At 65.3% G+C, this 227,897-nt stretch carries 213 protein-coding genes, 1 tRNA gene and 1 pseudogene (2 of these 215 cut by a window edge); 97 read left to right on the plus strand and 118 right to left on the minus strand.

Annotated features, from left to right (window positions below; all coding sequences use genetic code 11):
- Nucleotides 1–324 carry the 5' portion of a glycosyltransferase family 2 protein gene (locus tag RKE25_RS19300; RefSeq protein WP_311839705.1) on the minus strand. It extends 711 nt beyond the left edge of the window, so only the first 324 of its 1,035 coding nucleotides appear in the window; it begins with the start codon at nt 322–324; its stop codon lies off the left edge, out of view.
- Nucleotides 325–536: 212 nt separating this feature from the next.
- Between RKE25_RS19300 and RKE25_RS19305 the strand changes: the two genes are divergently transcribed.
- Nucleotides 537–1,283 carry an electron transfer flavoprotein subunit beta/FixA family protein gene (locus RKE25_RS19305; RefSeq protein ID WP_311839706.1) on the plus strand — a complete coding sequence of 249 codons (747 nt, stop codon included), beginning with the start codon at nt 537–539 and terminating at the stop codon, nt 1,281–1,283.
- Between the two features lie 25 nt (nt 1,284–1,308).
- Nucleotides 1,309–2,250, plus strand: a complete 942-nt coding sequence (locus tag RKE25_RS19310; RefSeq protein WP_311839707.1) for an FAD-binding protein — start codon at nt 1,309–1,311, stop codon at nt 2,248–2,250.
- A 58-nt stretch (nt 2,251–2,308) separates the two neighbouring features.
- On the opposite strand, the gene RKE25_RS19315 is transcribed toward RKE25_RS19310, so the two are convergent.
- The 7 genes from RKE25_RS19315 to RKE25_RS19345 are packed head-to-tail and all read right to left on the minus strand — an operon-like array spanning nt 2,309 to nt 9,379.
- Entirely contained in the window at nt 2,309–3,475 is a 1,167-nt protein-coding gene (locus tag RKE25_RS19315) for a nucleotide sugar dehydrogenase (RefSeq protein WP_311839708.1), read from the minus strand.
- A 27-nt stretch (nt 3,476–3,502) separates the two neighbouring features.
- Nucleotides 3,503–4,843: a hypothetical protein gene (locus RKE25_RS19320; RefSeq protein WP_311839709.1), complete on the minus strand. Its 1,341-nt coding sequence runs from the start codon at nt 4,841–4,843 to the stop codon at nt 3,503–3,505.
- The gene (locus RKE25_RS19325) at nt 4,843–6,501 is read right to left on the minus strand and encodes a DUF6311 domain-containing protein (protein ID WP_311839710.1); all 1,659 of its coding nucleotides are present in this window, start codon (nt 6,499–6,501) and stop codon (nt 4,843–4,845) included. The genes RKE25_RS19320 and RKE25_RS19325 overlap by 1 nt, the downstream gene beginning before the upstream one ends.
- Entirely contained in the window at nt 6,501–7,100 is a 600-nt protein-coding gene (locus RKE25_RS19330) for a hypothetical protein (protein WP_311839711.1), read from the minus strand. Before RKE25_RS19330 ends, RKE25_RS19325 begins: the two co-directional genes overlap by 1 nt.
- Nucleotides 7,097–7,495, minus strand: a complete 399-nt coding sequence (locus tag RKE25_RS19335) for a GtrA family protein (protein ID WP_311839712.1) — start codon at nt 7,493–7,495, stop codon at nt 7,097–7,099. Before RKE25_RS19335 ends, RKE25_RS19330 begins: the two co-directional genes overlap by 4 nt.
- Complete coding sequence (locus tag RKE25_RS19340) at nt 7,479–8,423, minus strand: glycosyltransferase (RefSeq protein ID WP_311839713.1); 945 nt, start codon at nt 8,421–8,423, stop codon at nt 7,479–7,481. Before RKE25_RS19340 ends, RKE25_RS19335 begins: the two co-directional genes overlap by 17 nt.
- 5 nt (nt 8,424–8,428) lie before the next feature.
- Entirely contained in the window at nt 8,429–9,379 is a 951-nt protein-coding gene (locus RKE25_RS19345; protein WP_311839714.1) for a UDP-glucuronic acid decarboxylase family protein, read from the minus strand.
- Nucleotides 9,380–9,746: 367 nt separating this feature from the next.
- Between RKE25_RS19345 and RKE25_RS19350 the strand changes: the two genes are divergently transcribed.
- Both RKE25_RS19350 and RKE25_RS19355 read left to right on the plus strand, forming a co-directional pair.
- The gene (locus RKE25_RS19350; RefSeq protein WP_311839715.1) at nt 9,747–10,631 is read left to right on the plus strand and encodes a class I SAM-dependent methyltransferase; all 885 of its coding nucleotides are present in this window, start codon (nt 9,747–9,749) and stop codon (nt 10,629–10,631) included.
- Nucleotides 10,632–10,685: 54 nt separating this feature from the next.
- On the plus strand, nt 10,686–12,098 hold the full coding sequence (locus tag RKE25_RS19355; RefSeq protein WP_311839716.1) for a mannose-1-phosphate guanylyltransferase/mannose-6-phosphate isomerase: 1,413 nt from the start codon (nt 10,686–10,688) through the stop codon (nt 12,096–12,098).
- A gap of 47 nt (nt 12,099–12,145) precedes the next feature.
- Here RKE25_RS19355 and RKE25_RS19360 read toward each other — a convergent pair whose 3' ends face one another.
- The 8 genes from RKE25_RS19360 to RKE25_RS19395 all read right to left on the minus strand — a co-directional run bounded on the left by RKE25_RS19360 (nt 12,146) and on the right by RKE25_RS19395 (nt 23,627).
- Nucleotides 12,146–13,498: a phosphomannomutase gene (locus tag RKE25_RS19360; protein ID WP_311839717.1), complete on the minus strand. Its 1,353-nt coding sequence runs from the start codon at nt 13,496–13,498 to the stop codon at nt 12,146–12,148.
- Nucleotides 13,499–13,514: 16 nt separating this feature from the next.
- On the minus strand, nt 13,515–14,432 hold the full coding sequence (locus tag RKE25_RS19365; protein WP_311839718.1) for a GDP-mannose 4,6-dehydratase: 918 nt from the start codon (nt 14,430–14,432) through the stop codon (nt 13,515–13,517).
- Nucleotides 14,416–15,450 (minus strand): GDP-mannose 4,6-dehydratase, encoded by a 1,035-nt coding sequence (gene gmd / locus RKE25_RS19370; protein WP_311842441.1) that lies wholly within the window; start codon nt 15,448–15,450, stop codon nt 14,416–14,418. Before gmd ends, RKE25_RS19365 begins: the two co-directional genes overlap by 17 nt.
- A 90-nt stretch (nt 15,451–15,540) precedes the next feature.
- Nucleotides 15,541–18,906 (minus strand): glycosyltransferase family 1 protein, encoded by a 3,366-nt coding sequence (locus RKE25_RS19375; protein WP_311839719.1) that lies wholly within the window; start codon nt 18,904–18,906, stop codon nt 15,541–15,543.
- A 10-nt stretch (nt 18,907–18,916) separates the two neighbouring features.
- Nucleotides 18,917–20,395 (minus strand): FkbM family methyltransferase, encoded by a 1,479-nt coding sequence (locus tag RKE25_RS19380; protein WP_311839720.1) that lies wholly within the window; start codon nt 20,393–20,395, stop codon nt 18,917–18,919.
- On the minus strand, nt 20,392–21,621 hold the full coding sequence (locus RKE25_RS19385) for an ABC transporter ATP-binding protein (RefSeq protein ID WP_311839721.1): 1,230 nt from the start codon (nt 21,619–21,621) through the stop codon (nt 20,392–20,394). The genes RKE25_RS19380 and RKE25_RS19385 overlap by 4 nt, the downstream gene beginning before the upstream one ends.
- Nucleotides 21,618–22,412, minus strand: a complete 795-nt coding sequence (locus tag RKE25_RS19390; RefSeq protein ID WP_311839722.1) for an ABC transporter permease — start codon at nt 22,410–22,412, stop codon at nt 21,618–21,620. The genes RKE25_RS19385 and RKE25_RS19390 overlap by 4 nt, the downstream gene beginning before the upstream one ends.
- 45 nt (nt 22,413–22,457) lie before the next feature.
- On the minus strand, nt 22,458–23,627 hold the full coding sequence (locus RKE25_RS19395) for a PLP-dependent aspartate aminotransferase family protein (protein ID WP_311839723.1): 1,170 nt from the start codon (nt 23,625–23,627) through the stop codon (nt 22,458–22,460).
- A 217-nt stretch (nt 23,628–23,844) separates the two neighbouring features.
- Between RKE25_RS19395 and rfbB the strand changes: the two genes are divergently transcribed.
- From rfbB to rfbD, 4 genes are read left to right on the plus strand one after another with little or no spacing between them, the layout of a single operon-like run.
- The gene (gene rfbB / locus RKE25_RS19400; protein ID WP_311839724.1) at nt 23,845–24,894 is read left to right on the plus strand and encodes a dTDP-glucose 4,6-dehydratase; all 1,050 of its coding nucleotides are present in this window, start codon (nt 23,845–23,847) and stop codon (nt 24,892–24,894) included.
- Nucleotides 24,891–25,778, plus strand: coding sequence for a glucose-1-phosphate thymidylyltransferase RfbA (gene rfbA / locus RKE25_RS19405; RefSeq protein ID WP_311839725.1), 888 nt, complete (start codon nt 24,891–24,893; stop codon nt 25,776–25,778). The genes rfbB and rfbA overlap by 4 nt, the downstream gene beginning before the upstream one ends.
- Nucleotides 25,775–26,332: a dTDP-4-dehydrorhamnose 3,5-epimerase gene (gene rfbC / locus RKE25_RS19410; RefSeq protein ID WP_311839726.1), complete on the plus strand. Its 558-nt coding sequence runs from the start codon at nt 25,775–25,777 to the stop codon at nt 26,330–26,332. The genes rfbA and rfbC overlap by 4 nt, the downstream gene beginning before the upstream one ends.
- Nucleotides 26,329–27,231 (plus strand): dTDP-4-dehydrorhamnose reductase, encoded by a 903-nt coding sequence (gene rfbD, locus RKE25_RS19415; protein ID WP_311839727.1) that lies wholly within the window; start codon nt 26,329–26,331, stop codon nt 27,229–27,231. The genes rfbC and rfbD overlap by 4 nt, the downstream gene beginning before the upstream one ends.
- A gap of 305 nt (nt 27,232–27,536) precedes the next feature.
- Here the strand turns inward: rfbD and glmS are convergent, their stop codons facing one another.
- From glmS to RKE25_RS19440, 5 genes are all read right to left on the minus strand, one after another.
- A complete protein-coding gene (glmS, locus tag RKE25_RS19420) occupies nt 27,537–29,366 on the minus strand; it encodes a glutamine--fructose-6-phosphate transaminase (isomerizing) (protein WP_311839728.1) in 1,830 nt (609 codons plus the stop codon).
- 193 nt (nt 29,367–29,559) lie between these two features.
- Nucleotides 29,560–30,930 (minus strand): pyridoxal-phosphate dependent enzyme, encoded by a 1,371-nt coding sequence (locus RKE25_RS19425; RefSeq protein ID WP_311839729.1) that lies wholly within the window; start codon nt 30,928–30,930, stop codon nt 29,560–29,562.
- Nucleotides 30,931–31,101: 171 nt separating this feature from the next.
- Nucleotides 31,102–31,332 carry a YdcH family protein gene (locus RKE25_RS19430; RefSeq protein ID WP_311839730.1) on the minus strand — a complete coding sequence of 77 codons (231 nt, stop codon included), beginning with the start codon at nt 31,330–31,332 and terminating at the stop codon, nt 31,102–31,104.
- A 339-nt stretch (nt 31,333–31,671) separates the two neighbouring features.
- On the minus strand, nt 31,672–32,304 hold the full coding sequence (locus RKE25_RS19435) for a hypothetical protein (protein ID WP_311839731.1): 633 nt from the start codon (nt 32,302–32,304) through the stop codon (nt 31,672–31,674).
- Nucleotides 32,301–32,885 carry a DUF4398 domain-containing protein gene (locus tag RKE25_RS19440; RefSeq protein ID WP_311839732.1) on the minus strand — a complete coding sequence of 195 codons (585 nt, stop codon included), beginning with the start codon at nt 32,883–32,885 and terminating at the stop codon, nt 32,301–32,303. Before RKE25_RS19440 ends, RKE25_RS19435 begins: the two co-directional genes overlap by 4 nt.
- Nucleotides 32,886–32,972: 87 nt before the next feature.
- On the opposite strand from RKE25_RS19440, the gene RKE25_RS19445 reads away from it, so the two are divergent.
- Nucleotides 32,973–34,088 carry a PilT/PilU family type 4a pilus ATPase gene (locus RKE25_RS19445; RefSeq protein WP_311839733.1) on the plus strand — a complete coding sequence of 372 codons (1,116 nt, stop codon included), beginning with the start codon at nt 32,973–32,975 and terminating at the stop codon, nt 34,086–34,088.
- A gap of 247 nt (nt 34,089–34,335) precedes the next feature.
- On the opposite strand, the gene maiA is transcribed toward RKE25_RS19445, so the two are convergent.
- On the minus strand, nt 34,336–35,001 hold the full coding sequence (maiA, locus tag RKE25_RS19450) for a maleylacetoacetate isomerase (protein ID WP_311839734.1): 666 nt from the start codon (nt 34,999–35,001) through the stop codon (nt 34,336–34,338).
- Between the two features lie 139 nt (nt 35,002–35,140).
- Here maiA and RKE25_RS19455 point away from each other — a divergent pair, with 139 nt between their 5' ends.
- Genes RKE25_RS19455 through RKE25_RS19465 form a run of 3 tightly spaced genes read left to right on the plus strand, consistent with a single transcriptional unit; the run spans nt 35,141 to nt 37,891 of the window.
- On the plus strand, nt 35,141–36,319 hold the full coding sequence (locus tag RKE25_RS19455; RefSeq protein WP_311839735.1) for a phosphoglycerate kinase: 1,179 nt from the start codon (nt 35,141–35,143) through the stop codon (nt 36,317–36,319).
- 11 nt (nt 36,320–36,330) lie between these two features.
- On the plus strand, nt 36,331–36,963 hold the full coding sequence (locus RKE25_RS19460; RefSeq protein WP_311842442.1) for an HAD hydrolase-like protein: 633 nt from the start codon (nt 36,331–36,333) through the stop codon (nt 36,961–36,963).
- Nucleotides 36,964–37,015: 52 nt separating this feature from the next.
- Complete coding sequence (locus RKE25_RS19465; protein ID WP_311839736.1) at nt 37,016–37,891, plus strand: LysR family transcriptional regulator; 876 nt, start codon at nt 37,016–37,018, stop codon at nt 37,889–37,891.
- Nucleotides 37,892–37,933: 42 nt separating this feature from the next.
- Here the strand turns inward: RKE25_RS19465 and RKE25_RS19470 are convergent, their stop codons facing one another.
- Both RKE25_RS19470 and tkt read right to left on the minus strand, forming a co-directional pair.
- Nucleotides 37,934–38,953 carry an alpha/beta hydrolase gene (locus RKE25_RS19470; RefSeq protein ID WP_311839737.1) on the minus strand — a complete coding sequence of 340 codons (1,020 nt, stop codon included), beginning with the start codon at nt 38,951–38,953 and terminating at the stop codon, nt 37,934–37,936.
- A 209-nt stretch (nt 38,954–39,162) separates the two neighbouring features.
- Nucleotides 39,163–41,172, minus strand: coding sequence for a transketolase (tkt, locus tag RKE25_RS19475; RefSeq protein ID WP_311839738.1), 2,010 nt, complete (start codon nt 41,170–41,172; stop codon nt 39,163–39,165).
- A gap of 241 nt (nt 41,173–41,413) precedes the next feature.
- Here tkt and RKE25_RS19480 point away from each other — a divergent pair, with 241 nt between their 5' ends.
- Together RKE25_RS19480 and RKE25_RS19485 are read left to right on the plus strand one after the other, a co-directional pair.
- On the plus strand, nt 41,414–42,148 hold the full coding sequence (locus RKE25_RS19480; protein ID WP_311839739.1) for a porin family protein: 735 nt from the start codon (nt 41,414–41,416) through the stop codon (nt 42,146–42,148).
- 247 nt (nt 42,149–42,395) lie between these two features.
- Nucleotides 42,396–42,986 (plus strand): porin family protein, encoded by a 591-nt coding sequence (locus RKE25_RS19485; RefSeq protein WP_311839740.1) that lies wholly within the window; start codon nt 42,396–42,398, stop codon nt 42,984–42,986.
- A gap of 136 nt (nt 42,987–43,122) precedes the next feature.
- Here RKE25_RS19485 and RKE25_RS19490 read toward each other — a convergent pair whose 3' ends face one another.
- The 3 genes from RKE25_RS19490 to pyk form a co-directional block, all read right to left on the minus strand.
- A complete protein-coding gene (locus RKE25_RS19490; protein WP_311839741.1) occupies nt 43,123–44,127 on the minus strand; it encodes a class I fructose-bisphosphate aldolase in 1,005 nt (334 codons plus the stop codon).
- 168 nt (nt 44,128–44,295) lie between these two features.
- Complete coding sequence (locus RKE25_RS19495) at nt 44,296–44,751, minus strand: energy transducer TonB (RefSeq protein WP_311839742.1); 456 nt, start codon at nt 44,749–44,751, stop codon at nt 44,296–44,298.
- Between the two features lie 84 nt (nt 44,752–44,835).
- Complete coding sequence (pyk, locus tag RKE25_RS19500; protein WP_311842443.1) at nt 44,836–46,311, minus strand: pyruvate kinase; 1,476 nt, start codon at nt 46,309–46,311, stop codon at nt 44,836–44,838.
- Nucleotides 46,312–46,477: 166 nt separating this feature from the next.
- On the opposite strand from pyk, the gene RKE25_RS19505 reads away from it, so the two are divergent.
- On the plus strand, nt 46,478–46,648 hold the full coding sequence (locus RKE25_RS19505) for a hypothetical protein (protein WP_311839743.1): 171 nt from the start codon (nt 46,478–46,480) through the stop codon (nt 46,646–46,648).
- On the opposite strand, the gene RKE25_RS19510 is transcribed toward RKE25_RS19505, so the two are convergent.
- Both RKE25_RS19510 and RKE25_RS19515 read right to left on the minus strand, forming a co-directional pair.
- A complete protein-coding gene (locus tag RKE25_RS19510) occupies nt 46,641–47,450 on the minus strand; it encodes a S1/P1 nuclease (RefSeq protein WP_311839744.1) in 810 nt (269 codons plus the stop codon). The genes RKE25_RS19505 and RKE25_RS19510 overlap by 8 nt on opposite strands.
- An 81-nt stretch (nt 47,451–47,531) precedes the next feature.
- Nucleotides 47,532–48,002 carry an OsmC family protein gene (locus RKE25_RS19515; RefSeq protein WP_311839745.1) on the minus strand — a complete coding sequence of 157 codons (471 nt, stop codon included), beginning with the start codon at nt 48,000–48,002 and terminating at the stop codon, nt 47,532–47,534.
- Between the two features lie 169 nt (nt 48,003–48,171).
- On the opposite strand from RKE25_RS19515, the gene gap reads away from it, so the two are divergent.
- Entirely contained in the window at nt 48,172–49,185 is a 1,014-nt protein-coding gene (gap, locus tag RKE25_RS19520; protein ID WP_311839746.1) for a type I glyceraldehyde-3-phosphate dehydrogenase, read from the plus strand.
- Between the two features lie 104 nt (nt 49,186–49,289).
- Entirely contained in the window at nt 49,290–49,697 is a 408-nt protein-coding gene (locus tag RKE25_RS19525; protein WP_311839747.1) for a group III truncated hemoglobin, read from the plus strand.
- Between the two features lie 125 nt (nt 49,698–49,822).
- On the opposite strand, the gene tpx is transcribed toward RKE25_RS19525, so the two are convergent.
- The 6 genes from tpx to RKE25_RS19555 form a co-directional block, all read right to left on the minus strand.
- Nucleotides 49,823–50,323, minus strand: coding sequence for a thiol peroxidase (tpx, locus tag RKE25_RS19530; protein ID WP_311839748.1), 501 nt, complete (start codon nt 50,321–50,323; stop codon nt 49,823–49,825).
- 59 nt (nt 50,324–50,382) lie between these two features.
- A complete protein-coding gene (locus RKE25_RS19535; protein ID WP_311839749.1) occupies nt 50,383–52,551 on the minus strand; it encodes a YjbH domain-containing protein in 2,169 nt (722 codons plus the stop codon).
- Nucleotides 52,548–53,324 carry a capsule biosynthesis GfcC family protein gene (locus RKE25_RS19540; RefSeq protein ID WP_311839750.1) on the minus strand — a complete coding sequence of 259 codons (777 nt, stop codon included), beginning with the start codon at nt 53,322–53,324 and terminating at the stop codon, nt 52,548–52,550. The genes RKE25_RS19535 and RKE25_RS19540 overlap by 4 nt, the downstream gene beginning before the upstream one ends.
- Complete coding sequence (locus tag RKE25_RS19545) at nt 53,321–53,998, minus strand: YjbF family lipoprotein (RefSeq protein WP_311839751.1); 678 nt, start codon at nt 53,996–53,998, stop codon at nt 53,321–53,323. The genes RKE25_RS19540 and RKE25_RS19545 overlap by 4 nt, the downstream gene beginning before the upstream one ends.
- A gap of 11 nt (nt 53,999–54,009) precedes the next feature.
- Nucleotides 54,010–55,110: a polysaccharide biosynthesis/export family protein gene (locus RKE25_RS19550; protein ID WP_311839752.1), complete on the minus strand. Its 1,101-nt coding sequence runs from the start codon at nt 55,108–55,110 to the stop codon at nt 54,010–54,012.
- 152 nt (nt 55,111–55,262) lie between these two features.
- Nucleotides 55,263–55,577 carry a hypothetical protein gene (locus tag RKE25_RS19555; protein ID WP_311839753.1) on the minus strand — a complete coding sequence of 105 codons (315 nt, stop codon included), beginning with the start codon at nt 55,575–55,577 and terminating at the stop codon, nt 55,263–55,265.
- 400 nt (nt 55,578–55,977) lie between these two features.
- Here RKE25_RS19555 and RKE25_RS19560 point away from each other — a divergent pair, with 400 nt between their 5' ends.
- Both RKE25_RS19560 and RKE25_RS19565 read left to right on the plus strand, forming a co-directional pair.
- The gene (locus RKE25_RS19560; protein WP_311839754.1) at nt 55,978–56,973 is read left to right on the plus strand and encodes an undecaprenyl/decaprenyl-phosphate alpha-N-acetylglucosaminyl 1-phosphate transferase; all 996 of its coding nucleotides are present in this window, start codon (nt 55,978–55,980) and stop codon (nt 56,971–56,973) included.
- A gap of 30 nt (nt 56,974–57,003) precedes the next feature.
- Nucleotides 57,004–57,735 carry a YdcF family protein gene (locus RKE25_RS19565; RefSeq protein ID WP_311839755.1) on the plus strand — a complete coding sequence of 244 codons (732 nt, stop codon included), beginning with the start codon at nt 57,004–57,006 and terminating at the stop codon, nt 57,733–57,735.
- A 16-nt stretch (nt 57,736–57,751) separates the two neighbouring features.
- Here the strand turns inward: RKE25_RS19565 and RKE25_RS19570 are convergent, their stop codons facing one another.
- The 20 genes from RKE25_RS19570 to hppD form a co-directional block, all read right to left on the minus strand.
- Nucleotides 57,752–59,194, minus strand: coding sequence for a right-handed parallel beta-helix repeat-containing protein (locus RKE25_RS19570; RefSeq protein ID WP_311839756.1), 1,443 nt, complete (start codon nt 59,192–59,194; stop codon nt 57,752–57,754).
- Nucleotides 59,195–59,884: 690 nt separating this feature from the next.
- Entirely contained in the window at nt 59,885–61,039 is a 1,155-nt protein-coding gene (locus RKE25_RS19575; protein ID WP_311839757.1) for a glycosyltransferase family 4 protein, read from the minus strand.
- A gap of 84 nt (nt 61,040–61,123) precedes the next feature.
- Nucleotides 61,124–63,091, minus strand: coding sequence for an asparagine synthase (glutamine-hydrolyzing) (gene asnB, locus RKE25_RS19580; protein WP_311839758.1), 1,968 nt, complete (start codon nt 63,089–63,091; stop codon nt 61,124–61,126).
- Nucleotides 63,091–64,176 carry a glycosyltransferase family 4 protein gene (locus RKE25_RS19585; protein WP_311839759.1) on the minus strand — a complete coding sequence of 362 codons (1,086 nt, stop codon included), beginning with the start codon at nt 64,174–64,176 and terminating at the stop codon, nt 63,091–63,093. Before RKE25_RS19585 ends, asnB begins: the two co-directional genes overlap by 1 nt.
- Nucleotides 64,173–65,486: a hypothetical protein gene (locus RKE25_RS19590; RefSeq protein WP_311839760.1), complete on the minus strand. Its 1,314-nt coding sequence runs from the start codon at nt 65,484–65,486 to the stop codon at nt 64,173–64,175. The genes RKE25_RS19585 and RKE25_RS19590 overlap by 4 nt, the downstream gene beginning before the upstream one ends.
- Nucleotides 65,483–66,745, minus strand: coding sequence for a glycosyltransferase (locus tag RKE25_RS19595; RefSeq protein ID WP_311839761.1), 1,263 nt, complete (start codon nt 66,743–66,745; stop codon nt 65,483–65,485). Before RKE25_RS19595 ends, RKE25_RS19590 begins: the two co-directional genes overlap by 4 nt.
- Complete coding sequence (locus tag RKE25_RS19600) at nt 66,742–68,211, minus strand: lipopolysaccharide biosynthesis protein (RefSeq protein WP_311839762.1); 1,470 nt, start codon at nt 68,209–68,211, stop codon at nt 66,742–66,744. Before RKE25_RS19600 ends, RKE25_RS19595 begins: the two co-directional genes overlap by 4 nt.
- On the minus strand, nt 68,208–69,446 hold the full coding sequence (locus RKE25_RS19605) for a glycosyltransferase (protein ID WP_311839763.1): 1,239 nt from the start codon (nt 69,444–69,446) through the stop codon (nt 68,208–68,210). The genes RKE25_RS19600 and RKE25_RS19605 overlap by 4 nt, the downstream gene beginning before the upstream one ends.
- 3 nt (nt 69,447–69,449) lie before the next feature.
- Nucleotides 69,450–69,941, minus strand: a complete 492-nt coding sequence (locus RKE25_RS19610) for an acyltransferase (RefSeq protein WP_311839764.1) — start codon at nt 69,939–69,941, stop codon at nt 69,450–69,452.
- Nucleotides 69,942–69,948: 7 nt separating this feature from the next.
- Complete coding sequence (locus RKE25_RS19615; RefSeq protein WP_311839765.1) at nt 69,949–71,040, minus strand: DegT/DnrJ/EryC1/StrS family aminotransferase; 1,092 nt, start codon at nt 71,038–71,040, stop codon at nt 69,949–69,951.
- Entirely contained in the window at nt 71,037–71,624 is a 588-nt protein-coding gene (locus RKE25_RS19620; RefSeq protein WP_311839766.1) for an acyltransferase, read from the minus strand. Before RKE25_RS19620 ends, RKE25_RS19615 begins: the two co-directional genes overlap by 4 nt.
- A gap of 7 nt (nt 71,625–71,631) precedes the next feature.
- Nucleotides 71,632–72,585 (minus strand): Gfo/Idh/MocA family oxidoreductase, encoded by a 954-nt coding sequence (locus RKE25_RS19625; protein ID WP_311839767.1) that lies wholly within the window; start codon nt 72,583–72,585, stop codon nt 71,632–71,634.
- Entirely contained in the window at nt 72,582–73,625 is a 1,044-nt protein-coding gene (locus tag RKE25_RS19630) for an NAD-dependent epimerase (RefSeq protein ID WP_311839768.1), read from the minus strand. Before RKE25_RS19630 ends, RKE25_RS19625 begins: the two co-directional genes overlap by 4 nt.
- Nucleotides 73,625–74,902, minus strand: coding sequence for a Vi polysaccharide biosynthesis UDP-N-acetylglucosamine C-6 dehydrogenase TviB (gene tviB / locus RKE25_RS19635; protein ID WP_311842444.1), 1,278 nt, complete (start codon nt 74,900–74,902; stop codon nt 73,625–73,627). Before tviB ends, RKE25_RS19630 begins: the two co-directional genes overlap by 1 nt.
- A 310-nt stretch (nt 74,903–75,212) precedes the next feature.
- On the minus strand, nt 75,213–77,414 hold the full coding sequence (locus tag RKE25_RS19640) for a polysaccharide biosynthesis tyrosine autokinase (protein WP_311839769.1): 2,202 nt from the start codon (nt 77,412–77,414) through the stop codon (nt 75,213–75,215).
- On the minus strand, nt 77,411–77,875 hold the full coding sequence (locus RKE25_RS19645; RefSeq protein ID WP_311839770.1) for a low molecular weight protein-tyrosine-phosphatase: 465 nt from the start codon (nt 77,873–77,875) through the stop codon (nt 77,411–77,413). Before RKE25_RS19645 ends, RKE25_RS19640 begins: the two co-directional genes overlap by 4 nt.
- 281 nt (nt 77,876–78,156) lie before the next feature.
- Nucleotides 78,157–79,143: a fumarylacetoacetate hydrolase family protein gene (locus RKE25_RS19650; RefSeq protein WP_311839771.1), complete on the minus strand. Its 987-nt coding sequence runs from the start codon at nt 79,141–79,143 to the stop codon at nt 78,157–78,159.
- Between the two features lie 22 nt (nt 79,144–79,165).
- On the minus strand, nt 79,166–79,765 hold the full coding sequence (locus tag RKE25_RS19655) for a lectin (protein WP_311839772.1): 600 nt from the start codon (nt 79,763–79,765) through the stop codon (nt 79,166–79,168).
- A 4-nt stretch (nt 79,766–79,769) separates the two neighbouring features.
- Nucleotides 79,770–81,062, minus strand: coding sequence for a homogentisate 1,2-dioxygenase (gene hmgA / locus RKE25_RS19660; protein ID WP_311839773.1), 1,293 nt, complete (start codon nt 81,060–81,062; stop codon nt 79,770–79,772).
- Nucleotides 81,063–81,169: 107 nt separating this feature from the next.
- Nucleotides 81,170–82,264 carry a 4-hydroxyphenylpyruvate dioxygenase gene (gene hppD / locus RKE25_RS19665; protein ID WP_311839774.1) on the minus strand — a complete coding sequence of 365 codons (1,095 nt, stop codon included), beginning with the start codon at nt 82,262–82,264 and terminating at the stop codon, nt 81,170–81,172.
- A 137-nt stretch (nt 82,265–82,401) separates the two neighbouring features.
- Between hppD and RKE25_RS19670 the strand changes: the two genes are divergently transcribed.
- Complete coding sequence (locus tag RKE25_RS19670) at nt 82,402–82,911, plus strand: MarR family winged helix-turn-helix transcriptional regulator (protein ID WP_311839775.1); 510 nt, start codon at nt 82,402–82,404, stop codon at nt 82,909–82,911.
- A gap of 51 nt (nt 82,912–82,962) precedes the next feature.
- On the opposite strand, the gene RKE25_RS19675 is transcribed toward RKE25_RS19670, so the two are convergent.
- Nucleotides 82,963–84,486 carry an oligopeptide:H+ symporter gene (locus RKE25_RS19675; protein WP_311839776.1) on the minus strand — a complete coding sequence of 508 codons (1,524 nt, stop codon included), beginning with the start codon at nt 84,484–84,486 and terminating at the stop codon, nt 82,963–82,965.
- 223 nt (nt 84,487–84,709) lie between these two features.
- Nucleotides 84,710–85,558 (minus strand): tryptophan 2,3-dioxygenase family protein, encoded by an 849-nt coding sequence (locus RKE25_RS19680; protein WP_311839777.1) that lies wholly within the window; start codon nt 85,556–85,558, stop codon nt 84,710–84,712.
- A 218-nt stretch (nt 85,559–85,776) separates the two neighbouring features.
- Between RKE25_RS19680 and pdhA the strand changes: the two genes are divergently transcribed.
- The 3 genes from pdhA to RKE25_RS19695 all read left to right on the plus strand — a co-directional run bounded on the left by pdhA (nt 85,777) and on the right by RKE25_RS19695 (nt 89,393).
- A complete protein-coding gene (gene pdhA / locus RKE25_RS19685) occupies nt 85,777–86,862 on the plus strand; it encodes a pyruvate dehydrogenase (acetyl-transferring) E1 component subunit alpha (RefSeq protein ID WP_311839778.1) in 1,086 nt (361 codons plus the stop codon).
- 3 nt (nt 86,863–86,865) lie between these two features.
- Nucleotides 86,866–87,846 carry an alpha-ketoacid dehydrogenase subunit beta gene (locus RKE25_RS19690; protein WP_311839779.1) on the plus strand — a complete coding sequence of 327 codons (981 nt, stop codon included), beginning with the start codon at nt 86,866–86,868 and terminating at the stop codon, nt 87,844–87,846.
- A 152-nt stretch (nt 87,847–87,998) separates the two neighbouring features.
- A complete protein-coding gene (locus RKE25_RS19695) occupies nt 87,999–89,393 on the plus strand; it encodes a dihydrolipoamide acetyltransferase family protein (RefSeq protein ID WP_311839780.1) in 1,395 nt (464 codons plus the stop codon).
- A 66-nt stretch (nt 89,394–89,459) separates the two neighbouring features.
- On the opposite strand, the gene RKE25_RS19700 is transcribed toward RKE25_RS19695, so the two are convergent.
- The gene (locus RKE25_RS19700) at nt 89,460–90,167 is read right to left on the minus strand and encodes an MHYT domain-containing protein (protein WP_311839781.1); all 708 of its coding nucleotides are present in this window, start codon (nt 90,165–90,167) and stop codon (nt 89,460–89,462) included.
- 34 nt (nt 90,168–90,201) lie between these two features.
- Nucleotides 90,202–91,683: a methyl-accepting chemotaxis protein gene (locus tag RKE25_RS19705; RefSeq protein WP_311839782.1), complete on the minus strand. Its 1,482-nt coding sequence runs from the start codon at nt 91,681–91,683 to the stop codon at nt 90,202–90,204.
- Nucleotides 91,684–91,816: 133 nt separating this feature from the next.
- Here RKE25_RS19705 and RKE25_RS19710 point away from each other — a divergent pair, with 133 nt between their 5' ends.
- Nucleotides 91,817–92,200, plus strand: coding sequence for a VOC family protein (locus RKE25_RS19710; RefSeq protein ID WP_311839783.1), 384 nt, complete (start codon nt 91,817–91,819; stop codon nt 92,198–92,200).
- 344 nt (nt 92,201–92,544) lie between these two features.
- Here the strand turns inward: RKE25_RS19710 and RKE25_RS19715 are convergent, their stop codons facing one another.
- From RKE25_RS19715 to RKE25_RS19745, 7 genes are all read right to left on the minus strand, one after another.
- A complete protein-coding gene (locus RKE25_RS19715; protein WP_311838249.1) occupies nt 92,545–93,609 on the minus strand; it encodes an IS30 family transposase in 1,065 nt (354 codons plus the stop codon).
- A 285-nt stretch (nt 93,610–93,894) separates the two neighbouring features.
- Complete coding sequence (locus tag RKE25_RS19720; RefSeq protein WP_311839784.1) at nt 93,895–94,224, minus strand: hypothetical protein; 330 nt, start codon at nt 94,222–94,224, stop codon at nt 93,895–93,897.
- Between the two features lie 52 nt (nt 94,225–94,276).
- Complete coding sequence (locus RKE25_RS19725; protein WP_311839785.1) at nt 94,277–95,647, minus strand: tryptophan--tRNA ligase; 1,371 nt, start codon at nt 95,645–95,647, stop codon at nt 94,277–94,279.
- Nucleotides 95,648–95,685: 38 nt separating this feature from the next.
- On the minus strand, nt 95,686–96,600 hold the full coding sequence (rocF, locus tag RKE25_RS19730) for an arginase (protein WP_311839786.1): 915 nt from the start codon (nt 96,598–96,600) through the stop codon (nt 95,686–95,688).
- A gap of 21 nt (nt 96,601–96,621) precedes the next feature.
- A complete protein-coding gene (locus RKE25_RS19735; protein WP_311839787.1) occupies nt 96,622–97,134 on the minus strand; it encodes a rhodanese-like domain-containing protein in 513 nt (170 codons plus the stop codon).
- 51 nt (nt 97,135–97,185) lie between these two features.
- Nucleotides 97,186–98,151 (minus strand): patatin-like phospholipase family protein, encoded by a 966-nt coding sequence (locus RKE25_RS19740; protein ID WP_311839788.1) that lies wholly within the window; start codon nt 98,149–98,151, stop codon nt 97,186–97,188.
- A gap of 73 nt (nt 98,152–98,224) precedes the next feature.
- The gene (locus tag RKE25_RS19745; RefSeq protein ID WP_311839789.1) at nt 98,225–100,393 is read right to left on the minus strand and encodes a diguanylate cyclase; all 2,169 of its coding nucleotides are present in this window, start codon (nt 100,391–100,393) and stop codon (nt 98,225–98,227) included.
- A gap of 381 nt (nt 100,394–100,774) precedes the next feature.
- On the opposite strand from RKE25_RS19745, the gene RKE25_RS19750 reads away from it, so the two are divergent.
- The 4 genes from RKE25_RS19750 to RKE25_RS19765 all read left to right on the plus strand — a co-directional run bounded on the left by RKE25_RS19750 (nt 100,775) and on the right by RKE25_RS19765 (nt 105,178).
- Complete coding sequence (locus RKE25_RS19750; RefSeq protein WP_311839790.1) at nt 100,775–102,211, plus strand: integrase family protein; 1,437 nt, start codon at nt 100,775–100,777, stop codon at nt 102,209–102,211.
- A gap of 320 nt (nt 102,212–102,531) precedes the next feature.
- Entirely contained in the window at nt 102,532–102,765 is a 234-nt protein-coding gene (locus RKE25_RS19755; RefSeq protein ID WP_311839791.1) for an AlpA family phage regulatory protein, read from the plus strand.
- Complete coding sequence (locus RKE25_RS19760; RefSeq protein ID WP_311839792.1) at nt 102,762–103,268, plus strand: hypothetical protein; 507 nt, start codon at nt 102,762–102,764, stop codon at nt 103,266–103,268. Before RKE25_RS19755 ends, RKE25_RS19760 begins: the two co-directional genes overlap by 4 nt.
- Nucleotides 103,268–105,178, plus strand: a complete 1,911-nt coding sequence (locus RKE25_RS19765) for an AAA family ATPase (RefSeq protein WP_311839793.1) — start codon at nt 103,268–103,270, stop codon at nt 105,176–105,178. The genes RKE25_RS19760 and RKE25_RS19765 overlap by 1 nt, the downstream gene beginning before the upstream one ends.
- A 9-nt stretch (nt 105,179–105,187) precedes the next feature.
- On the opposite strand, the gene RKE25_RS19770 is transcribed toward RKE25_RS19765, so the two are convergent.
- The 3 genes from RKE25_RS19770 to RKE25_RS19780 form a co-directional block, all read right to left on the minus strand.
- The gene (locus RKE25_RS19770) at nt 105,188–105,880 is read right to left on the minus strand and encodes a hypothetical protein (protein WP_311839794.1); all 693 of its coding nucleotides are present in this window, start codon (nt 105,878–105,880) and stop codon (nt 105,188–105,190) included.
- A 150-nt stretch (nt 105,881–106,030) separates the two neighbouring features.
- Nucleotides 106,031–106,207: a helix-turn-helix domain-containing protein gene (locus tag RKE25_RS19775; RefSeq protein WP_311839795.1), complete on the minus strand. Its 177-nt coding sequence runs from the start codon at nt 106,205–106,207 to the stop codon at nt 106,031–106,033.
- A 15-nt stretch (nt 106,208–106,222) separates the two neighbouring features.
- A complete protein-coding gene (locus RKE25_RS19780) occupies nt 106,223–106,540 on the minus strand; it encodes a hypothetical protein (protein WP_311839796.1) in 318 nt (105 codons plus the stop codon).
- Nucleotides 106,541–107,043: 503 nt separating this feature from the next.
- Here RKE25_RS19780 and RKE25_RS19785 point away from each other — a divergent pair.
- The 8 genes from RKE25_RS19785 to RKE25_RS19820 all read left to right on the plus strand — a co-directional run bounded on the left by RKE25_RS19785 (nt 107,044) and on the right by RKE25_RS19820 (nt 114,780).
- The gene (locus RKE25_RS19785) at nt 107,044–107,658 is read left to right on the plus strand and encodes a hypothetical protein (RefSeq protein ID WP_311839797.1); all 615 of its coding nucleotides are present in this window, start codon (nt 107,044–107,046) and stop codon (nt 107,656–107,658) included.
- Nucleotides 107,651–108,199, plus strand: coding sequence for a hypothetical protein (locus tag RKE25_RS19790; protein WP_311839798.1), 549 nt, complete (start codon nt 107,651–107,653; stop codon nt 108,197–108,199). The genes RKE25_RS19785 and RKE25_RS19790 overlap by 8 nt, the downstream gene beginning before the upstream one ends.
- A complete protein-coding gene (locus RKE25_RS19795) occupies nt 108,199–108,729 on the plus strand; it encodes a terminase small subunit (protein WP_311839799.1) in 531 nt (176 codons plus the stop codon). Before RKE25_RS19790 ends, RKE25_RS19795 begins: the two co-directional genes overlap by 1 nt.
- Before the next feature lie 142 nt (nt 108,730–108,871).
- Nucleotides 108,872–110,914 (plus strand): glycosyl hydrolase family 28-related protein, encoded by a 2,043-nt coding sequence (locus tag RKE25_RS19800; protein WP_311839800.1) that lies wholly within the window; start codon nt 108,872–108,874, stop codon nt 110,912–110,914.
- 620 nt (nt 110,915–111,534) lie between these two features.
- Entirely contained in the window at nt 111,535–112,326 is a 792-nt protein-coding gene (locus RKE25_RS19805; protein ID WP_311839801.1) for an FkbM family methyltransferase, read from the plus strand.
- 187 nt (nt 112,327–112,513) lie between these two features.
- Entirely contained in the window at nt 112,514–112,813 is a 300-nt protein-coding gene (locus tag RKE25_RS19810) for a hypothetical protein (protein ID WP_311839802.1), read from the plus strand.
- Between the two features lie 536 nt (nt 112,814–113,349).
- A complete protein-coding gene (locus tag RKE25_RS19815; RefSeq protein ID WP_311839803.1) occupies nt 113,350–113,901 on the plus strand; it encodes a Panacea domain-containing protein in 552 nt (183 codons plus the stop codon).
- Between the two features lie 447 nt (nt 113,902–114,348).
- Nucleotides 114,349–114,780, plus strand: a complete 432-nt coding sequence (locus RKE25_RS19820; RefSeq protein WP_311839804.1) for a hypothetical protein — start codon at nt 114,349–114,351, stop codon at nt 114,778–114,780.
- Nucleotides 114,781–114,836: 56 nt separating this feature from the next.
- On the opposite strand, the gene RKE25_RS19825 is transcribed toward RKE25_RS19820, so the two are convergent.
- From RKE25_RS19825 to RKE25_RS19840, 4 genes are all read right to left on the minus strand, one after another.
- A tRNA-Thr gene (locus RKE25_RS19825) sits at nt 114,837–114,912 on the minus strand.
- 57 nt (nt 114,913–114,969) lie between these two features.
- A complete protein-coding gene (locus tag RKE25_RS19830) occupies nt 114,970–115,710 on the minus strand; it encodes an SPOR domain-containing protein (protein WP_311839805.1) in 741 nt (246 codons plus the stop codon).
- A gap of 39 nt (nt 115,711–115,749) precedes the next feature.
- On the minus strand, nt 115,750–116,508 hold the full coding sequence (locus RKE25_RS19835; protein WP_311839806.1) for a type III pantothenate kinase: 759 nt from the start codon (nt 116,506–116,508) through the stop codon (nt 115,750–115,752).
- The gene (locus tag RKE25_RS19840; protein ID WP_311839807.1) at nt 116,505–117,476 is read right to left on the minus strand and encodes a biotin--[acetyl-CoA-carboxylase] ligase; all 972 of its coding nucleotides are present in this window, start codon (nt 117,474–117,476) and stop codon (nt 116,505–116,507) included. Before RKE25_RS19840 ends, RKE25_RS19835 begins: the two co-directional genes overlap by 4 nt.
- A 240-nt stretch (nt 117,477–117,716) precedes the next feature.
- Between RKE25_RS19840 and RKE25_RS19845 the strand changes: the two genes are divergently transcribed.
- Nucleotides 117,717–118,037 (plus strand): hypothetical protein, encoded by a 321-nt coding sequence (locus RKE25_RS19845; RefSeq protein ID WP_311839808.1) that lies wholly within the window; start codon nt 117,717–117,719, stop codon nt 118,035–118,037.
- Nucleotides 118,038–118,044: 7 nt separating this feature from the next.
- Nucleotides 118,045–118,812: a zinc-dependent peptidase gene (locus RKE25_RS19850; protein ID WP_311839809.1), complete on the plus strand. Its 768-nt coding sequence runs from the start codon at nt 118,045–118,047 to the stop codon at nt 118,810–118,812.
- 49 nt (nt 118,813–118,861) lie between these two features.
- On the opposite strand, the gene RKE25_RS19855 is transcribed toward RKE25_RS19850, so the two are convergent.
- The 4 genes from RKE25_RS19855 to dusA form a co-directional block, all read right to left on the minus strand.
- Complete coding sequence (locus tag RKE25_RS19855; RefSeq protein ID WP_311839810.1) at nt 118,862–120,280, minus strand: ATP-binding protein; 1,419 nt, start codon at nt 120,278–120,280, stop codon at nt 118,862–118,864.
- Entirely contained in the window at nt 120,246–120,938 is a 693-nt protein-coding gene (locus RKE25_RS19860) for a response regulator transcription factor (RefSeq protein ID WP_311839811.1), read from the minus strand. Before RKE25_RS19860 ends, RKE25_RS19855 begins: the two co-directional genes overlap by 35 nt.
- Nucleotides 120,938–121,171 (minus strand): hypothetical protein, encoded by a 234-nt coding sequence (locus RKE25_RS19865; protein ID WP_311839812.1) that lies wholly within the window; start codon nt 121,169–121,171, stop codon nt 120,938–120,940. The genes RKE25_RS19860 and RKE25_RS19865 overlap by 1 nt, the downstream gene beginning before the upstream one ends.
- A gap of 168 nt (nt 121,172–121,339) precedes the next feature.
- Nucleotides 121,340–122,278 (minus strand): tRNA dihydrouridine(20/20a) synthase DusA, encoded by a 939-nt coding sequence (dusA, locus tag RKE25_RS19870; RefSeq protein ID WP_311842445.1) that lies wholly within the window; start codon nt 122,276–122,278, stop codon nt 121,340–121,342.
- Nucleotides 122,279–122,563: 285 nt separating this feature from the next.
- Between dusA and RKE25_RS19875 the strand changes: the two genes are divergently transcribed.
- Together RKE25_RS19875 and RKE25_RS19880 are read left to right on the plus strand one after the other, a co-directional pair.
- The gene (locus RKE25_RS19875; RefSeq protein ID WP_311839813.1) at nt 122,564–123,190 is read left to right on the plus strand and encodes a hypothetical protein; all 627 of its coding nucleotides are present in this window, start codon (nt 122,564–122,566) and stop codon (nt 123,188–123,190) included.
- Between the two features lie 174 nt (nt 123,191–123,364).
- On the plus strand, nt 123,365–124,477 hold the full coding sequence (locus RKE25_RS19880; RefSeq protein ID WP_311839814.1) for a hypothetical protein: 1,113 nt from the start codon (nt 123,365–123,367) through the stop codon (nt 124,475–124,477).
- 156 nt (nt 124,478–124,633) lie between these two features.
- Here the strand turns inward: RKE25_RS19880 and RKE25_RS19885 are convergent, their stop codons facing one another.
- Nucleotides 124,634–125,143 carry a hypothetical protein gene (locus RKE25_RS19885; RefSeq protein ID WP_311839815.1) on the minus strand — a complete coding sequence of 170 codons (510 nt, stop codon included), beginning with the start codon at nt 125,141–125,143 and terminating at the stop codon, nt 124,634–124,636.
- A gap of 167 nt (nt 125,144–125,310) precedes the next feature.
- Here RKE25_RS19885 and RKE25_RS19890 point away from each other — a divergent pair, with 167 nt between their 5' ends.
- Nucleotides 125,311–126,141 (plus strand): AraC family transcriptional regulator, encoded by an 831-nt coding sequence (locus tag RKE25_RS19890; protein WP_311839816.1) that lies wholly within the window; start codon nt 125,311–125,313, stop codon nt 126,139–126,141.
- A 73-nt stretch (nt 126,142–126,214) separates the two neighbouring features.
- Nucleotides 126,215–126,610 (plus strand): RidA family protein, encoded by a 396-nt coding sequence (locus tag RKE25_RS19895; RefSeq protein WP_311839817.1) that lies wholly within the window; start codon nt 126,215–126,217, stop codon nt 126,608–126,610.
- Nucleotides 126,611–126,675: 65 nt separating this feature from the next.
- On the opposite strand, the gene RKE25_RS19900 is transcribed toward RKE25_RS19895, so the two are convergent.
- The 4 genes from RKE25_RS19900 to RKE25_RS19915 all read right to left on the minus strand — a co-directional run bounded on the left by RKE25_RS19900 (nt 126,676) and on the right by RKE25_RS19915 (nt 128,640).
- The gene (locus RKE25_RS19900; protein ID WP_311839818.1) at nt 126,676–127,218 is read right to left on the minus strand and encodes a YrhB domain-containing protein; all 543 of its coding nucleotides are present in this window, start codon (nt 127,216–127,218) and stop codon (nt 126,676–126,678) included.
- 61 nt (nt 127,219–127,279) lie between these two features.
- A complete protein-coding gene (locus RKE25_RS19905; protein ID WP_311839819.1) occupies nt 127,280–127,516 on the minus strand; it encodes a hypothetical protein in 237 nt (78 codons plus the stop codon).
- Between the two features lie 219 nt (nt 127,517–127,735).
- A complete protein-coding gene (locus RKE25_RS19910) occupies nt 127,736–128,092 on the minus strand; it encodes a DUF1428 domain-containing protein (RefSeq protein ID WP_311839820.1) in 357 nt (118 codons plus the stop codon).
- A 152-nt stretch (nt 128,093–128,244) separates the two neighbouring features.
- Nucleotides 128,245–128,640: a hypothetical protein gene (locus RKE25_RS19915; RefSeq protein WP_311839821.1), complete on the minus strand. Its 396-nt coding sequence runs from the start codon at nt 128,638–128,640 to the stop codon at nt 128,245–128,247.
- A 363-nt stretch (nt 128,641–129,003) separates the two neighbouring features.
- Here RKE25_RS19915 and RKE25_RS19920 point away from each other — a divergent pair, with 363 nt between their 5' ends.
- Nucleotides 129,004–129,891 carry an alpha/beta hydrolase gene (locus RKE25_RS19920; protein WP_311839822.1) on the plus strand — a complete coding sequence of 296 codons (888 nt, stop codon included), beginning with the start codon at nt 129,004–129,006 and terminating at the stop codon, nt 129,889–129,891.
- A gap of 109 nt (nt 129,892–130,000) precedes the next feature.
- On the opposite strand, the gene RKE25_RS19925 is transcribed toward RKE25_RS19920, so the two are convergent.
- The 4 genes from RKE25_RS19925 to RKE25_RS19940 form a co-directional block, all read right to left on the minus strand.
- Nucleotides 130,001–130,414 carry a hypothetical protein gene (locus tag RKE25_RS19925; protein ID WP_311839823.1) on the minus strand — a complete coding sequence of 138 codons (414 nt, stop codon included), beginning with the start codon at nt 130,412–130,414 and terminating at the stop codon, nt 130,001–130,003.
- A gap of 270 nt (nt 130,415–130,684) precedes the next feature.
- The gene (locus RKE25_RS19930) at nt 130,685–131,161 is read right to left on the minus strand and encodes a DUF6869 domain-containing protein (RefSeq protein ID WP_311839824.1); all 477 of its coding nucleotides are present in this window, start codon (nt 131,159–131,161) and stop codon (nt 130,685–130,687) included.
- Nucleotides 131,162–131,707: 546 nt separating this feature from the next.
- Nucleotides 131,708–132,073, minus strand: coding sequence for a hypothetical protein (locus RKE25_RS19935; protein ID WP_311839825.1), 366 nt, complete (start codon nt 132,071–132,073; stop codon nt 131,708–131,710).
- A 170-nt stretch (nt 132,074–132,243) separates the two neighbouring features.
- Nucleotides 132,244–132,792: a dihydrofolate reductase family protein gene (locus tag RKE25_RS19940; protein WP_311839826.1), complete on the minus strand. Its 549-nt coding sequence runs from the start codon at nt 132,790–132,792 to the stop codon at nt 132,244–132,246.
- 360 nt (nt 132,793–133,152) lie between these two features.
- On the opposite strand from RKE25_RS19940, the gene RKE25_RS19945 reads away from it, so the two are divergent.
- Nucleotides 133,153–133,710 carry a lysozyme inhibitor LprI family protein gene (locus tag RKE25_RS19945; protein WP_311839827.1) on the plus strand — a complete coding sequence of 186 codons (558 nt, stop codon included), beginning with the start codon at nt 133,153–133,155 and terminating at the stop codon, nt 133,708–133,710.
- Nucleotides 133,711–133,938: 228 nt separating this feature from the next.
- Here RKE25_RS19945 and RKE25_RS19950 read toward each other — a convergent pair whose 3' ends face one another.
- The 6 genes from RKE25_RS19950 to RKE25_RS19975 all read right to left on the minus strand — a co-directional run bounded on the left by RKE25_RS19950 (nt 133,939) and on the right by RKE25_RS19975 (nt 139,069).
- On the minus strand, nt 133,939–134,163 hold the full coding sequence (locus tag RKE25_RS19950) for a hypothetical protein (RefSeq protein ID WP_311839828.1): 225 nt from the start codon (nt 134,161–134,163) through the stop codon (nt 133,939–133,941).
- A gap of 142 nt (nt 134,164–134,305) precedes the next feature.
- Nucleotides 134,306–135,829, minus strand: a complete 1,524-nt coding sequence (locus RKE25_RS19955) for a P-loop NTPase fold protein (protein WP_311839829.1) — start codon at nt 135,827–135,829, stop codon at nt 134,306–134,308.
- A 100-nt stretch (nt 135,830–135,929) separates the two neighbouring features.
- Nucleotides 135,930–136,175, minus strand: a complete 246-nt coding sequence (locus RKE25_RS19960; protein ID WP_311839830.1) for a hypothetical protein — start codon at nt 136,173–136,175, stop codon at nt 135,930–135,932.
- Between the two features lie 81 nt (nt 136,176–136,256).
- The gene (locus RKE25_RS19965) at nt 136,257–136,598 is read right to left on the minus strand and encodes a hypothetical protein (RefSeq protein WP_311839831.1); all 342 of its coding nucleotides are present in this window, start codon (nt 136,596–136,598) and stop codon (nt 136,257–136,259) included.
- Nucleotides 136,599–137,812: 1,214 nt separating this feature from the next.
- The gene (locus RKE25_RS19970) at nt 137,813–138,184 is read right to left on the minus strand and encodes a hypothetical protein (RefSeq protein WP_311839832.1); all 372 of its coding nucleotides are present in this window, start codon (nt 138,182–138,184) and stop codon (nt 137,813–137,815) included.
- Between the two features lie 582 nt (nt 138,185–138,766).
- Nucleotides 138,767–139,069: a hypothetical protein gene (locus RKE25_RS19975; protein WP_311839833.1), complete on the minus strand. Its 303-nt coding sequence runs from the start codon at nt 139,067–139,069 to the stop codon at nt 138,767–138,769.
- A gap of 751 nt (nt 139,070–139,820) precedes the next feature.
- Here RKE25_RS19975 and RKE25_RS19980 point away from each other — a divergent pair.
- Entirely contained in the window at nt 139,821–141,149 is a 1,329-nt protein-coding gene (locus RKE25_RS19980) for a hypothetical protein (RefSeq protein ID WP_311839834.1), read from the plus strand.
- 42 nt (nt 141,150–141,191) lie between these two features.
- Here RKE25_RS19980 and RKE25_RS19985 read toward each other — a convergent pair whose 3' ends face one another.
- From RKE25_RS19985 to RKE25_RS19995, 3 genes and pseudogenes are all read right to left on the minus strand, one after another.
- Nucleotides 141,192–141,407, minus strand: a complete 216-nt coding sequence (locus tag RKE25_RS19985; RefSeq protein WP_311839835.1) for a DUF3820 family protein — start codon at nt 141,405–141,407, stop codon at nt 141,192–141,194.
- Nucleotides 141,408–141,470: 63 nt separating this feature from the next.
- Nucleotides 141,471–141,764, minus strand: coding sequence for a LysR substrate-binding domain-containing protein (locus tag RKE25_RS19990; protein WP_311842446.1), 294 nt, complete (start codon nt 141,762–141,764; stop codon nt 141,471–141,473).
- A 115-nt stretch (nt 141,765–141,879) separates the two neighbouring features.
- Nucleotides 141,880–142,506: pseudogene (locus RKE25_RS19995) on the minus strand (LysR family transcriptional regulator); the annotation flags it as partial.
- Between RKE25_RS19995 and RKE25_RS20000 the strand changes: the two are divergent.
- Entirely contained in the window at nt 142,505–142,912 is a 408-nt protein-coding gene (locus RKE25_RS20000; protein WP_311839836.1) for a RidA family protein, read from the plus strand. The pseudogene RKE25_RS19995 and the gene RKE25_RS20000 sit on opposite strands and share 2 nt — an antisense overlap.
- 18 nt (nt 142,913–142,930) lie before the next feature.
- Here the strand turns inward: RKE25_RS20000 and RKE25_RS20005 are convergent, their stop codons facing one another.
- Nucleotides 142,931–144,313 (minus strand): serine hydrolase domain-containing protein, encoded by a 1,383-nt coding sequence (locus tag RKE25_RS20005; RefSeq protein ID WP_311839837.1) that lies wholly within the window; start codon nt 144,311–144,313, stop codon nt 142,931–142,933.
- Nucleotides 144,314–144,477: 164 nt separating this feature from the next.
- Here RKE25_RS20005 and umuD point away from each other — a divergent pair, with 164 nt between their 5' ends.
- The 25 genes from umuD (at nt 144,478) to RKE25_RS20130 (ending at nt 178,325) form a co-directional block, all read left to right on the plus strand.
- Nucleotides 144,478–145,047 carry a translesion error-prone DNA polymerase V autoproteolytic subunit gene (gene umuD / locus RKE25_RS20010; RefSeq protein WP_311839838.1) on the plus strand — a complete coding sequence of 190 codons (570 nt, stop codon included), beginning with the start codon at nt 144,478–144,480 and terminating at the stop codon, nt 145,045–145,047.
- Between the two features lie 274 nt (nt 145,048–145,321).
- Nucleotides 145,322–145,954, plus strand: a complete 633-nt coding sequence (gene imuA, locus RKE25_RS20015; RefSeq protein WP_311839839.1) for a translesion DNA synthesis-associated protein ImuA — start codon at nt 145,322–145,324, stop codon at nt 145,952–145,954.
- A 4-nt stretch (nt 145,955–145,958) separates the two neighbouring features.
- Nucleotides 145,959–147,368, plus strand: coding sequence for a DNA polymerase Y family protein (locus RKE25_RS20020; protein WP_311839840.1), 1,410 nt, complete (start codon nt 145,959–145,961; stop codon nt 147,366–147,368).
- Nucleotides 147,365–150,460 carry an error-prone DNA polymerase gene (locus tag RKE25_RS20025; RefSeq protein ID WP_311839841.1) on the plus strand — a complete coding sequence of 1,032 codons (3,096 nt, stop codon included), beginning with the start codon at nt 147,365–147,367 and terminating at the stop codon, nt 150,458–150,460. Before RKE25_RS20020 ends, RKE25_RS20025 begins: the two co-directional genes overlap by 4 nt.
- Before the next feature lie 398 nt (nt 150,461–150,858).
- Nucleotides 150,859–151,845, plus strand: coding sequence for a sigma-54 dependent transcriptional regulator (locus RKE25_RS20030; protein ID WP_311839842.1), 987 nt, complete (start codon nt 150,859–150,861; stop codon nt 151,843–151,845).
- Between the two features lie 802 nt (nt 151,846–152,647).
- A complete protein-coding gene (locus RKE25_RS20035) occupies nt 152,648–152,917 on the plus strand; it encodes a hypothetical protein (protein WP_311839843.1) in 270 nt (89 codons plus the stop codon).
- A gap of 29 nt (nt 152,918–152,946) precedes the next feature.
- Nucleotides 152,947–154,557 (plus strand): phage tail sheath C-terminal domain-containing protein, encoded by a 1,611-nt coding sequence (locus tag RKE25_RS20040; RefSeq protein WP_311839844.1) that lies wholly within the window; start codon nt 152,947–152,949, stop codon nt 154,555–154,557.
- An 11-nt stretch (nt 154,558–154,568) separates the two neighbouring features.
- On the plus strand, nt 154,569–155,096 hold the full coding sequence (locus RKE25_RS20045) for a phage tail protein (RefSeq protein WP_311839845.1): 528 nt from the start codon (nt 154,569–154,571) through the stop codon (nt 155,094–155,096).
- Between the two features lie 5 nt (nt 155,097–155,101).
- Entirely contained in the window at nt 155,102–155,839 is a 738-nt protein-coding gene (locus RKE25_RS20050; protein ID WP_311839846.1) for a hypothetical protein, read from the plus strand.
- Nucleotides 155,836–156,579 carry a hypothetical protein gene (locus RKE25_RS20055; protein WP_311839847.1) on the plus strand — a complete coding sequence of 248 codons (744 nt, stop codon included), beginning with the start codon at nt 155,836–155,838 and terminating at the stop codon, nt 156,577–156,579. The genes RKE25_RS20050 and RKE25_RS20055 overlap by 4 nt, the downstream gene beginning before the upstream one ends.
- Complete coding sequence (locus RKE25_RS20060; protein WP_311839848.1) at nt 156,576–157,817, plus strand: Pvc16 family protein; 1,242 nt, start codon at nt 156,576–156,578, stop codon at nt 157,815–157,817. The genes RKE25_RS20055 and RKE25_RS20060 overlap by 4 nt, the downstream gene beginning before the upstream one ends.
- Nucleotides 157,814–159,883 (plus strand): ATP-binding protein, encoded by a 2,070-nt coding sequence (locus RKE25_RS20065; protein ID WP_311839849.1) that lies wholly within the window; start codon nt 157,814–157,816, stop codon nt 159,881–159,883. The genes RKE25_RS20060 and RKE25_RS20065 overlap by 4 nt, the downstream gene beginning before the upstream one ends.
- Nucleotides 159,880–160,185: a hypothetical protein gene (locus RKE25_RS20070; RefSeq protein ID WP_311839850.1), complete on the plus strand. Its 306-nt coding sequence runs from the start codon at nt 159,880–159,882 to the stop codon at nt 160,183–160,185. The genes RKE25_RS20065 and RKE25_RS20070 overlap by 4 nt, the downstream gene beginning before the upstream one ends.
- Complete coding sequence (locus RKE25_RS20075; protein ID WP_311839851.1) at nt 160,182–162,476, plus strand: DUF4157 domain-containing protein; 2,295 nt, start codon at nt 160,182–160,184, stop codon at nt 162,474–162,476. Before RKE25_RS20070 ends, RKE25_RS20075 begins: the two co-directional genes overlap by 4 nt.
- A gap of 52 nt (nt 162,477–162,528) precedes the next feature.
- Complete coding sequence (locus tag RKE25_RS20080; protein WP_311839852.1) at nt 162,529–165,240, plus strand: DUF4157 domain-containing protein; 2,712 nt, start codon at nt 162,529–162,531, stop codon at nt 165,238–165,240.
- The gene (locus RKE25_RS20085) at nt 165,237–165,893 is read left to right on the plus strand and encodes a hypothetical protein (protein WP_311839853.1); all 657 of its coding nucleotides are present in this window, start codon (nt 165,237–165,239) and stop codon (nt 165,891–165,893) included. Before RKE25_RS20080 ends, RKE25_RS20085 begins: the two co-directional genes overlap by 4 nt.
- On the plus strand, nt 165,890–166,246 hold the full coding sequence (locus RKE25_RS20090) for a LysM domain-containing protein (protein WP_311839854.1): 357 nt from the start codon (nt 165,890–165,892) through the stop codon (nt 166,244–166,246). The genes RKE25_RS20085 and RKE25_RS20090 overlap by 4 nt, the downstream gene beginning before the upstream one ends.
- A gap of 1 nt (nt 166,247) precedes the next feature.
- Nucleotides 166,248–167,375, plus strand: a complete 1,128-nt coding sequence (locus RKE25_RS20095) for a hypothetical protein (protein WP_311839855.1) — start codon at nt 166,248–166,250, stop codon at nt 167,373–167,375.
- On the plus strand, nt 167,372–167,887 hold the full coding sequence (locus RKE25_RS20100; RefSeq protein WP_311839856.1) for a phage baseplate assembly protein V: 516 nt from the start codon (nt 167,372–167,374) through the stop codon (nt 167,885–167,887). The genes RKE25_RS20095 and RKE25_RS20100 overlap by 4 nt, the downstream gene beginning before the upstream one ends.
- Before the next feature lie 11 nt (nt 167,888–167,898).
- Nucleotides 167,899–168,222, plus strand: a complete 324-nt coding sequence (locus tag RKE25_RS20105) for a hypothetical protein (protein ID WP_311839857.1) — start codon at nt 167,899–167,901, stop codon at nt 168,220–168,222.
- 8 nt (nt 168,223–168,230) lie between these two features.
- Nucleotides 168,231–168,590 (plus strand): GPW/gp25 family protein, encoded by a 360-nt coding sequence (locus RKE25_RS20110; RefSeq protein WP_311839858.1) that lies wholly within the window; start codon nt 168,231–168,233, stop codon nt 168,588–168,590.
- Nucleotides 168,587–171,304, plus strand: coding sequence for a putative baseplate assembly protein (locus tag RKE25_RS20115; protein ID WP_311839859.1), 2,718 nt, complete (start codon nt 168,587–168,589; stop codon nt 171,302–171,304). The genes RKE25_RS20110 and RKE25_RS20115 overlap by 4 nt, the downstream gene beginning before the upstream one ends.
- Complete coding sequence (locus tag RKE25_RS20120; protein WP_311839860.1) at nt 171,301–174,411, plus strand: putative baseplate assembly protein; 3,111 nt, start codon at nt 171,301–171,303, stop codon at nt 174,409–174,411. The genes RKE25_RS20115 and RKE25_RS20120 overlap by 4 nt, the downstream gene beginning before the upstream one ends.
- Nucleotides 174,408–176,687, plus strand: coding sequence for a hypothetical protein (locus RKE25_RS20125; protein WP_311839861.1), 2,280 nt, complete (start codon nt 174,408–174,410; stop codon nt 176,685–176,687). The genes RKE25_RS20120 and RKE25_RS20125 overlap by 4 nt, the downstream gene beginning before the upstream one ends.
- 9 nt (nt 176,688–176,696) lie before the next feature.
- The gene (locus RKE25_RS20130) at nt 176,697–178,325 is read left to right on the plus strand and encodes a DUF6519 domain-containing protein (protein WP_311839862.1); all 1,629 of its coding nucleotides are present in this window, start codon (nt 176,697–176,699) and stop codon (nt 178,323–178,325) included.
- Nucleotides 178,326–178,346: 21 nt separating this feature from the next.
- On the opposite strand, the gene RKE25_RS20135 is transcribed toward RKE25_RS20130, so the two are convergent.
- The 3 genes from RKE25_RS20135 to RKE25_RS20145 all read right to left on the minus strand — a co-directional run bounded on the left by RKE25_RS20135 (nt 178,347) and on the right by RKE25_RS20145 (nt 183,469).
- Nucleotides 178,347–182,249 carry a transporter substrate-binding domain-containing protein gene (locus RKE25_RS20135; RefSeq protein ID WP_311839863.1) on the minus strand — a complete coding sequence of 1,301 codons (3,903 nt, stop codon included), beginning with the start codon at nt 182,247–182,249 and terminating at the stop codon, nt 178,347–178,349.
- A gap of 152 nt (nt 182,250–182,401) precedes the next feature.
- Nucleotides 182,402–182,662 carry a hypothetical protein gene (locus tag RKE25_RS20140; RefSeq protein ID WP_311839864.1) on the minus strand — a complete coding sequence of 87 codons (261 nt, stop codon included), beginning with the start codon at nt 182,660–182,662 and terminating at the stop codon, nt 182,402–182,404.
- A gap of 144 nt (nt 182,663–182,806) precedes the next feature.
- Entirely contained in the window at nt 182,807–183,469 is a 663-nt protein-coding gene (locus RKE25_RS20145) for a response regulator transcription factor (RefSeq protein WP_311839865.1), read from the minus strand.
- 611 nt (nt 183,470–184,080) lie between these two features.
- Here RKE25_RS20145 and RKE25_RS20150 point away from each other — a divergent pair.
- Nucleotides 184,081–184,857, plus strand: coding sequence for a ferredoxin--NADP reductase (locus RKE25_RS20150; protein WP_311839866.1), 777 nt, complete (start codon nt 184,081–184,083; stop codon nt 184,855–184,857).
- 34 nt (nt 184,858–184,891) lie between these two features.
- On the opposite strand, the gene RKE25_RS20155 is transcribed toward RKE25_RS20150, so the two are convergent.
- Nucleotides 184,892–185,542: an RIO1 family regulatory kinase/ATPase gene (locus RKE25_RS20155; RefSeq protein ID WP_311839867.1), complete on the minus strand. Its 651-nt coding sequence runs from the start codon at nt 185,540–185,542 to the stop codon at nt 184,892–184,894.
- Nucleotides 185,543–185,638: 96 nt separating this feature from the next.
- Here RKE25_RS20155 and RKE25_RS20160 point away from each other — a divergent pair, with 96 nt between their 5' ends.
- Both RKE25_RS20160 and RKE25_RS20165 read left to right on the plus strand, forming a co-directional pair.
- Entirely contained in the window at nt 185,639–186,121 is a 483-nt protein-coding gene (locus RKE25_RS20160) for a DUF456 domain-containing protein (protein WP_311839868.1), read from the plus strand.
- Between the two features lie 103 nt (nt 186,122–186,224).
- Nucleotides 186,225–188,000, plus strand: a complete 1,776-nt coding sequence (locus tag RKE25_RS20165) for a DUF885 domain-containing protein (RefSeq protein WP_311839869.1) — start codon at nt 186,225–186,227, stop codon at nt 187,998–188,000.
- A 27-nt stretch (nt 188,001–188,027) separates the two neighbouring features.
- Here RKE25_RS20165 and RKE25_RS20170 read toward each other — a convergent pair whose 3' ends face one another.
- The 3 genes from RKE25_RS20170 to RKE25_RS20180 all read right to left on the minus strand — a co-directional run bounded on the left by RKE25_RS20170 (nt 188,028) and on the right by RKE25_RS20180 (nt 189,587).
- The gene (locus tag RKE25_RS20170) at nt 188,028–188,384 is read right to left on the minus strand and encodes a TfoX/Sxy family protein (protein WP_311839870.1); all 357 of its coding nucleotides are present in this window, start codon (nt 188,382–188,384) and stop codon (nt 188,028–188,030) included.
- Entirely contained in the window at nt 188,381–189,055 is a 675-nt protein-coding gene (locus tag RKE25_RS20175; RefSeq protein ID WP_311839871.1) for a hemolysin III family protein, read from the minus strand. Before RKE25_RS20175 ends, RKE25_RS20170 begins: the two co-directional genes overlap by 4 nt.
- Before the next feature lie 97 nt (nt 189,056–189,152).
- Complete coding sequence (locus RKE25_RS20180) at nt 189,153–189,587, minus strand: hypothetical protein (protein WP_311839872.1); 435 nt, start codon at nt 189,585–189,587, stop codon at nt 189,153–189,155.
- 274 nt (nt 189,588–189,861) lie between these two features.
- On the opposite strand from RKE25_RS20180, the gene RKE25_RS20185 reads away from it, so the two are divergent.
- Nucleotides 189,862–190,692: a universal stress protein gene (locus RKE25_RS20185; RefSeq protein ID WP_311839873.1), complete on the plus strand. Its 831-nt coding sequence runs from the start codon at nt 189,862–189,864 to the stop codon at nt 190,690–190,692.
- A gap of 199 nt (nt 190,693–190,891) precedes the next feature.
- The gene (locus RKE25_RS20190) at nt 190,892–191,584 is read left to right on the plus strand and encodes an energy transducer TonB (protein ID WP_311839874.1); all 693 of its coding nucleotides are present in this window, start codon (nt 190,892–190,894) and stop codon (nt 191,582–191,584) included.
- A gap of 115 nt (nt 191,585–191,699) precedes the next feature.
- Here RKE25_RS20190 and RKE25_RS20195 read toward each other — a convergent pair whose 3' ends face one another.
- Nucleotides 191,700–191,987: a hypothetical protein gene (locus tag RKE25_RS20195; RefSeq protein WP_311839875.1), complete on the minus strand. Its 288-nt coding sequence runs from the start codon at nt 191,985–191,987 to the stop codon at nt 191,700–191,702.
- 179 nt (nt 191,988–192,166) lie between these two features.
- Between RKE25_RS20195 and RKE25_RS20200 the strand changes: the two genes are divergently transcribed.
- Both RKE25_RS20200 and RKE25_RS20205 read left to right on the plus strand, forming a co-directional pair.
- The gene (locus tag RKE25_RS20200; RefSeq protein ID WP_311839876.1) at nt 192,167–192,733 is read left to right on the plus strand and encodes a cysteine dioxygenase family protein; all 567 of its coding nucleotides are present in this window, start codon (nt 192,167–192,169) and stop codon (nt 192,731–192,733) included.
- Nucleotides 192,734–192,779: 46 nt separating this feature from the next.
- Complete coding sequence (locus tag RKE25_RS20205; protein WP_311839877.1) at nt 192,780–194,189, plus strand: FAD/NAD(P)-binding protein; 1,410 nt, start codon at nt 192,780–192,782, stop codon at nt 194,187–194,189.
- 46 nt (nt 194,190–194,235) lie between these two features.
- Here RKE25_RS20205 and RKE25_RS20210 read toward each other — a convergent pair whose 3' ends face one another.
- Genes RKE25_RS20210 through RKE25_RS20220 form a run of 3 tightly spaced genes read right to left on the minus strand, consistent with a single transcriptional unit; the run spans nt 194,236 to nt 197,477 of the window.
- Entirely contained in the window at nt 194,236–195,252 is a 1,017-nt protein-coding gene (locus RKE25_RS20210) for a zinc-binding alcohol dehydrogenase family protein (RefSeq protein WP_311839878.1), read from the minus strand.
- A 43-nt stretch (nt 195,253–195,295) separates the two neighbouring features.
- The gene (locus RKE25_RS20215; protein WP_311839879.1) at nt 195,296–196,354 is read right to left on the minus strand and encodes an SDR family oxidoreductase; all 1,059 of its coding nucleotides are present in this window, start codon (nt 196,352–196,354) and stop codon (nt 195,296–195,298) included.
- A 16-nt stretch (nt 196,355–196,370) separates the two neighbouring features.
- Nucleotides 196,371–197,477 carry an MFS transporter gene (locus RKE25_RS20220; protein ID WP_311842447.1) on the minus strand — a complete coding sequence of 369 codons (1,107 nt, stop codon included), beginning with the start codon at nt 197,475–197,477 and terminating at the stop codon, nt 196,371–196,373.
- A gap of 225 nt (nt 197,478–197,702) precedes the next feature.
- On the opposite strand from RKE25_RS20220, the gene RKE25_RS20225 reads away from it, so the two are divergent.
- From RKE25_RS20225 to RKE25_RS20245, 5 genes are all read left to right on the plus strand, one after another.
- Nucleotides 197,703–198,632 carry a LysR family transcriptional regulator gene (locus tag RKE25_RS20225; RefSeq protein ID WP_311839880.1) on the plus strand — a complete coding sequence of 310 codons (930 nt, stop codon included), beginning with the start codon at nt 197,703–197,705 and terminating at the stop codon, nt 198,630–198,632.
- A gap of 301 nt (nt 198,633–198,933) precedes the next feature.
- A complete protein-coding gene (locus RKE25_RS20230; protein ID WP_311839881.1) occupies nt 198,934–199,866 on the plus strand; it encodes a DUF6662 family protein in 933 nt (310 codons plus the stop codon).
- 10 nt (nt 199,867–199,876) lie between these two features.
- A complete protein-coding gene (locus tag RKE25_RS20235; RefSeq protein WP_311839882.1) occupies nt 199,877–200,401 on the plus strand; it encodes an FMN-binding protein in 525 nt (174 codons plus the stop codon).
- Complete coding sequence (locus RKE25_RS20240; RefSeq protein ID WP_311839883.1) at nt 200,394–201,257, plus strand: FAD:protein FMN transferase; 864 nt, start codon at nt 200,394–200,396, stop codon at nt 201,255–201,257. The genes RKE25_RS20235 and RKE25_RS20240 overlap by 8 nt, the downstream gene beginning before the upstream one ends.
- Entirely contained in the window at nt 201,254–201,733 is a 480-nt protein-coding gene (locus RKE25_RS20245) for a hypothetical protein (RefSeq protein ID WP_311839884.1), read from the plus strand. Before RKE25_RS20240 ends, RKE25_RS20245 begins: the two co-directional genes overlap by 4 nt.
- A 4-nt stretch (nt 201,734–201,737) precedes the next feature.
- Here RKE25_RS20245 and RKE25_RS20250 read toward each other — a convergent pair whose 3' ends face one another.
- A complete protein-coding gene (locus RKE25_RS20250; protein WP_311839885.1) occupies nt 201,738–202,121 on the minus strand; it encodes a hypothetical protein in 384 nt (127 codons plus the stop codon).
- A 184-nt stretch (nt 202,122–202,305) separates the two neighbouring features.
- Between RKE25_RS20250 and pncA the strand changes: the two genes are divergently transcribed.
- Nucleotides 202,306–202,956, plus strand: a complete 651-nt coding sequence (gene pncA / locus RKE25_RS20255) for a bifunctional nicotinamidase/pyrazinamidase (protein WP_311839886.1) — start codon at nt 202,306–202,308, stop codon at nt 202,954–202,956.
- A 59-nt stretch (nt 202,957–203,015) separates the two neighbouring features.
- Here pncA and RKE25_RS20260 read toward each other — a convergent pair whose 3' ends face one another.
- Both RKE25_RS20260 and RKE25_RS20265 read right to left on the minus strand, forming a co-directional pair.
- Complete coding sequence (locus tag RKE25_RS20260) at nt 203,016–203,204, minus strand: CPXCG motif-containing cysteine-rich protein (RefSeq protein ID WP_311839887.1); 189 nt, start codon at nt 203,202–203,204, stop codon at nt 203,016–203,018.
- A 45-nt stretch (nt 203,205–203,249) separates the two neighbouring features.
- Nucleotides 203,250–203,723, minus strand: a complete 474-nt coding sequence (locus tag RKE25_RS20265) for a PIN domain-containing protein (protein ID WP_311839888.1) — start codon at nt 203,721–203,723, stop codon at nt 203,250–203,252.
- 181 nt (nt 203,724–203,904) lie between these two features.
- On the opposite strand from RKE25_RS20265, the gene RKE25_RS20270 reads away from it, so the two are divergent.
- The gene (locus tag RKE25_RS20270; protein ID WP_311839889.1) at nt 203,905–204,855 is read left to right on the plus strand and encodes a sulfotransferase; all 951 of its coding nucleotides are present in this window, start codon (nt 203,905–203,907) and stop codon (nt 204,853–204,855) included.
- On the opposite strand, the gene RKE25_RS20275 is transcribed toward RKE25_RS20270, so the two are convergent.
- Nucleotides 204,852–205,541, minus strand: a complete 690-nt coding sequence (locus RKE25_RS20275; protein ID WP_311839890.1) for an alpha/beta hydrolase — start codon at nt 205,539–205,541, stop codon at nt 204,852–204,854. The two genes, RKE25_RS20270 and RKE25_RS20275, sit on opposite strands and share 4 nt — an antisense overlap.
- 217 nt (nt 205,542–205,758) lie before the next feature.
- On the opposite strand from RKE25_RS20275, the gene RKE25_RS20280 reads away from it, so the two are divergent.
- Entirely contained in the window at nt 205,759–206,610 is an 852-nt protein-coding gene (locus RKE25_RS20280; protein WP_311839891.1) for an META and DUF4377 domain-containing protein, read from the plus strand.
- Between the two features lie 66 nt (nt 206,611–206,676).
- Here RKE25_RS20280 and RKE25_RS20285 read toward each other — a convergent pair whose 3' ends face one another.
- The gene (locus tag RKE25_RS20285) at nt 206,677–207,057 is read right to left on the minus strand and encodes a YciI family protein (protein ID WP_311839892.1); all 381 of its coding nucleotides are present in this window, start codon (nt 207,055–207,057) and stop codon (nt 206,677–206,679) included.
- 403 nt (nt 207,058–207,460) lie between these two features.
- Between RKE25_RS20285 and RKE25_RS20290 the strand changes: the two genes are divergently transcribed.
- Both RKE25_RS20290 and RKE25_RS20295 read left to right on the plus strand, forming a co-directional pair.
- On the plus strand, nt 207,461–208,768 hold the full coding sequence (locus RKE25_RS20290) for a carbohydrate-binding protein (RefSeq protein ID WP_311839893.1): 1,308 nt from the start codon (nt 207,461–207,463) through the stop codon (nt 208,766–208,768).
- A gap of 110 nt (nt 208,769–208,878) precedes the next feature.
- Nucleotides 208,879–209,586, plus strand: coding sequence for an aspartyl/asparaginyl beta-hydroxylase domain-containing protein (locus RKE25_RS20295; protein ID WP_311839894.1), 708 nt, complete (start codon nt 208,879–208,881; stop codon nt 209,584–209,586).
- Nucleotides 209,587–209,597: 11 nt separating this feature from the next.
- Here the strand turns inward: RKE25_RS20295 and RKE25_RS20300 are convergent, their stop codons facing one another.
- Both RKE25_RS20300 and RKE25_RS20305 read right to left on the minus strand, forming a co-directional pair.
- Nucleotides 209,598–210,584, minus strand: coding sequence for an Hpt domain-containing protein (locus RKE25_RS20300; protein ID WP_311839895.1), 987 nt, complete (start codon nt 210,582–210,584; stop codon nt 209,598–209,600).
- Nucleotides 210,585–210,664: 80 nt separating this feature from the next.
- Nucleotides 210,665–211,339 carry a response regulator transcription factor gene (locus RKE25_RS20305; protein ID WP_311839896.1) on the minus strand — a complete coding sequence of 225 codons (675 nt, stop codon included), beginning with the start codon at nt 211,337–211,339 and terminating at the stop codon, nt 210,665–210,667.
- 772 nt (nt 211,340–212,111) lie between these two features.
- Between RKE25_RS20305 and pgaA the strand changes: the two genes are divergently transcribed.
- The 4 genes from pgaA to pgaD are packed head-to-tail and all read left to right on the plus strand — an operon-like array spanning nt 212,112 to nt 217,837.
- Nucleotides 212,112–214,214 carry a poly-beta-1,6 N-acetyl-D-glucosamine export porin PgaA gene (pgaA, locus tag RKE25_RS20310; RefSeq protein ID WP_311839897.1) on the plus strand — a complete coding sequence of 701 codons (2,103 nt, stop codon included), beginning with the start codon at nt 212,112–212,114 and terminating at the stop codon, nt 214,212–214,214.
- 1 nt (nt 214,215) lies between these two features.
- A complete protein-coding gene (gene pgaB, locus RKE25_RS20315) occupies nt 214,216–216,114 on the plus strand; it encodes a poly-beta-1,6-N-acetyl-D-glucosamine N-deacetylase PgaB (protein WP_311839898.1) in 1,899 nt (632 codons plus the stop codon).
- On the plus strand, nt 216,114–217,367 hold the full coding sequence (gene pgaC / locus RKE25_RS20320; RefSeq protein WP_311839899.1) for a poly-beta-1,6-N-acetyl-D-glucosamine synthase: 1,254 nt from the start codon (nt 216,114–216,116) through the stop codon (nt 217,365–217,367). Before pgaB ends, pgaC begins: the two co-directional genes overlap by 1 nt.
- Nucleotides 217,364–217,837 carry a poly-beta-1,6-N-acetyl-D-glucosamine biosynthesis protein PgaD gene (pgaD, locus tag RKE25_RS20325; RefSeq protein WP_311839900.1) on the plus strand — a complete coding sequence of 158 codons (474 nt, stop codon included), beginning with the start codon at nt 217,364–217,366 and terminating at the stop codon, nt 217,835–217,837. Before pgaC ends, pgaD begins: the two co-directional genes overlap by 4 nt.
- Before the next feature lie 2 nt (nt 217,838–217,839).
- Here the strand turns inward: pgaD and RKE25_RS20330 are convergent, their stop codons facing one another.
- Entirely contained in the window at nt 217,840–218,313 is a 474-nt protein-coding gene (locus tag RKE25_RS20330; protein WP_311839901.1) for a cupin domain-containing protein, read from the minus strand.
- A 104-nt stretch (nt 218,314–218,417) separates the two neighbouring features.
- A complete protein-coding gene (locus RKE25_RS20335; protein WP_311842448.1) occupies nt 218,418–219,506 on the minus strand; it encodes an MBL fold metallo-hydrolase in 1,089 nt (362 codons plus the stop codon).
- A 126-nt stretch (nt 219,507–219,632) separates the two neighbouring features.
- Here RKE25_RS20335 and RKE25_RS20340 point away from each other — a divergent pair, with 126 nt between their 5' ends.
- Together RKE25_RS20340 and RKE25_RS20345 are read left to right on the plus strand one after the other, a co-directional pair.
- Nucleotides 219,633–220,256 (plus strand): TetR/AcrR family transcriptional regulator, encoded by a 624-nt coding sequence (locus RKE25_RS20340; protein WP_311842449.1) that lies wholly within the window; start codon nt 219,633–219,635, stop codon nt 220,254–220,256.
- A gap of 165 nt (nt 220,257–220,421) precedes the next feature.
- Nucleotides 220,422–221,975, plus strand: a complete 1,554-nt coding sequence (locus RKE25_RS20345; protein WP_311839902.1) for a methyl-accepting chemotaxis protein — start codon at nt 220,422–220,424, stop codon at nt 221,973–221,975.
- A 65-nt stretch (nt 221,976–222,040) separates the two neighbouring features.
- Here the strand turns inward: RKE25_RS20345 and RKE25_RS20350 are convergent, their stop codons facing one another.
- Nucleotides 222,041–223,534, minus strand: a complete 1,494-nt coding sequence (locus tag RKE25_RS20350; RefSeq protein ID WP_311839903.1) for a serine hydrolase — start codon at nt 223,532–223,534, stop codon at nt 222,041–222,043.
- 172 nt (nt 223,535–223,706) lie between these two features.
- On the opposite strand from RKE25_RS20350, the gene RKE25_RS20355 reads away from it, so the two are divergent.
- The gene (locus tag RKE25_RS20355) at nt 223,707–223,886 is read left to right on the plus strand and encodes a hypothetical protein (protein WP_311839904.1); all 180 of its coding nucleotides are present in this window, start codon (nt 223,707–223,709) and stop codon (nt 223,884–223,886) included.
- Between the two features lie 49 nt (nt 223,887–223,935).
- On the opposite strand, the gene RKE25_RS20360 is transcribed toward RKE25_RS20355, so the two are convergent.
- A complete protein-coding gene (locus tag RKE25_RS20360; protein ID WP_311839905.1) occupies nt 223,936–224,262 on the minus strand; it encodes a hypothetical protein in 327 nt (108 codons plus the stop codon).
- Between the two features lie 144 nt (nt 224,263–224,406).
- Between RKE25_RS20360 and RKE25_RS20365 the strand changes: the two genes are divergently transcribed.
- Both RKE25_RS20365 and RKE25_RS20370 read left to right on the plus strand, forming a co-directional pair.
- Nucleotides 224,407–224,769 (plus strand): DUF4440 domain-containing protein, encoded by a 363-nt coding sequence (locus RKE25_RS20365; protein WP_311839906.1) that lies wholly within the window; start codon nt 224,407–224,409, stop codon nt 224,767–224,769.
- Nucleotides 224,770–225,353: 584 nt separating this feature from the next.
- Nucleotides 225,354–227,897: the 5' portion of a TonB-dependent receptor gene (locus tag RKE25_RS20370; protein WP_311839907.1), read on the plus strand. The gene runs 78 nt beyond the window's last position; only the first 2,544 of its 2,622 coding nucleotides appear in the window; its start codon is at nt 225,354–225,356; its stop codon lies beyond the right edge, outside the window.

Consider the following 227,897-nt stretch of genomic DNA (forward strand, 5'->3'; position numbering starts at 1 on the left):
CAGGATAGGCTGGATCAACACCGGGATATCCGCGGCAACGTATTGATTGTCTGCGTCGGTGTTGACGATGACATCGGCTCCCAGGCGAAGGCAGGCGTCGATGCCCGTCATAAAAGCCCTCGCCAACCCCCGGTTCTTCTGATGCCGTATGACGTGGTCAACACCACAGACCCGTGCCACCTCCGCAGTGGCATCGGCGCTGCCATCATCGATAACCAACCATTCCACGCGGTCGAAACCGGCTACCTCGCGGGGAAGGTCGGCCAGGGCGACGGCAAGGGTGCTCGCCTCGTTATAGCAAGGTATCTGAATAATGAGCTTCACGGGCACCCCCAGAACACCGCGGCACTCCCCGAGCGCGGCCCCGAGTTTCATGACTGAACGGCGACAATCGTAACCTGTAAGGTTTGCGCAAGCAAAGCGCCGGGCCGGCGCCATGCCCCACAGGTCCCATCCACCCCACGCTATACTGGTCAATCAACTCCCTATCCTTATTTTTGGGCTCACGGCCCGAACGTCTGCCAAAAGGTCCGTAAATGAAGATTCTTGTGGGCTATAAGCGCGTCGTGGACTACAACGTTCGCATTCAGGTCAAGCCCGATGGCACCGGCGTGGTGACCGATGGAGTCAAGCTCTCAGCCAACCCCTTCGATGACATTGCCCTGGAAGAGGCCCTGCGCCTGCGCGAGAAAGGCCTTGCCAAAGAAGTTGTCATAGTCGGTATCGGCCCCGCTGACTTGACCGCCCATCTGCGCAACGGCTTGGCCATGGGCGCCAATCGCGCCATCCACGTCCAAACGAGCGATGCCGTCGCACCGTTGACCGCCGCACGCGTATTTCTGAAGCTCGCCGAGAAGGAGCAGCCTGGACTGGTGATCCTGGGCAAGCAGGCCATCGACGATGATGCCAACCAGACCGGCCAGATGCTGGCTGCTCTATGGGACCGTCCCCAGGCCACCTTCGCCAGCAAGGTGGAGATCGCCGACGGCAAGGTCACGGTGACGCGCGAAGTGGACGCCGGCCTGGAGATCATCGAAGCTGAGCTGCCGGCGGTGATCACCACCGACCTTCGCCTCAATGAACCGCGCTTCATCAAGCTGCCGGACATTATGAAGGCCAAATCGAAGCCGATCGAAGTGGTCGAGTTCAGCTCCCTAGGCGTCCCGGCCGCCGACCACATCAAGACCACCCATTTCGCCGCCCCCGCCAAGCGCAACAAGGGCGTAATGGTGAAAGACGCCGCCGAACTTGTCTCGGCCCTCAAGCAGAAGGGCCTGCTGTAAGGCAGCCGCACAGGAGAGTCTGAAGATGAGCAAGATCCTCGTTATCGCCGAGCATCTGGACGGCAAGCTAAACGCCTCCACTGCCCGTGCCGTCAGCGCCGCCGCCGCGGTGACCGGCGCGAGCATTGATGTCATTGTGCTTTCCGATGCACCCGATGCCGTAGCCCGCGAAGCAGCCAAGATCGGTGGCGTCAACCGCGTTCTCACCGTCACCCGTGCGGAAAACGCCCACGCGCTGGCTGCCGTCTATGCGCCGCAGATCGCGCAAGCCGCAGCGGACTACAGCCACGTATTCGCCCCCTCCACCACCTTCGGCAAGGACATCGCTCCATGCGTTGCTGCACTGCTCGGCGTCTCACAAGTCAGCGACGTGATGACGGTGGAAGGACCACACAGCTTCAAGCGACCGATCTATGCCGGCAACGCGATCGTCACGGTGGAAGTGGACGCGGCCTCGAAGGTCGTCGCCACCATTCGCACCGCCTCCTGGCCAGCGGCTCCGGCCAACGGCAACGCCGGCATCGAAGCGCTGAGCATCGATGCGGCACTGCCGAGCCACACACGCTTCATTGGCCTACAGCAAGGCAAGAGTGACCGCCCGGACTTGCAGAGCGCTTCCAAGGTCGTCTCCGGCGGCCGCGGCGTGGGCTCGAAGGAGAACTTCGAAATTATCTACAAGCTGGCCGACAAGATCGGCGCGGCGGTCGGCGCCTCGCGTGCGGCGGTCGACGCCGGCTACGTGCCAAATGAAATGCAAGTCGGCCAGACCGGCAAAATCATCGCACCAGAACTCTATGTAGCCGTCGGCATTTCCGGCGCGATCCAGCACCTGACCGGCATCAAGGACGCAGGTACCATCGTCGCTATCAATAAGGACGCCGAAGCACCGATCTTCGACATCGCAGATCTTGGCTTGGTGGGGGATCTGTTCAAGATTCTGCCGGAATTGGAAGCGGCGATCGGCTAAATTTGCCCACGCTCTCGACATGGCGGAATGCAGCCATGTCGAGGCAAGCCGGCGACTCTCAGTTGTCGCCGAACAGATCGCGCGTATAGACCTTTTCCATTACGTCCGCCAGCGCGTCGGACATGCGGTTACTGATGATGACGTCAGCCTGGGCCTTGAACTGCGCCAGATCGTTGACCACTTTAGAATGGAAGAACTCTTCTTCGGCCAAGCATGGCTCGTATACGATCACTTCTACGCCCTTCGCCTTAATACGCTTCATGACGCCCTGGATGCTTGAGGAGCGGAAATTGTCCGAGTCACTTTTCATGATGAGGCGGTAGATGCCAACCACCCGCGGCTTGCGGCTGAGTACGTCCTGGGCGATGAAATCCTTGCGGGTAGTGTTGGAATCCACGATCGCCCGGATCAGATTCTGCGGAACGCTCTGGTAGTTCGCCAGCAACTGCTTGGTGTCCTTCGGCAGGCAGTAGCCGCCATAGCCGAACGAGGGATTGTTGTAGCCCACGCCGATGCGCGGATCCAGGCATATCCCCTCGATGATGTGGCGGCTGTCCAGTCCATGCGAGAGCGCATAGGTGTCTAACTCGTTGAAATAAGAAACGCGCATGGCCAGGTAAGTGTTGGCGAACAGCTTGATCGCCTCCGCTTCGGTCGGGTCGGTGAACAGGACCGGCACATCCTGCTTGATCGCGCCTTCCCGCAGCAACTGAGCGAACTGCCGGGCCTGAGGCGTGCTATCGCCAACTACGATGCGCGACGGATGTAGATTGTCGTAGAGCGCCCGCCCTTCACGCAGGAACTCCGGTGAGAACACGATGTTCGATACACCGAACTGCTTGCGCACCTTTTGGGTGTAGCCCACCGGAATGGTCGATTTGATGACCATGGTCGCCGCTGGATTGATCTCCAGTACCTGGCGGATCACCGCTTCAATGGAAGCAGTATTGAAGTAATTCGTTTCCGGATCGTAGTCGGTCGGCGTAGCGATGATGACGTAATCAGCACCCTCATAAGCCTCTCGCGGATCCAATGTCGCGCGGAACGACAGACCATCACCGGCTAGCGCCTGCTGGATGTCCTTGTCGTGAATTGGCGATTCGCCGCGATTGAGCATGGCCACTTTGGCGGGCACGATGTCCAGCGCCACCACCTCGTGGTGGCGCGCAAGGAGCAAGCCGTTGGAAAGTCCAACGTAGCCTGTGCCGGCAATTGCGATCTTCATGAATGATGCCTCGATTCAAGCGGATGTCTAGATGCGGGGAATGTGGAGCATTCGCTCACGCGCGCACTGGTAATAACGATCGGTTTTCCAGAAGGCCAGGCCAACGGCCACCGCCTCGGTGCTCATGGCCCGCTGCATTCGCTGGCAGGAGGGCCCCTGCCACAATGACGCTGACAAGGCCTGGCCGGTTGGCGCTATATACGACACGGCGATGTAGTAAGCCGAGCAGGCCACCACCGGCACGCAGACCCACCTGGCAAATGCGGTCGCGCCGCGGCGTGCGACCGTCTCGCCGGCCGTACGCTGGCAGATCAACATGGCCACCAGCAGCGAAAGCATAGGCTGTAACATCAGCCTGTCGCCCCAAGAGTCCCAGCCGAACGGTGCCCACCAGCGAGCGAAGGCGAGGCAGGAGAGCGCCGCTGCCGAGCCCGCCACCACTAGTGCCGGCGCCCTCGGCATAACGCCGGAAAGCCGCCAGCACAGCAACGCCACGAATAGCGGGAAGCTCCAGAATATCAGGACGCCGCCATTGGGCGACAGTAATGAGCCAAGCAGGAATTCGGCACTGATGGTGAGTGACGGCGTGGTCTCTCGGGATTCCTGTATGTAGGCTAGTGGCAACGGCACTCCATACTTCAATTGGCTGTAGAGCGCGGAAATAGCCATGGCTACTAGTACCGGAATAGCGGCATGGAAGGTCAATCGAATCAGGCCGGAGCGGCCTGAAGCATTCCCCCAAAGCTCACGCAACCGTCTGCGATAGATCGTCGCCAACATCAATATGCCCACGCAGACGAAGACAGCTATGGTGTCCTTGTATAGTGGGAACAGCAGACCCGAGATCCACAGGATCGCCAACCAGACTAGACTGCCGTCCAACGCGGGATCGGACCAAAAGCGAGCGAGAGTGCCAATGTATATGCCGCAGAACACGGCCGCCTGAACTTCCAGCGCTCCGGAATAAAGATAGAACATTGGTAATGGGCTCAGCGCCAACGCGGCTAGATAGCCCGCTCCACCCCGCAACAAGATGGCCTTTCCGGCGCCAGCGAGAACGCATAGAAGAGGCAGCAGCAGCACCCCAGTAGTGAGTAAGGCCAAACGAAGCCCCCGCATCGCCTCGGGAGCCAGCAACGCGGAATTGAGCAGATAGGCAACAGGAAACTTGCTCACGCCCTCACAGCGCCCATTCGCCACGCTGTGAAAACAACCGATCAACGTGGACCAGTCGTTCTGCCAAGCCGCCAGATCCACCCCGTTGAAGACCGCGCGTGAGCATGCCGACCACAGAGCGATCGCTGACGCGACCAGCGCGAACGACCAGCAGGCGATGTGCCACCGGCCACGGTCGGTCGAGGCGGACATCACCGCCCCCCCTCCGGCAAGCAGGACCAAGCGGCATCCATCCCTGCCAAACGCTGGCACTGCATCGCCGCGAATCGATCGCGATACTGCGTGAAAAGCTCCTCAGATAGCAGGTATGCCGCCCGCGAATCGACCTGCTTCAGTCGTGCGTCGTAATTGCAATGGAAACGCTGCTGAGAGTCGGGCGTGCGAGCGGCATAGAAGTTGTTGGTCGGTATGTGATGCCCAAGTGCGAAATAGCCGATGGACTCATAATTGCGTACGCCGCCCGGCGTCTTGACTGTATCGCATTGCCAGGCCGGAAAAACCAGGATCGCGCTGTAGTTTCCGTCGGGCACTCCACTCAAGCGCTGGGTACTGTACGAGGCGATGTTAGTACGCACATCTGCAGCGAGTGGACGCAGGTCGACGAACTGCGCCAGTACCGTCATGGCCAAGACAAATACCGTTCGCCGGCTCCCGAAATGCGTGACGCATGCCGCTACTGCAACCAGCAGTAACCAGAAGCCGGCCATCCAGAACAGCCGGCCGCTGCCACGGAAGCGAGAAAGCAGGAAGATCGCCGCGCGCGGCACTGGGATATCCACAGCGTAGCTGCCGACCGTTAGATGGGTCGACATCGCCAGGATGGCACAACACGTCGAGATCAGCAGCGCGGCCAAAAACGGGAAACGCGAAGTCGATCGCCGACGCGATAACCCGCTTGCCAGCGCAACCGTACCCAGTGCCAACAAACCGGCCCCGACGTAATCGAACCCCTCGAATGTCTGTCCTCCGGTGGCATCGGCGACGTCCAGAGGTAGCAATCCACCGCGCCCATTGGAATCCAAGGGTCCAAGCAGATTCATCGAGTACACGCCATAGCCGCCAGTATCAGCAGTCGATCCTGCGATGAAGCCGAATATCATTAATCCTGCCGCGGCCACGGCGACCAGCACACTCAACCTGATCAGCACCTCGCGGTACCGGCGTTGCCTGAGCAGCAGAGCAACCAGCACACCGTCGCTGATCAATATCATCAGCACGAAATATGGGTTGATGCCGGTCGCGACTAACAGAACGGCACCATTCGCCAAGCACCATTTCTGCCACGGCCAGTCCAGCGTACTCAGCACTACCCAAATGGCAAATACCAGCACCCATTGTGAAGAAAGTGCCGTATGTCCCTGAAATCGGACAAACGTGTAAGGCACTGAAGCAAATAGCAACCCGGCCAGGACCGCGCAGCCACGGGAGGCCCAGGACTGTCCGCCGCCAGCCAGAACCATCGCCCTGCTGGTGGCGAGGTAGCCGAACACGCCCTGCAGCAGCAGGCATAGGCCGAAGTAGTAGCCGAAGTATTGGTGCCCCTCGCCGACCCAGCCGGCGAACGGCCGGGCCAGTAGCAGCAGCAGCGGCATAGGGTCAAACAGAGCAATGCTCATCGGCTTTGGATAGCTCAGCCGATTGGTGGTAAGCCAATGTGCATCCGGATCCGACAGGTACTGTCCCCAGGCTATCCGCACCTGCGCCAGATCACCCCACAACCATCCACCTGCAGACGTGTCGAACGGAATCGGGCCCAGCACGTAGCGAGCCCATAGCGCGGATAACATGGCAACCAGCAGCCCGCCCAGCACGAAGGGCAACCATCTGCACATGGTGGAATGCCGATTCACTACTCGCATCGGTAATCCACGTTCTGCGTACTGTGCCGAAACGGATCCGTGAGGTCATCCGTGTACTGGCCCATGAGCAAGCGATGGCGCGGCAGGAAATGAGTACGATAGAAGCGCCCCATGCTCGCCACGAATTCGCCCTTGGGAGTCAAATGGACACAGCCGTCATGGATCTCGATCGTGCCGGACTGCAGCTGCTCGGTGAGCCGAATATCGACCAAATGATGCTCCACCATATATTCGTTCACGAATACGTCCTTCATGCGCCCCTGCCGGATTCCGCCACCGCGCTGCTGAAGTTTTTCCAGGATGTAGAACGACAGCGAGCGGTCGATGATCGTCGGCACGCTTACGGCGAAGGCATACCCCGTAGCCACCCACAGCGCGAACAGCAATAGTCGCTCCAGCCCGCTCATTGCAGACAGAAAGCCGCGCAGGCTTAGTACCGCGCCGACTAGCACGACGGCCACAAAAACATCTAGGACCGATGCATAGAGGACTACATTGACGCGGAAATAGCGCATGTGAATGTAGTAGACCAGCAGCATAACCGGCGCGAAGATCGCGCTTGCGATCAGTGCCCTTCGATAATTACTCATCGAAACACCATGAACTTGTTCGCGACGAAGCTGCAGCTCACTTGCATTCCAGTCGCCAGCAGGAAACCGACGGAATAATTCAAACCATAACGGTCGGTCCAGATATATAAAATGAGCCCATGCAAGGCCGCAATGCAGGCATAGGTGAGCAAGAACAGCGCTCCCTGCCGCATCAAGCCTCCCTGCGCGGCCTTGAAGACGAAGTAGCGGCTACCGATGAACGACACCGTGATGCCGAAGATGGCGGCAAGAGCATTGGCCGCTCCCGCCGACGGCACCTTCATCACCTCGATATTGAACCGTAGTACGCTGTAGTGAACCAACGTCGCCACCATTCCGTTGATCGCATAGCGAACGATCTGCCCACCAAATGACAAACTATCGCTCCGAGGCATTGATGATCGCTTCGACGAAGTCACGATAGCTGCCGGCGACCAGCACCCCACCGCCGCGGATCATGCCCGATAGCAATAGCACGATCAGCGTCAGCGCGGCTGTCTGCAGGAACACCAGTAGTAGAATCCCCGAGGCGAGCGAGAACCAGCCCGGCGTAGCGAACCCAACCGCCTTTAATATCGTCGCAATAAGTGCACCTACCACCGACAGGCCTGCCACCAGCGTGCAGGCGACGCCTACCCGGACCAGTACGTCCTCTGCAAACACCATAAGCGCGCGGAAGCCGTGGAGCGCCAAGCCGACGAAATTCATCTTGCTGCGTCCCGCGTAACGCGGACCACGATCCAGCGCGCAGCTCCCGACCCTCAGCTTCGAGCTCAGCACACAAGCGGCCACGTGCGTCCATAGCTCCTGCATCGCAGCCAGTCGGCGCACGGCTGGCATCTTCGCCGCCATGAAATTGCCGAAGCTAATGCGGCGCCCGCTCAACAGCGAGAAGAGCAGCTTGTAGACAACGTAAAAGGCCCTGAACTTTAAGGTCTCCACCCGGCTGCGACGAGTAGCGACTACGATGTCGATGTCGCTGGAATCCAGGCCCTTGATCAGCTCGCTGATGCTTTCGGGAGTGTCTTCGCCATCGGAGTCCATCACGATGACGCGGACGTCTTCCCCAAAATGCTCAGCCACATAACATAGACCGATGGCGATAGCCCGTTGATGGCCGACGTTGCGACGCAACTTGACCACCACACCTTCCAGACCGGCTGCCGAAATCGAACGGGCGTCCAAAGGCTGACGCACGGAACCATCGTCCACGGCAACGATGTACGTACCGAGGCCCTGGCTTTTGGCCAACTCCTGAAACAGCCGGCTGGACGCTTCCAGATCCTCGTACACCGGCATGACTACGACCATCGATGCTGTCACGTCGATCACTCCTTCAGACGCCGGCGAAAGTAGGCGATGGTTTCCTTCAAACCATCCTCCAAGCAGACTTTGGGCTCCCAATCGAAAGTAGCCTTGGCCAGGCTGATGTCCGGCTGGCGCTGCTTGGGATCATCTGACGGCAGTGGCTGGTAGACGATGCGCGAGGTGCCTCCCACCAGCTTCAGGACCGTCTCCGCCAGCTGCAACATGGTGAACTCGCCGGGATTGCCAATATTGACGGGGCCGGTGAAATCGGCCGGGCTGTCCATCAACCGCAGCATGCCCTCGATCAGATCATCCACGTAGCAAAAGCTGCGCGTCTGAGTGCCGTCGCCATAAATGGTGATCGGCTCGCCGTTCAATGCCTGGACGATGAAGTTGCTCACAACGCGGCCATCGTTCGGATGCATGCGCGGCCCATAGGTATTGAAAATCCGCATAACCTTGATTTCCAACTGGTGCTGGCGCCAGTAATCGAAGAACAAGGTCTCGGCACAGCGCTTGCCTTCGTCGTAGCAGCTGCGGACGCCCACCGGATTGACGCGCCCCCAATAACCCTCGACCTGCGGATGGATTTCAGGATCTCCATAGACTTCGCTAGTGCTGGCCTGGAGAATCCTGGCGCGCACGCGCTTGGCCAGGCCCAACATGTTGATAGCACCGTGCACGCTGGTCTTCGTGGTCTGCACCGGATCGTGCTGGTAATGGACCGGTGACGCAGGACAGGCGAGATTGAAGATGCGATCCACCTCCACATATAGCGGGAAGGTGACATCGTGCCGCATCAGCTCGAAGCGGGGATTACTCAACAACCCGGCGACGTTGTCCTTGCTGCCCGTGTAGAAGTTATCCACGCACAACACGTCGTGCCCTGCACTAATCAAACGGTCACAAAGGTGCGAGCCAAGGAAGCCTGCGCCGCCAGTCACCAGCACACGCTTAGATTTGTAGGACATGATTGGCCTCAAAATGAGCAAAAGATTTACAAGCGGCGATAAGGGCACCTGGCCCTTGCGCGGCTTCTGTAGAATTTCATTTTAACATCTGATCAGCACTTTCTTGGTGCCCCCTGCGTTGAGGCGTCGCCGGTACCGCAGGAGCCGGGCCCTTAAGCACTCCGGCCCGCCCCCCCTGGAACAGCGACCTCCTCAGGCCACCCGTGTCACCTTACCTGACGCCCGACCATCAACATACGAATATGTGCCGAGAATGCTGGCAACGCGAGTCGTCAATCGGTATACATGCGGGATATTGCCTAAGGGACTCGCACGTCGGCAAGGCGCAGCCAAAGGCAGATCTTCAGCCCTGGAGGGCAATAGACCCATGCACGACGAATTGCTCGAGCATTTCCCCCTTCTAATACTTCCCGCCTCATTTCCCGCCAAATACGATCAGGACTCCCTGAAGTCCTACCTCGCTGGTTTCGCGCTCGATGGCGCGCCAGCAGCCGAACTCGCCAACTACCTCAATGAGGACTTCCTGCGCTTTGTCCACACTTTGGCACTCGTTCCTGAGGGCCGCAAGCGGCTACTCGAAATTGGCGCAAATCCCTACTTCACGACACTGCTGCTTAAGAAATTCCGCCAACACGAGATCCATTGCACCAACTACTTCGGCATTCAAGGTGGTGGTGGCCGTCAAACCATGAACAACGCCGATAGTGGTGAATATTTTACGTTCGACTTTCTCAACAATAATGTCGACCTGGAAGACCTACCCTTCGAAGGGCACTTCGATATTATTTTGTTCTGCGAAGTAATCGAGCATCTCGTAGGCGATCCATTGGGTGCGCTTCTACGGATCAAGAAAAAACTGACGCCCGGCGGGTTGCTCATTCTCTCGACCCCGAATGTAAACCGACTCGAAAATATCGCAAAAATGATGGCCGGCCAGAACATCTATGACCCGATCTCTGGCTATGGAGTCTACGGGCGACACAACCGGGAATATAATAAGCATGAACTCTTTCTTATGCTCGACCATGCTGGTTTCGACCTGGAAGTTATATTTTCGTCCGACGTCCATGAAAACCATTCGAACATCTACTTCCCAATTACCACCATTGCGAAAAGTATATTTTCCATTCCAAATCGTTGCTACGATCTTGGACAGTATATTTTCCTGCGCGCCCGCAATACTCGCCCGGCCAAACTTGGAAAACCCGGCTGGCTCTATCGCAGCTTTCCTGAATCAGAATTCAGCAACTGAGCTTCGCGCGAACACGTATAATTGCGAAGTTTAAGTCTGATTGGAGCGAAATACATGATCCTTCCGGTCATCCTCAGCGGTGGCAGCGGGACACGGCTGTGGCCACTGTCCCGCAAGAATCGGCCCAAGCAGTTTCTAGCCCTGGTCGGTGAGCAGACGCTGTTCCAGCGGACTGTCGATCGTACGCGCAAGCTCGGCCAGGCTGGCGCGCCCATCGTGGTCTGCAGCGAGGAGCATCGCTTCACCGTTGCCGAGCAATTGCAAGAGCTGGGCGTCACCGACGCATCGATTCTGCTGGAGCCGGCGGCGCGCAATACCGCTCCGGCCATCGCCCTGGCTGCCATGCAGGCGCTCAAAGCAGACCCGGACGCCGTACTGCTAGTGCTCCCCGCCGATCATTTGATCGGCGAGGAAGGGGGCTTCATCGAGGCGGTCGAGCACGCTCAGCCGCTGGCCGTCGAGGGTTGGCTGGTTACCTTTGGCATTCGCCCCGAGGCGCCCGAGACCGGCTTTGGCTATATCAAGCGGGCGGAGGCGGTCGGCGAGTTCGGCTTCAAGGTCGCACAGTTCGTCGAGAAGCCCAATGCCGAGCTCGCGGCCAAGTACGTCGCCAGCGGCGATTTCGACTGGAACTCAGGCATGTTCCTGTTCAAGGCCGCCCGTTTCCTGGACGAACTGAAGGCGCATTCGCCGGCTATCTACCAGGCCATCGGCGAAGTCTTCGCGACCGCCAAGCCGGACCTGGACTTCGTGCGCTTCGACCAGGAAACCATGCGCAATGTGCCGGAGGACTCCATCGACTATGCCGTGATGGAGAAGACCTCGCGCGCCGCTGTCGTACCGGTGGCCTGCCGCTGGAGCGATATCGGCTCCTGGTCGGCCCTGTGGGAGGCATCAGAGAAGGACGACGACGGCAACGCTACCCAGGGCGACGTATTCACCTTCGACACGCGCAATACCCTAGTGCGCTCGCACGACCGCCACATGGTGGCGACGGTCGGCCTTGACGATATCGTCATCGTATCCACCCCGGATGCCACCCTGGTCGCCGCGCGCGACAAAGTGCAGCACGTCAAGCAGGTGGTGGACACGCTCAATCGCACCGGCCGCACCGAGCATCTGTCGCACCGCCAAGTGCACCGTCCTTGGGGCAGCTATGACTCCATCGATATGGGCGACCGCTTCCAGGTGAAGCGCATCGTGGTCAAGCCCAATTCGGTGCTGAGCCTGCAGATGCATCACCATCGCGCCGAACACTGGATCGTAGTATCCGGCACAGCCGAGGTGACCTGCGGCGACAAGGTGTTCTTGCTGACCGAAAACCAAAGTACTTATATCCCGCTCGGCGTCACGCACCGCCTGCGCAACGTCGGCAAGGTGCCGCTGGAGCTGATCGAAGTGCAATCTGGCAGCTATCTGGGGGAGGACGATATCGTCCGCTTCGACGACGTCTACGGCCGCGCCTGAAGTCGGCGCGGCAGTAAAGAAAGAGGCGGGCCTAGGCCCGCTTTTTTTCATGCCATCGTGCCGCCGATCAGCTGCCGCAGTTCCGCGGTGCGTGCCTCCATCAGCGCGACGTCCCCGCGTGACTCGACATTCAGGCGCAGCAAGGGCTCGGTGTTGGACGAGCGCAGGTTGAAGCGCCAGCTGCCGAACGACATGCTTACGCCATCGACTTGCTCGACCAACTCGGCGTCCTTGACGTAGTGCGCCATGATGCGCTCGACCGTCGCCTTCGCGTCGCCGACGCGGAAGTTCATCTCTCCGCTGCATGGATACGCCGCCATGCACTCGGCCAGCATTGCGTCCAGCGCAACGCCGGTCTTGCAGATGCGCTCAGCTACCAACAGCCAGGGAATCATGCCCGAATCGCAATAGGCGAAATCGCGGAAGTAGTGGTGCGCACTCATCTCGCCGCCGTACACGGCATCTTCGGCGCGCATGCGCTCTTTGATGAAGGCATGACCAGTCTTGCTCTGCACTGCCACGCCACCTGCTTTTGAGACCATGTCGATGGTGTTCCAGGTCAGCCGCGGGTCGTGGATGATGCGCGCGCTGGGATGCTTCTCCAGCAGCTGCGCCGCCAGCGGGCCGACAATGTAGTAGCCCTCGATAAAGGCACCGTACTTATCGAACAGGAAGCAGCGATCGAAGTCCCCGTCCCAGGCGATACCCAGGTCGGCGCCCGATGCCTTCACCGCATCCGAGGTGGTTGCGCGGTTTTCCGGCAGCAGCGGATTGGGGATACCGTTAGGGAAACGGCCATCGGGCTCATGGTTGACCCGCACGAAGCTGAAAGGCAGATGCGCTTCCAGTAGATCGATGATCGCGCCCGCACCACCATTGCCGGCGTTCACCACTATCTTCAGTGGCCGCAGTTTGGCCACGTCGACATAGCTCAGCAGATGCGCGATATAGGCTGACTTGTCATGGTCCTGGCGCAGGGTACCCAGCGTGACCGCAGCCTCGCCGAACTCATTATCTTCCACCATGCGTTCGATATCACGCAGGCCTGTGTCGCCGCTGATCGGCTTGCTGTCCTCGCGGACTAGCTTCATGCCGTTGTAGTCGATCGGATTATGACTGGCGGTCACCATAATGCCGCCGGCGACCCGGCGGTGCGCGGTCTGGAAATACACTTCTTCGGTGCCGCACAGGCCGATGTCGATGACGTTACGCCCTTCATCCATCAGGCCGCGCGCCAGCTCCTTGGTCAGCACGGGGCTGTCCAGGCGGATGTCGTAACCCACCACGACGTCGCCCGCACTGACGGTGCGCGCGAACGCACGGCCGATGCGGTAGGCCACATCGACATTGAGTTCATCGGGCACGCGGCCGCGAATGTCGTAAGCCTTGAAACATTTCATGCCGGTTTCCTGCCCTTCAGTGCTGCGCGGAAGGATGGGAGTACATCCATTCCAATGTCTGCCGAAGGTCGATGATATTGAGCGGGCCGATCAGTTCGCGCAGACGAGTGTTGTCACCGGTAAGCCGGGCGACCTCGTTGGCGCGGACGAAGGCCGGATTGACGCGCACCTCGATGGCATAGCCGGCGATCTCCTGCATCATGCCGATCACTTCTAGCAGTGACACCGATGTGCCCGAGCACAGGTTCACCGTCTGGCCAGCAGCATCCACGCTCAGTAGACGCACATACGCGTCGGCGACGAAGCGGACATCCTGAAAATCACGCGCCACGTCGATATTGCCGAGCTCGATGGCCCGCTCGCCGCGCCGGAAATGCGACACGATCTTCGGCAATAGGAAGTTCTCAGCCTGACCAACGCCGGTGTAGTTGAACGGACGCGCCAACACGATCGGCAGACGGTCCATCCACAGCTTGGCCATGTACTCCATGGCCAGCTTGCTCACCGCATAGTCGTTGGCCGGCGATGGCGGCACCGTTTCATCCAGCAGGTCCACGTCGCTATTGCCATACACATTCGCGCTGCTGGCAAGCAACACCTTGCGCGGCGCCTGCGGCAGCGCCGCCAAGGCCTCGAGCAGGTTGCGCGTGCCGACCACATTGGTGCGGTACATCTCCTCGGCATCGCCGTGCGCGACGAACGCGATGGCTGCCAGATGGATCACTGCTTCCGGACGCACCTCAGCCACCACCGCGCCGACCCGCTTGCGATCAAGCAGATCGATGCCGTGCTGGTCGAGCTGCGCCGGAGCCTCCGACAAGCCGAATACTTGGCAGCCGGCCGCGCGCAATGCCTCGACGACGTACTGGCCAGTGAAACCGCGGTGGCCGGTAACCAGTACGCGACTGGGGCGGGACTCAGAAGGAAGCGTCACGTGCATTCCGGCGCAGATCAGCTTCGACCATCATGGCGCACAGCTGTTCGAGCGAGGTCTGGGGCTTCCAGCCCAGCTTGGCTTCGGCCTTGCTCGCATCGCCGATCAGTAGATCCACTTCCGCCGGGCGATAGAACTTGGGATTGATGCGAACCAGCGTCTTGCCGCTCTTCTCGCACACACCGATCTCGTCCTGCTCGCTGCCTTGCCAGTCGATCTGGATCCCGGCCGCCTTGAAGGCGAGCGTGACGAAGTCGCGCACGGTCTCGGTGCGGTTGGTGGCCAGCACGTAGGTGTCCGGCTCCTCGGCCTGCAGCATGCGCCACATGCCTTCGACGTATTCCTTGGCGAAACCCCAGTCGCGCTTGGCATCCAAGTTGCCCAGTTCCAGGGTATCGAGCTTGCCGAGCTTGATCTTGGCCACGGCGTCGGTGATCTTGCGCGTCACGAACTCGCGGCCGCGAAGCGGCGACTCGTGATTAAACAGGATGCCGCTAGTGCCGAAAATGCCGTAGGACTCGCGATAGTTTACGGTAATCCAATGCGCATACAACTTCGCCACGCCGTATGGGCTGCGCGGATAGAAGGGGGTGTCTTCCTTCTGCGGCACCGCCTGAACTTTGCCGAACATCTCCGATGTGGAGGCCTGATAGAAGCGGATCTTCGGATTCACGATTCGAATCGCTTCGAGCAGATGCAGAGCCCCGACGCCGCTGATCTGGGCCGTGGTGGCGGGCTGATCGAACGACACGCCGACGAAGCTCTGCGCGGCCAGGTTATATACCTCCGTGGCGCCGGTCTGTTGCAGCAATCGAATGGCAGAGCCGCCATCGGTCAGATCGAATTCAACGAGTTCGAGATTGGGGTGGTTCTGAATGCCCAGTTCTTCGATACGCCAGAAATTGACCGAGCTGGTGCGCCGATAAGTGCCATAGACGCGATATCCCTTCTCTAGCAGGAGTTCCGCGAGGTAGGCGCCATCTTGGCCCGAGATACCGGTGATCAGTGCTGTATTCATCAGAGTGGCTTCATGATAATTAGTTGATTTTCTTGCCAATCGGCCATTGTCCATGACTGATTGTCTCGACTCAAGCGTGGCAGCTGACAGCTAATGCACTGCTGCGACGGCCATGGTGCTGAATGAGAGGCTGGCATCCGCGTCGACCATGATGCGAATCCGCAGATCGCGGACGTCCTCCTTGACACGCACCTGCACCTCAGCGATTACCCCTTCGCCGGGCGCGAGTGAAGCCGAAGCCAGACGCCAGGCGCCGTCATGGGCCTCCACGTCCACCCAGGCCATACCCTCGGCACCAAGTCGCGCTCCCTCGACCCGTACCACATAGTCGCCAGCGGTTATCTTAAACGGCGGCGTCGCAAACAACACGCCTGGCGCATTGAGCGAAACTCGCTGCCCTCGCACGAGCTGACCGGTCGTGGTCTGCGCGCGGTAATCCGACGCGGCGAAATAACGGTCGCTGCCTGGCTCCCAGCTGGTATACCAATTGCCGCCCACAGCCACCTCTTCGAGCTGTTTGGCGCTCTGCTTCCAGGTCAGCCACGGCAAGCCCTTCGATACGGGTGCCTGCCCTTGCCGGTCCAGCTCGAGCCAGCGTTCGATCGCATCGGCCATCGGCTCCGGCTGCATACCCGAGAAATAGAAGGCATGCTCACCCGCGACTTCCTGGAATACCGGCAGATCCCTAGCGATGATCGGGCGTCCGTACTGCGCCGCCTCGATCAACGGCAGGCCGAAACCTTCGCCCTCAGACGGCGCCAGCAGAGCCGAGGCCTGCTGGTACATCGCGATCAGCTGGCTATCGTTGGCGCGCTCCAGCCAGAATAGGCGCTTGCCCGCCTCCGGATGCTGGCGCAGCCGGCTGATCAAGGTCTCGACGCGCCAGCCAGGCTTGCCGATCAGCACCAAGTTGACTTGGTGCCCGCGTTCCCACAGCCGTTCGAATGCCGACAACGTCTGCGCATGCCCCTTGCGAGGCTCAATCGTGCCGACGATCAGGAAGCTCGGTCGGCTGCCCAGATCGACCGGCAGATCGCCGCTGTCATCCTGAATGTCGGCGCGCTGCACGATGTCCGCGCCCAAATGGAACCAGCCGATCTTCAGCGCGCGTCCGCGCGCCGGCATCGACTGTGGCAGCCAGCGCTTGAACTCATCGGCCACCGTGCGGGAAATGCAGATGATGCCGTCGGCCAGTTCCGCGATGGCTTCGTACCAGAGCCGGAACGTGGGCAAGCCGTTCTCGTCGAAACAATCGGGTCGGAGCAGCGGCAGCAAGTCGTATACGACGAAATGGATCGCCACGCCACTACTGCGCATACGGATGTAGGTGTGACGCAGATACGGCACCAGATGCGCCGCCAGATCCAGCCCGACGAAGACATCGCTCTGGCGGAACTCGACCGGAAGATCCTCTGGCAAGGTCAGCCCGGCGTGGAAGCGGGCGGCACAGTAGCTGCGTGCGTAGCGGAACACGCCGTCAGGCTTGATATAGATGGGCTCGACTCGGTATCCGGACGGCGGGCTTGCGAGCAGCTCGGCAACGATATGCCGCACAACACGTTGGATGCCGGTCTTGGCGTCTTCGATCACCAGATGGGAAATGTCGACGTATAGCGTGCGCAACGTATCGCTTGCCGGCGCGTTGGCCGCAATCGCCATGGATAGCCGCCCGATCTCTTCGTGATTCCAGCGCGCGACACCCGGCGAGGTCACCGCTCTAGCGATCACCGCCGGCGTGCTGTAGCCAGTGGCGGATGCTTCGCGGGCCAAAGCCCAGGCCGGATCAAGGCAAGCCAGCGCACGTGCGGGAATGCTCTCGAAACTCTCCGCGCCGGAGCCGCTGGCTAGACCGAGTACGTGATAGCCGCCCCACCGATATAGCATCGCAACGAACACACTCAGATCTACCTTCGCCCAGGCAGCGAACAGCCTGGGCAGGGTCTTCTGGCCGAGCAGCAGCGTGACCGGGAATCCGCGCAGCGTGTCCAGCACGGCGCGCATGCCCTCGCTGTCGGTAACATGCACTAGGATCTCGTCGAATGCGGACGGCTCCAGCTCGCCCAGACCACGCTGGCGCCATGAAGACGGCACGGCCGCGTCACCCACAAGGCCGAAAACGTCCAGGCGCTCCGGCACGAAGCCGAGCGCGCTTGCCACATCGCCCGCCTGCACCGGGTCCAGCGTCACCAGCGCGACAAGACGCGGCACGGCTTCCAAAGCCGCCAGCTCGACCGGAACGCGCGCGGCAAGCGCTTCCTCCAGCGCAAGCCATGCGCGCCTGGCCGACTCTTCCCAGGTAAAGCCCTTCGCGTGTCGCAGCGCATGTTCGCGCATGCGCTGGCGGAACGGCTCATCGATTAGAGCCTGCTGCAGCTTGGTCGTGATGTCGCGCGCATCGTGCGGATTGAACAGCGCCTCCTCGACGCCGATCACCTCGGGCAGGCTGGTGGCCGCTGCGCCAATGACCACCGCGCCGCACGACATTGCTTCCAGCGCGGGCAGGCCGAAGCCCTCGTGGATCGAGGGGAAGACATAAGTGGCGCAGGAGTTGTACAGCCGCACCAGATCCTCATCGGACACGAAGCCGGTGAACACCAGCTCGTCAACCGCCAGCCCGGCGCGCTCGCGCACGGCATTGAGCTCGTTGCGCTCCTTGATGTCGATATTGCCCACCATCACCAGCTGGTGGGTTTCGCGCAGGCTGGCCGGCAGCGCGGCATAGGCGACGATCAGGGTTTCCAAATTCTTGCGCGGGTCGAAGCCGCCCGCATACATCACGAACGGCTTGTGGATGCCGTACTTGCGCCCCACCGAGGCGGCGCTCTCCACCTTGTCCAGCTGACGGAAGTTCGCGCCGACCGCGGCGGAAATATTCACCACCTTGTCGGGCGCCAGATCCAGCATCTGAATGGCTTCCGTGCGCGTCGACTCGGAAATGCCCAGCAGCAGATCGCAGCGGCGCAGGTGATCGACCTTGCGCATGTACCAGGCGGACTGCCCGTCGCGGGTCAGATACACCTCCGGCATGGCCAGCGGAATCAGATCGAACAGGATCGCCACCTGCAGGGCGGCCGAGTGCGCGGGCACCGAGGTCACCACCGAATCGACGAAGCCGTCGACCATGCTCGCCGTCAGCACGACATCGGCGCCGAGCGATGCCAGGAACGCCTCGCGCAGCCATTCGGCGACGAGCGAGCGCTCACTGTTTTCCGGATACATCGACGCGGTCGGGGCCAAGCTTTCCCAAGCGATCACCCGGTCTTCCGGCAGTATGCCGGCAAACAGATCGCGCACGGTGCCCACCGATTCGGGCATGGCACCATTCACCGCGATCCAGACTTCATGCTCGCCACGGGACCGCGCCAGCGCCAAGGCCAGCGAGGAGCAATAACGGCCAACGCCACGGATGCTCCCATCCGGCGATTGGCAAGCCTGCAGATCGATCACTACTTTCATGCGGAACAGCTCATCCCAGTTGTTTCCGTCGCGCGATCACGCGCTTCAGCATCGCGTTCACCGCCGCGGCCTGCTCCGACAGTTCCAGCGGCGCCACCAATGGGTTGACCGGTTGCGGAAACAGGAAGGTGCGGATACGCCGGCCCAGCATGGACTCCGGCCCCACGATCGTCCTGGCGCAGCGCCGGAACAGCGGTACGCGCAAGGCCGAGCGAACCAGCGGGCGCGCCGCGCGGGCGCCGCGCGCCACCAGCGGACGGCCCGTCCGCCATACCCAGCGCACGCCCTTCGCGGCAGTGAGTTTCACCGAGCGCACCGGTGCGGTCAGGCGCCACGAGGTGCTGTGCAGCGTCTCGTGCAGGCGTTGCTCCAGGGCCGCATGGGAGGAGCGCAAGGTCTCGATCTGCCGAAGCAAATCATGCTGGCGGTGCAGCAGGCTTTCGAGCTCGTCGCTGTTGCGCCGCTTGAAGCTGCTCAAGCGGCGCGCCACGTCCATGCGCATATCGTCGATTTCGCGCAGCAACCGGTCCCGCTCGGCACGATGCCCCGCCGCTTCGTCCACCAGCTTCGCCAGTTCCTGCGTATGCGCCGCCTGTGCGGACTGCAGCGCCTCGTGCAGGCTTTGATTGTCTTGTTCCATCGCCGCCAACCTGGAAACGCCATCGGCCTGCCACTGCTTGTAATGCTCATCCAGCACGGTCAAATGATTGGCAAGGCCAGCCACGGCATGCTGCGCCTCTGCCGCCTCGACTACGGCCTTGCGCAGGCGCACATGCGCCTCGTTGAGACCTTCATGCGCATCCTGCTCGCTCTTGCGCACGAAATCGTCGAAGACATTGGGCGGCAGGTCGAAGGCGCCAAGCAGCTCCGCGTGCTCTTGCGCCACGTAGTAGCGATTGAGCCCGTCGCGATAGGCCAGCCGGTAGGCGCGATCCGTCAGCAGGTGCTCCCATTCCTCGTGCACGCTGACTTGGCTGTTGGGCAAGGTGGCCTCGACCACCACGACCCAGGGCCGCACCCGCTCGAACGAACAGGAGGCCAGCACGCTGCGCTCGGCGCCTTCGCAATCGACCTTGAGGAAATGCACCTCGCCTGGCGCATGCTCGGCGAGCACCTCGTCGAGCGTGCGCGCAGGCACGCGATGGGCGATGACCTGATGGCCTTCGGCCCGGTGCCGCTCGGCGAACTCGCGGTCCCCCGTGGACAGACCGGTATCGGCGACCTCGAAGAGTTCGAGGAAACCGGCCTGCTCGGAGACCGCGATATTCAGATTCGTGTCGTGCGGGCGATCCTGCTCCAGCAGTTCGAACCAGTGGCGCACCGGCTCGACATTGATGCCGCGCCAGCCAAGCAGCGAGAATGCCTTGGTGACCGAGTCCTTGACCGGATGCTGGGCACCGACGTCCACATAGAAGCCATGGCGCACGTTCTTGAGCGCGCGATACAGCATGACGTCTTCGAAATTCTGCGCGTAGCTGATGAAGGTCATGGCTTCGGATCAACGGCAATCTGCGGGGGAAGCCAGGCACTGCCCACGAAATGCGGATGGGAGTGATTGGCCACGGTGAAGATCAGCGCCAGGTCGCGCCACTCGTAGTTGTCGACCAGGTGCGTATCGGTGCTGACCAGCGCGGTCGAGATCGAATAGCTGCCTGGCCCCAGATTCACGGCGAAGCGCGCGGCATAGCTGATCCGCTGTCCCTTGCGCGCGCCTTCCAGTACCTGCTTGGTGTGGTGCGTATTGGTGCCGAACATCGGCTGGCCCAGCCGGTCCTTGATCATGTAGCCGAGCACCAGGCGCGGAATATCGGCGTTGAGGCGCACCTCGACCCGCAGCTCCACCTCCTGCCCGACATCGAGAAACTCGACCCGGTCGCCGTTGGCGGCATGCAGCTGGATCGACTCCACCACGGCTTCGAGCGTGCCGCTGACCGTCTGCATCTGCCCGCTTTCGAGCCGCTCGACCTTCATAGTGCTATTTTCGCGCTCGGCGATCAGCGCGTTATAGGCATCCATGACTTCGACCGGATCGCCATCCTTCAGTACCTTGCCGGCCTGCAGCAGGATCGCGCGGTCGCACATCGACTGGATGGCTGAGCTGTCGTGCGAGACGATCATCAGGCTGGTGCCCAGCTCGCGGTATTCCTTGATGCGCTTGAAGCATTTGTGCTGGAAGTAGGCATCGCCCACCGACAGCGCCTCGTCGACGATCAGGATGTCCGGCCGGAACGCGGTGGCCACGCTGAAAGCCACGCGCATCTGCATACCGCTGGAATAGGTGCGCACGTGCTCGTCGAAGTAATCGCCGATTTCCGCGAACGCCTCGATCTCGGGCATGGCCCGGTCGATCTGCTCCCTGGTGAAGCCCATCAGGCCAGCGGCGTGATAGACGTTCTGGCGGCCGGTCAGGTCCGGACTGAAGCCCATGCCCAGTTCGAGAATCGCCGCCACCCGTCCGTTCACCGACACGCTGCCCTCGGTCGGCATCAGCGTGCGCGTGATCAGCTTGAGCAAGGTGCTCTTGCCCGCGCCGTTCTGGCCGACGATGCCGATCGCCTCGCCGCGCAGGACCGCGAAGGAAATGCCCTTGACCACCCAATGCTCGCCGCGCGGGGTGACTTTCGCGCCGAACCAGGAGGCGAAGCGCTTCAATTCGCTGCCGTAGTCGCGGAAGGCCTTGCCCAGCCCTTCTACCTTCAGTACGTGGTCACTCATAGCACGTCGACCATCTCGGGGGCCGCCTTGCGGAACAGCACGAACGCCAGGCCGAGCAGGACCAGCGAACCGAGCGCGGTCCAGCCCAGCGCCACCAGATCCGGCGGGCGCCCGAACAGCATGACGTCCTGGAAACCGCCGACGATGTAGTACAGCGGGTTCAGCGCAATGATCTGGCCGAAACCGTGCGGCAGGATGCTGGGCATGTAGACGATCGGTGTCACCCAGAACCACAGTTGCAGCACCACCGCCATCACTTGGCCGACATCGCGCACAAACACGTTCAGCACGCCGAGCAGCAGCCCCAGGCCCAGCGAGAACGCCACGTTCACCGCCAGCAGCATCGGCAGCCACAGCAGCGCCAGTGTCGGCGGATGGCCGATGATGCCGAAAATCGCCACGGTGGCCACGAACAGCAAGAAGTTGCCGACCAGCGCGGTGCCCACGGCGACGAACGGCAAACATGCCTTGGGGAAGAAAATCTTCTTCATTAGGTTGCCGTTCTCAACGAACAGGTTGAGCGAGCGCTGCACGATTTCTACAAACAGCGACCAAGCCAGCATGCCGGACATCAGATAAATAGGGTAGGCGTACTGATTGGTGACGCCTGGCAGCTTCGCGCCCATCACGCGGGACAGCACCAGCGAATAGATTGCCACCTGGGCTAGCGGCTGCAGGATCATCCACATCGCGCCCAGGCGACTGCGCGCGAAGCGCGCTTTCAGGTCGTTCTTGATTGAGGAGAGGATGAAGTGGCGGTAGCGCCAGACCGAGCGAAGCAGTTCGCTCATATCATCCGCTCCTGGATGCTGTATTGGCGCACGGTATCGCTCCAGTCAGCGAGCGAGTGCATGCGCCAGTTCCGCCTTCAGATCCTCGACGTTTTCGACGCCGACGGACAGACGGATCAAGCCATCGGAAATACCGAGCCGCTTGCGCGTGGCCAGCGGGATGGAGGCGTGGGTCATGATACCGGGATGCTCGATTAGGCTTTCGACGCCGCCAAGGGATTCAGCCAGAGCAAAGATCTCGCAACGCTCCAGCATCCTGCGCGCCGCACGCACGCCGCCCTTCACTTCCGCCGAAATGATACCGCCGAACCCGTCCATCTGGCGGCGCGCCAGCGCATGCTGCGGGTGGGACTTCAGGCCGGGATAGATCACCTTGTCGATGGCCGGATGCTGTTCCAGCCACTTGGCGATATCCAACGCGGATTCGCAATGCGCTTTCATGCGCAGATGCAGGGTCTTAAGGCCGCGCATGGCTAGGAACGAATCGAACGGACCGGCCACCGCGCCCACCGAGTTCTGTAGGAAGGCCATGCGCTGGGCCATTTCGTCATTAGCGGCGACCACGAGGCCGCCGACCATGTCCGAGTGGCCGTTGAGGTACTTCGTTGCCGAATGCAACACCAAATCCGCACCGAATTCGATCGGACGCTGTAGCATCGGAGAGCAAAAGGTATTGTCGACGACGAGGATCAGGCCATGCTTCTTGGCGAAGCTGGCCAGCTTCGCCAGGTCAACCAGCTTGAGCATTGGATTGGTCGGCGTCTCTGCCCAGATCATCCGCGTGTTCGGCTTCAATGCAGCTTTGAGCGCGGCGGTGTCGTTGAGATCAACAAAGCTAAAATCCAGGCCCGCCGATTGGCGGCGCACTCGCTCGAACAGGCGATAGGTGCCGCCGTACAGATCGTCCATCGCGACGATGTGGCTGCCCGTCTCCAGCATGTCCAGCACCGTAGCCGCGCCAGCCAGACCGGAACCGAACGCGAAACCGGCGATACCGCCTTCGAGATCCGCGACACAACGCTCATATGCCATGCGCGTAGGATTCTGCGTGCGCGAGTACTCATAACCCTTATGCACGCCGGGACTGGCTTGCACATATGTCGACGTCGCGTAAATGGGCATCATAATCGCGCCGGTCGAAGGATCGGGCGCCTGGCCGGCGTGAATGGCTCGGGTACCAAGACCCATCCTGCTGGATTTCTTATTTGATTTCATATGGTTATATAAAAATCTGCGAGTCGACGGGCAGTCAGGGCAAAACCTGGGCAATCGTCCATAATAGCCTAGCTTTCCTCCTTTCCGCCTTGATTCGTCAAGCCTGAAGCAAGACCCAACGCCCTCCCCCTGTGTAACGCGCAATCCAAATTGGATTGTCCATAATGCTGAGTTCCATCTACAAGCCGACTGCCGGCGCCACCTCACCAGAGCGTACATGGCAACCATTCTTGTTACCGGCGGAGCCGGGTTCATTGGCGGCAACTTCGTCCTGCAAGCCGTCCATGCTGGCCACAAGGTCATCAATCTCGATAAGCTGACCTATGCAGGCAATCTCGCCACACTGTCCTCAGTGGCTAATCATCCAGGGCATCGCCTGGTCGAAGGCGACATTGGTGACCGCATATTGGTCGCCAGGCTACTGAAGGAGCATCAGCCGCAGGCGATCATCAACTTCGCTGCTGAATCCCATGTGGATCGTTCGATCGACGGTCCCGCCGCCTTCATCGAAACCAATGTTGTCGGCACGCTGGGCCTGCTCGAATGCGCACGCGACTATTGGCGTGCTATGGGCGACACACCGCACGCCGCATCATTCCGGTTTCTTCACGTTTCTACTGACGAGGTATACGGCTCGCTCGGCGCCGAAGGACGCTTTCACGAAACGACGCCGTATGCGCCGAATTCGCCGTACTCCGCCTCGAAGGCGGCCTCGGACCATCTGGTGCGAGCTTTCCATCACACCTACGGATTGCCCACGCTTACCACGAACTGCTCGAATAACTACGGGCCATATCAGTTCCCTGAAAAGTTGATCCCGCTGGTGATCCAGAAAGCGCTGAAGGGCGAGCTGCTACCGGTATACGGCGATGGCCTAAACGTGCGCGACTGGTTGTTCGTGGAAGACCACTGCGAAGCGATCGCAAGGGTACTCGCGGGCGGTCGTCCTGGCGAAACCTACAATGTCGGCGGCGACTCGGAACGCACCAATATCGATGTCGTGCGCACGATCTGCGAACTACTTGATGCACGCGTGCCGAAGGCAAAAGGAACCTACGCGGATCAGATCACATTCGTTCGCGACCGCCCCGGGCATGATCGTCGGTATGCCATCGACGCATCCAAGCTTCGCGGCGAACTTGGATGGCAACCCAGACACGATTTCGTCACAGGCATGCGCCGCACCGTCGACTGGTACCTCGCCAACGAGGCATGGGTCGCCGGTATCCTCAACGGCAGTTATCGACTGGAGCGCCTCGGCCAATGACCCAAAGGAAAGGCATCATCCTTGCCGGTGGTTCAGGCACACGCCTTTATCCAATCACCCGTTCGGTGAGCAAGCAGCTCCTTCCGGTCTACGACAAGCCGATGATCTATTACCCCCTGACCACGCTGATGCTGGCCGGGATTAGGGACATTCTGATCATCAACACGCCGCACGAGCAGAGCATGTTTCAGCGCCTGCTCGGTGATGGCTCGCAATGGGGTCTGCGGCTGGAGTACGTGGCACAGCCTTCGCCTGATGGTCTCGCCCAGGCCTTCATTCTTGGACGCAATTTCCTCGATGGCGCGCCGAGCTGCCTGATCCTCGGCGATAACATCTTTCACGGCGAAGGTCTCACCGGACGCATGCTGCGCGCCAATGCGCGCAGGGAAGGCGCCACGGTATTCGGTTACTGGGTGCGTGATCCGGAACGCTATGGCGTAGCGGAGGTCGATGCCAGCGGCAAGGTCGTCGACATCGAGGAAAAACCCGCCAGGCCACGCTCCCACTACGCCATCACCGGCCTGTATTTCTACGACGGCACCGCTAGCGAGCGCGCTGCCGCACTGCGCCCTTCCGCCCGCGGTGAACTGGAAATCACCGATCTCAATCGGACCTATCTGCGTGATGGCGCGTTGCATCTCGAACAACTCGGACGCGGTTATGCCTGGCTCGATACCGGCACGCATGAGTCCATGGTCGAAGCCGGCAACTACATTCAGACGATCGAGAACCGCCAAGGCCTGAAAGTGGCCTGCCCAGAGGAGATCGCATTAATGCAGGGCTGGATCGATGTGTCGCGCCTGCGCGAACTTGCCCAGCCGCTGGCCAAGACACAGTACGGCCAGTACCTTCTCCGACTCGCCGAACAGCATAGCAGCCGATGAGACATATCGACACACCACTGCCCGGAGTGGCCATCCTCGAACCAATAGTCCATGGCGACGACAGGGGTTTCTTCTTCGAGAGCTACAACCGCCAGACCTTCGTACAGCTCGGCATCGACGTTAATTTCGTGCAGAGCAACGTCTCGCGTTCCAAACGCGGCGTGCTGCGCGGCCTGCATTACCAGTGGCCGCGCCCGCAAGGCAAACTGGTAAGCGTACTGGAAGGCGAGGTCTATGACGTGGCGGTCGATATCCGCCCGGATTCGCCCACCTTCCGCCAGCACACCGGCGCCATGCTTACCTCAGCCAACAAGCGGATGATGTGGATTCCGCCGGGTTATGCGCACGGCTTCTGCGTGCTCTCCGAGCATGCGCTGTTCGCCTACCAGTGTACTGAGCTGTACGATCGCGCGGCGGATGCTTCGATCCGTTGGAACGATCCAGCCCTCATGATCGATTGGCCAGTGGCCTCGCCCGAGCTATCGAATAAGGATCTCGCAGCACCGCTCCTCGACGAAGTACCCCTCGAACGTCTGCCGGGCTATGCGCCGTGAAGGTATTGCTGCTCGGGGGCAACGGGCAGTTGGGAACCCATCTTCGATACACCCTGTCTCCGCTGCAGGGCGAGGTGGTGGTAGCTACGCGTACTGGCGATCAAGACACGCTGGCCTGCGATATCAATGACAGCAGCGCACTGCGTGCGCTATTGCGTGCGCAGCGACCTCATCTGGTGATCAATGCCGCCGCGTATACCTCCGTCGACAAAGCCGAAACGGAAGCCGAGCACGCATTCGCTATCAATGGCGAAGTACCGGGCATCATCGGCGGCACAGTCGCTGCCTGGAATGGCGCGGTCGTGCATTACTCCACTGATTACGTCTTTGACGGCCATGCGCGCACTCCTTACGCGGAGTTCGATGTCACCGCGCCGCTTGGTGTCTATGGCGCCAGCAAGCTCGCTGGTGAGCAGGCGCTGGCATCCAGCGGCGCAGACTATCTGATAATACGCACCGCATGGGTATACAGCCTGCACGGCAGAAACTTCCTCACTACCATGCTGCGTCTGGCTAGCGAACGATCTCTACTGCGTGTCGTCGACGACCAACAAGGTACACCGACCAGCGCGCGCTTTCTTGCACATGCTACGGCCCACATCGCGAATGTGTGGATGGCAAAGTCCAACCGGCGCAAGCTGAGTGGCGTCTATCACCTGACCAACGATGGCAATACTACTTGGTGTCGTTTTACCCGCGCAATCATGGAAGAAGCCATCGCGCTCGGACGACTTGAGCGCACTCCTGCGATTGAAGCCATTAGCACATCAGACTATCCGACGCCGGCCCAGCGTCCGCTTTATTCTGTGCTGTCATGCGCTCGGATTAAGCAGGCATTTTGCCTTGACATCCCGTCGTGGCAAGACGAATTGCACACGGTGCTTGCTGAAACAAGTTAGCCTCACCTCCGAACATCCCGGCATTTCCGCATCACTGGAAGCAAATGTGGCGACGCACTCACTCCGTGGGCACACCATCACATCCAGTTATGAAGTCTCGGCCAGATAGTTACCGCATTCGCATCCATTCACTCGCCAAGGGCTTGGCCCGTACCATGGGTGGAAGAGTTGAAGTCAGCCGCAACATGAGCCTGCAGACATTCGAACTGCGGAGAAGTGTCATGACCAACACCGATGAGCTGTAGCACTTATCCGCGCTATTTAGCGGGTGTCGCCATGGGGCATGTGTCTAGGCCGACGACGCGTTATTCCACCGTAACCGACTTTGCCAGATTGCGCGGCTGATCCACATCCGTGCCACGCAGCACCGCCACGTGGTAAGCCAGCAGCTGCAAGGGAACAGTAAACACCGCCGGCGCGATAAAGTCCCCACCGCCATCGATACGCAGTATCGCACCACGCGACGCATTGCCATCCATGCTCGCCGCCCCATCTGCAAACACCAGCAGCTCACCACCGCGCGCGCGCACTTCCTGCAAGTTCGACTTGAGCTTGTCCAACAGCGGGCCGTTAGGCGCCACCGCGATCACCGGCATGTCCTCGTCCACCAGCGCCAGCGGTCCGTGCTTCAGCTCACCGGCGGCATAGGCTTCGGCGTGGATGTAGGAGATCTCCTTCAGCTTCAAAGCTCCTTCCATTGCCACCGGATACTGTGCGCCTCGGCCAAGGAAAAGAGCATGCTGGCGATTGATGAGGTGCTCGGCCAGATCGATGATCTGCGGCTCCAACTCAAGCGCCTTCTCGATCTTCCCGGGCAGGGCTTGCAGCTGCGCCACCAGATCGGCATAACGCGCATCGTCCAGACCGCGATGGCGCGCAAGCTGGAGCGTCAGCAAGCCAAGTGCCGCCAACTGGGTTGTAAACGCCTTGGTCGACGCCACGCCGATCTCCGGGCCCGCGCGCGTCATCAGCTTGAGATCCGCCTCGCGCACGACCGACGACTCGGGCACGTTGCAGATCGCCAGCGTGCCCAGGTAACCGCGGCGGCGCGATTCGCGCATCGCCGCCAGCGTATCGGCGGTTTCGCCCGACTGGGAGATCGCCACGAACATCGTGCCGTCCGGCACCACGGCCTCGCGGTAGCGGTATTCGCTGGCGACTTCCACGTTCACGGGCAAGCGCGCGTATTCCTCGATCCAGTACTTGGCCACCAGGCCGGCGTGGTAACTGGTGCCGCAGGCGATGATGTGCAGACCCTTGGCCTTGGCCAGCAGTTCGTCGCCACCGACGCCGAAAATGTTGGGCAGCACGCCGTGCGGGCCGATGCGGGCCTCGAGCGTATCGGCCACGGCGCGAGGCTGCTCGAAGATTTCCTTCTGCATGTAATGGCGGTATTCGCCGCGCTCGACCGCGTCAGTCGACAATTCGCTCTCATGGACCGAACGTTCGACGATCTTTCCGTCCTGCCCGAAGATGCGCACCCGCCCGCGGGTGATCTCCACGACGTCGTGTTCTTCGAGATAGATGATCTTGTTGGTGACCTGGATCAGGGCCTGGGCGTCCGAACCAAGGAAGTTCTCGCCGATGCCCACGCCCACCAGCAACGGCGCGCCACGGCGTGCACCGATGACGCGGCCGGGCTCCTTGTCGCTGATCACGGCGATGGCGTACGCGCCCTCGAGCTCATGCACCACCGACGACACGGCATCCAACAGCGATTTGCCGGATGCCATGCGCTCGCTGATGAGGGCGGCCATCACTTCGGTGTCCGTCTCCGACGTGAAGACGTGGCCGCGAGAGGCCAGTTCTTCACGCAGCGTCGCGTAGTTCTCGATGATGCCGTTATGCACGATGGCCACGTGGCCGGCTACGTGCGGGTGGGCATTCACCTGATTCGGCACGCCATGCGTGGCCCAGCGCGTATGGGCGATGCCGGTACCGCCGGGGAACGGATCGGCAAGGTAGAGCGATTCCATTTCGCGGACCTTGCCCTTCTCGCGCACGCGCCGAATGGCACCTTCCTGCAGCACGGCCAGGCCGGCCGAATCGTAACCGCGATATTCCAACGCCTTCAGGCCGGCGATCAGCAAGGGGGCGACGTCGCGCTGGGCGGTGGCGGCAACGATTCCACACATGAGCAGAGTCCTCTTGGGATGGATGGGACCGGAAGCGGACTTCCGCAGGCCGGGACTTTGTCGGCCACCCATTTCAGCAAACTTTCGTGACGCAACGGACACCGTGCGCACGGTTTCGTGCGCTCGGTCGTCCGGCTGTTCATCCACCAGCCGGATTAGTCGTGCCGAGCATCCGCCAACCTTTCGTTGGCGCCTAGTGCACCTTACGGCGTAGATAGTTCAGCAGGTCGATGCGCGTGATCAGACCCATGAACTGTTCACCGTCCATCACGATCGCGACGTGGCCGCGCTCGAACACCGGCAGCAGCGAGGTGATCGGCTGGTGCACGTCGAGGATCTGTAGATTGCTGATCATGGCCGTGGAAACCGGGTCGCGGAAACGGCGCTCGTCGGCGTGCACGTGCATCAGGACATCCGACTCGTCGAGGATGCCGACCAGCTTGCTGCCGTCCATCACCGGCAGCTGCGAGACGTCGTAGAGCTTCATGCGCGTGTAGGCGGTCATCAGCAGCTCGCCCGGGCCGACCACGACCGTATCGCGTTGCGCGAACGGACGCAGCAGCAAGTCACGCAAATCGCCATGCTGCTCGCGCTCGATGAAGCCGTTGTCGAGCATCCAGTAGTCGTTGTACATCTTCGACAGATACTTGTTGCCCGTATCGCATACCAGCGTCACCACACGCTTGGGCGACGTCTGCTCGCGGCAGTACTTCAGCGCGGCGGCCAGCAGCGTGCCGGTGGACGATCCGCCCAGTACGCCTTCCTTCGCAAGCAGCTCTCGCGCGGCGAGGAAACTTTCCTTGTCGCTGATCGCGTACGCCTTCTTCACCCGGCTGAAATCGCTGATGGTGGGCAGGAAGTCTTCGCCGATGCCTTCCACCATCCAGCTGCCCGACTTGGTCGAAAGCACGCCTTCGTTGATGTACTGCGCCAGGATGGAACCGACGGGGTCCGCGAGGACGATTTCGGTATTCGGCGAATGTTCGGCGAAATAGCTAGACAACCCTGTCATGGTGCCGGACGAGCCGCACCCCACCACGATGGCGTCGACGCGCCCGTCCATCTGCTCGTAGATCTCCGGGCCGGTGGTGGCGACGTGGGCCGCGGGGTTGTCCGGATTGCCGAACTGATTGATGAAATAAGCCCCCGGCGTTTCGCGTGCGATCCGCTCGGCCATGTCCTGGTAGTACTCGGGATGGCCCTTGGCGACGTCGGAGCGGGTCAGCACCACTTCGGCGCCCATCGCCTTGAGGTTGAAGATCTTCTCCCGGCTCATCTTGTCGGGCACCACCAGGATCAGCCGGTAGCCCTTCTGCTGCGCCACCAGGGCCAGCCCGAGGCCGGTGTTGCCGGCCGTACCTTCGACGAGTGTCGCGCCCGGCTTGATCTTTCCGGCGCGCTCGGCGCCTTCGATCATCGAGAGGCCGATGCGGTCCTTGATCGATCCACCCGGGTTGGCGCTCTCCAGCTTGAGGAAGAGTTCACAGGGGCCGGCATCCAGGCGCTGCGCGCGCACCATCGGGGTGCGGCCGATCAGTTCGAGGACACTCTGGTGGACCGTCATGGAAGCTCCTGTAGGCGGGCATGGGAGCGTCCAAGCCGACGCCCCGGGAGGGCGATCATAACCGAGCGGAAACCGCCCTCCGGAACCCCCTACCCCTCACGAAACGGCCCCGGCAGCCGATCCCTCGTCGGGGTGGCTCCGGGGCCGCGGGCGTGTGCGAAACCGAGCTAGCTAGTTGACGACACGAAGCCTGTGCTCATCCCACATTCGCTGCAACCGCTCCTTGGCGTGGAGTTTTTCCTTCTTCATGCCCGTCAGGGTCATGTCATCGATAGGAAGGACGCCGATCTCGGCGTCATGCACTTTGCTGTCGAGCTCCTTGTGGTGCTGGTAGAGCCGACGGAACTCCGCGTCGGCTTTCATCAAGGCTTCGACATCGTCACGCTGCTGGTTTTCGAACATGATCCGACCTCCTCGCGAAAGACCGCGGGCGCGGGATCGGTGCGCCCGCTAACGGTGGGAAAGCACACGCACGCCAAAGACCCGCGCCGGCTCGCCGGTACGCAGGTGATCTTGGGAAGGGTGGCTATGCGCATGATTCAGGTCAGTGACCCATGGTGCCTGAGCGCCCCATGGGTATCCGACCCTACTCTCGCCTGCGGGGCCGCGCAAGCTTCCGCAGAGGAGCGCAAAACGGCGAATAAAGCCGCCTAGGCAACCATGAATCCGTCCAAGAAATGGATAAGAAAAAACCCGGCGGGACAAAGCCGCGCCGGGCTTGATGGACATGTGCCGCCGGGCTTACTTGCCCTTCTTGGGGGGCGGGCTGCTGTCGGAGGAATCGCCCTGAATCTGCGAGCGCATCGCCTTGGCGGCCTGGGTCGCCAGCTCGGCCTGGCGCTTGGCTGCATTCGCCACCTTGGCCTGGGCGGCCGCCAGCTTGCGGGCCTGTTCGGCCTGGGCCTGGGCCTGCTGGGCCTGGGCCTGGGCGGCGGCACCCTCTTCCTGCAGCCTGGCAGCCTCTTCCTGGGCCAGCTGGTACTGCAGCCGCTGCCGTTCCAGCTCGCGACGGGCCGCCTCGGCTTCACGGCGGGTGCCGTCCAGCTGGATCTGGTCGTGCTCGCGGTCCAGCTGGTTGATCTTCAGCTGGGCGTCCTGCAGCTGCGCGGTGGCCTTGGCCAGGTCCACCCGCCGCTCGGCGACGTAGAGCGCATGGGCTCGGTCGCGCGAACGGGCCTGCGCCAGGCGGGCGATGGCATCGCGGGCACGGGCCTGCTCGCTCTGCGCATAACCGCTGAGGGCGGGGTCCCGCGCCAGCTGGTCCAGGCTGCTGTTGAGACGGGCCACGTCCATGTCGTCCTTGGCGGCGTGGGCGGTGCTCATGGCGGCCGCGGCCAGGACGAGCGCCGACAGGGTGGTGCGCACGGATTTCATGGACGGCCTCCCTGGTCGTTGGTCTGGGGCAGGGTCTGGAAGCCTTCGCCCTGGGGAACGGGCTGGAGCACGGACGACGGCGGGGCCGGCATGTCCTGGGTCTGTTCCTGCGTCGGCAGGCCCTGTTGCTGCTCCTGCAGCTGCTGCTGTTGCCGCTGGGCGGCTTCTTCCTGGGCGTTCAGGTCCTGCTCGATCTGCTCGCGCAGGTCGCGGTTGGCCTGGGTCTTGCGCTGGATCTGGGCACGGGCCGCGCCCAGCCGGGCCTTGGCCCGGGCAAGCTCGGCATCGGCCTGGGCTTCCTCGGCCAGCACGGCGGCATCCTCGTACTTGCGGCTGGCCATGGCGGCCTGGGCCTGCTGGAACTTGTTCTGCGCGAAGTCCAGGTCGACCGGCGCGTAATCGGCCGCCCCGGCGTCACGGGCGTACTGCAACTGCATCTGGGCCTGGGTCATGGCGCTGTCCGGCGGGGGCACGCTGGCGCAGCCGCCAAGAGTACCGAGCGCAAGGGCGAGCGCCAGCATGGAAAACACCGTGCGGAGGCCGTTCGGACGGCCTTCCTGCGCGGAAAAGATGTGCACCATCACTCATTCCTCTAAGAGTGTCGCAGCGTATTGTGGGCGGGCATAATCGTTGTTTGCAACGCACAAGCGTCATTTCAGGGGACACGAGTGGATATTGGTTACTTCCTCAAGCTGATGGTGGACAAGGGCGCGTCGGACATGTTCCTGACGACCGGCGCCCCCGTGAACATCAAGGTGGAGGGCAAGCTGTACCCGCTGGGCAACACCGGCCTGCCCGGCGGCATGGTGAAGAAGATCGCCTATTCGCTCATGGACGAGGGCCAGGTGCCTCAGTTCGAACGCGACCTGGAGCTCAACATGGCGCTGGCGGTCAAGGAGGCCGGCCGCTTCCGCATCAACGTGTTCAAGCAGCGCGGCGAAGTGGGCATGGTGATCCGCGCGATCAAGAGCGACATCCCCAGCATCGACCAGTTGCAGCTGCCGGGCATTTTCCGCGAGCTGATCATGGAGCCGCGCGGCCTCATCCTGGTGGTCGGCGCCACCGGCTCGGGCAAGTCCACCACGCTGGCGGCGATGCTCGACCATCGCAACCAGAACTCGTCGGGCCACATCCTCACCATCGAGGATCCCATCGAGTATCTGCATCGCCACAAGAAGTCGATCATCAACCAGCGCGAAGTCGGCCTCGACACGCACAGCTATCACGAGGCGCTGAAGAACGCGATGCGCGAGGCGCCGGACGTGATCATGATCGGCGAGATCCGCGACACGGACACCATGGAAGCGGCCATCGCCTTCTCCGAGACGGGCCATCTCTGTCTCGCCACGCTGCACTCCAACAATGCGGACCAGACGCTGGAGCGCATCCTCAACTTCTTCCCGGAATCGGCGCACAAGAACGTGCTGATGAATCTCGCGCTGAATCTGCGCGCGGTGATCAGCCAGCGCCTGGTGATCGGCAAGGACGGCCGCCGCCTGCCGGCCACCGAGGTGCTGCTCAACACGCCGTTCATCCGCGACATGATCCGCCGCGGCCAGATCCACGAGGTGAAGGAAGCCATGGATCGCAGCCTGCAGGAAGGCATGCAGACCTTCGACCAGTCGCTGTACCGGCTTTTCAAGGAAGGCCGCATTGAGCTGGAGGAGGCGCTGGCCAAGGCCGATTCGCGCGATGGCCTGGCGCTCAAGATTCGCCTTTCCGAAGGCGGCGGCTCGGACAGCGCGGAGCTGGTCGGCAACGACCCCTACGGCCTGGGTTTCTGAGGCCACCCGGGCGACGGGGCGCGTGCCGCCCCGTGCGCCTCGCATCCAACCGATGCTCTGTACCCCGACGTTCCGCCTTCGATGCGAGGCATGTTGTGCACGTCCGTATGCGGTTGAAGCGCCTTGATGCGCCGGCTGGCATGGATCGGCCGCCCGTATACGAACTCACCGCCCTGGCGCGAAGGAGGCGGCACGCCTGCCGACTCGCGCTGCCACCGCCAGAGAGCGCTTCCAGACCTCCGCGGCGTCAGCCTGGCGGAGGCGCATCTGCCTGAGCTTCGGGCGCGGCCTGCCTGAAGGCATCCAGTGCCTGGCAGGCGTCGACGATGCGCCCGATGGTTGGAAAATCGCCCATCGGCAGCTTCCAGCGGACCGCGTTGTAATGCTGCGGCACCAGGCAGGCATCGGCGAGCGTGGGCTCGTCGCCATGGCAGAACCGCCCCGTCGCCACGTTGCCGGCCAGCATGGTTTCCAGCGCGCGGAACCCCTCACTGATCCAATGCCGCGACCATTCGCCGCGCATCGCGTCGTCCGCCTGGAAGGTACTGCCCAGGTATTGCAGCACCCGCAGGTTGCCCAGAGGGTGCACGTCGCAGGCCAGCAGCTGGGTCAGCGCTCGGACGCGTGCGCGGCCGGCCGCATCGGCAGGCAGCAGTGGCGGTAACGGGTGGGTTTCCTCCAGGTACTCCATGATCGCCATGGACTGCGTGAAGACCTGGCCCCGATCGACCAGACAGGGCACCAGCTCCTGCGGATTGAGCGCCTGATAGTCCGGCTGATGCTGCTCGCCGCCATTGCGGACCAGATGTACGGGCCGGCTTTCGTAGGCCAGGCCCTTGAGGTTCAGCGCGATGCGCACGCGATAGGCGGCGCTGGAGCGCCAGTAGCCGTACAACGCCAGTGCCTGGCTCATGGGGAGTCCCGTTGGCTCGTCTCAAGGCGCCTAGGATACCCGCGGCGCGGTTTACATCGCCGTGGAACGGGCGGGACAATACGGAGTTCGCGCTCCGCCGGGGCGCCGCTGCATCCCATTTCCAACCAGGAGTTGCGTCGTGTCCTTTCTCCGCATGAGCGATCTTGATCTGCGCGGCAAGCGCGTGCTGATCCGCGAAGACCTGAACGTGCCGATCGAGGACGGCCGGATCACTTCCACCCAGCGCCTGGATGCTTCGCTGCCGACCATCAAGGCCGCGCGCGATGCCGGCGCCCGCGTCATGGTGATGTCGCACCTGGGACGCCCGAAGGAAGGTCAGTTCGATGCCGAATCGTCGCTGGCGCCGGTGGCCAAGTGGCTGGGCGACAAACTCGGCGCACCGGTGCGCCTGGTCGCCGATTACCTCGGTGGCGTGGACGTGGCCGAGGGCGAGGTGGTGGTGCTGGAGAACTGCCGCATGAACGTCGGCGAGGGCAAGGACGACGAGTCCCTGTCGAAGAAGTATGCGGCGCTGTGCGATATCTTCGTGATGGACGCCTTCGGTACCGCGCATCGCGCGCAGGCTTCCACGCACGGCGTGATCAAGTACGCCCCCGTGGCCGCCGCCGGCCCGCTGCTGTCGGCCGAACTGGACGCGCTGGGCAAGGCGCTGGAGCATCCGGCGCATCCGCTCCTGGCGATCGTCGCCGGCTCCAAGGTGTCCACCAAGCTCACCCTGCTGGAGAACCTGATCGGCAAGGTCGATCAGCTGATCGTCGGGGGCGGCATCGCCAATACGTTCATCGCCGCTGCCGGGTACGGCGTCGGCAATTCGCTGTACGAACCGGATCTGCTCGATGCGGCCAAGAAGGTCATCGCCGACGCCAAGCGCCGGGGCGCCGAGGTGCCGATGCCGGTGGACGTGGTGGTGGCGCCGGAGTTCTCCGCGCATGCCCCGGCCACGGTCAAGCCGGTGGACCAGGTGAAGGACGGCGAGATGATCCTGGATATCGGCCCGCAGACGGCGAAGAACTATGCCGAGCTGATCGCCAAGGCCGGCACCGTAGTATGGAACGGCCCTGTGGGCGTGTTCGAATTCGATGCCTTCGGCAAGGGCACCGAGACCCTGGCGCGCGCGGTGGCCTCCTCCAGTGCGTTCTCCATCGCCGGCGGTGGCGACACGCTGGCCGCGGTCGACAAGTACGGTATCGAGAAGGACGTCTCGTACATTTCGACCGGCGGCGGCGCCTTCCTCGAATTCCTGGAAGGCAAGGAGTTGCCGGCCGTGGCCGCGCTCAAGGCACGCACGGCGAAGTGAGCCGCGCACGCATGCTCTGCCTGTTCGACCTCGACGGCACCCTGATCGATTCGGAACTGGGCATCGTCGCCTGCATCCGGCACGCCTTCGAGCGACTCGGCATGCCGGCGCCGGCCGATCTGCGCCACTGGATCGGCCCGCCGTTGCGGCACAGCTTCGCGCCACTGCTCGATCACGATGCGGTCCGGGTGGAAGCCGCGGTGGAGCATTACCACGAGCGTTTCCACACGCTCGGCTGGCGCGAGCATTCGGTCTATGCGGGCATCGACGCCATGATCGAACGACTGGTGGAACAGGGCCACGAGCTGGCCATCGTGACCAGCAAGCCGCACCGCCATGCCGCACCGATCGTGGAGTCGTTCCCGTTTGCCAAGGCCTTCAGCCGGCTCTACGGACCCGACCCGAGCAGCCCTCAGAGCGAGAAGGCGTCGATGATCGCCGCGGCGCTGGCCGACTTCGGCGCACAGCCGGAGCGCACAGTGATGATCGGTGACCGCCACTTCGACATCGACGGAGCGGTGGCCAACCAGGTGCGCGGCATCGGCGTGCTGTGGGGCTTCGGCAGCCGGGCGGAGCTGGAAAACGCCGGCGCCCACGCGCTGGCCGCCACGCCCGCCGAGCTGACTGCGCTGCTGACGGACTGAGCGCCCCGCCGCGGCAGGCCGTTACAATCGGCCGTCCTGCCGGGGTACGCCGATGGAAGCTCACGAAATCCGCTATGCCCTCGCGGTGTATCGCCATCTCAACTTCACGCGTGCCGCGGCGCAGTGCTTCGTCACCACGCCGGCGCTTTCCCGCGGGCTGCGCAAGCTCGAGGACGAACTCGACGCCCCGTTGTTCACCCGCGACACGCACGGCGTGCGGGTGACGTCGTTCGGTGCGCTGATGCGGCCCCATCTGGAGCAGATCGCCAATGGCATGGCTGCGGCGCGCGTGGCGAGCAAGCAGTTCCTCGACACCGACGAAGCTCCCGTACGCATCGGCGTGATGTGCACCGTCGGCCCCGCGCGCTTCCTCGGCTTTCTGGGGGAATTCCGCCTGGCCCATCCGCGCTGCCAGATGCAGCTGGCCGACCATGGCGTGGACGACCTCACCGAACAGTTGCTCAGCGGTGCGCTGGACCTGGCGGTCATGGCCTTTCCGGAGCGCGCCGACCCGCGGTTCACGGCGCAACTGCTGTATCGCGAGCCGTTCCGTATCGCGGTGCCGGCGGGCCATCCCTTCGCCGAACGCGACAGCATTCCGCTGGCGGAAGCCGCTCAGGAGCCGCATCTGTTGCGCGAAAGCTGCGAATACCAGGGCTACTGGCTCGACCAGGTTCGCCAGCTCGGCATGGAGCTTCCCGTCGCCTTCCGCAGCGAGCGTGAGGACTGGATCCAGACCATGGTCGCCGGCGGCTTCGGCATCTCGTTCGTACCCGAGTTCTCGCCGCTGATGCCCGGCATCCAGCTGCGCCCCTTCAGCGACCGCACGATCGAGCGCGAAGTGAGCCTCGTGCACATCGCGGATCGCCCCCTGAATGCAGCAGCCGCGGAATTCGCCCAGTTCGCCGCGGCATGGACATGGCGGTGACGCCCCGGTCGGAGCGCCACCGTCGCCTGACGCGCTCTTGCCTTACTTCTTCGCCGGATAGAGTGCTGCGCGCAACTTGCCGTTCGCCTGCTCTACGGCGGCCTTGGCCGCCGGTGTGTCACCGAGGGCGTCGAGCATCACGAAATCGTGGATGGTGCCCAGATACCGGGTCGCGGTGACCTCCACGCCGGCATCCATCAGCTTGTGCGCATACGCTTCGCCTTCGTCGCGCAGCACGTCGTTCTCATCGGTGATCACCAGCGCGGGCGGCAGGCCGGCGAGTTGCTCCAGCGAGGCATTGAGCGGGGTCACCAAGGGATTCTTGCGGTCGGCTTCGTTGGGCACGTAAGCATTCCAGAACCACTGCATGGCCGGCAGGGTCAGCCACGGGCCGTTAGCGAACTCGCGATACGAGCCGTTGGCGAAGTTGGCGTCGGTCACCGGATAGAACAGCACCTGATAGACGAACTTCGGGCCGCCACGCTCCTTGGCCATCAAGGTGACTGCCGCCGTCATATTGCCGCCGACGCTGTCGCCTGCGATCGCCATGTTGCCGCCGTCGATGCCGTGCTCCTTGCCGTGCTGCGCCACCCAGCGGGCCGCCGCATAGGCTTGCTCGTCCTGCACGGGGAACTTGGCTTCGGGGGCACGCGAATAGTTGACGAACACCACCGCGGCGCGCGCGCCATGCGCCAGCTGGCGGACCAGGCGATCGTGGGTGTTCTCGCTGCCAAGCACCCAGCCCGCACCGTGGATGTACAGCACCGCCGGCAGCGTGCCGGAGACGCCGCGCGGGCGGATGACGGTCAGCGAAATCTCGCCAGCCTTCGCGTCGCCGAAGCGGATCTCCTGCCTGTCGACCGGCAGCTTGGCGACGTTGCCCGACTGCGCGTCTTCGAGCACCTGACGAGCCTGCGGGACCGGCAGCTTGTAGATGGGCTGGCCGCCCTTGGCAGCGAGCGCATCGACGAAGGCCTGGGTGGCGGGTTCCAGCTGCCCGGCACTGGCTTGCGTGGCGGCGGCCAGGGCGATGGCTGCGAATAGCGACTTGAAGGTATTCATGGCGTTTCCTTGAGGTAGGTAGGCGCCTCGGCGCATCGCGCCGGGCTTGCCACGCACTCTAGGAAGGGCCGCCGCCCCATGGAATTTCCATTTCCGCAACAGCCGTTAGCCGGCGTGCAACAGGTACGCACATGCCCCGCCCTGGCGGTTCGCCAAAGAAAAAGCCGCGGCAAACCGCGGCTTTCTCGAACCAGCAACAGCTATGAGGATCAACGGATCGTGCGCTTCACCGCGTCGACCACGTGGGCCACCGTGAAACCGAAGTGCTCGAACAGCTGGTTCGCCGGCGCCGACGCGCCGAAGGTGGTCATGCCGACCACCTCGCCATCCAGACCGACGTACTTACGCCAGAAATCGGCGGTCGCCGCTTCCACCGCGACGCGGGCACGGCACCAGCCGGGCAGCACGCCTTCGCGGTATTCCAGCGGTTGTTCGTCGAACAGCTCGGTGCAGGGCATCGACACCACGCGCACCGGGATGTCCTGCTGCGCCAGCGTGCGCGCCGCTTCCATGGCCAGCTCCACTTCCGAGCCGGTGGCGATCAAGATCGCCTTGAACTTGGTGTCCTGCGGGTCGGACAACACATAGCCGCCGCGCGCGATCTGCGCCACCTGCTGCTCGCTGCGCTGCTGGTGCTTCAGATTCTGGCGCGAGAACACCAGACACGCGGGGGCGCCCTTACGCTCGATGGCAACCTTCCACGACATCGCCGACTCCACCGCGTCGCACGGTCGCCACACCTGGTTGTTCGGGATGTAGCGCAGGCTGGCCAAGTGTTCCACCGGCTGATGGGTCGGGCCGTCCTCGCCCAGGCCGATCGAGTCGTGGGTGTACACGTGGATCGCATGCGCCGGAATCAGCGCGCTCATGCGCACGGCATTGCGCGCGTAGTCGGAGAACACCAGGAAGGTCGCGTCGTACGGAATGAAGCCGCCATGCAGGGCCAGGCCGTTCGCGATCGCAGTCATGCCGAACTCGCGCACGCCGTAATAGACGTAATTGCCCTTGCCGTCGGCACTGTTGCCGTTACCCGCGTCCAGGCTGCCCTTCCACTTGGTGAGGTTGGAACCGGCCAGGTCGGCGGAGCCACCGATCAGCTCCGGCAGCAGCGGGCCGAAAGCATCCAGCGCCATCTGCGAAGCCTTGCGCGTCGCTACCTCCGGGCCTTCGGCCTGGAGCTTGGCGATGTAGGCGTTCGACTTCTCCGCCCAGTCGGCGGGGAGCTGGCCGGCGAGGCGGCGCTTCAGCTCAGCGGCCAGTTCCGGATGCGCAGCGGCGTAAGCGTCGAAGGCGGCGTTCCAATCCTGTTCGCGCTTGGCGCCCGCCGTCTTGTGATCCCAGCCAGCGTAGATCTCGGCGGGAATCTCGAACGGCGCGTAGTGCCAGCCGAGCTGCTCGCGGGCCGCGGCGATTTCGTCCTTGCCCAGCGGAGCGCCGTGGCTTTCTTCCTTGCCCTGCTTGTGCGGCGCACCGAAGCCGATGATGGTCTTGGCACAGATCAGCGTGGGCTTGTCGGAATGCGCGACGGCCTGCTCGATGGCGCGCTTGATGTCGTCCGCATTGTGACCGTCGACATGGCGAATCACGTTCCAACCGTAGGCTTCGAAGCGCTTGGCGGTGTCGTCGGTGAACCAGCCGTGCACTTCGCCGTCGATGGAAATGCCGTTGTCGTCGTAGACCGCGACCAGCTTGCCCAGGCCCCAGGTGCCGGCGAGCGAGGCCACTTCATGGGAAATGCCTTCCATCAGGCAGCCGTCGCCGAGGAACACGAAGGTGCGGTGGTCGACGATGTCGTGCCCCGGGCGGTTGAAATGCGCCGCCAGCACCTTCTCGGCCAGCGCGAAGCCGACCGCATTGGCCAGGCCCTGGCCCAGCGGGCCGGTGGTGGTTTCCACGCCGGGAGTTTCGCTGGCTTCCGGATGTCCGGCGGTCTTCGAATGCAACTGGCGGAAGCGCTTGAGCTCATCCATCGGCAGGTCGTAGCCGGTCAGGTGCAGCAGCGCGTACTGCAGCATCGAGCCGTGGCCGTTGGACAACACGAACCGGTCGCGATTGAACCACTTGGGGTTCGCCGGGTTGTGGCGCAGGAAGTCGTTCCACAACACCTCGGCAATGTCGGCCATGCCCATGGGCATGCCGGGGTGGCCGGATTTGGCGGCCTCGACGGCGTCCATGGCAAGGGCGCGGACGGCGTTGGCGAGTTCGCGACGGGTGGTCATCAGGGGGTCTCCGGGGACAGGCGGCGGCGAAAAGCGTGCATTGTCGCCGATCCACGTCAGGCTGTCGCCCGCGCCCAACGCCTTAACTCGTCCTTAATTTTTGCGGTCGCAATACGGAAACCCTTCAGGCCTGGATCGCTCTAATCCCGGACATGGCTGGCAAGGCCATGAGCGATCGCACACGCCCTCCCCTCCCCATCGGGCTGGCGGTCGTCCCCACAAGGAGAAGAGGAGTATTCCCATGAAGCAGTACCTACTTGCCCTCACTTTCGCTGGCGCCTCCTTCATCGGCGCCCCCGTCCTGGCTCAGGACGCTTCCACCGCCCAGGCGGGCGGCAATTACCTGCCGAGCCAGCCGGTCGGCAGCGGCAACTGGTTCATCGGTGCCAACGTCGGCCGCACTAACGGCAGCGATACCGGCGGCTTCGGCAGCGGCAACGGCAGCGGTTTCAATTTCCTCAAGGGCGAGAAGGGCCGTCGCACTGGCTACGGCGTGCTCGGCGGCTACCGCTGGAAGGTCGGCCAGGACCTGGGCCTCGGCCTTGAAGCCGGGTACAGCGACCTCGGCAACTATCGCGTGAAGAACGTCTTCAATTCGCAGGACGTCAACCAGCGCAGCACCACCAACGCCCTGCGTGGCTGGATGGTGGGCGTGAATGGCCGTATCAACCTGGTGCCGCAGTGGTACATCGGCGCGCATGGCGGTTACTTCCACGCCAATGACAACAACAACAACTACAACAACAGCCTCGGCCAGGATCTCGGCCTGACCAGCGGCGGCCGTTCGGGTCGCGGCAGCTGGTACGCCGGCGTCGGCACGGGCTGGGATATCAACGAGAACGTCAGCCTGGGCGTGAACTACGACTACTTCCACGCCAACGCCGGCAAGATCAAGAACACGACCACCGGCGAAGTCAGCCAGGGCCTGAAGCGCTCCACCGGCATCGTGTCGCTGAGCGGCGAATACCGCTTCTGATATCTGGAACCACAAGCCGGGTCGAAAAACGGGTGCCGTGCGCACCCGTTTTTCTTGGCTGATCATAAGGTTATGGCAGCAGACCCAACCAGGATGCTTAACTTTGGCTTAATACTGAACTGATCGGTATTGAATCTTCTAGGCCTGCTCCTATCTAAGCCACGTGAAGCCGATACCCCATCGGCCACGCGGTGCCCGGCCCTTCCCCCAACGGCCGCCACCGATCGTCCATAACAGGAGACTCTCCATGAAGAAGACGCTGCTCGCCCTCGCTTTCGCCACCGCCGGCCTGATGGCTGTTCCCGCTTTCGCGCAGAGTGCGCCGTCCGACAACGGCGGCTGGTTCATCAACGGCAATGTGGGCCGCACTTCGATCAACAAGGGCCCGTACGACGACCACGACACCGGCTACGCGCTCAATGGTGGCTACCGCTGGTCGCTGGCCCCGAACTTCGCGCTGGGTGCCGAGGTGGGCTACAACGACCTGGGCAACATCCATCCGAAGAACATCTTCAACAGCGACCCGGTCGTGGATAAGGGCAAGACCCAGCTGCACGGCTGGACCGCCGGCGTCAACGGCCGCTTCAACATCGACCAGAACTGGTACGTAGGCGCTCGCGCCGGCGTGTACAGCTGGAAGGGCCACGGCCTGAGCAACGACGTGAACCCGGTCCGCAAGAGCCTGGACGACACCAGCTGGTATGCCGGTGCAGGCTTTGGCTACAACTTCAGCAACAACGTCAGCGTCGGTCTGAACTACGACTACTTCGACGCGAAGAAGAACAAGGTGGACCTGAGCACGGACATGGTGTCCGTCAGCGCGGAATACCGCTTCTGAGGCAAGGCAAGTCGCCGCCGCTCGCACGGCGGTGGGAAAAACGAGAGGGTGCCGCAAGGCGCCCTCTTCGTTTCCGGCTCCATGAAAAAAGGCGCCTGTGCGGCGCCTTTTTTCTTCTACGGCAGGAGAAGACCGCTCAGCCGTTCCACTGACCCAGCGCGGCGAGGCCATTCTCCTTGGCGCGCTCGGCGACGGTCTTCTGCGCGCCGGCGTAATTGGCCTTCATGTCCTTCGACCACAGTTTCAGCGCGGCCTGCTGCATGGCGCGGCCGTACGAGAACGACAGCGGCCACGGATGCGGGCCCATGCGGTTCATCGCGTTGAGGTGCGCGGTCGACTGCTCGTCAGTCTGGCCGCCGGACAGGAAGACGATGCCCGGAAGGGTCGCCGGCACGGTGGTCTTCAGCACGCGCACGGTCGCCTCGGCCACTTCCTCGACGCTGGCCTGCTCTTCCGCATCCTTGCCCGGGATCACCATGCTGACTTTCAGGATGGTGCCTTCCAGCAGCACGTTCTGTTCGTACAGCGCGTTGAACAGGCTGCGCAGTACGGCTTCGTGCACTTCGTAGCTGACTTCGATGCTGTGGTCGCCGTCCATGATCACTTCCGGCTCGACCATCGGCACCAGGCCTGCCTCCTGGCACAGCGCGGCGTAGCGCGCCAGCGCGTGGCAGTTCGCCTCGATCGCGGTGGAGCTGGGGTTGTCTTCGCTGATGTTGATCACCGCGCGCCACTTGGCGAACTGCGCGCCCAGGCGCGCGTACTCCTGCAGCCGCTCGCGCAGGCCATCCAGGCCCTCGGTGACCACGTCACCCGGGAAGCCGGCCAGCGGCACCGGGCCCTTGTCCACCTTGATGCCCGGGATGATGCCGTTCTTCTTCATCACTTCGGTGAAGGGCACGCCGTCCTTGGTGGACTGGCGGATGGTTTCGTCATAGAGGATCGCGCCGGAGATGTGCTCGTTCAGGCCCGGCGTGGTGAGCAGCAACTCGCGGTAGGCGCGGCGGTTTTCCTCGGAGTTCTCGATGCCGACGGCCTCGAAACGCTTCTTGATGGTGTTGGTCGACTCGTCGATGGCGATGATGCCCTTGCCGGGCGCGACCATCGCCAAGGCGATGCTTTCAAGATCTTCGATGCTCATGACGACTCCGTAGAACGCGGGACGGCCGTTGGCCGCGTTGAAATGGAGACCGTCCCGTCGCCGGGCGGCCAAGTCTAAAAGCGCGATTATAGCCGGATCGGCACGGAGGGTCGTCCCGCCTCCGGCGGAGGCGGGTTCAGGCGTCCCGCGAAAACGGCGGGCGCAGGGTCAGGCCTGGTCGTAGCCGGGCAGCCGGCAGGCGTCGGTGATCTTCTTGGCCTCGGCCTTGTCCTCGGGCAGGTTGAAGCCCACCACGTAGTAGGTCGAGACGGGTTCCTTCTTACTGCCGTTGTTGAGCGACGGGCCGTATTCGAAACGCTTGACCACGCTCGAGGCGGCGGAACCCAAATCGCTCTGCGGCACGACCTTTTTCGCGGTCACGTCCTGCGGCTTGCCGTCGGTGCCGATCTCGTACGTCACTGCCACGCAGCCGGGCTTGGTGAGGTTCTGCCCGCTGTTGGGGACATCCGCCTGCACCGAGCCGTAATTGAGCAGAATCCAGTACGAGGAGAGCCGCTCGGGTTCGACCCGCCGCGCCTGCGACTGGGCGAACGCCGGTGCGGCGCACGCCACCGACAGCGCCGCGACGGCGGCAAGCGGCATCGAACGAAGCTTCGTCTTCATGGACCGACTCCTTGGGACATGGGGGATGTGGAGCGCAGTGTATCCCCGGCACCGGATACCGGCGCATCCGGGCCGGCCGGCGCGTCAGAGATCGCGCAGGCTTTCCACCATGCCCTCGGGCCCCACCGACAACAGCTTCAGCGTATTGGTACCGCCGCCGCGGCCGATATGGTCGCCATGGGTCATCACCACGCGGTCGCCCTCGGCCAGCTTGCCCTGGGAGAACAGCAGCCGCACCGCCTCGCGCGCCGAGGCCGCAGTGGTCTGCGAACTAGCGTGGGTGAACTCCACCGGCTGCACGTCGCGCAGCATCAGCATGCGGCGGCGGGCGTCCGCGAACGGCGACAGCGCATAGATCGGCACCGCGCTGCGATAGCGCGACAGCCACTGCGCGGTCGCGCCCGACTCGGTCAATGCCACCAGGGCGCGCACGCCGAGCTGGCTGGCCAGCAGCATCGCGGCCAGCGCGATGGCCTGGTCGGTACGGTCGAGGCGGTGGCCCGCATTGGCCAGATCTTCCTTCGGCTCGAACTGGCGCTCGGCGCCCAGGCAGATGCGGCGCAGCGCCGCCACTGCCTTGTCCGGATGCGCGCCGGCCGCCGATTCCTCGGACAGCATTACCGCATCGGTGCCGTCGATCACGGCGTTGGCCACGTCCAGCACTTCCGCGCGGGTCGGGATCGGCGAACGCACCATCGACTGCAGCATCTGCGTGGCCGTAATGACGGCGCGATTGCGCTGCACGGATTCGCGGATGATCTTCTTTTGTAGGCCCGGCAGCTCGGCATCGCCGATCTCCACGCCCAGGTCGCCGCGCGCGACCATCACCACATCGGAGGCGTCGATGATCTCGCCCAGCAGGGGGATCGCGTCGGCGCGTTCGATCTTGGCGACCAGGCCCGCTTTGCCGCCAGCTTCTTCCAGCAGGCGGCGCGCCTGCTCCATGTCGGCCGCCGAGCGCACGAACGACACGGCCAGGAAGTCCGCGCCGATTTCGGCAGCCAGCTTGATGTCCGACTTGTCCTTCTCCGACAGCGCCGACACCGACAGGCCGCCGCCCTGGCGATTCAGGCCCTTGCGATCGGACAGGCGTCCGGCCACCAGCACGCGGCAACGCACTTCGGCGCCAGCGACTTCTTCCACCGTCAGCGCGACCAGGCCATCGTCGAGCAGCAGCACGTCGCCGGCGCTCACATCCCGCGGAAGGTCGTAATAGCTCACGCCGACGCGGCTGGCGTCGCCCAGCGGCGCGTCCGGCCGGCAATCCAGCACGAAGCTGTCGCCCAGGCGCAGTTCCACCGGCCCGTTGGCGAATTTTTCGATGCGGATCTTCGGCCCCTGGAGATCAGCCAGCACGCCGACTTCGCGTCCGAGCTTCTCGGCCGCGGCACGGACCGCGTTGGCGCGCGCCCGGTGGTCGTCGGGCTGTCCATGGGACAAGTTGAGGCGGACGACGTCCACGCCCTCGGCAATGATTTTCTCGAGCATGCCCGGCACGTCCGTGGCGGGTCCGAGGGTGGCGACAATCTTTGTGCGGCGCAGCGGGGTTTCGTTATTCATCATTCGAGGCTAGCAGAACCGCTTCGTTCCGCCAGAGGGTCCGCAACGGCATTTTCCAACCGCTTCCACCCTACCCCTGCGCACGGCCTCGCATCGGTCTACCACTGCATGAAGTGGTATGGCTTTTCGAGAACGTCATTGGCCTCGACCGGCATCACTGGTATGCATGTCATACAAGCAGACGGCGATGGCGCAGCGTCGGCAGCGCGCCACCGCGAAGGCTCGTTCGCTGGCTCCGTTCGATGAGGCCACCGAGTGCTTTCCTGCCCTTCAAAACCCAAAGATCGATCCGGCATTTTTGTTCTGCAATGCAACAAAACAGCGTCGCATCACTTAGCCAGCGCCCGGTTGAGCACCTCCGCCAGACGCGTACCGGCGATCCGCAACTGGCTCTCGGCGACAGGCAGTTCGGCGGCCACGTAGGCGTCGTCGATCTTGTGGCCGTCCGGATAGATGTCACGGGTGGCGGCGCACGACTGCTCGGCCCACTGCGCGTAAGGGTTGTCCAGCGGCGGGATCGGCTGGGGCAGCGATACCGGAGCGCGGGACTCCAATTCGGCCGCATACGCGCGCCAATCCTTGCCGTGGGTGCCGAGCAGGCCGGAATCCCACACGCTGTGCAGGTTGGTGCCCTTGCCCTGGAACTGCACCTGGTAGGCGTTGCCGCCCTTGTCGTCGCGATAGCCGGCGTGCAGCGGCTGATGCACGTCGCCCACGAAGTGCACCACGAATTTCAGCGCCTCCAGGCGCAGCGCATCCGGCTGGCTCCGATCAGCCAGCACGGCGACGTAGCGATCGAGTCCGCCGACCACGCATTGGTCGCCCGGGCAATCGCGGGGCGGCACATAAGCGCAATCATCCGAGCGGAAATTGATGTAGTGCAGCTTGGACGTGGCCTTGGCCAGCGCCTCGCGCGAAGCATCGTCCCGCAGTTCGTCGGCCCAGCTGGCGATATCGGCCAGCGACCGCGTGTGTTCGGGAGCGAGCAGACGCTCGACCTCCGCCTCGGCGGCGGGGCTCAGTCGCCGCTGCGCCAGTTCGGCCACGATGGCGTGGCCCTGCCTTCCCCAGGCATGGACGGCGGGCGTGACGGCGAGCGCGGCAAGCAGGCCGGCGAGAAGGCGACGGGAAGCGAGCATGGGGTTTCCAGCGATGAGAGGGAAATGGAAAAAGCGAGCCACGCCGCGTCAACGTCGGCGTGGCGCAACGTGCGAAGTAAATCAGCCGGCCGCCGCCTTGTGCAGCAGGGTGCCGGTGGCGTCGCGCACGCTCACGTCCACGGCGATGCCCTGCCGCACGCTCTGCGTGACCGTGCAGAAGTCTTCGAACTGCGCCAGCGCGCGGTCCAGGTGCGAAAGGTCCGCCTCGGCCTGGCCCAGGTCGAGATCGACCGCGATGCGCGCCACGCGCCAGCGCCCCTGTTCGTTGCGCGCCAGCGTGGCCCGCGCCTTGGCGGCCAGCCGCTCGGGTTCGTTCTTGTACTTGCGCAGCGCGAACAGCAGGCTGGCCGACAGGCAGTTCGCCACGGCCGTCGCCAGCATGCGCGAAGGGTTGGGGCCGACGCCCTTGCCCAGCGGCGGGTTTTCGTCCGTCAGCAGGTCGGGAATGGCAGTCTCGTCGAAGCGAACGCGGAATTCGTAGCCGGACACCTGTTCCAGGCTGATCTCGATGGTCTGCTGCTCGTCGCTCATGGCGTGGCCCCTGCGGTACGGACTGGCGGTGAAGCCGGCGAGCCTACCCCACATGCACGCGGAATGAACCGTGCCGGATGAGATGGCCTCCCATTCCAGCTACCATAAGCGCTCTTTGGCGGCCTCCCGGCCGCCGCCGCCCGTCATCACTTCCGGAGGACGCTGTCTCATGGCCATCAAGGTCGCCATCAACGGTTACGGTCGCATCGGCCGCAATGTTCTGCGCGCGCTGTACGAGTCCGGTCGCACCAACGAGTTCCAGATCGTTGCGATCAATGACCTCGGCGACGCCGAGACCAATGCCCACCTGACCCAGTACGACACCGCCCACGGCAAATTTCCGGGCACCGTGTCGGTGGACGGCGGCGACCTGATCGTCAATGGCGACCGCATCAAGGTCTGCGCCGAGCGCGACCCGTCCAAGCTGCCCTGGGGCGACCTGGGCATCGACGTGGTGCTGGAGTGCACCGGCCTGTTCACCTCCAAGGCCAAGGCCGGCGCGCACATCACGGCGGGCGCGAAGAAGGTGATCATTTCCGCCCCGGGCGAAAAGGACGTGGACGGCACCTTCGTGTTCGGCGTGAACGAGGACAAGCTCACCGCCGCGCACCAGGTCATCTCCAACGCTTCCTGCACCACCAACTGCCTGGCGCCGCTGGCCAAGGTGCTGCACGAGAAGATCGGCATCGTGCACGGCCTGATGACCACCATCCATGCCTACACCAACGACCAGGTGCTGACCGACGTCTATCACAAGGACCTGCGCCGCGCCCGCTCGGCCACCATGAGCCAGATCCCGACCAAGACCGGCGCCGCCGCCGCGGTGGGCCTGGTGCTGCCGGAGCTGAACGGCAAGCTGGACGGCTTCGCCATGCGCGTGCCGACCATCAACGTGTCGGTGGTCGACCTCACCTTCGTCGCCAAGCGCGAGACCAGCCACGAAGAGATCGACGCGATCATCAACGAAGCCGCCAACGGCAAGCTCAAGGGCATCCTCGCGGTGAACACCAAGCCGCTGGTGTCGGTGGACTTCAACCACAACCCGGCTTCCTCCACTTACGACGCCACCCAGACCCGCGTGATGGGCGGTACCCTGGTGAAGGTGCTGAGCTGGTACGACAACGAGTGGGGTTTCTCCAATCGCATGCTCGACATCACCAAGGCACTGATGGCCGCCAAGTAAGCGGCAGCCAGCTGCTGGACCGAAAGAGCCGGGCCTTGCCCGGCTTTTTCTTTGCGTCGACTTGCCGCACGGCCAGACCGGATGCGGCGCCTATCATGGCGGCCATGGAACGCTCCGCCTCTATCGACGAACGCAGCCTGGCCATCCTGGTCGATCGCTTCTACGACAAGGTCCGCGCCGATCCCGCGCTGGGCCCGGTCTTCGACGTCGCCGTGCATGACTGGGACGGGCACAAGCGCACGCTGGTGTCGTTCTGGTCTTCGGTGGCGCTGGGCACGCAGCGCTATCGCGGCTCGCCGATGTCCGCGCACCGCGCACACCCGATCCGCGGCGAGCATTTCGACCGTTGGCTGGTGCTGTGGCGAGAGACCGTGGAGGAGCTGTTCGAGGAAGTGCCCGCCGCTCGCATGATCGAATACGCCGAACGCATCGGCCGCAGCCTGCGCATGGGCTTGGGTTTATCGGCGCGGCCCGGCTCCCATCCGCTGGGCATTCCGGTCGTAGGGCGCTGAGATCTCGCGCGGGAAGAAGCGAACGTTGACGGAGATGTTGCGCCTCGTAGGACCCCTCACCCCAACCCCTCTCCCACGGGAACTACCTTCGGATCACCCGGAGGAGAGAGGGAGCTGGAATGGTTTCAGCCGAGCGCTTTCAGCGCGGCGTCGTAATCCGGCTCGTTGGCGATCTCGCCGACCATTTCGGCATGGACTACCTTGTCGTCCTGGTCCAGCACCACCACCGCACGGGCCGCCAGCCCGGCCAGCGGGCCGGAGGTGATGGCCACGCCGTAGTCACGCAGAAACTCATGGCCGCGCAGCGTCGACAGCGTCACGACGTTGTCGAGACCTTCGGCGCCGCAGAAGCGCGCCTGCGCGAACGGAAGGTCCGCAGAGATGCACAGCACTACGGCGTCCTGCAGCGAAGCGGCCTTCTCGTTGAAGCGCCGCACTGAGGTCGCGCAGGTCGGCGTATCGATGCTGGGGAAGATGTTGAGCACCTTGCGCTTGCCGCCGAAGGACGCCAGCGTCTTGTCGGACAGGTCCTTGCCGACCAGCGAGAAGGCCGGTGCCTTGTCGCCCGGCTTCGGGAAGTGGCCGTCGACCTGGACGGGATTGCCTTTGAGCGTGACCGTGGACATGCGTTTCTCCTTGGATGGAATGAAGGCCGCCAAGTAAACCACGCCGCGGCCTTCGCCGCTCAGTCCAGCGACTTCTCCAGGTTCTTCTCGAACAGGTCGCTGTCGCGATCGCTGGTCATGTCGTAGAGGCTGTAGCGCCGGTTGAGCCGTGCGCCGCCGTCGCGCAGCAGCGGCTGCCACATGAAGTTGGCCCGGGCGCGGCTGGAGCGCGGCAGCAGCAGGTCGAAAGGAATGGAGAAATAGATGCCCTTGTCGAAACTGCCTTCACCCGTCTGCGAGCCGGACTTGTTGGTCAGCGTGGCATAGGCGCCCATGCGCACGCCGTTGGCGAACTCGCGCGACAGGTCCAGCGTGACACCGTAGTCCTTCGCCAGATAACGGCCCACGCTGGCCGCCAGCGTCACGTCATGGAAGCCGGTATTGAGGTACAGCGTGGCGTTGCCCACCACCGTCTTGTAGCCGCGCAGCGCGAAGTCCTGGCGGAATCCACGCTGGCGCACCCAGTTCACGTCCACACCGAACGCCCAGCGCTCGCCGTAGGGGCGATACAGCACCTCGCCGCCGACGCCGGCGTACATCGATTCCAGCATGCCGCCATAAGCCATGCCGAACACGTCCGGCGCCAGCACCTTGGTGCCGGTGAGCTGGAAGTTGGGCATGGTCACGTCGGAAGTGGTCAGGTACTGGCGGATGTTGGTGCGCACGCGCGGCAGCAGGCTGGGCGCGGTATAGGTGAACTTGTCGTAGTTGTTGAGCAGGTTGACGCTCAGCGTGCCGTCCCACCACAGGTTGCGGTTGAAGCGGTAGGTCGCGTTGCCGTTGAGCGAGAACTGGTAGAGCACGAACGCGTTCGGTCCGCCCAGGCTCTGCTGGTAGCCGAGCGATACGCCGCCGTCGAAGCGCTTGGGCGGCTTGGTGAAGAGCACCTCTTCCTGCTGCTGCCCCGGCGGATTCTGCTCGGCGCTGCGGCGCAGTTCCTGCATGTCGATGCGATGGTCCAGCGCGTCGATGAAGCGCGGGCGGTGGATGCTCTGCTCGGCCACCGGCATGCCGTAGCTTTCGTCGCCCACCGTAAACCAGTCGATGCTCTCGTCGACGCGGTTATCCAGGATGCGCGCGGTGCGCCCCAGCGTGCGGCTCGGATAGAAGTAGGTACGCGGCTCGCCGTGCACCACCAGCTCGGAACCGCGGCGCCCGATGCTGCTGACGTCGATGCCCGCATTGGCTTCCAGCGCCTTGCTCAGCGCCTCCCAATCCACCTGCTCCGGCGGCTTGCGCACGAGCGCCGCCGCGCCTTCCGGCGGATCCGGCGTGATGGCCAGGCCGCGTACCGGCTCCGGCGGCGGGTCCGCCGTCTTGCGCGGTTCCGCATGGCGCGAAAGATTGGAATGCAGCGTCAAGGTCGCCATGATCTTGTCGCCGCGCTCGAAGCCAAGCGAGAAGTCGACGTTGTCGTTCACGCGGTACAGGGCCGCGACGTTGATCGGCGAGCGCTGCTTGAAGCGATTGCCCAAGCCTTCGTGCTTGTAGTTGTTGCCGTCCAGCTCTACCTTCAGCCGCAGCTTGTCCAGCGGCGTCTGGTACTCGATGCCGCCGATGAAGGCCGCCGGCCCGCGGAAGTAGCGCAGCGTATTGAACTCGCCGCCCTGCTGGTTAGTGTTGCCGGCGCGGTGGTCGAAGCCGCTCCACGCCCAGCCGAGCGGGCTCTTGATGTCGCCGCGCGCGCCCATGTTGCCCCAGGCCAACCCGGCGGTGAGGTCCACCGGGCCGAAGCGCTTGCTCGCCACCACGTACTCGCTGCCGAACAAGCCGGTACCGCCGATGTCGCGCCCACCCACCGCCACGGCAGGCCGCCAGCGGGTCTCGTCCCACAAGCGCACCTTCAGGTCGATCGACTTGTCCTTGTAGCTCTGGTGCCCACTGAGTCCGACCGGTCCGTACAGGCGGTTGCTCACCGCGCTATAGCGGAACGTGCCCTCGATCCAGGGCAACGGCTGCAACGAAAGGTTGTAATGCGTGTACGGATAGGTGCGCGAGGCCGTGAACGCCAGCTCGCCTTCGTCCGCCATGCGTGCGGTCGGCGTCTGCATCAGGCCGACTTCGCCGAAGTCGTTGCGCGAGTAGCCGGGCGCCTCCTGTGCGTGCAGCGCGCACACGATGCACTGGGTCAGCAGCAAGCCCGCCGGCAGGGCGATGCGACCGTAGGAGCGGGCGCGATGCGGGCTCATGGCGGCACTCCACCCATGGGCTGGGTGGCGATGAAGTCCGCCATCTCGCGATTGAACACGGCATCGGCCGCGCCGGCGGTGCGGCGCTTGTCGAGCGGCACGTAGACGATCGCACCCGGCGCCAGCGCCATCGGCGGACTGGCATTCCATAGAGCGATACCCAGCTCGAACACCTGGCCGTCCGGCTGGATCACGAACAGCGAATCGCGATCGGCGAAGCGCGTGGGACAAGCCTCGACATAACGCCGTGCGTCCTGCAGCGCGACATGAGGCAGCTCGCACGGCGCATTCACCGCGCCCACCACGCGCACGGTCGACGGACGCCGCGGATAGCTCAGCGTATCGCCGTCGTCGACCGGGAGATTGTCCGCGCTGCTGGCGGCCATCGCGCCCGGGTCGAGCGTTCGAGCCACGCGGCGGCCGGTCACCGGCATGGCCTGCAACCAATCGCGCAGCGAAGCGCTCAGTGCGCTGAACGAAGCGTCGCCACCACGGTGCGCCTGGTCCGCGACCGCGCCCAGCTCATAAAGAAGCCCGGCCTGCAATCGCCGCTGCTCCATCACGCGCGAGCGCTGCGTCCAGCTCGCGCCGAGCATGTAGGCGTCCGGCCTCACCTGTGCAGCCGCCGCGACGTCGGCGAGCCGTACGTTACCGCCCAAGGTCTGCATGCCCGGCCGCTCGACGTCTCCGGAAACCGTGACGGAAACCGCCGCCATCACGTGGACCGGCCAGCAGAGGCAGACCAGCCATCCAAGCAGGCAGGCGGATTTCACGTTCGCGTCTCCCGGTACGGACGCAACTGAATCAGTTCCAGCGTCTGTCCCGGCGCCGCGTGCTGGCGGCTCTTCCAGATGAAGCCGTCGGCGGGATCGACCCAATAGCGGTTCACCACATCGAAGCCTGCACCTTCTGCGCTCACGCGCTCGTCGTAGCGCAGCAGCCGATGTGCCTGCCCGAGAATCTCGACGTCCTCCGCGCCCTTCGGTTCGAGGCGCGCTTTCGCGGCGACGCCATAGCGGTAGCCGGGCGACCAGTCCAGCACGCGGCGGTATTCCACCGGTCCTTGCACGTGCTGCAGGCCAGAAATGAACGGATCGCTCGCGTCGAGCGTCGCATGGTCGAGATTGGCGTCGAGCCCGACGGTGCGGACGATCACGCCATGCCGCAGAAACAGCGCCTGGCCGTCGGGGCCATACCAACCCTGCACGTCGCCCTGCGTGGCGGCGAGCAGCAGGATCGCCTGGCCGCCGGGCGCATTGACCTGCATCTGGTAGTAGGGCTCCGCGGCGACGGAGGCCGCGGTGGGGTGTACCTCGGTGCCGCCGCGAATGGCTTGCCGGATAGTGTCCGCGCTACCGAACGAGACGTCGGTGCACGCGGTCACCGCGCAACTCGCAGCCGCCAGGGCCGCGAGGCGGAGCGAAGCTCGCCACGGAAACGTCGTCATGCGCGTAGGCATCAATTGGTCAGGTCGTTCTTAGCCGAAGCCGCGTTGCTGACAATCCCCGACAAGGGGAGCAACTGCGAGAGGAAGCGGTTCCAGCGAGTCACGCCAGCAGGCCCGACGAACACCACGTCGCCGGGGCGCACCGAAAACTGCGACGCCATGGCGAACGCCGCGGGTGACTTGGCGTCCAGCTGATAGATCGTGGCCGGCGACTTCTCCATGTCCTCCACACCACGGATCACGTACACCGCATTGCCCTTCGAGGTCGTCTCGTTGAGGCCACCGACTTTCCCCAGCGCCTGCGACAAGCTCATGTCGCTGGTCTTGAAGGGAATGGCCGCGGGACGCAGTACCTCGCCCACCACGTAGACCTCCTTGCGATCCGCATAGGGAAGGAAGATCTGGTCGCCCGGCTTGAGCCAGACGTCGCCCAACTGGTGATTGCGTGTAAGCGCATCGAGATCGAGGTGGTAGTCGCGCCCGTCGCGCGAGAGCACCATGCCAGAGAGATCGGCCTGGTCTGTGTTGATCTGCGCCGAGCCTATCGCCTGTGCGAGGCTGAGCGGCGTGACGGTAACCGGCAGGGGATCCGTCTTCACGAAGGCACCGCGCATGGTGATGCGCTGCGCGCCGTAGCTGATGACGCTCATGTCGACCTGCGGGTCTTTCACGTAGGCGGCAAGGCGCCGGGAGATCTCCTGGCGCAGATCCTCCACCGTCTTGCCCGCGGCCTTCACCACGCCGACATACGGATAGAACAGCGTGCCGTCGGCGCGCACCACGCGACCGTTCGCGCTCGGCTGTTGTTGCGAGCCGGCCGGCGAAGTCAGTTCGGGATGGTCCCAGACGGTGATGTAGAGCGAATCGCCGATGCCGACGCGGTACGGCTCGGGCTTGTAATCGCGCAATTCGTCCGGAAGGCTGGGCAAGGGATTGGACACCTTGTCCATCGCCAGCAGTTTGGGAGTGATCGGCACCAGCTCGTAGCGAGCGGCATCGATCGAACCTTGTCGCGAAAAATCCATCGCGCTCATGTGCTGTCCCGGCGCCCAGAAACAGCCGTGCAGGGTCAGGGCGGCACATGCCAACAACAACGCCCGTCGCTTGTTCATCCGTCGAGCCCTTCGATTATCGCGAACGCCGCCATGTGGCGACTGGATCCTCGGCCCCCTACCGATGACGTGTGACGTGCCCGGCCCGCGTGTTCATCACGAACGGCGGACCGACGACGCGCTCGTTGTGCGAACGCGTCGTTAAAACCGGATCAATGCGTACCGGTGGTACCTGTCGTGCCCGTGCCGCCGGTGCCGGTACCGCCCGTACCGGTGCCGCCGGTGCCGGCAACGGCCGCTGCCGCAGCAGCGCCAGGACCCGCATGTGCAGCCTTCATGCTGCCGTGGGCAGCTGCCTTGGCACGCGACGGCGAGATCATCTGTGCCGGTGTCGCAGGCTTGGCCTGCTGCTGTTCTATGAGCTGGTTCACAGTCGTGGGCTGTTGCGATGCGTTTGGCGTGTTCTGCGCAAACGCCGCGCCGGCGATCAGCCACGTCGTAGCGATGGAAACGGCGAAAAGTTTCATGTGCATCCTCTTCGGTTCGTCGCGTGAGGGAGGAGGGAGGGACAGTTGGAGCTAGTCGAATGTAGCGTCGATCGAGTGCGCATGACTGAACCAACACCAACCCGACTTAGGAGAATTCCACAAGACGTTCACCGACATCGCTTAGAGTTGCCGTTCTCCGCGAGAGTGTTCAACACACATGTCTCATCTTTGTCGCGGGAGCGTGATGCCGTGCAACGTTTCACGTTGTGCATCACAGGATCAGGTTGTTGTCATCACCGCTTCTCAGAAGCGAGCGACAATGGACGACGCACGCTGGTCATTCGATGCGAACCGTCCCCCAGGATTGCCCCGAGGAAGCCACGAAATGCATGACATAAGAACGATGCTTGCCTGCGCCGCGGCTTTATTCACATCGGCCGTGGCGATTGTCGTTCTACGCCGCCTGGCGGAGCCGCTGGGGCTGCTCGACCGGCCCAACGACCGCAAGCAGCACCTGGGCAGCGTGCCGCTGGTGGGCGGTCTGGCGATGTTCTGCGGCGTCTTCGTCGGCGCATGGTGGTACGGCGACGCCACCCAGTTCAGCCGCATGCTGCTGACCACTGCAGCCGGCCTGACCATCATGGGCTCGCTGGATGACCGCCATGAGCTGAGCGTACGCGCGCGTCTGCTCGTACAGACCGGCGCCGTGCTCCTGATGATTGGCAGTACAGACGTCTATATCCGTTCGCTGGGTACGCTCAACGGCGTTCAGCTTCAGCTGGGGCCGCTCGGCATTCCGCTGACCCTGATCGCGGTGATCGGACTGCTGAACGCGTTCAACATGATGGACGGCATCGATGGCTTGGCCGGCAGCATGGGCATGGTCGGCGTGGGATCGATCTTCGTTTTCCATCACGGTGGCGTCACGCCAGGCGTCACAGTTCTGATCGCTTTGCTTGGCGCATCGATGATCCCGTACCTGGCCGCCAACCTCGGCTTCTTCGGCAAGAAGATCTTCATGGGCGACGCCGGCAGCACGGCACTCGGCTATCTGCTGGGCTGGGCGCTGATCGATCTGAGCCAGAGCCCCAACTCCGACCTGCAACCGACGGACGTGCTCTGGTGCGTGGCCGTGCCGGCGCTCGACACGCTGGCGGTGATGTGCCGACGCATGCGCAACCATCAGTCCCCCTTCAAGCCTGATCGCGGCCACATCCATCACATCCTGCTGCGTATGGGGCTGAGCCCGCGCATGACGCTGGCGGTGCTGGTGACCGCATCCGTGCTGCTGGCTTTCATCGGCCACCTGGTCCACGCCTACGGCCAGCTGGCAAGCCTTGCACTGTTCGGCTTCCTGTTGGTGGCGTACATCGCAGCCACGACGCGCCGCTCGACCATCGCGGCCAGCCAGGCGGTTCAGCAGCGCGGGCAATGAACGGGAGCGCCCGACGGGCGCTCCGAGGCCATGTGGAACTACCTCGTCAACCTCAGCATCAGCCATCCCATCACGCAGGCATGGCTGCTCGCCGGCATCGCCATTCCCTTGCTCCTGCTGCGCCGCTATCGCCTCGGCTTCGCCATCGCGGCGATCGCGCCGCTGTGGCTGTTGCTGTGCGCGACGCCGGCCTTTACGCAGGGGTTGCAGCGCTGGCTCGAAGGTCAGTACGACGCGCGGCCGCCCGCCACGTATCCGGTCGCCGATGCGATCGTCGTGCTCGGCGGCGAAAAGCTGTCGGTGGAGACGCCGGCCGATCCCGACAGCGAAACCGATGCCCGGACACGCGTCGGCTTCGGCTACCTGCTCTTCCAAGCCGGCCGCGCGCCCAAGGTCTTTCTTTCAGGCCAAGGCGACGCCCAGCCCATGGCGGCGATCCTGGAGCGCCAGGGCGTGCCGGCTACGGCGCTGCGCCTGGAGACCGCCAGCCGCACGACTTACGAGAATGCACGGAACACCGCGGCGCTGCTCCGCGGCGAAGGCCGCCGCACGATCTTGCTGGTGACCTCGCCCGCGCACATGCCGCGCGCGGCGGCCAGCTTCGAGAAGCAAGGGCTGCGCGTGATTCCGGCCCCCGCCCTGCCGCCAGCTTCCACACGGATCGACCCATGGCAACCGCGCCGCGCCATGCTCTGGGACGCCTCGCACGCTCTGCACGAGTACATCGGCCTGTGGGTCTACCGCTGGCGCGGCTGGGCCTGACCCAAGCGATGCCGACTCATCCGCCGGGGCGTCCCGCGAATTCCACCGCGGCACCGTTCGCCACGCGCGGTACGCCCTGATCGACCCGGTTGTCGTACTCGAAAGAGCGCGCGTCCAGCCGCACGTCGCCCTTGCTGAGGCGGAACTGCTTGCCCGTGCTGAGGAATGCCATCGGCACGGGCCGCCCGCCCGCGACGGCCCGCGAGCGCCGCACCGTGTTGCCTGAAATCACCACCGAATCGATGTGGCGCGCGCTGTCCGCGGATTCGTCCTCGGAGAAATTGATGCAGGTTCCATAGATATCGCTGAACGTATTGCCGGCGACGACCAGTCCGCTCACGCCCAACACGCCGATCACCCCCATCTGGGGGCGGATGCCGATGAAAGTGTTCCCGGTGATCACGGCGTTGACGGCGTTGCGGCTGCGCGCCCCAGCCATGTCGCCGAGCCGGATCGCATCGCCGCCCGCGCCCATGCCCGGCGGCGAACGCTCGAAGATGCAGCCGATCACACGCGCGCCGCTGAGCCCCTTGATCGCCAGGTCCGTCCGTACCGAGTTGAGGAAGTGGCAACGGCGCACGGTGAGATTGTCTGGCATATCCGCCGACGTCTTGGGACGCGTGGAGCTGTCGATGCCCCAGTAGCAGTTGCGAAACTGGCAATCGAGCACCTGCCAGTCGCGGATATTGTCGCCCTTCTGGTGACCGTTGAAGAACGTGATGCCTGCCGTGTTCACCGTGTCGATGTCGATGAAACTGCAACCTCGGATCGTCACGTTGCGGTACACGCTGAAGTCGTGGTCCGGCTCGAAATCGATACCGCCCACCGAGCGCGACAGCTTGGCGTTGCCGATGTTGCGGAAGATGCAGTTCTCTACCAGCAGCCCATCGCAATCGATGATGGAAAGCCCGTTGCGATTGTCCTTCACCGCCCCGTCGAACACGCAATCGCGCACGGTGACACGCTCGTTGTGCCGTTCGACGTTGCGCAGCGTGCCTGAGCCGACGTACATGCCATCGCCGCGAAAGCCATGGAAGGTCACCCGCTCTACGGTGAGATCGGACGTGGCGTCCACCGCCAGCAGGTAGTAGTACTGCGCGTAACCGAATTCCTCCACCCGCCCGTTGAGCTTCAGATCGTGCAGGTGGATGTCGCGCATGTTGTCGGCCACCCGCGGCGTACCGCCATCCTTGAGGTAGGTGGCCAGCATGAATTCCGAGGCCAGCGAGTCGTCGAACGCGCGCAGCTCACTGGCTGCCCCTTCGCCGTACATCTCCACGCCTGAGCGCAGGTTGATCTGCTTGACTGGGTAGAGGCCGGCAGGCACGTACACGCGGCGCGAACCATCGATGGCCTTCTGGAAGGCGGCAGTGCAATCGAAGTGGCTGCGCCCGGCTTTGATGGCGGCGTGTTCTTCCTTGGGGAGGAAATCCAGTACGTTCGCCTGCGTGTCGGCCATGGCCGTTCCTCGGTGCGCGCGGCGGGTGGCGCGCTTGTGGTGTGCTGGTCCCCTGGTGTGCCCAGTCTAGGGGTATGTGTGCGTGGTGGTTTACTCGCGCATGAACCTATTCCTTGCGGTGGCTCGCTCGTGGATGCGCAGGAACTTTGGGGGTTGTGGTTGCTTTGGTTTGGCGTGCACCGAAGGGGCGAGCGTAGCGGGTCATCCAATGGCGACATCGCTCGGTCGTCGCCTCATCGCCAGTCGTGTCTCGCCCCGTGCGGGGCGAGGGTTTCGCTCTCCTGCCGGAGAGCGAGTTACTTCTTCTTGCTTGCCCAAGAAGAAGTAACCAAGAAGAAGGGCCCCCTGCGCGGCGCCCTCCGCAGCCTACGCTGCTGCGGGTGCGTTGAGGGCTGGCCGGGCTTTTCGATCGGGCATCCCTGCCCTGATCGAAAAGGCGGGGACGTCCTGTCCCCGCCCGCCTGCGGCGGCCTGATCGTCCAGCCCTCACCGCCGCGAAGGGAACCCGGCAGATCAAGAGCGCTACGGAGCGTCGCTTCGCTCGCTCTTGTTGGGTCGTTGGTTGCTTGCCTCGGTACTGCACTTCTCCTTCTCCCCGCCGGGCGACCCGAAGGTAGTCCCCGTGGGAGAGAAGGCGGGATGAGGGGCGGGGGCTCGCGACAGCCTCTCCTTCACCACAAGTAACCCAACCTAAGCAACCTGCTTCACCGGCACCGCTACCGGCCCACATAGTTCGCGATACACGTCGATCGTCCGGCGAATGACGATGCGCTCGTCGAACTCCGCATGCGCCTTCGCCCAGGCGGCTTCGCCAAGCCATTGCGCGAGTGCCGGATCGTCGTCCAGCCGGCGGATCGCCTGGGCCAATGCCTTCGCATCGCGCACCGGTACCAGCAGGCCATCCACGCCGTCCGTCACCACTTCGCGGCATCCGGGTACGTCGGTGGTGATGAGTGGTTGCGCGCAGGCCGCTGCCTCGATCAGCGTCTTGGGCAGGCCCTCGCGGTAGCTCGGTAGCGCGACGACATCCACCGCGCCGAGCAATGCCGCCATGTCCTCGACGTGGCCTAGCCAATTCACCACGCCCTCGTTGACCCAGCCGCGCACGGTCTCTTCCGGCACTGCTGCGGGATTCCCCGGATCCGGCGTGCCCGCCAGCAGGAACTCGATGCGGCGTCCTTCCGCGAGCAATTCGCGCGCGGCGGCGACGTATTCTTCAAGACCCTTGTCCCACAGCAGGCGCGCCGCTACCAGTACGCGCAAGGGGCCACCGGAACGCTCCCCGTTGCGCTTGACGAAGCGCGAGCAATCCACACCCGATCCACGCACCAGCCGGATACGGGCCGGATCCACTAGGCCCGCGCGCTCGAACAGCGCGACGTCGTCGCTGTTCTGCAGGATCAAGCGCGCGCCCTCGCCGTCCAGCGCCAGCCGCAACAATCCGCGCACGACCGGGCGCAACGCCCGGGCCTTCGCATCGGTGCTGGTGAATACGTAGCCCATGCCCGCCACCGCATTGACCCGCGCCGGCACACCGGCCAGGCGCGCGGCGAGCGAACCGTAGACGGCGCACTTGATAGTGAAGCCGTGCACCAGCGCCGGCCGCTCACGCCGCAGCACGCTCACCAGATGGCGCAGCAGCGACAGTTCGCGCAGCGGATTGAGGCTGCGACGCTCCATCGGCAACGCCTCCCAGCGCAGGCCGAGCGCCTGCAGCTTCTCGCCGTAAGGTCCCGGCGGCGAGAGCAGCAGCAGCTCGTGGCCTGCCCTATGCAGTGCCAGTGCCAGCGAGCGCCGGAAGTTGTAGAGATACCAGTCGGTGTTGGCGAACAGGACGATCTTCATGGGAGGTGGCGTCGCAGGGGGAGTGGGGATCGCTCGCGCGACTCCGCCACAGGCGGCGCAAGCGCCGGCCCGCGCGGAGCGCATTCATGCCGTTTCCCCCTGTTCGGCGCCCAGCCAGGCCTGGAACATCAGGACGTTCCACAGCTGGTGCTGCCAGTTGCGCTTGCCGCTCAGATGCTCGGCCCACACGCGCCGGATCGGCGCATGGCGCAGATAACCCTCGCGACGCAGGCGGCTTTCGTCCAGCAGGCTCTCCGCCCAATCGCGCAGCGGGCCCCGCAGCCAGCTGTCCAGCGGCACGCCGAAGCCCTGCTTCGGCCGCTCGATCAGTGATTGCGGCACATGGCGATAGAGCACTTGGCGCAACAGCCATTTGCCCTGGCCGTCGCGGATCTTCAGGTGCAGTGGCATGCGCCACGCCAGCGCCACCACGCGCGGATCGAGCAGCGGCACGCGCGTTTCCAGGCTATTGGCCATCGCCGCTCGATCGACCTTCACCAGGATGTCATCGGCCATATAGGCCTGCGCATCCATGGCCATCATCCAGTGCTCGAAGCTGTCGGTGTGCGGCCAGGCCTGCGGATCGGTCAGCAGGGTCGGCGGCTCCACCGCGCTCTGCACCAAGGCTTCCGGATCGCTCCACTGGCTGGTCAGCCGGTGGAAGAACTGCTGTCCGCTGGTGAGCGTCAGCACGTCCGCGAGCTTCTGTGCCTTGTCGCCGGGCGTGGAGACCTGCAGGCGCTTGGGCAGCAACACGCGCGCGCGCTCGTACCAGCGGTCCCAGGTCGCCGGCGGCACGGAACGGAGAGCGCCGGCGGCGGCGTGGCGCACGAACGACGGCAAGCGTTGCATGCGTTCCCACACCCGCCGCGCGGCGAGGTAACGGTTGTAGCCGCCGAACAGTTCGTCACCCGCGTCACCGCTGAGCGCCACCGTGACGTGGCGCCGCGCCAGCTGGCTGACCAGATACGTCGGGATCTGCGAGCTGTCGGCGAAGGGCTCGCAGTACATCGCCGGCAGCTTCGGGATCACGGCCAGCGCGTCCTCGGGCCGTACGTAGAGTTCGGTGTGCTCGGTGCCCAGGTGTGCGGCGACAGCCTTGGCGTGGGCCGCTTCGTCGTAGCCGTCCTCGCCGAAACCGATGGTGAAAGTCTTCACGGGCCGCCCGCTCTGCTTCTGCATCAGCGCGACGATGGTGCTGCTGTCGACGCCGCCGCTGAGGAACGCACCGAGCGGCACATCGGAGATCATCTGCGCGCCGACGCTCTCGGCCAGCTGAGCCTCGAGCGCATCGATGGCTTCTTTCTCGCTGCCGAAGAACGGCTCGGCCATGCCCGCGGCAACGACGTCGTTGTACTGCCAGTAAGGCTGCGATTCGACATCGCGCGGACCCTCCGCATGAAGCCGCAACACATGCCCGGGCCGCAGCTTGGCGATGCCGCGGTAGATGCTGTAGGGCGCCGGCACGCAGTTGTGTCGCAGCAGCAGCGTCAACGCGTCGCGATCCACCTGGGCCTCGAAGCCGTCGTACGCCTTGAGCGCCTTCAGTTCCGAACCGAACAGCAGCACGCCGTTCTGCCAGCCGTAGTACAGCGGCTTCTCGCCCAGTCGGTCGCGCGCGAGAGCGAGGCTGCGCTCCGCGCGGTCCCACAGCGCGATGGCGAACATGCCGATGCAAGCCTGCAGGCTGCGCTCCAAGCCCCACGCGCCGATGCAAGCCATCATGGTCTCGGTGTCCGAATGGCCGCGCCAGGCCGGTGCCCTGCCCTCGGCGGCCAGGCGGGCGCGCAAGTCGAGATGGTTGTAGATCTCGCCGTTGAAGACGGCAACGTAACGCCCGCAGACCGAGTGCATGGGCTGATGGCCGGCGGGCGACAGGTCGAGGATCGCCAGGCGCCGCTGCGCCAGCGCCATGCCGGCGGCCTCGTCGCTCCACACCCCGCCGTCATCGGGGCCGCGGTGCAGCAGCCGCGCCGTCATCGCCAGCGCCTGGCGCTCAAGGCGCTCGCGCGATGCGCCGCCGGGAATCCAAAGTCCAGCAATGCCGCACATCAGCCGGCCTCCGCGGTGCGCAGCACATCCGCCAGGCGTGGAGCCTGCGACGCGAGACTGTAGTGATCTTCCACCCGGCGGCGGCCGGCCTGGCCCTGCCGGGCGCGCAGCTCCGGGCTGTCGATCAGCTGCCGCAGCGCGCGGCGCCAGTCGTCGTCGTCCGCCGCGAGGAAACCGTTCTCGCCATGGCGCACGATGTCCGCGTTCACGCCCACCGGCGAGGCCACTACCGGGAGGCCGCAGGCCATGTACTGGATGATCTTGTAGCCGCACTTGCCGCGTTCCCACGGACCGTCGCGCAACGGCATGATGCCGATGTCCATGTCGGCGATGAGCGCGGCCTCGGTCGCCTCGGACCATGGCAGCACGTCCACCGCCACGCCTTCGAAGCGTGCTGCCACCTCGGGGCGCGCACCCACCAGCACCAGGCGCGCCGCGCCGCCGGCGCAGGCTTCCAGCAGTACATCGCGGATGTCGAGCGCGTAGTGTTCGGTGGCCGGCGAACCGATCCAGCCGATCACGGGCTGTGCGCGGTTCTCGTGCGACACCGGGGGATAGCGCTGTTCATCGACGACCGTGGGGATGATTTCCACGCGGCCGGCCTTTGCCCGCTCCGCACGCGCGGCCAGGTAGGGGTTGCCGGCGATCACACAGGCCGAGCGCGCCATCACGCGGTCGATCTTCCGCCCGAGCACGCGGCGGATGACCGGGCTTGGCGAGAGGTCGTACTTGTGGAACAGCGCATCGTCGTAGTCCACCACGTACGGACGCGCGTGGCGCGAGAGCATCGCCTCCAGGCCGTACGGCAGATAGGGAAACAGCTCGCCCTCGACCCAGGCCAGGTCGTGCTCGCGGCGGCGCATCAATTCGGCGATGCGTTGGCCGTAGTAGCGCCAGGCGGTGTACTTGGCCGCCTGCGGGCGACCGCCGTAGAGGTCTTCCAGATACGAATCGGGAAACAGCTCCTGCACTTCCACGTCGATGCCACGACGCTCCAGCTCGCCCAGATACTGCAGGCTGCGCAGCCGCGTGCTGGGCCCGAGCCTGGAGTAGCGGGAGAACAGGGTCACCTTCAGACGCTTCATGCGGGTGTTCGCTCCAGCGCGGACGGGTACTCCACGAACAGCGCCACCAGCGGGATGGTGTACATCCATTGGAACGCGAACGCTTCGATGTAGGGATTGGTATTGGAGGCGATGAACGCGGCCATGAAGGCGCTGAACAGGAACTTGTGGTGCGGCGGCAACTTCCGCGCGCCGGCCAGGCGAAGAATGCGCATGATGTAGACCAGGAACGGCAGCGCATAAACCAGCGCGCCGAGCAAGCCCACGCGATAGATGGTCGCCAGCCATACCAGCTCGTAGCGCCAGGGATATTCCGCACTGCTGACGAAGCTCACGCCCTTGCCGTGCCCTGCGCCGATACCGCCGTTGTCGAGGATGCCCTGGTAAAGCGACCCTGCCATGCCCACGCGAGAACTGCCGCCGCCGGAGCTGATCTTGTCGACGAAGTTGTCGTAGATCACCGAGAGACGAATGCTGGTGTAGGTCTCCAACAGGAACGCCACCGCGACGATGCCAACCACCATCGGCAGGCCCACCTTGACCAGGCGCGTCAGCGGCGTGCGCAGGCTGCGCTGGAACCCCAACGTGCGCGGCGCCAGCAGGCGGCCCAGCACCCAGCCCACCGGAATCGACAGGATCAGTGCGGAACGGCCGGAAGTCACCGCACACACGAACAGCGCCGCCAGCACGAACAGACGCAGCAGGCGGCTGCGGATCAGCTCCGGCGAGCTGAAGAACCCGCCTGCCAGGAAGATCAGCGAGCCATACACGTGCATGATGGCGCCGGCATAGCCGCCCTGCAGGTTGATGTTGGCCTCGCCCTTGAAGAAGAACGACACGGCCGCCGCGCCGTAGTGAAAGTACAAATAGAAGTACAGGCCGACGCTGGCACAGGCCAGCACGGCCAGCAGGCTGAACCAGTCCACCAGGCGCTCCGGTCCCGGCGCGCGCATCAGGCCCGCGGCGACGATCATCCACAGCAGCGGCGAAAGGATGTAGATCACCATCATCTGCGCCGCGGCCACCGGTGGCGCATCGCTCAGGTAGCCCACGGCGGTGTAGATCACCGTGACCATCGCCGTGCACACGTAGAGCGCCAGCAGCTTCTTGAAGCCCAGGCCCATGCGGAAACCGGGCAGCGCCAGCAGCGCGGTCAGGCCGAGCATCGCCGCGGTCGGCACCGGTAGCGAATTGGGTACGACCACCGCCAGCAGCAGCAGCCCGATCGCCGACAGCAGGAAGAAATGCCGAAGCGTGATGCGCCGCTCGCTGAACGGTAGCGGGCCGGGCATCGCCGGCAAGGGAGACGGAGTCGAAGCGGACGGGTTCATATGGCCACCATGTCGGCGATCCAGCGATCCAATACGCCCGCCTGCGCCACCTTGCTATAGGCACCGATGTTGCGCCTGTCCACCGGCGGCGCGGCGAGCATCCGCCGCAGGGCTTCAGCGCTTTCGCCACCGCCCTGCGTTACCAGAGTTTGTCCGGCGCCGGTCTCCGCCAGGATCGACGAGGCAGCATTCTCGACGCCGGAGACGCACACCACCGGCACGCCCGAGGCGAGGTACTCGAACACCTTGCCGGTGGCGCAGCACACGCGGTTGCCGGTGAGCAGGAGCAGCCGGTCGCAGCGCTTCATCAGCTGCAGCGCCAATCCTCGCCGTACCGGCTTGACGCAGGCGACGCCGAAGCGGGCGCGTTCCAGCGAATGCCGCTCACGTTCGGTCAACTCGCCGACGAACAGCACGTGACGCTTTGTGCGGCTGTCTTCGATCGCATTCATCAGCGATACGAAGCGTTCGAGGCTCTGCGAAGCCGACGCATCGCTGGCGCCCACGCGTCCGAAGTGGCCGATCAGCTGCACGCCCGGCGGGATCTCCCTGGCCAGGAGTTCTTCCGCTTCGCGCGCGTCCGTTTCCGACGGCGCGGCGAAGTCGTCCGGATCGAAACCGTTCGGCAACAGGCCGACGCGCCGGCCGGGATAGCGCCGCGCGAAATCCTCGACCAGCGCCGGGCTGACCGATGTGACCATGGTGGCCGCGCCGATCACGCGCGACTCGATGAGCCGGCGCGCCGCATCGGCCGCGACGCCGGGCCGGCCCAATGGTTCGAACACCAGGCCATCTCGGAAATCCTGGATGCACGGCAGGCCGTGTCGCGAGGCGAGGCTGGCCGCGGCGATCAGCGCGTCGATCGGCGAGTAGGTGCCGATCGCCACACAGCGTTCGCCCGCGGCCAAGCGATCGCGGCAACGGCGGTCGGCCTCGGCCAGCGCATTGACCAGCCACGGGCCGCCGGCGGCTGCGCCGCTTCCCGCCACGGTGAACGGCAGCGAGCGGACGAACGCCGACGCCATGCTCAACAGGGACGAGGCAAGCGACGATTCGCTCCCCACGCAATGGCCCGGCAACGGAATGACCTCTACGGCGGGCGAGCTCGGCACGATGGTGCCCGCGCCCTGTTCGCGCGCGAACACATGTACCCGGTAGCGGTCCGCATCCAGGTATTTCACGAGGCCCTTGAAGCGTTGCGCCGCGACATTGCCGGTCGCATGGTGGGCCGCGAACAGGAAGAGGTTGACCTTGCTCATTGCACTCCATTCCGGCGCAGCCCCGGCGGCCATCCCGCCATCCGCAGCCGCATGCCTTGCATCGCCTTCGCGCCAGCCTGTGCCGCCAGCGCGATCGAGGAACGGAACCAGACCAGCGCCATGAGACCCAGCCCGCCCCAGATCATAAGAAAGAGCGCCCGATGGCCCTCGCCGAACAGCACGAACGCCACTGACGTCGCGGTAACGGCCGTGGTCGCCACATAGAGCCGCAAGCGGGGCACCGGCCGCCAGACGCGGCAGGAGAACTCGGTGCGCACCACCAGGAACAGCAGGAAGGACACCGCCGTGGAGATGGCCGCGCCGCCGGCGCCGAAGCGCGGCACCAACAGGTAATTGCCGGCGATGTTGAGCGCAGCGGCGAGGAAGGAAGCGAGCATGGAATACATGCTGCGGCGCGCGAGACTGATACCCACCGCCGCGCACTCCGACAGCGCATACAGCAGCGGGGGCGTGAGCCCCGCGGCGACCAGGTATTGCACGCGGTCATAGGTCGAAGGCAGCAACCACGCCAGCACCCAGGACAGCAGGCCCGTGGCGACGAAGATCAGCACCACCGCGGCGAGCAGATGATCGGTGACCGCGTCGATCTTCGCCTGCGCGTCGCCTTCGGCCGCCCAGCGATAGACCGTGGGCGCCCACACGGTGGAGAAGATGCTGGACACGATGCCGGCCGCTGCCGCGATGCTCGCCGCCACCGAGAACACGCCCAGCTCGGTCAGCGTCGACATCTGGCGCAGGAAGACCCGGTCCATTGCCATCAGCGCCCAGGAGGCGACGCCGCCGAAGATCAGGGGGAAACCGAACGCCACCAGCTGGCGCAGACGCGCGCGCTCCAGCCGTGCCGACAGCGCCGGCACCCAGGCGTGGCGCGTGTTCCAGGCATACGCGAACATCACCGCGACGATGGACACCGTATAGGCGGCCAGCAGCATGAGGAACGTGCGGCGCGGCACGGCCAGCGCATACGCCGCCACCAGCACGAGGAACAGCAGCTTCGGCAGTACCTGACTCATCGAGAAGGCGAAACCCTTCTCCTCCATGCGCAGGATCACCGACAGGAAGCGCGACACGAACGTGGCCAGGATGGATGCCGCCGCCACTACGCTCAGCACGCCGTCGTCGGCTGCGAACAACGCCTCCGACAGCAGGCCCGGCTTGGCGACCAGCATCCCGGCGACCATCGCTCCAAGCGCCACCAGTCCGGGCAGGACGGCAGCCTTGAGCAGGGCCGGCTTGTCGGCGCTCTCGTGATATTCGCGCGCATAGCTCTGGTCCAGCCCGAAGGTGAACAGGATCACCGCAAAGTTGGTCGCCACCTGCAGCATGGCGATGCGGCCGATGTCCTCGGCACTGAAGAACCACGCCAGCATCGGCAAGGTGACGAACCCCACCGCGGCCGAGCCCAGCGGCCCCAGCGCAAAACCGAGGAGCTTGCTCCGATTCATGACCCCGCCACCCGTCGAAGCGGCATGGCGCCGCCCTCTTCCACGGGCGCGCGCCCGGCGGCCGCGTCATAGGCATCGCGCAGACGGGCGATCACCGCGGCTTCGCCGAAGCGGGCCAGGCTGGCGCGGCGGATTTCCGCGGCGTCGTAGCCGACGATGTTCCGCCGCAATTCGCGCAGCGCTTCTGCCAGCGCGGCTTCGTCATCCACCGGCACCAGCAACCCGTCGCGCGCGGTGACGATGTCGTCCGGCCCGCCGCAGCGCGTCGCCACTACCGGCCGCCCCATGGCCAGGGCCTCGACGATCGCGACGCCGAACGTCTCGTACCTGCTCGGATGCACCAGCGCTTGCGCTCGCGCCAGTTCCTCCGCTACCTGCTGGCGGGTCAGTGCACCCAGGAAGCTCACCCGGTCGGCGATGCCGAGCTGCACGGCCAGGCGCTCCAGCCGCGCACGCTCGGGCCCGTGCCCCCCGACGCGCAGACGCACGTCGCGATCGTCGGCGAACCCGCGCGCGAAGGCAGCCAGCAGCAGATCGATGCCCTTGTTCTCGTTCAGGCCACCGACCGTAAGGAAGGTGAAGCCGTCCGCGGAGCCTTCCTCCAGCGACCGTTCGCCAAAGGAGGCATCGACGATATTGGGCATGACCTCCCACGCGCCATCGGCCGCGTCGAAATAGCCCTGCAGGAAGCGCGCGAACGCCGCGCTCACCGCGAACCGGCGGCGCGCGTCGCGTGCCGCGTCGCGGGCGATGCGCGCCTGCGCCGGACTGACCCGGCCGCGCGGGTACATCGAGCTGTGCTCGGTCAGCACGTACGGCAGGCCTTCGCGCAGCCATAGCTGCCGCGCCAGCGCACCGCCATAGAGCGCAGCATGGGCGTGCACCACGTCGGGCCGGCCGAACTCCGCCTCGTAGCGCCGGTACAGCTTCAGGCCGTGACGCACCCACCAGCGACTGGCGGCGCTATGCAGGAGCGGGAACGGATTCACGCCATACGAGCGCAGCACCGGCATGCCCTGGTCGAACTCCCGGCTCACGCCGCGCGCACCGATGGGACCGCGCCATTGGCGCAGCGACCGCAGCTGCGGGTAGATCACGCCGACCTTGCAGCCGTGCCAGTGCAGGGCCAGGGCCTGCTCGCGGAAGAAACTGCCATTGATGTCGCCCGGCCTGGCCGGATACCACGACGGTATGACCAGGACGTGCACGTCGCCGCGGGCGGAAGGGGTGCGCATGCCTCAGCGCTCCCTGATGACGCGCGCCGGGATGCCGGCGATGATCTGGTTGCCCGCGAAAGACCTGGTCACCACCGAGTTGGCGCCGACGATGATGCGATCGCCCAACACCACGCCCTCGCGGATGAACACGTTGTCGCCGATCCAGCAGTCGTCCCCGATCACGATGTCCCGTTCGACGTGCCGCAGCGGCCCGTCCGCATTGGTCGTCGGTTTTTCCGGGTCATGCGTGAGCGCCTTGATCGACACGTTGTAGCCGATCGCGCAGCCGCGCCCGATCACCACGCGCGAGTCGGGCCCGCACGACAGATGCGCCTGGTTGAGATAGGTGTGCTCGCCGATACGGAAGTTTTCCTTGGGCCCGATCAGCTTGCTGCCCAGGCCCACGGTGGCGGACCGCGCCACGCCCGGATAGCCGCGCAGCCGGCGCACGTGGCTGCGGCGCTGGGCCCAGTCCACGGAACCGCTGATGCATCGGGCGAGCAGATCGAGCACGACGGGTCTACCTCGCCGGTACGGCGGCCAGGCTGTCCACGATCTGCGCGATCTGCGCGTCGGACAGATAGGGATGCATCGGCAGGCTGAGCACTTCGCGCGCCGCGCGATCGCCGACGGGCAGCTTGGCCTGCGCGTCCTCCACCGCAGGCTGGCGGTTGAGCGGCAGCGGATAGTGCACGGCCGTGGGCACGCCGGCATCGTTCAGCCGCTCGCGCACGGCCTCGCGGTCTTCGACGCGAATGGTGTATTGGGCGTAGACGCTCAGGTTGTGCGCTTCGACGAACGGCGGCTCGATGCCGGCCTCCGCAAGGCGGCGCCCGTAGTCGGCAGCCACCTGCTGGCGCTGGCGGATCTCCTCGTCCAGGATCGCCAGCTTGGGCAGCAGGATCGCCGCCTGCAGCGTGTCGAGCCGGCTGTTCATGCCCACCCGCACGTGGTGGTAGCGGCGGTCCTGCCCATGTCGCGCGATCTGGCGCATGGCCACGGCCAGCGCATCGTCGTCGGTGAACATCGCCCCGCCGTCCCCGTAGCAGCCCAGCGGCTTGCTCGGGAAGAAGCTGGTGCACGCGATGGTGCTGAGGTGGCAGGAGCGCCGCCCCTTGTAGGTGGCGCCGAAGCTTTGCGCGGCGTCCTCGATCACCGGAATGCCAAGGCGCGCGGCGACCGCGTTGATCGCGTCGAAATCCGCGCACTGGCCGTAGATCGACACGGGCACGATGGCTTTCGTGCGCGGCGTGATCGCCGCTTCCAGGCCAGCGGGATCGATCAGATAAGTGTGCGGATCGACGTCCACATAGACCGGCTTCGCATGCAGGATGGCCGCGGTCTCCGCCGTGGCGATGAAGGTGAAGCCGGGCATGATCACTTCGTCGCCCGGCCCCACGCCCAGCGCCATCAGCGCGATCTGCAGCGCGTCGGTGCCGTTCGCGCAGCTGATGCAGTGCTTGGCGCCGACGTAGGCGGCCAGCCGCTGCTCCAGTTCCGCCACCTCGGGGCCCAGGATGAACTGCCCATGCGCGAGCACGCGCTGGATGCCGGCGTCGATCTCGGCCTTGATACGTGCCTGCTGCGCCTTGAGGTCGATAAAGTCGATCATGCCGTGACCTCCTCCCGCGCGACCCTTCCTTCGCGCAGCACGTAGCGCGCGCCGGTATGCGGGCAGATCGCCTCGCCGGAGCCGCTGAGCGGCAGATCCAGCTGTTCGCCGTACTCGCTCATCCAGCCGATCTGGCGGGCCGGCACGCCGACCATCAGGGCATAGGCCGGCACATCCTGCGTGACCACCGCGCCGGCGCCGACGAAGGCGTACTCGCCCACGGTGATGCCGCAGACGATGGTGCAGTTGGCGCCCAGGGTGGCGCCGCGCTTGACCAGGGTGTCGCGGTATTCCTCTTTGCGTTCGATCAGCGAGCGCGGGTTGTAGACGTTGGTGAACACCATGCTCGGACCGCAGAACACGCCCTCTTCGAGGGTGACGTTGTCGTAGACCGACACGTTGTTTTGGACCTTGCAGCGGTCGCCGATGCTGACCCGGTTGCCGACGAAGACGTTCTGCCCGAGCGAGACGCCCTTGCCGATGCGCGCGCCGCCGCAGACGTGAACGAAGTGCCATACGCGCGAGTCGTCGCCGATCTGCGCGCCCTCGTCCACGATCGCGCTGGGATGCTGATAGAAAGCCATGATTGCCTCAACCGGCGCTGCGCGCCAGGAACGGGTGGTATTCGCCGCGCAGGCCGACCGGCGAGGCGTGGCGGATGTCGGAGACGGTGGTGATCGCACAGCGGTTCTCTTCCAGGCCGAAGCCGCGCCCGGCGAGGATCTCCTCGTAGCTGCGCGTGTGCAGGTCGGTGAAGCCGCCGGAGAACTCGATCTCCTCGCCGTCCACGGTAATGGAGCGGTAGGTGCGCTGGCCGGCGAGGCGCTGCGCTGCCGGCACGTCTTCCACGTCCACCGATAGGAACCAGCGCACGCGGGCATGCTCGTATTCGAGATAACCGCCGGCCTTGGTGTCCGACATGTGGTGCACCAGGTTCTGCTGGAGCTCGCCGAAGATGAAATGCAGCATGTCGAAGAAGTGCACGCCGATGTTGGTGGCGATCCCGCCGGACTTCTTGGCATCGCCCTTCCACGACTGCAGGTACCAGTGGCCGCGCGAGGTCACGTAGGCCAGGTCCACCTCGTGCTTGGCGGCGCGGCTGGCCGACCGCACCTTCTCGCGCAGCGAGACGATGGCCGGGTGCAAACGCAACTGCAGGATGGTGTTCACCTTGCGGCCGGTGTCCTGCTCGATCTCGCGCAGGCCATCGATGTTCCATGGGTTGAGCACCAGCGGCTTTTCGCAGATGGCATCGGCGCCCGAGCGCATGGCGAAGCGCATGTGCGAGTCGTGCAGATAGTTGGGCGAGCAGATCGACATGTAGTCCACGCGGTGCGAATGGTTGGCGCGCCGCTGCTTGTCGATATGGCGATCGAAGCGTTCGAACTCGGTGAAGAAATCGGATTCGGGAAAGTAGCTGTCGATCACACCGACCGAATCGTTCGGGTCGTAGGCGGCGACCAGCTTGTTGCCGGTGTCGCGGATGGCCTGCATGTGGCGCGGCGCGATGTAGCCGGCGGCACCGATCAAAGCGAAGTTCTTCATGATGCGACTCCAGCGACGGCCGCGGCGGGCGCCACGGCGTAGAAATTGCGATACCACTCGACGAAGTGGGCCACGCCCTCCTCCACCGACACCTTGGGCCGATACCCCACCGCTGCCGCCAGACTCGACACATCCGCCTCCGTCGCCGGTACGTCGCCGGCCTGCAGCGGCAGCAGCTGCAACGTCGCCTTGCGGCCCAGGCAGCGCTCCAGCACTTCGATGTAGCGCAGCAGCTCTACCGGCCGCTCGTTGCCGATGTTGTAGAGGCGGTACGGCGCCACCCCGCTCGTGGCCGGGTCCGGGTGGTCGCCGCGCCACGCCGGGTCCTTGTCCGGCACCGTATCCAGCGCCCGTACCACCCCTTCGACGATGTCGTCGATGTAGGTGAAGCTGCGCTTGTGCCGGCCTTCGTTGAACACCGGGATCGGCTCCCCGGCCAGGATCGCCTTGGTGAACAGGAACAGCGCCATGTCCGGCCGGCCCCACGGGCCGTACACCGTGAAGAAGCGCAGCCCCGTCGCCGGCAGCCCGTACAGGTGCGCGTAGCTGTGCGCCATCTGCTCGTTGGCCTTCTTGGTCGCCGCGTACAAGGTCAGCGGATGCTCCGCCGAGCGGTGCTCGGAGAACGGCAGGTCCGTGTTGGCCCCGTACACCGAGCTGGTCGAGGCGTACACCAGGTGCTGCACGCCGTGGTGGCGGCAGCCTTCCAGCACGTGCAGGAAGCCGGTGACGTTGCTGCTCACGTACACGTGCGGGTTCTTCGCCGCGTAGCGCACGCCCGCCTGCGCGGCCAGGTGCACCACGCGGTCGGGGCGGTGCTGCTCGAACACCCGCGCCATCGCCTCGCGGTCGGCCAGGTCCGCGTGCACGTGCGTGTAGCCGGCCTGCGCCTGCACCCGCGCCAACCGTGCCTGCTTCAGCGACACGTCGTAGTAGTCGTTGAGGTTGTCCACGCCCACCACCGTGTCGCCGCGCGCCAGCAGCTTCAGCGCCACGTGCGACCCGATGAACCCGGCCGTGCCGGTCACCAGCACCTTCATCACAGCCTCCCGTCCACCGCCTCGCGCGGCAGCACGTACTTCACGTCATAGACCACCGACGCCGGCTTGCCCAGCGCGCGGATGCCCTCCGCGCCCAGCGCCGCGAACTCCCGGTGGCCCACCGCCACGATCACCGCGTCGTAGCTGCCCGCATCCGGCGCGCCGATCGGTTCCAGCCCGTACTCGTGCGCCGCCTCGGCCGCATCCACCCACGGGTCGTGCACGTCCACCTCGGCGTTGTAGCCGCGCAGCGCCTGCACGATGTCGATCACCCGCGTGTTGCGCAGGTCCGGGCAGTTCTCCTTGAACGCCAGGCCCAGCACCAGCACCTTCGCCCGCACCGGGTTGATGCCCTTGCGCACCATCAGCCGCACCACCTCGCCGGCCACGTACGGGCCCATGCCGTCGTTGGTGCGCCGGCCGGCCAGGATCACGTCCGGGTGGTGGCCCACCTCCTGCGCCTTGTGGGTCAGGTAGTACGGGTCCACGCTGATGCAGTGCCCGCCCACCAGGCCGGGCCGGAACGGCAGGAAGTTCCACTTCGTCCCCGCCGCCTGCAGCACTTCCAGCGTGTCGATGCCCAGCTTGTTGAACAGCATCGCCAGGTCGTTCACCAGGGCGATATTGAGATCCCGCTGCGTGTTCTCGATCACCTTCGCCGCCTCGGCCACCTTGATGCTGCTGGCCCGGTGCGTGCCGGCGGTGATGATGCTGGAGTACAGCGCGTCCACGTAGCTGGCCGCTTCCGGCGTCGAGCCGGAGGTCACCTTCAGGATCGTCGTCACCCGGTGCTGCTTGTCGCCCGGGTTGATCCGCTCCGGGCTGTAGCCGGCGAAGAAGTCCTGGTTGAACGTGAGGCCCGAGCCCTTCTCCAGCAGCGGCACGCACACCTCTTCCGTGCAGCCCGGGTATACCGTCGACTCGTACACCACGATGTCGCCGCGCTTGAGCACCTGGGCCAGCATCTCGCTGGCGCGCACCAGCGGCGTCAGGTCCGGCCGCTTGGCCGCGTCGATCGGCGTGGGCACCGTCACGATGTACACGTTGCGGTCGCGCAGATCCTCCAGCCGGTCGCTGTAGCGCAGCCGCGTCGCCGCCGCCAGCTCCTCCGGCTCCACCTCCAGCGTCGCGTCCTTCCCCGCGCGCAGTTCCTCCACCCGCGCACTGCGGATGTCGAAGCCCACGGTGTCGTACTTCTTGCCGAACTCCACGGCCAGCGGGAGGCCGACGTAGCCCAGGCCGATGACGGCAATCTTGGCATTGATCACTTGCTGCATCCGATCTTCCAGATAGTGGGGGTCAGGCATCGCGCCTTGTCAAAGGACCGTGAATGGGGAAGTCCTTCGACCCGTCTGCACGCGACGAGTCGGGTACTGTGGCAATCGCTTCTTTACTGATACCTGAAGCGAACCGAACAGGACATCACGATTCGTTGATACAGCGAAGCGCATCAACGTTTAGACGTCCAAACGTCCAAATGTTCGCCAATCCTCTTGACAGCCATATGAAGCGGAAACGCGATTTCAAGCGAAATTCACGACGCGCATCGCACTTCCCGCCCGCGCACGGCTCCGACGGCGATACCGCTCAGGTGCCGTTCTTGTATTCGTAGTAGCCGTACGAGTAATAGCCGCTGCTCCGGCGCTCCACCGCGTTGAAGATGGCGCCCCTGATCTCGATACCGTTCTGGGCGAACCGCTGGCGGGCGAGAGCGATTTCGCGCGCCTGATTGAGGCCGAAGCGCACCACGAGCAGAGAGGTGCCGGCCATATGGCCGATGATGGCCGCATCCGTGACCGCAAGAATCGGCGGCGTGTCGATCAGGACCAGGTCGTACTTCGGCAGCACCTGCTCGATCACTTCGGCGAAGCGCGGGCTCATCAGCAGTTCCGAAGGATTGGGCGGGATCTTGCCGCGCGCGATGTAGTGCAGGTTCTCCAGCGACAGTAGCGGGCGGATCGCCGCCTGCAGATCGATCTGCCCCGAGATGAGTTCGGACAGGCCGTTGTTCGGCCGGCCACCCATGACCTTGTGCAGGGAGCCCTTGCGCATGTCGCCGTCGATCACCAGCACGCGCTGCCCGGCCTGGGCTATCACTGCCGCGAGGTTGGCCGACACGAAGGTCTTGCCCGCCTCCGGGCTGGAACCGGAGATCATCAACAGGTTGTTCTTCGCCTCCATCCGGGCGAAATGCAGGCTGGTGCGCAGGCTGCGCAACGCCTCGGTGGCCAGGTCGGTGGGCGAGCTGATGGCGAGCAGATGATGCCTGCCGTCGCTGCGGGAATGGCCGGACAGGGCGATCTCGCGCTCGGTCGGGCTGACCGGCACCGAGGCATAGACCGGCAGGCCGAGCTGCTCGATGACCGAGGGTTCTTCCACGCCGCGGTTGAGCATTTGCCGCACGAACACGAGGCCGAAGGCGAGGAAGGCGCCGACGAAGGTGCCGCCGAACACCACCATCGCCTTCTTCGGCTTGACCGGATTGGTGACGTCGACCTGCGCATTGTCGACGATGTGCACGTTGCCGACCTTGCCCGCGCGCGCGATGTCGAGCTGCTGCGCCTGATTGAGCAGGCCGGTGTAGGTCTGGTTGCTCACTTCCACGTCGCGGGTGAGCTTGAGCAATTCCTGCTGCGTATCCGGCAGATCGCCGACCTGCTTGTCCATCTCGCCCTTCTTCTGCTCCAGCTGTCCGAGCTGGTCCATCAGCGCGCGATAGGCCGGATGCTTCGGCGTGAAGCGGCGCTCGATGTCCGCCTGCTGCATGCGCAGCTGCTGGATGTTGGCCTCGACCGCAACGCTCTGGTCCAGCAGGGCCTTGGTCTGCATGGTGATGTCCACCGACCTGGCCTGGATCTGGAATGCATTCAGCGCCGCCTGCGCGCGGTCCAGGTCCTGCCGCACCTTGGGCAGCTGTTCCTGCACGAACTTCAGGCTGTTGGCGGCCTCCGCGGCGTTCCACTCGACGTTCTGCCGCACGTACCACTCGCTCACGCGGTCCAGCAGCGCCACGGCCATCTTCGGGCTGGCGTGCTGGTAGGACAGGCCGATGATGCCGGAGTCCTTGCCCTTCTCCGTGGCCTGGATGGCCTGCTGCAGCTGGTTGATGGTGGTCAGGGCGCGTTCGCGGCGCACATCGAAGCGCGTACCGGGGTTGGCCTTGAGCGAGCCCACCTGGAATGTCACTCCATGGCCGGTGGCGACTTGGCCGACCGCGCCCTGCAGCACTTCGTCGCCTTCAGGATCGAACAGCGTATAGCTGCCGTTCTCGCCGGCGACGAGGGACAAGGTCTTGCCCAGCAGATGATCGGGCACCTCGATGCGCTGCAGGTCGAGCTTGGCGCCGCCCCAGTCATAACGGCTCATGCCCAGCCAGGGGCTGGCGACCTCGCCCGGATTCGCCTGGGTGAAACGCCTGGCGATGCCGGTGCCGATCACTGGGAAGCGGCGCGGAGATACGTTGATATCGAGCTTGAGATCATCGACTGCACGCCCGATCACGGCGCGCGAGGTGATCAGCGCGATCTCCGTGTTCGCCTGCGAGTTCGAGGCGCCCAGGGTCTGACTCAACGCGCTGATGCCGGGCAGTTCCGGCACCTTCTGCTCCACCTGCACCATCGCGTCGGCCTGGTAGATCGGCGTGGCGAGCAGCGCATAAGCGAGGCTGCAGATCAGGAACAGGCCGGTGATCGAGAGGATGGTCCACTTGTTGTCGACAACCGTACCGAGGATCGCACCCAGGTCGAGTTCGTCGTCGTTGCGTTGAGTGACTGGACGGGGATCGGTCATGACGAGGCCGCTTTGGAAAGGGAGGGAGTGAGGTACGCGAGCCAGCGCGCGACTGCCTGGTCGATCAGTCCGTAGACGTGCTCGAAGGCCGGCCGCGACTGCCGGTACGGATCAGGAATCTCCTTTTCCCCCAGCCATTTGCCGAGCAGCAGTACTTTGCCGCTTGCTTCCGGCGCGAGGCGGGCGATGCGCGAGGCATGCGCCTTTTCCATGACCAGCACGAGGTCCGCGTCGTGCAGCATGGCGGTGGACAACTGACGTCCGCGGTGCGCGCTCGCGTCGATGCCATGCTCGAGCAGGAGCGACGCCGCGGTGGCGTCCATGGGATGGTCTTCGAGTGCGCCGAGGCCGGCGCTCGATATGTGGAGCGAGGCGTCGCCCAGGCGATGCCTCAGCAAATACTCGGCGGTGGGACTGCGGCAAATATTGCCCACGCACACCAGCAGGATACGTTGGAACACAGCGCTGCCTGACTCTGCAAAAGAATGTGGAGGCCGCGTGCAGCGAGCCTGAAACCGACATCCCCCTGTTTCGTCAAACCAACTCTGCCGGACGAAAACCAGACCGATGGTAGAGAAAATTCCGACGCGATGGCGAGATTCGCGTCGCGATTGGCCATGCTCGTACAGCCCACGTTAGGGGACGAGCGATAACTCTCGACTTTTCCTAAACATACGCACAGACGAAAAGAGCCTGCGATGCAGGCTCTTGCGTGAAGGTTTTGTGTCGATGGTGTGTCGCGTCAGCGCGAGAGTGGCGCGATGCGCTGTTCGATCGCGCCGAAGATCGACGCGCCACTGGCATCGGTGACGTCGATGCGGATGGTGTCGCCGTACTTGAGGAACGGCGTGCTCGGCTTGCCGTCGCGCAGCGTCTCGACGGTGCGCTGCTCCGCCAGGCACGAGGCGCCTTTGCTGGTGTCCTCGTTGGCGATGGTGCCGGAGCCGACGATGGTGCCGGCGGTGAGCGGACGCGTCTTCGCCGCATGCGCGACGAGCTGCGCGAAGTTGAATTGCATGTCGACGCCGCATTCGGCTTCGCCGAACCACACGCCGTTGATCCATGTCCGCATCGGCAGATGCAGCTTGTCGTCCCGCCACACGTCACCGAGTTCGTCGGGCGTAACGAAGACCGGCGACAGCGCCGAGCGCGGCTTGGACTGCAGGAAGCCGAAGCCCTTCGCCAGCTCGGCGGGGATCAGCCCGCGCAGGGAGACGTCGTTGATCAGCCCGATGAGCTGAATGTGGGCCGCGGCCTGCTCCGAGGTGACGGCCATCGGCACATCGTCCGTGATCACGATCACTTCGGCTTCGAGATCGATGCCGTAATCCTCGCTCGGCACCACCACCGGATCGCGCGGCGCGAGGAAACCGGCGCTGGTGGCCTGATACATCAGCGGATCGACATAGAACGACTCCGGCACCTCGGCGCCGCGCGCCCGGCGCACGCGCTCGACGTGCGGCAGGTAGGCACTGCCATCGACAAACTCGTACGCGCGCGGCAGCGGTGCGGCCAGTGCATCCATGTCCAGCGGGAAAGCGCCTGCGGCCTGGCCGGCGTTGAGCTGGTCATAAAGAGCATTGAGACGCGGCGCGGCATTGGACCAGTCGTCCAGCGCGGCCTGCAGGGTCGGCGCGATGCCGGTGGCCTTCGCGGCCCAGCTCAATTCGCGGTTGACCACCACCAGCGTGCCGTCGCGGCCGCCTTCCTTAAGACTGCCAAGCTTCATTCTGCGCTCCGTGTGCTGCGATTCATTGGCAGCCTTCGACGTAATCGACCTGCGGGGGCACGCCCACGCGCCATTTGCTTACCTTGCCGTCGGTGCCGATCGCGAAGACGGCGGCCGCTCCTTCCTCACCGCGCACGCGGAAGGTGCTCGCAGCGGGATCGTACTTGTCCGGGAATGTCTCGCCCTTGTCGCCATAGAGGCGAACGAGCTCGCTCTTGTCCATGCCCACCTTGCCGCCGCCCGGCGCCGCCTGCTTTGCGGTGGCGACGTCGTAGCGGACGAACTTGCCCTGCTCGAACATGAAGCCGAGGTCCGGCGGCGTCTTCGACCATGTCGGATAGAAATATGCGCAGGTAGAACCCTTCGCCGGCGGCTGCGTCTTCAGTTCGCCGCCCCAGGCCTGCCGGAACGCCGCCTCGTCCATGCCGAAACGCATGTCGCCGAATCCCGCGAACGTCGCCTGCTCCGTCGGGGCCGCGGGCGCCGGCGCAGCGGGAATGGCGGGAGCCGCAGCCGTGGATGCGGCGGGAGCCTGGGCGACCGGAGCGGCGGGCTCGTTGCCGCCGCAGGCCGCCAGTCCGGCGGCCAGGAAAACACTGAGCAGGGGGCGATGCAGCGTCATGGCGTCAGTCCTTGTGGAAGTGTTTCCGTATACCTTGCCAGCACTCGTAGTAACCGCGCTGCAACTGCGGCGCCTCCAGCGCCTGGCGGGTCGGACGGATCACCTTACGCGTTTCGAACATGAAGGCCATGGTGCCGGTCAGGTGATCGGGCTTATCCAATACCGCGTTCGTCGCTTTCTCAAAGCTCGCTGCATCGGGGCCATGCCCGCTCATGCAGTTGTGCAGGCTGGCGCCGCCGGGCACGAAGCCGCCTTCCTTCGCATCGTAGGCGCCTTCGATCAGCCCCATGAACTCGCTGGCCACGTTGCGGTGGAAGTACGGCGGGCGGAAGGTGTGCTCGGCCACCAGCCAGCGCGGCGGGAAGATCACGAAGTCGATGTTGGCCGTGCCCGGCGTATCGCTGGGCGAGGTGAGCACGGTGAAGATCGACGGGTCCGGATGGTCGACGCTGATCGAACCGACGGTGTTGTACTTGGCGAGGTCGTACTTGTACGGCGCATAGTTGCCATGCCAGGCCACCACGTCGAGCGGCGAGTGGCCGATCTTCGCCGTCCACAGAGAGCCCTGGAACTTGGCGATCAGTTCGAAGTCGCCCTCGATCTCCTCATAGGAGGCATGCGGCGTGAGGAAATCCCGCGGCAGCGCCATCGAGTTGGCACCGATCGGGCCCAGGTCCGGCAGGCGCAAAAGCGCGCCGAAGTTTTCGCACACGTAGCCGCGGGCCTCGCCATCGGGCAGTTCCACGCGGAAGCGCACGCCCCGGGGAATCACCGCGATCTCCAGCGGACTCACCTCGAGCACGCCCAGCTCGGTGCACAGGCGCAGGCGCCCCTGCTGGGGGACGATCAGCAGCTCGCCATCGGCGTCGTAGAAGAAGCGGCCCTGCATGGAGCGGTTCGCCGCATATATATGTATGCCGCACCCGCCCTGCTCGGCCGGGCCGCCATTGCCCGCGAGAGTGACCAGCCCCTCGACGAAGTCCGCCGGCGCCGCCGGCATCGGCCAGGGGTCCCAGCGCAGCTGGTTCGGCGTGGCGGGCGCCTCGTCGAAGCGGTTGTGGAAATGCGCATGTGCGCGCGGCTCGAACGGCTGGTGCACTGCCGCCGGCCGGATGCGGTACAGCCAGCTGCGCCGGTTGCTGTGCCGCGGCGCGGTGAAGGCCGTGCCGGAGAGCTGCTCGGCATACAGCCCGTGCGCCACCCGCTGCGGCGAGTTCTGCCCTGAGGGAAGCACGCCGGGGACGGCTTCGCTGGCGAACTCATTGCCGAAGCCGGATTGATAGCCTTGGGTTTCCATCGCGCTTCACTCTTGGCGGTTCCTCCCCCTCCCATCGGGAGAGGGCCAGGATGAGTAGGGGTCGCCCAAGGCGCCGGCGCCTTGGGCCCATGGCACGCCGCTCCGGCTTACAGCACGCCGCGACGCATCTGGTCGCGTTCGATCGACTCGAACAGCGCCTGGAAGTTGCCTTCGCCGAAGCCCTCGTTGCCCTTGCGCTGGATGATCTCGAAAAAGATCGGTCCGATATTGTTCTCGGTGAAGATCTGCAGCAGCTTGCGCTGCTTGGTCTCTGGGTCGGCGTCGATCAGGATCTTGTTCTTCGCCAGGCGCGGGACGTCCTCGCCGTGGTTGGGGATGCGCAGGTCGATCACATCGAAGTAGGTGTCCGGCGTGTCGAGGAACTGCACACCTTTGGCGCGCATCGCCTCCACCGTGTCGTAGATGTTGTCGGTGAAGCAGGCGATGTGCTGGATGCCTTCGCCGTGATAGGCGTCGAGGTACTCGTTGATCTGCGACTTCGGATCGCTCGATTCGTTGAGCGGGATGCGCACGATGCCGTCCGGCGCGGTCATGGCCTTGGATACCAGGCCGGTCTTGGCGCCCTTGATGTCGAAGTAGCGGATCTCGCGGAAGTTGAACAGGCGCTCGTAGTAGTCGGACCACTTCTGCATGTTGCCGAAGTAGAGGTTGTGCGTGAGGTGGTCGATGAAGGTGAGGCCGAAACCCTTGGGGTTGAGGTCGGCGCCGGGAACCGGCACGAAGTCGCCATCGTAGATGCTGCCCTTGTCGCCATAGCGGTCGACCAGATACAGCATGCAATCGCCGATGCCCTTCACCACCGGCGCGTTCACCGCCTTGGTCGCTTCCTTCACGCCCACGGCCTCACCGCCGTTGGCGAGCACCTTGCCGTAGACCTCGGCTGCCGGCTGCTTGAAACGGATGGCGAAGCCGGCGGCGCAGGGACCATGCTGGGCCGCGAAGTCGGCAGCGAAGGAATCCGGGTCCTCGTTGACCAGGAAGTTCACCCCACCCTGGCGGTACACCGTGATCGGGCGGGTCTTGTGCCTGAGCACCGCGGTGAAGCCCATGCGGCCGAACAGGTCGTGCAGCTCGGCGCCGCGACCGGCCGGGGCCGCGAACTCGACGAATTCGAAACCGTCGATACCCATCGGGTTCTCGAAAGTGGTCACCTGCATGCCAAGATTGGGCTGCGCGCTCATGGGGATCTCCTGGGTCAACGCCTGGGGGTGTGAAGCCTGGTGATAAAGCGTGTCCCGCCGTCGCCTAGCCTGCGACCGGCGGCATCATCCCAGCGTTATAGTTACACATGAAACCATTTGCAAGGAGTGGTGCAGCAGTGCCCGCCAACCCCCGACACCCCCCCCGGCCCGACCACGCCCCGCTGGAGCTGGAAAGCTTCCTGCCCTACCGCCTTTCGATCCTGTCCAATACGGTCAGCCAGGCGATCGCCAACGACTACCAGGCACGCTTTGACCTGAGCGTGACCGAATGGCGCGTGATGGCGGTGCTGGCGCGGTTCGAGGGCCTGTCCGCCAGGGAAGTGGCCGAACGCACCGCGATGGACAAGGTGGCGGTGAGCCGCGCCTTGGCCCGGCTGGTGGAGGCCGGCCGGGTGAACCGCGGCACCCACGAGGGCGACAAGCGCCGGTCGGTGCTCAGCCTGAGCGAGACCGGCTGGCAGGTCCACGACGTGGTGGCGCCCATGGCACGCGCTCGCGAACGCGAAGTGCTGGACAAGCTGGACGCCGAGGAACGCGTCTGGCTCGTGCGCATCCTGGACAAGCTGATGGGCCCGCCCGTGCCCCCGCGCAGCACGGCGTCCGAGGAACAGGCCACCGCGGCCTGAAAACGAAAGAGGCGGCTCGCGCCGCCTCTTCGGTTCTACCTGGCCTGGCGCTTATTTCACGCCGTGCATCAGGCGGTTGATTAGCGGAGCCACCAGCAGCAGCAGCACCGCCGCGCCGGCCAGCAGCCAGAAGCTGAAGGTGAAGCCGCTCAGCGCAGAGGCGACCGTCATGCCGGTTTCGCCGCTGACGTGGCTGGCGAAGATGCCGGACAGGTTGTTGCCGATGCCGGTCGACAGGAACCAGCCACCCATGGCCAGGCCCACCAGGCGGCTGGGCGCCAGCTTGGTCACCATCGACAGGCCGATCGGCGACAGGCACAGCTCGCCCACGGTCTGCAGCACGTACACCAGCACCAGCGGCCAGAACGGAATCAGGCCGGCGCTGTCGACCAGGCTCGACAGGGCGTACATCAGCACCACGAAGGCCAGCGCATTGCCCAGCAGGCCGAAACCGAACTTGCGCGGAATCGATGGCTCCAGCTGCCGCTTGTCCAGCCAGCCCCACACCATCGACATCACGGGCGCCAGCAGAACGAGGGCGAGCGGCGCGACGGACTGGAACCAGCCGACCGGGAACTCCCAGCCGCCGAACATCTTGCGGTCCACGATGTTCTCGGCCAGGAAGTTGAACGAGCTGCCGGCCTGTTCGTAGAACATCCAGAACAGCACGTTGAACACGAAGATCACCAGCATCGCGATCACGCGATCGCGCTGCACCTTGCCCTCGCGGATACCGTCGACCATCAGCAGCACGCACAGGCCCACGAACAGGATGCTCAGCAGCCACTGCAGCACCACCGCGCCGGCCTTGGCCATCACCAGGTACACCAGCGGAATCGCCACCAGGCAGCCGATCAGCACGTAGACCACGCGCATGCGATTGGCCTGGTCCGGCAGCGGGCGACCCACGCCCTTGAGCTGGCGCCGGCCGAACCAGAACCACAGCAGGCTCAGCAGCATGCCGATGCCCGAGGCCAGGAACACCAGCTTGTAGTTCTGCTGCATCGGGGTGTCGGTGAAATAGCTGGCCAGCCAGCCGGTGAGCAGCGGCGAGGCCAGCGCGCCGGCATTGATGCCCATGTAGAACAAGGTGAAGCCGCGGTCGCGGCGCGGGTCGCCCACGCCGTAGAGCTGGCCCACCATCGAAGAAATGTTCGGCTTGAACAGGCCATTGCCCACGATCACCGTGGACAGGCCCAGCAGGAAGATCTGCTCGTTCGGCAGCATGATCATGAACAGGCCGGCCGACATCACCACCGCGCCGACTAGGATCGAGCGCTGGTAGCCGATGACCTTGTCCGCCACGTAGCCGCCGAAGACTGCCGCGGCATAGACCAGCGCCAGATAGGCGCCGTAGGTGCGGCTGGCGAAGGCCTGGCCAGTGGGACTGCCGCCGAAGAACTCTGCCACGATGTACAGCGTGAGCGCCCAGCGCATGCCGTAGAAGGCAAAGCGCTCCCAGAACTCCGTCATGAACAGCATCCACAAGGGACGCGGATGGCCCAGCGTCTGCGGGTAATCCGGTACCGCGGGCGCCGAGGGCCCAGGAGTAGCGGTCGTGGTGGTGTCGGTCATGCGTTCCCCTTGTCGTGCTGGGTGGGTGCTGATCGGCACGTCGCGTGCGGATCGCGGCTCAAAACGGTCGACATGTAACCGGGCAATACGGCGCGCGTCAAATGCGGCGCAATATCCTACGAATCGGCGCTGCCGCGGCGGCCGAAGGCCCCGGGCGCGAAAAAAGCGGCATGTCCGCTTATTTGCGCCGCCCAGCCTTCGTTAAACCAGGGCGTTGGGCGGGTCAGGTGCCCAGCACCGTGCGCACATCCAACAATTCCGGAAAGAACTCCAGCTCCAGCGCCTTTTTCAGGAAGGCCACGCCCGACGAGCCGCCGGTGCCGCGCCGATGGCCGATGATCCGCTCGACTGTCTTCATGTGGCGGAAGCGCCACAGCTGGAACTGGCCTTCGACGTCCACCAGCTGCTCGCACAGGTGGTACTCGGTCCAGAATTCGCCGCGGTTCTCATAGATGCGCTTGAACACCGGCAGCAGCCCCTCGTGGCGGTGATGCGGCTGGGTCCAGTCGCGCGCCAGCAGCTCGGGCGGCACGGCGTGCCCGCGGCGGGCCAGATAGGCGAGGAATTCGTCGTACAGACCCGGCGCTTCCAGTACCTCGCGCAGCGCCGCCTGGGCCGCGGGATCGTGAGCGAACACGCTGAGCATCTGCTCGTTCTTGTTGCCCAGCAGGAACTCGATCTGCCGGTACTGCAGCGACTGAAAGCCCGAGGAAGGCCCCAGAATGTCGCGGAATCCCAGGTATTCGGAGGGCGTGAGGGTTTCCAGCACGCCCCACTGCTCGAACAGCTGGCGCTGCACCTGTTTGACCCGGGCGAGAATTTTCAGGCACGGATCGATGTCATCCCTTCTCAGATGATCGATCGCCGCCTTCAACTCGTGAATGATCAGCTTCATCCACAGCTCCGCGACCTGGTGCTGCACGATGAACAGCATTTCGTCGTGGTGCGGCGGCTGGCTCAACGGCTGCTGGGCAGAGAGTAAGACATCCAGCCGCAGGTAGCCCCCGTAGGTGAGGCGGCCGTGCAGGTCGACCTCGATGCCGGCTTCCAGGTCGCGCCGATTGTCGGTCATGGCATTCCGAAGGCGGGAAAAGCAGCCATATTACCTGCCTTTAACGCAAGCCCCCTAACCCTTGCGCATGCTGCACCGTGCCTTGCGGCGCAACATGCCGCCCTGCTTCAATTGCCGTCTTGTCAGGGCCCTACGCGCGTGCTTGACCCCACTGGATGGGTCGCCGCCGGCTCCACTCCCTCATCCGCTTTCGCCTTAACTCACTCCCGGAGCGAGTCGTGTCCATCGCCGCCAAGTTCGAAATCGAATACCTGCAGTATCTCGATGCCGAAGGCAAACAGGTCCGTGACGACCTGCCCGCCTTCGCCAAAGACCTCGACCACATGGTCGAGCTGTACAAGCTGATGATGTCCACCCGCGTGTTCGACGCGAAGTCGGTGGCCCTGCAGCGCACCGGCAAACTGGGCACCTATGCCAGCTGCCTGGGCCACGAGGCCGCGCACGTGGGCATCGGCAGCGCGATGAAACCGGAAGACGTGTTCGCACCCAGCTATCGCGAGTACGGCGCGCAGCTGTACCGCGGCGTGCAGCCGCGCGAGGTGTACATGTACTGGGGCGGCGACGAGCGCGGCAACGACTACCAGAAGGAACCGGCGCGCCACGATTTCGCGTGGTCGGTGCCGATCGCCACGCAGTGCCTGCATGCCGCCGGCTCCGCGCTGGCGTTCAAGATCCGCAACGAGAAGCGCGTGGCCGTGTGCACGATCGGCGACGGCGGTTCGTCCAAGGGCGACTTCTACGGCGCCATCAACATCGCCGGCGCGCAGAACCTGCCGCTGGTGGCGGTGATCGTCAACAACCAGTGGGCGATCTCGGTACCGCGCAAGATCCAGTCCGGCGCGCCGACGCTGGCGCAAAAGGGCATCGCCGCCGGCCTGTTCTCCATCCAGGTGGACGGCAACGACATCATCGCCGTGCGCAAGGCGATGGAGGACGCGCTCGAGCGCGCCCGCAACGGCCAGGGCGGCAGCGTGCTGGAACTGGTCACCTATCGCCTGTCCGACCACACCACCGCCGACGACGCCCGCCGCTACCGCGGCGAGCAGGAAGTGAAGGACGCCTGGGCGAAGGAGCCGATGAAGCGCCTGCGCGCCTGGCTGGTTGGCAAGGGCGTATGGGACGACGCGAAGGAAGAAGCCTGGAAGGCAGAGTGCGACGAGTGGATGGACAACGAGGTGAATGCCTACCTCGAGACCAAGACCCAGCCCGTCACCGCGATGTTCGACTACACGTTCGCGGAAGTCCCCGCGGACCTCGCCAAGCAGCGCGACCTCGCCCTTTCGCTCGACAAGAAGGCCCACTAAGCCATGGCACAGATCACCCTTATCGAAGCCGTCACCCAGGCGCTTGCGTATGAGATGGCCCACGACCCGAGCGTCGTGGTGCTGGGCGAGGACGTCGGCGTCAACGGCGGCGTGTTCCGCGCCACCCAGGGCCTGCAGGAGAAGTTCGGCGAGCTGCGCGTGCTGGACACCCCGCTGGACGAAACCACCATCGCCGGCGTCACCGTCGGCATGGCCGCGCAGGGCATGAAGCCGGTGGCCGAGGCGCAGTTCGAAGGCTTCATCTATCCGATGATGGAGCAGATCGCCTGCCACGCCGCGCGCCTGCGCAACCGTACCCGTGGCCGCATCACCGTGCCGGCCGTGTGGCGCGCTCCGTGGGGCGGCGGCATCCGCGCGCCGGAGCACCACTCGGAAGCCAACGAACATCTGTTCACCAACATCCCGGGCCTGCGCGTGGTGATGCCCTCCTCGCCGGCGCGTGCGTACGGCCTGCTGCTGGCGGCGATCCGCGATCCGGATCCGGTGATGTTCTTCGAACCCAAGCGCATCTACCGCCAGTACAAGGAAGAGGTGCCGGACGACGGCGAGGCGCTGCCGCTGGACGTGTGCTTCGTGCTGCGCGACGGCACCGACGTCACCATCGTCACCTGGGGCGCCCAGGTGAAGGAGGCGCTGGAAGCCGCCGACGCGCTGGCCGCCGAAGGCATCAGCGCGGAAGTGATCGACGTGGCCACGCTGACCCCGCTGGATTTCGACACCATCGCCGAATCGGTGCAGAAGACCGGCCGCTGCGTGATCGTGCACGAGGCCCCCAAGACCGCGGGCTTCGGTGCCGAGATCGCCGCGCGCCTGGCCGAGGAATGCATGTACGACCTGCTGGCGCCCGTCGAGCGCGTTACCGGCTTCGACACGCACATTCCGCTGTTCCGTCTCGAGATGAAGTACCTGCCGAGCACCGAGCGCGTGGTCGAGGCGGCCAAGCGCACGCTGGCGGCGAGCTGACGCTCGCCTGCCGGGGAATATAGGGAATGGAGAATAGGGAATAGAAAAAGCAGGCCGCTGCATGCTTGCGGGCCGCCGCTTTCACTATTCTCGATTCCCCAGTCCCAATTCCCATACACCACACCCTTTCAAGCATTCCGGACCTCACACCCATGGCCGACATCAAGACATTCCACCTGCCCGACCTCGGCGAAGGCCTGCCCGACGCGACCATCGTCGAGTGGCACGTGAAGGAAGGCGACTACATCAAGCTCGACGCACCGCTGTGCTCGATGGAAACCGCCAAGGCGGTGGTCGACGTGCCGTCGCCCTACACCGGCACCGTGAAGAAGCTCTACGGCGCACCCGGCGACATCATCGAGACTGGCGCTGCGCTCGCGGACTTCGAGCCCGATCCGAACGCCAAGCAGCGCGCCGAGGCCGAAGCCACCGGCCACCACCATGGTCCGAAGAAGAGCGTGGGCAGCCCCGCGCCCGACGACAGCAACAAGGTCGTCGCGTCCGACGAAGGCGGCGAAGTGGCCCAGGCCGGCAAGTCGGCCGACCGCGAAGACGAAGGCACCGTGGTTGGCGCGATGATCAGCGGCAACCAGGTGCACGTCGAGCAGGTCAGCAGCGCCGGCGGCGTGAAAGCCGTGCCGGCCGTGCGTGCGCTCGCCAAGAAGCTGAAGGTGGACCTGGCCCGCGTGCGCCCGACCGGCGCCGACGGCGTGGTCACCATGCAGGACGTGAAAAACGCCGCCGCCAACGGTTCCGCCCCGCTCGGCGCCGCAGCGGCGCGCGCAGTGCCGGCCTCCGCCGGCCGCCACCTGGCGCCGGAACTGCCGGAGCCGGGCCCCGCCCCGTCGCGCACGGCCGTGTCGCTGTCGGGCAAGGCCGTTCGTACCGCGCCGCCGAGCGTGCAGGCCAGCGGCCAGCCGGAGCAGCTCAAGGGCGTGCGCCGGAACATGGCGCGCGTGATGGCCGAAGCCCACGCCAACGTGGTACCGACCACGCTCGTGGACGACGCCGACCTGCACGCCTGGATCGGCAAGCAGGACATCACCGCCCGCCTGATCCGCGCCCTCGTTGCCGCCTGCAAAGCGGTGCCGGCGCTCAACGCCTGGTTCGACGGCAAGAACCTGACCCGCACGCTGCACCCGCACGTGGACATCGGCATCGCCGTGGACACCGAGGATGGCCTGTTCGTGCCCGCGCTGCGCAATGCCGACGTGCTCGATGGCGCCGGCGTGCGCGCAGCCATCAAGCGCCTGCGCTCGCAGGTGGAGGATCGCTCCATCCCGGCGTCGGAACTGAGCGGCTACACCATCAGCCTGTCCAACTTCGGCATGTTCGCCGGCCGCTACGCCACGCCGGTGGTGGTGCCTCCGACCGTCGCCATCATCGGCGCCGGCAAGCTGTGCCACGACGTGGTGGCAGTGATGGGCGGCATCGAAGTGCATCGCCGCATGCCGATCAGCCTCACCTTCGACCACCGCGCCGCCACCGGCGGCGAAGCTGCACGCTTCCTCAAGGCGCTGCTCGACGATCTGGCGCAGCCGAACTGATCGGCAATCCAGGTTGCAAAGAAAGGCGCCGCGAGGCGCCTTTCTTTTTGGGCACCTGCGTTGCGCTCAACGCAACAACGCCGACCACTGCGACAAGCTCACCACCGCAGTGGCCGCGATGACCAACCCCAGGATCGTCCAGGCTTCGCTCAGGCCATTGGCCGGCGAACAGAACGCACCGGGCGAGAACATGGCTGCAGCCATGCCGGTGTAATGCATGCCGGTTACCGCCAGGCCCATCACCAGCGCCGCTCCCAGCCTGGCCAGGATGCCCGTCCAGCGCTCGCTGTCGCGCAACCAGGTCATGATCAGCAAGGCGGCCGCGCTCGCGCCGAACGCGATGCCGACGGAGATCCAGAACAGCAACGGCCGATAGGTGAGGCCGTCGCCCATGCGCATGGCATACATGCCGCCGTAGTGCATCAGGCATACGCCCGCTGCCATCAGAGCCGACGCCAACAGCCAGGAGCCGATGCGCACGCCATCGCGGATGACGTAGAAACCGATGCCGCTGACCAGCACGGCGACCAGCCACGAGCCGAGCGTGACCCAGCCGTCGAACGTGATCGGCACCGGCAGCATCAACGCGACCATGCCCATGAAGTGCATACCCCATACGCCCGTGCCGAAGGCCAGCGCCGCCGCGATGATCCACACGCCCTTGTGTTCCACCGCGCGGCGCACGCGCGAGGTCATCTCGATGCCGCAGTAGCCGGTAAGCGAGGCGATCACGAAGGAATAGGCGACCAGCAGCAGGTCGTAGTGCTTGTCCATGCGCGGGGATCCTTGCTTGGTGGAAGTGGAAGGCTCAGGCCTCGGCCCGCGGGGTGCCGTCCGCGAAGCGGAAGTACTCCACTTCGCCGGCCAGCATGCGTGCCTGATCGAGCAGTGCCTGACTGGCTCGTCGCACGCCTTGAACCTGATCGTGATGACGACGGGTGTGGTCGTCCATCCGCGTCACGGTGGTGCTCACCTGGCCGATGTCCGCGGCCTGGTGTTCGCTGGCCGCGGCGATCTCGGCCATCACATCGCTGAGCTTGCGCACGCTTCGCGCGATGCGCTGGAAATCGTCGCTGGACTGTTGCACCAGCCCCGCACCTTCGGCCACGGTGGACTGGCTTTCGCCGATCAGCCGCTTGACCTCGCGCGCAGCGGCGGCGCTGCGTTGGGCCAGCGCCCGCACCTCGCCGGCCACTACCGCGAAACCTCGGCCCTGCTCGCCGGCGCGCGCGGCTTCCACGGCGGCGTTGAGCGCGAGCAGATTGGTCTGGAAAGCGATGCCGTCGATTTCGCCGCTGATGTCGGCGATGCGGTGGCTTGACGCGTCGATCGCGGCGATCGCATGCATCATGCGTTCGATCGATTCGCCGCCGCGCTCGGCCTGTTCGCGCGCGGACGCGGCGAGCCGGTCGGCCTCGCCGGCGCTGTCGGCGGTGCGGCGCACGTGCTGGGCCATCTGCTCCATGCTCGCCGCGGTCTGGCCTAGCGAAGCGACCTGGTCCTGCATGGCCGATGCGAGTACGCCATTGCCTGAGGCCAGCTCACGGGACGCGGCATTGACTGCTTCGGCGCTGCCGCGCACGCGGCGGATGACGTTGGACAAATGCTCGTCCATCTCACGGAAGGCCGTGCGCAACTCGCCGATCTCGTCGCTGTAGAGCGTGGGGATGCGATTGTCGAGGCGGCCGCTCGCCACGGTACGCGCCAGCTCCAGGGCCGCGCGGATGCGCGCCGTCATCGTGCGCACGAATACGCCGTCGCTGATCACTGCCAACAGCAAACCGAACAGCACCACGCCGAGCGCCGCATTGCGTATCTCGCGCCCTTGCGCGAGGACTTGCGCATGGTGCGCGTCGGCCAGCTCGAGGCGTTGAGTCCAGGCGTCGCGCACGGCTTCGCCATAGGTGTGCAGCAAAGGCAGCGCCTGAGCCGCAAGATCGGCCTTCGCGGCACGGTCCCCCTTGGCCTGGACCGCAGTCAGTCGCTCTTCGAGCGCTTCGAGCGGGGCCGCGAGTGGAACGAAGGATGAGGCCGCCGGCGCTTCCTCTGCCCTGCGATCCTGGATCGGCGCGCCTGTAGCGACCGCAAGCCATCGTTCCTCGCTCGACTCCAGCCCGGCCCGCAGGCGGCCTAGCGTCGCCAGCTCCCGCACGTCCTCCCGGTACAGGCGCTCCGCGCCTTGGTTGGCCTGCTCGATGCCGTAGATGCCGACCAACCCTATCGCGATGAGAAACAGCAGCAGCAACCCCAGCCTGGCGCCCATGCGCAGCTTGATGGTGTAGCGAATCATGAGCTCCCCTACTCGTGAGTCGACGAGGAGCTATCGACCACGGCCCTGCAAGCTTGAGGAAAGCTCCACATGGCGTCGCTTAGAGTGTGATAGGCATCACGCGAATGTGCCTTTTCCCAGCGGAGAACACGCCATGCACCACAGCCGCCTCAGCACCCTGGTCATTGACTGCCAATCCGTCGATCTCAAGCAGGCCACCGATTTCTGGAGCAAAGCCCTGGGCAAGCCCGTGGTCACCTACGACTCGGAAGGCGACGGCAAGTACGCCGAACTGGCCACGCTGGCCGACGAGCCGATCATCCTGTTGCAGCGGGTGGAGCATGAAAGCCGCGTGCACCTGGACATCGAGACCGACGACATCGAAGCCGAAGCTTCACGCCTGGAACAACTCGGCGCCAAACGCCTCGAATGCGTGCGCGGACGGTGGTGGGTGATGCTGGCACCGAGCGGACATCGCTTCTGCGTAGTGAAGAAGCAGCGTGAGCAGTTCGGGCCGCATTTGAACAAGTGGGAGTGAAGTGATGGGTGGCGCTTTAGAAGCGTTCCCGCAAGCACCCGCCCCTCATCCCGCCTTCTCCCCGGAGGGGAGAAGGAGAAGTGCGGTACCGCGGCAAGCAAAAGCAAAAACAAGAGCGAGCGAAGCGACGCATCCGTGATGCTCTTGATCTGCCGGGTTCCCTTCGCGGCGGTGAGGGCTGGACGATCAGGCCGCCGAAGGCGGGCGGGGACAGGACGTCCCCGCCTTTTCGATCAGGGCATGGATGCCCTGTCGAAAAGCCCGGCCAGCCCTCAACGCACCCGGAGCAGCATAGGCTGCGGAGGGCGCCGCGCAGGGGGCCCTCTCTTTTTGGTTAGGCGGTGTCAATCTAGAAGTGCATCATCGATGGCCTGAGCGAGGTCATCGTGCCCCATGGCACGCATGAACATCTCCGCCGGACAGTGGTAGCCCAAGGTGGCTCGGGGCCGAAGGTTCATCTCCTGAGCGATGGCATCCAGCGCTCGCTGGCTATGCACGGACAGATCGGTGCCTTTAGGGAGGTACTGCCGCAGCAGGCCGTTGGTGTTTTCGCAGATGCCCCGCTGCCAGGGGCTGCGCGGATCGGCGAAATAAATGCTCAAGCCGGTACGTTCGGACAAGGTCTTGTACAGCGCCATTTCCTTGCCCTGGTCATAGGTCAGTGTCTGGCGAAGCTCCGGCGGCACGCCCTGGAAGGCGCGACTGAAGCCCTCCAGCGCCTCCTGGGCCGAACACCCCTTCATCTTGACCAGCTTCAGGAACAAAGTGCGTCGATCCACCAGCACCCCCACCGACGATCGGTTACGCGCCCCCTTGAGGAAGTCGCCTTCCCAATGGCCTGGTAACAGGCGCTCGTTGGCCTCCGGCGGGCGGTCATGAATACTCGGCAGATCCTGCATGCGGCCGCGCCGGTTCGCCCCTTGGCCACGCGGACGGCGTGCGCACTTGTGTTGGCGCAGCAAGGCCACCAGCTCACGCCGCAGTTCGCCACGCGGCATGGCATAAATCGCGGTGTAGATCGTCTCATGGGACACGTGTTTGGCCGGCTCGTCAGGATGCTGCCGGCGCAGTGTGCGGCTCACTTCTTGCGGTGACCAGCGGCGCGCTAACAGCTGGCGCACCAGGGGCCACAAGACCCCATCACGATGTAGCTTGCGCCGTCGGCGTGCCTTGCGCGCGAGCCGTCGAGCCCGCGCACCGGCACGGCGGGCGTCATAGCCAAGTGTCGGACGACCCATGCGCGGACGCTCCGCCGGTTCGCGGTGCCCATTACGCGCCAATTCCCGGGAAATCGTGCTAGCCGAACGGCCTAGCAGCCGTGCCAGCTGCCGAGCGCTCTCGCCGCGTGCCTTGCCCACCATGATCGCGCCCCGTTCTTCGGCGCTCAGATGGCTGTAATGCTGTCCCATGCATCACCGTGTCGTGGGGGTGGTGCACTTGATGTTAGAGACCGCCTTACTTTTTCTCTGGGCAAGCAGAGAAAAAGTAACTCGCTCTCCGGCAGGAGAGCGAAACCCTCGCCCCGCAAGGGGCGAGACAAGACTGGCGACACACGCGACAACCGAGCCATGTCGCCCCTAGATTCCGGCTACGCCAGAATGACGGCCAAATAAGAGGCCGAGGCGCCCCCCAGCATCCACTGGAGCCAGCGAAGTAACAATGGCAAGCACCCACCAGCGGTAAACACGAAGCGCTCAGCGAGCGCCCCCGCGCCCCCACACCAGCGCCCGCACCCCAAGCGCCACCACCAACACCACCACACACGCCCCATACCCATAAAGCGCCGGCAACACCTGCTGCCAGATCGCCCCGCTGGAAGGCCCGTACTCCCCCACCGAAGGCACCACCGCCGCCTCATAACCCATCACAGCGGCCTGCGCGGCCGCCGCGGCGGCGAGCGCCAAAGCAATGAGGTCAAAGGCGCGGCGCCCCTTCGTACGCGGCAGGCTCTTCGGGTAAGCCCAGTACGCCCACGCCAGAATCAACAGCCACGGCGCCAGTAGCAGAATCGCGAGATAACGCATCGGTCAGGTCACTCCAGGAAACGGTTCCGCGCCTCCGCACGACCCGCCGCGCTCACTCCTGCGAGGAGAGCTGGTCGAGCGCTTCGCGCAGGCGCGCCAAGGCTTCGTCGCGGGCCTGTTCGTCGGCGTACTCGGGCGTGCTGCCGACGAGCTCGCCGTCCAGTTCCAGCTGCAACGCATGCGGCTGCACCTGCAGCACGGCGGACGTCGCGCCAGAACCTTTCAACCGCTTCTGATACGCGCCAGCCGCCTTCGGATCCGCGAACGGCTTGGACAGCAGCAGCTCTTCGCCCTCGGCGGAGAACAGGCGGAAACGGAAGCTACCATCGGCCTCGCGGAAACTGGCGAAGCGCGGCAATTTGCCCGCCCGACCCTCGGCCTTGCCCACCGCCGGCGCGGGTGCCGCGGCCACCATGGTGCCCGAGCGCAAGCCGATCGCATCGCGCAGCACGGCGATCTTCGGCGCGGCGATGGCGCGGGCCTTGCGCGCGCCTTCGCGCAGGATCGCTTCGATGCGCTCCGGCTTCGACATCAGCTCGTCGTAACGCTCGCGCATCGGGGCGACGTCAGCCTCGATCCGTTCGAACAGCACCTGCTTCGCCTCGCCCCAGCCGATACCGTCCAGCAGCGCCTGGCGGAATGCGCTGGCTTCCGCCTCAGTGGCAAAGGCGCGAAAAATGGTGAACAGCGAAGAGCTGTCCGGATCCTTCGGCTCACCCGGCAGGCGCGAGTCGGTGACGATGCGCATGATGCTGTCGCGCAGGTGCTTCTTGCCGCCGGAGAACAGCGGGATGGTGTTGTCGTAGCTCTTGGACATCTTGCGGCCGTCCAGGCCCGGCAAGGTGGCGACCTGCTCCTCGATCACTACTTCCGGCAGCACGAAGTATTCCTTGCCGTAGATGTGATTGAAGCGCTGCCCGATATCGCGCGCCATCTCGATGTGCTGGATCTGGTCGCGGCCCACCGGCACCTTGTGCGCGTCGAAGGCCAGGATGTCGGCTGCCATCAGCACCGGGTACATGTACAGGCCGGCGGTGACGCCCGCATCGGCGTCCTCGCCCGCCTCGGTGTTCTTGTCCACCGCCGCCTTGTAGGCATGCGCGCGATTGAGCAGACCCTTGGCGGTGACGCAGGTGAGGAACCACGTCAGCTCGGGAATCTCCGGGATATCGGACTGGCGATAGAACGTCACCCGGTCCGGATCCAGCCCCGCGGCCAGCCACGTCGCGGCAATCTCCAGGCGCGAACGCTCGATACGCGCCGGATCGTCGCTCTTGATCAGCGCGTGGTAGTCGGCCATGAAATAGAAGGCGTCCACCTCCGGACGGAGGCTGGCAGCCACGGCGGGGCGGATCGCGCCGACGTAGTTGCCCAGGTGCGGCGTGCCGGTGGTGGTGATGCCAGTCAGTACACGGGTTCGCATGTCGTTTCTGCTTGTTGTCGTTATGGCGTGTCGGGGCGTCAGCGGATCAGCGTGGATTTGCCGAACAGCGATTCCACCAGGTCCACCGCGAGCTTGGCGGTCTGGTTGCGCTTGTCGAAGGCCGGATTGAGTTCCACGATGTCCAGCGAGGCGAGACGGCCGGTGTCGGCGATCATCTCCATGCACAGCTGCGCCTCGCGGTAGTTCGGGCCGCCACGCACGGTGGTGCCCACGCCCGGCGCAATGGTCGGATCGAGGAAATCCACGTCGAAGCTGACGTGCAGGTGCGTGTCGGCGTCCACACCTTCCAGCGCCGTCTCCATCACGCGCTTCATACCGGACTCGTCGATCTGGCGCATGTCGAAGATGCTCACCTGGGCCTCGCGTACCAGACGCTTTTCGCCCTCGTCGACCGAGCGGATGCCGATCTGGCGGAACACGTCCGGCGAGGTTGCCGGCTTGCTGCCACCGAGCGTGGTGAGTTCTTCCGGACCCATGCCGCACAGGCAAGCCACTGGCATGCCGTGAATGTTGCCGGAGGGCGTGATCTGCGCGGTATTGAAATCGGCATGCGCGTCCAGCCACAGCACGCGTAGCTGCTTGCCGTTCTCGCGGCAGTGGCGCGCAACGGCGGTAATGGAGCCGATCGCGAGGCAATGATCGCCGCCCAGCATCACCGGCAGGCGACCCGCGCCCAGTTCGGCATACACCGCCTCGTACACGGCGCGATTCCACTCCACCACGGCGGGCAGATGGCGATAGCCGTCGTGCGGCGGCTGCCACGGGTTCATCGGACCCTGCAGATTGCCGCGGTCGGCGACATCCAGCCCGCGTGCGGCCAGCCGCGCCACGAGATTGGCCACGCGCAGGGCCTCCGGCCCCATCGAGGCGCCGCGATGTCCGGCGCCGATATCGGTAGGTACACCGATCAGGGATACAGCCTGATTACCCATGCTTCCTCGGTCGTTGCGATGTCAGGGATGAGAGGCGCCTTCGCGCACCAGCGGCAGCTGCTCGCGACGCCAGGCGTCGACGCTGCCGTCGAGCAGGCGCACGTGGCTGTAGCCTTGCGCCGCCAGCAGTGCCTGGGCGCGCGCAGCGCGGCGCCCGGACGCGCAATACACCACGATCTCCCGTTCGCGCGGCACGCCCAGCGCGGTGTAGCGCTCGGCCAGATGTTCCACGGGAATGTTCAGCGCGCCGGCGATGTGGCCATCGCGGTACTCGTCGGCGCGGCGCACGTCCAGCAGCAGCGGCGCCTGTCCCGCCTGCTGCAGGCGCAGCAGCTCGGGGCGCGTCAGCGGTGCCTCCTGCGCCGGTGCGGCACCGGCCAACGCGAGCAGGAAGCAAACGGCCGCACGACGGAACCACGTCCGTCCGGCGTGGACGGAAAGCTGGGCGGGAATGGGGCGGTGGGATGGCATCTCGTCGGGCAATACGCTGAGAAACGGGAAGAATGTCGCCGGCTCGCCGGCGATATCGCCCAAGTCTACAAGATCGCTCCCTAGCGGTTTGCTGGCGGCACGCCGCCGCCTGACTCAATCCGCCCCAGCGGCGTTCAGTGCGAAGGTGCCGCGTACGCCCAGGTCCCCGCCATGCCGGGCCAGCCACCGGTCGGCCGCCTCCCACCCCAGATCGTGAAGGGCCCGCAGCTGGTTGCTGCGTGTGTCCGCGGCGGAATGCCCCAGCGCGGCCAGTCCCTCTTCCGGCGCCACCACGTGCAGGCGCAGGTCGCGCAGCTTGCGCTCGGCGGCGCTGGGCCACAGATGGTGCGCCGCCCGCCCGCGTGCCGCGGCGAGATCGCGCAGTTCGCGCGCGAAGGCGGCGCCGAAGGAAAACTCCGCCGAGAGCATGAGCGCCTCGCGCGCCGTACGGGGCATCGCCTGGCGCTGGAGCGGTTGCAGCAGGATGCACAGCACCTCGTCGCCGCCCGCGTAGAGCAACGGTTCCAGCGCGGGATTGCCGGCGAAGCCGCCGTCCCAATAGGTCTCGCCGTCGATCTCGGTGGGCGGAAACCACGGCGGAAGGCTTGCCGAGGCCAGCAGGGCGTCATGGCTGAGGCGCGCGCCGGAGAACACCGCCAGCGCGCCGTCCCGCATGCGGGTGGCAGCGACATGCAAGGCCACCGGGCCGTGGCGCAGCGTTTCTTCGTCGAAGAACTCCTCGACCAGCGAGCGCAGAGGATTGATGCCGCCTTGGCTCGGCGGCGCCACCGCCGGCCAGGGCAAGGCATCGGCGAACGGCAGCGAATGCGCTCGCCACCAGTCGGCCACGGCATTGCGTCCAGCCAGCGTGGTCCAGAACGCCTCCAGCGACGCCCGCGCGGCAGGCGCGCCGCCGTGCGCCCAGCCCTGCGCGAGCGCCGCGGCGTTCATGCCGCCGCTGCTGGTGCCGCTGATCGACTCCACGGCAAGGCCCGGCAGCTCGAGCAAACGGTCCAGGGCTCCCCAGGTGAAGGCGCCGTGCGCACCGCCTCCCTGCAGCGCCAGCTTTACCGAGATCATGGCCGGATCCGTTTGTTGCGTCGCATCATCCGATCTTCGGAGGGCCGTCCGGAAGCGTCAAGTGGCTATGCTTCTACAACCCGTCCACTTTGAGCCGGAAACAGGCGCGCCCCGCTTCCTTGGCCTCGTAGAGGGCTTCGTCCGCTTTCTGCAGCAAGGCGTCCAGCGACGCCGGATCGCGGCACAACGCGGCGCCCACGCTCAGCGTCACGTTCAGGCGCGCGGCATCCAGCGCGACCGACGGCGCCATCGACGCGACGACTTTCGCGGCAAGTCCTTCGGCGGCATACGTGGCGTCCACGTCGTCGCACAGGATCACGAACTCGTCGCCGCCCAGGCGCGCCACCAGGTCGGATTTGCGTACGGACGACTTCAATCGTCGCGCCACTTCGCGCAGCACCGCGTCGCCGGCGGCGTGGCCGTGGCCGTCGTTGATCTCCTTGAAATAATCCACGTCGATCAGCATCAGCAGCATGGGCGTGCGCGTGATCGCGGCCCGCTCGAACGCGGCCTGGGCGCATTCGGTGAAATAGCGCCGGTTGGCCAGATTGGTCAGCGGATCGTAATGCGCGAGGAAAGCGAGCTTCTGCTCGGCCAGCTTGATCCGCGTGACGTCGGTGGTCAGCGCATAGAAGCCGATGCTCTCGCCGGTGACGGACAGCGCCGGCATGTACGTGGTCTGCAGATAGAAATACCGGCCGTCGCGCTCCAGTTCGTATTCGAACGTGGTTTCGCGCCCTTGCAGCGCGGTCGCGATGTGCGGCTTGAGCATGCCGTAGAGCAGCGCGCCGCGCACGTCGCGCACGGTGCGGCCGACCATGGCGGCGGGATCCTGCCCGGTGATCTCCCGCGCGTAGCCGTTGACGAAGATGTAGCGCTCGTCCGCGCCGACGTGGGCGATCAGCGCGGGCACCTTGTCGGTGATGCTGCGCAGGCGCGCTTCGCTGTCGGCCAGCGCCTGCTCGGCCACGATGCTTTCGGTAATGTCGCGGCCCGTATAGATCAACTCCATGTCGCCCGGCCGTTCGGGGCTGGGCATCACCCGCACCAGCGCTTCGATCCAGATGTAATAGCCCTTCTTGTGGCGCAGACGGTATCGCGTCAGCGATATCCTGCTCTCCGCCCAGAGTTGCTCCACCGCGGCAGCCACGCGCTCGCGGTCGTCCGGATGGATCAGGTCCTGCCGCGCCTGCACGAATTCGGCCACGTCCCAGCCGAGTAGATCCTTGATGGACGGCGAGACGTAGCGCCGCGTGCCATCGCGCGCGATGCGCATCACCAGGTCGCTGGCGTAGTCGGCCAGTAGGCGATAGCGCAGCTCGCTGTCGCGCACGCGCCGCGCGAGCCGCCGGCGATCGGCCTGGCCAAGCGCGACCGGCACGGCCACCAGGCACACCACGCCCAGGAATACCTGGCCCAGCACCGCGCGCTCCACCGGACCGGCGCCAGGGATCAGTTCCAACGGCCCCCGGCCCAGCCCCATGGCGATGTTGGTGATCAATGTCACCAGCGCCACGCCGATCACCAGGCCGGGAAAACGATGCCGCATCACCACGTACAGCAGCGGCGCGAAGATCACGAACAGCAGGGGATAGCGCGATTGCGCGAAGACCGCGCCGGTGGTCGCGCCGAGCAGGAGCAGATCGCGCAGCAGTGCCAGGCGGTAGCCCGGGTGGCCGAGCATGCGGGAGCGCTGGATCAGCAGCACCAGCGTGAGCGTGGCCACGATCACCATGCCCAGCAGGTGCGCGCGGAACCACCAGTCGTAGGTTTCCCAGAACGAGGTATTGGCCGTGGCGTAGAAAACGAAAGCCGCCAACCCCGCGGAGACCATCACGGCAATCACCGTGGACATCATGGCGACCTGTCCCAGGCGCAGGAACGGCGTATCGTCCTGGACGCTCGGGAAACGCTGGCGCACGCCCCGCGCGACGATCATCACCTCCACGCCGTTGACCAGACCCAGCAGCACGCCGGCGAACCAGGGATCGCCCAGCAATATCTTGCCGGTGAAGTAGCCTGCGAACGCCGCTGCCAGATACGACGGCCAGCGCTCGCTCGGCACGCGCAGCAGCGCACCGACCACCACGCCATTGGCGATCCACATGGTGACGTTGCTGCCGCTGGGGCGCGTGAGCAGGAGCGAATACGCCGTGGACGCGAGCACGGCGGCGAACAGCGCCGAGACCTCGGCCCCGCGCGTCCAGCGCAAGTTCGTTCGTGACGGGTCCGGCAACGGCATCACGGCTCCTCGAAAAAGAGGTTTGCCAACTTCCCTGCGCTGCTTATAGCCAGCGCACGCCAAAAAAAATGTCGACTGCTTTTCGTTGCCGCACCGGCGGCCTGCGCGCCTACCATGCCCCAGATACGCGACATCCCGCCAGAGGGCGGGATGTCGGAGGGCGCACCTGCGCAGGAAAAATGGTGCCGACAGTCTGACTCGAACAGACGACCTACCGCTTACAAGCGCGTTGGTGACGTTTCGTTGCGTCCCATTGAATTTGCATCAACCCTACGTTGAACCTAGTATTTGCAAGGCCTCGCGCCCCAACAATGCGACTTAAGGCAACAGACCGAAATTGAACGAGACGGCCACTTTTGTTGCCTAGGGTTGCCTATATCCATGACCAAAACAGCCACCCGCACAAGCCTCACACAACGCACTATCGATTCAATCAAGCCCACCGAAAAGCAGATCGACTATGCCGATAGCGTGGTCCGCGGACTGGCCTTGCGCGTATCGCCAGGCGGAGCGATGACTTGGGTGCTCATCAAGCGCCTGCCCGATGTTGGCGTGCGCCGCATTCGTTTGGGGCGCTACGTGCGCGGCGGCGAGCATTCCGCAGCTCCCTACCAGCCCGAGGACGGTTTCCCCTCCGGCAACCGGGCGTTGAGCCTGAAGCACGCACGCGAGGAAGCGACGCGTGTGCTGGCTCTCGTCAACGCTGGCCGGAGCCCGGCCAAGGAACGGATCCTGGCGGCCACCAAGCGAGCCAAGGAGGCTAGCCGCGGTACGTTCCGGGACCTCCTGCAGGACTATGTCGCCTGGCGTAAGGAAGGGACCGAGAAACGGGCGCCAGCCAGCGCCCGGCAGACCGATGAGTGGGTCAGGCTTATCGATCGCTTGGACAAGCTATCGCCAGGTATGCTCGACCTGAAAGCCGGCGAGATCGAACCGGCCCACATCGTTGCCCTGCTCCGCCCAGTGTTCCATTCGGGCATCCCCCGCCCGGCCAAGGGCAGAGGCAGCAAGGGGCGGCGGAGCACCGGAGGCGCCCAGGGTGGCGCCGACAAGCTGCAGACGTTCCTGCGCGCCGCTTTTGCCTACGGCCTGTCCTCTGAGCACTCCGTCGCCAGACGGGCAGTCCGCACGTATGGGCTTGTCCACAATCCGGTCGCGCCAATCCCTCGGGAAGCGAAGTCGACCCCAGTCACCCGGGTGCTTTCTGCGGACGAACTGCGGCAGTTCTGGAACACGATTGGGCTAGCGCCCAACGTAGGGGAAGTCATGGCCCGCCTGCTCCGCTTCACGATCGCCAGCGGCGGCCAACGTACCCATCAACTAGCCCGCGAGCCGTGGGCCTCGTACGACCTGGAGAACAAAGTCATTTCTCTTGTCGACAGGAAGGGCCGCGGCGGCCAACCCCGCGTGCATCTGGTCCCAATGACCAGCCGCATGGTGAAGATCCTCAAAGAGCTGCAGCCGTTGACGGGCAAACATGCCTACCCATGGTCTACCAATGAACGTACTCACATCGATATCGCGTCGCCCGCTGGCGCGGTGAGGTACTGGCTCGGGTCAGAACACGCGATGCTCTATGGGAGGCGGATTGCGCCGTTCACCCCGCGCGATCTGCGTCGCACCTGCGCACAAATGATGCAGGCGGCCGGCGTCCCTGACATCTCCGCGGACCGGCTGCAGAGCCATGGCATCACCGGCGTGACCGGACTGCATTACCGAAACGCGGCGGCGCTCTACCTGCCGGAGAAGCTGGCCGCGTTAAAGGCGTTCGACAAGGCGCTCGCAAAAGCGCTCCGCAACTCGGATGCGACCCAATGACCGAGAACCGCCCGGAACCCGCATAGCAGAGCCATCGGCCAATTGATTTTTGTCTTCAATGCACTGTTTTTGTTGATGATTTACCATCGAGAGCGTTGACAATTCGGCATCATAAGCTACGATGTGATCGTCTTCGCTCGCTCTCCGGAAGGCGTTTACAAGGTTCCCCTGCAAAAAGCGTTGGCCAATCGATGGCCACCCGAGCGAAGGGAAACGCAGATAAGGATCCTTGTTCCCGCCCTCTGAATCCCCACTAGGCCGTGGGATTCAGGGGCGTGCATCTCCTCCGGCTATCGGCCACCTCTTAATCCAGGTGTCCCATGACCGATTCCATTTCCCAGATCGAGCAGTCTCACGACCGCGTCGTCCCCTATTCGTCGCTGAAAACCGAGTACGGGGTGCCCTACACCCGCGTGCACCTTCTTCGGCTAGAGAAAGCGGGCAAGTTTCCAAAACGGTTCCGAGTCGGTGGCCGGAAGGTGGCTTGGTTTGCGCGCGAGCTTCGCGCGTGGCTCGAAGAGCGCTCCGCTTCTCGCACGGAGAATGGGGCATGAAGGCCGCCGCTCGCGCGCTCCCTGCCAATGTCCCCATTCGGATCCGGGACCAAGAAACCATTTCCGAAGTGAAAGGGCTGATCAACGACCGCATTGAAGGTCGACTGCCGGAAGATCCCGGCATTGAAATTAGCCTTCTGTCGAACTCGGATTCGGATGCTCCTGAAGACTTGGCGCCCGCACTCCCCGGTGAGCGGATATTTCAAGTCGACCTGTACGTCGATGGTGGACACGTTCGCTTCATCGTAAGCACGCTCGGCCGCCCCGGTAGCGAACTGATCGGCTACACGTCGGATGAGCTGCGGAAGGGAGAAACGCAACTGCGCAAAGTCATCGCGACCGCACGCCGAGAGGGCCGCGTCTCAGCGGACTCGCTCGGCGTGCTGTGGGATTACGAAGCCATGCTAGGCGCCCCCGCGGATTCTCCGGAGCGCTGGCAGCCCATTTCCCCTACGGATGAGATCATCGCGCATGCCATCTTTTGGCCGGAGGGCGGCAAGTGATGTCGACTCCCCAGGAACTGGCGGCCCAGGGCTTCAATGTCTTTCCATTGCGCCCCAACTCCAAACTGCCGGCCATATCGAACTGGCAGACGAGGGCCTCACGCGATGCCGCGCAAATTGAGCGCTGGCTTGCCGCACATCCAGGCGCCAACTGGGGCATTGCGACTGGCCGGTTTGGCGAGGGTGACGCGCTGGTTGTCGTAGACATCGACAATAAGGGCGGCAAGAGCGGCGACGCCGCGCTGCTGGGGCTCGAACTGGAGGGGTGCGAGTTTCCCTCCACTCTAGAAAGCAGCACGCCGTCGGGTGGTCGGCACCTGATCTACCGCGCTCCCGTGCCGGTCAAGCAAGGCGTGGACACGCTAGGCCCGGGGCTCGATATACGCAGTGCTGGCGGCTTCATCGTAGCCCCCGGCAGCATGATCGACGGCAAGTCGTATTCGGCCAACGAAGCCGAAACGCCTACGCCTGCGCCTCAATGGCTGATCGACCGGTGCGGCGCGCCACGTCCGAAGGCCGTCGACCGTACACCCCTGCCCGGCATTGACCCGCAGCGGGCGCGCGCTCGTGCGATCGAGTACCTCGCCCACCAGGCGCCGGAAGCCATCGAAGGCGCAGGTGGGGATGCCACCACTTTCCGTGTGGCAGCGAAACTGAAGGATCTGGGCATTGTCGATCCAGCGGACGCTTGCGCCCTGATGCTTGAGCATTGGCACGATGGGTGCGGCTGGGCGCCGGACGACCTCGCCGTAAAGGTCAATAATGCTTACCTATACGGCACCAACCCTGCTGGATCGGATGCACCAGAGGCCCAGTTTCAGCCTGTCGAGACACCAGCCGCAGAAGCCAAGGCCCGGTACACACTGGAGACCATCGACGCGCTCCTAAGCAAACCGATCCCACCATGGCTCGTGCGCGGCATTCTGCCCAAGACTGGTCTTGGGGTGATCTACGGCCAGCCACGCTCCGGCAAGACCTTCCTCGTGCTCGATATAGCCATGGCAGTGGCCAAGGGAGAGCCGTGGGCCGGGAAACGGGTTACGCAGGGGAACGTGCTCTACATCGGCCTGGAGGGCCAGGTACGCACTCGCATCGATGCTTACAAGCGGCACCACGGCGGTGACTATTCCGGCTTCCGCGCAATCACAGGCGCAGGGCTGAGCGTGCTCGACTCGCGGGACATCAAAGATCTAATAGACGTCCTTCGTACCGAGAGCTTCTCGCCGTCACTTATCGTGATCGACACGCTCAATCGCGCCATGCCAGCCGGCGACGAAAATTCATCCGTCGATATGGGCGCCGCGATCGCTCAAGCCGGCCGGCTATCGCGCGCCTTCGGGTGCCTTGTCCTCTATATACACCACGCGTCCAAGGACCTAACCAAGGGTGCACGCGGTCACTCATCGCTACTCGGCGCCACCGACGCGGAGCTGCTCGTTACCGCGGAAGCTTCGGGCGCCCGTCGACTGAAGATCACAAAGGCAAAGGATGCAGAGGATGGGCTGGAGTTCGGCTTTAACCTCTCCGTGGTGGATCTAGGCCCGGCGCCCGATGCTCCAGATGAGCGAATCACCTCGTGTGTCGTGACTGACCTCGCGTCTTGCGCACCCGCTCGCGGAGGTAAGACGCTCAACTGGACGCCCGATCGCACGCTCGTGCGCAACGCATTTGTTACCGCGCTAGCTTCGGCTAGCGGGGCGGACTTCGACGCGCCAGCCCAGTGCACCACGGCGCAATGGCGGGCCGCTTTCTTCGAGCAGAACCCGCTGGGCGATGATCTTCGCGGTGCCGAGGCAAAGGCTGCGGCAAAGGTGCGGCAAAAGAAGTTCGAGCGGGGGAAAGACTGGCTGGTATCGGAACGTATCGTGCGTCAGTTCGAGGGGAAGGATCTGTACGAAGCTCCATCTTGAAGCGCGGCCCTAGTCCAACAAGCGCCCCTTCTTGGTGGTCATTGCCGCAAAGTCAAAAGTACCGTGCTTGTAGCCGGTAGACGAAGTGCCCAGGTTTACGCCGCCGTACAAGCGGACCTGCCACGCAGATACTTGTGAATCATCGGCGGCCACAAACCCCCTGTATGCCAGCGCCCCACCGGCAAGACTATTACTCACCATGCTTGCCACGTGGCGGAGATGCTCGAACATGACGTCAAAGCGCCGTTGTCCCAGCGCATCGATAGCCAGGCCTTTCGCTTCATGCTCCGGGCCGAGCACCGTACCAAAGTGGTGATACAGAAGGCCGCGGCCAACGTAGGCCGCATATTGGATTAACTGCGATCCTCGAAAAAAGGTGGCGTGGGCATCCTCCGTGGATACGGGCGAGTACACCTCAAAGCCTTTGGCCATTTCACGCATCAATCGCGCGTTTTTCTGGATGCGCCGCCGTGCATCATCGAACAGGCGATTGGCAGCGGCGTGATTGCCGGCAATGGGGAGCACGGCAACCAAATAGGTTTCGAGATCCGATTTCTTGTTATTGCAAGAAAGACAGGCCGGTACTTGCGGCAAATCTCCCCGCAGTTCTTCAGGGAAAAAAGCACGTGCCACGACGTGATCGCCAGTGGACGACGACCCTCCACAGTAAACACATGTTTTGCCCTTGAACTTCTTTCCCATGACCGCGCCCCCTGTTTCCTCAGGGAAAGCATTCCATCGATTGGCGACAAAGGCGACAACTAAGCGACATGTCGCCTCTGTCTCCAAGCCATAGGGAAGGCGACACAGGCGACACCCCCCTTATAAGGGTGTCGCCTTGTCGCCATGGGGTCATCCTCTGGTTTGCACCAACTGGTCTTTCTCCCAAGCCTCCAGCTTGTCGAGTGGATACAGCACTCGCTTGCCGAACTTCTGGTACGGCGGACCCTTGCGCCTATTGCGCCAGCCTTCCAACGTTTTGACCTTCAGCCGCAGGCGGGCGGCGACTTCTTCAGGGGTGAGGTGCATAACCGCCCCCATGGTCTACGCCTCCGCACACGCCGCGATGAAGTCCGCATGCTGCTCCGGCCTTAGCTGTCGGAGGCTGTCGACGCCGAACCGCTCGAGCAAAGCGACAGGGACGCCCACGTTGGATATCCCATGTTTGGCCTGCAGGGCAGACATAGCCCGGCGCACGTCATCGGGCACGGGATGCTCTGGCAGGCGGATCGCCGGATGAGGGCTCTCCGTGGCGCAATCCTTTTTCGAATCTGCCGCGCCCTGTAAGGCAACTGCTCTGAGTGTGTCGAGAATCCGTTCGCCGTCTTCGATGCTGTCGACTTCGATCTGAAGAATAAACATGGCCTTCCCTCCTGTTGGTGGCAGATGCCACAGCGCGCATCCTGCGTCGCCAAAAAAAACCAGTCAAATCAATTATTTATGTTGATAAAACCACATCACCCCAATCGATTAGGGGGCGCAGTGATGCCAAAACCTCATCGCCGCCCCGGCGAAAGCGCGGCGGAGTTGGCTTTCCGGGAGTCGGTGATGTCGAAGGGGGTGTTGTCGCTTTGTCAGCACCGCGGTTTAGCCCAAAGAAAAACATAAACAGCAACTAAACGCAGAGCCTCCTTCGCCCGTTTGCTGCCAGCTACTCCAGCCCACCGCTCGCGCGCACGCGCGAGGAACTGGTCCGGCCGCAGCCGCCTTCAAGCCCCCATCTACTGCTATGTATGCAGTAGGTCTTACCTCTTTCAGTCGGTCGAAATTCAGCAATTACATGAGACAATTCAATCGCTTATCGACTATGACATCGCCCCGCAAGACAACACTAGGCAACATTGGCGCACAACTCAGGACATCGAATGTTCAAACGGAGCCCGTCCGCCGCCGTAGTTACGCAGGTACAGAGCCAGCACGAGGCCGCCAAAGCCCGGCTGGAGGCCGCCCGCACGACGTACGCCGTCACGGTCCAGGAGCTGACCCAGGAAGGCGCAGTCGATCTTCAGGCCATCGCCAAGGCGCGCGCCAAGGTCGATGCCGCAGAGGCCGAGGAACGCGCCGCTCGCGACGCGCTGGGCACCGTGCAGGCCCGCCAATCGGCAGCGGAAGCCGAAGCCGCACGTAAAGCGACTGAAGCCCGCTACGACGAGGCCATCCGCGCCGCAAAGGCCCGCGCCGAGACTTCGCGGACCATCGCTCGCCTCCTTGGCGAATTGGCCGCGGCCTACGAACAGATGAACGCTCAGACCGCGACCATCGCTCGCGCTCTCCCCGACGCCAAAGATGCTGACGGCGCGGTTCTGCGCCAGCCACAAGTCGACGGCCTGCTGAGGCTGGAGATGTACCGCATTGGCTTGCCAGGCTTCATAGGGATGCAGCCGCGGCACGAAGTTGCGCCGATCGACGACCGATTTGCAGAGACTGCCGGCCTGCTCCTGAGCTGGAAGCAGTGGACTTTGGGGGCGATGCATGGATGAGAATGCCGCTGCATCGACTACGGCCGAGGCGCTTGGCGTTCCGAGCGCCCCAGCCAGCACTCCCGAGGCCGAAACCAAGGCCGCCCTGCCCCTGGCCCAAACGGATCCCGTGGCCGACGCCATGGAAGCATCGTTCTGGGACGAAAGCGCTCACCCCGGACGCTACAGCTTCGATCAGCCGCCGCCCGGCGTTCAGCACAGCCCCCAGCAAGAACTGCAGGTTCGCCAGCTGTTCGCAGAAGAAAGGTTGCCGCCCGAGATCGGCCGGCACATCACTACCCTGTGGAATCGCGCCCTGCTGAATCCCCCCTCTCATGAAAGCAATCTGGCCGCGATGCAGCAGGTCACCGCAGATATCTCCCGTCACGATCCAGTGCGCGGTGCCGAAACCATTCGCTTGGCACAAGCGGAGATCCAAGCGATTGCCAAGCGCAATCCCGCGATCCTCGACATGCTCGAACAGAGCGGTCTAGGTAACGATCGTTGGCTTATCGAGCACTTGGCCAATCGAGCGCGTGCCCGCGCTAACCGCGGCAAATAATGGCTCGTCAGCTCAACCCGCAGCAGCGTCGATTCATCGCCGCTTACCAAACGGGCATCACGGCTACGCAAGCAGCCATCGAAGCCGGCTACTCCGCTAAGTCCGCCAAGTACATCGCGCACAAACTGCTGCACGAGAACCCGCTCGTCCGCGAGGAACTCGATCGCATCAGCGGTAAGTGGGCTGACGAAGCGGAATACAACCTTCAGCGCTTTATGCAGGACTTGGCTAGAGCCGAAGCGCACGCAGTGCGCACCAATAACGCCAACGCCTTGGTCAAAGTCATCGAGCTAAGAGGCAAGGCGGCCAATCTGCTGCGCGAAAAGGTGGACATCACCGTCGAGCGCGTCGACGTAAACGGCGCTCTGGCAGAGGCAAAAGCGCGGCTGTTGCGACCTATGTGCGACTCGGCGCCAGCCATAGAAGGCGAGTTTGTTGCGCTGCCTGGCGTTGAGCGTGGTCGCTCAGTTGATAACGAATCAGTTGAACCGCCCTCCAGCATTTACGGCCAGCGGCTTTTCGAGCACTGACGGCAATGGGGCCCCTCCTTTCGCCGCGACCGGGGGCCGGGTGGCGGGGTACCCCCGGGAATTGGCGCGCGAGTTCCACCCGGGGCCAGGGCTAGGCCGGACTTTTAATTTTTTCGCGTGAGGCTCTAAGGGGGGCCGCCGCATGACCGTCAACACCAGCACAGCACAAGCGCAGTACACGGGTAACGGCGTAACCCACATATTCGCCATCCCCTTCTATTTCCTCGTCGATACTGACATCAAGATCAGCAAAAAGGCCGCAGCTACGGGTGTGGTCACCGTACTGGTGTTGAATAGCGATTACACCCTAACGGGTGCTGGCAACGGTGCGGGCGGGAGCGCCACCCTGGTTGCAGCCCCGGCCAGCGGCGATCAAGTCCTGATCGAGCGCAATGTTGCCGCTGTCCAGCAGACGGCGTACCCGTCCAACAGTGTTTTCCCTTCTGCCAGTCACGAAATGGCGTTGGATCGCCTGACCATGCTGGTGCAGCAGTTGCAGGTGGCGGACGGCCGCACCCTGACGCGTGGCGGCTTGGCGACCTCGTACGACATTACCCCTTACGGCTTAACGGGTATTCCCACAGCGGTCAACCCGACAGACGCCGTGAGTCTGAGCCAGGCGCAGACGATAGCGGCCGGCGCAGCCGGCGGTATTGTCCCTAGCCTTATTGTCACCTACCCCGGCCTGGCCGCCGCAGGCGGTGCCGGGTATGTAGGTTTCCAGTTGGCGGATACGGGATCGGTCGCGCGCACCGCGCAGACCAAGATGCGGGATTACGTATCCCTGAAAGATTTCGGTGCGGTGGGCAACGGCACTACCGACGATACGGCAGCTATCCAGGCCGCGGTCAATGCCTGTGTGACTAGCGGAAAAACGTTGCTGGTCCCCGCCGGCAAATACCGAACCACTTCCGTCATCAGTGTAGGCGGCAAGCTGGACATGGTCGGTGAAGGTACTTCTGTCGATCGAGGCACGGGTGTACCCGGTACGGGTTCGTGGTTCTACTTGAATCACAGCGGCCAAGGGTTCTTCCTGGTGACAACCCAACAGGGCGGTATCTTCCAGAAGTTCGGCACCTATCGCAGCCATCCGGCCCCTGGTGTGGGTTGGACGCCTACGGTTTACGACTACGACTTTTTCATGTCGCCGGCCGCGAACGAGTGGACGTTCAAAGACATGATGCTCTTGAACCCCTACAAGGGCATCAAGTGTTCAAATCGTCCCACGATCGATAATGTGAAAATGCACGCCTTCGTGGAAGGCATCTGCATCGATGACTGCCGCGACACCGCGCGTCTGCAGAACGTCCATATGTGGCCGTTCTGGTCTGAGGACACGAACGTCACTGCGTATACGCTCAGCAACCTTAAGGCGTATCGGTTCCTTCGCGTTGATAACCCGACCATGGTTGGCTGCTTCTGCATCTTTGCCAATAAGGGTTTGTCGATCGAGAATGGTGCCACCGGTACAACGTACGCACTGCGCGCAAGCTGCATCAACTTCGATGGTGTTGTGAACGGCCTTGTTGTGGATGCTGCCGCCACCGGCGCGACCATGCAGGTTTCGAACATCATCGTTCAGAACAAGTACGACAGTGTGTCTGTCGGCGCGGGCGTCCAGATTGCAGGCACCAACTGCCAGGCCATCATTACCGGCCTGTCTGGCTACGATTTCCCGCAAGGCATTGTGCGCGTGGATGGCACGAGCAATACGGTCGTCGTCAGCAGCGCCTCGTTCTTCAACTGGGACCGCGCTAGCGCGGGTGTTCCCGCCGTTGTCTGCGGTGCCGGTAATTACTGCAGCGTGATCGATTACAGCGCGAGCAACACATTCAGCACGGTCGCCGCTCGATTCAGCGACAACGTAAAGACCAAGCACAATGACATCATCACAACCTCGGCCGTAGACGTACAGGCCGGCATGCAGCACGCCGGCAACATCGTGTTGATGAGCGCAACTCGGTTCCTATATCTACCCGGCCTGGTTTCCGGCACTGCGCAAAATCTACCCAATGGCACCCGCATAACCGTGGTCAATGCCCAGGGCTCAGGCGGCAACGTTACTGTCGCCCCCGTGTCCGGCGTTACCCTTTACCGTGGCGGCACGTCAACCAATATCGTCCTTTCCGCTGGAAGTGCTGTGACCGTGCTCAAGACAGGTGATAACGCATGGATTGGACTGTGAGGGCAAACCAAGTCCTAAAGGCACATTGCGCAGGCTTCGCCTATGCGAGTCAACAGGAAGCAGTCCGAAAGTCGGCTGAGCATCCAGCACTCTCCAGCCAATGAGATTTCCAGTGCGTACAGCTGTCGCCCTCTGGTCGGATGTCGATCTCAATGGCTCGCCAGCCACGCCACAGCGCAGGCTGGTCGCGGCCATGCTTTGCGTTGCGATCAGTGACATCCAACGGTACGTCAGGCGCCGTCGAAAATCCCCTCTGGCGTCACCCAGGCCATACGAGCTACAGGCGATCGCCTGGGTGGCCGATGATCGAAACACCGCGCCCTTTAGTTTTCGCTGGTGCTGTGATGTGCTGGATATCAATGTGCGCAAGGTCCGTAGCGCGTTCGCATATCAACCGAAGGGCTCTCCTAATCCAGCTACATACGTAGCGCACAGGTATGACGCAACGCCAGGGCCGAGGATAGCCACCGGGTAAATATGGAGCGCCTAAAGGCGCAGCTCGGCGTACTTTCAGAAGCATTTGGACGCTCGACATCCCTTCATAGTGGTAGCTGGTACTCAATGCACTGGCGTCCCATCCGAATGGGATGGCAGGATCGGGGCTTGGCATGGAGACACTCATGGAAGCGAACGTCGAAATTGCTGGAAAGTCTTTCACCCTTCAATCTGATGATGCTTATCTAGAAGCAGTCGGCCCGGTGTTCGAACCGGAGATGGTTGCCCTCTTTCGCTGTTTTGCGCAAGGCACGGTTCTCGACATAGGCGCCAACATCGGGTGCACAGCTTTGGCGCTTTCATCGATGGCCGACGTTGTGCATGCATTCGAGCCGTCACCGAGCACATTCAGGTTACTCAGAACTAACACGTCGGTGGCTCCGAATATTGTGCTTCACAACTATGGACTCGGAGCCGAGAAGGGGGCATTCGAGCTGACGTTTGCACCAAACAATCGATCAGGCGGCTATGTTTCAAATCAGCTGAGGGCGAGCGAGGGTCACACGGTAGAGAGCATCGCTATCGACGAGCTTGATAACGTAGCTGGGCTGCTCAACCTAGACGCAATCGACTTCATAAAAATCGATGTCGAAGGCTTCGAAGGAAGCGTCATAAAAGGGGGTACCAGAACCCTGAAGAAATTTAGGCCCGTCGTTGCGCTTGAGCTTAATCACTGGTGCCTCAACGCCTTTCAGCGCATAACGGTGCCGGACTTTCTAGATTCGCTGCGAGCGACGTTCCCGATTCTCTACGCTGTTCACGACGACACGTACCAGGATCTGCATGACTCTGACGAGAGCTACATCGTCATGCACCGCCATATCGTGATGATGAAATACCCCACGCTTGTGGGAGCATTCCATCCGAATCAAATGGCGCGGTTCCACGAACATTTCCGCCATGAGGCCGTGGCGTAAAGTAGTTGATGATTTCTTGCCAAGCGGACCTCGGTAGCCGTAACTAGCCATACGTCCGGTCTCCAATGCCGAGACTGCTGAGGCATACCCTGGCCCCATGGGGGCAGTCGAAGTTCAGTGGGTGCAACTCGGGATGCGGGGAGGCACTCCGCTATCCCGCTGGCACGCACACCTAGTGAGACCCTTCGTGTCTAGGGAGTTCGCCTGGCTGATCCGCCGTAACGGCGTCTGGCACCTTGAAATCATGCTGGGCGTTTCCCGTATCCGGGAGGTAGCGACCTACCAGCGCGAGGCGACAGCCATGAAGCACTTGGAGCGATGGATCGCTGCGAGGTCTCGCTGGGAGCGAACTGTGCTGGCGCGAGGTGCAGAAGATCCACGGGGCAAGTTTGATCGGTTTGCGCCGAACGCGTTCAAGCACCACTTAGCAGTGCAACTGCGCGAGATGTGGCGGGGAAAGCCGGAACCGTTCGACCACTTCGACTAGAAGTGTGCCCCGGTCATCGGCTGCCGCGCGCGGGGTGTGCGCCGCCAGGACTCGCGGGGCGTTGCAACTATAGGAGGGCGAGGTGGGAGGGCCAATCGGCAGAATCTGATTCTCTAACGACGGCGCCACGGCCGGACAGGTCGCTGCGGAATTATGGGCCACAGACCGTCGCAGGCTGACCGATGATTACCGCTGCGTACCGTTCAGCTTCCACCGGCATCGCTACGGGCGCCGGCTGGTTGCCGACGAAACACGTAATACCTGTCTTGCGCGGATCAGGAGCAGCAGACACCCGCTGTCGCGGCCTATGAGAGCTAGAAGCGGTATACATCAAATCATTGAATTGAAGCGATATTTTTCACCCGAGCACGGTCTCTTAACCTATCAGAAAGGCCGGTGCATAAACCTGTGGATAAATTGTAGACATCTGGGCAAAATGGCGCTCGTCCAGTGCAGTGGACGCACGGAATTTGTGTTGGCTGCAAGTCGTCCAGATACTTGCTATGGCCACCGGGCTAAGCCCGAAGGAAGGCGTTGTGTTCAAGCCAGAGAAAGTCGCTCAGGTAGCGGCTTACCTGCTCAGAAAAGAAGGCCGTCCGGCCCCCTACATGAAGTTGCTCAAACTCATGTATTTGGCGGATCGGGAGAGTGTGCGCCTCTATGGAGATACCTTATCTGGGGATCGACTTGTATCGATGCCCCACGGACCGGTGCTATCGCTCGTTTACGAACTAATGAACGGCGCGCGAGAGGACGACCATTGGTCGCGATGGATAGCAGCGCGCACGGCGTATGACATCAACACCACCGCTCAAAGTAACCACTGGGATTTGGACGAGTTGTCTGGACCGGATCGCGAAATCCTCGACCAGACTTATGCACGCTTCGGCGCGATGTCCCAGTGGGATCTTCGGGACTGGACGCATAAAAATTGTCAGGAGTGGGAAGATCCCAACGGTTCCAGCTTCGATATTAAGCCCGAGAAGCTTTTCTTAGCCCTCGGCGTTGAAGAGAAAGAAGCCAGCGAGCGGGCTGAGAAATATCGCGAGAGGCGGTCCCTCGATCGAGTGCTGAGCCGGTACAGGTAGATCCAATGGCTGCATGGACGCACGTCATTCAAAGGGGCACGATCTATGTCCTCACCGATCAGGGTAAGGAACACCTCCACTTTGTAATGAATGACCCCGCAGACGATATCGTCTATGGAAAGGGCGCGGTTCTACTTGTGCCCCTATGCAGCATCACTGCGTACGCGCGCGTTGACAGAACATGCGTATTGCAACCTGGCTGCGGATTGAACTTTGTAAGACACGACTCTTACGTGTCCTATAGACACGCAGAAGTGTTGCGCGCCGAACCTCTTGAGATAGATGTGAAGTCCGGCTTCATTCGAACCGGGCAGAAAGTGCCTGCGCCCCTCTTCCAATCGATAAGCGGGGGTTTCTATAAATCCCCACACACATCTACTCACCAGAAGCTGATGGGGTTTTGTAAGCGCAACGGCATCTAGATAGATCACAAACTGAGGATAGGCCGTGCTTAACTGGATTGCCCGACAGCTAAGAGGAAATTCTCAGCCTCAAAGTCAGTCATCCGACACACTTCGCTTCCGCGATGCTGACTCAGCGTTCGCCACGGAGTGCAAGTACACCGATAATCGAGTAGCGGAGAGAGTGGCGTTAGTAGCCATCATCCGAACTCTGAAGGTCAAGGAGGGCGAGGAGCCAGTCATCCTCGTCCAAGTGGCTGATGCCGATGGCCCGTTCGCTGCGTTCGCAATTGACCCTGCGGGTAAGCTTCCCGACCTCCGCGAGGGTGATTTGGTCGCTTGGCTTGCATTCTCGTACTCCGATACCTTGTCCCTCGTACTGGGAGATAAGCGCTCGGGCTGGATGGGCGTCCTAACTGCAAAACTCTCCCTTACCTACGACTCCCATCGCGGCTTCATTCCCGAATCCGTTGCCTAGCAGTTGCCTTATCGAACAACAAAAAAGCCCGCGTCTCCGCAGGCTTTTGATTTCCTTGGTGCCGACAGTCTGACTCGAACAGACGACCTACCGCTTACAAGGCGGTTGCTCTACCAACTGAGCTATGCCGGCGAAGGACGCGAAGTCTAGCAGGTCGCCCCCCGCGCCTGCAGGCGCGGGGCCGCGCGATCAGAAGCATCCGGTGCTGTGCGAACCCACGCTGGCGTTGCGCAGGCGGCTGCGCCAGTCGAAGCGCGCGCCGTCGGCCACGGCGAGATCCAGCCAATATTCGGGCACCGTCTCGGTGCGCTCGGTCATCTGCGCGGGGAAGCCGGCGGCTGCCACTTCGTCGCGCCGCTTGCGGGCGTTGGCCGGGTCCTTGAACAGGCCCAGCGAGATGGTGTTCGGCTGGCCACCGGAGCCGACCACGAAGTAGTCGCCGATGTTGGCCGCGCTCAACCGCCGCGCCTGCGCCAGCGCCTGGTCCCGGCTCGGGCTGGCGGGCAGGTAGACCCACCAGCCGCGCGTCTGGGTGGTCTGCTCCTGGCGAGAACGCATGCGCGCAGCCTGCGAGGCCAGCGCGCCGCGCGCGCTATGCATGTCCGCCGGCGTGGCGAAGGGGCCGATCGAGATACAGGTGTAGCTGTTGGGACGCGCAGGCGCAGGGGCGGGAGCCTCGGGCTGGGCCTTGGCCACGCTCGCCGTCGCGACCGGTGCGGCAGTCAACGACGCCACGGCCTGCGGAACCGGCGCGCTGGCCGCCGCGGAGATGCTCGCCGGCGGTGGCGGACGTTCGGACAGCAAATGCAGCGTCGGCACCCCCGGGTCACTCGCGCTACGGCCGTGCGCGTCGTCCTGCCCCAACCATAGCCATGCACCGACAGCGATGTTGAGCGCGATCAGCAGAACGAACAACAGGCGCAGAACCATGCAACGACCTAGACGGAGGGAAAGCGGCAAACTGCCATTCTAGAGAGGGCGGACGGACGGCGGATGCGCACTCGCCCACACGGCCAGACCGTGGAGCACGCCGTCCTCCGCCAGCTCTGCCGGATATTCGAGCAGCGACAGCAACGCCTGGGCATCGCCCCCGCCCAGCCGCAGGGCCGGCGAACCGCCCAGCGCGGGCGCCATGCGCCGCGCGAAGCGCTCGATCAGCGCGGCGGCGGCCTGCCAGCAACCGGACGCCACGGCATCGGCCGTGTTGGCCGCCGCATCCAGCACCACGCCCGGCCGTTCCGGCCGCACGCGCGCGGTGGCGCCGACCAGCGATTGCTGCATCAGCTGCGGCCCCGGCGCGATCAGCCCGCCGAGATGGCGGCCATCCGCAGCCAGTGCATCCAGGGTCAGCGCCGTGCCCACGCCCGCCAGCACGCAGGGCCCATGTCCGCCAGCGTGCGCAGCCACCATGGCGAGGAAACGATCGACCCCGAGACGCTGCGGTTGGTCGTAGGCATTGCGTACGCCGCAGGCTTCCGCTGGCGTGCGCACCCAATAAGTGTCGCGCTTCCAGCCGGCCTGTACTGCCTCGGCCACGATGGCTTCGCGCGCGGCGTCCACCACGGAAGCACCGAGCACGTCGTCCGGCGTGGCGAGTGCGCGCCAGGCGTCGCGCAGACCACCGGCGACGTCGCTATCCCAGCCGAGTGCGCCGCGTTCGCGCCAGCCCGCGTCATCTTGCAGGACCCACTTCAGGCGGGTGTTGCCCAAGTCCAGCAACAGCCTCATGCGCGACGCACCGAGACGTCCGCGCTATCGATCCGGTGCAAGCCGTCGGCGGCCTGCACCAGCAGCGCACCGCGTTCGTCCACACCGGCGCCGAGGCCTTCCAGCGTGCCCTGCGCGCCCTGGACGCGCAGCGGCACCTCCTTGAGCAGATCGCGGGCCGCGTAGTCGTCCACGAAACCGGCGAAGCCTTCGCGTTCGAACTGGGTCAGCCCCTCGGCCAGGGCGGTGATCAGCGCCGCCGCCACCCGGTTGCGGTCGGGCAGCTCGCCCGGCGCGAGGGTGGCCAGGTCGCAGGTTGGCTGGCCGGCTTGGTCGCGCAACGCCTCGGTGAGGCGAAGGTTGAGGCCGATGCCGATCACCGCGGCGCACGGTCCCTGATATTCCCCGCTGAGCTCGACCAGGATGCCGGCCAGCTTGCCGCCGCGGGCGAGCACGTCGTTGGGCCATTTCAGGCCCGCCTCGTCGATGCCCAGCGATTTCAGCGCGCGCAGCAGGACCACCCCGACGGCCAGCGACAGCCCGGAGAGCGCGGCGAAACCGCCGTCGAAGCGCTTGAGGCAGGACAGATAGAGATTGAGACCCGGCGGCGAAAGCCAGGTGCGGCCGCGGCGCCCGCGTCCGGCGCTCTGCGTCTCCGCGATCACCACGCTCAGGTCCGCCGCGCCCGAGCCGCGGCGCTGCAGCTCGCTGGAGGTGGAATCCAGCTCCCAATGCACCTCCAGCTCACCCAGGCGCTTGCGCGAGGCGGCCGGCACGGCGGCGCGGATGCGCTTGGCGTCCAGCATCTGCAAAGGCCATGGCAGGCGGTAGCCGGCGGCGCCGCGCGCCTCGATCGGCACGCCGCGCGAACGCAGCGCCTGGATCTGCTTCCAGATCGCCGCCCGCGTCACGCCGGCCTGTTCGGCCAGGCGTTCGCCGGAAAGCGGTTCTCCCGGCGCCAGCAGGGCGAGCAGGTGCTGCGCCTGCATCAGTGCGGGCCGCCAAGGCGGGAGGGCCGGCGGGCGGCGGGCCTCGTCGGGGATGGGTCGATCGCATGCATCGGGGCATCTTAGAGCCTGCGCCGGAAGCCGAGTAGCCGACATCCGGCCGCCTCGACTAGTACTTGTGGGACTGGCGCGCCCTGCCCGTGCCGGGCTCGGCACTAGTATCCCTTTCACAATTCTGAGACGATCCGGACCTTGGTTTGCGGATCAAGGGGTTGAGCCGCCATGGGTATCAGGCAGTTCCTGTTCGCGTGTGTTCTGGGCGTCGGCGCCATCGGTGCCGCTTCGGCCATGGACGCCGATACCCAGGAATTGGGCTCCATGCAGCGCGCCGGCGTCGACAGCGCCGTCAACCACGAGGTCAGCGGCAACGGGGGCGACGTCCTCGGCGTGCCGCGCGACGGCAACCCGACCAGCAATCCCGCCTCCGGCTCCTCCTCCAGCGAGAACTGCCCGCCCGGTAACGGCGGCGGCTCCTCCGGCTCGCAGCGCAGTCGGCGCATCAGCCTCGGCTGGCAGTCCCTGCTGCCGGGCTCCATCCAGTAAGCCGTTCGTGGCGGGGCCCTGGTGGCGACAGTGGCTGTCGCGCTTCGACCCGCCCACGGTTCCCGACCCGCTTTGGCGCCGTGCGCTGGCCGCCTGTCCGCTGGCCCGCCGCCTCGATGAAGGTCGCCAGCAGCAACTGCGCCGCCTCGCCAGCCACTTCCTCGCGCGCAAGCGCTTCCACCCTCTGGCCGGCGCGGAGCTGGACGACCGGCTGCGCCTGCTGATCGCGATGCAGGCCTGCCTGCCGGCCCTGCAGCAAGGCGCGGGCGGCCTGCGCGGCTGGCGCGAAATCCTGGTCTACCCCGGCGAGTTCAAGGTGCGGCGCAGCCACCACGACGAGCACAGCGGCGTGGTGAGCGAGGCGGACGACGTGCTCATCGGCGAAGCCTGGGAGCGCGGCCCCCTGATCCTGTCCCTGGCCGACGTGCAGCTGGACCTCGAACAGCCATGGGATGGCTACAACGTGGTCGTGCACGAGATGGCGCACAAGTTCGACATGCTCGACGGCGCCCCCGACGGCGTGCCGCCGCTCCCGGACGACATCAGCCGGCGCGACTGGATCGTGGCCTTCCAGCGTGCCTACGACCATCTGTCGGACGCCGTGGCGCGCGACCGCGACACGTTGATCGATCCCTACGCCGCCGAAGGCCCGGACGAATTCTTCGCCGTGGTGAGCGAGATGCACTGGTCGCAGCCGGGCGTGCTCCGCCGCGCCGATCCGGCGGTGGCCGCGCTGCTTGACGCCTACTACGGCCCTTCGCCCGCGCCCCACTGAGCTCGCGCCTTGCTGAAACCCGGCGCACGAAACAGACGGCGATGCCGGATCAGCTGGGCGGCAACCGCACGCTGAAGCGCGCGCCGTTGAATTCGGGCGAGCGATCCACGGTCAACTCGCCGCGATAGGCCTTGATGATGTCCTGGACGATCGACAGGCCGATGCCGTGGCCTTGCACGCGCTCGTCGCCGCGCACGCCGCGCTGGAGCACCTTCTCGATCTTGTCGTCGTCGATGCCCGGGCCGTCGTCTTCCACGCTCATCCACAGGCCCGGACGCTGGCGTCCGGCGACCGGCTCCATCTTCACCACCAGCAGCACGCGGTGACCAGCCCACTTGAAGGCGTTCTCCAGCAGGTTGCCCATCAGTTCCAGCAGGTCGCCCTGCTCGCCGTAGAACGCGGCGCCTTCGTCGATATCGAATTCGCACAGCACGTTCTTCGCCGCGTAGACCTTTTCGAGGCTCTGCACGAGATCTTCCGCATGGCCAGCGATCGGAATCGCGGAGGCGAACATCTGCCGGCCCGTGGTCGCTGCGCGCGCCAGCTGGTAGGCCACCAGCTCATCCATGCGGCGCACCTGGTCCAGCACGTCGTTGCGCAGCGGCGAAAGACTGCCGTCGGTGGATTCCAGGCGCGAGCGGATCACCGCCAGCGGCGTCTTCAGGCTGTGCGCCAGGTCCGCCAGCGTGTTGCGGTAACGCGTGCGCTGCTCGCGCTCGGTGTCGATGAAGGCGTTGATGCGTTCGGTAAGGCCGGTGAGCTCCAGCGGATAGCGGCTGTCCAGGTGCTCCGCCTCGCCGCGTTCCACGCGGCTCATGTCGCTGGCCACCCTGCGCAGCGGCGTCAGGCTCCAGCGCAACAGCAGCAACTGCAGCAGGATCAGCATCACGCCCAGCGTGGCGAGCCAGAAGATCAGGCTGCGCCGGAACACCGCGTTCTGGCCTTCGAGCTGGTCCTCGGCCTGCGCCACCATGAAGGTGACCTTCACCGATTTCTTTTCGGACGTGTCCAGCGCCGCGCCGTAGGCGTAGTAATAGAGGCGCCCCATGCGCGTGTCGATCGGGCCGACGAATTGGCCCTGCCCGGTTTCCAGCGGCTTGAGGAAGTCGAAATCGCGCCCGATCGCCGAAGGCGACTTCAGCACGACGCCGTTCTCGCCCAACGCAATGGCGTACAGGCCGGAGCCCGGCTGGGAGAAACGCGGATCGGGCGGCGTATCGGGAAGCAGCACCTTGCCGGAGCGCCCCACTTCGGTGCCGGCCAGATACGCCACAAAGTAGTTCTGCAGGCGGTCCTGCAATTCCTTCAGCGCGGTTTCGGCGCTGGTGCGGGAAAGCGTGAGGCCGACGACGCCCAGGAAGGCCGCCAGCACGAAGCCGGTGGCCAGGGCCGCGCGCGCCGCCAGTGAGAACGGGCGGCGCGGCGGGTCGGGATCATTCGCCTTCGCTTTCGCTGCGGGGGATGGCAAAGCGGTATCCGCGTCCACGTACCGTCTCGATGGGCTTGAGGGTGCCTTCCGGGTCGAGCTTCCTGCGCAGACGGCCGATGAAGACCTCCAGCACATTGGAGTCGCGGTCGAAATCCTGCTGGTAGATGTGCTCGGTGAGGTCGGCCTTCGAGACCAGCTCACCCGCATGCAGCATCAGGTATTCCAGCACCTTGTACTCATAGCTGGTGAGGTCCACCAGCTTGCCTTCCACCGAGACGGTCTGCGCGGTGGTATCCAGCTTGATCGGGCCACAGGCCAGCACCGGCTTGGACCAGCCGCTGGCGCGGCGCACCAGCGCGTTGATGCGCGCCAGCAGTTCTTCCACGTGGAAGGGCTTGACCAGGTAATCGTCGGCGCCGTGCTTCAGGCCCTCGACCTTGTCCTGCCAGCTGCCGCGCGCCGTGAGGATCAGGATGGGATAACGCTGGCCGACCTCACGCAGCGCCTTGACCAGGTCCATGCCGGACATCTTGGGCAGGCCCAGATCGATGATCGCCAGGTCGAACGGCACTTCGCGGCCGAGGTAGAGACCCTCTTCGCCGTCCTGTGCCGCGTCGACGGCGAAGCCATCGCGCTTCAGGCGTGCGGCGAGGGTTTCGCGCAGCGGCGCCTCGTCCTCTACCAAAAGGATGCGCATCAGTGTTTCTCCTTAATGCCCTCGCCGTCGCCGGCAGGGTTCTTGGTGGAATCCGAGGAAGCCGGGGCCCTGCCCGCTTCCGTGTTCACGGTGACCACGCGCACATGCCCGGAGGGGGTAAGCACCTTGATCCGGTGCTCGAACGCGTTGCGGCCGCGCCGCACAGTGCTGGCCGACAGCACCTTGCCGCCGGTCTCCTGCTGCACCTGGTTCACCGCCTGCTCGAGCGTCATGGACGGCTCCTGCGCCTGCGCGGCCACCGAGGCGGTCGCCAGGAGCAACAAAAGAGCCGATATACGCAGGATTGTCTTCATTTCGCCAACAAAACCCCGGGGAACGGAGGCTATCCTCGTTCAGACTATGGAACCGGGCCTGAATACTGACCCGATCGCCCCCGGCTGTCACGCCGCTACAGCCCGCCCGGGCGCCATGGCCCGTTCCAGCAGATCCCAGCCCGCCCCGGGCAGATGCGCCCCCTCGCTCAGCATCCGGCGGAAGCCCCGTGCGCCCGGCTCGCCCTGGTAGAGCCCGAGCAGGTGGCGGGTGATGTGCTTGAGCCCCGTGCCGCGTGCCAATTCAGCCTCGATGTACGGCCGCATGTGGCGCAGCACATCGTCGCGCTCCGGCAGCGGCTCGCCATAGAGGGCAGCCTCCACGCGGGCCAGGATGTAGGGGTCGTGGTACGCCGCGCGCCCGAGCATCACGCCATCCACCTGGGCCAGATGCGCCTGCACCTGCTCCACGGTGGTAACGCCGCCGTTGATGACGACCACCAGCTGCGGAAACTCCCGCTTGAGGCGATACACGCGCTCGTAATCCAGCGGCGGAATCTCGCGGTTCTCCTTCGGACTCAGCCCCTGCAGCCACGCCTTGCGCGCGTGCACCACCAGGATCTCCACGCCTGCGGCGATCATGGTTTCGGTGAAGTGCTGCAGGTCCGCGTAGTCGTCCTGGTCGTCCACGCCGATGCGGCACTTCACCGTCACCGGCACGTCCACCGCATCGCGCATCGCCTTCACGCAATCGCCCACCAGCGCCGGTTCGCGCATCAGGCAGGCGCCGAACTTGCCCGACTGCACGCGATCGGACGGGCAACCCACGTTGAGGTTGATTTCGTCGTACCCCGCCTCCGCGCCATGCCGCGCCGCCTCCGCCAGCTCGGCCGGATCGCTCCCGCCCAGCTGCAGCGCTACCGGATGTTCCTGCTGGCTGTGCTCCAGCAGGCGCAGCTGCTTCCCACGCACCAGCGCCGCACTGGTCACCATCTCGGTGTACAGGCGGGCATGGGGGGAGAGCAGACGGTGGAAGTACCGGCAGTGACGGTCGGTCCAGTCCATCATGGGGGCGACCGAAAGCCGGAAATCTTCGCGATGAGGTTTGAACATGCCGCGGATTGTACCCGGCCGACCGAAATGGCGTGCCCGACGTGATCGACGGGCGCGTTTGTGCCAGGTCCGTTACGGGCCGAAAGCAATGCTCCTGACCTCGAACTCAGCCGCCAATGCGGGCACGAGCCATGCCCGCAACGGTACCCAGCCAATCATCGATGGATAGACTGATACCGTGTTCAATCCGGCGGCCTGATGGCCGGCCGATTGCCGCGATCGCCTCAAAGGGGGAGGCCAATGACCAAATTCAATGTTCGTTTCAACGTTGCCGATATGGACGGAATGGCCGTTCTCGTTTTTATCAGGCCAGAATCTCCCCAGCGGAACAGCCGTATCCATGCGTGGCGAGTACTGACCGGAGCGGAAGGATCGGCCGACGCCTTCCTCTACGAAAACGATATCCAGGTGAATGTGACGCCCACGGATAGCGAACCGAGCACGCCACGCATCCCCAATACCGTCGCCATCGCACCCGGCCAACTGTATCGAACAGCTTTAATCGATGGGCGCCGTTTGGTCTTGCACCTGAGCTCGCCGGCTGAAGCCCAGGAGAGGCTGTCCCCTAAACAATGTGGCGTCATAAACACGGTAACGCCGTTCATGGAGTTCGATTGCCACTGGTTAGTTGCGGGCCGGCCGGTAGTCACCATGCCGCGTGTAGACACGAATATGGCTGTCAGCTTCGAGCATCTGAACCACTTGTATTTCACGATGGCTAAGCCACCCACGGCCGGCCAGACCTACTCGATCAGGGACTTCTCCGATATGACCCGTTACACCGTGCCGGTCGGCGCACAAACCATCGATATCGATCTCACACGTGAAAACGGACTGTGGGCATTCGACTTTTCGAGCAACCGCTGACACGGCTGATCCAATCCATCATCAGGGCGACCGAAAGCCGGAAGTCGATGGGCGGCGGCCTGCATCAACGATGATCCAGCCGCCTGGCGAGGCCGGCGTTTCGCGCTGCCTGCAGCCCTCTCGCAAGCCTGCCTCCCCTAACGGACTCGATGTCTCCCTTTCCCTCTCGTCTTCGTGACTTCCGGCGCCTTATCGGCATGCTCCGTTTCTGAAAAGATCTTGCGAATGACACCTTCCATCGCATTACGCCTCCCGCTGTTCGAAGCGCAAACCCTGACCGATGACGACCGCGGTTATCTGAAAGGCCTTCATCCGCTCGCCGACGGCACGGCGGTCGTCCACCTCACGACGTATGCCAATGACGAGTTCGAGACGTCCCTCATCCATGCGGGAAGCGGCTTTCGACGCCCCCTGGCAGTCCCCGATGCGATGCGAGCGCGCATGGCCCAATGCCGCGAGGACGATACGACCAAGCACGCCAGCTTCGGCGCGCCGCATTCATTCCGGATAGGCGAGCGCGTGGGGCTGCTGGTCGCCGACCGTTGGCTATGGATCTTCGACCCCTATGGCGACGCGCCGCCTACGGAAATCGCCCTCGCACCGCTTCCGCTGGCAGCCTGCATCACCGGCAAACGCGCTTACATCCCGGAGCGGGCAGGGGTGACCGGCAACGACCGGGTACCCGTCATCTTCCGCCATCCCGACGCGAGCCCCGACTATCCGGCCTACCTGGCCACGCTCCACGTCGACGTGGAAGCCGGTACGGCCCGATGGGACGAGCGCGCGCTCTCCGACGGACCGACCATCGTGCCCTACCGCGTCGATCCCGAGGGCATCAATGGTGTTCCCGAATATGCCGGCTCGACCCTGGGCGATGCCGTCCAGCTGGGCGATCGGCTGCGCGTGTTCACCATGGGCAACCACACGCACTACGGCCGTCTGGGCATGCGGCATCCTTCGGCGCTCGAAACGGCTTCCGATGGATCAGACCCGCGGTGCCTGCGCGAGATCGACGAGAGCAGTCACGGCCTGTTCTCGCCCGATGGACAGCACATGCTGCTGCTCCCGTTCTTCAAGAGCGGCCCGCGTAAAGGCAAGCCTTCGCTGGTCGATCTGCACTCCGGCGTCGAAACCCCACTGTCGGTTCGCGGACTCGCCACGTACCGGCCACTGGCTTATCGCGATGGACGCATCTGGTTCGCAGGCAAAGGCGATTGGGCGGACTGGGATTCGCTCGTGCTAGACGAGAGCAAGCCCGGCGAACTCGTGGCCTGCCGAGTCGAATGAACTAAGCCCACCCGCGAATGCGGAGCCTGCTTTCTCGCTGCACTAAAGATCACCGCACGACAGACAAAAGGCCGGAGCTGCTGAACCAGCCCGGCCTTCGTTCATCCGTGCGACGACAGCGACGACGTTTCAACTTGCTGTGCCGGGGCTGCGACCTCAGCCCGAAGTCTCCACGGACGCTGAAGCCGAGACCGCGACACGGCGCTTGTAAAGCGCACGCACCTGCAGCGCGATGCCGATCACCAGCGCAAGAAAGAGGAAGCCTTGCGCGCCAAGCAGAATGGGATCGTTGAGGCCCTTCGCGATGGGATTCCCCACGGGAAGCCTCCGCAAGGTCTCGCTCACCGAAGGGACGAGCAGCAGGAACACCGTAATGCTCAGCGAAATAGTCTCGACATATTTCACCGCCCTGCTGGCCCGAGCCAGCCTGGAAGCGCCATAGCCCACCAGCAACAGCACAAGCGTGATCGTCGCGATGACCGAACTAGCCGGCTGGTGCGCGATCGGATACACGGTGAGTACGCCGAGCAGCATGAAGACGAAATACGCGCGACCTGCAGTAGTTTCAGGCGCGATCTGGCCGTGCTTGACCAGCATGTAAATCGCGAAGGGGATGGCAGGCAGGCTGCCGAGCGTGTGAAGCCAACCGATGGGTGAAATGCCCATGAGAGTGTTCGCCTTGGATGGAGGAAAGGGGGCCTACCCGCGTGCAGGCAGCGTTCGAAGGGTCCCGGCGGCGGATGAAGCGACGCCCAGGCCGGCGAGCACACTTTGCACGCCCCCGGATGACTTTAGGTGACGTATAGTCGCCAAAACTTGATCAGGAGTACGCCATGACCGATCGGCTGGAGGTCCTGCTGAGCCGATTCAGCGTCCGCGCGGAGGTCTTCAATACCGGCCTGGTATGCGGTGCCGGCACCCTCACACCAGCGCCGGGCATGGGACAGATGCACCTCATACGGCGCGGCCCGCTCCGCGTGACTTACGGCGGCACGAAGCTCGAAATCACCGAACCCAGCCTGCTGCTCTACCCGCGGGCCGTCTCCCACCACCTCGAAACCGACCCCATCCTGGGCGCGGAGCTGGCGTGCGCCAACCTCGTGTTCGAAGGCGGCGAGCGCAATCCCATCGGCCTGGGTCTCCCGGACGCGACCTGCCTGCCGCTCGCCCAGCTCTTCGGTGCCTCGCCGGTACTCAGTGTGTTATTCGAAGAAGCCTTCGCCGACCGCTGCGGCCGCATGGCGCTGGTCAATCGCCTGTTCGAAGTGCTGATCATCCAGGTCCTGCGCCAGTTGATGGAAACCGGCGACGTGCGCGGCGGCATGCTCAGCGGCCTGGGCCACGCGCGCCTGCGCCACGCCATCGTCGCCATGCACGAGGCGCCGGCGCACCCTTGGACGCTGGAAGAGCTTTCCAAGGCGGCGGGCATGTCGCGCAGCGCCTTTGCTTCTACGTTTCGCGATGTACTGGGGCAAACACCAGGACAGTATCTGCAGGCATGGCGCATCACGCTGGCGCAGCAGGCGCTGCTCGCCGGCAAGCCGATCAAGGTGGTGGCATCCGATGTGGGCTATGGAAGTGAAGCCGCGTTGTCGCGCGCGTTCTCGGCTTACACCGGCCAGTCGCCACGAGCCTGGAAGCGCGCGCAGGCGGAGATGGCTTGAGAAACGATCGCTCACCAACTCGGTAACGTTCTACGCTACATCACACCGTCCCCACAGCAAGGAAACGCGACCCATGACGCTTGAATGCATCAACCCCAATACCCTGCCGACTCCGCAGACATACACGCAGGTCGTCGTAGCGACGGGGAGCAAGCTGGTGTTCGTCTCGGGCCAGGAACCCGAAGACATCGATGGCAAGCTCGTCGGCCCCGGGGACCTCGCAACCCAGGCCCGCCAGGTGTTCGCCAACCTCGGCCGCGCCCTGGCAGCCGCGGGCGCGAGGCCCGATCAGGTCGCGAAGATCACCATCTACGTCGTCAACTACAACCGCGACGAATGCCTGCCCATCATTGAAGAAGCCCGGCAGACGCTGTTCGGCGAGCACAAACCCGCAGACGTATTGCTTGGCGTGACATCGCTGTCGCCGGGTTATCTGATCGAGGCGGATGCCTATGCGGTGATTGATTGACCGCATCATCGAGGGCGAGATCAAGGGTACGGTAGGCATCAAGCCTATCGCCGCCGCCACCGGACTCAGGTCGCATTCGACCGCAAGAGGTCGTGGCAAGCGTCCAAAATCTCCGCAACGCACGATTGCGCGGTAAAGCCGAAGCGCTCATGGCCGTTTTGGTCATGAGCGAGTGCCGTGAACACGTCCAGCTCAGACCGGTATCCAACCTTCTGGTTGATTTCCGCAATCAGCGAGCATCCGAAGTTCGGATCCATATCGCCGTCCAACACTTGCTGAGCCACACGAAAAGCATCTTCCAGCCAAAACGCGTTTTTCGCCGCCAGAACGTCCTCCGCCTCCAACAAACGATCGGAAAGCGGAGCTGCCGTGCCAGCTATGACAAACTCTCCCGTAGCTTTTGAGATCACATAAGGCCCGCTGCCAGCGATCGCCTGGGAGAAGTCACCGGTTTCAACCCACGACCGGGATTGGTAATAGACAACCCAGGTTCTTTCGCGCTCATCCGAGCGCACGACTATCAGCTCGGGTGTATCTGGCCAATCCAACCTTGGCTGATTGATTTCCCGATAGCAGATGGCTTCTGCTTGCTCTTTGCTGATTCGCATCACTAGCCCCGAGACTCGTCCGGACTTCGTATTTCCACGTCACCACCGACCCGGCAACTGCTCAACGACTTCGCGCGGACTGATAGTAATCAAGCGCACCTTGGACGAGTTCTGCAATGTCCCGGCCATCACGTCGGTAGAAGTCATCCCGGGACAGCCTCCCTCCAGAGATGACCACCGTATAGACCGCCGGAACGCCGGCAAGCATCCGCTCACCGTCGATTTTCACCGTCACCACTGCACCATCTTCAGCACATTGGTGAACGCGCCTGATGAGTGCATCAAATACCTCGTCCATGCGATACCCACTCCTTCGATTGCAGCTTGAAACCCTGGTCAGTCACATTGCCAACTGATCTACCTCGGATCGACCTGATACTTCATGAGTCCTTGGATCGACGGCGAACTCTAAAAAAGGGGGCGAGAGACTGGAAGCCCCCCACACCCCTTTTCGCCCGTTCCTCTAGATAGCTAACGGGCGCCCCATCCTTGCCCAGAGCACGCGGATCAGAGCCTCCTATCCAGGCAAACTCACCACCGCCTCGAACCCGCCAAAGATCATCCGCTTCCCATCGAAAGGACAATCGGCGGCGGCTTCCATGCGCGGATCCTTCATGAATTTCTCCATGCCCGCATTGCGGGTGGCCTTGTCGGGCCATTCCACCCAGGAGAACACCACGGTCTCGTCCTGCGTCGCCTGCACGGCACGGCGGAAATCGGTGACCTTACCGTCGGGCACGTCGTCGCCCCAGCACTCCACCACCCGGATGGCACCGTACTCCACGAAGATGGCATCGAAGGTACGGGCGTGCTGGATGAACTTGTCGCGGTTGGCGTTGGGTACGGCGATCACGAAGCCGTCGATATAGGACATGGCTATCTCCTTGGGGACACGGCGGCCGGGATGGCCGCCTTCACGTAGGCGACGAACGAGGGCCCGCGGAATCGACATGGGAGTTCTGCCGAGTCCGCTTTGGGTCGAAAGCAGACAAGCGCTTTGCAGAAATTCGTGGGCGCCTTATCGACTCAGCATCCGCCAGGCGGCCCAGGAGGATGAGAGCCCATATAGACATCCCTTGGCCCGCGGTCGGAATCACTTGGGTAACCAGTCGGCGGCGCCGAACCACGTTGAGTCCACATGAAAATGCCGATGACCAAGCCGCCCAGGACAGGAAGAAGCCAGACGACCAATGCTTGTCCGACCTTCTGGCGAAGGAGAAGCCCTTGATCAATGGCTACCGCCCAGGTGACGGCGGCATTCAATGCCACAAGCCCGTAAAGACCGAGATAGAGATAGGCGCGGACCCGGTCCAGGCTTGGTGATGCAAAAGCAACACAGAACCCGAGCGTGATGCAGATCACGACAAACCCGAGTAATGCCTGCGGGCTGAACTGGGGTCGCTTGGACGATCTATCGTTCACAGAATCCCCTCGAATCCTTAGGCGAGAGCATGGTGCCATGCCAGTGTCCAAGTGTCCGCAGCCGAAAGCGGATCTTGAAAACGGGCGCTATAAGGGGACGCAAGCAATAAGGAAGCGCGGCGTTAAACGCCCCACGCCCGCAGACCACGAAGACACCGACAGCGGCCTGATCGCCAAAAGGTTCAGGTGATCGAACTTATCTTGCTTGCAAGCAACATAATAGTCAGGCCATAAGGCCACCTGTTGTCCGGCGTCGCTCATGTCGTTCTGCGCGAAGCGCCATGATCTTTGCCGATGCGGTCTTCAAGATAGCGGCGTGTCGACGCTAATGCTGATTGAACGCAGATCCTCGAGTTCTTCATCATGCCCTCCGCCAGGACAGACCTCCTCGAAATCCACTACGAGACCGGAGGCGATCCGTCTGCCTCAACGGTGTTGCTGTTGCACGGATGGCCTGACGACGTCCGTAGCTGGCGGCGCATCACGCCGGTACTTGAAAGCGGCGGTTGTCGGTGGATCGCACCTTGGCTCAGAGGATGTGGGCCGACCCGCTTTCTTTCGGAGGCGACCCTGCGCGATGGTCGAACCGAGGCGCTGGCGCAAGATGCGATTGACCTTATGGATAGCTTGAACATCGAGCGCTTCTCCGTGATCGGACATGACTGGGGAGCACGCGTCGCGTATGCGCTTGCCGCGTTGATCCCCCATCGCCTCCTCTCGATCGCCGCGATTTCCTTGGCCTATGCGCCGCGCGGCGCTTTCGTTGTTCCGGCATTTCAGCAATCCCGGGCGTGGTGGTATCAGTGGTTCATGTCGGTCGATAAGGGGGCTGAAGCTGTGGCGAAGGATCCCAACGCATTCGCAAAAATGCAGTGGGAAACTTGGAGTCCACCCGGGTGGTTCGACGAGGCCGAATTCAAAGCCACGGCGCGGAGCTTCGAAAACCCGGATTGGCTCGCCATTACCTTGAACGGCTATCGCAGCCGCTGGCGAGACGACGAGGAGCGGGATGCGCGCTACGCCGAACTCTCGCGTCGGGTGGCTTCAGTGGAACAGCTCGACGTGCCCACGCTCATGGTCCAGGGGGCAACCGACGGCACCGTCCTGGCGTCAAGCTCCGAAGGCCAAGAGAAATGGTTCAGCCGCGGCTACCAGCGCATCGTGCTGGACGGCATCGGCCATTTCCCGACACGCGAAGCGGCAGATGTCGTCGGACGCAGACTCTTGTCTCACCTTCAAGAGCATGATTAAGCATCTTGACTTGGCCCGTCGCTGGGACCAGCGATGTCGATTCAGTGATAAGGAGACGCGATGCGTCACGACGGCGTTCCGCCCTTAATCGAAGGCGCCGCGTTCTGTTTTAAAGAGTCGAGAGCCCCAGCGAGGCTCTTGCACGTTTAACTGTGTCCATGACTTCAGCCTCAAATCCAGTGCCAAGTTCTAGGCAGCGCATGAACTCGGCAGATCGCCGCCTGATTTCCGTAGCCCACGGCCTCTCCTCTGGATCAGAGATCACATCAGCAAACGATCGCTTGCTCCGTTCTATTGCGCCGGCGAGTCCGGCCGACACGGCTAAATGGTAATGATCCCAAATCGAGGTCCGGGGCTTGGCGGCGATCCAGGCCTGCACATGCGAAGGCGATGGAAAGCGCTTGCGCAGGGCCATTACCTCATGTCTCGCCCGCTCCGCCAGCTTTTCTGCGACGAGCGCAAACGCTTCATCACCGGTGAACTGATGGAAGCCCTCAACCCTAGATCCGGCATCAAATGACAAGAAGTCCTTCTCATACCAAAGCCAGCACGCTCCAACGTTCAGATAGCTTCCCTTCGCCCAGGAAGACGGCTGAAATTCGACAACCCCGAACCACCAAGCTTGGTCATCAAGCCAGATTCTAGATCGGCCCTTTTGGACGCAACCAAGAGGACGAAGCACTACTTTGGCCGCTGCATTGATTAAACGTGAGTGCTGAGGTGTCGACACTGAAGGCATCCTCGCTCTTATAGCGCTAGCCGTGAGGCGTCCACTTCGGGTCAAAAGCAGACCTTAGTTGGATTCGATATCACCCGAAGAAAACGGGATTCCATCCCAGCCTCGACGGTCACGAGCAGCAACCACCCGCGTCCACACGGCTTCCTTTATCTCATTTCGCCACACGCCACCCAGCAGAAAGGCGAATGTTGGGTTTGCACTTGCCTCAGCCTCGACCCGATCAATCACGGACTCTCCGTAATTCGCCAATAGATCTTCCAAGGGACCTGCTGAGAGGTTCTCAGCGACCACCTTGGACTGATCGGCGAGCCAGGCGGCGCCGATAAACGACCATGCCTCGTCTGGTGAGCTTCTACATAGCTCACAGACCTCTTCGAATGCCCAAAAGAGCGATTCGTAGTCAGCAGATCCTTGGGGCGCATGCTGAAGCGCTAGCCAAGCCGATACGAGAGGTGCCTGCGAAGAGTCCATATCAAGCAATCCGTTGGTAAGAGGTCTCGAATCACGCGTTTCGTAGGCGATGTCTGCCACAGGTCGGAAGCCGTCGAAACGGGGTCCGGTTTAGTTTCGGGGGATCTGAAAGCCAACCTGACCTTGTTCTTGAAGTCGGTTCTAAAGCGACTCCATCCCGTTCTTCATACTTATCTGGAACCATCGAACAGAGGATCGTCCAAATCGTTGGGCCAAACAGACAGCCCAGGTAACTCATCCAGCCACCTGCCGACAAGCTCCGCTTCAGCCTTCGACGCCACGCACACATCCCCGCAGGCGTATGAGCTTATGCCTCCATCAAGGGAGAGGACAGAATCGACTACAAGCTGACCGGAGAAGCCAGCCGGCGGAGCGCTCGCGGCAATGCCCGACAAGTCGATACACGCCCCTGGTCCGCTGGGAACGGCAATGTCGATGTCGCCATTGGCGTGACCATAGGATTCACCCGCGCAAAAAATGCTGACGTCAATGCGAACCATCCCTGCCCCCTTTCAATGCCTGCTTTGGATCGAAGGCGAACGTTGCGTAGTTTCTCAGCCGAGTGGTGTCGCCACGCCAAGAGCATGTCTCAGCTCAATCGTCAGGCTACTTGCCTCCGCCATCGGCCCGCCTTTTCCACTTCAACATGATCTGGGCAAAGAGCAGGCGCGTCGGCACGCACGTCATGTCGTTATCCGTGGATGCCTGCCAACGGGCGTCGTTGCGAATAGCGGCGCTGACGTCCTTCGCGCTTTGTTTGTAGGCTGCGATAAGCGCAGCGTCTCCATGCAATTCTTCGTCCGCCAGCTGCTTGAATGCTGCAAGCTGCTCCGCGGGGACGCTGCATGCCTCTTTGCCAATCGCATATTGGCCACCAAGCTGCTTGGCGCGATCAATACCCGTCAACGATTCGCTAGTAAGGCCATACGAACTGAGAAGCGCCAGAGCAAAGGCGATAGCGATATTGCGCATAGTTGATATCCGTAAGATACGCACGCGAACGAAGTCCCTTAGGTTCTATCCCGTCACCACGGGCACTTCAAAGAAGCCTCGTGTGATGAGTTGACGCAGCTGGACCACCCTTGATTTCACGGATGGCTAAAAGCGGGCGGCAATTCGCTCTAGTTCTTAGGCGTCACCGCTCAGCGACGAACACGATAGCGGATGTGTGTGGCATCCGGCGTATCGATCACCCGAGCAATCTCCAATTCGACGCGCGACGGAAGCACTTCGAACAGCCGGCGGCCGCCGCCGAACAACACCGGGATCTGGTGGATCTGCAACTCGTCCAGCACACCAGCCTCTAGCGCTCGTTGCGCCGTGTACGCGCCAAGCACCAGCACGTCACGATCCCCGGCGGCGGCCTTGGCCTGCGCCATCGCGCTCTCAATCCCGCCGAGCACGTACTTCACCAGCGGATAGTTCGCCACCGAGGGCCCCGGCGGTCGGTGGCTTGGCACGATGATGGGGACACCGTGATTGTCGCCACCCCAGTGGTCGATCTGCTCCACGGTACGCCGCCCAGCCAGAATCGCGCCCGGCGAGTTCCACTCGTCCCACAGTTGTGCGACCGCCCCCGATGGCCGGGAGAAGTCCCCATACCACTCGTGCAGCCGGTCGAAACCGTCGCCGCCGGGGTTGCCTGGTTCGTCATTGGGACCAGCGATGTACCCGTCGAGTGACATGGACATGAATAGTACCGACGCCGACATTTGGGTCTCCTATCGATTCAATGACAAGGGGATGAGGGTGAGTTAGCACCCAGTGCTTGACGCAGCTAACGGGTTACGTTCCCTTTAGCGCAACCGCGTTCGCCACGATGTACGCGATCTAGAGTACGTGTTTGACTCGAAGGGCGTCCGAGAGGCCGCCCTTCTTCGTTTACGCAAGCGCGAAAGCATCATCCATCCAAACTCACCTTTTTGTAGGGGATAACCTACATAACGTGTTCGAAAAACTGTCGCCTCACTTGCGCCATCCTGAGTGCTATCGTTCGCGGCCTTGCTTTCATCCAGCAGACCATCACGTCGATCAACGGGGAGGACGATTTTATGGACCGATCAGCAAGCGCATTGATAGCAGCACTCCTCAATTTAACTCTGTTTATTGGCGACATCGGCGCGACGCCACAAACGCCCGCTAAGCCGTCCACCACGAGCGCTGAGGCAACCAAGTCGAGCCATGGCGAGACCATCAACGGTATCGGCATCATGCCCGGCGCAGAGCGGCTCTCCTACATATCGCTGCGGTATTACGGCATACGGCCAAGCTATGACGCGTGCATCCAAGCAGCGCAAGGACAAGCGGGGCTAAAGGGCGACTGCGCCGACACCGAGTTCCAGTTCCAAGATGCGCGACTTAACAAGGCCTACAAGGCGTTGCTTGAGTCCATCACCGCCGTAGAGGGAAAAGATTCCATCAAGGACATCCAGGCCGCGCAGCGGGCTTGGCTGGCTTTCTATCAGAAAGACTGCGCGGCCAGGGCGGACCGGTTCGGATCGACCCGTGGGCCAAGTACGTTGTCCATCTGCCAGATGGAAAAAACGGCCATTCGTGCTCAGGAAATCGAGGATTGGCGCAACAGCTACGTAGCGAATCATCAGCCGTAATTTGCACGGGACCGCGTTCAGCCACAGGCCCAGGCAGCACATACCGGCACAGCCACGCCATCGCTGCGGTGTCCTGAGCGACTGGACGATCCTGCACATCCTGACCATACGTTCTACCTCAGGACACGCGAACTCGTTTACCAGCTTGATCAGCAGAACGGCCGCGCGCCGGACCATCGTAGCGACCAGCTAGCTTCCGCTCTGACAATTCAGGCTCGTACCGAAGGCCTACAGCGAATCGACCAAATCGCCTTGAGTGAGGATGCTAGTGCTCTGTGGGGAGCCCAGCGCCCAGCAGGCATCCGTGACCACTTCTATGACCGCCTCTGCAACGTCAATACGGTAGAAGCATTGAATACGCCTATGGAACAGAGTGGCGCGCAATGGCAGCAAGCCATGCAGCAATTCCAGGAACACCAAGAGCAGGCTCAGCGGCAGCAGAGCGCGCAGCAAGAACAGTCGCAGCAGCGGGCGAATAGCGCATTACGACACTGAAAAGCCTCGAAAGGGTCCGGGTCGCTTCTAAGGACGACCGCACCAGTCTTCGGACTTGCACGCTTAACTACACCCGGCCCCTTATCGGGGCAGCCTCGCATTAATCCGCATCCTCTTCACCTCGCAGCACGAAACCGGCACTCCTTACAAGAGATACATAGGCCGCAATCGGCATAGGTCGAGGACGAGACATATCCCACTGCTGCCCAAGTGGTTGCATGACCTTAGTAAGGATTGAGTACGGATATTCGTTACGAGGCGTTTGATCCAACATATCTCGTGCTGCATTCTCGTCATAAGACGAGAACTCGTAATAGTGGCTTAGCACCTCCGATAGTGAAAAGCTCCTACTGACCGAACTGCGCCCCCTGTGCGAAGAATCGATCTTTGGATTCTTGATGAACACCTTCCTACATCTATCTTCAAAGTCTGGCGCATCGAGTTCCCGTCCAGCACAAACCTCAAAAAACGGCCTGTTCCTTTGAAACGCAGCACACAAGAAAAATAGCCATAGAGCGTGGATATGGCCGCCATCATCTAGTGCCGCTGCCACCTCTTCAACAAGGGGAACCAACTGATGCTGGGATCGCAGATCTAGCCCAAACGCGGAGACGATCATGCTCCAGCTATGCGTGTAACCGCTGTCATATCTGCCGTGTTGGGGCAATCCCGAGTACGTGGATGCGAGCGTGATAGGGCCGTTCCCGTCAAACAAAGTAGCGGCGAACGTCTTACCGTCGGTTTCGGGCAGAACGTACTCACGGTCGAATAGGCGGCGAAGATAGCCTGCACCGTCAAACTCAGCCCCGTAGAGCGAGCGAACTGAGTTCTGCAGCTGATGCAAGTTTGTTGAGATAACGTAGACCACATCAACCACACCAAAGATGTGCTTAACTTCCTCTAGCAGCTTCACAGCATAGGATGGACGACAGCGATCCAGCTCGTCGACGAAGATAAACATTGGAAGGGTGGATTCTTTCGACGAGCGCTCTTTGACCAGCAGGAGATGATCATGGACAGCCTTCCGAAATGCGGCTAACTCATCCTTTCGCGACTGATGGCTAACCAGATTTTCTTGGAACAACTTATCTAGAATCTCGTCCGCCGCCTTAGTTGCACGCCCCCATGGGTCTTCAGGTGAATCGCTCTTCGACATAGCGTCACTGAGCTCTTCAAAACCAACACCAATAGCTTTTTGAAGAACACCGCTTAGAAGCACTTTGCTGGCAGGCACCAATGCCCGCCGTAAGTTCTTCTTGGACTCTGCTAGTAACCCTGACGCCTGTTTGCGCAGTTTCGCATTTCTCGGAAGGTTAGCCTTCTGCCAAGCGTGCATTGCCTCGACGACCGCAGCCATAAGCGCAACAGACGCTTCGTCGCCAATATCATTTTCCCAGGCGTCGAAATACACCACGGGATGACCTAGTAGCCTCAGATCGTCACTCCAGTTCTTGACGAAGAACGTCTTCCCCGCTCCCCACGCCGCATCGAGAGCGACCGTTAGACCTTTTCCTTGACCACTTCGTTTTCGAGATTGAGAAGTGAGGGATTGAGTCAAGTAATCGGCGACTGGCTTTCGATTGAAAGCGTCGCCATTCCAATGGTTTAGTGCTGCACGGCTCATCCAGAACCCCTATTCCGAGCTGAAAATTGGCTTATATCAGCCAGCTGCGCCTACGGCGTTGCGCAATGTCTGCTATGGGTCGTAAGCGGACATGTCGGTGTCAGGAACGTCCGCGCCAGCGCTTCATTTCCAACAGCTCTTCGCGCGCGACCGTCGGGTCAACATGACCAAAGGTCACGACCTCATCGCCCGCCGAGAATCGGTCCAGAACCTTATCGATCCGTTGCCTTATCCACTCCGGCAGCGACTCCCAAAGCTGGTCCCGCTGGGCACTACCCGCTAACGCGTCAATCGAACGCGCGATCGTCTCACCCTCGGTGTACAAGCCGGACTTGTACTCGTCCAAGATGTCCTGGGCGCTAAGCATCGATTCCCCCAGTCTCAATCCTTCTTCTGAACGATGTCCGCTTCGGGTCGGAAGCAGACCTTAGCCGTCAGCCAACAACAGCCGCAAAAGCTCCTCGGCCCGCGATGCACTAAATGGCATGGTCAGCTCGGGATTCGCCAACTCGAAAATGACCTCGCCTTCTACGGAGCTCGGTTCGTAGGCAATGTCATCTCGGCACTCGATGGCGTTGGCCCATTCCTCGAGCTGCGTAGCGGACAACTCCGCCTGTACGTAGCGATGTATCGCGTGCTGGACGTGCGACGGCTTCAATTCAGCGAGCGGCGCATCACTATCCCAGCCATAGGCTGCCAAGTCGGCGACAACGTCCGATACGGGTCGTTCGCAGCACAACAGTTCCGTGATAAGCCCAACGCGATCCATAGGGCCTCCCTCGACTTGATAAATGACTTGTCTGCTGTGGGTCGGAAGCGGACGTAACAAGCTCTATTCGTAGATCTTCCCCACGAAGAGGAACTTTGCCAAAACATTGCAATGTTTCCGTTCTGCCAACCGTTGGCTCCGCTCCAGCGATAACGCTGACGAATGGAACGCGCAACTTTTAGTGCTTCACGCGGCTTAGTGAGCACAAGCTTGTCCACGCGCGGCCGCCCGGCCACGTCTTCCTTCGTAATTGATGAATCGGTCACTGAGTCCATTCCCCTGCAACTATCTTACGTCAGCTTCGGGTCGGAAGCAGACCTAACAATTCATTCTAAGCTGTGTCGTCATTAGTCGACGACAACTCACTATTTTTCGACGGGCGAACGGACCTCGTCCGATCATCCTTGGCCCCAAACGTGCGGTAGTTGGCCCGTGCCTGATTCAAGCTCGGGCGATTCGCTCCTCCGGCAAAGTCAGGGTCGGCCAACTGCACGTCGTCATCCTCCCAAAAGCAAACAGGGCAGATCACGAACGAGCCAGGGAACGAGCCATCGTCCGGCATCGTGAGATGGCCACAGCATGGGCAGGCAACGCTCATATTCCCCCTTTGTAAAAGGTCCGCTCCGGGTCGGAAGCGGACCTACCTTGCAGGTATTGCTTCGTCTGCTCCAACAGCCGCCAGTTGGGTGAAACTTTTATTCGCTCACAGCTCGAGTGATATGGAATAAATCATAGTTGTACGTGACCGCTATCCGTGTACATGTATGTCAGCCAGAACGTTCTTTCAGTAGCTGGGTCATCAGCCCCGATTCGGTGGGGGAATCCTGCGCGGTAAATCGCCACTGAAAGTGACTCTAGCAACCGCCACGCCTCCGACCAACCAGTGCCTATTGATCCTGATGCATACATTGTTTCGCGCGTCGACGGATTCATTTCGAAGTCCACGTCGCCGGCGCCTACATAGCGAAGTATCACTTGACCGTTGAAACCTGACACCCACGGTTCAAGCTGAAATAAGCAATCGGACAAATAAGGCTCGATGCCCCTGAGGCCCTTTGGCGCATAGATGTCGATATGAAAGTGACACCTTGCTGCCTCATCGAACGTTCCGTTCGCAGAGAACGAGCTCTCCATGATTCCCTCCCAAAAGAAAACGATCTCGAATCGGCGCCATTAGGTCCGCTTTGGGTCGGAAGCGGGCAGTCGCCTTTATCTTAATGAGCGCCCTGGAATGACCGGTAGAACTCCCGATTCTCCCAGTCTGGCTCGTATGCCTTGATGATCTTTTCATAAGGACGCCCATGTATCTCGGGGCTGGCCATCGTCCGCAGCGACTCAACCGCCCACGAACGGACATCGGGCCACCTCAGCGCGTGCATGAGGAAAGCGACCGGCTCATCACTAATGAGTTTGCCGTCGAATAGGCCCGTCAGCGCCTTGGCAAACTCGACCCTGTGCGATGGATTGCCAGCGATGACCTCTAAGCAACGAACATAGTTCGGTTCGGCCAGATCGAATGAGAACTCCGTGTCGAGGACGTGCTCTGCCTCAAGCAAGCGTTCCTTGAACTCGTCGATGGGACTCAAAGCTCTTCCTCGCTATGGCGACTCAGTAACCAATTCCCGGCATGTCTGCATTGGGTCGAAAGCGGACCCTACCTGCTATTAAATAATCCGTCCGCTATAGCACGGCTGTACTCGTCATCGCAGTAGCCAGGGCAGCGCCTCTTGAGCTCACTAATCAGCGGCACATAGGCCGTAGCCGGCTTCTCGTTCGGATCGGAAACGTGATCCCAGCGTCCTTCCCGAATTTCCAACACTAGCTTGTATCCAGCTTCTGCTAGCCGCTCCGAAATCATCACAATCTCCCTTCGTCGCTGACAGTCTTAGGTCCGCTTCGGGTCGAGAGCGGACATCCCGAGCTTGCCGATTCGCCGTAGGCGCGGCAAGGCTCTGCCGCTCTGCAGCAGGGCCTTGGAGTAACGAGCGTGCAACACGGGGAGAAATGGAATCCCTAACCTATTGCTGTAGAAGGCTTATGCGCCTTTACCGATCCAGTCCATCATTGGATCGCCCCCTCCAAAAAACCATGCCGGGGAAGAGGGGCGAAAGTGGCAAGGCCGGCTTCCGCCGCTCCGCGTGCATATTCCCGGATATTGTGCGCTCCGCTTACGTTACCGCCGCCACGCGCCCCACCTTCTCCCGCACCTTCCCCCACTGCATCCTCAAATGCGCCTGCGCCGCGCACCGCGTCCCCATCTCCATAAATGCCCCAATCCCGTCCAATATCACCGTCAAGCGCCGCACATCTGGAACGCCACGCTCATTGACTAGCTCCGTCAGCGTCTGAAGATTGCTGCGCGCGTACTGCAACCATTCCGTGGCATCGTTCAATAGCGCTTCCGGCCCCGCATCCGGATCAGAGAAGTAGTTCGTGTGCCGCGTGGTCCAGGGCTCGCCAAAAACGTTCATCGGTAACTCCTTGTCATAAGTCGCCGCTCCCTCGTTCCGAAAACGGCACGCCGCCAATCGCTCGGCGTGCCGCGATCACACGGACTCGAGGTTTCACCGGTGGTCCATGGCTGGACACCGGGCGGCTTGATTGAGAAGTGGAATGCGGCGTCAGTAGATTCCGCCGTCGCGCAAGGCGACGCGCCGAGTTGCACGGCTAGGATTCTTCCAACGAAAACCACCAGGGCCGCGGTTCTTCAACCGTGCCTGCGAGGGATGCAGACGGCCCGGATTGGCGGTGAGGATGTCGCCGAGGGGATCGGCGGGCGTGCAAGTACCGTATGATCTGGCTTAGCCATGATCAACTCCTACGAAGTTGGTTATGGTCAGCGGGTCAGGGGTGTTACCAGCACCCTTGGCCCGCGCTTCTCACAGCATTGCTGCCATGGTTGTCCGCGACGCGCATCACCACTCCGCGGGCAACGCCATCGACACTAACAAAATCATTTTTCGTTGTCTGTAGGTGCGCGCCGACGATGTGCATGCGAGATGTGCATTGCGCATTTGTCTCACGGCTTCGTCGCATCTCGTGCTCGACTTCCTGTACGCCCACGCTCGCGATCCGCTTATCTGACGACCTGATGCGCATGGTCCCGACACGCCGACTCGGCCATCCAAGCGCCACGCTCGGTCGATAACCCATGCCTTCCGTCCTATGTCCGCACCCTCCATGCCGCATAGACTCACGGGATATCCCAAGGGGAGCAGCGCCATGCAGCGTTCGGGGCTTCTGGTTTTTCTTTGCCTGCTGACGACTTTCCTGATGGGAAGTCGATCGGCTTTCGCCGAGCCCGCGCCCACTGCGCACATCACCCTTGGCGATTCCACCGCGCCATTGAATGGCCCCTGGCAATTCCAGATTGGCGACGATCCCCGCTGGTCTTCGCCGGACTTCGACGACAGTACTTGGGAAACCGTCGACCTCACGCCCGCGCCGGGCGCGCACGACGGCGACGTCGGCTTGCCGGGCTACGTCTCCGGCTGGAGTCGTCGAGGCCATGCGGGCTACATGGGCTATGCGTGGTATCGCCTCAAGGTAACCGTCGATAGCGACGGCCACACGCCGCTCGCCTTGGCAGGCCCGACGCTGGTCGATTCCACGTACCAGCTCTACGTCAACGGAAAGTTGCTCGGCGGCACGGGTGATTTCTCCGGCGCCACACCCACGGTGTACGGCGTGAGGCCGACGGTCTACACGCTGCCGGCATCCACGTCGACCGGCCCGCAAACCTACGTCATCGCCTTCCGCGTCTGGATGGATCCTATCGATGCCGGCGAGGACAACGGCGGCATCCACGTCGCGCCGAACATCGGCCACGCGGACAGCATCGACCTGCTGCACCAATCGCAATGGCTGAAGACCTTCACCGGCTACGTGGTGGATGCGGCCGAGCCGTTCGCGTTTGTCCTGCTCGCGCTCATGGTGGTGGCGCTGATCGCCTGCCGCACCAGCGACGCCTACCGCTGGTTGGCGATCGCCCTCGTCTTGCTCGCGCTGCTGCGCGTCAACCAAGTGTTGTTCTACTGGACGGATGGGTGGAGTCTGCGCTGGTACGACATCGCCGTCACCGTGGTCCTCCGTCCGCTCAACCTCGCTGCATGGGCACTGGCGTGGCGGGACTGGTTCCGCCTACGTAAGCGCCCCTGGCTGCGTAACGCCATCTCGGCGCTGACGGTGATCTACGTGACGTTCGCGCTGATCGGCCGCCCGTGGTTCGCACCGGAAGCGCTCCATGGCATCAAGCCAGCCGCCGATGTCGTCGTCTCGGGCGCTCGCGTGGCGTTTGCCGTTCTCTATCTATGGATCATCGGGTTGGGGGCGCTCCGTCTCGCCAAGCCGTCTGCTTGGCTGGGCGCACTCACCGCACTACTGGTTGGCATCGGCTTGTTCGCGACGGAGGTCAATGCCCTAGGCGTCCCGGGCATCTGGTTCCCTTACGGTGTCGGCGTGGCGCGCGGGCAATATGCGTATGCAGCCTTCATCGCGCTGTTGTTCGCGCTGCTCTTGATGCGGTGCGTTGCCTACGCGCGGAGAAGATAACCCAAGCACTGGCCAGCCAGAGCCGCTGTTCTTCGCACTGGCTTACGGCCGCTTCCTGAGCGGATCGAGCAACCGCTTCAAGCCGTTGTGATCGATCTCCAACGCCAGCGCGAGCAGGTTGCCGAGATCGCCCTTCGGAAAGCCCTTGCGGGCATACCAGGCGAGATAGGCGCCGGGAAAGTCGGCGATGAGGCGGCCCTGATACTTGCCGTAGGGCATGATGGTGGTGACGAGGCGTTGCAGGTCTTCGGGTTTCATAAGGCTTCGATCGCCGTCATGCCCGACGCCGGGCATCCGTCCAAGGCTACAGGCTCCCACCACTCACCGGCCATGCCGGTGAGAAGCCGGCGCGAACGGCGCCATCAGCTCGACGATCCAGTCGATGAACACGCGCAACTTTGCGCTGACATGCCGGTTCGGCGGGAACGCCAGGTAGAGCGGCATCGGGTCCAGGTGCCAGCCCTCGAACAAGCGCTGCAACTCTCCCCGCTCCACGTGCGCCCTGGCCAGGTATTGCGGCAGCCACAGGACGCCCAGGCCGACCAATCCGGCTTCCAGATAGGCGTTGCCGTCGTCGACGCACGCGAAGGCTTTCCTGCCCGCGCCGCATGACATAAGGCACCGCCTTGCCGGCGCGCGCGCCGAGGAAGCCGACGGTCCGGTGATGCGTGTCTTCCAGCTCGCGCGGGTGCGCAGGGCGTCCTTCCCGCGCCAGATAGCCGGGCGCCGCGTACACGCCCAGCGGCAAGTCGCCCAGGTGGCGTGCCTGCAACGACAGGTTGGCAAGTTCGCCGCCGCGCACCACGCAGTCCACGTTCTCCCCGATCAGGTCCACCCGGCGATCGCTCACGCCCAGGTCGAGCTGGATGTCGGGATAGCGGGCGTGGAACGCGGGCAAGGCGGGGATCAGGATCAGGCGCGCCACCGGGCTGGGCACGTCCACTCGCAGGCGCCCGCGGGGCGAGGTCGACGCCGCGGAGAGGCTGGTCTCGGCATCGTCCATGTCGGCGAGCAACCGCACCGCCCGCTCGTAATAAGCCATGCCGTCGGCGGTGGCGTTGACCTGGCGCGTGGTGCGATTGAGCAGCCGGACGCGCAGATGCGCTTCCAGTTGCTGCACGAGTTGGGTCACGCTGGTCTTGCTCAGGCCGAGCGTCTCGGCCGCCTTGGTGAAGCTGCCGGTTTCCACGACCCGCACGAACGCCTGCATCGCCTCGAACCGATCCATCACTCCTCCCACGCGCCGGGACTGTTTGGATTCTACAAACAGTGTTCCCGCCACGCGCCCGTTTATCCGGACTCGGTCGCTGCCTAGATTACCGTCTCGTCTTCGACTTTCATCGATGGAGATTTTCATGACGGCACGTGACGTGGTTTTCCCTCCGCATCGCCGCGCGCTCTACGAGCGCAACCGCTATTCGCCCGCCATCCGCTCGAACGGTTTTCTGTTCGTCTCGGGGCAGGTCGGCAGCCGCGAGAATGGTTCGCCGGAACCGGACCTGGAGCAGCAGGTGCGCCTGGCCTTCGACCATCTGAATGCCACGCTCGCCGCGGCGGGCTGCACGTTCGAGGATGTCATCGACGTCACGGTGTTCATGGTCGATCCTGCGTCGAACTTCGAGCGGATCTGGCGCGTGGTGCCGGACTACTGGGGCCAGGCGCCGCACCCCACGCTGACCGCCGTGGGCGTGACCTGGCTTTATGGCTTCCAATTCGAGATCAAGGTGATCGCGAAGCTGCCGGAAGCGGCGGGCCAGTCCTGAGCGTGGATCCTCCCCGCCTCACTCCATCCGCGGCATCGGCTGCGCCGGCGCGTCGCCGCCTTCGAAGTAGTCGAGGCGGACGACCTTGCCCGCCGCATCGCGCACAGGTGCGAAGTAGCTGAGTTCGTCCGGTACGAAGTACAAGCGTCCATCCGCGGTCATCTGCAGGGGCACGAGGTTGTGGTGGCTGCGCTGCGCGAAGAGACGGCCATCTTTCACCGACAGGGTTTCGACAGTCTGCGCATCGATGCGGTAGTTCCCCGCCAGTGCGGCCAGGTTTTCGGCGGTTGGCGTCACGGGCACCGGGTCCGCGTAGGGCTGGCCAAGGGCAATGGCGGCGAGGCGACGGGCCATGGTGCGCGCATCGAACTCGTCGTCGTTGGCGAGGACGACGACGGTGATGTCTTCCTTGGGCAGATAGCCGACGGCGGAGGCGAAGCCGTTGATCTGGCCAGTGTGGCCGACCATATCGCTGCCTCGCACACGCCACACATAAAGGCCCAGCCCATAGCGCCGCGTCGGCGACATGCCGGGCAAGGCCGGTGCCGGCGTCGCCATCGCGCGGAAGCTGCGCGGGCTGATCACGCGGCCGTTAGCGAGCGCGCGCATCCAGCGCATGAGCTCGTCGGCCGTGGCGACCAGTCCACCCGCCGCGGCAGGCACGCTCGAACTGATGAAGGGCGCGTTCTCCACGCGGTGCGCGGGGTTGTCAGTGGTGTAGCCCGCGACGCGGCCGGGGATCAGCGCGGCGTTGTCGCCATAGCGGATGGCCGTCAGCCCTGCCGGTTCCAGCAGCAGCGTGCGCATGGCTTCATGCCACCGCTGCCCGGTCACCTTTTCGATGACCGCGCCGAGCAGGATGTAGCCAGCATTGGAATACGACCAGCGCGTGCCGGGCTCGAAATCGGGCGGGCGCTTGGCGATCTCGGCCACTTGCGTGGCCGTGTCGACGTCGCGTCGCAGGAAACCCGGTTGCGCGGGCTTGGCGGTGTCCGACACGCCCGCCGTGTGGTTCAGCAGTTGGCGCAAGGCGATGCGGTCAGCGCCGGGAACGTCGGGCAGGTACTTGCCCAGCGTGTCGTCGATCGAAAGCCGCCCCTGCTCGGCGAGCTTCAGCACCGTCGCGGCGGTGAAGATCTTGGTGATGGAAGCGATGCGGAACACCTGGTCGGCAGCGAGCGGCACGCCCAGCTCGATCTGCGCCTGTCCGCGCGCGCCCCGGAACAGCACCTTGTCGCCCTTGGCCACCAGCACCACGGCGCCGGGGCCGTCGGCGGCGACCGAACGTTCCAATACGGTCTGGAGCTGGCCGGCGACGGCGGCCTCCGGCTGCGGCGCGGCAGAGGCCACGGCCGTCGAGGCCAGCCAGGCGCACAGGATCAGGCCACTGCGGAAACCCACGTTCCTTCTCCCGGCCGGCGGCGAACCGCGTTCCGGCGAGCTTAGCCGGGCCCCTGGCGGCGGCCCTGTCCCTTCCGTCATGCTGCGATCCGGCCGGTATCTCATCCATTGAGACCCTTCCGGTGCTATCTTGAATACCGTCCCGCTATTCAAGACACCCAGTCATGTCGCCCCCTCCACACGGCGGTGCCCGTCCCGGCGCCGGCCGCCCCGCCAGCGAACCCACCCAGCGCCTGCGCGTGCCGGAAAGCCAGGTGCCGACGGTGCTGGCGTATCTGGAGGCGTACCGCCAGGGCACGTCGCTGGAGGCGCCTCGGCCGCTCTCGCTGCTGCCCTCGACGGTAGCGCTCACCGCCTTCAGCAGCCGCGTGCCCGCGGGCCTGCCCAGCCCGGCGGACGACGACGTCGAAGACGTGGTCGATCTCAACCGCCATCTCGTTATCGAAGGGCACGAGCCGAGCACCTTCATCGTGCGCGTGTCCGGCTGGTCGATGATCGGCGCGGGCATCTTCGACGGCGACGAGGTGCTGGTGGACCGCGCGCTCAAGGCCCGCCAGGGCGACATCGTGGTGGCGATCGTCAACGGCGAGTTGTCGATCAAGCGGCTGGGCAAGGTGGACGGCAAGGTCGCCCTGCTGCCGGAGAACGCGCACTTCAAGCCCATCGTGTTTAAGGAGGGCGAAACACTGGAGCTGTGGGGCGTCGTCACCCGCTGCCTGCGCAACCTGCGCTGAGAGCCTGGTCATGGTCTTCCCGTACCCCGCGTTGTCGTTGAGCGGCCGCCAGGTGGTAGTGCGTGGCGTCGGCCTGGCTGGCTGCCAGGCCAAGCCGCGCGCTGCCGCATGGCGGCCGCTCAGCGACAACCCTCCGGGCCGGATCGGTTTGCGCCCAGGGCCGCGTCATCGCTCAGTCGTGTACGGACGTACACTCCTTCGCTCTTCCTTGCCCTGCGCGCAAACCGATCCCGGCGCGGGGCACGGGAAGACCATGACCAGGCTCTAAGGCGCCATGGGCCAGGTCGTCGCCCTCGATGCGCTGTTCGCCGGCCGCCAGGTCTGGCACGGCCGCGCCCAGCCCGCGACAGCGCCCGGCAATCAACCCACCGGCTGGGAGGCGCTGGACGCCGCACTGCCCGCGGGCGGCTGGCCAGAGCACGCCTTGAGCGAAATCCTGCTGCCCGCCGATGGCGTGGGCGAACTGCAATTGGTGCTGCCGACGCTGGCGCGGCTGACGCGTGCCGGCGGCATCGTCGCGGTGATCGCGCCGCCGTACGCGCCCTGCGTCGCCGGCTGGGAAAACCGCGGCGTGGCCATGTCGCGCGTGGAGATCGTGCAGACCGTCACGCCGCGCGATGCGCTGTGGGCTGCCGAGCAATGCCTGCGCTCGGCCAGCTGCGCCGCCGTGCTGGCGTGGCCGCGCGAGGCCGACGATCGCGCGCTGCGCCGCCTGCAAGTGGCCGCGGATGGCGGACGCGCGCTCGGCTTCCTGTTCCGCGATCGCCGCCATGCCGCGCAGGCATCACCGGCCGCGTTGCGCCTGGAAGTGGAAACCGCGCCGGCGCGCCAGCTGCGCATCCGCAAATGCCGCGGTGGGCAGCCGCCCGCTCTGCCCATTCCCTTCCCTGCTGACGGCGCGCGGTGAGGCCATGCTGTGGGCCTGCATTCTCCTTCCGCATCTGGCGCTGGACGGCGTGCTGCGCCGGCGCCCGCCTTCGGACGAACCGCTGGCGCTGGTCACCGGCCACGCGCAGGCGCGCAGCCTCTATGCGGTGAACGCCAGCGCGCGCGCCGCCGGCTTGCGGCCGGGCCAGCGCCTGGCCGCCGCGCAGGCGCTGCTGGCGCGCTTCGAGTCCGTCGAATACGACCCGGCCGCGGCCGAGCGCTGGCATCGCCTGCTCGCCGCCTGGGCTTATCGCTACAGCGCCGAGGTGGCGCTATGGCCGCGCGCCATCGTGCTGGAAATCAGCAAGAGCCTGGGCCTGTTCGGGCCGTGGCCGGAATTCGAGCGCAAGCTGCGCTACGACCTCACCGAGCTGGGTTTCCGCCACCGCATCGCGCTGGCGCCCACCGCGCGCGGCGCCCACGTGCTGGCCGGCGTGCACGACGGTCTGGCGGTGACCACCCCGGACACGTTGCTCGGCGCACTGCGCCCGATTCCCGTGAACAAGGCGCGCCTGCCCGACGACGCTGCTGAGAGCCTCGCCGGCATGGGCTTGCGCACGCTGGGCCAGGTGCTGTCCGCGCCGCGCGATGGTCTGCGCCGCCGCTTCGGCGAGGAACTGATCGAGCATCTGGATTACCTCACCGGCGCCCATCAGGAAGTGCTGCCGTTCTATCGCCCGCCGGACCGCTTGGACCTGGGCATGGAATGGACGCACGAGATCGAGCACGTCGAAGCGCTGGTGTTTCCGCTGCGCCGCCTCGCGGGCGATCTCGCTGCTTACCTGGCCGGACGCGACGGCGGCGTGCAGCGCTTCATGGTGCGGCTGGTCCACCGCGACGGCAGCTCCACCGACGTAAGCATCGGCCTGCTCGCGCCGGAGCGCGACGCCGCCATGCTGTTCGAACACGCGCGCGGCCGGCTGGACCGCACCACACTGCCGCAACCGGTGGTGGCGATGCGGCTGGTTGCGCACGAACTGCCGCCGTTCGTGCCGGCCGGGCGCGATCTGTTCGACACGCGCCCGGCGAACGCGCTGCCGCTGGACCAGCTGCGCGAACGCCTGCGCGCGCGGCTGGGCGACAGCGCCATCCATCAGCTGCGCGCCAGCACCGATCCGCGCCCGGAGCATGCGCAGACGCGCGACATGCACGCCGAATTCGTCGGCACGCCCGCGCCGCTGCCGCGCCCCACCTGGCTGCTCGACACGCCCATCCCGCTGCGCGGCCCGCCGCCGCGCATCCTCGCCGGCCCCGAGCGCCTGGAGACCGGCTGGTGGGACGGCGACCTGCGCCGCGACTACTACGTGGTGGAAACCGCGCAAGGCCAGCGCGCCTGGGTGTTCTGCGGGATCGGCGAGCAAGGGCCGTGGATGCTGCACGGGTGGTTCGCATGAACGACTACGCCGAGCTGCATTGCCTGTCGAACTTCTCGTTCCAGCGCGGAGCATCCAGCGCGGCCGAACTGTTCGAGCGGGCGAAGGCGTGCGGATACAAGGCGCTGGCCATCACCGACGAATGCTCGCTCGCCGGCATCGTGCGCGCATACGAGGCCTCGCTGGAAACGGGCCTGAAGCTAATCGTCGGCGCGGAATTCAAGCTGGACGACGGCCTGCGCTTCGTCCTGCTGTGCGAGACGCGCGAGGGCTATGCCTCGCTGTGCGGACTCATCACGCGCGGCCGCCGCGCCTCGGCCAAGGGCACATATCACCTCACCCGCGCCGACCTCGCCGATGGCCTGCCCGGCACACTCGCGCTGTGGCTGCCAGAGGCGGCGCCGAATGCCGACGATGGCCGCTGGCTAGCGGAACGCTTCGCGCAGCGCCTGTGGCTGGCGATCGAATTGCATCGCGGCCCGGACGACGCCGCGCGCCTTCACCAACTCGAAAGCCTCGCCGCCGACCTTGCCATTCCCACCGTCGCCGCCGGCGACGTGCACATGCACGCGCGCGGCCGCCGCGCGCTGCAAGACACGCTCACCGCGATCCGCCACGGCCTCACCGTGGCGCAAGCCGGCGCCGTGCTGTTCAAGAACGGCGAGCGGCATCTGCGCACGCGCGAGGTGTTGGCGGAGATCTATCCGGCGCACTTGCTGGAAGCAACCGTGCGCATCGCGGACCGCTGCCAGTTCACGATGGACCAGTTGCGCTACCGCTATCCGGCCGAGCTGGTGCCGGCGGGATACACCGCCACCTCGTGGTTGCGAGAGCTCACCGAGAAGGGCATCCGCGAACGCTGGCCGAACGGCATCAGCGCGGAGAACCGGGCGAAGATCGAGAAGGAGCTCGCACTCGTCGAGCAGCTGGAGTACGAGCACTACTTCCTCACGGTCGAAGACATCGTCCGCTACGCGCGCGGCGAAGGCATCCTCTGCCAGGGCCGCGGCTCGGCCGCCAACTCCGTGGTGTGCTACGCGCTCGGCGTCACCAGCGTCAGCCCGGACGAAGCCAACCTGCTCACCGAGCGCTTCATGTCGGAAAGCCGCAAGGACAGCAAGTTCGGCCGCCCGGAGCCGCCCGACATCGACATCGATTTCGAGCACGAGCGGCGCGAGGAGGTCATCCAGTACATCTACCGCAAGTACGGCCGCGAACGCACCGCGCTGGCCGCCACGGTGATCAGCTATCGCGGGCGCAGCGCCGCACGCGACGTGGGCAAGGCGCTGGGGCTGTCCACCGACCAGGTGGCGACACTGAGCGACGTGTTCGCCTGGCGCAACGGCGGCTCGATGAACCAGCACCTGCGCGAGGCCGGCCTCGATCCGGAAAGCCCGCTGCTCAAGCGCGTGCTGGCGCTGACATACGAACTGCTGGATTTCCCGCGCCACCTCTCGCAGCACGTCGGCGGCTTCGTGATCTCCGATGCGCCCTTGTCGGAGCTGGTGCCGGTGGAGAACGCGGCCATGGTCGACCGCACCATCATCCAGTGGGACAAGGACGACCTGGACCGGATGAACCTGCTGAAGGTGGATTGTCTGGCGTTGGGCATGCTCACTTGCGTGCGCAAATGCCTGGACTTGATGCAGCAGCATGAAGGCGTGTCGCACACGATGGCGTCGATTCCGCATGGTGATGACGCCACGTACGCGATGATCCAGCAGGCCGATACCATCGGCGTGTTCCAGATCGAAAGCCGCGCGCAGATGTCGATGCTGCCGCGCCTGCGGCCGAAGGATTACTACGACCTGGTGATCCAGGTGGCCATCGTGCGCCCTGGCCCGATTCAGGGTGACATGGTGCATCCCTATCTGCGGCGGCGACGCGGGGAAGAGGAGGTTACCTATCCATCGGATGCGCTGAAAACCGTCTTGGAGCGCACCAAGGGCGTTCCGCTGTTCCAAGAACAAGTGATGCAGATCGCCATGGTCGCCGCCGGCTACAGCGGCGCGGAAGCCGATGACCTTCGTCGCGCCATGGCCGCATGGAAGCGCCACGGCGGTATGGAAAAACATCGCGACCGTCTCTTCGAAGGCATGCAGAAGAACGGCTACACCGAAACCTTCGCCCACCAGATCTTCGAACAGATCAAAGGCTTCGGCAGCTACGGCTTCCCCGAAAGCCACGCCGCCGGCTTCGCCAAGGTGGCCTACGTCAGCGCCTGGCTCAAATGCCACCACCCCGCCGCCTTCGCCTGCGCGCTGCTCAACGCGCAGCCGATGGGCTTCTACAGTGCCAGCCAGATCGTGCAGGACGCGCGGCGCCATCATGTGGCCGTGCGGCCGGCGGACGTGCGCTACAGCGACTGGGACTGCACGCTAGAACGCGATACGCGCAGCGGCGGAGGCTTCGCGCTACGCCTGGGCCTGCGCCAGGTGCGCGGCTGTTCGGAGGCCGTGGCGAAGCGCCTGTCGCAGGCGCGCGGGCGTGCCCCGTTCGCCGACATCGTCGACCTCTGCACGCGCGCCAACCTGGACCGACGCCACCAGGACCTGCTGGCCGATGCCGGTGCGCTGCGCGGGCTGGCCGGCCATCGCCACCGCGCGAAATGGGCGGTCAGCGGCGTGGAGGCGCAGTTGCCGCTGTTCGGCCGCGCGAGTCCCGCCGAAGAGAACGTCGTGCTGCCGCCGCCCACGCAGGCGGAGAACCTGCTCGCCGATTACGCGCATACGGGCCTGAGCCTCGGCCCGCATCCGTTGCGTCTGTTGCGCGCGCAACTGCGCGCGAAGCACTTCCTGGATTCGAAGCAGCTCGGCCAGTTGCCGCACGAGGCGCCGGCGCGCATCGCCGGCCTGGTCACCCAGCGCCAGCAGCCGCAGACCGCCAGCGGCGTCACCTTCATCACGCTCGAAGACGAACACGGCCCGGTCAATGTCGTGGTGTGGCGCCAGGTCGCCGAACGGCAGCATCGCCCTTATCTGGAATCGCGCCTGCTCGGCGTGGAAGGCCGTTGGGAAACCGTGGACGGCGTCCATCACCTGATCGCCCGCCGCTTGCTGGACCTGAGCCCGATGCTCGGCGCGCTCGACGCGCGCTCGCGCGACTTCCACTGATCGCGCAAGCGCGACGTAAGTCTTTCGGCCGATGGCTCCGCGGCCGGCGCACGTGCATGTAAACCCGGTGTCATCCCGCTTTCACGCAGCGTGCACGCGATGCGCCGGCTGCGCCGCAGTTCGCCGTGACCGTGCTCACAAAATGCATCGCTATACCTTCCGGCAAGTGCCTCCAGCCGAAAGCGCTGTCGCCTCGTCCACGTGTGCGAAGGCGCGTGTCCATCAGCCAATCCCTACAACTTCAAGCCTATGGGCCATGCGGCGACGGCTACGCATACTCCCGCTGCCGTCCGACCGCGAAGAGCCCGCCTGCCGTCCGGCAGCGCGCGAGGAACACGCTTTCGCGGGGACCGGCAACGGCGAATCAGGAGCGCTGCCGCTCGACTCGGGAAGGGACGATGCCCCACATGCTTGGCCAATCTTCCGCTTATCGCGCTGCGCGCGCGCAGTTGCAGCGCTATGCGCACTGCGATGCGCTGGTGCTGATCGAAGGCGAAACCGGCACCGGCAAGGAACTGGCCGCGCGCGAAATTCACTACGCCAGCCCGCGGCGGGATCGCCCCTTCGTTCCCGTCAACTGCGGCGCGATCCAGGATGGGCTGATCGAGAACGAGCTGTTCGGCCATCAACGCGGCGCTTTCACCGATGCCCGCAACGCCCAGCCCGGCCTGGTCGACCACGCCCGTGGCGGCACGCTGTTCCTCGACGAAGTGGATTCGCTTTCGGCCAAGGCGCAGGTCACGCTGCTGCGCTTCCTGCAGGACAACGAATACCGCCCGGTCGGCGGCGGCGCGGTGCTCACCTCGGATGCGCGCGTCATCGCCGCCACCAATGCCTGCCTCGATCAGGCAGTGGCCGCCGGCCGTTTCCGCCGCGACCTGCAATACCGGCTCAATGCCTTGCATGTGCGCCTGCCGCCGCTGCGCGATCGCGAGGGCGACGTCGCGCTGCTGGCCGAACATTTTCTCGACGCCGTCGCCCAGCGCATGGGCGGGCCGGCCAAGCGCTGGGGCGCGGATGCGCTGTGCGCACTCGGCGCACACGCCTGGCCGGGCAACGTGCGAGAACTGGAAAACGTCACGCTGCGCGCGTACATGCGCGCCGACGGCGACGTGATCGGCCTGGCCGACCTGGCCACGGCCGAACCGTCCCTCGTGCCATCGCACCACCAGTTCGAACGCGCGGCCACCACCGCCGAACTGTGCTTCGCGCAGGCCAAGAGCCGCGCGATCGAAGTGTTCGAACACCGCTATCTGCTGCAGCTCATGCAACGCGCCTGCGGCAACGTCACCGCCGCCGCCCGCCTCTCCGGCACGGAACGCCGTCAGCTGGGCAAGCTACTGAAGAAGCACGGCATCGAGACGAAGCAGTTCCGGACGTCGTGAACTTCACGTTCTCCCTCTCCCCTCCGGGGAGAGGGCCGGGGTGAGGGGACCTACGAAGCGAGATGCAGCATCCCGCCACCGCGGCGCCTATCTCGCTCTTATCCCTCTCCTCGTCATCAACGTTCCCTTCCTGCCTTTCCGACGCTCAACATCGTCAGATCGGACCACTGCCGCTTCATCGCTCCGTAGTCCCCCTCATCCGCCTACCGGCACCTTCTCCCCGCAGGGGAGAAGGACTCCACTAGCACCGCACTGCCATCCCCCTCTCCCCTCCGGGGAGAGGGCCGGGGTGAGGGGCCCTACGGAGCGAGATGCGGCATCCCGCCACTGTGGCGCCTATCTCGCTCTTATCCCTTCCCTCGTCATCAACGTTCCCTTCCTGCCTTTCCGACGCTCAACATCGTCGGATCGGACCACTGCCGCTTCATCGCTCCGTAGGCCCCCCTCATCCGCCTGCCGGCACCTTCTCCCCGCAGGGGAGAAGGACTCCACTAGCACCGCACCGCCAACCCCCTCTCCCCTCCGGGGAGAGGGCCGGGGTGAGGGGCCCTACGGAGCGAGATGCAACACCCCGCCATCGCACCGCCTATCGCGCTCTTCTTCGCTCCTGTCATCGACGTCGCTCTTCTCTCCTTTCGCGCCGGGTACTCCACCACCCAGCCCATCCCATGACATGGGTTCGCACCGACCCACACCGCACACAAGCGAATCACCGAAACCCGCACCACTGCGCCATTCCATCAGCGCCACCGCCTTGGCACGCCGATTGCTCCTGTCCCCTGGCGCATATGAGAGGTGCGGCATGGACCACCGGCTTACCAGCGATGCGGATCGGCGGATCGAGGTGCAGACCTCGGTGCTCGCCTATCTGCATCGGCATCCGGAAGCCGCCGACACGCTCGACGGCATCGTCAACTGGTGGCTTCCGCGGCAACGCCTCGATACCGCGCGGCAGCGCATCGAGGCCGCGCTCGAAGCGCTGGTGGCGGAGGGACGGCTCTGCCGTCACGCGCTGCCCGGCGGCACCGTGCTGTACGCGCTAGCCAACCATCCGTCACCGCGCGCCTCGTAGCCGCGGGCATCCACGAAGGAGGAGAAACCATGCCATCCGCGCTCACCTATCCGGGCGTCTATGTCGAGGAAATTCCCAGCGGCGTCCGCACCATCACGGGCGTGGCCACCTCGATCACCGCCTTCGTCGGCCGCGCCGCGCGCGGTCCCGCGGACGCCGATCCCGACGGTCCGGTCGTCATCAACAGCTATGGCGACTACGAACGCGTGTTCGGTCCGCTCGATCCGGCGTATCCGATGGGTTACGCGGTACGCGACTTCTACCTCAACGGCGGCGCGCAGGCGGTGATCGTGCGCCTGTACAAGAGCACCGCCGGCAAGGGCGATAAAGCGAAGATCGCCATCGCCAACCTTCCGCTGGAAGCGGCCTCCGCCGGCGCCTGGAGCAACAAGCTGCGCGCGCGCGTGGACAACAACGTCTCTGCCGACGTCGCCGCGCGCTACGGCCTGGCCACTTCGGACCTGTTCAACCTGACCGTGCGCGACATGGCCAGCGGTGTGCAGGAGACCTTCCTCAACCTCACCGTGAAGGAAAGCCCGCGCCGCGCCGACCGCGTGCTCGCCGCAAGTTCGACGCTGGTGCGCATGGCTTCGTCGCTCAGCCTGCCGGCCACCACGCCGCCCGCGCCGCACGACAACCCGGACGCCGGCAAGACCGTGTGGGAGCAGGACAAGTCATCCACCGGCGTGGCGTCGGGCGACGTGGCCGTGGACAGCGCCGCGCTGGACGATGCCGCCTACCTCGGCTCGGCCGACGCCAAGACCGGCATCTACGCGCTGAAGAAGGTGGATCTGTTCAACCTGCTGTGCATCCCGCCGGATGTGCGCGACGGCGACACCAGCACCGGCGTCTACCAGAACGCACTCGCGTTCTGCGTCGAGCGGCGCGCGCTGCTGGTGGTCGACCCGCCCGCCGCGTGGACCAGCGCCGCCGGCATCACCCAGAGCAACAACGCTGCCCTCGCCGCACTCGGCCTGAGCGGCGATGCCGCGCGCAACGCGGCGCTGTACTTCCCGCGCGTGATCGAATCCGATCCGGCGCGCCAGGGCCAGCTCGACACCTTCGCGCCCTGCGGCGTGATGGCCGGCGTGATGGCGCGCACCGACGCGCAGCGCGGCGTGTGGAAAGCACCGGCCGGACTGGACGCCTCGCTCGCCGGCGTGAAAGGCCTGGCCGTCAAGCTCACCGATGCCGAGAACGGCATGCTCAACCCGATCGGCGTGAACTGCCTGCGCGGTTTCCCGCTGACCGGCCCGGTGGCCTGGGGTGCGCGCACGCTGCGCGGCGCCGACCTGCTGGCCGACGACTACAAGTACGTGCCGGTGCGCCGCCTCGCGCTCTTCATCGAGGAAAGCCTGTTCCGCGGCACGCAATGGGTGGTGTTCGAACCGAACGACGAACCGCTGTGGGCGCAGGTGCGGCTCAACGTGGGCGCCTTCATGCAGAACCTGTTCCGCCAGGGTGCCTTCCAGGGCAAGACGCCGCAGGACGCGTACTTCGTCAAGTGCGACAAGGAAACCACCACCCAGAACGACATCAACCTGGGCATCGTCAACATCGTGGTCGGCTTCGCGCCGCTCAAGCCCGCCGAATTCGTGGTCATCAAGCTCCAGCAGATGGCCGGCCAGATCCAGTCCTGAAGGAGAACGCCATGGCCCAGTTCAGCGTCAACGCGCAGCGCTTCGATCCGTACAAGAACTTCAAATTCCGCGTGAAGTGGGACGGCCGCTACGTGGCCGGCGTCAGCAAGGTCTCCGGCCTCAAGCGCACCACCGAGGTGGTCAAGCACCGCGAAGGCGGCGACCCCAGCAGCACGCGCAAGTCGCCCGGCCGCACCGAGTTCGAGGCCATCACCATCGAGCGCGGCGTCACCCATGACCCCGAGTTCGAGAAGTGGGCGAACAAGGTGTGGAACTTCGGCGCCGGGCTCGGCGCGGAAAGCTCGCTCAAGGACTTCCGCAAGGACCTGATCCTCGAGGTGTACAACGAGGCCGGCCAGCTCGCCCTGGCATACCGCCTGTACCGCTGCTGGGTCTCCGAATACCAGGCCCTGCCCGACCTCGACGCCAACGCCAACGCCGTCGCTATCCAGCACCTGAAGCTGGAGAACGAGGGTTGGGAGCGCGACGTGTCGGTGGTGGAGCCGGCGGAGCCGAGCTTCAACGCACAGGCGGGTTGAAGGCCATGGCCGCGCTCTCCGCCGCGCAGCTGATCGCAGCCTGGGAGCAAGGCGGCGGACTCTCCGCCGCCGCGCGCGGGTGGCTTTTGCTTGGCCTTACCGACGCACCGCCGGGCGATCCGGCGATGCTTCCGCTCGGCCGGCGCGATGTGCTGCTGTTGCGGTTGCGCGAGCGCCTGTTCGGATCGCGCATCGATAGCGTGAGCGCCTGTCCCGCCTGTGGGGCCGCGGTGGAATCGAGCTTCGGCAGCGCCGAACTACTGGTCGCCGAAGCCACGGCGGAGGTGCCGGACGCACTGGACTACCGCGCCACGGCGCAAGACGTCCACGTCCGCTTCCGACTGCCAGGCAGCGAAGACCTGCTCGCGCTGGAACGCTGCGCCGACCTGGCCGAGGCGCGCTCAGCGCTGCTGCGGCGCTGCGTCCTGTCGGCGCGCATCGATGGTGAGGATCGCGATCCGCTCACGCTACCTGCCGATGTGCAAGCCGGCGTCGCCGCGGCGATGGCCGCCGCGGACCCTCAGGCCGATGTGCAGCTACTGATGGCCTGCCCAGCCTGCGCGCACGCATGGTCGCCGACCTTCGACATCGCCGCCTTCCTCTGGCAGGAGCTGCATGCGTGGGTGCTGCGCATGCTGCGCGACGTTGACCTGCTGGCACGCCATTACCACTGGGCAGAGGCGGACATCCTCGCCATGACCCCGCGGCGGCGCCAGGCCTATCTGGAGTTGTGCACGTCATGAGTGACTTCCTGGACCGCGTCGCGGCACGCTCGGTTGGCGGCTCGCCCACGCTCTCGCCGCGGTTGCCGTCATGGTTCGAGCCGCCGCGCGACACGCCCGCGGCCTTGACGGTGGATGACGCCGAAGCGAAGCCCAGGCCTATGGCAGCTCCGCCGCATGCGACGGAAGCGCCGCCCGCAACGGCGACGCCACGCGGATTGCCGGCGCCTGCATCGGCGTCTCCACTTCGCACCGCCATGCCGTCGCTGCGTCCGCGGGAAATGCCTTCGGAAAAGCGGGCAGCTGCCGCCGAACGCGGCGCTCCGCCCGCGCCGGTACCTGATCCGACCAAGCGCCTCGTGGAGACGGTGCTGCGGCGAATCGAACACGTTGGCGATCGTGCGCAGGAGGCACGGCACGTCCCAGTGAAGGCAGTCTCGGAACGGCCCGCGATGCCGACCCCACCGTCATCCGCGTCCCCTGCGGAGGCGCCGTTGCTCGTGCCGCCGCGCGAGCCTGTGTTCGCGTCGCCCGCGAAGGGTGACGAACGCACCGCACCGCCCGGCCGCAGCCAGCAGTTGCAAGACGGGGCGAATGGCTCGCATGCGCGTGCGGAACCGGTGGTGCAGGTAAGCATCGGCCGGCTCGAAGTTCGCGCGGCGCCGGTCGCCGCACCCTCGGCGTCGCGCCGCAGGGAAGGTGCGCGCCCAGCCAGCCTCGACGATTACCTGCGCCAACTGCCGGGTGGACGAACGCCATGAGCAACGTGCTCGCCATCGCCGCGGCCACGCGCACGCTGCGCAATCTGCTGCAGCTGGCCGTGCCGCAATTGGACACCGACCTGAGCGACCTGGAAGTGACGCTTCAGCCGCCCGACGTGGCACGCAAAGGCATCACGAAGGCGCAGATCAATCTGTACCTCTACCAGGTGGTCGCCAATGCTGCCTGGCGCAATCTGGACATGCCGCAGCAGACGCGCGCCGGGGAGACCGCGCCGCCCGCGCTGGCCCTGAACCTGCACTACCTGATCACGGCCTATGGGCGCGGCGAAACTGACCTGGATGCAGTCAGCCATCGCGTGCTCGCTGCGGCAATGAGCACCCTGCACGACCACCCGGTGCTGGGTGTGGACGATATCCGCAGCGCGCTCACCGGCAACGACCTCGCCGACCAGTTCGAACGCGTGCGCATCACCCCGCTGACGCAGAGCGTGGAAGAACTTTCCAAGTTGTGGACCGCCTTCCAGACCAATTACCGCATGTCCGCAGCCTACGAGGCTACGGTGGTGCTGATTGATAGCCGCCGCCCGGTACGAGCGCCACCGCCCGTGCTGCGCCGAGGCCCGCAGGGACAGGGCGTCGTGGCCACCACCGGCGCGGCAGCGATGCTCGATGCGATCACTTACCCAAACGCCCAGCCGGCGCTGCGGCTGGGCGAGGATGCGACGCTGCAGGGCCGGCGCCTCACCGCGGAACACGCGGTGTTCCGGCTGAGCAGCCCACGCCTCGATGCGCCGGTGGACATCACCCCGCAACCCGGCGGTGGCGACAGCCTGGTTCTGCATCTGGCTGCGCCGCCCGAGGACGCCGATGCCTTCTCACGCTGGGCACCTGGGCTCTACACGGTGGCGTTGCTGCAGCAGCCGCCCGGCTTGCCGGCGCTGCTCAGCAACGAACTGCCGCTGGCGATCGCGCCGACGGTGACGGTCGCGCCGAACGCAGCCGCCGCCGGCGACCTGCTCCTGCAGCTCACCTGCGCACCGCGGGTCCGCGACGGACAGCGTGTCGTGTTGCTGTTCGGCGATCGCACCGCGACGCCGCAGAGCATCAGCAACCCCGCTGATCCACATCAGCCCACGACGCTGACCTTCCAGCTGGCTGCGGTGGCGCCTGGCACGTATCCAGTACGCCTGCGCGTCGATGGCGCCGACAGCGTGCCAGTCGACTTCAGCGGCAGCGTGCCGGCTTTCGCACCCAATCAGCAGGTAGTGGTGTCATGACCGATTACACGCAGTGGCTCCAGGCGAACGACCAGTTCCTTGCGCAGGCGATGAGCGATCTGCGCAACCGTCTGTTGCATGCCGGCGACGAAGCGTCCGCGCGGCACGGGGATGCGCCGCCTGCCATCGCCCCCCCATCACAGGCGCGCGGCGCGTGGCTGTCGCGCCTGTTTGCGAAACCGGCAGCGGCGGACAAGGCCGCGGCATCGTCCGACGAACCCGCTGCACCTTTGACCAGCGACGCCGACGTACCGGTGCCGGCGCTGGTGCTGCTGGCCGACCGGCTCGGGCTGTCAGCGTTCGAGCGCCAGCTCCTGATGCTCTGCGTAGGCATGGAACTGGACCCCGGCTTCGCGGCGCTGTGCGCGCGAGCGCATGGCGATCCGGGCAAGCCCTGGCCGACCTTCGCCCTCGCCTTCGCGGTACTGGACGAACCGAGCTGGGACGCGCTGTCGCCGCACCGGCCGCTGCGCTTCTGGCACCTGCTGGACATTCACCAACCGGGACCGCAACCACTAGTGAACGCTGCGCTGAGCGCGGACGAACGCGTGGTCAACTTCGTCAAAGGACTGAACCAGCTGGACGGGCGCCTGGCGCCACTGCTCTCGCCGCTCGCGCCCGCACCGCTGCCGCCCTCGCAGCGTATGGCCGCCGACCGGATCCTCGAACACTTGCGCCATGCCGCACCCAGCCATCCGCTACCGCCGGTGCAGCTGCTGGGCCACGACGCGGCGGGCAAGCAGGCCATCGCCTGTGCCGTCGCCGGGGGACTGGGCATGCATCCGTACCGCTTGCCGGCCGAGATGCTTCCCCACGCCATCGCCGATCAGGAAACGCTGATCCGCCTGTGGCTGCGCGAAAGCCAGCTCATGCCGGTGGCGCTGTACCTGGATGCTGGCGAGGCCGAACCCGGCGAAGCCGCCGCCGCCGCACTCAAGCGGATACTGGCGCGCGTGAGCGGCCCGGTGTTCCTCGACACGCGCGAGCCTTGGCCCGCACTTGGCGGTACGGCGCTCAGCGTGGACGTGGCCAAGCCCACCTCGATCGAACAGCGCGCGCACTGGCAGCACGCGCTGGGCGCGTCGGCCGGCGACCATCCACGCCACTTGGCCGCCCATTTCGACTTCGACCTGGGCAAGATCGAGCGTGTCGCGCAGACCGCACTAGCGGCGGCCCACAGCCCGGACACCCTCGGCCCCGCCCTTTGGCAGGACGCGCTCGCACGCACGCGGCCGGCACTGGACCAGCTCGCCCAGCGCATCGAACCGAAGGCCACCTGGGAAGACCTCAAGCTGCCCGAACACGAAGCCGGCCTGCTGCGCCAGATCGCCGACCAGGTCGCGCGGCGCGGCGTGGTCTATGACGACTGGGGCTTCCGCGAGCGAATGAACCGCGGACTGTCGGTCAGCGCGCTCTTTGCCGGCGAGAGCGGCACCGGCAAGACCATGGCGGCGGAAGTCATCGCCAACGCGTTGGACCTGTCGCTGTACCGCATCGATCTGTCGGCGGTGGTGAGCAAGTACATCGGCGAGACCGAGAAGAACCTGCGCAGGCTGTTCGATGCAGCGGACAACGGCGGCGCGATCCTGTTCTTCGACGAAGCCGACGCACTATTCGGGCGGCGCAGCGAAGTGAAGGACAGCCACGACCGCTACGCCAACATCGAAGTGAACTACCTGCTGCAGCGCCTGGAAACGTTCCGCGGTCTGGCCATCCTGGCCACCAACATGAAGAGCGCGCTGGACAGCGCCTTCCTGCGCCGCATCCGTTTCATCGTCAACTTTCCCTTCCCCGGCGCACCCGAACGCAAGGCGATCTGGGCGTCGGCGTTTCCGCCGCAAGTGGCCGTCGGCGCGCTGGACCTGGAGCGGCTCGCCCGGTTGGCGCTCACCGGCGGCAGCATCCAGGGCATCGCACTAAACGCCGCGTTCATGGCGGCCCGCGCCGGCACGCCGGTCACCATGCCCTTGCTGCTGGAAGCCGCGCGCGGCGAATTTCGCAAGCTGGAGAAGCCGATCAACGAAGCTGACTTCCGCTGGCTGGAAAGTGCCGGAGCCGCACCATGAACCTACGCGTGCACATCGACCGGCTGGTCGTGGACGAAGCCTTGCTCGGTCATATGCGGCCAGCGGCGCTTCGCACCGCGGTGGAAGACGCGCTGCGGCGCGAACTGGCCCGTTCCGGCACGCCAGAAAGGCTGGCCAAGCTCGGGCACCTGGACGCGGTCGCGCCGGCCAAGCTGACACCGGCCCGGCACCCTGGCGAAGGTCTTGCCACGAGGCTCGCCGCCACCGTGGGGGCAAGCCTCGGCATCGGAACGTCCGCTGCGAACACCGCACGTCACCAGAAGGGAGCCCTGCCGTCATGAGCGAACGCGTCGTCGCCCCGCCTGCCGCTGTTGCCGCGACCGCCCCGGCGCCGCCGCTGCTGCAGCGCAAGTGCGCGTGCGGCACGCACACGCCAGGCGGCGCCGAATGCGGCGAATGCGCGCGCCAGCGCACGGTGGGCACGTGTGCGGATACCGCGATACTTCCCGCCGATCCCGGCCAGCCGCTAGGCGCGGCCACACGCGCCGCGATGGAGCCTGCCTTCGGGCGGGACTTCAGCCGCGTGCGCATCCACACGGGTTCGAACGCGGCGCGCGCAGCGCAGAACGTGGGCGCGGCGGCTTATACCGCGGGCGAGCACATCGTCTTCGGCGCCGGACATTACGCCCCGCACACCGCACGCGGCGCCCACGTGCTGGCGCATGAGCTGGCACACGTCGCCCAACGGGAGGGGAACGCTTCCACATTAAGCGGATCGCCGAGCTTTGCCGAAGCCAGCGACCCGGCGGAACGCGAGGCCGAACACGCCGCCGGCCGTGTCCTGCGCGGAGAACGCGCCCGCATGACCCAGGTCCGCACCGCGCGCATTCATCGCTTGGGCACGGGCGAGATCGCCGGCATCACCGCTGGCGCCGTCGCAGGTGCGGGCCTCCTCGGCCTAGGCATCGCCTGGTTGGCCGGTGCCTTCGACCGTAGCGTGTTCAGCCCGACGGAACTCAACCAATACCTGGATCTGCTCGCACGCACACGCCATATCGAGGACCATCGCGACAGCGACAACAAAGCACGCGACCTGGTACGCCGCTGGCGCGCGGGCGATGCGGCGTTCGACCTCGATGCCGGCCATCGCACCGCCGGAGGTTCGCTGACCGGCGTCGAGCTCAAGCGTCTGCTGATCCGCGAAATGATGTCCGGCGTCTGTGGCGATGACGACGAGCGGGCGATCCTCGATATCCTTGAAAACTCCAGTACCGCGGCTCTCACCGCACTACTCGATCCGGCCCTTGGCCTGTCGGTGCAGGACATCGACGACAAGGTCGGCGGCGACAATCACGCGCGGTTCGAGCGACTGCTCGAGGAACGCATGCCGCGGCGCGGCCCCGACGCCGCTCCGCAGCGCCAGGGCACTGGGCAAACCTGTACCGCGCGACAGTCGCTGATGCTCGACTACGCGCGGCGCACCGCCGTGGAGATGGTCGATCATGCTATCCGCCTGCTGTCTTCGGAGGCGGATTCGCCAGCGGTGCGGCAGGCGGTGGAGTGCCGCTTCCGTGGCGCCACCGCGGCGCAGCTCGCGCAAGTGCGCGGCGTCTTCGAACGCGTGCGGACCGCGCTACCGCAGCGCATCTACCACTGTGGCGCCGAAGGCGGCCAAGCCGAGCTGGAAGGCATGCGTGTGCGCGATTCGAACGGCGAGACGCTCACCATTCCCTGCACCACGGAGCTGGCCGTCACCTTCGGCCAGAACGCCGGTACCTCGCGCGCCACCACCGTGAGAGAGGTCTTTCTGTGCGCGGATTTCTTCCGCCAGAACCCGACGAACCAGGCCATCACCGTCGTGCACGAATCGGTGCACATGGCCGGCCTGCTGGACGACATCCAATACCAGCCCGGCTGCGGCATGAACCTGTCCGACGCACTGCGCAATCCGGACTCGTATGCCTACTTCGCCAATGACCTGATGGGCCCGCGTCCCGGCGAAGCCGGCTTCACGCTGCCGCACATTACCGTGGGCAACTTCCGTAACCAGGGTGCGCTCAGCGAGGAGAACCATTGCCCCATCTGTGCCGACCTGCCGGGCCTGGGGCCCGATCCGTCCACCGGCCAGAACATCATGGAGCTTCGCGGCGACATCGACGAGCATCGCCGCGGCGTGGAGTACGACTTCAAGCGCACCAAGGAGCGGGCGATCTGGCGGCGCGCGGGAGAGCAGTGGGAACTACTGCAGTACGACCCGCGTGGCACAGACGACGACCGCACGTCCAGCGATGAATCCCTGGTGCCAGTGAACAACCACATCTATGCGGTGGACGGGCCCGGGCTTCAGGACCTCAGCAACCCTGGGCCGGGGGCGCACGCCGCGGACGAATTCGTCTACAAGGCCAGCTTCGTCGAATCGGTGAACGCGCGAGCGCCCAACGGCGCATGGGCGCCGGCCTCCAACCAGTTCCAGTGGCATTCGATCACCTGGCTGGAAAAGGTCAACGGCGCATGGCGCCGCAAGACCGGTGAGAACGAAGTGGAACCCGGCGCGATCACCATCGGCACATTGTCGCCGCGCGGGCCCGACGACAACGTGCCGGTCGCGCCGCCAGGGACGGCCTACGCATGAACGCGACAGCCATACGCATGCACGCGATCTACGCCGAGCAGGAGGTCTTCCCATGAGCTTCCGCTTTCATCGCGCCTCGTCGTACCGCACGGCGCGCGGTGCCGCCTCCCGAATGACCTTGCAGCGCAAATGCGCCTGCGGCACGCATGCGGATGGTGGCGAATGCGAGGAATGCTCGCGCAAACACGCCCTGCAACGGCGCGCCTCCGCGCAAGGGCCGGAGGAAGTGCCCTCGGTGGTGTACGACGTGCTGCGCGGCCCTGGGCAGCCGCTGGACGAAGCGTCCCGTGGCTTCATGGAACAGCGCTTCGGCCACGACTTCTCGCGCGTGCGCGTGCACACCGGGGCACAGGCGGAACGCTCGGCGCAGGCAGTGAACGCCGAGGCTTACACCGTCGGTAGCGACATCGTCTTCAACAACGGTACCTACGCGCCATCCGGCGAGGAAGGACGGCGCCTGCTCGCGCACGAACTGGCGCACGTGGTGCAGCAGGACGGCGCGGGGCGAGAGCCGGGCGGGCGCATCGCCATGTCCGATTCGGCAGCCGGCGAAAGTCAGGCCGACCAGGCCGCCGACGCCGCGCTCGGCGGCGCGCCGGCAGCTGCCGGTCCCGCGACGGGCGGCGGCTTGCAGCGCAAGGAAGGCCAGGCCCGCGAGGAAGCCGGCGCGGCGGGCGCGACTGGCGCCGGCCCGGCCACGGCGGGCCCGTGCATCGAGGAAGTGGCGGGCGAGGACATTCCTTCACTGCTGCAGGCCGGCGCGGTGACCATCATCGAGTTCGGCACGGAATGGTGTGCCGGCTGCAAGCAGAACAAAGCAGGCCTGCTGGAGATCTGCCAGAACCTGCGCAAGCAGCCACCCTCGGTGCCAGTGCGCATGTATTCGGTGGATACCGACAATGAAGCCAACGCACCGGCGATCAAAGACTACGTCGACAACAAGATCCCGCATCTCTACATCTATGTCGGCAGCACGCAGAAAGTGCATGTCGACAGTGGCCTGGAGTTCGATGCCCTGAACGCGGTGGTGACGGAGCAGATCGAATATGCCTCCACCTCCGGCTGGTGGCGCGGCGCCAAGAAAGGTGCGCTTTGGGGGCTGTTGCCGGGTGGGGTTGCCGGACTGGCCGGTGCGATCGCCATTGGCGCAGGCGCGGGTGGGCTGAGCGGGAACGCGCAGATGGGCGGCATCCTGGGCGCGCTCGCCGGTGGCGCTGCAGCGGGCATGTTGCTCGGCGGCGCGATCGGCGCGGTGGCCGGCGCCGTCGGCGACGACCGCAACAGAGGTCCACGCGACCAGAAGCGCAAGAAGCTGCAACCCAAGCGCCACGACGGCATGCAAGGAGACGCGCAGGAGCGCGAGGCAGATCGCTGGGCCGACCGCGCGGCAAGTGCTTCGGTGCCGATGCGCCGCGGCGAGCCGATGGAAGACGGGACGCGCCGGTGGATGGAGACTCGCTTCGGCCGCGACTTCAGCGATGTGCGCCTCCACCGCGACCGGCCGGCGCAGGAACTGACCGGAAGCATGAACGCGCACGCGGTTACCAGCGGCGCGGACATCTTCCTCGCGTCCGACGCGCAGGCCGGAAATACGCAGGAAGGGCGCGCGCTGCTCGGGCACGAGCTGGCGCACGTCGCGCAGAACCAGGCACCGTCAGCCGACGCGCCGGTACCGGCGTTGGAACGCGAGGCCGCTGAAGCCGGCGCAGCAATCGCCGCCGGCCGAGACGCCCAGGTACGGCACGGCTCGCGCCAACCGCGGCTCGCGCTCACTCGCGGCGAGCAGACCGCCGCCGGCGCCGGCATCGGTGCCGGTTCGCTCGGACTGGTCGGCGCGCTCGTCGGCGTGGGCGTGGCCGCGACCATGCGCGACCAGCCGTATGGCATGGGCGCGCTCGTCGGCGGCCTGATCGGCGCGGGCGTCGGCGCCATCGCAGGCGGGTTGATCGGCTTCTTCAGCCGGCGCACTTCGCCGGAGACCGTGCCGGAAGCAGAAATGCTGATCCGCCGCCGGTTCGGACGCTACCTGCCCGGCGGCGTGCCCGAACCCCTGCAGGCAGCGCGCGTGCACGCCACCAGCGAAAGCGAATTGTGCGAACGCAAGCAATGCCGCAGCCCTGGCTCCGATTGCACCGGCCTCATCGGCTGGACCGACACCGGCCCGCCAGTCCTGCCCATCACCGGCCGCATGCCTGCACCGCTGCCTACCGCCGCAGCCGAACCGACCTGTCATGGACAGCAGATGGAACATGCCACGCCAGCGCAGCCGGTCATCTATTACGTGCGCAACAACCGCTACGCCGGCGTGCTTCTGCACGAGGCCCTGCACGCGCATTCGCATCCGGATTTCGCGTTCCTGCACAACTACGTCAACGAAGGCGTGACCGAGTACTTCACGCGCAAACTGCAAGACGACATCAATATGCCTTACGTGAGCGGTTACGACGAACAGGTCGCCCGCGTGACACCGATGATCGAGGAAGTCGGTGAAGCGACCGTTGCGGCCGCCTACTTCCGGGGCGAAGTGCCGGCGCTGCACCGCGCCTTCAACGCGCGCCACGGCCGCTGCTCGCTGATCACCTGGGCGTTCGCGCCGGAAATGAACTCGTTCCTGCTTGCCGACGATGTCATGGCCGGCGGTCCGCAGAACGACTACTGCACGCACGGCCGGTTGCCCATCTCCGCCGCGGCGCTCACCCCTGGCGAGGCCGGCTATGAGCCCCCGAGCCCACCCGAACAGCCTGCCGAAGGACCCCGGCCATGAGCGCCTTTCCCGGCTCCCCTCGCTTGCTCAAGGGCGGTCTCGTGCTGCTGGATGCCGCCTCGGGCAAGGTGCTGCGCGTCATCGGCATGCAATACAACCCCGACTCGGTCAACCGCACGCTGCAGGTGCAAGGTGCGGGCGATGGCGCGGACCACTCCGAGGCGTTGCGGCTGAAAGGCCCGCCCGTCGAGACGATCAAGCTCGAAGTGGAGCTGGACTTGACCGATGACATGGAGCGGCCGGACCAGCATCCAGCCGCAACGCAATCCGGCCTCGCGCCACAGCTCGCCGCGCTGGAGACCATCGTCTATCCGTCCACCTCGCGACTGGAGGCGAACAACACGCTGGCCCAGCAAGGCGCGCTGGAGATCGTGCCAGAGGAAGCTCCGCTGGCGCTGTTCGTATGGAGCAGCCAGCGCGTAGTTCCGGTGCGTATCACGGAGCTCAGCGTCGCCGAGGAAGCCTTCGACGCCATGCTGAACCCCATCCGCGCCAAGGTCAGCCTGGGCATGCGCGTGCTCTCGGTTACCGACCTCGGCTTCGACCATCGCGGTGGCGGGCTGTACATGGCCTTCCAGCGCAACAAGGAGCGCCTCGCCGCACAAAGCCGGTCTGCTTCGCTGAGTTTGCTCGGGCTGGGAGAATTGCCATGATCGACCCCATGCAGGCCGTACTGCAGGCTCAACCCGCGGCTCCGGCGTTCCCGGCCAACAGCCGCTACAGCGGTACGGAAACCGCCACTTGGACACGGCCCGACGGCACCGTGGTCATCTATCTCAAGCGCCGCTTCCTGCCCGACCCGACGCGGCTGCAGTCGATTGACAGCCATACGGTGGCGCAGGACGAACGCATCGACAACATCGCCGCCGCCGCTCTGGGCGATCCGCTCCAGTACTGGCGGATTTGCGATGCCAACAACGCCATGCGCCCAGCCGAACTGACCGAGACGCCCGGGCGGCGGCTCCGCATCACCCTGCCCGCCGGCGTGACCGGCCCGGTAGCCTGAGATGAACCAGGGATTCTATCTGTCGCTGCGCATGGGTTCGATGGGCGCCGACCCGGTGCCCCAGCCGGTGATCGATGCACTCACCGAGGCGCAGGTGTCGACGACGGTCGGCTCGCAGAGCGGATTCCAACTCAAGTTCACGCTGGGCAAGCGCTCGCCCATCGCACAGGCCTTACTACCTACCGGTTATTTCGATCCGCGCCGCCGCGTCATCATCACCGCCGTGGTGAATGGCAGTTCCACCGTGCTGATGGACGGTGTCATCACGAAGCAGGATGTCACACCCGGCAATACGCCGGGGCAGTCCACCCTGACGGTGACGGGTCTGGACATCTCGGCGCTGATGGACTTCATCGACCTGACCGGCATTCCATATCCCGCGATGCCGTTGTTCGCGATCATCGACCTGGTGCTCGCCAAATACCTCGCGTTCGGCGTGATCCCGGCGGTGATACCGGACGTGATCGGCCTGATCCAAAACCCGCTTGAGCGGTTCCAGAAGCAGCAAGGCACCGACTATCAGTACGTCACCTCGCTGGCGCGCCGCTGCGGACACGTGTTCTACATCGACCCCGGCCCGCAGCCCGGGCAGAGCATTGCCTACTGGGGGCCCGAGCTGGGCGGATTCTTTCCCACGCAGCCGGCGATGAGCGTGGATCTGGACGTATCTACCAACGTCGAGTCGCTCAACTTCTCCTACGACGGCACCGTGGCGAAGCAATATCTGGCGACCATTCTCGAACCGAACAGCAAGGTGCCGATTCCTATTCCGCTGCCGGACATCGATTTCCTCAAGGCATCACTGTCGAAGAAGTCGCCCACGCCGCTCAAGAGCGAACGGCTGCCGGACCTGGCGAACAAAAGCTTTCCGGAAGCGGCAATGCTGGTGCTTGGGGCGCTAACCAAATCGGCGGATGCCGTCAGCGCGAGCGGCCAGCTCGACGTGCTGCGTTACGGCCACGTTCTCAAGGCGCGCCAGAAGGTAGCCGTGCGTGGCGCCGGCGCTTATTTCGATGGCCTCTACAGCGTCAAGAGCGTCACGCACAACATCAAGCGCGGCGAATACACGCAGAGCTTCACGCTCAAGCGCGGAGGCTTGCTTTCCTCGGTCGATACGGTGACGTCATGAGCGGCGATATCCCACGCTACTACGGCCTGAGCCGCGGCACGGTCGTCAACAACCTGGACCCGCTGCAACAGGGCCGTATCCAGGCCATCGTCACCGACGTCGGCGGCGAGACACCCTCGAGCTGGGCCATGCCGTGCATGCCGATGACAGGCACGCAAGCGGGTTTCTACACCGTACCGCCCATCGGGGCCGGCGTATGGCTCATGTTCGAGCAAGGCGATCCCGATCGCCCGGTATGGATGGGCGGCTGGTGGGGCTCGGCTGCCGAAGTGCCTGCGCAGGCATTGGCGGGCAATCCGGCCAGTCCCAGCATTCTGCTGCAGACGCTTGGACAGAACGTACTTGCGATCAGCGATCTGCCTGGACCGGCCGGCGGCATCATGCTGCGCAGCGGCACCGCGATGATCCTGGTCAACGCCGCCGGCATCACCATCACCAACGGTCAGGGCGCCACGGTGATGCTTGCCGGACCTACCGTCACCATCAACAACGGCGCGCTGGTCGTGGCGTAGGAGGAAGGACGATGCCCGGTCCCCTGCTCCATGTCGGCGCCACCGTGATGTGTTCCCACGGCGGCCAGGCCCAGCCCACCGCGCCGAACCCGCGCGTGATGGTGAGCGGGCAGCCCACCGTGACGATGAGCGCGCCGTGGGTGGTCGCCGGTTGCGCGATGCCTCCGCCGCCTTCCGGCAATGGGCCCTGCGTCACCGCGCAGTTCGTTACCTGCGCCACGCGCGTGACCTCCAATGGCCAGCCGATGCTGTTGCTCGACAGCCAGTCGATGTGCGCGCCCACCGCCACGCCGTTGCTGCCGGTGGCGTGCCAGACGCGCGCCGTCGCCACCTGAGGAACGCCATGAACATCGACTTTCCCTATCACTTCGATCGCCGCGGACGCACTGCGAGTACGGACGACAGCGACCACGTGCGCGACATGATCGAGCAGCTGCTGTTCACCCATCCGGGCGAGCGCGTGAATCGGCCGGATTTCGGCAGCGGCCTGCTGCAGCTGGTGTTCTCGCCGAACAGCCCGGAACTGGCCGCAGCCCTGCAGTTCACCCTGCAGGCGGCGCTGCAGCGCTGGCTCGGCGACGTGATCGACGTCGGCGCGCTGGAAGTGACCAGCCAGGATTCGACCTTGCAGGTGTACCTCGCCTACGTGATCCGCGCCACCGGCGAGGCCCGCACCGATACCTTCGCCAGGAGCCTGCCATGAGCGATATGTCCATGGACACCGGCATGGTCGGCTGCGCGCTGCCGCCGCCCTGTGGCGTGGAGACGCGGCGTGAGCGCCTGCGCGAATCCGGCCAGCTCAATGGCATCGACTACGTCGAAGTCGGCGACGATGGCCGCAGCCTGTGCGTTCACCTGTTCGGCGCCATTCCCGAGGGCATCGGCGTGCAGAACGTGCGCATCAGCGGCGGCGATCGCATCACCGGCCTGCAAGCGGTGAGCGTGACGCCGGAGTACGAGCCGCAGATGCACGACGATCCCTGCCTGCGCGTGGTGCTCGACCGCGAAGGCGACCACACGCCCTATTGCCTGTGCCTGGTCGACACCGACGCCGGCGCCGATTCGTCGACGTGGCACGCCTACCCCGGCTTCGATCCGCGCTATGCCTGCGTCACGCTGTACTTCCGGCTCGGCTGCGCGCGGGAGCGCGACTGCGCGGCGAAAACCCCTTGCGTGCCCGCAGCGGTGCCGGAGCCGGAGATCAACTACCTGGCCAAGGACTACGCCAGCTTCCGGCAACTGTTCCTCGACCGCCTCGCGCTCGACCTGCCCGACTGGCAGGAGCGCCACGTGCCCGACCTGGGCATCGCACTGGTGGAAACACTGGCCTACACCGGGGACCACTTGAGCTATTACCAGGACGCGGTGGCCACCGAGGCTTATCTCGCCACCGCGCGCCGCCGCATCTCGGTACGCCGGCATGCGCGCCTGGTCGACTACCGCATGCACGAAGGCTGCAATGCGCGCGCGCTGGTGACCTTGGCGACGGATACGGACCTTGAGCTGCCCTTGGACCAATTACTGTTGCTGGTACCGCCGCCGGGCCAGGCCGACGCCGAGCCGGGCCTGATCGATGCCACGCAACTAGAGGTGGCGCGGGCGCAGGGGGCGCTGGTGTTCGAGCCGATGCTGCTCGACGGAAGCGCGACCGTGCGCCTGGCGAATGCGCACAACGCGATCCGGCTGCATACCTGGGGCGACGAGCAGTGCTGCCTACCGCGCGGAAGTACGCGCGCGACCCTGGTCGATCCTGGCCTGCCTGGGACACCTGGCGAGAACACGCTCCGCAACGCGGCGGCGCAGCGTGCGCTGCAACTCGCGGTGGGCGACCTGCTGATCCTCGAGGAAGTCAAAGGCGTGCGCACCGGCCAGCCCGCCGACGCCGACCCAACGCACCGCCATGCCGTGCGCCTGACCGCGGTCTTGCCGCGGATCGATCCGCTCGACCGCACGCTGCTGCTGGAAGTGAGCTGGGACGCCTGCGATGCGCTGCCGTTCGATCTGCACCTGTCTGGCCGGCTGCCCGCGCCCGACTGCGGGTGGCTGCACGACGTCGCCGTCGCGCGCGGCAACGTCGTGCTGGTCGACCACGGCGAGCGCGTGCGGCTGTCCTGCGATTGCGCCGCGCTATGCGAGCCGGGCACGCATGCCGACTATCCGGGACTGGATACCGCACTGGCCGCGATGCCGGACGCCTGCACGCGCTGCGACACGCTGACCGACGACTGTTGGCTGGTGCCCGGTACCACGGCCTACGGCTGCTGCGGCTGCGACGGTGCCGTGCTCGACGTGGCGCGGCCGCCTTCATGCACAGGCCATCGGCTGCCGGTGGCGCCGCTCACCTGGGCCGAACCCCTGCCCATGCAGGCGCCGGTCTGCCAGCTGCTGGCGCGCGATCCGCGCCGCGCTCTGCCACAGCTCGCCGTCTACGGCGGACCGCTGGCGAACGTGCTGGTGACCGGGACGCCCGGCGCGGCGTGGCGCTGGGAGGCACGGCAGGATCTGCTGGAGAGCGGGCCGGACGACCGCCACTACGTGGTGGAAGTGGACGACGAGGGCGTGGCCCAGCTGCGTTTCGGCGACGGCACGCTGGGGCGCCAGCCGCAGGCCGGCGACTTTTTCCGCGCGTCGCCGCGCATCGGCAACGGCGCCATTGGCAATGTCGGCCACGACAGCATCGTATGGCTGGCGCTGAAGTCGGGCGGCCTGTCCGGCGCCGTCATCCGACCGCGCAACCCGATCGCCGCCAGCGGCGGTACCGAGCCGGAAACGCTGGCGGAGGTGAAGCTCTATGCGCCCGGTGCGTTCCGGGCGCATCCGCTGCGCGCGATCGTCGCCGACGACTATGCGGCGTTCGCCGCGCGCACGCCCGGCGTGCAAGGTGCCGCCTGCGGATTGGCATGGAACGGCAGCTGGTACGAAGCGGATGTCGTGATCGATCCGCTGGGACGCGACGACCTGCCTGCGGGCATGGCAGCGGGTATCGCCGGCGAACTGGAGTGCTACCGCCGCATCGGCCACGACGTCGCCGTGCGGCCGGCGCGCTATGTGCCGCTGCTGATCGAGTTGTTCGTGTGCGTGCGGCCGGAGTTCCTCGCCGCGCAGGTACTGTCGGCGCTGCACGACCGCTTCACCGCCGGACTGCGCAGCGACGGCCTGCCCGGCTTCTTCCATCCGGACCGTCTGGTGCTCGGCGCGCCGGTGCACGCCAGCCTGCTGCTGGCGGAAGCGCAGGCCATCGCCGGCGTCGCGCACGTGGAACTGCGCACGCTCACCCGCATGGAAGGCGGCCACCCCGGCAAGCTGCCAGCCGACGGCGTGCTGTGGCTGGGCGCGGGGGAGATCGCGCAGGTGGACAACGATCCGGATCACCCGGACCACGGAAGCATCGCGTTCGACATCGGAGGTGGGCGATGAGCTGCTGTAGCGCCTGTGGTACCCATGCCTGCGGCTGCGGCACGGCGGCCCTGCCGCCGCTGTCGCTGTACAACCCGCCCGGCCAGGACAGCCTCACTTACCGCGTCGGACGCTATGCGGATTTCCGCGCGGCGATGCAGGCGGACTTGAGCAGCGCGGCGCTGCCGGCCCTCGCCGGCCTGCGCACGCGCGAAACCGGCGATGCGTCCATCGCCCTGCTCGATGCCTGGGCGGTGGGTGCGGAAGTACTGAGCTTCTACCAGGAGCGGATCGCCAACGAGGGCTACCTGCGCACCGCCACCGAGCGGCGCTCGGTGCTGGAGCTGGCGCGGCTGGTCGATTACCGGCCGCGCCCGGGCGTGGCCGCCAGTGTGTATCTGTCCTACACCGTCGACGATCACTCGGCGCCCGTCACCATCCCGGCGGGCGCGCGCGCGCAATCGGTGCCTGCACCCGGCGAGCAGATGCAGACCTTCGAGACGGCCGAACCGCTCGAAGCGCGGCGCGAGTGGAACGCGATGAAGCCGCGGCTCACCCTTCCGCCCAACCTCACCCTCGATTCCGTCGCCGCTATCGGCGAGCTGTGGGTGACTGGCACGGCGACGCAGCTGAAGCCCAACGACCGGCTGCTGTTCCTGTTCGGCGACGTGTCCACCGGGGTGCAGGCCATCCGCCGCGTCCAGTCGGTGGAGGTGCGCGCGACGCTGCAGCGCAGCCGGATCGTGCTTCAGCCGATGCAGGACGCGACAGCCGCCATCGTGGCCGCAGCCAATGCGGCGATCGCGCAAATCAGTTCGGTGAGCGATACGTTGCACCAGGCCGAGTGGTGGAGCGCGCTGGTCTACATGCGCAAGCAGCTGCTGCTGGGCGCTGACAACCGGGGCAGCTACCAGGCGCTGATGAAACTGGCCTTCGGCAACGACGATCCGCCGCCGGACCCGGTGCATGATGCGGTCGCGGCATTCCGCGACGCGGTCAACAAGGCCTTCGGCTGGAACGGAGGATCGGGCTCGTGGGTGGATTTTGGTGCGCTGTTCGAGGCGCTGAAGCTGCTGCCCACCGTGCAACCGGCCAACCAGTTCCGGCTGCAGCGCGACATGGCGCTGGCGCTGGGCAAGGCCAGCGACACCCGCCCGCAGATGCTGCTGCATTTCGAGTCGCGCTTGGCCGATAACTTCTATCCGGCGTGGACCAGCGTCGCGCATGGCGATCCGTCGCCAACCCTCGCCGGCGTATTCGTGCTGCGCATGGCGGCGCCGCTGTTCGGCTACAACGCGCCGATGCAGGTCACGCTCACGCAGAAGCCGGCGAACGGCGGCGGGACGACGACGACCAGCAGCACGACCGACTGGACGTCGAAGGAAAGCAATGACGTGCTCTCGCTGGACCAGGCCTACGATGCGATCACGGCCGGCGGCTACGTCGCCATCCAGACGCCGGACGCGGAGGTGCCCGTGATCGCGCAGGCGCAAAGCGTGCGTACGGCGCCGCGCACGGAGTACGGCATCAGCGGCAAGACCACGTACGTCAAGCTGGCCAATGCCAACGACGGGTACCAGCAACCGGTCTGGCCCGCGCCTTCCATGTCGGAGCTGCGCCAGACGCTGGTGTACGCGCAGAGCGAAGCCCTGACGCCCGCCGAGCAGACCGTCGTCGATCCGGTCGGCGGCCCAGCCCCCACCGAGACGACCCCGCGCGTGACGAGCGACGATGCCAACCGCCTGACGCTCGACGTCCCAGTGAACGGACTCACCTCCGGCCGCTGGGTGGTGGTGGAAGGACAGCGCATCGACGTGCCCGGCACGGACGCGGTGACCACCTCCGAGCTGGTGATGCTGGAAGCGGTGGAGCAGACCGTCGATCCGCTATGGCCCGGCGATACCGTGCACAGCGTGCTGGTATTCGCCAACCAGGGATTGGCCTACCGCTATCGCCGCGACACCGTGGTGGTGCACGCCAACGTCGTGCGCGCCACGCACGGCGAGACGCGCAAGGAGGTGCTCGGCAGCGGCAGCGGCGCCGCCGCCATGCAGGCCTTCGCGCTGAAGCAGTTCCCGCTCACCTACGTCTCGGCGGCGAATGCCGATGGCGTGCAGAGCACGCTCACGGTGCGGGTCAATGGGCTGCAGTGGCACGAGATCCGCAATCTGGCCTTCGCCGGCGAGGCCGACCGCAGCTTCGTCACGTCGACCGACGACGAGGGCAAGACCCGCGTAATCTTCGGCGACGGCGCGCACGGAGCGCGGCTGCCGACTGGAGTGGAGAACGTCACCGCGGTGTATCGCAACGGCATCGGCACGCCGGGCAATGTGCGTGCCGGCCAGATCACCTTGGCGACGACCAAGCCGCTGGGCGTGAAGGAAGTGGTCAATCCGCTGCGCGCTTCCGGCGGCGCCGACCCGGAGACGCGCGACCAGGCACGCCGCAACGTACCGCTCGCGGTGCTGGCGCTGGACCGGCTGGTATCGATCGCCGACCACGCCGATTTCGCGCGCGGCTTCGGCGGCGTGGCCAAGGCGTCGGCGGTGAAGCTCGGCGGCCAGGTGATCGTGACGATCGCCGGCGCGGCGGATGCACCGATCGATCCCACCTCGGACCTCTATCGCAACCTGCTGCAGGCGCTGCAGCGCTATGGCGATCCGGCCCTGCCGCTGCAGCTGACGACGCGCGAGCTGCTGGCGGTCAAGCTGAGCGCCAAGGTCGGCATCGATGCCGACCGGACCTGGGAAGACGTGGAACCGCAGGTACGCGCCGCCCTGCTCGACCGTTTCGGCTTCGATCGTCAGGAGCTGGCCCGCAATATCTACCTGAGCGAAGTGGTGGCCTGCATCCAGGGTGTCCGGGGCGTGACCTGGGCCAACGTCGATGCGTTCGGCAGCTTCGACGAGCAGACGCTGCTGGCCGACTTCGGCGTCGACAACGGCGACGGCAAGGGTTCGGACGAAGGCAAGTCCGCGGTCTCCGTCACTGCAACGCCCATCCTTCCCTCGCGCATCGACGTGCTGCCGGCGCGCTACGCCAGTTGCGGCACGCTGCGCGCCGCGCAGCTGGCTTACCTGCTTCCCAACGTGCCCGATACGCTGCTACTGCAGGAGGCTTCGCCATGAGCGCTAGCATGGAACGCTCGCCGGACCGGTTGTACGACCTTCTGCCGGTGGTCTACCGCATGCGCGACGCCGAGCAGGGTTATCCCCTGCGCGACTTCCTGCGCGTCCTCGCCGCGCAGGCGAACGTGCTGGAGCGCGACATCGACCGGCTGTACGACAACTGGTTCATCGAGACCTGCGACGACTGGCTGGTGCCGTACATTGGCGACCTGCTCGGCTACACCCTGCTGCCGGAGGCGGCCACGCTGGGGCGCGACGGCCGCGCGGGCAACCTGGGCCGCGTGCTCGCCCCGCGCGCGGACGTGGCCAACACCATCGACGCGCGGCGGCGCAAGGGCACCTTGTCGCTGCTGCAGGATCTGGCGCGCGACGCCGCCGGCTGGCCGGCGCGCCCGGTGGAGTTCTACCGGCTGCTCGGCTGGATGCAGCACCTGGACCATCAGCGCCCCGGGCACGGCGGCACCGCCGACCTGCGCAGCCCCGAGCGATTGCAGCGCGTGACTTGGTGCAACGGTGCCTTCGACGAGCTGGCGCACAGCGGCGACGTGCGCCGGCTGTCCTCGCATCGCGGACGCGGGCGCTTCGGCCTGCCCAACGTGGGCGAGTTCGTGTTCCGGCGCCGCAGCTATCCGGTGACGTGTTCGGGCGCCTACTGCATGGACGTGGGCATGAACTGCTTCACCTTCAGCGTGCTGGGCAACGACACGCCGTTGTACGTGCGGCCGCAGGCGGCTGTGGAAGGCTGCGCCATCGCGCCAGAGATCGAACGGCCCGTGCCGCTGCGGCGCTATCGCTTCGCCGAGCGCGGGCCGCGTGCAGACTACGCCACCGTGTCGCCCGCCTACTACGGCGACGGCCTGAGCGTGCAGCTGTGGGCGCCGGACTGGCCGAGCAAGGGCGAAGGCTCGCCGATTCCGCCGGAACGGGTGCTGCCGGCGGACCTCTCGGGCTGGGACTATCAGGTGCCGCGCGGGCGTGTGGCGGTGGATCCCGAATTGGGCCGCATCATGTTCCCCGCCAACCAGCGTCCGAAGCGCGGCGTGTGGGCGACCTACCAGTACGGCTTCCCGGCCGACCTGGGCGGCGGCGAATACGGGCGCCGCGAGACCGAGCTGGAAAACGCTACGCGCTATACGGTGCACACGGCCCTGCCGGGTAATGACCCGGCACTGGGCACGCTGCCGCCCGGCCACTTCGCCAGCATCGCCGACGCGCTGGCCGCCTGGGCCGACGCCAAGGCCAGCCTGCCGCTGGAAGGACCGCGCTCGCGCGCGCTGATCATCGAACTGGCCGAAAGCGGCGTGTACGAGGGCAGCGTCGATCTGGCGCTGGATGCGGGAGAGGCGATCCAGATCCGTGCCGCGGAGCGCACGCGCCCGGTGATACGCCTGCTCGACGTGCGGGCCAGCCAGCCGGATGCGTTCACCATCCGCGGCGCGCCGGGCAGCCGCGTGCTGCTCGATGGCCTGCTGATCGCCGGCCGGGGCGTGGACGTCCAGGGCGCGGACGTCCAGGGCGACGAGGACGGCAGTTCGGTGCGGGCAGACCTGTGCGAACTGGTGGTACGCCATTGCACGCTGGTACCCGGCCTTTCGCTGCAATGCGATTGCGAACCGAAGCGGCCGGGCGAAGCCAGCATCACGCTCGACGGCTCGCGCGCCGACGTGCGCATCGAGCACAGCGTCGTCGGCTCGATCGCGGTGATCAGCCCGCCGCGGCGCGGCGAACCGCCGAAGCTGACCCTGTGCGACAGCGTGCTCGACGCCACCGGGATGGATGGCCTGGCGCTGGCCGCGCCGGACGAAGCGGTGGCCTACGTCGAGGCGAGCTTCCGTCGCTGCACCGTGATCGGCGAAGTGCTCGCGCACGGCATCGCGCTGGCGGAGGACTCGATCTTCGCCGGGCCGGTGCGGGTGCTCAGGCGCCAGCACGGCTGCATGCGCTTCTGCTATGTGCCGGACGGCTCGCGCACGCCGCGGCGCTTCCATTGCCAGCCGGACCTCGCGCTCGAAGGCATACCCGCCGCCGATACCGCCGCGCGCGACGACGTGCTGCTGCGTGTGCTGCCGCAGTTCCGCAGCCTGCGCTATCCCTCGCCCGATTACGCGCGCCTGGCCGACGACTGCTGTGCGGAGATCCGCACCGGCGCCTCGGACGCGTCGGCGATGGGGGTTTATCACGACCTGTACGAGCCGCAGCGCGAGGCGAATCTCGCCGCGCGGCTCGAGGAATACGTGCCGGCCGGCACCGATGCCGGGATTCTCTTTGCAAGCTAGGAGCTCATCATGAAAGGCGATTTCGCACGCGTCACCTTCGATCCGGCCCGGCACTACAGCCAGGTGTTCCAGCAGCAGGGCCGCGTGCTGCTGGAAGCGGACTGGAACGAACAGGGCCACATCCAGCTGCACCTGTTGCGCGCCCTGGTGAAGGACCTGATCGGCCCATGCTGGGCGCCGGGCACGGGTTTCTCCATCGCCGGCACGTCGACCGATGCCAACGACAAGACGACCACGCTGGCGTTGACCGACTGGACGCTGTCGCCGGGGCATTTCTATGCGGACGGCATTCTCTGCGAGCTGGAACAGAGCTGCACGCTGTCGCAGCAGCCGTACCGTCCCACGCCGGACTACGGCATCGGCGACGGCAAGAGCGGCTTCGAGAATCCGCCGGCGCAGTACGCGCTGTGGCTGGATGTGTGGGAGCGGCATCTGTGTTCGCTCGAGGCGCCGTCGATCGCGGACGTGGCGCTGGACGGCGTCGACACCGCCTCGCGCGCGCAGGTAGTGTGGCAGGTGCGCCTGATCGATCCGGCGCGCGCCGACAAGATGCTAGACGACGTGACCGCGGCGCTCAACCTTCGTCTGGACGCGCACGCGGGCGACGAGAATGCGATCAAGCAGCAGTTGGCCAAGGTTGCCGCACTGCGCAAGCAGATCGACGGCAGCGATACCAGCGGAAACAACAACGATCCATGCACGCTGATCCGCCAGGTGCTGCAGGCCCGCCAGACCTACGCCTGCCCGCGCCTGGTCGCCGGCCTCGGCACGGTGGAAGGCGACGACGACCCGTGCGTGATCGCCGCCGATGCGCGCTATCGCGGCTGCGAGAACCAGGCCTACCGCGTGGAGATCCACCAGGGCGGGCTGGCGGGCGGCACGGCCGGCGCAACGTTCAAGTGGTCGCGCGAGAACGGTTCGGTGGTGTTTCCGATCATGGGCTCCGCGGTGCCCACCACCGGGCCCGACGGCAACGGCACGCTGGCGGTGACGCTCGGCCGCCTGGGCCGCGACGAGCGCCTGGGCCTGGCGGTCGATGACTGGGTGGAACTGGTGGATGACGATTACTCGCTGGCCCAGCGCGCCTTTCCGCTGCTGCAGGTGGTCGCGGTCGACGTCGCCAATCGGATGGCGACGCTGCGCGTGCCCAAGGGCATCACACCCTACGCAGTGAGCGCCAGTGCGGCGAAGCACCCCTTGCTGCGGCGCTGGGACCAGGGCGACGGTGCCAATGCGCAAGGCGTGGTGCCGGTGGCGGAGGGCGATGCGATCGCGCTGGAGGATGGCGTGGAGGTGACTTTTGACGCGGGCGGCCTCTATGCCACCGGGGACTACTGGATCGTGCCGGCGCGCGTGGCCGGCGGCGGGACCCTGGACTGGCCGCAGGCTTCGGGGGGGCCTGCCATGGTCCGGGCGCGCGGCTTGCACCACTACGCCGTGCTCGGCGTGGCCGACGACAACGAGGACGGCTACCGCGAGTGCTGCTGCCGGTTCGAACCGCTGTGCTCGCTGATCCACACGCGAACCGAGAAGGCGGACGTGGTCGTGGCGAAGACGGACACGCAGGCGACCAAGGCCGTGACGAAGGCTCCCAGGGTCAGTAAGACCGGCGGCACGAGCAAGACCGGCAAGCCGTGAGGCAGCGACGCACCACCTGCGTCAGGCCTCGGTGAGCGTCTTCGCCAACGCTTCCAGCCGGTCCAGGTAGGTTTCCACCTGGGCCCGGAACCGCAGGGACTCGCCCAGCGCGTCGTATTTGCGCTCGGACTTGAGGTCGTGTTCCAGCTTCTCGCCCTGCGCGGTCAACGGCGTGCTGCCGAACACCTGGAGCCCGCCGAGCAGGCGATGCATCCAGTGCGCCACGTCTGCCGGGCGGCGCTCAGCCACCAGCATGTGGAGCGTCAGCAGGTCGTTGCGGGTGGTGCGCACGAAGCGCGCGATCAGGGCATGGATGACCTGATCGTCGCCGAAGCTTTCGCGCAAGGTGTTCAGATTGATCTCGAAGGCCGGCTCGGCGGCGGCGCTGGCGGCGTTCTCGGACCGGCCCTGCGCGGCGCCGAACAGGTGCTCCAGCTTGGCGCGCAGCTCGGGGATGCGCACCGGCTTGGGCAGGAAGTCGTCCATGCCGGCGCTGGTGCAGCGCTCCAGCTCGCCGGGCATGGCGTTGGCGGTCATGGCGAGGATGCGCAGGTGCGCGCCGTCGTGGGTTTCGTGGCGGCGTACCGCGCGGGCCAGCTCATAGCCGTCCATGAGCGGCATGTGGCAGTCGGTGATGAGCAGGTCGTAGGAGCGTCTGTCCAGGGCGTCCAGCGCCTCTTTGCCATTGGATACCACGTCGCAGCGATAGCCTAGTTTCTCCAGCTGGGCGGCGATCAAGGTCTGGTTGATCGGGTTGTCCTCCGCCACCAGGACGTGGATGTCGGCCTTGTGCACCCCGGTGCTCAACGGCGCGGCCTCGCCCTCGCCGACGTCCAGGCCGAGCGCGCGCTGGCAGGCAATGGCGAAAGTGGACCACTTCAGGGGGTTGTTGGATACCGTGATGCCGGACGCGCTGCTGGAATAGCCGTGCGGATCGGGAATGTCGGTGACCGCGATACAGGCCTTCGCCTCGTCGGGCCGGCTGGCGCCGAACTCTTCGTCGACGAAGAGCAGGTCGGGATACGCGTCTTCCACGGTGTTTTCCGCCACCGTCAGGCCGAGTGCATGGAGATAGCCCCGCAGTGCGTGAGCCGACGTGGCATCGGTCACGGCCACGCGCGCGACGCGCCCCCGCAATGCGTGGTGCGAGAGCTCGCGGCGGTGGATCGGCAGCGGCAGCTCCACCTGCATGCTCGTGCCGTGGTTGACCCGGCTCTCCAGCGAGATGGTGCCGCCCATCAGCTCCACCAGCCGGCGGCAGATGTACAGGCCCAGCCCGGTGCCGCCGTAGCGGCGCGTGGTCGAGGATTCCGCCTGGGTGAACGGCCGGAACAGGCGCTCGGCCTGGTCCGGCGACATGCCGATGCCGGTATCGACCACGCTGAAGCGGACTCGCTGGACGGTACCGGTGTCCTCCAGCACCTCCACGCGCACGCTCACCGAACCCAGCATGGTGAACTTGATGGCGTTGCTCAGCAGATTGAGCAGCACCTGGCGCAGGCGCACGTTTTCGGCGCTCACTTCCGCGGCAAGCCGTTCGTCGAGGTCCACGGTCAATGCCAGGCCTTTGCCGTGCGCCTGCGCCGCGAGCACGCTCACCGTGCTGTCGACGAGGTCGCGCACGTCCACCGGGACATACTCGATGGCGAGGCGGCCCGCTTCCATCTTGGAGAAATCCAGCACGTCGTCGAGGATCTGCAGCAGCGCGGTCGCCGATGCTTCGACCGTGCCGAGCAGCTGCCGCTGTTCCTCGCTGAGGGGCGTATGGCCCAGCAGCTCGAGCATGCCGATCACGCCATTCATCGGCGTGCGGATTTCGTGGCTCATGGTGGCCAGGAACTCGGTCTTGGCCTGGGTGGCGCTCTCCGCCTGCTCCTTGGCCTTGGCCAGTTGCTCGGCCTGGCGGTGCTGCTCGGTCACGTCCACCCAGTAGCCGGTGAAATGCACCGCGCCGTCGACCAGCCGCGGCGTTGCGCTGGTATAGACCCAGCGCATGTCCTCGCGCGAGTCGATGCGCATGACGGACTGCATCGGCGTGAGCGTGCGCGCGGCGCGGTCCACTTCGGCCATCAGCGGCAGGCGGTCGGCTTCGACGATGGTGGCCAGCGCGCTGGGTTCGTCGTCGATGAACACCTGCGCGCCGATGCCGAACATCGGCTCGGGGTTGCCGGCGACCAACATGAAGCGAACGCCTTCCTCGCGCGTATAGCGGAACTTGTAGACCACCGCCGGCAGGTTGCGCGTGATGTCGGTGAGCTGCTCCTCGGTGCGCCGGCGCTGGCGGGTCTCGCGGCGCAACCGCAGGTAGGCATAGGAAACCGTGCACAGGAATAGCAGCACGATGGCTATCACCGGCAGCGTCTTGCGCGCGATCTCGCGCCAGGTGCCGCCGTAGGTGTAATGCGAGGCGAGCCAGGTGTTGCGGATGGCCTGCTGCTTGCGCTCCGACATGTTCACCAGCACGCGGTTCATCAGGGGAACCAGCGGGGCGTATTTCTTAGCCACTCCCATGGCGAGCACGACGTGCTCTTCCGTGGGCGCATTGATCTTGAGACGACCCTGGAAGCGCTCGCGTATCACGAAATCGGCATTGGCGATGTCGCCGATGAAGGCATTGGCGGTGCCGTCGGCGACCTGGGCAAGACCTTCCTCGGTGCTTGCGACGGCCACGACGTTGACGCCGCGCATCCGGTCGATGATCGCCTTGATGGATTGCTTGGAGGTATTCGCGGTGACCGTCCAGCCGACCATGTCGCTGGTGCCGGTGATGGCGCCCGCCTCTGCCCGCGTGACGACCATGACGGGGTAATCCACATAGCCCACCGTGAAGTCCAGCACCTTCGCGTGCTCGGGGCTCATCGGCGAAATCGCCGGCAGCAGGTCGACCTTATCCTCGGCCAGCAGCTTGGTGACCTCGTTCCAGTTTCGCGCCGGTACGTAGGTAAGCCGCAGATTGAGTGCCCTGGCAACCTCGCGCAGGTAATCGCTGGAGATGCCCGCAGGCTGGCCGTGCCGGTCCAGCAGTGTGTAGGGCGGCGAAGTCGGATCGATGGAGACGCGCAATGGCGGCAGTTCCCGCAGCCAGGCGCTTTCTTCCTCGCTCAGCGGAACTGCGGAGTCGTCGCCGCGCACGTGGCGCATGTCGCCATTGAGCCAGGGAGCGCGAAGCCTCGCATGGTCTTCGTTGGTCAACTGCGACATGGCCTTGTTCAGTGCCCCGATCAGTTCCTGGCGATCGTGAGGGGCCGCGAAGCAGAGCGCCGAAATGGGCAGCGCCACGGGCACGCCAACACGCAAGGTGTTCTGCAGTCCCGCTTGCTCGATGGACAGCCGTGCCGCGTAGGGATCCTCGATATAGGCTTCGGCGCGGCCGTCCACGACCATCTGCAGGGCGTCGCGCGTGCTCGACGCCAACAGCAGCTTCACACCGGGAATGTATTTGCCGGCGGTCTCCGAAGCGGCATCGCCGGCGACGCTCACCAATATGGCGTTGCGCAGGCCCGACGCATCCCGCTGCCGCTGGTTGTCGTGGCGGGTCACCAGGGTCGGGAAATCCTCGAAGTACGAGGCGCTGAAAAGCAGGTAACCCATGCGCTCGGGAGTGGGCGACATGTTCATCAGGAGGTCGACGGCGCCGGACTTGGCCGCGTTGCGCGCCGAACGCCAATCCGGGTACACACGGTAGGTGACATTGATGCCAAGCATGCGGGTCAGCTTGGCGAGGTAGTCGGGTGCCAGACCCCTGACCTTCCCGCTGGCCGCGCTTTCGAACGGGGCGAAGCCCTCCTGGTAGGTGCCGACGACGATGGTCGGGTGCGTCTCGATCCAGCGCTGCTCCTCCGGCGTCAGAGACACGTCCTGGGCCACCACGAGGCGGACCGCGCAGAACATCGTAATCAGAAGGCAGTAGCGCAGCCAGGCCATCGGGACGTCCATTCAAGAGTGGTGACAGGTCGCGCTCGGCACCTGTCCGTTGCGGTACGGCCACCGTCGCTTCCATGACGGCCGTGGCAGATCCGAGGCCTTTGTCGTGTTCTCTCTACGACGTGGCGATGGGATGATGGCGGTTCGGGCGATCAGCGCATCGAGGCAGGAGCCGGCCAGGCGTCTTGGTCGCATGCTTCGGCCCACTGCGCCACCCGCCGCGCGTCCCGTTCGGTCCGCACGGCCACGCGCGTGGCGTAATGCGGTGAGCCTGCTTCGCGTTCGGCCAGGTGGGTGGCGAAAGCCACGGCATCGAATAGCTCCTCGCGATGACCGATCGGCTGGTTGTTGCGAAGAATGGCCCAACCGCGGTCCGGCCTGCTGGTGACGTGGTAACTCACTAGGGTCGTCATGGGATGGCGCTCTCTGTCGTGGACTGCGGTAAGTGCAGTTCGTCAAGGGAGCGGCCACCTTAATCAGCCTATTCGTAGCGATAAATCGGAGCAGTCCGAAATATCATCCCTGCCCTCCTTGGCCTGAGACATTACGCGGCGGTCTCAGATGATCCCGTGCTCGCGCGCATAGCTCACCATGTCGCGATCGTGGTTCAGGCCCAGCTTTTTCATCGCCTGCCGCTTTTGCGTACTCACCGTCTTCACGCTGCGGCTGAGCCGTTCGGCGATCTGCGTCACGGACAACCCGCTCACGTAGAGGCGGAACACCTCCATTTCCCGCGGCGAAGGCTGGTTGGTGGTTTCGGTTGGCGATTCGCGCTCGCTCTGCTCGAAGCGCTCGCGCAGCGAGGTGCTCATGAAAGGCTTGCGCTGCATGACCGCCCGCACCGCATGGACCAGTTCGCCCATGGCGGACCGTTTGTCGGCCAGGCCCAGCACGCCCTTGTTCTGCAGCGTCCGCAGCACGCCGACGTTGTTGACCATGGTCTGCACGATGACCGGCACCTGCGTGTAGCGCGAAGCCAGCAGGGCGATCAGCGGAAGGCCGTCGCCGTGGCGGTGGCTCGCGGTGGCCTCGCGCTCGTCGCTGCCCGGCATGGAGAAGTCCGTGATGATCACGTCGCAGGGCTGCCGCTTCAGCAGATCGACCAGCTCGTGGCCATTGCTGGCTTCGCCGACGACACGGATGTCTTCCTGGCGCTCCAGCACCGCCTTGACCCCTGCGAGAACGACCGGATGGTCATCCGCAACAATGACTCGAATCATCACGCTTTCCTCGTGATTTCGGTGGTCCCCGCCCTATGCGCGGCCTTCGTTCCATGGGCATCCGAAAGCCGCAAGCTCCGCTCCGGGAGCCAGGCCATGCTCCGACGCCGTTCCTGGGCGAAGCTGTCTCTTCCGTAGATAGGATTACTCTTATTCATGTCGCTGCCAAGGTAGGTCGTGCGATGAAATGACGTTTTTTTCACGCGTCACTGCAAAGTAACTAAACGTTTGGGACTCTTTCCAGCCGGTAGGGAACAGGTAGGCGGCTTTCGGACCCGCAAATAAAAGTTCTCCGATAATGGCCAGAGGCAGAATGAGATTTGTCCGAATGAAATTAGGAAGGTGACCAATTGAGATTTTTCTCAATCGCGGGGCATGGAGAGAAGACGACCGGAGATCCTGCCAAGCATTAGTTCTGGTCAAACGCCAGCCCCCCCCCTGCCACTTTCGGTGTTTTCCCCGTCCTGATGGCATAATGGCCGTTCATGACTGCCCGCTCGGCAGTACTCGTCAGGCCGCCTTCCGCCACCCACACGAGTCGAGGCGCCGGCTTTCGCCGGCCGGATCGCTGCGCAGTCGCCACTGAATCTTCTTTAGTTCACGGTAATCGCATGGTCGCATTGGCAACGGAGCACGTGATCGACGTGCATCACTGGAACGACACTCTCTTCAGCTTCCGCACCACGCGCGATCCGGGCTTCCGCTTCGACAGCGGTCAGTTCGTGATGATCGGGCTGGAGGTGGAAGGGCGTCCGCTGATGCGGGCGTACTCAATCGCCAGTGCGCACTGGGAAGAGCATCTGGAGTTCTTCAGCATCAAGGTGCCGAACGGGCCGCTGACGTCGCGCCTGCAGCACCTGAAGCCGGGCGACCCGGTCACGGTCAGCCGCAAACCCACCGGCACGCTCGTGCTCAACGATCTCAAGCCCGGCAAGCATCTGTACCTGCTGGGCACCGGCACGGGCCTCGCGCCGTTCATGAGCATCATCCGCGATCCCGATACCTACGAACGCTTCGACAAGATCGTGCTCGCGCACGGCGTGCGTCACGTCAACGACCTGGCCTACGCGGACTACCTGGAGAAGGAGCTCCCAGCGCACGAGTACCTGGGCGAGCTGGTCCGCGAGAAGCTGATCTACTATCCCACGGTGACGCGCGAGCCGTACCGCAACCGCGGCCGTATTACGGACGCGATCGCCGACGGGATGATGAGCCAGGCCATCGGCCTGCCGCCGCTCCACCCCGATACGGACCGCGTGATGCTCTGCGGCAGTCCCTCGATGCTGGAAGACACCAGCGCGCTGCTGGACGGCCGCGGCTTCCAGGTCTCGCCGCGCACGCGCGAACCGGGCGACTACGTGGTCGAGCGGGCGTTCGTCGAGAAGTGAATCCGAGAGCCTGATCAGGCTCGAAGGGACGTCGTCACTGGCGGACGCGCCCCTGCCCTTCGTTGTCCCAGTAACCGAAGATCCGACGCGCCACCAGCTTGTACAGCCGCTTGAAGGTGGCACGCCACAGCCGCGCGTGTGGCGCCGGCGTGGCCAGGATCGCGCGCTGACGCGCGCTCAGCGCCTCCGGGCAGTATGTGCGCTTGTGCTTGAGCAGATGGCGCAGATCTTCGCGCGCCAGCAGACGGAACAGTGCCCCGCGCCGGCCGCGCGTCCAGGCGATCTGGAAATCCACCAGCGCGGGCTGGCCGTCCTCCCGCACCAGCCAGTTGGGTTCCTTGGCCAAGTCGTTGTGGACGATGCCGCGCCTGTGCAACGCCGCCAGCAGGCGCAGGGCGTCGCGGTAATAAGTCCGATCGCGCGGCTGTGCCTGCTGCATCGGTGCCCCGGCGATATAGCCGCGCAGGAGCTCCCGGCCATCCCAGTGCAGCAACGGTGGAACCCCTTCCACGCCCTCGAGCCGGGCCAGCGCCCGCGCTTCCCGGGCGGCGGCTCGCCGTGCGAAGGCACGCGCCCACCAGCGTGCGGCACGGACATCGCGCCGAATCACCGGCACGCCGCCGCGGCGGGTGAGTTCGATGCGGCCCAGTTCATCGGCCTTGAGCAGGGTGGTGTCGGTGTCCACGCGAATTCCGGTGTGCGGCGGCGGGGTACACTCGCCCGCCATGCTGCCTAGCGGCCTATTGTGGCCGATCCGCCACCGACACGCCGGAACATGCCGATGGACATCGCGCTCTACCTGCTGGCCGCCCTGCTGATGATCGGCGGGCTCGCCGGCACCATCCTGCCGGCGCTGCCGGGCATCCCGATGATCTTCGGCGGCATCTGGCTGGCCGCCGCCGTGGATGGCTACCAACGCGTGGGCACCGGCTGGCTGCTCACGATCGGTGCCCTGGGCGCCTTCGGCGTCGCGGTAGATTTCATCGCCGGCGTGGCCGGCGCCAAGCGTGTCGGCGCCAGCCGGACCGCGCTCTGGGGCGCAACGATCGGTACGGTCGTAGGCATGTTCTTCGGGCTCGCCGGGCTGCTGCTCGGGCCGTTCGTCGGTGCGCTCGCGGGCGAACTGGCCTCCGGCAACAGCGTGCTGCGCTCGACCCACGTGGGCATCGGCACCTGGCTCGGACTGCTGTTCGGAACGCTGGTGAAGCTGGTGATCTCGCTGCTGATGCTCGGCCTGTTCGGCTTCGCCATGCTGGTCGGCTGAGCGCCGACCCCACATCGCGTTCGACCACCCCGGAGACCTTCGGCACAGGCGCCTGGGACGGCAGACACCTAGGCTTCCGCGACCACTCTTAGGGAACCGAATCATGTACAGACGCCTAGCCTTCGTCGTAGCCGCCTCGCTGGCGGCGGCCGGCTCCGCCCATGCCCAGGCCAAGTCGCCCGAATGGATCGAACGCAGCAACGCCGACGCCAAGGTGCTGCTGGAGGTGATGGCGCGCTTCTCGCCGGAATTCGCCTCGCAGGTCGGCTTCCCCGGCTACGACGACAAGGTGACGGACCTCAGGCCCGGCATCGACGAACGCTCGCGGGCCGCGCTGGTCGACGCCAAGGGCAAGCTGCAGAAGCTGCTGGTGGCGGAGAAGGACGCCAACGTTCGGCAGGACCTGCAGATCATGCTGAAGACCGTGGACCAGCAGATCGAAGGCATCGACCTCAATCGCCGCTACATGTTGCCGGTGCAGGACGTGGGCCAGCTGATCTTCGGCGGCGAATTCGCGCTGCTGAAGGACGACGTGGACCCCAAGCGCCGCGCGCTCGCCCTCAATCGCCTGCAGTGCTATGTGGGCAAGGCGCCGGGCTGCGAGCCGATCGCCGAGCTGGCCAAGGCCCGCACCAACGAGCAGCTGGGCAACAAGTCGCTGCTGGGTCCGTACAAGGGCGAGATCGAACAGAAGCTGGCCAACACGCCGCGCTACGTCGAAGGCGTCCGCCAGCTCTTCGCCAAGTACAAGCTGGATACCGCCGAGGGCAAGGCGGCCCTGGATGCGCTCGACAGCCAGCTCAAGGATTACGACGCCTGGGTGCGCAGCACGGTGCTGCCGCGCGCCCGCGCCGACTTCCGCCTGCCGGAGCCGATGTACGCGTACAACCTGAAGCAGGTCGGCATCGACATTCCGCCGCAGGAACTGATCAAGCAGGCGGAGCTGGAGTTCGTCGAACTGCGTTCGGCCATGCAGATGATGGCGCCGGTGGTCGCGAAGGCCGAGAACATCCAGGCCACCGACTACCGCGACGTACTCAAGGCGCTGAAGAAGCAGCAGCTGTCGAAGGACCAGGTGATGCCGTGGTACCACGAGGTGATCGCGAAGATCGAGGACATCATCCGGCGCGAACGCATCGTCACCCTGCCCGAGCGCAAGATGGCCATCCGCATGGCCTCCGATGCCGAGGCCGCGGCCGTGCCGGCGCCGCACATGGATCCGCCTCCGTTCATCAACAATAAGGGCGAACAGGGGACGTTCGTGCTGACTATGGGCAATCCGTCGGCGAAGGCCGGTGGCTCGGACGCCTATGACGACTTCACCTTCAAGGCGGCGGCGTGGACGCTCACCGCACATGAAGGCCGTCCCGGGCACGAGCTGCAGTTCGCGGCGATGGTGGAGCGCGGCGTCTCGCTGGCGCGCAGCCTGTTCGCGTTCAATAGCGTGAACGTCGAAGGCTGGGCGCTGTACGCGGAGGCCGAGACGCTGCCGTACGAGCCGCCGGCGGGCCAGTTCGGTGCCCTGCAGGCGCGCATGATGCGTGCGGCACGCGCCTACCTCGATCCGATGCTCAACTTGGGCCTTATCACGCGCGAGCGCGCCCACGAAATCCTCGTCCACGAGGTGGGCCTGTCCGAAGCGATGGCGCGCCAGGAACTGGATCGCTACACCTTCAACAGCCCCGGCCAGGCGACGGCCTATTTCTACGGCTACATGCGCCTGCAGCAGCTGAGGCTCGAAACGGAACTGGCGCTCGGCTCGCGCTTCGACCGCAAGGCCTTCAACGATTTCGTGATCGGCCAGGGTCTGCTGCCGCCGGAGCAACTGGCGGAAGCCGTGCGCACGCAGTTCATTCCGCAGCACGCCAAACCGCATTGAACGACGTCCGCGGGACGCATTCCTCACTCAAAGCCGGCGTTGACGCGCCGGCTTTTTTTGCGCCGCGGCACCGCGCGCCAGCCAGGCGGCGAAAGCGGGCGTGTCGCGAGTGAGCCAACGCGGCAGCACCACATATTGGCGGCTGGGCGCCGCGCCCGGGCGCGGCAGGAAGGGCATCGCGCCATCCAGCGTCAGCAGCTCGTCGCGGTCGCTGGGCTTGACCTTCAACGCAATGCCGCCGGCGCTCAACCAGGCGCAAGGGCGTTCGGATAGATAAGCCATCTGGCCGCCGAACATGGGGTGGAAACGCAGCTCGTGCGCCAGTCCCAGATGCGTCGCGGCATCTTCCAGTTCGCGACGGAGGGCCTCCGTCGCCGCGTTCAAGCGACGGAGGCGGTGTCGGGGATGACGTAAAGCAGCACGGCCAGGTAATGCAGCACGCTGCCGGCGAGCACGAAGAAATGCCAGACGGTGTGGTGGTAAGGCATGCGGCGCGCGAGATAGAACGGCACACCCGCCGTGTAGGCCACGCCGCCGGCGATCAGCAGCGCCATGCCGCCGGTCTCCAGGTGCGCACTCAGCGGCTTGAAGGCGATCATGCCGATCCAGCCCATGGCTATGTACAGCAGCACCGCGAACTTCCTGTAGCGTTTGAGCACCCCCAGCTCGAGCGCGCTGCCGGCGAGCGCCAGCGCCCAGATCGCGCCGAACAGGCTCCAGCCCCACGCGCCGGGCAGGGCGACCAGGGTGAACGGCGTGTAGGTGCCGGCGATCAGCAGGAAGATCGCGATGTGGTCCAGCGTGCGCAGCACCCGCTTGGCCAGTTCGCCCGGGACGGCGTGATAGAGCGTGGAGGCGGTGTACAGCAGGATCAGCGTGGTGCCGAAGACCGCGCTGGAGACGATGGCCCGGGCATCCCCCACGAGCGCGGCGTAGGCCACCAGGGTGGCGAGCCCGGCGATGCTCAGCAGGATGCCGATCCCGTGGATGACGCTGCTGGCGAGCTCGTCGCCGAAGGCATAGCGCGGGGCCGCGGCGCTGGACGTGACCGACATGGGATTTCCTCGAGGAACAGACGCGCTGGCTGGCGCACTGCTCACCTTACCCGCGCGGCGGGTCGTTGCATACTCCCGCGCACGGAGATCAGGCCGGCTATTCGATGATGAAGGCGCCGAAGGCGATGCCGATATTCCAGCCCTCGCCCGTGCCGCTGAGCGCCAGCGAGACGTTGCCCTTGGTCAGCACCTGGGCCGCGGCCGACTTCTCGGCGCCGACGTGCACTTGGGCGTTGGCGTAGTGGCCCTTGATCTCACCGATGCTGCCCACCCCGGAAAACTTGCCCACGCCGTCGGTGATCCGGGTCTTGCCGAACGTGAGGCCGCCGCCCTTGACCCGAATCCGCACGTGCATGCTTTGCCCGTTGTCGCAGCGGACGGTGCCGCTGCCGGTGGCGGTCTGGTAGAACACCGACCAGCCGGACACCTGGAAGTCCATCTTGCAGGACACCTCGGCCGCCCGGGCCGGTGCCGGCAGCGCTCCGCACGCCGCGGCGGCCAGCAAGGCGCAGCCCAGCCATGTCTTCCCCATGTCGTTCTCCTGACCCTCGACGCCTGCCCGTACCGGACAGGCCGCATTGTGTGGTGCCATGGATGAACGGTCGTGAATGCGGCGTTCACGCGGCTTGAACGCGCGCCAAAGCCGGCCATCCACAGAATCCGCAGTCCGGGCATCTCCCCCTCTCTCCCCCGATGCCCGGCTCATTGAGCCCCGCCTCCTGTGCGGGGCCTTTTTTTGTCCTGCGTCAAACCGCCCCGGTGGACGCGGGGTAAGCTGGGGCCGGACTGGCGAATGGAGCGATTCAATGCCCTGCACCGACCTGCTGTTGTATCTCCAGGAAACCGACCTGCACTCGCCGGGGCCGCGGGCCGCGGCGGCGCTGGCCGCCCGGCTCGGCGCACGGCTGGACGGGCTCTACGTCGCCGACCTCCCCGCCGCCGCCTTCAGTCTGCCCGAGGCCGTGCCGGTCCAACTGGAAGAAACACGGCGCCGCTGCGTCGAGGCGGAGGAACACGGTGCGGAATGGCAGCAGCTGCTGGCATCGCGCGGCCTGGCTGGCCAGTGGCGCGTCGCCCAGGGCGACACCGTGCAGACGGTCTGCCAGGCCGCCGCCGGCTACGACTACCTGGTGATGGAGCGCAGCCAGCAGCGCAGCGATGCGCCGGTGGGTTTCGGCACGGTGTCGCGCTGCGTGTTCGGCAGCGATCGCCCCGTGCTGGTGGTGCCCGACATCGCCCGCGTCGACGAGGTAATCGGCGCGCGCGTGCTGGTGGCCTGGAACGGCAGCCGCGAATCGGCCCTGGCCCTGGCCGCCGCGGTCCCCGTGCTGCAGAAGGCCGACGACGTGCTGGTCCTGGACGGTAGCGAGATGTATGCCGACACCGTTGCCGTGCTGCCCCCGCCCGGCCTGGCCGACTGGCTGGAACGTCATGGGATCCGGGCACGCATCCAGACCCTCGATGCCGGCCCCACCCACGCCGCAGGCATTCCCATCCTGGACGCCGCACGCGCCCATCGGGCCGACCTGCTGGTGATGGGCGCCTGGAGCCGTTCGCGGCTGGCGCAGATGGTCCTGGGGGGAACGACCCGCCACCTCTTCATGCACGGCGACCTGCCCATGCTGGTAGCGCACTGATCATCGACCCCTGGCGATACCCTTTCCGACCACGGGAAGAGAATACGCGGAGCCTACCTCCGTTCGGCCGTCCATACACCTACTTGCGCCAGCGTTTCCGACGGGCATAGTCTGAAGCCGCGTTCAGCACGATCCCCCTGCGTCCCCACGCAGCGTGTCCAGGACGCGTCCAACACATCGCATCGTCAGGAGGTCGCTCATGCCGTCCGCAAGCCTGGCTGTCGCTCATCGTCCGTCCCACGGTCCTCACGACCAGACCCATCCCGACCGCGTGCGCATCGCCGCTCTCAGCGCGGCGATCGCACTCAATCTCGCGGCGTTGCTCATGGTGTTGCGGCCGGTCGCGCCGCAGTTCGCCGCGTCGATAAAAAACACCGATGAAATGGTCGTCAACTGGATCACGCCCAAGCCGAAACAGCCCGATCCGCCGCAGATCGAAATGAAGGCACGGCCCGTGCCACCGCCTCCGGCCGCGCATGCACAGCCGAAATCGCTGCCGCCACCGGTGGCCGTTCCGACCGACGAAGGCACCGTCGTCGCGCCGCCGGCCGTTCCGGCACCGAGCGTGGAACCGGCGCAAGTCGTGGCGCCGCCGGTCGCCGACCCGTCGCCCATCGAGGCCTCGCTGGCGTACCGGACGGCGCCGCTGACGTTCCCGCCGCAGGCGATCCGCAGAAAAATGCAGGGCACCGTGATGCTGCGGGTTCTGGTCGACGCCGAGGGAAAACCCGTGCAGGTGGTGATCGAAACCTCCAGCGGTTACGAGCTGCTCGACAAGAGCGCGCGCGATCAGGTGCTCGCCAACTGGCGCTTCCAACCGGCGACATCGCAGGGACGTCCGGAGTCGGCCTGGGCGCGCGTGCCGGTGAGTTTCGATCTGCGCCAGCTTTGACGTCGCGTTCTCTTAGACGCTCTTCGACACCCTTGAAGAACTCGCCTTGAAGAACTAAGGGGCCGGCCGGACCTCATGCGCCCGGCCGGCCCCTTCACGGCAAATCATCCGTCTTTCAATGGGCCGTGCGGGTCGGCTGCGGTGTCGACCGCGAAGCACGTACGACCAGCCACACCAGCGCGGCGAGCAGAAGCATCGGCAGCAACGCCGGCAACAATGCCAGCAGGACGAGCGGCGCCGCGATCAGCAGCGCCAGTCCGCCGAACAACAGACCGAACAAGGCGCCCATCGCCCCCAGCACGCCGCCCACGACGGCGAACGTCAGCTTGAACGCCAGGCCGATCAGCGAACCGACCAGCCACAGCGCCAACACCGCCATAACGATCACGATAAGCTCGAACACGGCCTTCCTCCCGGGGCAAACCGCGCGATGCGCGGACCGATCGCCCACGCCTTCAGCATGCGCGCACCATGCCTTGGATGCATGGCGCGGAAGTCATGCCGAAGGGGTTACAGGTCCTTAACGGCCGGCATGATCCACTGCGCCCGGTTTCAACCGAGTTCCGCCGCATGAAGCACTCCATGCACACCCTCAAGGCGCTGCGTGATATCGCTTTCGACCTCGGCGTCGGCAAGCATCCTGACCTCGCCGCCATGGCGCGCGAGCTGGGGCGCGTGGTCCATCGCGACAGCGCCGCATTGAACGAAGGACTCCTGGAACTGCGTACGCGCCAGCGCGGGTTCGAGCGCTGGTTGCTCGCCGAGCGCAGCAAGCCTGCCATCAGCATGCTCGTCATGGCATGGCCGGCCAATCACGGGACGCCCGTGCATGACCACGACGGCCTGTGGGGATTGGAACTGGCCCTGCACGGTGCACTCGAGGTGCAGGCCTGGTCCCGCGATGTGGCGACCGGCGAGCTGAGCCTGAAGGGCCAGGATTGGCTGGGCCCCGGCGATGCCACCTGGTTCGACGCCGATGCCGGCTATGCCCATCGCTGTCGTAATCTTTCGCGGCACGAGACCGCGCTGACGCTTCACGTCTACGGCGGCGATCTGGCAAAGTACCTTGCGTATGAGCGCAGCGCCGAAGGCGGCCAGTGGCTCGCCCGGCCGCAACACGCCGCGATCACCGGCCGGCTGAGCGCCTGAGCGCTCCCCTTTCCTCCGGCCGGTTTCGACCAACTTAAGGAGTGGCATGTATCGACGGGTCGCCATCATCGGCGGCGGCGCGGCGGCGGCGACGCTGCTGAGCGAGCTGCTGGAGCGCCAGCCGGCGCAACCGCTGCATCTGGATTGGTTCACCGGCGGCGGTGCGCCCGGCCGCGGCGTGGCGTACGGCACACGTTCGGAGCGGCACCTGCTGAACGTGCGCGCCGCGTCGATGAGCATGTTCGCCAGCAAACCGCGCGGGTTCCTCGAATTCGCGCAGCGCGGCGACGGCAGCATCGCCGGCACGGACTTCCTGCCCCGCCGGCTCTACGGCGACTACCTCGAAGCAGAGGTAGAGCGCGCGCTGGAACGGGCCAAATCGCTCGGGCACGACGTGAACGTCATTCCTTTCAAAGTGGACAGCCTGGTACCCGAGCACGATGGCGTCACGATCCTCCACGGCGAGGAAAGCACGCACGTCGATGCCGCCGTGCTCGCGCTCGGCGCGCTACCCCCGCAGCCGTTGAGCGGCGTGAGCGATGCCGCCATCGCCAGCGGGCGCTACGTGGTCGATCCCTGGTCGTTCCTGGCCCAGGCGGAGCCCGATCCCGCGCCACGCAAGATCGTGCTGATCGGCCTGGGCCTTACCGCGGTCGACGTCGTGCTGGAACTGGCTGCGGTGTGGCCGAATGCCACCTTCACCGCGATCTCGCGCCATGGCCTGCTGCCGGAAGCGCATCTGTCGTCGGCCAGCGCGCCGGCCGATGACGGTGCCGACCTGATCGAAGCGATGCGCGCCGCACCGGACATCCGCACCTGGATGCGCCTGCTGCGCGATGCGATCGCGCACAGCAGCGACTGGCGCGTGGTCATCGACAGCATGCGTCCGCACACGCCCTCGCTATGGCAGGAACTTCCGCGCGAGGAGCGCGCCCGCTTCTTGCGGCACGTGCGCTGGGCATGGGAGCGCGCGCGCCATCGCATGGCGCCGCAGGTGATGGCGCAGATGGAGGAGCTGGAACGCGCCGGCCGCTTCCATCGCGAGCGGGCGCGCCTGCATGCGGCTGACGTCGAAGGCGATCATCTGCACCTGAGCATCACGCCCACCGGAAGCTCGACGCCGCAAGCCATGGACGCCGACCTGGTGATTCAGACCATCGGCCTGAATACCGATGTCCGGCGCACGGGCCACACGCTGGTACGGCAGCTGGCCACCAATGGCCACATCACCCCCGATCCGCAAGGCCTGGGCTGCATGTCGACGAAGGAAGGGCGTCTTCAGCACGACGGCGCGACCTGGCCCCATCTTTACGCGATGGGCAGCCTGCTGCGCGGCACCTTCTGGGAATCCACCGCCATGCCGGAAATCCGTCAGCAGGCACGGCAGATGGCGGACATTCTGCTAGCCGGGCAGGAAGAGAAACGGCGGCACCGGGCGGCAGAAGAACGGCGATGACAAGGGGCGCGCATACCGCGCCCCTTCGCTTTCATGCGCCCACCACTCAGGCGAAGCCGCCGAGCACCAGCTTGCCGACCATGCTGCCGCTTTCCAGGCGCTCGTGCGCGCGCCGCAGGCTGGCCGCATCGATCGGCCCGAGATGTTCGCGCAACGTCGTCCGCAGCACGCCTGCATCGACCAAGTCCGCCACTTCGTTGAGTAGCTGGTGCTGCGCTTTCATGTCCTCGGTCTGGAACAACGGACGGGTGAACATGAATTCCCAATGCAAGGACAGGCTGCGCCGCTTGAGCAGGCCGATGTCCAGCGTGCCTTCCGGGTCGTCGATCAGGCCGAACTTGCCCTGCGGCTTGAGCAGTTCGACCAGCACCGGGTAGTGCTGGTCGGTGTGGGTGAGGCTCAGCACGTAGTCCACTCCCTGCGGCGACACGGCCAGTACCTGTGCCTTGAGGTCGCCGCCATGGTCGACCACGTGGTGCGCACCCAATTCTTTCACCCATGCCTGCGTTTCCGGGCGAGAGGCCGTGCCGATCACGGTCAGGTTGGTCAGGCGCCGCGCCAGCTGCACCGCCATCGAGCCCACGCCTCCGGCCGCGCCGACGATCAGCACCGCCCCCGTCTGCGCCGCATTGCCGCGGGGAATGCCGAAGCGGTCGAACAGCAGCTCCCACGCGGTGATGGTGGTCAACGGCATCGCCGCGGCCTGGAACATGTCCAGCGTGGCCGGCTTGCGCCCGGCGATGCGCTCGTCCACCAGCTGCAGTTCGGCATTGCTGCCCGGGCGATCCAGCGCACCGGCGTAGTAGACGTGATCACCCGGCTTGAACAGCGTGACCTCGCCGCCCACGGCTACCACCGTGCCAGCGGCGTCCCAGCCGAGCACTTTATCCGCGCCTTGCGGATCGACCCGGCGGCGGATCTTCGTATCCACCGGATTCACCGACACCGCTTCCACCCGCACCAGCAGATCGCGGCCGCCCGGCACGGGCTCGGGCAGGGTCACGTCGATCAGGCACTCGGCATCGGTGATGGGCAGCGAGCGGCGGTAGGCAACGGCTTTCATGGCGACTCCATGGGATGGCTTCCGGGAAGGAAAATGGACCTGCTCAGGGAATGATCCTGCGCCGGCGGAAATCGTCAAACAGTGACGTGAACATATCCCGCGTGTCCACGTAGTCGTGGAAACCGAAACGCCGCGCCTTGGTGCCGTCGCCGAACATGTCGTAATCCCAGGAGAACACGAAGTCGGCAAAGCGCCAGGACGAGACGTCCGCGTAAGCATGGGGTTCCAGCCCATGCCGCGCCTGCATATCCCGCCACAACGGCTCCTTGTCGGCCATGACGCCGTCCAGCGACATCGGCAGCGGCGGCGCCACGTCCAATTCGAAGTAGCCTGCGATGAAAGGCCACATCTCGCTCCAGCGGAACAGATCGCCGTTGTTGATGTTGAACGCCTGGTTCGCGCAGCGCGCGTCTGTGGCGGCCCACACCGTCGCCCTCGCCAGCAGGCCGGCATCGGTCATCTCCAGCAGCCGGTCGTAGGCGCCCGGCTTGCCCGGAAAGCGCAAGGGGATGCCGAGTTCCTTCGACATCGAGGCATAGACCGCGATAGCCAGCGCGAGGTTCATGGGATTGCCCAAGGCGAAACCGCCCACCACGGCGGGACGGATAGCCGTCCAAGTCCAGGCCTGGCCTTGCTGCCGCGCTTCCAGCAGGCGCTGCTGGTCGTGCATGAATTCCGGGGGCATGAAGGCCGCGTCGGTTTCGCGTGCCGGTGTCTTGAAGGGTCCCAGGTGGCCGCCATAGACCTTGTAGCCCTGCATCAGGCTGACGTGGCGCAGGTCCGAAGCGACCGGCTCGATGGCGTCGAGCACATGCCGCAGCATGGCCACGTTCGGCGGAACCAGCTCGGCCCAGGTCGGGCGATCCTGGTAGGCGGTATAGAACACGTGTGTCACATCGCGCAGCGGCGCGAGTTTGGTGCGGGCATCGGCGGCGTCGAGCAAATCGACCGCGACATGCCTCACGCGTTCATCGCTTTCGCCGCCGCGCCGGGAAAGGCCGATCACTCGCCAGTCGTCCAGCGTACGCAGATGGTCGATGAGATTGCGGCCGATGACGCCCTGCGCGCCGACCACGAGAGCCGTCTTTCGATTCGTTTCCATGGATGTCTTCCGGACGTCAGGCCGCGCAAGAAGCGGTGGCCAGAGCGCGGCGCCGCTCCAACGCCATGCTCCACACGGTGGTCAGCAGGCCGAGTACGGTAACGGCCGCGCCCGCGATGCCGAGTGCCGGCAGGCCCATCCCGCCATCGATCACCAGGCCGCCGATGAACGCGCCGATGGCATTGCCCAGGTTGAAGGCGGCGATGTTGAGGGTTGAGGCCAAGTGCGGCCCATCGACCGCCTGTTGCACCACGCGCATCTGTAGCGGCGGCACGGTCGCGAACGCGGCCACGCCCCAGACGAACACGGTCACGACGGCCGCCACGGCGTGGTGCATGGTCCAGGAGAAAGTAGCGAGGATCAGCGCGAGCACCACCAGGATCGTCACCAGCGATGGCATCAGGCGCCAGTCTGCCAGACGACCGCCGAGCAGATTCCCCAGCGTCGTGCCTACGCCGAACAGCACCAGCACCCAGCCCGTGGCCCCGGCGCTGATGTGGGATTGCGTCTGCAGAATCGGCGCGATGTACGTGAACACGGTGAACACACCACCGAAGCCGAGTACAGTCATCGCCAGCGCCAGCAGCACCTGTGGCTGGCGCAATACCGCCATTTCGCGGCGCATGTCCGGCGCGTGCAGTTCCGGCAGCGGCGGCACGAGGCGCCATACGCCGAGCGCGGCGATCACGCCCAGCACGGTCACTGCGCCGAAGGTGGAACGCCAACCGCTCCATTGCCCGAGGAACGTGCCGAACGGCACGCCGAGCACGTTGGCCAGGGTCAGCCCCGCGAACATCAGCGCGATGGCGCGTGCGCCCTGCCCGCGCGGCACCACGTGCGAGGCAACGACGGCGCCGATGCCGAAGAACGAGCCGTGACAAAACGCGGCAACCACGCGCGCCAACATCAGCACGGCGTAGTTCGGCGCGATGGCGCACAGTGCGTTCCCGACGATGAACAAGCCCAGCAAGGCCAGCAAGGCATTGCGGCGCTCCAGCTTCGCCGTGAGCGCCGCCAGCAACGGCGCGCCGGCAGCGACGCCCAGCGCATAACCGGAGACCAGCAGACCGGCGGAAGGAATGCTCACCCGCAGGTCCGCTGCCACTTCCGGCAGCAAGCCCATGATCACGAACTCGGTGGTGCCGATGGCGAAGGCTGCTACCGACAAGGCCAGCAGCGCGGCACGCGAGTGGTCATGCCCGCTCGCGCGCTGGCTTGAGGGATCAAGGGATGTGGCAGAGGGTGGGGACATGGGCCGGCCTCGCGGAAGGGAGGCGGTACTGTGCTGCTTGCCGGAGAGGAGGGGAATTGCCCAAACTGCGCAATCATCTTTTCCGGAATATTGAAGATGGTCGAACTCGAGGACATGCGCCTATTCGTGCGCGCCGTGACCTCCGGCAGCCTGTCCGCGGCCGGACGCGAATTGAACCTTTCCCCCGCCGTCGCGAGCAAGCGCCTCTCCCGGCTGGAACAGGCCCTCGGCGTGCGGCTGCTCCAACGGAGCTCGCGCCGTCTCGCCCTCACCGGCGAAGGCAACTGCTACTACGAGCGCTGCGTGAGCATCCTGGCCGACCTGGACGACGCCAATGCCTCCGTGCGGTTGGGGCAGATGGAGGTGCGCGGGGCGCTGCATGTATCCACCGCGCTGGATCTGGGCCGCCAGTACGTCGGCCCGCTGGCGGCGGCGTTCGCGGCATTGCATCCGGAACTGCGCGTGCGCATCAGCGCGTCCGACGCGATGCTGGACCTGTTCGAGCACGGCGTGGACGTGGCCGTGCGCAGCGGCGCCATGGCCGATTCGCGCCTGATCTCACGGCGCATCGCCCTCAACTATCGCGTGGTGTGCGGCGCGCCGGCCTACCTGGCCAAGCACGGACAACCGCGAAGCACGGCCGACCTGGCACAGCACGCCTGCCTGATGCTGCACCGCCCCGGCAGAGGCATCCTCCCCTGGATGCTGCAGACGCCCGAGGGGCCGCGGCCGCTTCGCCTGGACGCCTCGCTCACCACCGACAGCGGCGACCTGATGCGCGAGCTGGCCATCGCCGGGCATGGCCTCGCCTTCAAGTCGATCTGGGACATCGCCGCGGACGTGCGGGCCGGCAGGCTAGTCCCGGTACTGACCGACTGCGCCATCCAGGAGGCGCACATCTACGCGATCTACCCCAGTCGCGATTATCTGCCCGCGCGCATCCGGCTGTTCGTCGATCACCTGCAGGGGAAGATGCAGGAACAGGAGGCCGGCGTGCTCGAGCTGATCCGTACGGCAGGCAGCTGATCGGTCGTAGCCGCTGTCGTATCGCGCTTGGGACCGATGGACAGCCCTTTCTCGCAGTGGGCATTTGCCCCCGGCTGAGGGGGGGCATGCCGCTCTGCGGATCCCGCGCTATGCACATCGCACCCAGGCGTCGCCGAGCAACGTGGCCGATCTGCCGTCACCCGCCTCTCGAGAGCCGGCGACGCAAGCTTCGCGAAAGCCTTGAACTGCAAAGGTTTTCGCAAAATCTTGCGCGTTGTCGATGCGAATGATTCTCGAACATAATCGCGTTCGCTTGCTGCAATATTTCCTGGGGTCCTTCATGCGTTCTGCTTCCGACCGGCGCCACGCCGGACTGTTCGTCTTGCTTTGCTTCCTGGTTCTCGGTGTCGCCGCGGCGCCGCCGGCGCGGGCCGAGGAAAGCCAGTTCGGCTACGTCTACACCACCGACCTGCTGCCGCAGGGAGCGAAGGAAGTCGAGCAGTGGCTGACCTGGCGTCACCGGAAAGTCGCCGGCCGCTTCGACCAGCTCGACGGGCGGACGGAATTCGAATACGGACTCACCGACCGTCTGCAGGTCGCCTTCTATGCCAACTACGTGTGGGCGTCGGCGTATCGCAATGGACCCTTTGGACAGACCACTCCGCCGGAGCCGCTGTCCTACGACCAACCCGGCCCTTACCAGCATTACGACGCCAAACGCTTCGTCGGCTGGTCCGGCGAAGCCATTTACCGGTTGTGGAGCCCCTACACCGATCCGCTCGGCGTCGCGCTCTACATCGAGCCGACCGTCGGCCCTGCCTTCCGCGAACTGGAAGGCAAACTGATCCTGCAGAAGAACTATCTCGACGACCGGCTGGTCCTCGCTTTCAACCTCACCTACGCGCCGGAGTGGCGCTACCAGGAAGAAGAAGACCGCCCCGGCCACAAGACCTGGCAGGAAGAAACCGACGTCAATGCCGGCTTCGCCGCCTCTTACCGCTTCCGCGAAAACTGGTCACTCGGCTTCGAATTCCTCAACGAGCGCGAGTACGCCAGCTACAACTTCAAGCGCGAAGCCAACAGCGGTTTCTTCGTGGGGCCGTCCCTGCACTTCGGCGGCAAGAAGTTCTTCGTCACGGCGACCTTCCTGGAGCAGTTGCCCTGGGCGAGCGAGCATTCGGACTCCGTGCCGGGGGCGATCGTCGGTCGTCGCGTCTACGACAACGATTTCGAAAAGTACCGCCTGCGCGTAAAAGCCGGCTGGTATTTCTGAGGAGGCACCCATGCGTTCGCGTTTCCTGCTGGTTCCCGCCTATGCGCTCGTCGCCGCGGCACCTGCCCACGCCACGGTCTATCTCAGCGTCGAACAGGCGCAGGCGCTGATGTTTCCCGGCGCCACGCTCACACCTGAATCCATCACGCTCACGCCGGAGCAGATGAAGGCCATCGAGAAAGACAGCGGCGTGAACGTGCTGTCGCCGAACCTGAAGGTCTGGCGCGCATCCACCGGCGGCCTGTTCATCGCCGACCAGGTGGTGGGGAAGCACGAGTTCATCACCTTCGCGCTCGCCATCGATACCCAAGGCGCGGTGCGTGACGTCGAGATCCTCGAATACCGCGAAACCTTCGGCGACCAGGTGCGCAACGCGGCCTGGCGTGCGCAGTTCACCGGTAAGACGCACGGTGCACCGCTGAAGCTGGGCGACGACATCAAGAATATCTCCGGGGCCACCTTGTCCAGCCGGCACATCACTGACGGCGTCAAGCGGTTGCTCGCCACTTATGCGCTCGTGCTCGCCCATGGTTGAACGGGCTCGCCCCCTGCTTGGCACCACGGTGGCGATCCGGGTCGAGCGGATGGACGAGGATGGCGCCCACCGCGCCATCGAGGCGGCCTTCGCTGCGGTGGCGGAAGTCCATCGCCTGATGAGTTTCCACGAGCCGGACAGCGATCTTTCCCGCCTTCACCGCGCACGCTGCGGCACGCGCGTGCCACTGGCGGCTCCCACCGCCGACGTGCTGCGCGAGGCCCTGCAGCTGTCCGCCTGGAGCGACGGCGCATTCGACGTGAGCATCGCCGGCCGACTGGTCGCCGCCGGTTTGCTGCCGCCGCCGGCGGATACGAGGCCGCCGGATCGCGGAAGCTGGCGGGACATCGAACTCGATGATGAAGACGGCGTGCGCCTGGCCCGCCCGTTGTGGATCGACCTCGGCGGCATCGCCAAGGGCTATGCCGTGGATCGCGCGGTAGCAGCGCTACGCGAATATGGCGTCGCACAGGGTAGCGTCAATGCCGGCGGAGACTTGCGCCTGCTCGGCGAAGGCCCGCACTTCGTCGCCATCGATACGGGCGCCAATGCCGGCGGCATGGACATCGAGCCTTCGGAACAACCCGTCCTTGAACTCGGCGAGGCAGCCGTGGCGACCAGCCACTCCCGGCACGCACGCGCCGCCATTCCTCATCTCGATGGCCGCACACTCGCGCCGGCCGGGCCCGGCGAATGCGTCACCGTGGTGGCGGAACGGTGCATCCACGCCGATGCGCTGACCAAGGTCGTGCTGGCGCTGGGCGACGCTAGCGAGGCACTGCTGCGCCGCTACGACGCCACCGCCTACCGGCAGGACTTGCACGGCCAATGGACCACGCTGGGAATGCCAGCGTGAAACCCCACCCTCACCATCACGCCGTCATTGGCCACCGCGCACCGTTGCGGCTGTCGCGGCAACGGCGCTACCTGGTTTATGCGGTGGGCTGGTTGCTTTGGCTGAGCGGCGCGCTATGGCTGCTGTTCCACTATGCGCTCATGCAGAAGGGCGAGTTCGGCGATACGCCGCACCCGCTCGAGCCCTGGTGGCTGCGGCTCCATGCGGCCATGGCCTTTGGAGCGCTATGGACGTTCGGCCTGGTCTGGGGCGCGCACGTCGTCGCGGGCTGGCGTACCGGCCGGCTGCGCTGGTCGGGAGCCACGGCGGTGGGCGTGCTGACCTGGCTGGCGCTCAGCGGCTACCTGCTTTATTACCTCGGCGACGAACGCTGGCGCTCGCTGACGTCGGTGGCGCACTGGGTGGCGGGCCTCGCCCTGCCGGCCATGCTGGCGCTGCACATCGTGCTCGGCCGGCGCCGCGCCCGGCGCTCCTGAATTTTCAGCTTTCGGGATCCTGCCCGCCGCGCTTGTGGCGCAGCAGCAGGCGGGACAGGAAAACCCCCAGCCCGACGCCCAGGAACTCGAAGAACACACGCGTGCCCAGGCCGTCGAAATCGTGGACCTCGGCCAGCTTCACCTTGAGGAACTGGATCGACTCCACCCGGCCGTAATTGAAATAGACCATGTCCCACAGGTCGCCGCTGGCGGTCAGCAGTAGCGCCATCAGGCTCGACCACGCGGTGCGCAGGCCATGCGCCCAGCCGTTGCGATTACCGATCCAGTTGAACAGCGCGTACAGCACGAATGCGGCCACTGCCGAGATCGCGCCCGCCTCGAGGCCGCCGATCAGGCCATAGCCCATCCACGATTGGTCGTAATGCATCGGTGTCCCACGGTTCCGCGTTGCCGGCGCGCATTATGCCTGCACGGCGGAAATACGCCCGGATGTGACGCAGTGCCGTTTGTCGGCCGCGGGCCGTCGGCCGGGCGCCCATTCCGTCACATCCTGGCCGGCGGCGCAGCGGCTAGACTCGTCCCATCGAGACACCGCTTGACGCGACACCCCCATGCGATACCCCATCAGCCAACGCGCCGCTTTGATCCTCGTGGATGTGCAGCCGGACTTCATGCCGGGGGGAAGCCTGGCCTGCCACCAGGGCGACGCCATCGTTCCTGGCATCCGCCAGCTGCTGGACAGCCGGGCATTCCGCCATGTGGTCGCCACGCAGGACTGGCATCCGCGCGGACACGTTTCCTTCGCCGCCAGCCACCCGGGCCGTGCGCCGTTCGATCGCATCCCGCTGTATGGCCACGCGCAGACCCTCTGGCCCGACCATTGCGTGCAAGACACCCCTGGCGCGGCGCTGCATCCGTCCATCGACTGGTCCAGCGTGGACATGGTGGTGCGCAAGGGCAGCGACCCGAAGGTCGACTCCTACAGCGGCTTCCGCGAAAACTACGGCCCCCACGGCACGCGCCCCAGCACCGAGCTGGCGGACTGGCTGCGCTCGCGCGGCGTGGACGAGGTGTATGTCTGCGGGCTTGCCCGCGACGTCTGCGTGCTGTGGACCGCGCAGGATGCCGTGAACCTCGGCTTCAAGACCCACGTGCTGTGGGAGCTGACGCGGCCGGTGACCCCGGAGACGGACATCACCACGCGCACGCGCTTCGAGCAGCTGGGCGTGGGCGTGGTCGAGTCGCTGCCTATCGCGGCCTGAGCCACCTGGTCCTGGCCCGGTCCAGGCGGGCCGATCTGGACCTTCCAGCTCGATGGGGTTCAGGCGTCGTCTTCGCGATCGGCGCGGACGTCTGGCCGGTCGCCTTCGTCCAGCGCGATGCTCAGCACGATCGGTCGGCAGCACACCTGGCAATCCTCCACATAACGCTGACCGCCCACGGAAGCGTCGACGAGGATCTCGATCGGCTCGCCGCAATAGGGACAATGGATGAGCACGGGTTCCAGCATGTCGCGACCATACCGCGACGCGCCGGTGCCGGCCATGCCCCCGTCTCAAAGCCCCTGGAGGCGCAGCCACTCCGTCGGCGTGGCAATGGCGAACAGACCGTCCCGCGCCGTGCGCCGTCCCAGGCGGAGCACCTCCCTGTCCTTGCTCAACAGCCAGGCCGCTCCGGTGGCCCAGGCAAGCTCGAGGAACTTCTGATCGTCCGGGTCCGCGCAACGCGGCAGGCGGATACCGCCCGGCGGCGCTTCCCTGGTCTCCTCCACTCGCCGCACCCAGCGGTCATGGGCCGCCAACGCAGCCGCGCGCGCGGCATCGCCCAGCGCCAGCTGGGGATAGGTAAGCACGCGGCACCACTCCTCGCGACAACGGGCATCCGTCACCGCTTCCGCCCGGCCGTCGGCCAGCGCACGGGCCAACGCCGCTACGGCGGCATCGCCGAAAACGAACAGATCGAGGCAGACGTTGGTGTCCAGCACCACGCGACATGGCGCGGCAGACGCGCCGGATAGGGAAACGGACATGCGGCGAACAGAAGGGGAATGCGTCGGCACGTTAGCCCGGGACAAGCGTCTTGTCGAACAAAGGTTGAGACGCCGTGCGCGCTGAAACGCTCGTATCCGTCAACGGATCGTGGAATCCTGCGTTTTTCGCAGCCCGATGGCCATGATGTCCGTGGCCGCGCGCCCAGGGAAAACCCTCGCGATGAAACGAACCTTTGTGGTCGGCTGCCCGCGTTCCGGCACCACCATCGTCCAGGCCATGCTGGCCCGGCATCCTTCGGTATTCACGCTTCCCGAGACGGCGTTCTTCGAGCACGTCCATGGCAATCTGGCCTGGCGCTGGGGCGACGCCAACGCCGAACGCCGGCCGCCGCGACTGCGCCAAAGGCTCGGTTTCAGCCGCAAGTACGAACGCCAGCTGTTTCTTTCCCTGCAACAGACGACCTCGACGGCATCGGGCTCGCCCGTGCGCCCGCCGCTGCGCACGCGTGCGCTGGAGCGGCGCTTCCTCCTGTTGCTGGACGAGATGGCCAGCGCGGCGGAGCGCGAGATGTGGCTGGAGAAGACCCCCAACCACTTGCTCTACCTGCCGGAGATCGAAGCGCTGGCGCCGGACGCCCGCTTCGTGCACGTCATCCGTCCCGGGGCGGAAACGATCGCCTCGCTGATCGATGCCAGCCTGCTGTTCGAAAGCGACAATGCCTTCGGCGGCGGCACCATCCACTGGGCGCGGCGCTGGAACCGCGCGATGCAGATCCATCGCGCCCGCCTGGATCACCCGCAGCATTACTTGCTGTTCCTCGAGGATCTCGTCGCGCAGCCGCAGCTGGCGTGGAACGATCTCTGCCGCTTCCTCGGCCTGGACCCCGGCCAGGCACTGGATGACAACTGCACCCAGGTCATCGCCGACCTCGAACGCGAGCCATGGAAGCGGCGGGCGCTCAACGGTCGCCTGCACGCACCGGAAAACAAGGTCGACAGTCTGTTCGGACCCAAGGTGCAGCATTGGCTTCAGGCCAAGCTGGTCTCCTACGACGAACTGCGCGAACAATGGTTGCGCACGCGGAGCACCGGAGAGGCATCTCGCACGGCGCGGGGCCCCTGCATGCGCAGCGTGGCGGCGCTGTCTTCCGGCGCCGGCCGGGCGCCCTAGAGCTGCGCGGCCGCCTCGTCGATCAGAGCGACCAGCTCGTGCGGATACGCCGCCATCGACGCGTGACTCGCGGCGAGCTCGATCGTCCTCCTCGCGCCGATCCGCTGCGCCATCCACTGCTGGGTTTCCGGCGGCACCATGTGATCTTCCAGCGACGCCTGGTACCAGCATGGCCGCTGCTTCCACGCCGGCGGGCCGGCCTTGTCGTCGAAGCAGCGCGCGGCGATCGGCTTTTGCGCGGCAGCCATGATCAGTGCCGCGTCATCGCCGAGGTCCTGGCAGAAGCTTTCCTTGAAGAGACCGCGGTCCAGCCAGAGGAAGCCGTACTGGTCCGGCCGGATCGCCTTCGCCCCGGCGGGCGATTCGTGGCGGCCCAGCAGTCCGCGTACCGTTTCGCCCTCGTCCGGCGCGAAAGCCGCCACGTACACCAGGCCCGCAACCTTCGGCGCATGGCCCGCGCCTGAAATCACCGCACCGCCATACGAATGGCCCACCAGCAAGACGGGGCCGTCCTGCGCCTCGATCAGGCGGCGGGTTCGCTCGATATCGTCGGCAAGCGACGTCAGTGGATTCTGTACGGCGCACACGCCATACCCCTTGGCATGCAGCACCGGAATCATCTTGCTCCAGTGCGACCCGTCGCCCCAGGCCCCATGCACCAGCACGACGCTCGCTTTCTTGCCCATGACCGATTCCTTGATTGGAGGAGACGGGATCGCCTTTCCATCGTCCGCTGCGCCAAGGGAACGCAAGCGGCGTGAAGTCCCCGTCATGACGAAAGCGCAACGCGTGCTGTGGCATACCCCGCGGCCGAGGACATTCACGCCAAGCCCACTTCCGCCGGTCGCTCAACCCCATCCGGCCGTCCCGAGCGTTGAATGAAGGTCAACAAGGAGAACCGCGATGAAATTCCGCCTGATGCTGCTCCCGCTCGCCCTGGCCGCCTGTTCGCAGACGCCGCCGGACCACGCCGATGGCGCGCCGGCCGCGACGGCATCGACGTCCGTTCCTGCACCTGCACCCGCCCCGGCTTCGTCAGCGCCGGCCGCCGCCTTCGATACCGCGACGCTGGCCAAGTATCACTGGCGCCTCACCGAGGCCACTGGCGGCGACGGCAAACGCATCGATGCGCTGTTCGTCCGGCCGGACCATCCCTTGCAGCTGGACTTCGTGCGTGACCGCCTGAGCGTCGGCAACGCATGCAACCGCCTCGGCGGCAACTTCAGCGTGCAAGGTAACCGCCTAAAGCTCGGGCAGATGGCGCAGACCATGATGGCCTGCGCGGATCCGGCGTTGTCGGCGCTCGACAGCGCCATCTCGCAGCGCCTGCAGGGCCAGCCGAAGATCCAGCTGAAGGACGAAGGCAACGCACCGACGCTGAGCCTGGCCGGTGACAATGGCGACACCTTGGTCTTCACCGGTGATCCCACGGCCGAGACGCGCTACGGCGGCGCAGGCGAAACCGTCTTTCTCGAGGTGGCGCCGGAGACCAAGCCGTGCAGCCATCCGCTCATCCCGAACAAGCAGTGCCTGCAGGTGCGTGAGCGCAAGTACGGTGCGAATGGCGTCGTCGAAAGCAGCGGCGAATGGCAGCCGCTCTACCAGGACATCGAGGGTTACACGCACGAACCGGGCGTCCGCAACGTGTTGCGCGTAAAGCGCTTCGCCGTCAAGCATCCGCCGGCCGATGCGCCGTCGACGGCCTACGTGCTGGACATGGTGGCGGAATCGGCCATCGCGCCTCAGAAGAAGTGACGTAGCAGCCCCAGCAAAAAAAACGCCCCGCCTTCCGTCGGAAGGCGGGGCGTTCGTCATCTGCCCTCAGGCCGCGACGCTGACGCGTCGACGCTCCTCTTCGAGGTCGGCCACCGGGCGCACTTCAATGCTGCCGATGCTCGCCCACGGGAACGACTTGGCGATTTCCAGCGCCTCGTCCATATCCCGGGCTTCGATCAGGTTGAAACCGCCCAGGTATTCCTTGGTCTCCGCGAATGGACCGTCCACCACGGTGGTGCGGCCCTGGCGGATGCGCATGGTGCGGGACTGCGAAGGCGCCTGCAGCTTCTGGCTGTCGATCAGCGTGCCATTCCGCTTCAGTTCGTCGGCCTTGTCCAGGCAGCCGCGCATCATCGTGTCGAACTGTCCGTCCGGCAGATCGCCAAGCAGGCTGTCGTCGCAATAGATCATCACCAGGAACTTCATGGTCGTCCGCTCGCGTCGGTGGGGAAAGCCGCGATGGTAGTACATCCGCGGCGGCACGCCGGCGCGCGGTCTCGCATGCCGTCCGGCGTGTACTGATAACGTTGTCAGCATTCACCTTTCCATCACGCATTTTCGGCGCGCGGGAACCCATGCAGCATTCGCAGGTTTTCGCGTGTTGCGGCGCAAGACTCGGTTTCCCGCCAGGCGTCACAGTTTGCCATTCGCCCAGAAGACAACGTTGTCAATACCAAGGCGCATCGCAGTCTGACGGACACACGCGTAGCGGCACGCGCGCGACGGGCGGGCCTGCGTCTTTCCCTCGGGACGCCCGGCCCGCGGCGCCTTGGACGACAACGCCGCACACCCAAAGAGAGGAGAACGTCTTATGCATGCGAAGCAATCCATGAGATCGCGCGCCCTGTCGATGCTGTTCGGTAGCAGCGCCGGCGCCATGGCATGGGCCGGCCTGTTCGCCGTGGCACCGATGTCCACGGCCGTGGCGCAGGCCCTGCCTGCCTGCGCTCCTGCATGGAGCGCCACCGCCGTCTATGTCGGTGGCGACGTCGCCAGCGAGAACGGCACCAACTACAAGGCCAACTGGTGGACGCAGGGCAACGATCCGGCGACCAACAACGGTGGCCCGGGCACCGGCCAGCCATGGACATCCCAGGGTTCCTGCAGCGGCTCGACTGGCGGAGGCACGGGTGGCGGCAGCGGTGGCGGTTCCGGCGGCGGCACACCGCCTCCGCCACCCGGTACGGGCGCCAACCTGTTGTTCAGCCCCTACAAGGACGCCACCATCAATCTCAACTGGAACACCAACACCATGCAGACGGCGGCGGCGACTGGCACGCCGATTCCGCTGGTCGGCAGCGGCAGCCTCTACGCCAGCTACGTGAAGAACCTGAGCGCCGTGACGCTGGCGTTCGCCACCGGCGAGTGCGGCAGCGAGAATTGGGGCGGCATTCCCGGCGCTACGTTCGCCAGCGCCAACATCAGCCAACTGTCGAGCGCAGGCTTGCCCTACGTCGTTTCCACCGGCGGCGCCGCAGGCAGCTTCACCTGCTCCAGCACCGCGGGCATGGCCTCGTTCCTGTCCCGGTATTACACGCCGCAGATGCTGGGCGTGGACTTCGACATCGAGGCTGGCCAGACGCAGACCCAGATCAACAACCTGATCGCTGCCGCGGCCTATGGCCAATCGCTGCATCCGAGCCTGCGGTTCTCCTTCACCCTCGCCACGCTGGCTGCATCCGACGGCAGCTACGGCGGCCTCAATGCCACGGGCGACCTGGTGGTGAAGGCGATCAAGGCTTCTTCCCTCACCAACTACACGATCAACCTGATGGTGATGGACTACGGCACCGCCGGCCCCTCGATCTGTGTCGTAGTGAACGGCCAATGCGACATGGCCCAATCGGCGATCCAGGCGGCCAAGAACCTGCAACACACCTACGGCATTCCGCTGAGCAAGATCGAACTGACGCCGATGATCGGCATGAACGACAACACCAGCGAGGTCTTCACGGTCGCGAACACCGACACGGTCGTGAGCTATGCGGTGAGCAACGGGCTGGCCGGACTGCATTTCTGGTCGCTGGATCGCGATACGCCATGCAGTAGCAGCTGGGCTTCGCCCACCTGCAACTCGGTCCCGTCCACGACGCCGCTGCAGTACACCAAGCGTTTCCTCTCCGACCTGGGACGCTGACCGGCGCGGCGCGGGGCAGTCACGGCTGTCCCGCGCCTCACTTACGGAGCGCTCACGAAAGAGCGAGTATGTCTTGCCGGTCTTCGAACCCCGGGGGGCATGCCACCGTCATGAGCCGTGTCTACGACGTTGCGTCCGGCGCATTGCGCGCGCTCTACGATGCGCGAGTCTCCAATCCGCCGGTGTTGGACCTCGCCGAACGGTTCCCCGATGGCTATCGCTTTGCCGACGCCTGGACCGCCCTGCGCGACGAAGCCCTCGCGCTCACACAGCGCCTGGACACGGTACCGCGCTTCCACGAACTGATGGCCGAGCAGCGCGCGATCTCCGACAACGATGGCCACGACTGGCGCATGTACTTGCTGAAGGTATACGGCAACGACGTGGACGAGCATATGGCGGCCTGTCCCTATCTGGCCGAGCTAGTGCGGACCTCGCCCGACGTGCTGTCGGCGACACTCTCGTTTCTCGCTCCGCGCAAGCACATCCCCCGCCACCGCGGCCCTTTCAAGGGCGTTCTGCGTTTTCAGCTGGGCCTTTCCGTACCCTGCCTTGAGGACGGCCGACCCGCGGCCATACTGCGGCTGGCCGATCGCGATTACCGCATCGGCAGCGGCGAGGCCATGCTCTGGGACGACACGTACCCGCACGAGGTGTGGAACGCCAGCGACGAATGGCGCATCGCACTGCTGCTCGACGTTCGACGGCATGATCTCCCGCCGGACATGGCCATGCTCTCGCGGGTATTGATTGCCGGCATCGGAGCCGTGGCACGATGGAAACTGCCGGCGATGGTCGCCGGCGGAAGAGACGGCTGAGACGTAGGAGTTCAGCGAGAGCCGCGTAGCTCGGCTTCGAGCTCGGCAAGAAGCTTCCTCAGTTGAGTCCGATCCGGCACGGCATGGCGCGCTGCCTGCTCCACTCGTTCTGCCTGCGCACAGACAACGCTCTCACCCAGCACGACCGTGCCGCCTTTGATGCGATGGGCATGACGGACGACCGTCGACCAGTCGCCAAGGTCGATCGCCTCACGAATGATGACGGCGTCGCGCCGGCTTTCACGCAGGAACAGCAGCCGTACGGCGTCGGACAAGCTTTCTTCCGGCGGCTGCACCGTCGCGCAAATCGCGCGCAGGTGATCGAGACTCACCGGCCAATCGACCGCGGCATCGATGTCGGGCCACCGGCCATCTTCTCCGGCGTCGCGCAAAGCGACGATGCGCGCCGAGGGAAATCCGCATTTACGCTCCGCACGCCGGATGGCGGAAGCCAGTCGCCGCACCTCAATGTCCGCAGCCCGGCCGCCAAGCCATACCATGCGATGTGGCGCTTCCGCCGCCATCGCCAGCGCGGCTTTCGCCGCAACCGGCGCTCCGATCTCCAGGCCCAGGCAAGCGCATTGCGCCTGGAGGATCCTGGCCCTGGCCGAGTGTTCGTCGATGAGCAGAGCACGGCTGGACACATCGATTGGAGCCGTGGGTGATACCGCCGGATGCTTTTCCAGGTCGAACGCAAGCGACACGCCCGCACTTTCGTCGCCGTAGACCTCCATCTGAAGGCGGCCCCCGCCGGGGCGAGCATTTCCCCACCACATCGCTACGTGCAGGACGCCGCGGTGAAGCCGTGCGGCAACGCTATCCAGTGCGCCTTCCACCGCCTTGCAAAGCATCGACTCGTCGAGGGACAGCCACGGCAAGGGTCCGCAAGGAAGCTCGGTGCCGACTTCGACGCCTTTCCGCTCCCAGGACGCACGGCGGGTCTCGATGCAACCGCGCACTACCGCCAGCGCATCGCAGCGCCTGTCCGCTTCGGCCATGGCTTCCTCGTGCTTTCCCCCACTAGCGGGGGATTCCTTGATGCGCACTGGCCGTTTGCGTGGACGCGGGGCCATCAGCGTTACGCCACTTCCTGGGACTGCAACACCTGCTCCCGCATCTTGAACAGCTCCGCGTCGCCGCGAATGCCGAGCTTCTTGTAGGCCGTGGACTTCTGCGTACTGATCGTTTTCAGGCTGCGATTGAACTTGGCAGCGATCTGGCTGACCGACATACCGTCGAGGAAACAGCGGATCACTTCCCACTCGCGCGGCGACAAGGGCGACTGCGGCTTGGCGGTCGCTGTCATCATGAACGGCGGCAGGTAGATCTCGCCGCCCATCACCTTGGCGATCGCATCCACCATGTCGGCGGCGCCCTGGTTCTTGGCGAAGAAGCCGTTGGCACCTTCGCGCAGCAGCATGTTCACGGTGACGCTCTGGCAGAAGCCGGATACCACCAGGATGCGCAGGTTCGGATAACGCGCGCGGAGCGTCTTGACCAGGGCGACGCCATCCATGTCATCGGAGGCGAGCGAGTAATCGATCAGGACCACGTCCACCGGCGTTTCCGCCAACATGGCGCGGAGCGAGCGGCTGCAGCTGTGGCTGCCGACGACGGAGACGCTGGCCACCTGGCGAAGATGCGAGGTGAGGCCTTTGAGAATGAATTCGTGGTCGTCCAGAAGGGCGACCCGGACCGGATTGCGCGGGCCTTTGCCGGCAAGCAGGGGGCCACGGTACGTGGGAAAGGTCATGGCGGAAATCTCGCGACTGAAGCGTACGAATGAATGAGGGGAAGGGCCGTCATCGCCATCGCGATGCCATGCCGTGCCGCGCAGTGGCCGCTCCGCGATGCAGTGCCTCCGGGAACGGAGCGTCCGCATCTGAAGACCATCGTCCCGCCGAAGGGCTGGCAGCCGTTGCGCGGCATAAGGCGGGCTCGGAAATTGCAACATGCGTGCTATGACGCATCCATGGGATTTCTCGGAAAGCCTTGAGGGACAAGCGCCGGCAAGTACCGGCTTGTGAGGGAAAGGGAACACCCACGCTCGCGCGAAGCTTCCTCAGCCGCTCCGCTTTATGCCTGCACCGCTCACGCGCACGCATGCTGCGCGCGCCTGCGCCACCCGGCGCAACGCCCACCTTGGCTTGGCGGAGGTCTCGAAGTCCGATCTCCCCTTACGCCGACGCGTTAGGGGCAATAGGACTTTTCTGATTCCAGACCCGCCCGCTTTTAAGAAAACTCTTAGTCGTACGGCGCCGAGCCTTCCCTGCCAGGCCTCATGCCAGCAGCGGACGGCACGGATGCCGCAAGGCTTCCCGCATGCCACGGACGTCATGCGTCGACCCTGTGTCGAAGACAGGCCTCGCTCTACCCCGGCGCGGCCTGTCTGGAAACTCCCACGACGCACCCCGCGGACACCGCGGGGCGCGCCCTCGCGCGACGTGTGCCCCGCCTCCGACGGAAAGCACGCGCGATCGCCCGGCATGCGCCGGGCCGACGGGCGCGACAGCCGCAGCGCGACCATGTCTTCAGTACCGCCCCTACAACGCGACCGCTTCACGTCGTCGTCCCATGTTGCGGCGGCGACGCGGCAGTCGCTGCGCCCGCCGCGCCGCACGGCGCTGGCCGTCGCGCTCGTCCTGCTCTGCGGTTCCGGGACGCTGGCCGCGACCAACGATCCGCATGCCTCACTAGTTGCAGAAGCCTACGCGCGCCGCGACGCGGGACATCGCATCGACGCCCTGGCCCTCTGCGAGAACATCCTGCAGCGCTGGCCCGAAGACACGGACGCGCTGCACTTGCGCGTCCGCCTGCTCGCCGAACTGGGGGCCTCCGGGCGGGCGCTCGACCTGGCCCGTGCCTTGCCGGAACCGCTTCCTCCCGCGGAAATGCAGCGCCTCGCCGCAGACGACGCCGCGCACCAGACGCGCTGGGCGCAGGCCATGTCCGGCGATACGCGCCAGCCCTACGCCGAGGCCGACCGCGCCGTCGCCGCCCAGGACAGGCTCGGCCCGGCAGCGCCGCACGGCGATGCCGCACACGCCGCCGATCGCCTCATCGCGCTCGACCGCGCCTCGCTGACGCGCGAAGCCGTCCGTGAATACGGCGCCCTGCAGAAGCAAGGCGTAACGCTTCCGCCCTATGCCGCTTCCGCCGTCGCGGACGCCCTGCTGCAACAGCGCGAGCCCGAACGGGCGATCCCGCTCTACGAGCAGGCCGTGCGCGACCACACGGGCCCGTATCCCGAGGCCGAAGCGGATCCGCGCATCGGACTGGCGCACGCCTACCTCGAAGCGGGCCGCCATCGTCAGGCACAGGCCTTCATCGACCGAGTCGCGGCGGCCGAACCCGCATGGCTGCCGTCACCGGGCTCCGTGCGCCCGCGCAGCCATCCGCATCGCACGGAGGCCGACCTCGCCGCCGCCCGGGTGCGCCAGGAGACATGGCTGTACCAGGACGCCGAGGCCCGCCTGGAAGCCTTGCGCGCCGAAGGTCCGGCCAATGCCTCGATCTGGGACCAGCTCGCCGACGTGGAGCGCGCCCGCGGCTGGCCGCGCCGCGCGGAAGACACGCTCGTTGGCGCCGCAGGCCTCGACCCGGACGACACCTCGATCCGCCTCGGCGCGATCGACAGCTGGCGCGACTTGAACGACTTCCCGCGCGTGGAACCGGCCCTGCGCGAACTGGAAACCGTGGTGCCGCGCGAACCCCAGGTGCAGCTCACGCGGCAGGCCTGGGAGCGGCAGCGCGGCTGGCAGTTCGATCTCGAACACGATCGCGGCCGCGGCGGCTCCGCCAACTTCGGCGACGCCGACCACGAAACCCAGGCCACGCTGCAGAGCCCGCTGCTCGCCGACCGCTGGCGCGTCTACGGCATCGCGCGCCTCGCCGGCGCCAGCCTGCCGGAGGGATCGACACGGCGCGAGCGCGCGGGCCTCGGGCTGCGCGGCTACGCACGCGGGCTGGAAGCCTACGTACAGGCCCTGCCCGCGATCGGAGCCGACACCCGGCGCACCGCGGTGGAGGCCGGCCTGCGCTGGTTCCCGAGCGACCATTGGACCTACACGCTCGACTGGAGCAACACCGGCGACCAGGACGTGCCGCTGCGCGCGCACGCCTACGGCATCACCGCGCACGCGCTCACGGCTTCGGCGCAGTGGCGCGCCAGCGAGCTCACCGCCGTCAAGCTCAGCACGAACGCCGACCGCTTCAGCGACGGCAACCGTCGCTACGGCTGGGAAGCGGCCTGGACGCAGCGCGTCTACACCGCGCCCTGGCTCGCCGTCGACGGTGGCCTGCAAGCCGGCGCCACCCGCAACTCGCGCAGCGACGCTCCCTACTACAGCCCTTCCTGCGCGCACTGGGTCGCCGCCACCGGACGACTGGAGAACCTCCTGTACCAGCGCTACGAACGGGCCTGGCGCCAGCAGCTCGATGTCTCCGCCGGCAGCTATCGCGAATGCCGCTACGGCAGCGGCTGGATGGCGAGCGTGCACTACGGCCAGACCTGGGCGCCGCGCGGTGGCCTTTCCTTCGGCTGGGGCATCGGCTGGAACAGCCAGCCTTATGACGGCAAGCGCGACAACCGCGTAATGCTCGACCTCACCATGCATTGGGGCGAATGACATGTCGCGCTGGCGCCACGTTCTGCTGTTGCTGTTCTTCTTCGCCGCCGTCCCGGCCACCGCGGCCGATCGCCTCGCCGCGCTGTCCGGCCCGCTCCCATCGCGCCAGCCGCTGCCGCCGCTGATCGTGCTGAACTACCACGACGTGCGCGACGACATCCGCGACGCCGGCCGGCTCGACAGCACGGCGATGAGCACCGACCACCTCATCGCCCACTTCGAGTGGCTGCGCGGCAACGGCTTCCACATGGTGAGCCTGGACGATGTGGTCGCCGCGCAGCGCGGCGACCACGCGCTGCCGCCGAAGGCCGTGCTGCTCACCTTCGACGACGGCCTCGCCAGCTTCTACACCCGCGTATTCCCGCTGCTGCGCGCCTACGGCTACCCCGCGTTGTTCGCGCTGGAAGGCTCGTGGATGGATCTCCCGGCGGGCAAGCGCTTCGACTACAACGGCGAAGGCTGCGGCCGCGAATGCTTCGTCGATTGGCAGCAGGTCAACGAGATGCGCGCCTCCGGCCTGGTGGAGATCGCCTCGCATACCTACGACCTGCACCAAGGCGTCGTCGCCAACGCGCAAGGCAACACCATGCCGGCGGCGCTCGCTCTCGCCTATGACGCGAAACGCGGTTACGAAACGCCGGACGCCTACCGCGCGCGCATCCGTGCGGACCTGAGGCGCAGCGCCGACGACATCGCCGTGCACACTGGCCAGCGCCCGCGCGCGATCGTATGGCCCTACGGCGCCTACAACCGTGTGGCCCAGGCCGAGGCAGCCGCGCTGGGCATGACGATCTCGCTGAGCCTGGACGACGAACCCGCGCAACTGACGGAAGGCCGCAACATCCCCCGCCTGCTGATCGCCGACGACATCGGCGTCGACGGTCTGGCCTCGCTGATCTACCGCCAGCGCGCGATCGATCCGCAACGCGTCGTGCAGGTGGATCTGGACTACGTCTACGACCCCGACCCGGCCCAACAGGAGAAGAACCTTTCCGCGCTGCTCGACCGCATCCGCCGCATGAAGCCGAGCCAGGTATGGCTGCAGACCTATGCCGATCCGGATGGCGACGGCGTGGCCGACGCGGTGTACTTCCCCAACCGCCACCTGCCGATGCGCGCCGACCTGTTTGCCCGTGTGGCGTGGCAGCTGCGCACGCGCTGCGAGGTGGACGTCTATGCATGGATGCCGGTATTGGCGTTCCGCTTTCCCGGCGGCGGCGACCTGCCGTCGCTCGGGCATGGCGGCGACGGCGACCACTACCGCCTTGCACCGTGGGACCCGCGCGTACGCGCCATGATCGGCGACGTCTACGAAGACCTCGCCATGCACGGCGGCATGTCCGGCCTGCTGTTCTCCGACGACGCCTACCTGCGCGACACGGACGCGCTCGGCCCGCTCGCCGCCAGCAAGCCGGCGCAACGCACGCAGTACCTGATCGACTTCACCCTCGAACTAGCCGACCGCGCCCGGCAATGGCGCGCGCAGCTCAAGACCGCGCGCAACCTCTACGCACGCCCGGTGCTGGAGCCCGCGTCGGAAGCCTGGTTCGCGCAGAGCCTGGCCGCGTTCAACGCCGCCTACGACTACACCGGGCTGATGGCCATGCCGCAGCTCGACAGGACGCCCGCCACGAATACCTGGTTCGAACGGCTGGCCGCCGCGGTCGCGGCGCAGCCGCATGGCCTGGACCGCACCGTGTTCGAACTGGCCGCGGTGGACTGGCGTGCCGGCGGCAAGCCGGTGCCACCGTCCGTGCTCGGCGCGCGGCTGCGCCTGTTGCAGGCGCAGGGCGCCCGCCACCTGGGCTACTACCCGGACAACTTCGTCGCCGACCAGCCCGCGCTCGAAGCGATCCGCCCGTACATCTCCGCCGCCGAACACCCGTACCGGGAGCCGTGATGGACCTGCGCGACATCGCCACGGCGCTGCTCGACTTCGCCTTCTACTATCCGCTGCTGATGTCCTTCTTCTGGATGAGCGGCGGCCTGATCTACTACCTGCGCTGGGAACGGGGACAGGCACCGCGCACCCGGCCGCCGGCGCTGCTGCACTACCCCCTGGTCAGCCTGATCGTGCCCTGCCACAACGAAGGTGCGCAGGTGCGCGAGACCATCGCCCACCTCGACGCGCAACGCTATCCGCACTTCGAGATCATCGCCGTCAACGACGGCTCGACCGACGACACCGGTACGCAACTCGACGCGCTGCAGGCGGAGTTCCCCCGCCTGCGCGTGATCCACTTCGCCAGCAACCAGGGTAAGGCCATGGGCCTGCGCATGGCGGCCATGGCGGCGCGCGGCGACTTCCTGGTGTGCGTGGACGGCGATGCGCTGCTCGACGAGTACGCCACGCACTGGATGATCGGCCATATGATCGGCAGCCCGCGCGTAGGCGCGGTCACCGGCAACCCGCGCATCCGCAACCGCTCCACCCTCCTCGGCAAGCTCCAGGTGGGCGAATTCTCCTCGATCATCGGCCTGATCAAGCGCGCACAGCGCGTCTACGGCCGCGTATTCACCGTGTCCGGTGTGATCGCCTGCTTCCGTCGCAGCGCACTGCACGACGTCGGCTACTGGAACACCGACATGGTCACCGAGGACATCGACATCAGCTGGCGCCTGCAGATGCGCCACTGGGACATCCGCTACGAGCCCAATGCGCTGTGCTGGATCCTCATGCCCGAGACCCTGCGCGGCCTGTGGAAGCAGCGTCTGCGCTGGGCCCAGGGCGGCGTGGAAGTGATGCTGCGCTATAGCCGCGTGCTGCTGGCCTGGCGCCGCCGCCGCATGTGGCCGGTGGCGCTGGAATACCTGCTCAGCCTGGTCTGGGCCTATGTGATGGCGACGATCATCGCGCTTTGGGTGCTGGGCCGTTTCACCACGCTGCCGCCGCCACTGCGCATCGCCACCCTTCTACCGCAGTGGCACGGCGTGATGCTGGGCATCGTGTGCCTGCTGCAATTCGGCATCAGCACACTGATCGACCGGCGCTACGAAGCACGCGTGGGCCGCAACTACTACTGGATGATCTGGTACCCGCTGACCTATTGGCTGCTGAGCACGGCCACTACCGTGGCCGCGCTGCCGAAAGCCCTGCTCAAGCGCAAGGGCACGCGCGCCGTGTGGGTCAGCCCCGACCGAGGTATACGATGAAAGCCGAAGCCATCCTGATCCATCGTCCCGAGCGTCAGCATCCGGCGCGCCGTGCGCTGTTCACCACCGCCACGCTGGTGGCCTGGATGGCATGGATGGCCCTGTGGCTTCCACTGGCGACGCTCGTTGCCTGGGCCTTGGGCTTCCGCGTCGGCTACGTGGAAGTCGTCGTGCGCGAGCACGGTCACGGCGGGCACGACCTGGCGACTCTGCTCGCGCTGGCGCTCGCCTGCGGGTTCGTCATGGCCGTCTGGGCGTCCTACAACTATCTGCGTTTTGCCGGCGTGGACCGGCGGCGCCACGCCCGTTCCGTCGAGCGCCGCGCCATCGCCACCGCCCTGGGCGTACACCAGGCCACGGCGACCTGGATGCAGCACGCCCCGCGCATGGTGCTGGAGTTTCCCGAGGGCGAGCAGGTCGTGCATCGCATGGAAACGGACGCCGTCGCGCAGCGCCTTGCCGCCGGCTGACGTCAGAGCCGCTCGCGGCGGACGTGCTCCACCGCGACCAGGTCCTCATGGTCGCCATTGATGTACAAGCGCTTGCCCAGCCGCGGATAGTCGCAAACGTCCTGCTCGAGCCGCTGCCCGGCCACCAGCAGCACCAGCGGCTCGTCGCCGGTATTGCGCAACACGTGTGCCGGACCCCGTCGTGGAAAACCCAGAAAGTCGCCGGCCGCAATCGGGCAACGCTCCTCGCCGATGTCCGCCTCGCCCTGCCCGGAAAGCACGTAGACGCACTCTTCCTCGTAAAGGTGCCGGTGGTACTCGGACGACTCGTTCCCCGGCAGCAGCGTGATCATGTGGAAGCCGAACTGCGTGAGCCCCGTCGCGTCGCCAAGGGATTTGCGCAACCGCACCGCCTTCGGATTGAGCGAGTGCACGTTGCGCTGCGCCGGCATCGCTTCGATGGCCGATGCCTTCAGCAACTCGCGTGGTGTATTCATGACCGCTCCCCGCCGCCGATGTCAGACGGGGAGTATCTCCGCTGGCCGCCGAGCGAACAAACCGACGGCGCCGCCGGCACCCCGGCGGGCGCTCGTCTGCGCGCTCAACGCGCGTCCGCGTCGATCGCCGCCGGCACGTAGGAACCGGTGGACGCGGGCGATTCGAACAGCCGCCACCAGCGCTCGCCCGCATGCGGCGCCGCCAGGTCCAGGCGTTCGCCCATGCGTGGCGTGGACAATGCCACGCCGTGTGAGGATGCCAGCGCGCTCACCTGTTCGAACGGGTCCTGCCAGCGATGCATCGCTAGGTCGAACGTGCCGTTGTGGATCGGCAGCATCCAACGGCCGCGCAAGTCCAGGTGCGCCTGCACCGACTCGGCCGGCTGCATGTGCACGTAAGGCCATTGCGGATCGTAGGCGCCGGTTTCGATGAAAGTGACGTCGAACGGCCCAAGCCGCTCGCCGATGGCCTTGAATCCGTCGAAGTAACCCGTGTCGCCGCTGAAGAACACGCGCAAGTCCTCATCGATGATCGCCCAAGAAGCCCATAGCGTGCGGTCCCCGTCGAACATCCCGCGGCCGGAAAAATGCTGCGCAGGCGTGGCGACGAAACGGACACCGTCGACCTCGGTCTCCTGCCACCAGTCGAGCTGGCGCACCTTGGACGCATCCACGCCCCATGCCACCAGCCGGTCGCCAACGCCAAGCGGCGCCAGGAACACGTCCACGCGGCTGGCCAGGTACTCGATGGTGTCGCGGTCCAGATGGTCGTAATGGTCGTGCGAGAGCACGACGCCGCGAATCGGCGGCAGTTCGTGCAAGGCGATCGGTGGTGAGTGAAAGCGCTTCGGCCCCATCCAGCGGAACGGCGAGGCGCGCTCGGCGAAGACCGGGTCGGTCAGCCAGAAGCCGCCATGCAGCTTCAACAGCAGGGTGGAGTGGCCCAGGCGATAAAGGCTGCGGTCCGGCGCCGCCTCCAGCTGTGCCCGGGTGAGACGCTGCACCGACAGCGGCGCATCAGGCACCGAATCGCGCGGTTTGTTGGTCATCATGTTCCAGATGATGCCCAGCATCTTGCCCAGGCCTTCGGCCGGGCGCGGCGCGGGATTGCGGAAGCGGCCGTCGCGGCGCTGTGGGGACGTCCCGTAGGCATCCGGGCCAGGGCGGCGCCGTGCGCGCAGGCCGGCCAGCATGGCCAGGGCGGCGGCGATCAGGGCGATCACGGTACTCATCGGCGTTTCTCGGAAGGAGGGGCAAGAGGAAACTACACCGAGCAGTGTAGTTTCGATGTGGACGAAAAGTAAACCCATGGGTGTAAAATCCGGGTCATGCCCACGCCAGCCCGCCCCGCCCGCCTTACCGACCTCAAGCGCGCCGCCATCGTGGAGGCCGCCATCGACGAATTCCGCACCGCCGGCTACGAGGCCACCAGCATGGACCGCATCGCGGCCCGGGCCGATGTCTCCAAGCGCACGGTGTACAACCACTTCCCGAGCAAGGAGGTGCTGTTCGCCGAGATCCTCCACCAGCTTTGGAAAGCCAGCCACGACGGCGAAGACCTCGCCTACCGCACCGACCTCCCGCTGCGCGACCAGCTGCTGGAACTGGTCGCGCAGAAACTGCGCCTGCTCAACGACGAGGCATTCGCCTCGCTCGCACGCGTCGCCATCGCCGCGGCGATCCATTCGCCCGAACGCGCGCAGGACATGGTCGCGCGCATGAACGAACGCGAAGAGGGGCTGACCGTGTGGCTGCGCGCCGCCAAGGCGGACGGCCGCCTGAAGATCAAGGACCCGGTCTTCGCCGCGCACCAATTGCAGGGACTGGTGAAGACCTTCGCGTTCTGGCCGCAGATCACGCTGGGACAGCCACCGTTGACGCCCAGGGAGCGCAAGCGCGTCGCCGAGTCGGCCGTCGACATGTTCCTGGCTTACTACGCTTGAACGGCGCGCGTTCTCCCGCGGCGTAAACAAGCCGCACAGGACGGCGAAAACTTAGCTCGCACTTAGCGCTTTTTTCCTGCGCCCGCAGCGTTTTGCGCCATCAAGCTTGGCGCGGCGGGGCCGATACCTGGGTCATACCCGCTATCGCCACACGCAGCCGCTCGCATGTCCGCCAAACGCTTTACCGTCCGCGCCCGTCTCGCCTCCGCCTTCGGCCTCCTCACCCTGCTCGTGCTCGCCACGGCCGTCGCCGGCGGCTGGGGCATCCTCGGCCTCAACCGCACTGCCGTCGCCACCTTGCAGGGCGACGTCAGGTTCTCCACCGTCATCCGTCGCGTTCAGGCCGACCTGCTGGAACTGCGTCGCTTCGAGAAAGACAGCTTCATCAACATCGGCGATACCGACGCCGTCGCGTCGTATCACGGCAAGTGGACGCAGGTGCACGACCGTACGCTGCGCGACCTCGATGCGATGCGCGCCTTCCCGGCCGGCACGGCCTCGGCGGATCGCTTCGCCGGCCACCTGAAGACCTATACGGAAGGCTACGAAGGGGCCATGGCCCGCGTGGCCGCGCACACGCTGGCCAGTACGCGCGACGCCAATACGTTCTTCACCCAGTTCAAAGATTCCATCCGTGCGCTGGACGATCTGTCTGCCGCCCTCGCCGCCGAGGCCGACCGCCGCGTGGACGGCATCGAGCCGCAACTGCATGCCCGCGCCATCACGGCGATGAGCGTGTCGGGCATCGCCGTGATCGGCGCCATCGCGATCGCCGTGCTGCTGTCCGTCCTCACCACCCGCCGCATCATGACTCCGCTGATGCGCGCCCGCGGCCTGGCCACGGCGATCAGCGAAGGGCATCTGGCGAATGCGTTGCAGGTGGAAGGCAACGACGAGTTCGCCGATACCCTGCGCGCACTGCAGACCATGGACGGCAAGCTGGCCGCGATGGTCGGCGACGTGCGCATCGTCGCCGAGCAGGTGGCCGCAGCCGCGCGCGACATCTCCGCGGGCAATGACCATCTGTCGAACCGCACGCAGGAACAGGCTGCGTCGATCGAGGAAACCGCGGCATCGATGGAACAGATGACTGCCACGGTCAGCCGCAACGCCGAAGGCGCCGAGCAGGCCCGCGAACTCACGCAGGCGGTGCGCAAGGACGCCGAGCGCGGCGGCGAAGTCGCGCACGAGGCCATGGACGCCATGCATGGCATCCACCGCGCCAGCGGCGACATCGCCCAGATCATCGCCCTGATGGATGAGATCGCCTTCCAGACCAACCTGCTCGCGCTCAACGCCGCCGTGGAAGCCGCCAGCGCCGGCCCGCATGGCCGCGGCTTCGCCGTCGTGGCCGCCGAGGTGCGTGCACTCGCCCAACGCAGTGCTGCGGCCGCGAAGGACATCAAGCGCCTGATCACCGACAGCGGGGAGAAGGTGACGCAGGGCGTCGAGCTGGTCGGACGCGCCAGCCAGGCCCTGCAGGGCATCCGCGCCGGCGTGCGCAACGTCAATGGCATCGTCGAGGAAATCGCCGCCGCGTCGCAGGAGCAGACGCAGGGCATCCATCAGGTCAATACCGCGATCGCCACGATCGACAGCGTCACGCAGCAGAATGCCGCGCTGGTGGAGGAAGCGAGCTCGGCCAGCCGTACTGCGCTGGAGCTGGCGCAGTCGCTGCTGCAACAGGTGGCGTTCTTCAAGATCCGGCAGGCGGCCTGATCGGCCAGGCCCGCGCCGCCCAAGGTCGCGACGCGGGCACGCCGGCAAGATCTCGCTGAGCGCGCTCAGCGGGACGATGGTTTTTCCAGCACCGCCAACCTTCCCTTGGCGTGCTCGTTGCCGGGGTTGCGCTCCAACGAGAGGCGGTAGTTGGTGATGGCCTGTCCGTGGTCGCCCAACGCCTCGTAGGCTTCGGCGAGGCTGTCGTACACGTTCGCGCTCGCGGCATACTGCGTGGTGTTGTAGGCGAACACGTTCACGGCCTCCCGGGTCCGCTTCTCCTGGAGCAGCCGGTAGCCCCACGCGTTCACATAACCTTCGGTCAAATGCAGCCGCGGATGAGCGCGCCGCACCCCGGCAATAGTGCCGGCGACATCGCCGAAACCTTGCTCCGCGAACGCCCGGTCCAGCGCCGTTTGCGCCGGCGACGCACCGAAGACGGCGTCGTGGATGCGCTCGGCCACCGCCTGCAGCTCGCCCTGGGTCGTGGTCGCGCTGCGGTTGGCCAGCAACACGACGCCGTAACCGTCACTGGGATACAGCTCCATGTAGCTGGCGAAACCGAAGGTGCCGCCGGAATGCGACAGCCGCACCTGGCCATCGATGGTGGTCTCGATCACCCAGTTGAAGCCGATCGCGCGCTCGCCGGCGTCGCCCCATTGCGGCTGGTGCGTGAGCTTGACCGCCGGATCGCTCTCGTCGAGCTGTCGCTCGAGATACCGGGCCATATCGCGCGTGCTGTAGCGCAAGCCACCCGCCGCGCGTGTCACCGGCGCGTCCCAGACCGGCGCCGCGCGCCCATCCCCGGTGTAACCGATGGCCATGCGGTCCGCGCGGTTCTTGTCCGTGCCGCTGGCCATACCCAGCGGCCGCTCGATGCGCTCGGCCAGCACGGTCTCGAACGGTTTCCCGAAAAGCCGCGCATCGATCAGGCCCACCACTTGCGCGGCCACATTGGAATGAGCCGGCGTCTTGCCGGGCTCGCGCTGCAGCGACGCCTGGCGCAGGTCGGCCAGGAACTGTGCCGCGGTATAGCCATTGAGCCGTTTCACGATGAGGAATGGGACGTCCGCGGGCTTGGCCTGCTTCATGTCCTGGACCAGCGCATCGGGCAGGTTGTCGGGCAAGCCCGACGTGGTCGCCACCAGTTCACGCAGGGTGACCGGGCGTCCTTCATAGGCCAGCCCCGGATAGTCACACTCGGGCAGGTAGCGCCGCATGTCGTCGCCGAGCTGCGCCTTGTGCGCCACGATGGCCTGCGCCAGCAGCAGGCTGCCGAAAGTCTTGGTGATCGAGCCGATCTCGTAGACCGTGTCGGCGGTGGGCGGCACAGCCTTGCCACGCTCCTTCGTGCCGGCATCGAGGAAACTCGCCTTCCCGCCGCGCACCACCGCGATGGAAAGTCCATCGGCGTGCCCGGCCTTCACGAACGCATCGCCGGCCGCCTTCGCCGCGGGTTCCCATGCCTTGGTGTCGGTATGCGCCTGCTCTGCGCAAACCGACGCGACCATCCCCATGCCGGCGACGGCCAGCGCGACCATCCACCACGAACGTGCCATGTGCTTCCCCTTTCCCTTGGCGACGGTTCGCCCTTGGCTCCGCAATCTAGCCGGCAGCATCGGAGGCACCATGTGCCTGAGGCCACATCGGGGGGCGTGACTTCTGGCCGACCAGGCCGTCATCATGGCGGCTCGCCGGCATCTGCTGAGCCGTTGTATCCGGAGTTTTTCCATGACGAGCAAACCCCATTCCGACACGCCGACTGGACAGGACGACGCCAGCGGCGCACCGCAACCTCCCGGCATGCACCGTCCGCATCACGGTGTGCTGGACACGGTCGAAACCACGGCGCTGGACGAAGTCGAGCACGAGAACGCACTGCGCGACTCCACCCTGCGCACGCCACGCTGAGCACCGTCCGCCCGGTCGCTGTCAAACGGTCATGCCGGCGCGGCCGTCGCTACGGCAAGTAGTAGAACGTGGCGACATACACGAGCAGGGCGACCAGGATGGCGCCGAGCGTGAGCACCGCGGTCACCAGGCCGATGCCGAGCAAGGCCCATGGCCCGGCTTTTCTCCAGCCGCCATCGTCGCGTGCGGCCCCTGCGGTAACCCATAGCGTCGCCAGTCCCGCCAGCATCCATGGAACCCAAGGCACCAGCACTTCCGGCAGCAGTTCGAGGGCGGCGATCCCAGCCAGTGGCGCCATGAGCAAGCCGATGATCAGCCGGGCGGCGATGCCTGCACCATTCGCGTCATCTTCATGGCGTGCCGCTTCTTCGCCCAAGTATTCACTCCCTGAGTGCGACCCCACTACGCGGCCGAATCACTGAAAGGAACGGCCACGACCTGATACTCGTCGTGCCGGCATGCGATCCCCGGGCTACTGTAGCCAGATCCAGGCATCGCTCCGCCTCCCCCCGGATGCTCCATGCGCGCTATCGACCCTCTCGCCGTCCATCTCGAAACCCTCGAACGGGAGTTGCTCGCCCCATCGGTGCGCAAGTCGCCGCGCGTGGATCAGCTCCTTGCGGAGGACTTCATGGAGTTCGGCCGCTCCGGCCGCGTGTTCTCCAAGACCGACATCGTCGTCGCCCTGCGGGACGAAGCGTCCGTCGCCATGACCGCCACCGACTTCCGGTTACGCATGCTGGCCCCGGACGTCGCCCTGCTGACCTATCGCAGCTGCCGGCAGACGGAACCGGCCCTGCATGCGCTGCGCAGCTCGATCTGGCGGCGCGAGGGCGGGCAGTGGCGGCTGGCGTTCCACCAGGGGACGCCGACCCTGGCGTGACCGCGTCCATGACAACGTGGTCGTCGCCCATTCGGCCGCATCCAGGCCGCCGGATGCCTGACGCCACGGCTTCCTTAGCCGGCCTTTAGGAACGAGTCATGTGTGCACTGCAAAACGCGCGCATCGGCGTCCTGCTTGAATCGATTCAAATTAGACCGTCCAAATTTTTGCGATGCGCCATAAAACGGCACCCGCTCAATGGCTTGCAGAGCCAGGCTTGACATTTAGATCGTGATAAAAATGCGTTGACAACGTTATCCCTGGCCTTAAGACTTCGCCCCACTTCTCCGTCGGAAGGGAGTGACGCTCCGCGCAGGACAGGTTTTCCTCCGATGCGGCCGCATCGACCGGACGACCGGCGCGGGGAACAGGCAACGGCGATCGATGCCGGCGACGGAGATGCCGCGGGACGAACCGGCAGCGAGGGGGGCTGGCGGTTCGACCGGAAACGCGGCGCAGGACCACGAACGGACGAGCGCACACGGGCCACCCGCCCGTGCGGTGTCGTTCGCCCCAAGAACACGCCCGGACGCGCGCGGAAGCACCGGCCGCCCGGCAAAAAACCCCCGGTGGAGGCATCGAACATGGACTACCGCAGAAGCACGCTCTCGCTGAGCATCCTCACCGCGCTGTTCTGCGCGGGTACCGTCATGGCGCAGGACGCCGGCACGGCCCAGGCGCAGACCGACGCTGCGGCCAAGCCCGCACAGGCCGACCAGGCCAAGCAGCTCGAAACGGTCACCGTCAGCGGCATCCGCGCCAGCCTGCAGAAGTCGCTGGACCTCAAGCGCAACGCCGACTCGATCGTCGACGCCATCTCCGCCGAAGACGTGGGCAAGTTCCCCGACACCAACGTAGCCGAGTCGCTGTCGCATCTGCCCGGCATCAGCGTGGACCGCAACTTCGGCGAGGGCGACAAGGTCTCGATCCTCGGCACCGATCCCGCGCTCAATCGCCTGCTGCTGAACGGCCAGACGGTGGCCTCCACCAACTGGACCAGCGACCCGAACCACCCGGACGGCCGCTCCTTCAACTACAGCCTGCTCACCTCCGAGATCATCGGCACCGCCGAGGTCTACAAGACGCCACAGGCGCGCATCGACGAAGGCAGCATCGGCGGCACGGTGATCGTCAACACGCGCCGTCCGCTGGACCTGAAGGCCAATACGCTCACCGGCACGGTCAGCTACGGCTACAACGACCGCGCCGACAAGGGCAAGCCGAATGCCTCGGTGCTCTACAGCTGGAAGAACAGCGACGAGACCTTCGGCGTGCTCGGCTCGCTGATGCATTCGGACCGCGTGATCTACCGCGAAGGCACGGAAATCTTCGGCTACCAGCGCGCGAACGATCCGACGGATACCGATCCCAACCATCAGTTCCCGGCGGGCGTCGTGCCCGCGGGCACCAGCTTCACCTATCCCACCGCGATCAATACGGCGCTGTTCCAGCAGCACCGCAAGCGCGACGGCATCGCCACCGGCGTGCAGTGGAAGCCGAACAAGTCGTTCGAGCTGAACTTCACCGGCCTGTTCGTCACCGAGAAGTTCGACAACTACAACCAGAGCCGCTACGGCGACTGGTCCGGCAGCGCGCCGGCGGCCACCTCGGTCAACGTGCAGAACGGCGTCGCCACCAGCGGTTCCTACGGCGCCAACGCGCCCACCTACCTGGACGGCTACGAGCGCTTCTCCAAGGTCAACACCGGCGCCCTGCAGCTGCGCGCCGACTGGCACGGCGAAGGCTGGAACGCCTCCAGCCAGATCGGCTACACCAACTCCTCGGGCGGCTCGCAGGGCATCTACAGCCTGCAGTTCCGCGGCTACGGCGGCTACAACTGGAACCTGGCCGGCGACCACCCGCAGATCAACTACAACACCGATCCGACCGACGCGAGCCAGATGCTGGCCCACGGCGCCGGCTTCAGCCGCGCGCCCAGCTATGACCGCGAGCGCTACTTCCAGGCCGACTTCAGCCATGACGTGACGCTGGGCCCGCTGAACACAGTGGAGCTGGGCATCAAGAGCAGCAACCATTTCAATGGCCAGACCAACTACGCCGCGAGCATCCCCACGCTCGACAACAGCGGTGTGACGCTGTCCGACCTGCAGGGCGGCATGACGCCAGGCGACTATCTCGATGGCCTGAGCCCCGCCGGCAACATGGCGAACTGGGTGCAGATCAGCAAGGGCGGCCTCAAGCAGTACGTCAACACGCTGTACTCCGACGCGCCGATGGATCCGAAGGCCACCTACGCGATCTCCGAGCAGAACCGCGCGTTCTACATCCAGGGCGACTTCGGCGGCGAGAACTACCGCGGCAACATCGGCGCGCGCTACGTGCACACGCGCAACGGCATCACCGGCTACAACGTCATCGCCAACAACCAGTACGAGCCGGTAGACCAGAAGAACCGCTACAACGAGTGGCTGCCGTCGTTCAACATCGCCTACGACGTACGCGACGACCTGACCCTGCGCTTCGCTGCGGCCAAGACCCTGGCTCGTCCGCGCTACCAGGACATGACGCCCTACGTGGCGCTGGACGACCGCACGCAGACCGGCTCCTCGGGCAACGTCAACCTCAAGCCGTACAAGTCGACCAACTACGACGCCACGGCCGAGTGGTACTTCGCGGAGAACAGCCTGCTGTCGGCCGAGTTCTTCTTCCGCCGCATCAGCGACTACGTGCTGTACACCACCGTCGCGCGCACCTACTACAACCTGACCCAGCAGCAGAACACCGTGTACCAGATGGTGACGCCCACTAACGCGGGCGTGGCGAAGGTCAAGGGTGTGTCGCTCACCTACCAGACCAGCTTCGGCCACGGTTTCGGCCTGGCAGCGAACTACACCTACTCCGACGACAGCACGAGCAACGACTTCCCGCTGCCCTACAACTCGAAGAACTCGTTCACCCTAACGCCGTACTACGAGCAGGGCCCGTGGAGCGCGCGCGTTACCTTCAGTCGCCGCTCGCCCTACTTCACCCAGATCGGCACGCTGGAGTCGCAGCAGATCACCGGCCGCTTCCGCCAGCTCGACGCCTCGGTGTCGTACCAGCTCAACGATCACCTGCGCCTGCAGCTGGACGGCACCAACCTGCTGGACGAAACCTACTTCGTCTAC

Origin of the sequence: Dyella sp. BiH032 (genome assembly GCF_031954525.1) — a bacterium.
Lineage (GTDB): Bacteria > Pseudomonadota > Gammaproteobacteria > Xanthomonadales > Rhodanobacteraceae > Dyella_D.

Excerpts from the sequence above, each read along its gene's own strand:
- RKE25_RS19305 (WP_311839706.1), top strand. The coding sequence starts at position 537 with ATGAAGATTCTTGTGGGCTATAAGCGCGTCGTGGACTACAACGTTCGC.
- RKE25_RS19310 (WP_311839707.1), top strand. The coding sequence starts at position 1,309 with ATGAGCAAGATCCTCGTTATCGCCGAGCATCTGGACGGCAAGCTAAAC.
- RKE25_RS19315 (WP_311839708.1), bottom strand. The coding sequence starts at position 3,475 with ATGAAGATCGCAATTGCCGGCACAGGCTACGTTGGACTTTCCAACGGC.
- RKE25_RS19320 (WP_311839709.1), bottom strand. The coding sequence starts at position 4,843 with ATGTCCGCCTCGACCGACCGTGGCCGGTGGCACATCGCCTGCTGGTCG.
- RKE25_RS19330 (WP_311839711.1), bottom strand. The coding sequence starts at position 7,100 with ATGAGTAATTATCGAAGGGCACTGATCGCAAGCGCGATCTTCGCGCCG.
- RKE25_RS19335 (WP_311839712.1), bottom strand. The coding sequence starts at position 7,495 with ATGCCTCGGAGCGATAGTTTGTCATTTGGTGGGCAGATCGTTCGCTAT.
- RKE25_RS19345 (WP_311839714.1), bottom strand. The coding sequence starts at position 9,379 with ATGTCCTACAAATCTAAGCGTGTGCTGGTGACTGGCGGCGCAGGCTTC.
- RKE25_RS19350 (WP_311839715.1), top strand. The coding sequence starts at position 9,747 with ATGCACGACGAATTGCTCGAGCATTTCCCCCTTCTAATACTTCCCGCC.
- RKE25_RS19355 (WP_311839716.1), top strand. The coding sequence starts at position 10,686 with ATGATCCTTCCGGTCATCCTCAGCGGTGGCAGCGGGACACGGCTGTGG.
- RKE25_RS19360 (WP_311839717.1), bottom strand. The coding sequence starts at position 13,498 with ATGAAATGTTTCAAGGCTTACGACATTCGCGGCCGCGTGCCCGATGAA.
- gmd (WP_311842441.1), bottom strand. The coding sequence starts at position 15,450 with ATGAATACAGCACTGATCACCGGTATCTCGGGCCAAGATGGCGCCTAC.
- RKE25_RS19375 (WP_311839719.1), bottom strand. The coding sequence starts at position 18,906 with ATGAAAGTAGTGATCGATCTGCAGGCTTGCCAATCGCCGGATGGGAGC.
- RKE25_RS19380 (WP_311839720.1), bottom strand. The coding sequence starts at position 20,395 with ATGACCTTCATCAGCTACGCGCAGAATTTCGAAGACGTCATGCTGTAT.
- RKE25_RS19385 (WP_311839721.1), bottom strand. The coding sequence starts at position 21,621 with ATGAGTGACCACGTACTGAAGGTAGAAGGGCTGGGCAAGGCCTTCCGC.
- RKE25_RS19390 (WP_311839722.1), bottom strand. The coding sequence starts at position 22,412 with ATGAGCGAACTGCTTCGCTCGGTCTGGCGCTACCGCCACTTCATCCTC.
- RKE25_RS19395 (WP_311839723.1), bottom strand. The coding sequence starts at position 23,627 with ATGAAATCAAATAAGAAATCCAGCAGGATGGGTCTTGGTACCCGAGCC.
- rfbB (WP_311839724.1), top strand. The coding sequence starts at position 23,845 with ATGGCAACCATTCTTGTTACCGGCGGAGCCGGGTTCATTGGCGGCAAC.
- rfbA (WP_311839725.1), top strand. The coding sequence starts at position 24,891 with ATGACCCAAAGGAAAGGCATCATCCTTGCCGGTGGTTCAGGCACACGC.
- rfbC (WP_311839726.1), top strand. The coding sequence starts at position 25,775 with ATGAGACATATCGACACACCACTGCCCGGAGTGGCCATCCTCGAACCA.
- glmS (WP_311839728.1), bottom strand. The coding sequence starts at position 29,366 with ATGTGTGGAATCGTTGCCGCCACCGCCCAGCGCGACGTCGCCCCCTTG.
- RKE25_RS19425 (WP_311839729.1), bottom strand. The coding sequence starts at position 30,930 with ATGACGGTCCACCAGAGTGTCCTCGAACTGATCGGCCGCACCCCGATG.
- RKE25_RS19430 (WP_311839730.1), bottom strand. The coding sequence starts at position 31,332 with ATGTTCGAAAACCAGCAGCGTGACGATGTCGAAGCCTTGATGAAAGCC.
- RKE25_RS19435 (WP_311839731.1), bottom strand. The coding sequence starts at position 32,304 with ATGAAATCCGTGCGCACCACCCTGTCGGCGCTCGTCCTGGCCGCGGCC.
- RKE25_RS19440 (WP_311839732.1), bottom strand. The coding sequence starts at position 32,885 with ATGGTGCACATCTTTTCCGCGCAGGAAGGCCGTCCGAACGGCCTCCGC.
- maiA (WP_311839734.1), bottom strand. The coding sequence starts at position 35,001 with ATGAGCCAGGCACTGGCGTTGTACGGCTACTGGCGCTCCAGCGCCGCC.
- RKE25_RS19460 (WP_311842442.1), top strand. The coding sequence starts at position 36,331 with ATGCTCTGCCTGTTCGACCTCGACGGCACCCTGATCGATTCGGAACTG.
- RKE25_RS19465 (WP_311839736.1), top strand. The coding sequence starts at position 37,016 with ATGGAAGCTCACGAAATCCGCTATGCCCTCGCGGTGTATCGCCATCTC.
- RKE25_RS19470 (WP_311839737.1), bottom strand. The coding sequence starts at position 38,953 with ATGAATACCTTCAAGTCGCTATTCGCAGCCATCGCCCTGGCCGCCGCC.
- tkt (WP_311839738.1), bottom strand. The coding sequence starts at position 41,172 with ATGACCACCCGTCGCGAACTCGCCAACGCCGTCCGCGCCCTTGCCATG.
- RKE25_RS19480 (WP_311839739.1), top strand. The coding sequence starts at position 41,414 with ATGAAGCAGTACCTACTTGCCCTCACTTTCGCTGGCGCCTCCTTCATC.
- RKE25_RS19485 (WP_311839740.1), top strand. The coding sequence starts at position 42,396 with ATGAAGAAGACGCTGCTCGCCCTCGCTTTCGCCACCGCCGGCCTGATG.
- RKE25_RS19490 (WP_311839741.1), bottom strand. The coding sequence starts at position 44,127 with ATGAGCATCGAAGATCTTGAAAGCATCGCCTTGGCGATGGTCGCGCCC.
- RKE25_RS19495 (WP_311839742.1), bottom strand. The coding sequence starts at position 44,751 with ATGAAGACGAAGCTTCGTTCGATGCCGCTTGCCGCCGTCGCGGCGCTG.
- pyk (WP_311842443.1), bottom strand. The coding sequence starts at position 46,311 with ATGAATAACGAAACCCCGCTGCGCCGCACAAAGATTGTCGCCACCCTC.
- RKE25_RS19505 (WP_311839743.1), top strand. The coding sequence starts at position 46,478 with ATGTCATACAAGCAGACGGCGATGGCGCAGCGTCGGCAGCGCGCCACC.
- RKE25_RS19510 (WP_311839744.1), bottom strand. The coding sequence starts at position 47,450 with ATGCTCGCTTCCCGTCGCCTTCTCGCCGGCCTGCTTGCCGCGCTCGCC.
- RKE25_RS19515 (WP_311839745.1), bottom strand. The coding sequence starts at position 48,002 with ATGAGCGACGAGCAGCAGACCATCGAGATCAGCCTGGAACAGGTGTCC.
- gap (WP_311839746.1), top strand. The coding sequence starts at position 48,172 with ATGGCCATCAAGGTCGCCATCAACGGTTACGGTCGCATCGGCCGCAAT.
- RKE25_RS19525 (WP_311839747.1), top strand. The coding sequence starts at position 49,290 with ATGGAACGCTCCGCCTCTATCGACGAACGCAGCCTGGCCATCCTGGTC.
- tpx (WP_311839748.1), bottom strand. The coding sequence starts at position 50,323 with ATGTCCACGGTCACGCTCAAAGGCAATCCCGTCCAGGTCGACGGCCAC.
- RKE25_RS19535 (WP_311839749.1), bottom strand. The coding sequence starts at position 52,551 with ATGAGCCCGCATCGCGCCCGCTCCTACGGTCGCATCGCCCTGCCGGCG.
- RKE25_RS19545 (WP_311839751.1), bottom strand. The coding sequence starts at position 53,998 with ATGACGACGTTTCCGTGGCGAGCTTCGCTCCGCCTCGCGGCCCTGGCG.
- RKE25_RS19550 (WP_311839752.1), bottom strand. The coding sequence starts at position 55,110 with ATGAACAAGCGACGGGCGTTGTTGTTGGCATGTGCCGCCCTGACCCTG.
- RKE25_RS19555 (WP_311839753.1), bottom strand. The coding sequence starts at position 55,577 with ATGAAACTTTTCGCCGTTTCCATCGCTACGACGTGGCTGATCGCCGGC.
- RKE25_RS19565 (WP_311839755.1), top strand. The coding sequence starts at position 57,004 with ATGTGGAACTACCTCGTCAACCTCAGCATCAGCCATCCCATCACGCAG.
- RKE25_RS19570 (WP_311839756.1), bottom strand. The coding sequence starts at position 59,194 with ATGGCCGACACGCAGGCGAACGTACTGGATTTCCTCCCCAAGGAAGAA.
- RKE25_RS19575 (WP_311839757.1), bottom strand. The coding sequence starts at position 61,039 with ATGAAGATCGTCCTGTTCGCCAACACCGACTGGTATCTCTACAACTTC.
- asnB (WP_311839758.1), bottom strand. The coding sequence starts at position 63,091 with ATGTGCGGCATTGCTGGACTTTGGATTCCCGGCGGCGCATCGCGCGAG.
- RKE25_RS19585 (WP_311839759.1), bottom strand. The coding sequence starts at position 64,176 with ATGAAGCGTCTGAAGGTGACCCTGTTCTCCCGCTACTCCAGGCTCGGG.
- RKE25_RS19590 (WP_311839760.1), bottom strand. The coding sequence starts at position 65,486 with ATGAACCCGTCCGCTTCGACTCCGTCTCCCTTGCCGGCGATGCCCGGC.
- RKE25_RS19595 (WP_311839761.1), bottom strand. The coding sequence starts at position 66,745 with ATGAGCAAGGTCAACCTCTTCCTGTTCGCGGCCCACCATGCGACCGGC.
- RKE25_RS19600 (WP_311839762.1), bottom strand. The coding sequence starts at position 68,211 with ATGAATCGGAGCAAGCTCCTCGGTTTTGCGCTGGGGCCGCTGGGCTCG.
- RKE25_RS19605 (WP_311839763.1), bottom strand. The coding sequence starts at position 69,446 with ATGCGCACCCCTTCCGCCCGCGGCGACGTGCACGTCCTGGTCATACCG.
- RKE25_RS19615 (WP_311839765.1), bottom strand. The coding sequence starts at position 71,040 with ATGATCGACTTTATCGACCTCAAGGCGCAGCAGGCACGTATCAAGGCC.
- RKE25_RS19620 (WP_311839766.1), bottom strand. The coding sequence starts at position 71,624 with ATGGCTTTCTATCAGCATCCCAGCGCGATCGTGGACGAGGGCGCGCAG.
- RKE25_RS19625 (WP_311839767.1), bottom strand. The coding sequence starts at position 72,585 with ATGAAGAACTTCGCTTTGATCGGTGCCGCCGGCTACATCGCGCCGCGC.
- RKE25_RS19630 (WP_311839768.1), bottom strand. The coding sequence starts at position 73,625 with ATGAAGGTGCTGGTGACCGGCACGGCCGGGTTCATCGGGTCGCACGTG.
- tviB (WP_311842444.1), bottom strand. The coding sequence starts at position 74,902 with ATGCAGCAAGTGATCAATGCCAAGATTGCCGTCATCGGCCTGGGCTAC.
- RKE25_RS19640 (WP_311839769.1), bottom strand. The coding sequence starts at position 77,414 with ATGACCGATCCCCGTCCAGTCACTCAACGCAACGACGACGAACTCGAC.
- RKE25_RS19650 (WP_311839771.1), bottom strand. The coding sequence starts at position 79,143 with ATGAAGCTTGGCAGTCTTAAGGAAGGCGGCCGCGACGGCACGCTGGTG.
- RKE25_RS19655 (WP_311839772.1), bottom strand. The coding sequence starts at position 79,765 with ATGACGCTGCATCGCCCCCTGCTCAGTGTTTTCCTGGCCGCCGGACTG.
- hmgA (WP_311839773.1), bottom strand. The coding sequence starts at position 81,062 with ATGGAAACCCAAGGCTATCAATCCGGCTTCGGCAATGAGTTCGCCAGC.
- hppD (WP_311839774.1), bottom strand. The coding sequence starts at position 82,264 with ATGAGCGCGCAGCCCAATCTTGGCATGCAGGTGACCACTTTCGAGAAC.
- RKE25_RS19675 (WP_311839776.1), bottom strand. The coding sequence starts at position 84,486 with ATGACCGACACCACCACGACCGCTACTCCTGGGCCCTCGGCGCCCGCG.
- RKE25_RS19680 (WP_311839777.1), bottom strand. The coding sequence starts at position 85,558 with ATGACCGACAATCGGCGCGACCTGGAAGCCGGCATCGAGGTCGACCTG.
- RKE25_RS19690 (WP_311839779.1), top strand. The coding sequence starts at position 86,866 with ATGGCACAGATCACCCTTATCGAAGCCGTCACCCAGGCGCTTGCGTAT.
- RKE25_RS19695 (WP_311839780.1), top strand. The coding sequence starts at position 87,999 with ATGGCCGACATCAAGACATTCCACCTGCCCGACCTCGGCGAAGGCCTG.
- RKE25_RS19700 (WP_311839781.1), bottom strand. The coding sequence starts at position 90,167 with ATGGACAAGCACTACGACCTGCTGCTGGTCGCCTATTCCTTCGTGATC.
- RKE25_RS19705 (WP_311839782.1), bottom strand. The coding sequence starts at position 91,683 with ATGATTCGCTACACCATCAAGCTGCGCATGGGCGCCAGGCTGGGGTTG.
- RKE25_RS19710 (WP_311839783.1), top strand. The coding sequence starts at position 91,817 with ATGCACCACAGCCGCCTCAGCACCCTGGTCATTGACTGCCAATCCGTC.
- RKE25_RS19715 (WP_311838249.1), bottom strand. The coding sequence starts at position 93,609 with ATGGGACAGCATTACAGCCATCTGAGCGCCGAAGAACGGGGCGCGATC.
- RKE25_RS19720 (WP_311839784.1), bottom strand. The coding sequence starts at position 94,224 with ATGCGTTATCTCGCGATTCTGCTACTGGCGCCGTGGCTGTTGATTCTG.
- RKE25_RS19725 (WP_311839785.1), bottom strand. The coding sequence starts at position 95,647 with ATGCGAACCCGTGTACTGACTGGCATCACCACCACCGGCACGCCGCAC.
- rocF (WP_311839786.1), bottom strand. The coding sequence starts at position 96,600 with ATGGGTAATCAGGCTGTATCCCTGATCGGTGTACCTACCGATATCGGC.
- RKE25_RS19740 (WP_311839788.1), bottom strand. The coding sequence starts at position 98,151 with ATGATCTCGGTAAAGCTGGCGCTGCAGGGAGGCGGTGCGCACGGCGCC.
- RKE25_RS19745 (WP_311839789.1), bottom strand. The coding sequence starts at position 100,393 with ATGCCGTTGCCGGACCCGTCACGAACGAACTTGCGCTGGACGCGCGGG.
- RKE25_RS19750 (WP_311839790.1), top strand. The coding sequence starts at position 100,775 with ATGACCAAAACAGCCACCCGCACAAGCCTCACACAACGCACTATCGAT.
- RKE25_RS19755 (WP_311839791.1), top strand. The coding sequence starts at position 102,532 with ATGACCGATTCCATTTCCCAGATCGAGCAGTCTCACGACCGCGTCGTC.
- RKE25_RS19760 (WP_311839792.1), top strand. The coding sequence starts at position 102,762 with ATGAAGGCCGCCGCTCGCGCGCTCCCTGCCAATGTCCCCATTCGGATC.
- RKE25_RS19765 (WP_311839793.1), top strand. The coding sequence starts at position 103,268 with ATGTCGACTCCCCAGGAACTGGCGGCCCAGGGCTTCAATGTCTTTCCA.
- RKE25_RS19770 (WP_311839794.1), bottom strand. The coding sequence starts at position 105,880 with ATGGGAAAGAAGTTCAAGGGCAAAACATGTGTTTACTGTGGAGGGTCG.
- RKE25_RS19775 (WP_311839795.1), bottom strand. The coding sequence starts at position 106,207 with ATGCACCTCACCCCTGAAGAAGTCGCCGCCCGCCTGCGGCTGAAGGTC.
- RKE25_RS19780 (WP_311839796.1), bottom strand. The coding sequence starts at position 106,540 with ATGTTTATTCTTCAGATCGAAGTCGACAGCATCGAAGACGGCGAACGG.
- RKE25_RS19785 (WP_311839797.1), top strand. The coding sequence starts at position 107,044 with ATGTTCAAACGGAGCCCGTCCGCCGCCGTAGTTACGCAGGTACAGAGC.
- RKE25_RS19790 (WP_311839798.1), top strand. The coding sequence starts at position 107,651 with ATGGATGAGAATGCCGCTGCATCGACTACGGCCGAGGCGCTTGGCGTT.
- RKE25_RS19795 (WP_311839799.1), top strand. The coding sequence starts at position 108,199 with ATGGCTCGTCAGCTCAACCCGCAGCAGCGTCGATTCATCGCCGCTTAC.
- RKE25_RS19800 (WP_311839800.1), top strand. The coding sequence starts at position 108,872 with ATGACCGTCAACACCAGCACAGCACAAGCGCAGTACACGGGTAACGGC.
- RKE25_RS19805 (WP_311839801.1), top strand. The coding sequence starts at position 111,535 with ATGGAAGCGAACGTCGAAATTGCTGGAAAGTCTTTCACCCTTCAATCT.
- RKE25_RS19830 (WP_311839805.1), bottom strand. The coding sequence starts at position 115,710 with ATGGTTCTGCGCCTGTTGTTCGTTCTGCTGATCGCGCTCAACATCGCT.
- RKE25_RS19835 (WP_311839806.1), bottom strand. The coding sequence starts at position 116,508 with ATGAGGCTGTTGCTGGACTTGGGCAACACCCGCCTGAAGTGGGTCCTG.
- RKE25_RS19840 (WP_311839807.1), bottom strand. The coding sequence starts at position 117,476 with ATGCAGGCGCAGCACCTGCTCGCCCTGCTGGCGCCGGGAGAACCGCTT.
- RKE25_RS19845 (WP_311839808.1), top strand. The coding sequence starts at position 117,717 with ATGGGTATCAGGCAGTTCCTGTTCGCGTGTGTTCTGGGCGTCGGCGCC.
- RKE25_RS19860 (WP_311839811.1), bottom strand. The coding sequence starts at position 120,938 with ATGCGCATCCTTTTGGTAGAGGACGAGGCGCCGCTGCGCGAAACCCTC.
- RKE25_RS19865 (WP_311839812.1), bottom strand. The coding sequence starts at position 121,171 with ATGACGCTCGAGCAGGCGGTGAACCAGGTGCAGCAGGAGACCGGCGGC.
- dusA (WP_311842445.1), bottom strand. The coding sequence starts at position 122,278 with ATGATGGACTGGACCGACCGTCACTGCCGGTACTTCCACCGTCTGCTC.
- RKE25_RS19875 (WP_311839813.1), top strand. The coding sequence starts at position 122,564 with ATGACCAAATTCAATGTTCGTTTCAACGTTGCCGATATGGACGGAATG.
- RKE25_RS19885 (WP_311839815.1), bottom strand. The coding sequence starts at position 125,143 with ATGGGCATTTCACCCATCGGTTGGCTTCACACGCTCGGCAGCCTGCCT.
- RKE25_RS19890 (WP_311839816.1), top strand. The coding sequence starts at position 125,311 with ATGACCGATCGGCTGGAGGTCCTGCTGAGCCGATTCAGCGTCCGCGCG.
- RKE25_RS19895 (WP_311839817.1), top strand. The coding sequence starts at position 126,215 with ATGACGCTTGAATGCATCAACCCCAATACCCTGCCGACTCCGCAGACA.
- RKE25_RS19900 (WP_311839818.1), bottom strand. The coding sequence starts at position 127,218 with ATGCGAATCAGCAAAGAGCAAGCAGAAGCCATCTGCTATCGGGAAATC.
- RKE25_RS19905 (WP_311839819.1), bottom strand. The coding sequence starts at position 127,516 with ATGGACGAGGTATTTGATGCACTCATCAGGCGCGTTCACCAATGTGCT.
- RKE25_RS19910 (WP_311839820.1), bottom strand. The coding sequence starts at position 128,092 with ATGTCCTATATCGACGGCTTCGTGATCGCCGTACCCAACGCCAACCGC.
- RKE25_RS19920 (WP_311839822.1), top strand. The coding sequence starts at position 129,004 with ATGCCCTCCGCCAGGACAGACCTCCTCGAAATCCACTACGAGACCGGA.
- RKE25_RS19935 (WP_311839825.1), bottom strand. The coding sequence starts at position 132,073 with ATGCGCAATATCGCTATCGCCTTTGCTCTGGCGCTTCTCAGTTCGTAT.
- RKE25_RS19940 (WP_311839826.1), bottom strand. The coding sequence starts at position 132,792 with ATGTCCATGTCACTCGACGGGTACATCGCTGGTCCCAATGACGAACCA.
- RKE25_RS19945 (WP_311839827.1), top strand. The coding sequence starts at position 133,153 with ATGGACCGATCAGCAAGCGCATTGATAGCAGCACTCCTCAATTTAACT.
- RKE25_RS19955 (WP_311839829.1), bottom strand. The coding sequence starts at position 135,829 with ATGAGCCGTGCAGCACTAAACCATTGGAATGGCGACGCTTTCAATCGA.
- RKE25_RS19965 (WP_311839831.1), bottom strand. The coding sequence starts at position 136,598 with ATGGATCGCGTTGGGCTTATCACGGAACTGTTGTGCTGCGAACGACCC.
- RKE25_RS19975 (WP_311839833.1), bottom strand. The coding sequence starts at position 139,069 with ATGAACGTTTTTGGCGAGCCCTGGACCACGCGGCACACGAACTACTTC.
- RKE25_RS19980 (WP_311839834.1), top strand. The coding sequence starts at position 139,821 with ATGCAGCGTTCGGGGCTTCTGGTTTTTCTTTGCCTGCTGACGACTTTC.
- RKE25_RS19985 (WP_311839835.1), bottom strand. The coding sequence starts at position 141,407 with ATGAAACCCGAAGACCTGCAACGCCTCGTCACCACCATCATGCCCTAC.
- RKE25_RS19990 (WP_311842446.1), bottom strand. The coding sequence starts at position 141,764 with ATGTCATGCGGCGCGGGCAGGAAAGCCTTCGCGTGCGTCGACGACGGC.
- RKE25_RS20000 (WP_311839836.1), top strand. The coding sequence starts at position 142,505 with ATGACGGCACGTGACGTGGTTTTCCCTCCGCATCGCCGCGCGCTCTAC.
- umuD (WP_311839838.1), top strand. The coding sequence starts at position 144,478 with ATGTCGCCCCCTCCACACGGCGGTGCCCGTCCCGGCGCCGGCCGCCCC.
- imuA (WP_311839839.1), top strand. The coding sequence starts at position 145,322 with ATGGGCCAGGTCGTCGCCCTCGATGCGCTGTTCGCCGGCCGCCAGGTC.
- RKE25_RS20020 (WP_311839840.1), top strand. The coding sequence starts at position 145,959 with ATGCTGTGGGCCTGCATTCTCCTTCCGCATCTGGCGCTGGACGGCGTG.
- RKE25_RS20025 (WP_311839841.1), top strand. The coding sequence starts at position 147,365 with ATGAACGACTACGCCGAGCTGCATTGCCTGTCGAACTTCTCGTTCCAG.
- RKE25_RS20030 (WP_311839842.1), top strand. The coding sequence starts at position 150,859 with ATGCCCCACATGCTTGGCCAATCTTCCGCTTATCGCGCTGCGCGCGCG.
- RKE25_RS20035 (WP_311839843.1), top strand. The coding sequence starts at position 152,648 with ATGGACCACCGGCTTACCAGCGATGCGGATCGGCGGATCGAGGTGCAG.
- RKE25_RS20040 (WP_311839844.1), top strand. The coding sequence starts at position 152,947 with ATGCCATCCGCGCTCACCTATCCGGGCGTCTATGTCGAGGAAATTCCC.
- RKE25_RS20045 (WP_311839845.1), top strand. The coding sequence starts at position 154,569 with ATGGCCCAGTTCAGCGTCAACGCGCAGCGCTTCGATCCGTACAAGAAC.
- RKE25_RS20050 (WP_311839846.1), top strand. The coding sequence starts at position 155,102 with ATGGCCGCGCTCTCCGCCGCGCAGCTGATCGCAGCCTGGGAGCAAGGC.
- RKE25_RS20055 (WP_311839847.1), top strand. The coding sequence starts at position 155,836 with ATGAGTGACTTCCTGGACCGCGTCGCGGCACGCTCGGTTGGCGGCTCG.
- RKE25_RS20060 (WP_311839848.1), top strand. The coding sequence starts at position 156,576 with ATGAGCAACGTGCTCGCCATCGCCGCGGCCACGCGCACGCTGCGCAAT.
- RKE25_RS20065 (WP_311839849.1), top strand. The coding sequence starts at position 157,814 with ATGACCGATTACACGCAGTGGCTCCAGGCGAACGACCAGTTCCTTGCG.
- RKE25_RS20070 (WP_311839850.1), top strand. The coding sequence starts at position 159,880 with ATGAACCTACGCGTGCACATCGACCGGCTGGTCGTGGACGAAGCCTTG.
- RKE25_RS20075 (WP_311839851.1), top strand. The coding sequence starts at position 160,182 with ATGAGCGAACGCGTCGTCGCCCCGCCTGCCGCTGTTGCCGCGACCGCC.
- RKE25_RS20080 (WP_311839852.1), top strand. The coding sequence starts at position 162,529 with ATGAGCTTCCGCTTTCATCGCGCCTCGTCGTACCGCACGGCGCGCGGT.
- RKE25_RS20085 (WP_311839853.1), top strand. The coding sequence starts at position 165,237 with ATGAGCGCCTTTCCCGGCTCCCCTCGCTTGCTCAAGGGCGGTCTCGTG.
- RKE25_RS20090 (WP_311839854.1), top strand. The coding sequence starts at position 165,890 with ATGATCGACCCCATGCAGGCCGTACTGCAGGCTCAACCCGCGGCTCCG.
- RKE25_RS20095 (WP_311839855.1), top strand. The coding sequence starts at position 166,248 with ATGAACCAGGGATTCTATCTGTCGCTGCGCATGGGTTCGATGGGCGCC.
- RKE25_RS20100 (WP_311839856.1), top strand. The coding sequence starts at position 167,372 with ATGAGCGGCGATATCCCACGCTACTACGGCCTGAGCCGCGGCACGGTC.
- RKE25_RS20105 (WP_311839857.1), top strand. The coding sequence starts at position 167,899 with ATGCCCGGTCCCCTGCTCCATGTCGGCGCCACCGTGATGTGTTCCCAC.
- RKE25_RS20110 (WP_311839858.1), top strand. The coding sequence starts at position 168,231 with ATGAACATCGACTTTCCCTATCACTTCGATCGCCGCGGACGCACTGCG.
- RKE25_RS20115 (WP_311839859.1), top strand. The coding sequence starts at position 168,587 with ATGAGCGATATGTCCATGGACACCGGCATGGTCGGCTGCGCGCTGCCG.
- RKE25_RS20120 (WP_311839860.1), top strand. The coding sequence starts at position 171,301 with ATGAGCTGCTGTAGCGCCTGTGGTACCCATGCCTGCGGCTGCGGCACG.
- RKE25_RS20125 (WP_311839861.1), top strand. The coding sequence starts at position 174,408 with ATGAGCGCTAGCATGGAACGCTCGCCGGACCGGTTGTACGACCTTCTG.
- RKE25_RS20130 (WP_311839862.1), top strand. The coding sequence starts at position 176,697 with ATGAAAGGCGATTTCGCACGCGTCACCTTCGATCCGGCCCGGCACTAC.
- RKE25_RS20135 (WP_311839863.1), bottom strand. The coding sequence starts at position 182,249 with ATGGCCTGGCTGCGCTACTGCCTTCTGATTACGATGTTCTGCGCGGTC.
- RKE25_RS20140 (WP_311839864.1), bottom strand. The coding sequence starts at position 182,662 with ATGACGACCCTAGTGAGTTACCACGTCACCAGCAGGCCGGACCGCGGT.
- RKE25_RS20145 (WP_311839865.1), bottom strand. The coding sequence starts at position 183,469 with ATGATTCGAGTCATTGTTGCGGATGACCATCCGGTCGTTCTCGCAGGG.
- RKE25_RS20150 (WP_311839866.1), top strand. The coding sequence starts at position 184,081 with ATGGTCGCATTGGCAACGGAGCACGTGATCGACGTGCATCACTGGAAC.
- RKE25_RS20160 (WP_311839868.1), top strand. The coding sequence starts at position 185,639 with ATGGACATCGCGCTCTACCTGCTGGCCGCCCTGCTGATGATCGGCGGG.
- RKE25_RS20165 (WP_311839869.1), top strand. The coding sequence starts at position 186,225 with ATGTACAGACGCCTAGCCTTCGTCGTAGCCGCCTCGCTGGCGGCGGCC.
- RKE25_RS20175 (WP_311839871.1), bottom strand. The coding sequence starts at position 189,055 with ATGTCGGTCACGTCCAGCGCCGCGGCCCCGCGCTATGCCTTCGGCGAC.
- RKE25_RS20180 (WP_311839872.1), bottom strand. The coding sequence starts at position 189,587 with ATGGGGAAGACATGGCTGGGCTGCGCCTTGCTGGCCGCCGCGGCGTGC.
- RKE25_RS20185 (WP_311839873.1), top strand. The coding sequence starts at position 189,862 with ATGCCCTGCACCGACCTGCTGTTGTATCTCCAGGAAACCGACCTGCAC.
- RKE25_RS20190 (WP_311839874.1), top strand. The coding sequence starts at position 190,892 with ATGCCGTCCGCAAGCCTGGCTGTCGCTCATCGTCCGTCCCACGGTCCT.
- RKE25_RS20200 (WP_311839876.1), top strand. The coding sequence starts at position 192,167 with ATGCACACCCTCAAGGCGCTGCGTGATATCGCTTTCGACCTCGGCGTC.
- RKE25_RS20205 (WP_311839877.1), top strand. The coding sequence starts at position 192,780 with ATGTATCGACGGGTCGCCATCATCGGCGGCGGCGCGGCGGCGGCGACG.
- RKE25_RS20210 (WP_311839878.1), bottom strand. The coding sequence starts at position 195,252 with ATGAAAGCCGTTGCCTACCGCCGCTCGCTGCCCATCACCGATGCCGAG.
- RKE25_RS20215 (WP_311839879.1), bottom strand. The coding sequence starts at position 196,354 with ATGGAAACGAATCGAAAGACGGCTCTCGTGGTCGGCGCGCAGGGCGTC.
- RKE25_RS20220 (WP_311842447.1), bottom strand. The coding sequence starts at position 197,477 with ATGGGCTTGCTGCCGGAAGTGGCAGCGGACCTGCGGGTGAGCATTCCT.
- RKE25_RS20225 (WP_311839880.1), top strand. The coding sequence starts at position 197,703 with ATGGTCGAACTCGAGGACATGCGCCTATTCGTGCGCGCCGTGACCTCC.
- RKE25_RS20230 (WP_311839881.1), top strand. The coding sequence starts at position 198,934 with ATGCGTTCTGCTTCCGACCGGCGCCACGCCGGACTGTTCGTCTTGCTT.
- RKE25_RS20235 (WP_311839882.1), top strand. The coding sequence starts at position 199,877 with ATGCGTTCGCGTTTCCTGCTGGTTCCCGCCTATGCGCTCGTCGCCGCG.
- RKE25_RS20240 (WP_311839883.1), top strand. The coding sequence starts at position 200,394 with ATGGTTGAACGGGCTCGCCCCCTGCTTGGCACCACGGTGGCGATCCGG.
- RKE25_RS20250 (WP_311839885.1), bottom strand. The coding sequence starts at position 202,121 with ATGCATTACGACCAATCGTGGATGGGCTATGGCCTGATCGGCGGCCTC.
- pncA (WP_311839886.1), top strand. The coding sequence starts at position 202,306 with ATGCGATACCCCATCAGCCAACGCGCCGCTTTGATCCTCGTGGATGTG.
- RKE25_RS20260 (WP_311839887.1), bottom strand. The coding sequence starts at position 203,204 with ATGCTGGAACCCGTGCTCATCCATTGTCCCTATTGCGGCGAGCCGATC.
- RKE25_RS20265 (WP_311839888.1), bottom strand. The coding sequence starts at position 203,723 with ATGTCCGTTTCCCTATCCGGCGCGTCTGCCGCGCCATGTCGCGTGGTG.
- RKE25_RS20270 (WP_311839889.1), top strand. The coding sequence starts at position 203,905 with ATGAAACGAACCTTTGTGGTCGGCTGCCCGCGTTCCGGCACCACCATC.
- RKE25_RS20275 (WP_311839890.1), bottom strand. The coding sequence starts at position 205,541 with ATGGGCAAGAAAGCGAGCGTCGTGCTGGTGCATGGGGCCTGGGGCGAC.
- RKE25_RS20280 (WP_311839891.1), top strand. The coding sequence starts at position 205,759 with ATGAAATTCCGCCTGATGCTGCTCCCGCTCGCCCTGGCCGCCTGTTCG.
- RKE25_RS20285 (WP_311839892.1), bottom strand. The coding sequence starts at position 207,057 with ATGAAGTTCCTGGTGATGATCTATTGCGACGACAGCCTGCTTGGCGAT.
- RKE25_RS20290 (WP_311839893.1), top strand. The coding sequence starts at position 207,461 with ATGAGATCGCGCGCCCTGTCGATGCTGTTCGGTAGCAGCGCCGGCGCC.
- RKE25_RS20295 (WP_311839894.1), top strand. The coding sequence starts at position 208,879 with ATGAGCCGTGTCTACGACGTTGCGTCCGGCGCATTGCGCGCGCTCTAC.
- RKE25_RS20300 (WP_311839895.1), bottom strand. The coding sequence starts at position 210,584 with ATGGCCGAAGCGGACAGGCGCTGCGATGCGCTGGCGGTAGTGCGCGGT.
- RKE25_RS20305 (WP_311839896.1), bottom strand. The coding sequence starts at position 211,339 with ATGACCTTTCCCACGTACCGTGGCCCCCTGCTTGCCGGCAAAGGCCCG.
- pgaA (WP_311839897.1), top strand. The coding sequence starts at position 212,112 with ATGTCTTCAGTACCGCCCCTACAACGCGACCGCTTCACGTCGTCGTCC.
- pgaB (WP_311839898.1), top strand. The coding sequence starts at position 214,216 with ATGTCGCGCTGGCGCCACGTTCTGCTGTTGCTGTTCTTCTTCGCCGCC.
- pgaC (WP_311839899.1), top strand. The coding sequence starts at position 216,114 with ATGGACCTGCGCGACATCGCCACGGCGCTGCTCGACTTCGCCTTCTAC.
- pgaD (WP_311839900.1), top strand. The coding sequence starts at position 217,364 with ATGAAAGCCGAAGCCATCCTGATCCATCGTCCCGAGCGTCAGCATCCG.
- RKE25_RS20330 (WP_311839901.1), bottom strand. The coding sequence starts at position 218,313 with ATGAATACACCACGCGAGTTGCTGAAGGCATCGGCCATCGAAGCGATG.
- RKE25_RS20335 (WP_311842448.1), bottom strand. The coding sequence starts at position 219,506 with ATGCTGGCCGGCCTGCGCGCACGGCGCCGCCCTGGCCCGGATGCCTAC.
- RKE25_RS20345 (WP_311839902.1), top strand. The coding sequence starts at position 220,422 with ATGTCCGCCAAACGCTTTACCGTCCGCGCCCGTCTCGCCTCCGCCTTC.
- RKE25_RS20350 (WP_311839903.1), bottom strand. The coding sequence starts at position 223,534 with ATGGCACGTTCGTGGTGGATGGTCGCGCTGGCCGTCGCCGGCATGGGG.
- RKE25_RS20355 (WP_311839904.1), top strand. The coding sequence starts at position 223,707 with ATGACGAGCAAACCCCATTCCGACACGCCGACTGGACAGGACGACGCC.
- RKE25_RS20365 (WP_311839906.1), top strand. The coding sequence starts at position 224,407 with ATGCGCGCTATCGACCCTCTCGCCGTCCATCTCGAAACCCTCGAACGG.